Annotated in this window: 230 protein-coding genes, 1 other RNA gene and 7 pseudogenes (2 of these 238 cut by a window edge); 143 read left to right on the top strand and 95 right to left on the bottom strand. The window is 43.6% G+C overall.

What is annotated here, in order from left to right; all coding sequences use genetic code 11:
* The 11 genes from MKX80_RS09410 to MKX80_RS09460 all read left to right on the top strand — a co-directional run.
* Window positions 1–597, top strand: the end of a protein-coding gene (locus MKX80_RS09410) for a competence/damage-inducible protein A (RefSeq protein WP_234113025.1). Its footprint begins 654 nt before the window's first position; only the last 597 of its 1,251 coding nucleotides appear in the window; its start codon lies beyond the left edge, outside the window; its stop codon occupies window positions 595–597.
* 168 nt (window positions 598–765) lie between these two features.
* The gene (gene recA / locus MKX80_RS09415) at window positions 766–1,812 is read left to right on the top strand and encodes a recombinase RecA (protein WP_043926427.1); all 1,047 of its coding nucleotides are present in this window, start codon (window positions 766–768) and stop codon (window positions 1,810–1,812) included.
* Window positions 1,813–2,153: 341 nt separating this feature from the next.
* Window positions 2,154–3,713: a ribonuclease Y gene (gene rny / locus MKX80_RS09420; RefSeq protein ID WP_075752751.1), complete on the top strand. Its 1,560-nt coding sequence runs from the start codon at window positions 2,154–2,156 to the stop codon at window positions 3,711–3,713.
* 86 nt (window positions 3,714–3,799) lie between these two features.
* Window positions 3,800–4,597 carry a TIGR00282 family metallophosphoesterase gene (locus MKX80_RS09425; protein ID WP_003181930.1) on the top strand — a complete coding sequence of 266 codons (798 nt, stop codon included), beginning with the start codon at window positions 3,800–3,802 and terminating at the stop codon, window positions 4,595–4,597.
* A gap of 201 nt (window positions 4,598–4,798) precedes the next feature.
* Window positions 4,799–5,059 (top strand): stage V sporulation protein SpoVS, encoded by a 261-nt coding sequence (spoVS, locus tag MKX80_RS09430; protein ID WP_003181955.1) that lies wholly within the window; start codon window positions 4,799–4,801, stop codon window positions 5,057–5,059.
* 105 nt (window positions 5,060–5,164) lie between these two features.
* The gene (locus MKX80_RS09435; RefSeq protein ID WP_154997386.1) at window positions 5,165–6,085 is read left to right on the top strand and encodes a dipeptidase; all 921 of its coding nucleotides are present in this window, start codon (window positions 5,165–5,167) and stop codon (window positions 6,083–6,085) included.
* A gap of 124 nt (window positions 6,086–6,209) precedes the next feature.
* Window positions 6,210–7,253, top strand: coding sequence for an L-threonine 3-dehydrogenase (tdh, locus tag MKX80_RS09440; protein ID WP_268310882.1), 1,044 nt, complete (start codon window positions 6,210–6,212; stop codon window positions 7,251–7,253).
* A gap of 15 nt (window positions 7,254–7,268) precedes the next feature.
* Window positions 7,269–8,444: a glycine C-acetyltransferase gene (locus MKX80_RS09445; protein WP_154997383.1), complete on the top strand. Its 1,176-nt coding sequence runs from the start codon at window positions 7,269–7,271 to the stop codon at window positions 8,442–8,444.
* Window positions 8,445–8,587: 143 nt separating this feature from the next.
* On the top strand, window positions 8,588–10,117 hold the full coding sequence (gene miaB, locus MKX80_RS09450) for a tRNA (N6-isopentenyl adenosine(37)-C2)-methylthiotransferase MiaB (RefSeq protein WP_154997380.1): 1,530 nt from the start codon (window positions 8,588–8,590) through the stop codon (window positions 10,115–10,117).
* A 1-nt stretch (window position 10,118) separates the two neighbouring features.
* Window positions 10,119–10,550 (top strand): RicAFT regulatory complex protein RicA family protein, encoded by a 432-nt coding sequence (locus MKX80_RS09455; RefSeq protein WP_003181967.1) that lies wholly within the window; start codon window positions 10,119–10,121, stop codon window positions 10,548–10,550.
* 76 nt (window positions 10,551–10,626) lie between these two features.
* Window positions 10,627–10,836 carry a hypothetical protein gene (locus tag MKX80_RS09460; protein ID WP_154997377.1) on the top strand — a complete coding sequence of 70 codons (210 nt, stop codon included), beginning with the start codon at window positions 10,627–10,629 and terminating at the stop codon, window positions 10,834–10,836.
* On the opposite strand, the gene sigZ is transcribed toward MKX80_RS09460, so the two are convergent.
* Window positions 10,825–11,355: an RNA polymerase sigma factor SigZ gene (gene sigZ, locus MKX80_RS09465; RefSeq protein WP_154997374.1), complete on the bottom strand. Its 531-nt coding sequence runs from the start codon at window positions 11,353–11,355 to the stop codon at window positions 10,825–10,827. The genes MKX80_RS09460 and sigZ overlap by 12 nt on opposite strands.
* Before the next feature lie 152 nt (window positions 11,356–11,507).
* On the opposite strand from sigZ, the gene MKX80_RS09470 reads away from it, so the two are divergent.
* The 5 genes from MKX80_RS09470 (at window position 11,508) to MKX80_RS09490 (ending at window position 18,609) form a co-directional block, all read left to right on the top strand.
* Complete coding sequence (locus MKX80_RS09470; protein ID WP_154997371.1) at window positions 11,508–12,488, top strand: aldo/keto reductase; 981 nt, start codon at window positions 11,508–11,510, stop codon at window positions 12,486–12,488.
* Between the two features lie 309 nt (window positions 12,489–12,797).
* The gene (gene cotE, locus MKX80_RS09475) at window positions 12,798–13,346 is read left to right on the top strand and encodes an outer spore coat protein CotE (protein WP_020451464.1); all 549 of its coding nucleotides are present in this window, start codon (window positions 12,798–12,800) and stop codon (window positions 13,344–13,346) included.
* Between the two features lie 109 nt (window positions 13,347–13,455).
* Window positions 13,456–16,065: a DNA mismatch repair protein MutS gene (gene mutS / locus MKX80_RS09480; RefSeq protein WP_268342798.1), complete on the top strand. Its 2,610-nt coding sequence runs from the start codon at window positions 13,456–13,458 to the stop codon at window positions 16,063–16,065.
* A gap of 17 nt (window positions 16,066–16,082) precedes the next feature.
* Window positions 16,083–17,996, top strand: coding sequence for a DNA mismatch repair endonuclease MutL (gene mutL / locus MKX80_RS09485; protein WP_268294108.1), 1,914 nt, complete (start codon window positions 16,083–16,085; stop codon window positions 17,994–17,996).
* 331 nt (window positions 17,997–18,327) lie between these two features.
* Window positions 18,328–18,609, top strand: a complete 282-nt coding sequence (locus MKX80_RS09490) for a putative quinol monooxygenase (protein ID WP_154997902.1) — start codon at window positions 18,328–18,330, stop codon at window positions 18,607–18,609.
* Window positions 18,610–18,789: 180 nt separating this feature from the next.
* Here MKX80_RS09490 and MKX80_RS09495 read toward each other — a convergent pair whose 3' ends face one another.
* On the bottom strand, window positions 18,790–18,921 hold the full coding sequence (locus MKX80_RS09495; protein ID WP_261763602.1) for a hypothetical protein: 132 nt from the start codon (window positions 18,919–18,921) through the stop codon (window positions 18,790–18,792).
* A complete protein-coding gene (locus tag MKX80_RS09500) occupies window positions 18,918–20,018 on the bottom strand; it encodes a tetratricopeptide repeat protein (RefSeq protein WP_154997904.1) in 1,101 nt (366 codons plus the stop codon). The genes MKX80_RS09495 and MKX80_RS09500 overlap by 4 nt, the downstream gene beginning before the upstream one ends.
* A gap of 282 nt (window positions 20,019–20,300) precedes the next feature.
* Here MKX80_RS09500 and MKX80_RS09505 point away from each other — a divergent pair, with 282 nt between their 5' ends.
* Window positions 20,301–22,196 (top strand): T7SS effector LXG polymorphic toxin, encoded by a 1,896-nt coding sequence (locus MKX80_RS09505; RefSeq protein WP_154997906.1) that lies wholly within the window; start codon window positions 20,301–20,303, stop codon window positions 22,194–22,196.
* Window positions 22,193–22,672 (top strand): SMI1/KNR4 family protein, encoded by a 480-nt coding sequence (locus MKX80_RS09510; RefSeq protein WP_261763604.1) that lies wholly within the window; start codon window positions 22,193–22,195, stop codon window positions 22,670–22,672. The genes MKX80_RS09505 and MKX80_RS09510 overlap by 4 nt, the downstream gene beginning before the upstream one ends.
* A gap of 1,035 nt (window positions 22,673–23,707) precedes the next feature.
* On the opposite strand, the gene MKX80_RS09515 is transcribed toward MKX80_RS09510, so the two are convergent.
* Window positions 23,708–24,700, bottom strand: coding sequence for a GTP-binding protein (locus MKX80_RS09515; RefSeq protein ID WP_268325433.1), 993 nt, complete (start codon window positions 24,698–24,700; stop codon window positions 23,708–23,710).
* Window positions 24,701–24,710: 10 nt separating this feature from the next.
* Window positions 24,711–25,103, bottom strand: coding sequence for a (2Fe-2S) ferredoxin domain-containing protein (locus MKX80_RS09520; protein WP_154997911.1), 393 nt, complete (start codon window positions 25,101–25,103; stop codon window positions 24,711–24,713).
* A 539-nt stretch (window positions 25,104–25,642) separates the two neighbouring features.
* Here MKX80_RS09520 and MKX80_RS09525 point away from each other — a divergent pair.
* Window positions 25,643–26,145, top strand: a pseudogene (locus tag MKX80_RS09525) (YjdF family protein).
* Window positions 26,146–26,298: 153 nt separating this feature from the next.
* Here MKX80_RS09525 and MKX80_RS09530 read toward each other — a convergent pair.
* Window positions 26,299–26,409 carry a YjcZ family sporulation protein gene (locus tag MKX80_RS09530; RefSeq protein WP_011197990.1) on the bottom strand — a complete coding sequence of 37 codons (111 nt, stop codon included), beginning with the start codon at window positions 26,407–26,409 and terminating at the stop codon, window positions 26,299–26,301.
* A 261-nt stretch (window positions 26,410–26,670) separates the two neighbouring features.
* Here MKX80_RS09530 and MKX80_RS09535 point away from each other — a divergent pair, with 261 nt between their 5' ends.
* From MKX80_RS09535 to MKX80_RS09565, 7 genes and pseudogenes are all read left to right on the top strand, one after another.
* Window positions 26,671–28,089: a flavin monoamine oxidase family protein gene (locus tag MKX80_RS09535; protein ID WP_268315759.1), complete on the top strand. Its 1,419-nt coding sequence runs from the start codon at window positions 26,671–26,673 to the stop codon at window positions 28,087–28,089.
* 435 nt (window positions 28,090–28,524) lie between these two features.
* Window positions 28,525–29,202, top strand: coding sequence for a YoaK family protein (locus MKX80_RS09540; RefSeq protein ID WP_339228411.1), 678 nt, complete (start codon window positions 28,525–28,527; stop codon window positions 29,200–29,202).
* Between the two features lie 135 nt (window positions 29,203–29,337).
* Window positions 29,338–30,807: a potassium/proton antiporter gene (locus tag MKX80_RS09545; RefSeq protein ID WP_154997914.1), complete on the top strand. Its 1,470-nt coding sequence runs from the start codon at window positions 29,338–29,340 to the stop codon at window positions 30,805–30,807.
* Window positions 30,808–31,122: 315 nt separating this feature from the next.
* Window positions 31,123–32,493 (top strand): MFS transporter, encoded by a 1,371-nt coding sequence (locus MKX80_RS09550; RefSeq protein ID WP_261763603.1) that lies wholly within the window; start codon window positions 31,123–31,125, stop codon window positions 32,491–32,493.
* A gap of 142 nt (window positions 32,494–32,635) precedes the next feature.
* Window positions 32,636–33,467, top strand: a pseudogene (locus MKX80_RS09555) (alpha/beta hydrolase).
* A 337-nt stretch (window positions 33,468–33,804) separates the two neighbouring features.
* Window positions 33,805–33,951 (top strand): annotated as a pseudogene (locus MKX80_RS09560) (DUF418 domain-containing protein); the annotation flags it as partial.
* An 89-nt stretch (window positions 33,952–34,040) separates the two neighbouring features.
* Window positions 34,041–34,352, top strand: coding sequence for a YbjQ family protein (locus MKX80_RS09565; RefSeq protein ID WP_043928748.1), 312 nt, complete (start codon window positions 34,041–34,043; stop codon window positions 34,350–34,352).
* Between the two features lie 48 nt (window positions 34,353–34,400).
* On the opposite strand, the gene MKX80_RS09570 is transcribed toward MKX80_RS09565, so the two are convergent.
* Together MKX80_RS09570 and MKX80_RS09575 are read right to left on the bottom strand one after the other, a co-directional pair.
* On the bottom strand, window positions 34,401–35,051 hold the full coding sequence (locus tag MKX80_RS09570; protein ID WP_154997916.1) for a TVP38/TMEM64 family protein: 651 nt from the start codon (window positions 35,049–35,051) through the stop codon (window positions 34,401–34,403).
* Window positions 35,052–35,084: 33 nt separating this feature from the next.
* Window positions 35,085–36,101: a serine hydrolase domain-containing protein gene (locus MKX80_RS09575; RefSeq protein ID WP_154997917.1), complete on the bottom strand. Its 1,017-nt coding sequence runs from the start codon at window positions 36,099–36,101 to the stop codon at window positions 35,085–35,087.
* A 455-nt stretch (window positions 36,102–36,556) separates the two neighbouring features.
* On the opposite strand from MKX80_RS09575, the gene yjiC reads away from it, so the two are divergent.
* Both yjiC and MKX80_RS09585 read left to right on the top strand, forming a co-directional pair.
* Window positions 36,557–37,747, top strand: a complete 1,191-nt coding sequence (gene yjiC, locus MKX80_RS09580) for a UDP-glycosyltransferase YjiC (RefSeq protein WP_268294104.1) — start codon at window positions 36,557–36,559, stop codon at window positions 37,745–37,747.
* Between the two features lie 126 nt (window positions 37,748–37,873).
* On the top strand, window positions 37,874–39,451 hold the full coding sequence (locus tag MKX80_RS09585) for an APC family permease (RefSeq protein WP_339228415.1): 1,578 nt from the start codon (window positions 37,874–37,876) through the stop codon (window positions 39,449–39,451).
* 47 nt (window positions 39,452–39,498) lie between these two features.
* Here MKX80_RS09585 and MKX80_RS09590 read toward each other — a convergent pair whose 3' ends face one another.
* From MKX80_RS09590 to MKX80_RS09600, 3 genes are all read right to left on the bottom strand, one after another.
* Complete coding sequence (locus MKX80_RS09590) at window positions 39,499–39,798, bottom strand: spore coat protein (protein WP_154997922.1); 300 nt, start codon at window positions 39,796–39,798, stop codon at window positions 39,499–39,501.
* Window positions 39,795–39,995: a hypothetical protein gene (locus MKX80_RS09595; protein ID WP_154997924.1), complete on the bottom strand. Its 201-nt coding sequence runs from the start codon at window positions 39,993–39,995 to the stop codon at window positions 39,795–39,797. The genes MKX80_RS09590 and MKX80_RS09595 overlap by 4 nt, the downstream gene beginning before the upstream one ends.
* Before the next feature lie 106 nt (window positions 39,996–40,101).
* Complete coding sequence (locus MKX80_RS09600; RefSeq protein WP_268315713.1) at window positions 40,102–41,361, bottom strand: glycosyl hydrolase family 18 protein; 1,260 nt, start codon at window positions 41,359–41,361, stop codon at window positions 40,102–40,104.
* Between the two features lie 182 nt (window positions 41,362–41,543).
* Between MKX80_RS09600 and MKX80_RS09605 the strand changes: the two genes are divergently transcribed.
* The 3 genes from MKX80_RS09605 to MKX80_RS09615 all read left to right on the top strand — a co-directional run bounded on the left by MKX80_RS09605 (window position 41,544) and on the right by MKX80_RS09615 (window position 43,501).
* Window positions 41,544–42,128 carry a TetR/AcrR family transcriptional regulator gene (locus MKX80_RS09605; protein WP_182070655.1) on the top strand — a complete coding sequence of 195 codons (585 nt, stop codon included), beginning with the start codon at window positions 41,544–41,546 and terminating at the stop codon, window positions 42,126–42,128.
* Between the two features lie 87 nt (window positions 42,129–42,215).
* A complete protein-coding gene (locus MKX80_RS09610) occupies window positions 42,216–42,632 on the top strand; it encodes a nuclear transport factor 2 family protein (RefSeq protein WP_234113036.1) in 417 nt (138 codons plus the stop codon).
* A gap of 17 nt (window positions 42,633–42,649) precedes the next feature.
* Window positions 42,650–43,501, top strand: coding sequence for an NAD(P)H-binding protein (locus MKX80_RS09615; RefSeq protein ID WP_154998751.1), 852 nt, complete (start codon window positions 42,650–42,652; stop codon window positions 43,499–43,501).
* A gap of 54 nt (window positions 43,502–43,555) precedes the next feature.
* On the opposite strand, the gene MKX80_RS09620 is transcribed toward MKX80_RS09615, so the two are convergent.
* A complete protein-coding gene (locus tag MKX80_RS09620; protein ID WP_154998753.1) occupies window positions 43,556–43,864 on the bottom strand; it encodes a hypothetical protein in 309 nt (102 codons plus the stop codon).
* A 163-nt stretch (window positions 43,865–44,027) separates the two neighbouring features.
* On the opposite strand from MKX80_RS09620, the gene MKX80_RS09625 reads away from it, so the two are divergent.
* Entirely contained in the window at window positions 44,028–44,483 is a 456-nt protein-coding gene (locus MKX80_RS09625) for an OsmC family protein (protein ID WP_076791302.1), read from the top strand.
* On the opposite strand, the gene MKX80_RS09630 is transcribed toward MKX80_RS09625, so the two are convergent.
* The 3 genes from MKX80_RS09630 to MKX80_RS09640 form a co-directional block, all read right to left on the bottom strand.
* The gene (locus MKX80_RS09630; protein WP_154998755.1) at window positions 44,480–44,839 is read right to left on the bottom strand and encodes a multidrug efflux SMR transporter; all 360 of its coding nucleotides are present in this window, start codon (window positions 44,837–44,839) and stop codon (window positions 44,480–44,482) included. The genes MKX80_RS09625 and MKX80_RS09630 overlap by 4 nt on opposite strands.
* A 13-nt stretch (window positions 44,840–44,852) precedes the next feature.
* Window positions 44,853–45,239, bottom strand: a complete 387-nt coding sequence (locus MKX80_RS09635; protein ID WP_234113200.1) for a multidrug efflux SMR transporter — start codon at window positions 45,237–45,239, stop codon at window positions 44,853–44,855.
* A 359-nt stretch (window positions 45,240–45,598) separates the two neighbouring features.
* On the bottom strand, window positions 45,599–45,811 hold the full coding sequence (locus MKX80_RS09640; RefSeq protein WP_339228421.1) for a hypothetical protein: 213 nt from the start codon (window positions 45,809–45,811) through the stop codon (window positions 45,599–45,601).
* Window positions 45,812–45,935: 124 nt separating this feature from the next.
* On the opposite strand from MKX80_RS09640, the gene MKX80_RS09645 reads away from it, so the two are divergent.
* From MKX80_RS09645 to MKX80_RS09680, 8 genes are all read left to right on the top strand, one after another.
* The gene (locus tag MKX80_RS09645) at window positions 45,936–46,337 is read left to right on the top strand and encodes a YmaF family protein (protein WP_154998759.1); all 402 of its coding nucleotides are present in this window, start codon (window positions 45,936–45,938) and stop codon (window positions 46,335–46,337) included.
* 101 nt (window positions 46,338–46,438) lie between these two features.
* On the top strand, window positions 46,439–47,383 hold the full coding sequence (gene miaA, locus MKX80_RS09650; protein WP_268343305.1) for a tRNA (adenosine(37)-N6)-dimethylallyltransferase MiaA: 945 nt from the start codon (window positions 46,439–46,441) through the stop codon (window positions 47,381–47,383).
* Window positions 47,384–47,424: 41 nt separating this feature from the next.
* Window positions 47,425–47,646 (top strand): RNA chaperone Hfq, encoded by a 222-nt coding sequence (hfq, locus tag MKX80_RS09655; protein WP_003182047.1) that lies wholly within the window; start codon window positions 47,425–47,427, stop codon window positions 47,644–47,646.
* Between the two features lie 312 nt (window positions 47,647–47,958).
* On the top strand, window positions 47,959–48,171 hold the full coding sequence (locus MKX80_RS09660; protein ID WP_003182049.1) for a hypothetical protein: 213 nt from the start codon (window positions 47,959–47,961) through the stop codon (window positions 48,169–48,171).
* Window positions 48,172–48,420: 249 nt separating this feature from the next.
* Window positions 48,421–48,816, top strand: coding sequence for a class Ib ribonucleoside-diphosphate reductase assembly flavoprotein NrdI (gene nrdI, locus MKX80_RS09665; RefSeq protein ID WP_154998850.1), 396 nt, complete (start codon window positions 48,421–48,423; stop codon window positions 48,814–48,816).
* On the top strand, window positions 48,773–50,875 hold the full coding sequence (gene nrdE / locus MKX80_RS09670) for a class 1b ribonucleoside-diphosphate reductase subunit alpha (protein ID WP_154998763.1): 2,103 nt from the start codon (window positions 48,773–48,775) through the stop codon (window positions 50,873–50,875). The genes nrdI and nrdE overlap by 44 nt, the downstream gene beginning before the upstream one ends.
* 20 nt (window positions 50,876–50,895) lie before the next feature.
* Entirely contained in the window at window positions 50,896–51,873 is a 978-nt protein-coding gene (nrdF, locus tag MKX80_RS09675) for a class 1b ribonucleoside-diphosphate reductase subunit beta (protein WP_154998852.1), read from the top strand.
* 113 nt (window positions 51,874–51,986) lie between these two features.
* On the top strand, window positions 51,987–52,604 hold the full coding sequence (locus MKX80_RS09680) for a hypothetical protein (RefSeq protein ID WP_154998765.1): 618 nt from the start codon (window positions 51,987–51,989) through the stop codon (window positions 52,602–52,604).
* An 18-nt stretch (window positions 52,605–52,622) separates the two neighbouring features.
* Here MKX80_RS09680 and MKX80_RS09685 read toward each other — a convergent pair whose 3' ends face one another.
* On the bottom strand, window positions 52,623–53,423 hold the full coding sequence (locus MKX80_RS09685) for an MBL fold metallo-hydrolase (protein WP_268314467.1): 801 nt from the start codon (window positions 53,421–53,423) through the stop codon (window positions 52,623–52,625).
* Window positions 53,424–53,593: 170 nt separating this feature from the next.
* Between MKX80_RS09685 and sufU the strand changes: the two genes are divergently transcribed.
* From sufU to MKX80_RS09705, 4 genes are all read left to right on the top strand, one after another.
* Window positions 53,594–54,025, top strand: a complete 432-nt coding sequence (sufU, locus tag MKX80_RS09690; protein ID WP_268343440.1) for a Fe-S cluster assembly sulfur transfer protein SufU — start codon at window positions 53,594–53,596, stop codon at window positions 54,023–54,025.
* Window positions 54,026–54,105: 80 nt separating this feature from the next.
* Window positions 54,106–54,573 (top strand): Fur family transcriptional regulator, encoded by a 468-nt coding sequence (locus MKX80_RS09695; protein WP_182070650.1) that lies wholly within the window; start codon window positions 54,106–54,108, stop codon window positions 54,571–54,573.
* Window positions 54,574–54,685: 112 nt separating this feature from the next.
* Entirely contained in the window at window positions 54,686–55,351 is a 666-nt protein-coding gene (locus MKX80_RS09700; RefSeq protein WP_182070649.1) for a GntR family transcriptional regulator, read from the top strand.
* Window positions 55,352–55,358: 7 nt separating this feature from the next.
* Window positions 55,359–56,327: a multidrug resistance efflux transporter family protein gene (locus MKX80_RS09705; protein WP_154998771.1), complete on the top strand. Its 969-nt coding sequence runs from the start codon at window positions 55,359–55,361 to the stop codon at window positions 56,325–56,327.
* A 54-nt stretch (window positions 56,328–56,381) separates the two neighbouring features.
* Here the strand turns inward: MKX80_RS09705 and MKX80_RS09710 are convergent, their stop codons facing one another.
* Window positions 56,382–57,143, bottom strand: a complete 762-nt coding sequence (locus MKX80_RS09710; RefSeq protein ID WP_268310872.1) for an N-acetylmuramoyl-L-alanine amidase — start codon at window positions 57,141–57,143, stop codon at window positions 56,382–56,384.
* Between the two features lie 158 nt (window positions 57,144–57,301).
* On the opposite strand from MKX80_RS09710, the gene ssrS reads away from it, so the two are divergent.
* Window positions 57,302–57,485, top strand: a non-coding RNA gene (gene ssrS / locus MKX80_RS09715) — 6S RNA.
* 171 nt (window positions 57,486–57,656) lie between these two features.
* Here ssrS and MKX80_RS09720 read toward each other — a convergent pair.
* A complete protein-coding gene (locus MKX80_RS09720; protein WP_154998775.1) occupies window positions 57,657–58,142 on the bottom strand; it encodes a DMT family transporter in 486 nt (161 codons plus the stop codon).
* 21 nt (window positions 58,143–58,163) lie between these two features.
* Window positions 58,164–58,616 (bottom strand): DMT family transporter, encoded by a 453-nt coding sequence (locus tag MKX80_RS09725; RefSeq protein WP_154998777.1) that lies wholly within the window; start codon window positions 58,614–58,616, stop codon window positions 58,164–58,166.
* A gap of 460 nt (window positions 58,617–59,076) precedes the next feature.
* On the opposite strand from MKX80_RS09725, the gene MKX80_RS09730 reads away from it, so the two are divergent.
* The 13 genes and pseudogenes from MKX80_RS09730 (at window position 59,077) to MKX80_RS09790 (ending at window position 73,328) form a co-directional block, all read left to right on the top strand.
* A complete protein-coding gene (locus tag MKX80_RS09730; RefSeq protein ID WP_154998779.1) occupies window positions 59,077–59,280 on the top strand; it encodes a hypothetical protein in 204 nt (67 codons plus the stop codon).
* A 217-nt stretch (window positions 59,281–59,497) separates the two neighbouring features.
* On the top strand, window positions 59,498–60,121 hold the full coding sequence (locus MKX80_RS09735) for a TetR/AcrR family transcriptional regulator (RefSeq protein WP_154998781.1): 624 nt from the start codon (window positions 59,498–59,500) through the stop codon (window positions 60,119–60,121).
* 2 nt (window positions 60,122–60,123) lie between these two features.
* Window positions 60,124–60,510 (top strand): OsmC family protein, encoded by a 387-nt coding sequence (locus tag MKX80_RS09740; protein WP_154998783.1) that lies wholly within the window; start codon window positions 60,124–60,126, stop codon window positions 60,508–60,510.
* A gap of 32 nt (window positions 60,511–60,542) precedes the next feature.
* The gene (locus MKX80_RS09745; protein ID WP_182070645.1) at window positions 60,543–61,892 is read left to right on the top strand and encodes a cytosine permease; all 1,350 of its coding nucleotides are present in this window, start codon (window positions 60,543–60,545) and stop codon (window positions 61,890–61,892) included.
* Window positions 61,893–61,916: 24 nt separating this feature from the next.
* A complete protein-coding gene (locus MKX80_RS09750; protein ID WP_268335304.1) occupies window positions 61,917–64,022 on the top strand; it encodes a hydantoinase/oxoprolinase family protein in 2,106 nt (701 codons plus the stop codon).
* On the top strand, window positions 64,019–65,497 hold the full coding sequence (locus tag MKX80_RS09755) for a hydantoinase B/oxoprolinase family protein (protein WP_268343324.1): 1,479 nt from the start codon (window positions 64,019–64,021) through the stop codon (window positions 65,495–65,497). Before MKX80_RS09750 ends, MKX80_RS09755 begins: the two co-directional genes overlap by 4 nt.
* The gene (locus MKX80_RS09760; protein ID WP_268351623.1) at window positions 65,494–67,233 is read left to right on the top strand and encodes a hydantoinase B/oxoprolinase family protein; all 1,740 of its coding nucleotides are present in this window, start codon (window positions 65,494–65,496) and stop codon (window positions 67,231–67,233) included. Before MKX80_RS09755 ends, MKX80_RS09760 begins: the two co-directional genes overlap by 4 nt.
* A 176-nt stretch (window positions 67,234–67,409) precedes the next feature.
* Window positions 67,410–67,844: a DUF2243 domain-containing protein gene (locus MKX80_RS09765; RefSeq protein WP_154998792.1), complete on the top strand. Its 435-nt coding sequence runs from the start codon at window positions 67,410–67,412 to the stop codon at window positions 67,842–67,844.
* A 791-nt stretch (window positions 67,845–68,635) separates the two neighbouring features.
* The gene (locus MKX80_RS09770; RefSeq protein ID WP_268332851.1) at window positions 68,636–69,196 is read left to right on the top strand and encodes an SMI1/KNR4 family protein; all 561 of its coding nucleotides are present in this window, start codon (window positions 68,636–68,638) and stop codon (window positions 69,194–69,196) included.
* A gap of 158 nt (window positions 69,197–69,354) precedes the next feature.
* Window positions 69,355–69,694 (top strand): annotated as a pseudogene (locus MKX80_RS09775) (T7SS effector LXG polymorphic toxin); the annotation flags it as partial.
* A 275-nt stretch (window positions 69,695–69,969) separates the two neighbouring features.
* Complete coding sequence (locus MKX80_RS09780) at window positions 69,970–71,223, top strand: MFS transporter (protein WP_154998796.1); 1,254 nt, start codon at window positions 69,970–69,972, stop codon at window positions 71,221–71,223.
* 98 nt (window positions 71,224–71,321) lie between these two features.
* Window positions 71,322–72,455, top strand: a complete 1,134-nt coding sequence (locus tag MKX80_RS09785) for a RapH N-terminal domain-containing protein (RefSeq protein WP_182070641.1) — start codon at window positions 71,322–71,324, stop codon at window positions 72,453–72,455.
* A 621-nt stretch (window positions 72,456–73,076) separates the two neighbouring features.
* The gene (locus tag MKX80_RS09790) at window positions 73,077–73,328 is read left to right on the top strand and encodes a hypothetical protein (protein WP_020451531.1); all 252 of its coding nucleotides are present in this window, start codon (window positions 73,077–73,079) and stop codon (window positions 73,326–73,328) included.
* Window positions 73,329–74,023: 695 nt separating this feature from the next.
* Here MKX80_RS09790 and MKX80_RS09795 read toward each other — a convergent pair.
* A complete protein-coding gene (locus MKX80_RS09795; RefSeq protein WP_154998801.1) occupies window positions 74,024–74,968 on the bottom strand; it encodes an urea transporter in 945 nt (314 codons plus the stop codon).
* 393 nt (window positions 74,969–75,361) lie between these two features.
* Between MKX80_RS09795 and MKX80_RS09800 the strand changes: the two genes are divergently transcribed.
* From MKX80_RS09800 to MKX80_RS09890, 19 genes are all read left to right on the top strand, one after another.
* Entirely contained in the window at window positions 75,362–75,664 is a 303-nt protein-coding gene (locus tag MKX80_RS09800) for an urease subunit gamma (RefSeq protein WP_020451534.1), read from the top strand.
* Between the two features lie 21 nt (window positions 75,665–75,685).
* A complete protein-coding gene (locus MKX80_RS09805) occupies window positions 75,686–76,012 on the top strand; it encodes an urease subunit beta (protein WP_043929269.1) in 327 nt (108 codons plus the stop codon).
* Window positions 76,009–77,721 (top strand): urease subunit alpha, encoded by a 1,713-nt coding sequence (gene ureC / locus MKX80_RS09810; RefSeq protein ID WP_154998803.1) that lies wholly within the window; start codon window positions 76,009–76,011, stop codon window positions 77,719–77,721. Before MKX80_RS09805 ends, ureC begins: the two co-directional genes overlap by 4 nt.
* A 10-nt stretch (window positions 77,722–77,731) precedes the next feature.
* Window positions 77,732–78,187, top strand: a complete 456-nt coding sequence (gene ureE, locus MKX80_RS09815) for an urease accessory protein UreE (RefSeq protein WP_154998805.1) — start codon at window positions 77,732–77,734, stop codon at window positions 78,185–78,187.
* Entirely contained in the window at window positions 78,180–78,863 is a 684-nt protein-coding gene (locus MKX80_RS09820) for an urease accessory protein UreF (RefSeq protein ID WP_154998807.1), read from the top strand. Before ureE ends, MKX80_RS09820 begins: the two co-directional genes overlap by 8 nt.
* 21 nt (window positions 78,864–78,884) lie before the next feature.
* Entirely contained in the window at window positions 78,885–79,496 is a 612-nt protein-coding gene (ureG, locus tag MKX80_RS09825) for an urease accessory protein UreG (protein ID WP_154998809.1), read from the top strand.
* A gap of 1 nt (window position 79,497) precedes the next feature.
* Window positions 79,498–80,322, top strand: a complete 825-nt coding sequence (locus MKX80_RS09830) for an urease accessory protein UreD (RefSeq protein ID WP_268310484.1) — start codon at window positions 79,498–79,500, stop codon at window positions 80,320–80,322.
* Window positions 80,323–80,394: 72 nt separating this feature from the next.
* Entirely contained in the window at window positions 80,395–81,087 is a 693-nt protein-coding gene (locus MKX80_RS09835; protein WP_234113049.1) for a sulfite exporter TauE/SafE family protein, read from the top strand.
* 68 nt (window positions 81,088–81,155) lie between these two features.
* Window positions 81,156–81,728 (top strand): PadR family transcriptional regulator, encoded by a 573-nt coding sequence (locus tag MKX80_RS09840; protein WP_154998815.1) that lies wholly within the window; start codon window positions 81,156–81,158, stop codon window positions 81,726–81,728.
* Window positions 81,729–82,221: 493 nt separating this feature from the next.
* Complete coding sequence (locus MKX80_RS09845; protein ID WP_268343367.1) at window positions 82,222–82,542, top strand: hypothetical protein; 321 nt, start codon at window positions 82,222–82,224, stop codon at window positions 82,540–82,542.
* A 423-nt stretch (window positions 82,543–82,965) separates the two neighbouring features.
* Window positions 82,966–83,664: a hypothetical protein gene (locus MKX80_RS09850; RefSeq protein WP_268343369.1), complete on the top strand. Its 699-nt coding sequence runs from the start codon at window positions 82,966–82,968 to the stop codon at window positions 83,662–83,664.
* A gap of 588 nt (window positions 83,665–84,252) precedes the next feature.
* Entirely contained in the window at window positions 84,253–85,218 is a 966-nt protein-coding gene (gene spoVK / locus MKX80_RS09855; protein ID WP_003182136.1) for a stage V sporulation protein K, read from the top strand.
* 103 nt (window positions 85,219–85,321) lie between these two features.
* The gene (gene hflX / locus MKX80_RS09860; protein WP_154998823.1) at window positions 85,322–86,584 is read left to right on the top strand and encodes a GTPase HflX; all 1,263 of its coding nucleotides are present in this window, start codon (window positions 85,322–85,324) and stop codon (window positions 86,582–86,584) included.
* Window positions 86,585–86,602: 18 nt separating this feature from the next.
* Window positions 86,603–87,868: an aminotransferase class I/II-fold pyridoxal phosphate-dependent enzyme gene (locus MKX80_RS09865; protein ID WP_182070637.1), complete on the top strand. Its 1,266-nt coding sequence runs from the start codon at window positions 86,603–86,605 to the stop codon at window positions 87,866–87,868.
* A 102-nt stretch (window positions 87,869–87,970) separates the two neighbouring features.
* Complete coding sequence (locus MKX80_RS09870) at window positions 87,971–88,378, top strand: MerR family transcriptional regulator (RefSeq protein WP_003182143.1); 408 nt, start codon at window positions 87,971–87,973, stop codon at window positions 88,376–88,378.
* Between the two features lie 56 nt (window positions 88,379–88,434).
* A complete protein-coding gene (glnA, locus tag MKX80_RS09875) occupies window positions 88,435–89,769 on the top strand; it encodes a type I glutamate--ammonia ligase (RefSeq protein ID WP_003182145.1) in 1,335 nt (444 codons plus the stop codon).
* A gap of 387 nt (window positions 89,770–90,156) precedes the next feature.
* Entirely contained in the window at window positions 90,157–90,360 is a 204-nt protein-coding gene (locus MKX80_RS09880; protein WP_154998828.1) for a hypothetical protein, read from the top strand.
* A 1,109-nt stretch (window positions 90,361–91,469) separates the two neighbouring features.
* The gene (locus MKX80_RS09885; protein ID WP_154998830.1) at window positions 91,470–91,937 is read left to right on the top strand and encodes a DUF6323 family protein; all 468 of its coding nucleotides are present in this window, start codon (window positions 91,470–91,472) and stop codon (window positions 91,935–91,937) included.
* Between the two features lies 1 nt (window position 91,938).
* Window positions 91,939–93,375: a DUF6179 domain-containing protein gene (locus MKX80_RS09890; protein WP_268351629.1), complete on the top strand. Its 1,437-nt coding sequence runs from the start codon at window positions 91,939–91,941 to the stop codon at window positions 93,373–93,375.
* A gap of 113 nt (window positions 93,376–93,488) precedes the next feature.
* Here the strand turns inward: MKX80_RS09890 and MKX80_RS09895 are convergent, their stop codons facing one another.
* Complete coding sequence (locus MKX80_RS09895) at window positions 93,489–93,806, bottom strand: hypothetical protein (protein ID WP_154998834.1); 318 nt, start codon at window positions 93,804–93,806, stop codon at window positions 93,489–93,491.
* A gap of 1,003 nt (window positions 93,807–94,809) precedes the next feature.
* Between MKX80_RS09895 and MKX80_RS09900 the strand changes: the two are divergent.
* The 8 genes and pseudogenes from MKX80_RS09900 to MKX80_RS09935 all read left to right on the top strand — a co-directional run bounded on the left by MKX80_RS09900 (window position 94,810) and on the right by MKX80_RS09935 (window position 100,259).
* Window positions 94,810–95,015 (top strand): annotated as a pseudogene (locus MKX80_RS09900) (DUF3986 family protein).
* Window positions 95,016–95,286: 271 nt separating this feature from the next.
* The gene (locus MKX80_RS09905; RefSeq protein WP_154998836.1) at window positions 95,287–95,715 is read left to right on the top strand and encodes an HIT domain-containing protein; all 429 of its coding nucleotides are present in this window, start codon (window positions 95,287–95,289) and stop codon (window positions 95,713–95,715) included.
* 754 nt (window positions 95,716–96,469) lie between these two features.
* On the top strand, window positions 96,470–97,447 hold the full coding sequence (locus MKX80_RS09910; protein ID WP_154998857.1) for an alpha/beta hydrolase family protein: 978 nt from the start codon (window positions 96,470–96,472) through the stop codon (window positions 97,445–97,447).
* A 52-nt stretch (window positions 97,448–97,499) separates the two neighbouring features.
* Window positions 97,500–97,646, top strand: a complete 147-nt coding sequence (locus MKX80_RS09915) for a hypothetical protein (RefSeq protein WP_268314452.1) — start codon at window positions 97,500–97,502, stop codon at window positions 97,644–97,646.
* Between the two features lie 185 nt (window positions 97,647–97,831).
* Complete coding sequence (locus MKX80_RS09920) at window positions 97,832–98,428, top strand: class I SAM-dependent methyltransferase (protein WP_154998840.1); 597 nt, start codon at window positions 97,832–97,834, stop codon at window positions 98,426–98,428.
* A gap of 105 nt (window positions 98,429–98,533) precedes the next feature.
* Window positions 98,534–99,013 (top strand): DUF4944 domain-containing protein, encoded by a 480-nt coding sequence (locus MKX80_RS09925; protein ID WP_154998842.1) that lies wholly within the window; start codon window positions 98,534–98,536, stop codon window positions 99,011–99,013.
* Between the two features lie 33 nt (window positions 99,014–99,046).
* Complete coding sequence (locus MKX80_RS09930; RefSeq protein WP_268343200.1) at window positions 99,047–99,646, top strand: GNAT family N-acetyltransferase; 600 nt, start codon at window positions 99,047–99,049, stop codon at window positions 99,644–99,646.
* A 136-nt stretch (window positions 99,647–99,782) separates the two neighbouring features.
* On the top strand, window positions 99,783–100,259 hold the full coding sequence (locus MKX80_RS09935) for a hypothetical protein (RefSeq protein ID WP_268343201.1): 477 nt from the start codon (window positions 99,783–99,785) through the stop codon (window positions 100,257–100,259).
* Between the two features lie 687 nt (window positions 100,260–100,946).
* On the opposite strand, the gene MKX80_RS09940 is transcribed toward MKX80_RS09935, so the two are convergent.
* Window positions 100,947–101,567 carry a hypothetical protein gene (locus tag MKX80_RS09940; RefSeq protein ID WP_154995179.1) on the bottom strand — a complete coding sequence of 207 codons (621 nt, stop codon included), beginning with the start codon at window positions 101,565–101,567 and terminating at the stop codon, window positions 100,947–100,949.
* 709 nt (window positions 101,568–102,276) lie between these two features.
* Between MKX80_RS09940 and MKX80_RS09945 the strand changes: the two genes are divergently transcribed.
* From MKX80_RS09945 to speG, 4 genes are all read left to right on the top strand, one after another.
* Complete coding sequence (locus tag MKX80_RS09945) at window positions 102,277–102,861, top strand: TetR family transcriptional regulator (RefSeq protein WP_154995177.1); 585 nt, start codon at window positions 102,277–102,279, stop codon at window positions 102,859–102,861.
* Window positions 102,862–102,941: 80 nt separating this feature from the next.
* Window positions 102,942–103,274, top strand: coding sequence for a multidrug efflux SMR transporter (locus MKX80_RS09950; RefSeq protein WP_076791210.1), 333 nt, complete (start codon window positions 102,942–102,944; stop codon window positions 103,272–103,274).
* A 2-nt stretch (window positions 103,275–103,276) separates the two neighbouring features.
* Window positions 103,277–103,594: a multidrug efflux SMR transporter gene (locus tag MKX80_RS09955; protein ID WP_154995191.1), complete on the top strand. Its 318-nt coding sequence runs from the start codon at window positions 103,277–103,279 to the stop codon at window positions 103,592–103,594.
* A 28-nt stretch (window positions 103,595–103,622) separates the two neighbouring features.
* Window positions 103,623–104,165 carry a spermidine N1-acetyltransferase gene (speG, locus tag MKX80_RS09960; protein WP_154995175.1) on the top strand — a complete coding sequence of 181 codons (543 nt, stop codon included), beginning with the start codon at window positions 103,623–103,625 and terminating at the stop codon, window positions 104,163–104,165.
* Between the two features lie 38 nt (window positions 104,166–104,203).
* Here speG and MKX80_RS09965 read toward each other — a convergent pair whose 3' ends face one another.
* Window positions 104,204–104,560, bottom strand: a complete 357-nt coding sequence (locus tag MKX80_RS09965; protein WP_268310469.1) for a YxeA family protein — start codon at window positions 104,558–104,560, stop codon at window positions 104,204–104,206.
* Between the two features lie 183 nt (window positions 104,561–104,743).
* Here MKX80_RS09965 and MKX80_RS09970 point away from each other — a divergent pair, with 183 nt between their 5' ends.
* The 17 genes from MKX80_RS09970 (at window position 104,744) to MKX80_RS10050 (ending at window position 117,028) form a co-directional block, all read left to right on the top strand.
* Window positions 104,744–105,184 (top strand): hypothetical protein, encoded by a 441-nt coding sequence (locus MKX80_RS09970; RefSeq protein WP_154995171.1) that lies wholly within the window; start codon window positions 104,744–104,746, stop codon window positions 105,182–105,184.
* 78 nt (window positions 105,185–105,262) lie between these two features.
* Complete coding sequence (gene resA / locus MKX80_RS09975) at window positions 105,263–105,802, top strand: thiol-disulfide oxidoreductase ResA (protein WP_268343202.1); 540 nt, start codon at window positions 105,263–105,265, stop codon at window positions 105,800–105,802.
* A gap of 76 nt (window positions 105,803–105,878) precedes the next feature.
* Window positions 105,879–106,742, top strand: a complete 864-nt coding sequence (locus MKX80_RS09980; RefSeq protein WP_154995168.1) for a manganese catalase family protein — start codon at window positions 105,879–105,881, stop codon at window positions 106,740–106,742.
* 82 nt (window positions 106,743–106,824) lie between these two features.
* Window positions 106,825–107,625, top strand: a complete 801-nt coding sequence (locus MKX80_RS09985) for a DUF2935 domain-containing protein (protein ID WP_268310468.1) — start codon at window positions 106,825–106,827, stop codon at window positions 107,623–107,625.
* 132 nt (window positions 107,626–107,757) lie between these two features.
* A complete protein-coding gene (locus MKX80_RS09990) occupies window positions 107,758–108,276 on the top strand; it encodes a GNAT family protein (RefSeq protein WP_154995167.1) in 519 nt (172 codons plus the stop codon).
* On the top strand, window positions 108,269–108,571 hold the full coding sequence (locus tag MKX80_RS09995) for a hypothetical protein (protein WP_268343203.1): 303 nt from the start codon (window positions 108,269–108,271) through the stop codon (window positions 108,569–108,571). The genes MKX80_RS09990 and MKX80_RS09995 overlap by 8 nt, the downstream gene beginning before the upstream one ends.
* A 318-nt stretch (window positions 108,572–108,889) precedes the next feature.
* Window positions 108,890–109,495 carry a TetR/AcrR family transcriptional regulator gene (locus MKX80_RS10000; protein WP_154995165.1) on the top strand — a complete coding sequence of 202 codons (606 nt, stop codon included), beginning with the start codon at window positions 108,890–108,892 and terminating at the stop codon, window positions 109,493–109,495.
* Window positions 109,496–109,663: 168 nt separating this feature from the next.
* Window positions 109,664–110,119 carry a MarR family transcriptional regulator gene (locus MKX80_RS10005; RefSeq protein ID WP_154995163.1) on the top strand — a complete coding sequence of 152 codons (456 nt, stop codon included), beginning with the start codon at window positions 109,664–109,666 and terminating at the stop codon, window positions 110,117–110,119.
* A gap of 73 nt (window positions 110,120–110,192) precedes the next feature.
* Window positions 110,193–110,816: a nitroreductase family protein gene (locus MKX80_RS10010; RefSeq protein ID WP_268324010.1), complete on the top strand. Its 624-nt coding sequence runs from the start codon at window positions 110,193–110,195 to the stop codon at window positions 110,814–110,816.
* 35 nt (window positions 110,817–110,851) lie between these two features.
* Window positions 110,852–111,790 carry a ring-cleaving dioxygenase gene (locus MKX80_RS10015; RefSeq protein WP_182070619.1) on the top strand — a complete coding sequence of 313 codons (939 nt, stop codon included), beginning with the start codon at window positions 110,852–110,854 and terminating at the stop codon, window positions 111,788–111,790.
* Between the two features lie 20 nt (window positions 111,791–111,810).
* Complete coding sequence (locus MKX80_RS10020; RefSeq protein ID WP_182070618.1) at window positions 111,811–112,419, top strand: flavin reductase family protein; 609 nt, start codon at window positions 111,811–111,813, stop codon at window positions 112,417–112,419.
* Between the two features lie 201 nt (window positions 112,420–112,620).
* Window positions 112,621–113,235, top strand: coding sequence for an NAD(P)H:quinone oxidoreductase (gene wrbA / locus MKX80_RS10025; protein ID WP_043926462.1), 615 nt, complete (start codon window positions 112,621–112,623; stop codon window positions 113,233–113,235).
* A 323-nt stretch (window positions 113,236–113,558) separates the two neighbouring features.
* Window positions 113,559–113,699, top strand: a complete 141-nt coding sequence (locus MKX80_RS10030; protein ID WP_023857597.1) for a hypothetical protein — start codon at window positions 113,559–113,561, stop codon at window positions 113,697–113,699.
* The gene (locus MKX80_RS10035) at window positions 113,692–114,525 is read left to right on the top strand and encodes a prohibitin family protein (RefSeq protein WP_003182213.1); all 834 of its coding nucleotides are present in this window, start codon (window positions 113,692–113,694) and stop codon (window positions 114,523–114,525) included. Before MKX80_RS10030 ends, MKX80_RS10035 begins: the two co-directional genes overlap by 8 nt.
* 88 nt (window positions 114,526–114,613) lie before the next feature.
* A complete protein-coding gene (locus MKX80_RS10040) occupies window positions 114,614–115,375 on the top strand; it encodes a hypothetical protein (RefSeq protein ID WP_268343204.1) in 762 nt (253 codons plus the stop codon).
* Window positions 115,376–115,434: 59 nt separating this feature from the next.
* The gene (locus MKX80_RS10045) at window positions 115,435–116,274 is read left to right on the top strand and encodes a thymidylate synthase (protein ID WP_154995152.1); all 840 of its coding nucleotides are present in this window, start codon (window positions 115,435–115,437) and stop codon (window positions 116,272–116,274) included.
* Window positions 116,275–116,599: 325 nt separating this feature from the next.
* Window positions 116,600–117,028, top strand: a complete 429-nt coding sequence (locus MKX80_RS10050) for a NucA/NucB deoxyribonuclease domain-containing protein (RefSeq protein WP_254115400.1) — start codon at window positions 116,600–116,602, stop codon at window positions 117,026–117,028.
* A 196-nt stretch (window positions 117,029–117,224) separates the two neighbouring features.
* Here the strand turns inward: MKX80_RS10050 and lexA are convergent, their stop codons facing one another.
* Entirely contained in the window at window positions 117,225–117,848 is a 624-nt protein-coding gene (lexA, locus tag MKX80_RS10055) for a transcriptional repressor LexA (RefSeq protein ID WP_154995148.1), read from the bottom strand.
* Between the two features lie 151 nt (window positions 117,849–117,999).
* Here lexA and yneA point away from each other — a divergent pair, with 151 nt between their 5' ends.
* The 6 genes from yneA to MKX80_RS10085 all read left to right on the top strand — a co-directional run bounded on the left by yneA (window position 118,000) and on the right by MKX80_RS10085 (window position 122,341).
* Window positions 118,000–118,311, top strand: a complete 312-nt coding sequence (gene yneA / locus MKX80_RS10060; RefSeq protein ID WP_154995147.1) for a cell division suppressor protein YneA — start codon at window positions 118,000–118,002, stop codon at window positions 118,309–118,311.
* Between the two features lie 18 nt (window positions 118,312–118,329).
* Window positions 118,330–118,977: a recombinase family protein gene (locus tag MKX80_RS10065; protein WP_043926443.1), complete on the top strand. Its 648-nt coding sequence runs from the start codon at window positions 118,330–118,332 to the stop codon at window positions 118,975–118,977.
* 65 nt (window positions 118,978–119,042) lie between these two features.
* Window positions 119,043–119,276, top strand: coding sequence for a DUF896 domain-containing protein (locus tag MKX80_RS10070; protein ID WP_003182231.1), 234 nt, complete (start codon window positions 119,043–119,045; stop codon window positions 119,274–119,276).
* A gap of 166 nt (window positions 119,277–119,442) precedes the next feature.
* Complete coding sequence (gene tkt / locus MKX80_RS10075; protein ID WP_154995145.1) at window positions 119,443–121,446, top strand: transketolase; 2,004 nt, start codon at window positions 119,443–119,445, stop codon at window positions 121,444–121,446.
* A 151-nt stretch (window positions 121,447–121,597) separates the two neighbouring features.
* Entirely contained in the window at window positions 121,598–122,038 is a 441-nt protein-coding gene (sirA, locus tag MKX80_RS10080; protein ID WP_154995143.1) for a sporulation inhibitor of replication protein SirA, read from the top strand.
* Window positions 122,039–122,122: 84 nt separating this feature from the next.
* Window positions 122,123–122,341: a YneF family protein gene (locus MKX80_RS10085; protein WP_003182236.1), complete on the top strand. Its 219-nt coding sequence runs from the start codon at window positions 122,123–122,125 to the stop codon at window positions 122,339–122,341.
* An 80-nt stretch (window positions 122,342–122,421) separates the two neighbouring features.
* Here MKX80_RS10085 and MKX80_RS10090 read toward each other — a convergent pair whose 3' ends face one another.
* Window positions 122,422–122,583: an aspartyl-phosphate phosphatase Spo0E family protein gene (locus MKX80_RS10090; RefSeq protein ID WP_202604361.1), complete on the bottom strand. Its 162-nt coding sequence runs from the start codon at window positions 122,581–122,583 to the stop codon at window positions 122,422–122,424.
* A gap of 242 nt (window positions 122,584–122,825) precedes the next feature.
* On the opposite strand from MKX80_RS10090, the gene MKX80_RS10095 reads away from it, so the two are divergent.
* The 3 genes from MKX80_RS10095 to MKX80_RS10105 all read left to right on the top strand — a co-directional run bounded on the left by MKX80_RS10095 (window position 122,826) and on the right by MKX80_RS10105 (window position 124,556).
* Window positions 122,826–123,533, top strand: coding sequence for a cytochrome c biogenesis protein CcdA (locus MKX80_RS10095; protein ID WP_154995141.1), 708 nt, complete (start codon window positions 122,826–122,828; stop codon window positions 123,531–123,533).
* Between the two features lie 83 nt (window positions 123,534–123,616).
* Entirely contained in the window at window positions 123,617–123,988 is a 372-nt protein-coding gene (locus MKX80_RS10100; protein ID WP_154995139.1) for a response regulator, read from the top strand.
* A 73-nt stretch (window positions 123,989–124,061) separates the two neighbouring features.
* Window positions 124,062–124,556, top strand: a complete 495-nt coding sequence (locus MKX80_RS10105) for a cytochrome c biogenesis protein CcdC (protein WP_094777448.1) — start codon at window positions 124,062–124,064, stop codon at window positions 124,554–124,556.
* 35 nt (window positions 124,557–124,591) lie between these two features.
* Here MKX80_RS10105 and MKX80_RS10110 read toward each other — a convergent pair whose 3' ends face one another.
* The 4 genes from MKX80_RS10110 to sspO form a co-directional block, all read right to left on the bottom strand.
* Entirely contained in the window at window positions 124,592–125,020 is a 429-nt protein-coding gene (locus tag MKX80_RS10110) for a DUF2621 family protein (RefSeq protein WP_154995137.1), read from the bottom strand.
* Window positions 125,021–125,224: 204 nt separating this feature from the next.
* Window positions 125,225–125,632 carry an Hsp20/alpha crystallin family protein gene (locus tag MKX80_RS10115; protein WP_268343205.1) on the bottom strand — a complete coding sequence of 136 codons (408 nt, stop codon included), beginning with the start codon at window positions 125,630–125,632 and terminating at the stop codon, window positions 125,225–125,227.
* 145 nt (window positions 125,633–125,777) lie between these two features.
* Window positions 125,778–125,924, bottom strand: coding sequence for a small acid-soluble spore protein P (locus MKX80_RS10120; protein ID WP_003182250.1), 147 nt, complete (start codon window positions 125,922–125,924; stop codon window positions 125,778–125,780).
* Between the two features lie 41 nt (window positions 125,925–125,965).
* Entirely contained in the window at window positions 125,966–126,112 is a 147-nt protein-coding gene (sspO, locus tag MKX80_RS10125; RefSeq protein WP_043926452.1) for a small acid-soluble spore protein O, read from the bottom strand.
* A 234-nt stretch (window positions 126,113–126,346) separates the two neighbouring features.
* Between sspO and acnA the strand changes: the two genes are divergently transcribed.
* The 7 genes from acnA to MKX80_RS10160 all read left to right on the top strand — a co-directional run bounded on the left by acnA (window position 126,347) and on the right by MKX80_RS10160 (window position 131,153).
* Window positions 126,347–129,073, top strand: a complete 2,727-nt coding sequence (gene acnA / locus MKX80_RS10130; RefSeq protein WP_154995133.1) for an aconitate hydratase AcnA — start codon at window positions 126,347–126,349, stop codon at window positions 129,071–129,073.
* 71 nt (window positions 129,074–129,144) lie between these two features.
* Window positions 129,145–129,651 carry a redoxin domain-containing protein gene (locus MKX80_RS10135; RefSeq protein ID WP_154995131.1) on the top strand — a complete coding sequence of 169 codons (507 nt, stop codon included), beginning with the start codon at window positions 129,145–129,147 and terminating at the stop codon, window positions 129,649–129,651.
* Between the two features lie 71 nt (window positions 129,652–129,722).
* Entirely contained in the window at window positions 129,723–129,848 is a 126-nt protein-coding gene (locus MKX80_RS10140; RefSeq protein WP_003182259.1) for an FbpB family small basic protein, read from the top strand.
* 60 nt (window positions 129,849–129,908) lie between these two features.
* Window positions 129,909–130,052, top strand: a complete 144-nt coding sequence (locus MKX80_RS10145; RefSeq protein ID WP_003182261.1) for an acid-soluble spore protein N — start codon at window positions 129,909–129,911, stop codon at window positions 130,050–130,052.
* A gap of 25 nt (window positions 130,053–130,077) precedes the next feature.
* Window positions 130,078–130,314: a small acid-soluble spore protein Tlp gene (gene tlp / locus MKX80_RS10150; protein WP_003182262.1), complete on the top strand. Its 237-nt coding sequence runs from the start codon at window positions 130,078–130,080 to the stop codon at window positions 130,312–130,314.
* Window positions 130,315–130,419: 105 nt separating this feature from the next.
* Window positions 130,420–130,836, top strand: a complete 417-nt coding sequence (locus MKX80_RS10155) for a YbgC/FadM family acyl-CoA thioesterase (protein ID WP_003182265.1) — start codon at window positions 130,420–130,422, stop codon at window positions 130,834–130,836.
* Complete coding sequence (locus tag MKX80_RS10160; RefSeq protein ID WP_182070613.1) at window positions 130,836–131,153, top strand: hypothetical protein; 318 nt, start codon at window positions 130,836–130,838, stop codon at window positions 131,151–131,153. The genes MKX80_RS10155 and MKX80_RS10160 overlap by 1 nt, the downstream gene beginning before the upstream one ends.
* Before the next feature lie 255 nt (window positions 131,154–131,408).
* Here the strand turns inward: MKX80_RS10160 and MKX80_RS10165 are convergent, their stop codons facing one another.
* The 4 genes from MKX80_RS10165 to plsY form a co-directional block, all read right to left on the bottom strand.
* Window positions 131,409–131,771, bottom strand: coding sequence for a YxeA family protein (locus tag MKX80_RS10165; RefSeq protein ID WP_154995189.1), 363 nt, complete (start codon window positions 131,769–131,771; stop codon window positions 131,409–131,411).
* Between the two features lie 339 nt (window positions 131,772–132,110).
* Window positions 132,111–133,142 carry a YdcF family protein gene (locus MKX80_RS10170; protein WP_154995126.1) on the bottom strand — a complete coding sequence of 344 codons (1,032 nt, stop codon included), beginning with the start codon at window positions 133,140–133,142 and terminating at the stop codon, window positions 132,111–132,113.
* Window positions 133,143–133,466: 324 nt separating this feature from the next.
* Entirely contained in the window at window positions 133,467–133,754 is a 288-nt protein-coding gene (locus MKX80_RS10175; RefSeq protein ID WP_154995125.1) for a HesB/YadR/YfhF family protein, read from the bottom strand.
* Window positions 133,755–133,855: 101 nt separating this feature from the next.
* Window positions 133,856–134,449: a glycerol-3-phosphate 1-O-acyltransferase PlsY gene (gene plsY / locus MKX80_RS10180; protein ID WP_154995123.1), complete on the bottom strand. Its 594-nt coding sequence runs from the start codon at window positions 134,447–134,449 to the stop codon at window positions 133,856–133,858.
* A 177-nt stretch (window positions 134,450–134,626) separates the two neighbouring features.
* Between plsY and MKX80_RS10185 the strand changes: the two genes are divergently transcribed.
* From MKX80_RS10185 to parC, 3 genes are all read left to right on the top strand, one after another.
* A complete protein-coding gene (locus MKX80_RS10185; protein WP_154995121.1) occupies window positions 134,627–135,040 on the top strand; it encodes a CoA-binding protein in 414 nt (137 codons plus the stop codon).
* A 322-nt stretch (window positions 135,041–135,362) separates the two neighbouring features.
* Window positions 135,363–137,330 carry a DNA topoisomerase IV subunit B gene (gene parE / locus MKX80_RS10190; RefSeq protein WP_154995119.1) on the top strand — a complete coding sequence of 656 codons (1,968 nt, stop codon included), beginning with the start codon at window positions 135,363–135,365 and terminating at the stop codon, window positions 137,328–137,330.
* Between the two features lie 4 nt (window positions 137,331–137,334).
* Complete coding sequence (parC, locus tag MKX80_RS10195) at window positions 137,335–139,758, top strand: DNA topoisomerase IV subunit A (RefSeq protein WP_234113078.1); 2,424 nt, start codon at window positions 137,335–137,337, stop codon at window positions 139,756–139,758.
* A 341-nt stretch (window positions 139,759–140,099) separates the two neighbouring features.
* Here parC and MKX80_RS10200 read toward each other — a convergent pair whose 3' ends face one another.
* A complete protein-coding gene (locus tag MKX80_RS10200) occupies window positions 140,100–141,191 on the bottom strand; it encodes a GntR family transcriptional regulator (RefSeq protein ID WP_234113205.1) in 1,092 nt (363 codons plus the stop codon).
* A gap of 352 nt (window positions 141,192–141,543) precedes the next feature.
* Here MKX80_RS10200 and MKX80_RS10205 point away from each other — a divergent pair, with 352 nt between their 5' ends.
* From MKX80_RS10205 to MKX80_RS10220, 4 genes are all read left to right on the top strand, one after another.
* Window positions 141,544–143,151 (top strand): FGGY-family carbohydrate kinase, encoded by a 1,608-nt coding sequence (locus MKX80_RS10205; RefSeq protein ID WP_154995115.1) that lies wholly within the window; start codon window positions 141,544–141,546, stop codon window positions 143,149–143,151.
* A 13-nt stretch (window positions 143,152–143,164) separates the two neighbouring features.
* Window positions 143,165–143,860, top strand: a complete 696-nt coding sequence (locus MKX80_RS10210) for an L-ribulose-5-phosphate 4-epimerase (protein ID WP_154995113.1) — start codon at window positions 143,165–143,167, stop codon at window positions 143,858–143,860.
* 55 nt (window positions 143,861–143,915) lie between these two features.
* Window positions 143,916–145,340, top strand: a complete 1,425-nt coding sequence (gene araA, locus MKX80_RS10215; RefSeq protein WP_268310463.1) for an L-arabinose isomerase — start codon at window positions 143,916–143,918, stop codon at window positions 145,338–145,340.
* A 277-nt stretch (window positions 145,341–145,617) separates the two neighbouring features.
* Window positions 145,618–147,024, top strand: a complete 1,407-nt coding sequence (locus tag MKX80_RS10220; RefSeq protein ID WP_268342651.1) for a sugar porter family MFS transporter — start codon at window positions 145,618–145,620, stop codon at window positions 147,022–147,024.
* A 215-nt stretch (window positions 147,025–147,239) separates the two neighbouring features.
* On the opposite strand, the gene MKX80_RS10225 is transcribed toward MKX80_RS10220, so the two are convergent.
* From MKX80_RS10225 to MKX80_RS10235, 3 genes are all read right to left on the bottom strand, one after another.
* Window positions 147,240–148,022: a (S)-acetoin forming diacetyl reductase gene (locus MKX80_RS10225; protein ID WP_154995107.1), complete on the bottom strand. Its 783-nt coding sequence runs from the start codon at window positions 148,020–148,022 to the stop codon at window positions 147,240–147,242.
* 297 nt (window positions 148,023–148,319) lie between these two features.
* Entirely contained in the window at window positions 148,320–148,445 is a 126-nt protein-coding gene (locus MKX80_RS10230; protein WP_255204407.1) for a hypothetical protein, read from the bottom strand.
* Between the two features lie 27 nt (window positions 148,446–148,472).
* On the bottom strand, window positions 148,473–148,817 hold the full coding sequence (locus tag MKX80_RS10235) for a hypothetical protein (RefSeq protein ID WP_154995106.1): 345 nt from the start codon (window positions 148,815–148,817) through the stop codon (window positions 148,473–148,475).
* A gap of 327 nt (window positions 148,818–149,144) precedes the next feature.
* Between MKX80_RS10235 and MKX80_RS10240 the strand changes: the two genes are divergently transcribed.
* Window positions 149,145–150,557 carry an alanine/glycine:cation symporter family protein gene (locus tag MKX80_RS10240; RefSeq protein WP_154995104.1) on the top strand — a complete coding sequence of 471 codons (1,413 nt, stop codon included), beginning with the start codon at window positions 149,145–149,147 and terminating at the stop codon, window positions 150,555–150,557.
* Window positions 150,558–150,601: 44 nt separating this feature from the next.
* Here the strand turns inward: MKX80_RS10240 and MKX80_RS10245 are convergent, their stop codons facing one another.
* From MKX80_RS10245 to MKX80_RS10285, 9 genes are all read right to left on the bottom strand, one after another.
* Window positions 150,602–150,946 (bottom strand): transporter, encoded by a 345-nt coding sequence (locus tag MKX80_RS10245; protein WP_268342646.1) that lies wholly within the window; start codon window positions 150,944–150,946, stop codon window positions 150,602–150,604.
* 112 nt (window positions 150,947–151,058) lie between these two features.
* The gene (narI, locus tag MKX80_RS10250) at window positions 151,059–151,745 is read right to left on the bottom strand and encodes a respiratory nitrate reductase subunit gamma (protein WP_182070608.1); all 687 of its coding nucleotides are present in this window, start codon (window positions 151,743–151,745) and stop codon (window positions 151,059–151,061) included.
* Window positions 151,742–152,284: a nitrate reductase molybdenum cofactor assembly chaperone gene (narJ, locus tag MKX80_RS10255; RefSeq protein WP_154995097.1), complete on the bottom strand. Its 543-nt coding sequence runs from the start codon at window positions 152,282–152,284 to the stop codon at window positions 151,742–151,744. Before narJ ends, narI begins: the two co-directional genes overlap by 4 nt.
* 17 nt (window positions 152,285–152,301) lie before the next feature.
* Entirely contained in the window at window positions 152,302–153,771 is a 1,470-nt protein-coding gene (narH, locus tag MKX80_RS10260; protein WP_182070607.1) for a nitrate reductase subunit beta, read from the bottom strand.
* Window positions 153,761–157,447 carry a nitrate reductase subunit alpha gene (locus tag MKX80_RS10265; protein ID WP_268342647.1) on the bottom strand — a complete coding sequence of 1,229 codons (3,687 nt, stop codon included), beginning with the start codon at window positions 157,445–157,447 and terminating at the stop codon, window positions 153,761–153,763. The genes narH and MKX80_RS10265 overlap by 11 nt, the downstream gene beginning before the upstream one ends.
* A 173-nt stretch (window positions 157,448–157,620) precedes the next feature.
* Entirely contained in the window at window positions 157,621–159,180 is a 1,560-nt protein-coding gene (locus MKX80_RS10270) for a DUF438 domain-containing protein (protein WP_339228460.1), read from the bottom strand.
* Window positions 159,177–159,419: a DUF1858 domain-containing protein gene (locus MKX80_RS10275; RefSeq protein ID WP_154995185.1), complete on the bottom strand. Its 243-nt coding sequence runs from the start codon at window positions 159,417–159,419 to the stop codon at window positions 159,177–159,179. The genes MKX80_RS10270 and MKX80_RS10275 overlap by 4 nt, the downstream gene beginning before the upstream one ends.
* Before the next feature lie 88 nt (window positions 159,420–159,507).
* On the bottom strand, window positions 159,508–160,611 hold the full coding sequence (locus MKX80_RS10280; protein ID WP_268344171.1) for a TIGR04053 family radical SAM/SPASM domain-containing protein: 1,104 nt from the start codon (window positions 160,609–160,611) through the stop codon (window positions 159,508–159,510).
* Window positions 160,612–160,725: 114 nt separating this feature from the next.
* The gene (locus tag MKX80_RS10285; RefSeq protein ID WP_003182320.1) at window positions 160,726–161,193 is read right to left on the bottom strand and encodes a hypothetical protein; all 468 of its coding nucleotides are present in this window, start codon (window positions 161,191–161,193) and stop codon (window positions 160,726–160,728) included.
* Between the two features lie 149 nt (window positions 161,194–161,342).
* Between MKX80_RS10285 and MKX80_RS10290 the strand changes: the two genes are divergently transcribed.
* Window positions 161,343–162,065, top strand: coding sequence for a YwiC-like family protein (locus MKX80_RS10290; protein WP_154995086.1), 723 nt, complete (start codon window positions 161,343–161,345; stop codon window positions 162,063–162,065).
* A 45-nt stretch (window positions 162,066–162,110) separates the two neighbouring features.
* Here the strand turns inward: MKX80_RS10290 and MKX80_RS10295 are convergent, their stop codons facing one another.
* Both MKX80_RS10295 and MKX80_RS10300 read right to left on the bottom strand, forming a co-directional pair.
* On the bottom strand, window positions 162,111–162,824 hold the full coding sequence (locus tag MKX80_RS10295) for a Crp/Fnr family transcriptional regulator (protein ID WP_154995084.1): 714 nt from the start codon (window positions 162,822–162,824) through the stop codon (window positions 162,111–162,113).
* Between the two features lie 145 nt (window positions 162,825–162,969).
* Entirely contained in the window at window positions 162,970–164,166 is a 1,197-nt protein-coding gene (locus MKX80_RS10300) for a nitrate/nitrite transporter (protein WP_182070605.1), read from the bottom strand.
* A 221-nt stretch (window positions 164,167–164,387) separates the two neighbouring features.
* On the opposite strand from MKX80_RS10300, the gene MKX80_RS10305 reads away from it, so the two are divergent.
* The 3 genes from MKX80_RS10305 to MKX80_RS10315 all read left to right on the top strand — a co-directional run bounded on the left by MKX80_RS10305 (window position 164,388) and on the right by MKX80_RS10315 (window position 167,850).
* A complete protein-coding gene (locus MKX80_RS10305) occupies window positions 164,388–164,627 on the top strand; it encodes a DUF2164 domain-containing protein (protein WP_003182328.1) in 240 nt (79 codons plus the stop codon).
* Window positions 164,590–165,339, top strand: coding sequence for a Crp/Fnr family transcriptional regulator (locus tag MKX80_RS10310; protein ID WP_244958284.1), 750 nt, complete (start codon window positions 164,590–164,592; stop codon window positions 165,337–165,339). The genes MKX80_RS10305 and MKX80_RS10310 overlap by 38 nt, the downstream gene beginning before the upstream one ends.
* Window positions 165,340–165,495: 156 nt before the next feature.
* Window positions 165,496–167,850 carry a nitric-oxide reductase large subunit gene (locus tag MKX80_RS10315; protein ID WP_268342649.1) on the top strand — a complete coding sequence of 785 codons (2,355 nt, stop codon included), beginning with the start codon at window positions 165,496–165,498 and terminating at the stop codon, window positions 167,848–167,850.
* Window positions 167,851–167,894: 44 nt separating this feature from the next.
* Here the strand turns inward: MKX80_RS10315 and ric are convergent, their stop codons facing one another.
* Window positions 167,895–168,608, bottom strand: coding sequence for an iron-sulfur cluster repair di-iron protein (gene ric, locus MKX80_RS10320; RefSeq protein ID WP_268342650.1), 714 nt, complete (start codon window positions 168,606–168,608; stop codon window positions 167,895–167,897).
* A gap of 165 nt (window positions 168,609–168,773) precedes the next feature.
* Between ric and MKX80_RS10325 the strand changes: the two genes are divergently transcribed.
* From MKX80_RS10325 to MKX80_RS10340, 4 genes are all read left to right on the top strand, one after another.
* The gene (locus MKX80_RS10325) at window positions 168,774–169,145 is read left to right on the top strand and encodes a DUF1360 domain-containing protein (RefSeq protein WP_234113086.1); all 372 of its coding nucleotides are present in this window, start codon (window positions 168,774–168,776) and stop codon (window positions 169,143–169,145) included.
* Between the two features lie 428 nt (window positions 169,146–169,573).
* Window positions 169,574–171,118 carry a cellulase family glycosylhydrolase gene (locus tag MKX80_RS10330; protein ID WP_154995183.1) on the top strand — a complete coding sequence of 515 codons (1,545 nt, stop codon included), beginning with the start codon at window positions 169,574–169,576 and terminating at the stop codon, window positions 171,116–171,118.
* Between the two features lie 98 nt (window positions 171,119–171,216).
* Window positions 171,217–171,474, top strand: coding sequence for a YnfE family protein (locus MKX80_RS10335; RefSeq protein ID WP_154995070.1), 258 nt, complete (start codon window positions 171,217–171,219; stop codon window positions 171,472–171,474).
* Window positions 171,475–171,500: 26 nt separating this feature from the next.
* The gene (locus MKX80_RS10340) at window positions 171,501–172,007 is read left to right on the top strand and encodes a GNAT family N-acetyltransferase (RefSeq protein ID WP_268310458.1); all 507 of its coding nucleotides are present in this window, start codon (window positions 171,501–171,503) and stop codon (window positions 172,005–172,007) included.
* A gap of 207 nt (window positions 172,008–172,214) precedes the next feature.
* On the opposite strand, the gene MKX80_RS10345 is transcribed toward MKX80_RS10340, so the two are convergent.
* From MKX80_RS10345 to MKX80_RS10370, 6 genes and pseudogenes are all read right to left on the bottom strand, one after another.
* Window positions 172,215–173,360: a choline esterase gene (locus MKX80_RS10345; protein WP_268317536.1), complete on the bottom strand. Its 1,146-nt coding sequence runs from the start codon at window positions 173,358–173,360 to the stop codon at window positions 172,215–172,217.
* 597 nt (window positions 173,361–173,957) lie between these two features.
* Complete coding sequence (locus tag MKX80_RS10350; RefSeq protein ID WP_154995062.1) at window positions 173,958–174,515, bottom strand: TetR/AcrR family transcriptional regulator; 558 nt, start codon at window positions 174,513–174,515, stop codon at window positions 173,958–173,960.
* Window positions 174,516–174,534: 19 nt separating this feature from the next.
* Window positions 174,535–175,713 (bottom strand): MFS transporter, encoded by a 1,179-nt coding sequence (locus MKX80_RS10355; RefSeq protein ID WP_268326353.1) that lies wholly within the window; start codon window positions 175,711–175,713, stop codon window positions 174,535–174,537.
* 293 nt (window positions 175,714–176,006) lie between these two features.
* Window positions 176,007–177,413, bottom strand: coding sequence for a right-handed parallel beta-helix repeat-containing protein (locus tag MKX80_RS10360; protein WP_268546863.1), 1,407 nt, complete (start codon window positions 177,411–177,413; stop codon window positions 176,007–176,009).
* 177 nt (window positions 177,414–177,590) lie between these two features.
* Window positions 177,591–178,937 (bottom strand): branched-chain amino acid transport system II carrier protein, encoded by a 1,347-nt coding sequence (brnQ, locus tag MKX80_RS10365; RefSeq protein WP_216928801.1) that lies wholly within the window; start codon window positions 178,935–178,937, stop codon window positions 177,591–177,593.
* A 555-nt stretch (window positions 178,938–179,492) separates the two neighbouring features.
* A pseudogene (locus MKX80_RS10370) lies at window positions 179,493–179,843 on the bottom strand (zinc-binding dehydrogenase); the annotation flags it as partial.
* A gap of 571 nt (window positions 179,844–180,414) precedes the next feature.
* Between MKX80_RS10370 and MKX80_RS10375 the strand changes: the two are divergent.
* Together MKX80_RS10375 and MKX80_RS10380 are read left to right on the top strand one after the other, a co-directional pair.
* On the top strand, window positions 180,415–180,660 hold the full coding sequence (locus tag MKX80_RS10375) for a hypothetical protein (protein ID WP_154995056.1): 246 nt from the start codon (window positions 180,415–180,417) through the stop codon (window positions 180,658–180,660).
* 15 nt (window positions 180,661–180,675) lie between these two features.
* On the top strand, window positions 180,676–181,212 hold the full coding sequence (locus MKX80_RS10380) for a hypothetical protein (RefSeq protein ID WP_154995054.1): 537 nt from the start codon (window positions 180,676–180,678) through the stop codon (window positions 181,210–181,212).
* Window positions 181,213–181,570: 358 nt separating this feature from the next.
* Here the strand turns inward: MKX80_RS10380 and MKX80_RS10385 are convergent, their stop codons facing one another.
* The 19 genes from MKX80_RS10385 to MKX80_RS10475 form a co-directional block, all read right to left on the bottom strand.
* Window positions 181,571–182,671 (bottom strand): MBL fold metallo-hydrolase, encoded by a 1,101-nt coding sequence (locus MKX80_RS10385; protein ID WP_154995181.1) that lies wholly within the window; start codon window positions 182,669–182,671, stop codon window positions 181,571–181,573.
* Window positions 182,672–182,897: 226 nt separating this feature from the next.
* Entirely contained in the window at window positions 182,898–183,305 is a 408-nt protein-coding gene (locus MKX80_RS10390) for a hypothetical protein (protein WP_244958283.1), read from the bottom strand.
* A 115-nt stretch (window positions 183,306–183,420) separates the two neighbouring features.
* Window positions 183,421–184,482 (bottom strand): enoyl-CoA hydratase/isomerase family protein, encoded by a 1,062-nt coding sequence (locus MKX80_RS10395; protein ID WP_268343199.1) that lies wholly within the window; start codon window positions 184,480–184,482, stop codon window positions 183,421–183,423.
* 15 nt (window positions 184,483–184,497) lie between these two features.
* Window positions 184,498–185,283 carry an enoyl-CoA hydratase-related protein gene (locus MKX80_RS10400; RefSeq protein ID WP_154995050.1) on the bottom strand — a complete coding sequence of 262 codons (786 nt, stop codon included), beginning with the start codon at window positions 185,281–185,283 and terminating at the stop codon, window positions 184,498–184,500.
* A gap of 82 nt (window positions 185,284–185,365) precedes the next feature.
* Window positions 185,366–186,820 (bottom strand): CoA-acylating methylmalonate-semialdehyde dehydrogenase, encoded by a 1,455-nt coding sequence (locus MKX80_RS10405; RefSeq protein WP_182070596.1) that lies wholly within the window; start codon window positions 186,818–186,820, stop codon window positions 185,366–185,368.
* 18 nt (window positions 186,821–186,838) lie between these two features.
* Window positions 186,839–187,726 carry an NAD(P)-dependent oxidoreductase gene (locus MKX80_RS10410; protein WP_268324019.1) on the bottom strand — a complete coding sequence of 296 codons (888 nt, stop codon included), beginning with the start codon at window positions 187,724–187,726 and terminating at the stop codon, window positions 186,839–186,841.
* 15 nt (window positions 187,727–187,741) lie between these two features.
* A complete protein-coding gene (locus MKX80_RS10415; protein WP_268332861.1) occupies window positions 187,742–189,457 on the bottom strand; it encodes an acyl-CoA dehydrogenase family protein in 1,716 nt (571 codons plus the stop codon).
* A gap of 459 nt (window positions 189,458–189,916) precedes the next feature.
* The gene (manA, locus tag MKX80_RS10420) at window positions 189,917–190,870 is read right to left on the bottom strand and encodes a mannose-6-phosphate isomerase, class I (protein WP_268310451.1); all 954 of its coding nucleotides are present in this window, start codon (window positions 190,868–190,870) and stop codon (window positions 189,917–189,919) included.
* 18 nt (window positions 190,871–190,888) lie between these two features.
* The gene (locus tag MKX80_RS10425) at window positions 190,889–192,832 is read right to left on the bottom strand and encodes a PTS fructose transporter subunit IIABC (protein ID WP_182070593.1); all 1,944 of its coding nucleotides are present in this window, start codon (window positions 192,830–192,832) and stop codon (window positions 190,889–190,891) included.
* 151 nt (window positions 192,833–192,983) lie between these two features.
* A complete protein-coding gene (locus MKX80_RS10430) occupies window positions 192,984–194,927 on the bottom strand; it encodes a BglG family transcription antiterminator (protein ID WP_268310449.1) in 1,944 nt (647 codons plus the stop codon).
* A gap of 281 nt (window positions 194,928–195,208) precedes the next feature.
* Window positions 195,209–195,865 carry an ABC-2 transporter permease gene (locus MKX80_RS10435; RefSeq protein WP_154995420.1) on the bottom strand — a complete coding sequence of 219 codons (657 nt, stop codon included), beginning with the start codon at window positions 195,863–195,865 and terminating at the stop codon, window positions 195,209–195,211.
* The gene (locus tag MKX80_RS10440; protein ID WP_154995422.1) at window positions 195,849–196,727 is read right to left on the bottom strand and encodes an ABC transporter ATP-binding protein; all 879 of its coding nucleotides are present in this window, start codon (window positions 196,725–196,727) and stop codon (window positions 195,849–195,851) included. The genes MKX80_RS10435 and MKX80_RS10440 overlap by 17 nt, the downstream gene beginning before the upstream one ends.
* Before the next feature lie 2 nt (window positions 196,728–196,729).
* On the bottom strand, window positions 196,730–197,104 hold the full coding sequence (locus MKX80_RS10445) for a GntR family transcriptional regulator (RefSeq protein ID WP_154995424.1): 375 nt from the start codon (window positions 197,102–197,104) through the stop codon (window positions 196,730–196,732).
* 288 nt (window positions 197,105–197,392) lie between these two features.
* The gene (locus MKX80_RS10450) at window positions 197,393–198,244 is read right to left on the bottom strand and encodes an SDR family oxidoreductase (RefSeq protein WP_044790253.1); all 852 of its coding nucleotides are present in this window, start codon (window positions 198,242–198,244) and stop codon (window positions 197,393–197,395) included.
* Between the two features lie 37 nt (window positions 198,245–198,281).
* Window positions 198,282–199,352: a mannonate dehydratase gene (gene uxuA, locus MKX80_RS10455; RefSeq protein ID WP_268324022.1), complete on the bottom strand. Its 1,071-nt coding sequence runs from the start codon at window positions 199,350–199,352 to the stop codon at window positions 198,282–198,284.
* Between the two features lie 243 nt (window positions 199,353–199,595).
* Window positions 199,596–202,004, bottom strand: coding sequence for a glycoside hydrolase family 31 protein (locus MKX80_RS10460; protein ID WP_268324023.1), 2,409 nt, complete (start codon window positions 202,002–202,004; stop codon window positions 199,596–199,598).
* Window positions 202,005–202,023: 19 nt separating this feature from the next.
* Window positions 202,024–203,319 carry a TRAP transporter large permease gene (locus MKX80_RS10465; protein WP_268310447.1) on the bottom strand — a complete coding sequence of 432 codons (1,296 nt, stop codon included), beginning with the start codon at window positions 203,317–203,319 and terminating at the stop codon, window positions 202,024–202,026.
* Between the two features lie 38 nt (window positions 203,320–203,357).
* Complete coding sequence (locus MKX80_RS10470) at window positions 203,358–203,873, bottom strand: TRAP transporter small permease (RefSeq protein WP_182070588.1); 516 nt, start codon at window positions 203,871–203,873, stop codon at window positions 203,358–203,360.
* A 50-nt stretch (window positions 203,874–203,923) separates the two neighbouring features.
* A complete protein-coding gene (locus MKX80_RS10475) occupies window positions 203,924–204,934 on the bottom strand; it encodes a TRAP transporter substrate-binding protein (RefSeq protein ID WP_154998939.1) in 1,011 nt (336 codons plus the stop codon).
* Between the two features lie 458 nt (window positions 204,935–205,392).
* Here MKX80_RS10475 and MKX80_RS10480 point away from each other — a divergent pair, with 458 nt between their 5' ends.
* Complete coding sequence (locus MKX80_RS10480) at window positions 205,393–206,403, top strand: LacI family DNA-binding transcriptional regulator (RefSeq protein ID WP_268324024.1); 1,011 nt, start codon at window positions 205,393–205,395, stop codon at window positions 206,401–206,403.
* A 216-nt stretch (window positions 206,404–206,619) separates the two neighbouring features.
* Here MKX80_RS10480 and arsC read toward each other — a convergent pair whose 3' ends face one another.
* The 4 genes from arsC to MKX80_RS10500 form a co-directional block, all read right to left on the bottom strand.
* Entirely contained in the window at window positions 206,620–207,039 is a 420-nt protein-coding gene (arsC, locus tag MKX80_RS10485) for an arsenate reductase (thioredoxin) (protein WP_154998943.1), read from the bottom strand.
* A gap of 22 nt (window positions 207,040–207,061) precedes the next feature.
* Entirely contained in the window at window positions 207,062–208,354 is a 1,293-nt protein-coding gene (locus MKX80_RS10490; protein WP_154998993.1) for an arsenic transporter, read from the bottom strand.
* 126 nt (window positions 208,355–208,480) lie between these two features.
* On the bottom strand, window positions 208,481–208,828 hold the full coding sequence (locus MKX80_RS10495; protein ID WP_154998945.1) for a metalloregulator ArsR/SmtB family transcription factor: 348 nt from the start codon (window positions 208,826–208,828) through the stop codon (window positions 208,481–208,483).
* A 222-nt stretch (window positions 208,829–209,050) separates the two neighbouring features.
* Window positions 209,051–209,644 carry a YdeI family protein gene (locus MKX80_RS10500; RefSeq protein ID WP_268324025.1) on the bottom strand — a complete coding sequence of 198 codons (594 nt, stop codon included), beginning with the start codon at window positions 209,642–209,644 and terminating at the stop codon, window positions 209,051–209,053.
* Window positions 209,645–209,767: 123 nt separating this feature from the next.
* Here MKX80_RS10500 and MKX80_RS10505 point away from each other — a divergent pair, with 123 nt between their 5' ends.
* Window positions 209,768–210,493 (top strand): endonuclease/exonuclease/phosphatase family protein, encoded by a 726-nt coding sequence (locus MKX80_RS10505; RefSeq protein ID WP_216928783.1) that lies wholly within the window; start codon window positions 209,768–209,770, stop codon window positions 210,491–210,493.
* A gap of 22 nt (window positions 210,494–210,515) precedes the next feature.
* Here the strand turns inward: MKX80_RS10505 and MKX80_RS10510 are convergent, their stop codons facing one another.
* From MKX80_RS10510 to MKX80_RS10575, 14 genes and pseudogenes are all read right to left on the bottom strand, one after another.
* Window positions 210,516–211,373: a RhaT/GlcU family sugar-proton symporter gene (locus MKX80_RS10510; RefSeq protein WP_154998951.1), complete on the bottom strand. Its 858-nt coding sequence runs from the start codon at window positions 211,371–211,373 to the stop codon at window positions 210,516–210,518.
* A 144-nt stretch (window positions 211,374–211,517) separates the two neighbouring features.
* Window positions 211,518–212,687, bottom strand: a pseudogene (locus MKX80_RS10515) (family 10 glycosylhydrolase); the annotation flags it as partial.
* A gap of 112 nt (window positions 212,688–212,799) precedes the next feature.
* On the bottom strand, window positions 212,800–214,002 hold the full coding sequence (locus MKX80_RS10520) for an oligoribonuclease (protein WP_154998955.1): 1,203 nt from the start codon (window positions 214,000–214,002) through the stop codon (window positions 212,800–212,802).
* A gap of 155 nt (window positions 214,003–214,157) precedes the next feature.
* On the bottom strand, window positions 214,158–214,916 hold the full coding sequence (pflA, locus tag MKX80_RS10525; RefSeq protein ID WP_154998957.1) for a pyruvate formate-lyase-activating protein: 759 nt from the start codon (window positions 214,914–214,916) through the stop codon (window positions 214,158–214,160).
* 61 nt (window positions 214,917–214,977) lie between these two features.
* Entirely contained in the window at window positions 214,978–217,203 is a 2,226-nt protein-coding gene (pflB, locus tag MKX80_RS10530) for a formate C-acetyltransferase (RefSeq protein WP_268343265.1), read from the bottom strand.
* Between the two features lie 277 nt (window positions 217,204–217,480).
* Complete coding sequence (locus tag MKX80_RS10535; RefSeq protein WP_268343264.1) at window positions 217,481–218,980, bottom strand: glycosyltransferase family 4 protein; 1,500 nt, start codon at window positions 218,978–218,980, stop codon at window positions 217,481–217,483.
* A gap of 134 nt (window positions 218,981–219,114) precedes the next feature.
* Complete coding sequence (gene dacB, locus MKX80_RS10540) at window positions 219,115–220,584, bottom strand: D-alanyl-D-alanine carboxypeptidase/D-alanyl-D-alanine-endopeptidase (RefSeq protein WP_268343263.1); 1,470 nt, start codon at window positions 220,582–220,584, stop codon at window positions 219,115–219,117.
* A gap of 62 nt (window positions 220,585–220,646) precedes the next feature.
* Window positions 220,647–221,363, bottom strand: a complete 717-nt coding sequence (locus MKX80_RS10545) for an ABC transporter permease (RefSeq protein ID WP_268299539.1) — start codon at window positions 221,361–221,363, stop codon at window positions 220,647–220,649.
* Complete coding sequence (locus MKX80_RS10550) at window positions 221,360–222,070, bottom strand: ABC transporter permease (protein WP_186807236.1); 711 nt, start codon at window positions 222,068–222,070, stop codon at window positions 221,360–221,362. The genes MKX80_RS10545 and MKX80_RS10550 overlap by 4 nt, the downstream gene beginning before the upstream one ends.
* Complete coding sequence (locus MKX80_RS10555) at window positions 222,067–222,921, bottom strand: ABC transporter ATP-binding protein (protein WP_268343262.1); 855 nt, start codon at window positions 222,919–222,921, stop codon at window positions 222,067–222,069. The genes MKX80_RS10550 and MKX80_RS10555 overlap by 4 nt, the downstream gene beginning before the upstream one ends.
* Entirely contained in the window at window positions 222,914–223,519 is a 606-nt protein-coding gene (locus tag MKX80_RS10560) for a TetR/AcrR family transcriptional regulator (RefSeq protein ID WP_182070578.1), read from the bottom strand. The genes MKX80_RS10555 and MKX80_RS10560 overlap by 8 nt, the downstream gene beginning before the upstream one ends.
* 187 nt (window positions 223,520–223,706) lie before the next feature.
* Entirely contained in the window at window positions 223,707–224,885 is a 1,179-nt protein-coding gene (locus tag MKX80_RS10565) for an NAD(P)/FAD-dependent oxidoreductase (protein WP_065643150.1), read from the bottom strand.
* A 36-nt stretch (window positions 224,886–224,921) separates the two neighbouring features.
* Window positions 224,922–225,356, bottom strand: a complete 435-nt coding sequence (locus MKX80_RS10570) for a DUF1641 domain-containing protein (protein WP_043929066.1) — start codon at window positions 225,354–225,356, stop codon at window positions 224,922–224,924.
* A gap of 399 nt (window positions 225,357–225,755) precedes the next feature.
* The gene (locus MKX80_RS10575) at window positions 225,756–225,986 is read right to left on the bottom strand and encodes an excisionase family DNA-binding protein (protein WP_268343261.1); all 231 of its coding nucleotides are present in this window, start codon (window positions 225,984–225,986) and stop codon (window positions 225,756–225,758) included.
* A 92-nt stretch (window positions 225,987–226,078) separates the two neighbouring features.
* Here MKX80_RS10575 and MKX80_RS10580 point away from each other — a divergent pair, with 92 nt between their 5' ends.
* Window positions 226,079–226,303: a hypothetical protein gene (locus MKX80_RS10580; RefSeq protein WP_154998974.1), complete on the top strand. Its 225-nt coding sequence runs from the start codon at window positions 226,079–226,081 to the stop codon at window positions 226,301–226,303.
* 81 nt (window positions 226,304–226,384) lie between these two features.
* On the opposite strand, the gene MKX80_RS10585 is transcribed toward MKX80_RS10580, so the two are convergent.
* The 3 genes in view from MKX80_RS10585 to MKX80_RS10595 are tightly spaced (at most 30 nt apart) and all read right to left on the bottom strand, a layout consistent with a single transcriptional unit that may run on beyond the window.
* Window positions 226,385–228,337: an AMP-binding protein gene (locus MKX80_RS10585; RefSeq protein WP_154998976.1), complete on the bottom strand. Its 1,953-nt coding sequence runs from the start codon at window positions 228,335–228,337 to the stop codon at window positions 226,385–226,387.
* Between the two features lie 30 nt (window positions 228,338–228,367).
* The gene (locus tag MKX80_RS10590) at window positions 228,368–229,897 is read right to left on the bottom strand and encodes an acyl-CoA carboxylase subunit beta (RefSeq protein ID WP_154998978.1); all 1,530 of its coding nucleotides are present in this window, start codon (window positions 229,895–229,897) and stop codon (window positions 228,368–228,370) included.
* Between the two features lie 20 nt (window positions 229,898–229,917).
* Window positions 229,918–230,686 carry the 3' portion of an enoyl-CoA hydratase gene (locus tag MKX80_RS10595; RefSeq protein WP_268342955.1) on the bottom strand. 14 nt of this gene lie beyond the right edge of the window, so only the last 769 of its 783 coding nucleotides appear in the window; its start codon lies off the right edge, out of view — the gene reads right to left on this strand; the stop codon is at window positions 229,918–229,920.

Here is a 230,686-nt window from a genome sequence, read left to right on the forward strand (position 1 = left end):
GACGGGGAAGTCACGCTCAGGCTCACGGCAAAGCATGCGGATCCGGCGGAGACAAACCGCTTGTTAAAAGAAACGGAAGACCGCATCCTGGAGCGGGTCGGAGAGTTCTTTTACGGGTATGATGATACATCCCTCGCAGAAGAGCTTGCGAAAGCATGCAGGAGCAAGGGAATGACCCTGGCTGCTGCGGAAAGCTTTACAGGCGGGCTTTTTTCCAGCTGGCTGACGGAAATGAGCGGCGCTTCCGAATACTTCAAAGGCGGCGCCGTCTGCTACACTAACGAATTGAAAGTGTCAGCGGCCGGCGTTTCGGAAGACACGCTGCAGCGCTACGGTGCGGTCAGCGCGCAATGCGCAAAAGAACTCGCCGCAGGCATCAGAGTCAAAACAGGAAGCGATATCGGCATCAGCTTCACTGGAGTAGCCGGGCCGAATACGCAAGAAGGCCATCCGGCAGGAAAGGTGTTTATCGGCATCTCCGTGAAGGACCAGGCTGAAGAAGCGTTCGAATTTCAGTTCGCCGGATCCAGATCTGCGGTGCGGAAACGTTCTGCCAAATACGGCTGCCATCTGTTGCTGAAAATGATGGAAAAATAAGCGAAAAACGGGTTTTCGGAATATCTTTCTTATGAAAAAGGTCATTCCATTTTAGGAGATCGATTTTTTCCTCTTAAAAAAATCGAATATGCGTTCGCTTTTTTCTTGGCAAATCCGCGCAAACAAGGTATAGTAGATATAGCGGAAGTGATAAAGGAGGAAAATAGAATGAGTGATCGTCAGGCAGCCTTAGATATGGCGCTTAAACAAATAGAAAAGCAGTTTGGTAAAGGTTCGATTATGAAACTCGGCGAACAAACTGAAACGAGAATTTCAACAGTTCCGAGCGGTTCTTTAGCGCTCGATACGGCTCTTGGAGTGGGCGGATACCCGCGCGGCCGGATTATCGAAGTATACGGGCCTGAAAGCTCCGGTAAAACGACGGTGGCGCTTCATGCGATTGCCGAAGTTCAGCAGCAGGGCGGACAGGCGGCGTTCATCGACGCCGAACACGCGCTCGACCCCGTCTATGCGCAAAAGCTGGGTGTCGACATTGATGAGCTTTTGCTGTCACAGCCTGATACGGGCGAGCAGGCGCTCGAAATCGCCGAAGCCCTTGTCAGAAGCGGAGCGGTGGATATCGTTGTCATCGACTCAGTGGCAGCGCTTGTGCCGAAAGCTGAAATCGAAGGAGACATGGGGGATTCCCACGTCGGTTTGCAGGCCAGACTGATGTCTCAGGCGCTTCGTAAGCTTTCCGGAGCAATCAATAAATCGAAGACCATCGCGATCTTTATTAACCAGATTCGTGAAAAAGTCGGCGTCATGTTTGGAAATCCTGAGACGACACCAGGCGGAAGAGCGTTGAAATTCTACTCTTCTGTCCGCCTGGAAGTGCGCCGTGCAGAGCAGCTGAAACAAGGCAACGATGTCATGGGGAACAAGACGAAAATCAAAGTCGTGAAAAACAAAGTGGCACCTCCATTCCGGACAGCCGAAGTGGACATTATGTACGGGGAAGGGATTTCAAAAGAAGGGGAAATCATCGACCTCGGAACAGAGCTTGACATCGTTCAAAAGAGCGGTGCATGGTACTCTTATCAGGAGGAACGTCTTGGACAAGGCCGTGAAAACGCCAAACAGTTCCTGAAAGAAAACAAGGACATCCTTTTGATGATTCAAGAGCAGATCCGGGAGCACTACGGTTTGGATACTGGAGGCGTTGCTCCTGCTCAGGAAGACGATGCCCAAGCTCAGGAAGAACTCGAATTTTAATCATGAAACATGTGAAAGGCTGCCGGCCCGATCGGCAGCCTTTTCCTTTAATCTGCGCATTTAGGCGCAGCTCCTCTATCCACCCTCTTCATCCCGGCGGTTTGAAAAGGCGTTTAATCCAGAAACGTTAAGACCGTAAGCTTGACAAGTATTTCCCACACAATTACAATGAAATTGTATCACTTGTTTTTCTTAACATGATTGATAAACATTTAAACTTGACAAGGGCTGTGAAGCCGCTTCACTCCCTGTGAAGGTTCTGTATGTTGAGAAGAAGTACAATGTACATGCCGACACTTACTTTTAGCAAGACAAGTTCATAGCAAGAGGAGGTGAAAGTTATGAATCCTTTAGCAATTCTCATCTCCATTTTGCTGAGCCTATTCTGTTTAGTTGTTGGCTACTATGTTCGTAAAATCATTGCCGAAGCAAAAATTTCAGGTGCGCGAAATGCAGCCGAACAAATTCTTGGAGACGCAAAGCGGGATGCTGAAGCGTTGAAAAAAGAAGCCCTTCTTGAAGCAAAGGACGAGATTCATACGCTTCGGATAGAAGCTGAACAAGAAGTTCGTGAAAGACGAAATGAGCTTCAAAAACAAGAAAACCGTTTACTTCAAAAGGAAGAGAACCTTGACCGAAAAGATGAATCATTAGATAAACGGGAAGCGATGTTGGAGAAGAAAGATCATTCTCTGAATGAACGACAACAACATATTGAAGAGATGGAAAGCAAAGTGGATGAAATGATTCGTATGCAGCAGTCAGAGTTGGAGCGTATTTCAAGTCTGACGCGAGATGAAGCGAAGCAAATCATTCTGGAACGGGTTGAAAACGAGCTTTCCCATGACATCGCGATCATGATGAAAGAAAGTGAAAATCGAGCGAAAGAAGAGGCTGATAAAAAAGCGAAAAATATTCTTTCATTGGCTTTACAGCGCTGTGCGGCAGATCATGTGGCCGAGACAACAGTTTCAGTTGTCAACCTTCCAAATGATGAGATGAAAGGCCGCATTATCGGACGTGAAGGACGTAATATCCGTACATTGGAAACATTGACGGGGATCGATCTGATCATCGACGATACGCCGGAAGCCGTTATCCTTTCAGGATTTGATCCGATCAGGCGTGAAACAGCCAGGATCGCTCTTGATAAACTCGTTCAGGATGGCCGCATTCATCCTGCCAGAATCGAAGAAATGGTTGAGAAATCCCGCCGTGAAGTGGATGATTACATCCGCGAAATGGGTGAACAGACGACGTTTGAAGTTGGAGTTCACGGGCTTCATCCCGATTTAATCAAAATCCTCGGCCGCTTGAAGTTCAGAACGAGCTACGGACAGAATGTACTGAAACATTCAATGGAAGTGGCGTTTCTGACAGGCTTGATGGCTTCAGAGCTCGGAGAAGACGTGACGCTCGCAAAAAGAGCAGGACTTCTTCATGATATCGGGAAAGCGATTGACCATGAGGTGGAAGGAAGCCATGTTGAAATCGGAGTGGAACTGGCCACCAAGTATAAAGAGCATCCAGTTGTCATCAACAGTATCGCATCTCACCACGGAGATCAGGAGCCGACTTCCATCATCGCCGTGCTCGTGGCTGCAGCCGATGCGCTGTCTGCCGCAAGACCTGGCGCAAGAAGCGAAACGCTCGAAAACTATATTCGCAGGCTTGAAAAACTGGAAGAAATCTCTGAATCGTACGAAGGTGTTGAAAAATCATTCGCGATACAAGCGGGACGAGAGGTGCGGATCATGGTCAAACCTGACTCAATCAATGATCTTGAAGCCCATCGTTTGGCGCGTGATATTCGAAAACGAATTGAGGACGAGCTTGACTACCCTGGACACATCAAGGTAACTGTGATCAGGGAAACAAGAGCCGTTGAATACGCAAAATAAAGTGGTGCGAATGCGCCACTTTATTTTTTTGTTTCCTTGTGTAACACTATGATTAAAACCTATTTTAAAAAAGAAAGGGTCAAATTATGAGAATTTTATTTATTGGAGATGTCGTCGGTTCGCCCGGCAGAGACATGATCAAAACCTATTTGCCGAAGCTGAAGCTGAAATATAAACCGAATGCCGTCATCGTCAACGGAGAAAACGCAGCACACGGAAAAGGCATTACCGAAAAAATATACCACCAGCTCATCCAAGCGGGAGCCGACGTTCTCACAATGGGAAACCACACATGGGATAAAAGGGAAATATTTGATTTTATTGATGACGCGCCGCAGATCGTCAGACCTGCCAATTTTCCCGAAGGCACGCCTGGAAAAGGCATCACATACATAAAAACAAACGGTTCGAAGGAACTGGCTGTGATCAATTTGCAAGGCCGCACATTTCTGCCTGCGATCGATTGCCCATTTCGAAAAGCTGATGAATTAATAGAAGAAGCGTCAAAAAGAACGCCGTTCATTTTTATCGATTTTCATGCCGAAGCGACAAGCGAAAAGCAGGCGATCGGCTGGTATACGGACGGCCGCGTTTCAGCGGTTGTCGGAACGCACACGCATGTTCAGACAGCCGACAACCGCATTCTTCCGAAAGGCACGGCATATATAACAGACGTGGGGATGACTGGTCCTTACGACGGCATTCTCGGCGTCGACCGCGAGACGATTATCAAGCGTTTTAAAACGAGCCTGCCCGTCCGTTTTGAGATTGCCGAAGGCCGCACAACACTGAGCGGAGTTGTTATTGACATCGACGAACAGAGCAAGAAAGCAGTTAAAATTGACCGGATATTAATTAATGATGACCACATGTTTTTTGAATAACTGAACAGAAAATCATTTTAGAAAAATATTAAAAGGAAAGCAGGAATATCCCGGTCCTATAGTGAATATAGTAAAAATGGAAGGTACCCTGCTATTTTTGAAAAGCAATTAAAAGGGGATGGCTTTGAAAATAGCAACATCTAATAATGATTGTTCTAATGAACACTCACTTATCCATTGTAAACTTAAGGGGGAGCAGGAATGGAAATATTAAAGGTTTCAGCAAAATCAAATCCAAACTCGGTCGCAGGTGCGCTCGCAGGAGTCTTGAGGGAACGAGGAGCTGCAGAAATTCAAGCAATTGGAGCCGGGGCATTAAATCAGGCTGTTAAAGCGGTAGCGATTGCGCGGGGATTTGTAGCGCCGAGCGGTGTCGATCTGATTTGCATTCCGGCGTTTACGGACATTCAAATTGACGGTGAAGAACGAACAGCGATTAAGCTAATCGTAGAGCCTCGCTGATAGAAAAATCACTCTTTTTCAAATGCTTCAACCTGCTTACTTTCACGTAAGCGGGTTGTTTTTGGTTTGGCCGTTTTTGAAAAATGCAGCCGGGAGAGGATGAACGTGAAGATTTTTGATGCCCATTCTGATTTGCTGCTGAAGCTCTGGAAAAATCCGAAGCTCAATGAATACAGCGACCCGTCGCTTCAAACGCCTGTTCAGGCGCTTTTAAACGGAAAGGCGAAAGTGCAGTGTCTGGCGATTTTTCTGCCTGAAACCGTACCCGACACAATAAGGCTTGAAATGGCGCTTGTCCAAATCCAGCTGTTTCACGAAAAAATTGCAAAGTACAAACGGATCAAACTGATCAAAAATAAAGCCGATATCGACAAGCTCAAAAGCGATGAAACCGGCATCATTTTAACGATGGAAGGCTGTGAGCCGATCGCAAAAAACTTAAGGCTGTTTGACATCTTTTTTCAGCTCGGAGTCAGAAGTTTCGGCCTGACATGGAACTGGGCCAATACGTTCGCAGACGGCGCTTTAGAAGAAAGAAACGCCGGCTTGACTTCTTACGGGGAAAGGCTGATTCGTAAGGCGAACAAAAACCGGGCATGGACAGATCTCTCCCATTTATCCGAAAAAAGCTTTTGGGGTGCGATTGAAACGGCGGCGTATCCGATCGCCTCTCATTCGAATGCCCACAGCCTTTGCCCTCATCCGAGAAATTTAAAAGACGATCAAATCAAAGCGCTTATTAATAAGAACGGTGTCATCGGCTTGACATTTGTCCCTGAATTCGTGAGAAACGGAAAAACGCCTGTGATCAAAGATATCCTCTCACATATTGACCATGTCTGCTCTTTAGGAGGCGAGCGGCATATCGGATTCGGATCTGACTTTGACGGCATCGACCGGGTCATTCCGGGTCTGGAAGCCCACAAAGATTACGGGAATCTGGTCGAAGCGCTGCAGCGCTCATATACACCAAGTCAAGTCGACGGATTTCTCTTTCAAAATTTCATCAGCCGCATCCCATTTTAAAAAAATATTATACATTTTTTAGAGGGTGTTCATATGTTTTTCTCAGGAGGACACTGGTGTTTACCAAGACCGATTATCATGCTACAATCCTTTTGTAAAGCGATTTTACAAAGGGGGTCTGTTCATCTTGGACGGAAATATGAAAGCGCTTATCAAGAAGCCGGGGGAGCCGGGCGCCAGCTTCGAGCTCGTCCCGATTCCGAAGATCGACAAACACGAGGTGCTGATCAAAGTCAAAGCTGCATCGATTTGCGGAACCGATGTCCATATTTATAATTGGGATGAATGGGCGAAAAGCAGGGTTAAACCGCCTTATGTGTTTGGCCACGAATTTTCCGGCGAGGTTGTTCTAGTGGGGGAAAATGTGACTACGGTACAAGAAGGGGAGTATGTTTCGGCAGAAACGCACATCGTTTGCGGAAAGTGCCTGCCGTGTTTGACCGGAAAAGAGCATGTCTGCAGAAAAACGCTGATTCTCGGTGTCGATACAGACGGCTGTTTTGCCGAATATGTCAAAGTGCCCGCCGCAAACATTTGGAAAAACCCGGCCGGCATGCCTGAGGATCTCGCTTCTATTCAAGAACCGCTCGGAAATGCCGTGCATACGGTTCTGACGGGAATGACGGCTGGAGTGAAAGTCGCTGTCGTCGGCTGCGGACCGATCGGACTGATGGCCGTGGCAGTTGCAAAAGCGTCAGGGGCGGCACAGGTGATCGCCATCGATAAAAACGAATACAGGCTCGACCTTGCATTGCAAATGGGGGCAACCGATATCATCTCCGTTGAAAAAGAAGATCCGCTCAAAAATGTAAGCGCTTTAACAGGTGGTGAAGGGTCGGACTTGGTTTGCGAAATGTCAGGCCATCCGACGGCAATCCGCCAAAGTTTAAAAATGGCGGCAAACGGAGGGCGGGTTCATGTCTTAAGCCTGCCTGAGCATCCCGTATGCATCGACATGACAAATGATATCGTCTTTAAAGGATTGACAGTCCAGGGAATTACCGGCCGCAAAATGTTTGAAACGTGGAGACAGGTCAGCGGTCTCCTTCAGTCCGGTACGATTCAAATCAAGCCTGTCATCACCCACTGTTTCCCGATGGAAGAGTTTGAAAAAGGCTTTGAACTGATGAGAAAAGGGCAATGTGGAAAAGTCGTACTGATACCGTAGAAAGGAGAGATTAATATGAAAGAATTCAATTTTTTAGCTTCCGAGCTTGATAAAATGAAAGAAAACGGAACTTTTCAGGAACTGCCGATCATCGAATCACTGCAAGGATCAACCGTCAAAATGAAAGGAAAAGACATCATTCAGCTTTCATCCAATAACTATCTCGGTTTGACGTCTCATCCGCGCCTCCAAAAAGCGGCCGAAGAGGCAGTCAAACGGTACGGAGCTGGAACCGGATCGGTCCGTACAATAGCCGGAACATTCACCATGCATGATGAGCTCGAAAAGAAGCTCGCTTCATTTAAAAACACTGAAGCGGCACTCGTATTCCAGTCCGGTTTCACCGCAAATCAAGGCATTCTTTCAAGCATCCTCACCAAAGATGATATTGTCATCTCAGACGAATTAAACCATGCTTCCATCATTGACGGCATCAGGCTCACCAAAGCGGGCAAAAAAGTATATCAGCATGCGGACATGGAAGATTTAGAAAAGATTTTGAAAAAATCAATGAATTACAGAATGCGGCTTATCGTTACAGACGGCGTGTTTTCGATGGACGGGGACATCGCGCCGCTGCCCGAAATCGTCCGGCTCGCTGAACAGTATGACGCATTTGTCATGGTCGACGATGCGCATGCATCCGGCGTTCTCGGCGAGAACGGGCGCGGAACGGTTCACCATTTCGGGCTGGACGGGAAGGTTCACATTCAAGTCGGCACGCTCAGCAAGGCGATCGGTGTTTTAGGAGGCTATGCGGCCGGATCCAAGGTGCTGATCGACTATTTAAAGCATAAAGGAAGGCCATTTCTCTTCAGTACTTCCCATCCGCCGGCCGTCACTGCGGCATGCATTGAAGCGGTCAATGTGCTGATGGAGGAACCTTCATTGATTAAAAAGCTTTGGGACAATACCGCGTACTTCAAAAAAGAGCTTGAAAAAATGGGCCTTCCGCTGATCAAGAGCGAAACGCCGATCACGCCGATTTTGATCGGTGATGAAGCTGAGGCGTGCCGGTTCTCAAACACGCTTTTTGAGCTCGGTTTATTTGCGCAGGCCATAGTTTTTCCGACCGTCCCGAAAGGCAAAGCGCGGATCAGAACGATCATGACCGCCCAACATTCGAAAGAAGAGCTCGATAAAGCGCTTGAAATCATTGAAACCGGCGCCAAAAAAGCGGGTCTGCTTTAAACTCATCGATTTCTTTTTGAACAAAGCAAATAACCATTGATAATCATTTTCAGTTAGTGTACAATGATGGGTTCTGGGTTGTGCTGACAACCGAGAACCTTTATACTGAAGAGTGGAGCTTTGTTTGAAAGGAGATCAAAAACATGAATGAGAAACAGCGCATTGAAAGCGGACAGGTCAATCCATCGGACAAAAAATCCGAGAAGGATTACAGCAAGTACTTCGAAGCTGTTTATGTTCCGCCTTCATTAAAAGATGCGAAAAAACGCGGCAAAGAAGAGGTTAAATACCATAACGATTTTAAAATTTCCGAGCAGTACAAAGGGATGGGTGATGGACGGAAGTTCTACATCCGCACATACGGCTGCCAGATGAATGAACACGATACAGAAGTCATGGCCGGTATTTTCATGGCGCTCGGCTATGAGCCGACCGATTCGACTGAAGATGCCAATGTGATTCTGTTAAACACATGCGCCATTCGCGAAAATGCGGAAAACAAAGTATTTGGTGAAATCGGCCATTTAAAAGCTTTGAAAAAAGACAATCCGGATTTGATCCTCGGCGTCTGCGGATGTATGTCCCAGGAAGAATCAGTCGTCAACCGGATTTTAAAGAAACATCCGTTCGTCGATCTGATTTTCGGTACACACAATATCCACCGCTTGCCGGAACTTTTGTCAGAGGCTTATCTGTCAAAAGAAATGGTTATCGAAGTGTGGTCTAAAGAAGGCGATGTCATTGAAAACCTTCCGAAAGTCCGCACCGGCAAAATCAAAGGCTGGGTCAACATCATGTACGGCTGCGACAAGTTCTGTACGTACTGCATCGTGCCGTACACAAGAGGAAAAGAACGAAGTAGACGTCCCGAAGAAATCATCCAGGAAGTGAGAAGGCTTGCGGCTGAAGGCTACAAAGAAATCACGCTTCTCGGACAGAACGTCAATGCTTACGGCAAAGATTTCGAGGATATCGAATACGGACTCGGCCACTTAATGGATGAGCTCCGCAAAATCAATATTCCGCGTATCCGCTTCACGACAAGCCATCCGCGTGATTTTGACGATCATCTGATCGAGGTGCTCGCAAAAGGCGGAAACCTTCTGGACCACATCCACCTGCCTGTTCAGTCCGGAAGCTCGGATGTCTTGAAACTGATGGCGCGCAAATACGACCGGGAACGCTATCTTGATCTTGTCGCCAAAATTAAAAAAGCGATGCCGAACGCGTCTTTAACAACGGATATTATCGTCGGCTTCCCGAACGAAACAGATGAGCAATTTGAAGAAACGCTTTCTTTATACAAAGAGGTTGAATTTGACAGCGCCTATACGTTCATCTACTCGCCTCGCGAAGGAACGCCTGCTGCAAAAATGAAAGACAATGTTCCGATGCGCGTGAAAAAAGAACGGCTTCAGCGATTAAATGAAGTGGTCAACGAAATTTCCGCGAAGAAAATGAAGGAATATGAGGGGCAGGTTGTCGAAGTGTTAGTAGAGGGTGAAAGTAAAAACAACCCTGATATCCTTGCCGGCTATACACGGAAAAACAAGCTTGTCAATTTCAAAGGACCAAAAGAAGCGATCGGCCAGCTTGTCAACGTGAAAATCCACCAGGCGAAAACTTGGTCGCTTGACGGGGAAATGGTAGGAGAAGCAATCGAGGTGAAATAAAGTGACGCTTTATACGAAAAAAGAGATTGTTGCAAAAGCGCGGGAACTCGCAAAAATGATTGCCGAAACGGAAGAAGTCGACTTTTTCAAAAAAGCGGAGGCACAGATTAATGAGAATGCCAAAATAACGGGCATTATCAACCAAATCAAAGCCCTGCAAAAGCAAGCTGTCAACTTTAAACATTACGAAAAGCATGAAGCGCTTAAACAAACGGAAGCAAAGATTGACGCGCTTCAGGAAGAGCTTGACGAGATTCCGATCATTCAAGAGTTCAGAGACTCTCAAATGGAAGTCAACGACCTTCTTCAGCTTGTCGCGCATACAATATCAAACCAAGTGACAAACGAGATCATCACATCGACCGGGGGAGACCTGCTGAAAGGCGAGACCGGTTCAAAAGTGAAAAATTCATCACCGAGCTGTTCTCTATAATTTGGCGGCGCCTTTTAAAGGCGCCTAGCTTGTCGACAAAGCCGTAAAAAACGTTTTTGATTGACAAGCTTTTTTTATGGAAGCACAGGCGAGGCTCGAATTCGAGCCTGCTGTTCACTCGGCCTTGTCGGGGGACAGAGTGACGCGCACCGGCGTGCTGGTGCTGAGTGAGGCCGATCATGCCCTGAAGTTCTATATGGCGGTTTTTGCCAAGTCTGTTCGCTTTTTAAACCTGTCAACTAAATCGGGTTCCGGAGCCGATCATGCACTCAAGCTATTCTTTTAAAATACGAAAATCGACGATATTTCCATATCGATCTGATTCAATATGACAGCATCCCATCATCAGCTGTTTTAATTTTGCCCTTCCCCGTTGCACTCTTGATTTTGCCCCGGAATAAGTAATCCCCATTTTTTCACACAACTCTTTTTGTGATAATCCTTGGATTTCGGTCAGTTCAAGCGCCTGCCGATACTTTTGGGGCAGTCTATTTATGCTTGAGCGAATACACGCAGCCGCTTCCTTCGTATAATTTTCCCCGTCGAAATCGCCGGGGAATTCAAAATGCTCGGTGAGTTGTTCAATTGATTTTTCTGTGCGATAAAAATCAATAATGGTATTTCGGGTAATCCGATAGATCCAGCCGGGGATTTTTTGTTCATCATGTACATTCGGGAGGTGAATTTGGATTTTCATAAAAACGATTTGCAATAGATCATCAACCATCGAATGGTCATGTACTCTATACGTAATAAATTTTTTTAACGGTTCGTGATATTGATTCCACAGTTCCTCTACATTCAATTGAAAAATCCTCCTGCTTAACATTTTCTTTATTTTTGCGTCCTTTTAAAAGCTGCTTCGTCCTTTATATCGTAACAGGAAGCTGGAAGGTTGTTGAATCATTTGCTTTCCAGTAAGCCCTGCTGCAAAAAATGAATGGGGAGAGGTTTGTTTTGAAATATACCTTTTTAGGAAGAACAGGTATGCGCGTCAGCCGCTTATGCCTGGGAACGATGAATTTTGGGGTCGATACAGACGAGAAAACCGCGTTCCGAATCATGGATGAAGCGCTTGATGCGGGTATTAATTTTTTTGATACTGCGAATATCTACGGCTGGGGAGAGAATGCAGGATTGACAGAGAGCATCATCGGAAAATGGTTTGCAAAAGGGGGACAGCGCCGTGAGAAAGTCGTTCTGGCGACGAAAGTATATGAACCAATTTCTGATCCGAACGACGGTCCAAACGATGCGAGGGGCCTGTCTCTTTATAAAATCCGGCGCCATCTGGAAGGGTCGCTGAAGCGGCTGCAGACAGACCATGTAGAATTATATCAAATGCACCATATCGATCGGCGGACGCCGTGGGATGAAATATGGGAAGCTTTTGAAAGCCAGGTTCGATCAGGAAAGGTTGACTATATCGGCTCAAGCAACTTCGCGGGGTGGCATTTGGTCAAGGCGCAGGCTGCAGCTGAGAAACGTAATTTCATGGGGCTTGTGACAGAACAGCATAAGTATAGTTTATTAGAGCGAACGGCGGAAATGGAAGTGCTTCCGGCAGCACGAGATCTCGGGTTGGGTGTAGTAGCGTGGAGTCCTCTTGGAGGAGGGCTGCTCGGAGGCCATGCGCTGAAAGGTGCTGTCGGAATCCGGACAGCCAAAAGGGCAGACCTCATTGAAAAACACCGCTCACAGCTTGAAAGATTTTCGTCTTTATGCAAGGAGCTTGGGGAGAAAGAAGCCAACGTTGCTTTGGCATGGGTGCTGGCAAATCCGGCGTTGACCGCTCCCATTATAGGGCCGAGAAACGCAGAACAGCTTCGGAATGCAATCAGAGCTGTTGAGATCAGTCTGGATGAGGGCATACTCAGCGAGCTGAGCGACATCTTCCCCGGACCCGGAGGGGAAACGCCTGAAGTATACGCTTGGTAGCAGAGTGCTATTAGATTAAGAATAATGTAGACACAACATCATAAAGTAAACTAAACTTTTTCAAATGGATGTTGACAACAATGTGGGCGCCATTTTTTTATTCAATTTCCCGCCGTGACGGCTTATTGAAAAGATTCGGTTTTCGGTCTGTCTTTTTCTTTTCTGATTTTAAGTCAAGTTTATCCTTTTACCTGCATACACTTAAACAGATTCATTATATGGGAATGTTATTTTGATTTCTCATGGAACGCACATTAGACGAATGCCCAGCATAGGATAATACGAGGAAAAACAAGGAGGCATGACCGAATGTCTGAATACAGGGAAATTATAACTAAAGCGGTGGTCGCGAAAGGCCGGAAATTCACCCAGTCCACTCATACAATCTCCCCTTCGCAAAAGCCAACCAGTATTTTAGGCGGTTGGATTATCAATCATAAGTATGACGCCGAAAAAATCGGAAAAACCGTGGAAATTGAAGGGACATATGATATCAACGTCTGGTATTCATATGCGGACAACACCAAAACCGAAGTTGTGACAGAACGCGTTTCCTATGTTGATGTCATTAAGCTCCGGTATCGCGACAAAAATTACTTAGATGATGAACACGAAGTCATTGCGAAGGTGCTTCAGCAGCCGAACTGCCTTGAAGTGACCATTTCTCCGAACGGAAACAAAGTGGTTGTACAGGCGGAAAGGGAATTTTTATCAGAGGTCGTCGGCGAGACGAAGGTCGTCGTTGAGGTCAATTCTGATTGGACGGAAAGCGATGAAGAAGAAGCGTGGGAAGAAGAACTTGATGAAGAACTTGAGGATATCAACCCGGAGTTTTTGGTCGGAGATCCAGAAGAATAAAAGGAAGCTAGGGAAACACCGCCCTAGTTTCTTTTTTTTAGCATGAATCTTTATGGTATAATGAGAGTTGGAATTAATAGAAACGTTTATACATAGTGAGGGATTAAATATGGCAGGCTACACGCCTATGATACAGCAATATTTAAAGATTAAGGCAGAGTATCAGGATGCCTTTTTATTTTTTCGTCTTGGAGACTTTTATGAAATGTTTTTTGAGGATGCAAAAAAGGCGTCCCAGGAACTCGAAATCACGCTGACGAGCAGAGACGGTGGATCGAGCGAAAGAATCCCGATGTGCGGGGTTCCTTATCATTCATGCTCTTCGTATATCGAACAGCTGATTAAAAAAGGCTATAAAGTCGCGATCTGTGAGCAGGTGGAGGACCCTAAATCGGCCAAAGGAGTCGTCAAAAGGGAAGTCGTGCAGCTGATCACACCCGGCACCGTGATGGACGGCAAAGGGATTCATGAAAATGAAAACAACTTTATCGCCTCTGTCAGTGAATTTCAGCATACATACGGGCTCGCTTTTTCCGATTTGACGACGGGCGAGAATTTAGTGACGGTTATCGAAAGGCTTGATGATGTCATTTCCGAGATTTACTCTGTCGGAGCGAGGGAAATCGTCGTCAGCCGCAACCTTGACGAGAAAGAAGTCGCGCTGTTGAAAGAGCGCTGCGGCGCCACGATTTCTTTCGAGGATGAACAAACAGATGAAGTGCCTGACATTGTGAACGGACTGGCGTCCAAAGAGCTTGTCGATACGTTTATGAGGCTCTACGTCTACTTGAAGCGGACGCAGAAAAGAAGCCTTGACCACCTTCAAAATGTTCAGGCTTACGAGCTCGAAGAAGCAATGAAAATCGATTTGTACTCGAAACGCAATCTTGAACTGACGGAAACGATCCGTTCGAAAAACAAAAAAGGCTCGCTTCTTTGGCTTTTGGATGAAACGAAAACGGCAATGGGAGGGCGGCTGTTAAAGCAATGGATCGACAGGCCGCTGATCAGAAAGGGACAGATCGAAGAGCGCCAGGAAATCGTCGAAACGCTGATCGTCCATTTGTTTGAGCGGGAAGATTTGCGCGAACGGCTGAAGGAAGTATACGACCTTGAGCGGCTCGCCGGAAGGGTCGCATACGGCAACGTCAACGCCAGAGATTTGATCCAGCTGAAGGAATCGCTGAAACAAGTGCCGGCCATCAAACAGCTTGTCGGCTCCCTCGACCATCCGAAAGCAAAAGCGCGCGCCGAGAAAATCGATCCGTGCGGTGATCTTTTGAATCTTTTGGAAGATGCGCTATACGAGAATCCGCCGCTTTCATTAAAAGAGGGGAACTTAATTAAAGACGGCTATCACGCGAGGCTTGATGAATACAGGGACGCAAGCAAGAACGGAAAGGACTGGATCGCAAGGCTTGAGCAGCAGGAACGCGAGTACACGGGAATCCGCTCTTTAAAAGTCGGCTTTAACAAGGTGTTCGGCTATTATATTGAAGTGACGAAAGCGAACATCCATCTGCTTGAAGAAGGTCGCTATGAACGGAAGCAGACGCTGACCAATGCAGAACGCTACATCACACCGGAGCTGAAAGAAAAAGAAGCGCTGATTCTCGAAGCGGAAAACAATATTTGCGAGTTGGAGTATGAGCTGTTTTCCGAGCTTCGCAGCAAGGTGAAGGAATATATCCCGCGCCTGCAGCAGCTGGCAAAAATGATGAGCGAGCTTGATGTGCTCCAATGTTTTGCGACGATCAGCGAAAACCGACACTATGTTAAGCCGGAGTTTTCCGAGGACGTCGTTCAGGTGATCGACGGACGGCATCCGGTCGTAGAAAAGGTGATGGACAGCCAGTCTTACGTTCCGAACAGCTGTGAAATGGGGAAAGGCAGACAGATGCTTTTAATCACCGGGCCGAATATGTCCGGGAAAAGCACATATATGAGACAGATGGCGCTGATCTCCATTTTGGCGCAGATCGGCTGTTTTGTTCCTGCCAAAAAAGCGGTGCTGCCGATCTTTGATCAGATCTTTACGAGAATTGGTGCAGCGGATGATCTTATATCCGGACAGAGCACGTTTATGGTGGAGATGCTTGAAGCTAAAAATGCGATCGTTCATGCGACGAAAAACAGCTTGATTTTATTTGACGAAATCGGCCGGGGTACGTCCACTTACGACGGAATGGCGCTTGCACAGGCGATCATCGAGTACGTTCACGAGCATATCGGCGCGAAGACTTTATTTTCCACTCACTATCACGAGCTGACGTCCCTAGAAGAAAAACTGGCCGATTTGAAGAACGTCCACGTTCGTGCGGAAGAATACGAAGGGAAGGTCGTTTTCCTTCACCAGATAAAAGAAGGTGCAGCAGATAAAAGCTACGGTATCCAAGTCGCACAGCTGGCCGAATTGCCCGACGGTTTGATCAGCAGGGCGAAAACGATCCTGAAAGAGCTCGAATCCGGCGTCAAAGAAGCGGCTCCATCAACGGCTCCGAATACGGTAAAAGAGGCGGCGGGAGAAGTCGCGGCAACTGTTGCAGATCAACCGGCCCAGCTGTCATTTTTTGAGACGGACAAGCCAAAAGAAAAAGAGACGAAGCTCTCCAAAAAAGAGCAGGCTGTTTTAGCCGAATTTAAAACGATGGATCTGCTCGATATGACGCCTATACAAGTCATGAATGAACTGTACAGGCTGCAAAAAAAATTAAAGTAACAAAGAGGTGACCCAACTTGGCAAAGATTGTTCAGCTGCCTGACGATTTATCGAATAAAATCGCGGCGGGTGAAGTAGTGGAAAGGCCTGCGTCGGTCGTCAAAGAGCTTGTCGAAAATGCAATCGATGCGAACAGCTCCGTGATTGAAATCGATGTTGAAGAAGCGGGTCTCGCCTCGATTAAAGTGCTTGACGACGGCGAAGGGATGGATCCAGAAGACTGCAGAACGGCTTTTTTGCGTCATGCCACAAGCAAAATCAAAGACGAAAACGACCTGTTTCGCGTCAGAACGCTCGGATTTCGCGGAGAAGCTTTGCCGAGTATCGCGTCTGTCTCACACTTAAGCATTAAAACGAGCACCGGAGAAGGGGCAGGCACCCATTTGACGCTTCAAGGGGGAAGAATCATTTCCGAGCAAAAAGCGTCAAGTCGCAGAGGAACTGAAATTACGGTTACCAATCTGTTTTTCAATACGCCGGCAAGGCTGAAATATATGAAAACGATCCATACGGAGCTTGGTAACATCACAGATGTGGTCAACAGAATTGCCCTTGCACACCCGGAAGTTTCGATCAGGCTGCGTCATCAAGGGAAAACGCTTCTGCAGACAAACGGAAACGGCGATGTCCGCCACGTGCTTGCGGCAATTTACGGCACGGCGGTTGCCAAAAAAATGCTTCCGCTTGAAGCGAGATCTCTTGATTTTGAAGTGAAGGGCTATATCGCCCTTCCTGAAATCACGCGCGCATCGCGAAATTACATGTCATCTGTCGTCAACGGCAGATACATTAAAAACTTTCCGCTCGTGAAAGCGATCCACGAGGGCTACCATACGCTTCTTCCGATCGGCCGCCATCCGATCACGTTCATTGAAATCAATATGGATCCGCTGCTTGTGGATGTCAACGTGCATCCGTCAAAGCTGGAGGTCAGGCTGAGCAAAGAGACGGAGCTTCACGAACTGATTCGCGACGCCATCAAAGACGTCTTTAAACAGCAACAGCTCATTCCAAGCGTGAAAGTCCCGAAAAAAACCGCACCTCTGATCAATAAACCGGAGCAGCAAAAGCTTGATTTCGACCAGGTACGAGAGCCGGCACCTCTTTCTGATCCTGATGTTGAAAGAGAATATAAGTCGGAGCCTTCGTTTTCGGCGATGAAATTAAGCTCGCTTGTCAAAGACCCGCCGCCTTCTTCCGCTTCCGAAGAGCGCGAAGAAAGCATTCTGCAGGACACCGAGCCTGAATGGCCCGGAGCTGAAGAGTATACGCCTGATGCCGAGCCGGCCGCACAAGCAGAACCGGAACAGGCAGGAGAAAACGTCCAAGACGAAGAGACGCCAAAAGAAAGGGTGCCGATCATGTATCCGATCGGCCAAATGCACGGCACATACATTCTCGCCCAAAATGAAAACGGGCTGTACATCATCGATCAGCACGCCGCACAGGAGCGGATCAAATACGAATATTTCCGTGAAAAAGTCGGGGAAGTCGAACCGGAAGTCCAGGACATGCTTGTGCCGCTGACATTCCATTATTCAAAAAATGAAGCGCTGACGATCGACCAGCACTTGGACGACTTAGCCAAAGTCGGCGTCTTTCTCGAATCGTTCGGCGCCGGCAGCTATATCGTCCGATGCCACCCGACTTGGTTTCCAAAAGGGGAAGAAACGACGATCATTGAAGACATCATTCAGCAGGTCCTTGATGACCGGACGATCGACATCAAAAAGCTGCGCGAAGAAGCCGCAATCATGATGAGCTGCAAAGGCTCCATCAAAGCCAATCATCACCTGCGGGACGACGAAATCACCGCCCTGCTCGATGAGCTGCGCAGAACATCCGACCCATTCACATGCCCGCACGGCCGGCCGATCATCATCCACTACTCCACCTATGAGATGGAGAAGATGTTTAAGCGGGTAATGTAATTTCTAATCGCTCATAACCCTTGATAGAGCAACGGTTGTGAGCGATTTTGATTTTATTGACCACATTTTGACCTCATTAACACTGGATGGGTTGCTTTAATTCTTGCCGTCTGTGAGAAGAAAATTAGGAAGCGGCATGTATATCGTCTCAGTATTCGCTTTAAATCTAAGAATTGCGGATACGGAAGGGATTTAAATAAAAGAGGGCTTCTCTTTGAGATGAAGCCCTTTTTTAAGTGGAAACCCATAGGGCAACCATTAGACAAATTTCATAATTTGAGAAAATGTTATAATGAAAAGCCATGAAATGATTTGAAGAGGGGGAATTTTGATGCATTACATAACGGCATGCTTAAAAATCATCAGTGATAAAGACCTTAATGAAATAATGAAGGAATTCAAAAAACTTGAGGAAGAAACGAACAAAGAAGAAGGGTGTATTCAATTCCATGCTTATCCGCTTGAACCATCAGAACGCAAAATAATGCTTTGGGAGATTTGGGAAAACGAAGAAGCTGTTAAAGTCCATTTCACGAAAAAACACACAAAAGACGTTCAAAAACAAGAATTAACGGAAGTAGAATGGTTAATGAAAAGTAATGTGAATGATTAAAAGGCTCCTTGAGATTGCTATGGAGATGGGCTGAAAAAGGATAAATACTATCAAATCAAACGGCGGGTCATTTACAACCTCACGACAGCTCTCGGGTTTATCTGAGGGCTGTTAAGAACAAAAAAGCAGACTCTTTAGAAGTCCGCTTCAGTAATTAATCTGAAACACAGATTTTCTTTTTTATCCGGTGATTGCTTTTTCAGCAACATGAAACCCATGTTCTTCCCCAAAGTTACTCGCTTTTTCAAAAGTGCCAAAAGCAAAAGTGAGTGTAAGGATGCTTAATACGCCGATGATACTTAATTTTTTCATGCTAACGCCTCCGTTACTTTCAAAATTTGGTTTTTCGCTTTTAATGCTCTTTTTAAATATTCAACAGCCTTGGATAAATTTCCTTGTTTTAAATAATATTCTGCAATTTGTTCTTCAAGTTCTGAAATATCTGGCCATAAATTTTTTTGTTCGAGGTACTGTAATGATTCGTTCACTGCAGCATCATTATGATGGTCATATAAAGAATGAATCAATTTTAATTTTGCTTGGTATTCATCTTCGCCTGTTGAATCTGCATGTTCAAGGCCTTTCTCATACCAGCTTCTAGCTTCTTTTGTTCGGTCATTTCTATACAACAGGCTTGCCATCATATAAAGGGTCCGGACTCCATTTATTGACTCAATATGTTCTGTGATATGGATCGCTTTTTTTAAATATTCTTCAGCTAACCCGGAAATGTTTTTCTTGTCATAAATTAATCCAAGGTTATGATATAATATGCCAACCAATCTATAGTATTTTGCGCTTTTTGCTTCATTCAACGCTTTTTGGTAATGCTCTTCTGCTGCACTAAACCTGTACATGTCATATAAATTAGCGCCAAGGGTCATCTCACATTGAACAGATCTAAGTTTATAATCCGGGTGCTCTTGAAAAATACTTCTTGCTTTTTGTGCGTGGCTTATTGAAATAAGGTGTTGATCTATCTGGTAGTAAGCTTCAGCAATCTTATAATGAAATTCTGCATGCTCAATTTGGTCAGGGATATTGCGAAGTTTTGCTTCTGCCAGCTGATAAAAGTTAATGGCTTCAACATAATCTTTTTTATAGAATTCATAAACTCCTGAAAAAAACAAAGAATAATAGACAATCATATTATCCGTATTTTCCGCTCCAATCGCCTTTATACTTTGATAGAGTTTATCGGACTCCTCAATTTCTTCAGTCATCAGCTTATATCTAAAATCTAATAAATTAAAGTAGAGCAGCAGATCTTGGTCTTGATTCATGTGCTTGATGAGACTTTGTATTTCTTCTTTTAAAGCAGAGGCTTCTGTGATTTGGTGGCGTTTAATCATTCCATACCAGTGATTTAGCATCTTTGCAACTTTTTCAGATGCGAGTTTAACTTCCAATGAAATTTACATCCTTTCTTTTGTCTATTTAAAATTTTCTAAAAAATAAGTATGTAGCATTTCCTTTTTCTTCATATGGTTCATTTTACAGATTTAATTGATTTTTGACAATCTTTTTCCTATTTTACGTGATTTTTGGAAAGGGACATTTTTCGGTTTAGGTTAATCGGCATGAATAAAATGATTCATTTTCATGGATTGACAGGATTTATTCACCAATTCCTTTCCGTAAAGTGGTAAAATATTTCATGGTATGTCACTTTAGTATTATAGGAGAATGCTATGAAAACTCTTGATGTTCAGGCGTTGCACAAAGCCATTGATCAAACGCTGGAACAATTAAAACATCAATCAGACGAAATCGACAAAGTCAAAAAAAGCGTTGAGGAAATCGCATCACTTGATGAGGCTTTAAAAGGAAAAGGCGGCGACGCGATCCGTGCCTTTTACGAGGAGTGCCACACCCCTTTTTTGCGGTTCTATGATACTTTCATAGAGGAATACATTTCCACGCTAAAGAAATTGAAAAGCGCGCTGAATTCTCTTGAACCAAACCACAACGGATTTATTTCGCAAACCTTTCTCGAACACGAGCTGGAACAAGGGGTGAATGCTGCGGACCGCACAACGAAGCGTTTGGTATCTAAAACAAATGCCACGATTGCAAAAGTCAGTCACATTGTCGATTTGCCTGATTTGAATGACAGCGATTTTCATGAACAGAACAGGAAAGCATTAAAGGAAATCAATCAGACAATTGAAAAGCTGCATACCTTCGACAGGGAACAGGCAAGTGCCCTCAAAACCGCCGAAAACGACCTGGAAACGATGCAGAGATACATAAGCCGGCTTGAAAAAATGTACACAGGCCCTAAAATTGAAATTACCGGCTATCAAAAAGGCTCGATTTTAAAGCCGGATGAGATGGATGCTTTGAGCGGGGGCCAGGAGACAGCGATGGGCGTCATGTTGGATAAGCTGGATAAGAGATCGAAGCTTGAAAAAGAGGCTAGCAAAATAGAACCTATGAGTCATACTGATACGTTGAAGAAAAAACTTGAAAAGTTGTATGATGATCCGGATGAGTATCTTAAAGTTGCAAAAGAGATTGGATATGATAATCTTACATCTGAACAAATGGAATACGTTTCATTTCTTGAAAGACGCCAGACAGTCATGCAAAATCCTCTTGAAGTAACCTCAGAAGATGGGAAAGAGGCTTTGCAGAATATAGGTAATGGCATAAAAGGTTCGTTTGATGCTCTATATGAATTGGGAAAGGATATTAAAGATGGCACAATACAACTAGGGTGGAATATCGGATGGACAATTGACCATTTACATAAAGACCCGCAAGTCGTTTTAGACACGGTTCTTGGATACGATTATAAAGGCGCTTTTATGAGTATGGTTGACACGTTGGAGGAAAAGTGGGATGAGAAAGTAGTACATGGGGATGCGTATTCAAGAGCGCATTATTTTACTTATGCGATCGGCAGCCTTTGGGGATTAAAAGGTGGAAAATCTTCTGTTTCAACAGGCTCGAAAGATCTTGCAAAAGTGGGGAAAGCTGCGGTTAGCGAGGCGAAGAAAGCTGGTAAGACTGTAAAACAGTCAATTAAGCCACCTAATAATCGTTACACTCCTGCATTGCAAGGGATTCTTCAGGATGCACCGAATTCTATTAACGTGAAGAATACACCTCTGATACGTGAACTGCTTGAGGATAAGAAAAAGAGTGTGTTTGTGCAAGCTGCTCCATACACATTTAAAGATTCTTCAGGCGTAACAAAAACAATTAGTTTAAAAATGGGACATCTCAAAAACAAAAAACATCCTATCACTGGCGTTCCGTATGATAAAAATGGATTTCCAATCTTTAAACATGTTGGAGAAGTAAAAATTGATAAGAAATTTTACAAATCCTCTGATGCGGTTCAATTTAGACAGGCAACACTACTATTAAAAGAAAAGTTAGAGAAAAAACCCGAATTAAAAAAGGCCTTTACCGAAAGGCAATTGCAACAAATATCAAAAGGAAAAAAACCTGAAGGATATACTTGGCACCATCACCAAAAAGATGGAATTATGCAACTTGTTGATTCTGATATACATGGTAAAACGGGTCACACTGGCGGCCGAAATATTTGGGGCGGAGGTTCCCAAAATAGAAAATAGATAGTTATAAGGAGGAGTTTAAAATGGTAGAATGGGACTTTGCAGAATCTCCTGTAAATGAGGAGCAAATTCAACAGGTTGAATCTAAATTGGGAATTAAATTTCCAAAAGATTATAAAGAGTGTGTTATGAAAAATGGAGGAGGTACACCTACTCCTGAAGTTTTCGATGCTGGTGAAAGAAAAGACGCAGTCTTTGGTTATTTATATAGTTTTCATGAAGATAGCGACTCTTTTATTATTAATGCCTATAATCGATATAGAGATGGAAGAATGGCAGATAGGTTAATTCCTATTGCTGATGATGCATTTGGTAATGAGATTTGCTTTGATTATAGAGCTTCTGAAACAAACCCAACTGTGGTTTTTTGGGATCACGAAGAAGCATTTGAGAATCCAGAAGCAGCGGTAACCTATGTCTGTGATAATTTCACTGAATTAATTAACAGTCTAAGAGAGTATGAAGAAGAGGAATAAAGGGAAGATTTTTTATGATACACTTAAATTTTTAGACCATCTCTACGTTGGTATAGCCTTCTGTGTGGATAGTAGAAATAATTATTAAGCACTTAACTTTGGTTGAGTGCTTTTTTTATATTCACATCCGAGAAAAATCCGACAAAAAGGGGGATAAAATGGGGGACTTTTTTATCCCATTTTGTCATACCTTTCCCTTATCAAGTGTGAACTCGGATGTATCGTTTCTCGCGGACATTATCTTGGGACGATATGGGGGTTGACGGAGGCCGGTCCTACTGTCGTATCAGGCTCAAAAAGTCTTGGCAAAGCTGGCAAGGCTGCAGCCCAAACAGCAAAGAAAATTATTAATTCTGTTAAACAGAAGAAATTTTATCTGAAGAGCTCACTGGGGAATACTTCAATTCTCTAAGTAAGCAGTTTCCTATAACAAGTTGGGCAAGAATTGATTGGGAAAAGGTAAAAAACAAAAAGAGAATTGAATATTCTGATGAATTATTCAAATGGTTAGAAGATAACGGTATAACTGACACTTCTGTCATTATTCTTTGGAATCCTTCTGATGATCCGGCAGTTAAGACTACTTTAGAAAACGCCTTAACTGTTATTGATGACGTAACTGCGGTTGGTTCAGATACGTTTATGTATAGTGAACTTGGCTATGTCATTGAGTTTTACCATGATGGAGAAGTGACAGTAGGAATGGCAAACTGAAGTTAGACATTAATTATGGGCTTCTTGCGTCGGGTTTATTAACCTTTGTTGGTATTTCCCTCCCATGTCTTAACAAGCACTTAATCCGTTGATTGAGTGCTTGTTTTCTATTATCCGACAAAATGGAGGGCCTTTTTCAAAAAGAGCGGCTGTAAACTATGCAGCGCGATATCCAGGGGACGCAGGGAAGCCCTTATAAGAACAAAAAGAAAAGCAGGCAATAACCTGCTTAAAAACTCATTTTGCCCTTGAAAAAGACTCGCAAAATCAAATCTTGGGTCTTTCCATTAAGCAAAGAGAGAGCCAACAAAGCGAGAAATATCACTTTGCTATGCAATTTTTAAATTGCCGCTCCAGTTCCTCTTTGTCCAAGTCCTTTCCAATGAAAACAAGTTCGCTTTGTTTTTTCTCGTTTTCGTTCCACTTCCGGTCCGGACGTCCTGAAAACAGCATATGAAGCCCTTGGAATACGATTCGATATGCTTCCCCTTTAATATAAAGGATTCCTTTATAACGCAATAATTCTTCTCCTTTTTCCCGTACGAGATAACTCATCCAATGATCCACCTTTGCCAAATCAAGAGGCTTCTCTTCCCGAAAAGCAATAGAGGACACTTTATCATCATGATGGTGGTGATGATGATCCTCCAGAAAATGAGGATCGATTTCAATTTTTCGATTGACGTCAAACGTATTGATCCCCAGTACATCTCTTAAATTGATGTTGCAATCTCTGGCATGCAGCCTTTTAGCCGTAGGATTAATGTTGACAAGTCTTTGCTCCAAGGATTTCAGATCGTTATTCGATACTAAATCTGTTTTATTGAGGATGATGACGTCAGCAAATGCGATTTGCTCTTGAGCTTCATCCTGATCATCCAGATGTCTGGTGATATGCTTGCTGTCTACTACCGTGACGATACTGTCAACTTCAAATATTTCGGATAACAGTTCATCCATAAAAAAAGTCTGGGCAACAGGTGCTGGGTCAGCCAATCCCGTTGTTTCGATTAAAACTCGATCAAATGCAACTTTCCCTTGATCCATTGAGAATACAAGAGTTCTCAGAATACGAATCAAATCTCCGCGGACCGTGCAACAGATACAGCCGTTGTTCATTTCTAAAATTTCTTCTTCAGAATCAACGACGAGCTGATTGTCTATCCCGACTTCTCCGTACTCATTAACAATAACCGCAATCTTTTGATTGTGTTTTTCTGTAAGTATTCGATTTAAAAGTGTGGTTTTCCCGGCACCTAAATATCCAGTGAGAATCGTGACAGGAATTTTCTTTTTAGTTAAAGGCATGATCATTTGACTCCATTTAAAATTTTTTCGATACTTTGATTACTTTTTCTTTGTCTTTTGGAACTCCGGCGATGACGCCGGATGAACGCTCGAAACGTTGGTCATCATACAAATGGCTCGCTTTTTCTGTATAATCTTCATTGGTACAAAGCGAGTCAATCAGGAGGGGGACATCCTCAGGTTTTAAATCTTTATACCAAGTTCCTTTCGGGTAGTGGATGACCACGCACTTATCTTGGCATCTACCATTACACCGCGTGCGCGTTGTATGAATGACATCGTCAAGCTCCCGGTCTGAGATTTCTTGCCGAATCACTTGAGTCAGTTCCTCAGCTCCGGCCCGATTGCAGCTGCTGCCGTTGCAGATAAAGATATGATGTTTCATATTACTTAAATCCCATGTCGCCATATGTATCTTTCCTCCAAATAAAACAGAATTATTACGATTTGAGAGCGGTGAAATGATAAAAAACTAAGCAAGCCCCGGTCGATAACTGTCCCGAAAGGTGATACCGATAACCGGGGAGACGGTGGGATAAGCTCCGCAGTCTTTCTTCGTCACCTTGAGCTTTTCACTCCTTTCGCAAGCTCTCTATATTTCAGCCTTCTCTTGCCGCCTTTAGTTGTTTATTTATATGGTCTCTTTCAATATGGCGGAAAAAAACGTAATGATTACGATTTAAAAATCATTTTATCTCTTTTTCAAGTCAAACGCAAATAGAAGAGGCTAAACGATGCCAATGAGATCTGAGCAGCTTCTTTTCCAGCCGCATCTTTCCAGTGAGAAGTTCTGAGAGCCTATCTGGCTCAGGGGAGGGTTTGCTTTATATTATTGTACTGAATATAAAAGAACTTTACCCCCTTTTCCTAAACTGGAAAAATTGATAAAATTTTTAGCGGAGAATGAAAAAACACGATTCGGTTGGTAGTCCGGATGCATGTTTGATCATGCCAGTAACCTTCCCCTCCTCGGGATGTCCTTCTCTGGAGTACATGTTGATGGAGGAGGGAATCGTTATGAAATTAACGGTTTACTATGATGGTCAGTTTTGGATAGAGTTGTGATTGAAGGTAAACTGAGAGCCGTCCGGCATTTGTTTGGCAACGAGCCGAAGGATTCCGAGGTATTACATTTTGTTCATCATCAGCTTTTACAAGCACTGTCACAAGCAGAACAGGAAGGAGTTAGGCTGGACGCCCGCCGCCCGCGGAAAATCAATCCCAAAAGGCTGCAGCGGCAAGTCTCTAAAGAATTGAAAAATGCCGGTGTATCTCACAAGGCGCAAGAAGCGATAAAACAAGAGCTGGAAGCAAGAAAACGAAAGAAACAGCGGCTGACAAAAGAGCAGCGGGAAAAGCTAAAAGAACAAAAGTATTTACTCAGAAAGCAAAAAGCGAAACAAAAGCATAGGGGAAATAGAGTTTCTTTGGAGCAAAGTGAGGCTCAATAGAGGCGCGTTTTCCTGTATTGCATTTAAAAAAAGGCTCTTATTAAAAAGAGCCTTTCATCATGGAGTCAATAACGATAAGCAGGAGGAGAACATGTAAAATAAGGAGAAGGTCATAGGTTATTGCTGACTTTTAAAACGGAACGATTTTAGAACTTAATAGCCTCCATAACCACCGCCGAACCAGCTGGCACCAATGATGATTAAGAGAATGAACAGAACAACAATCAAAGCAAAACCGCTTCCGTGTCCGTAACCTCCGCTCATGTGTTTCACCTCCCTAAAGAAACATAGTTTATTCTATGTAACTTTAAAAATTTGGTATAGGATATTGATTTACATTTTTAAAAATAGTTGAACCATTTGCCACTTCGCCCTCATGCGAGTCTTCGAGGAAGAGCCGAATATATGAGGCTTCGTGCAGAGAGGATGAAAATGGTGATTGGCGTCCTTTAAACGGAATATAATGCAATAAATCCACCGAAAAGGGCGCTGAATAAATTGAATTTTCAATTAACTGAGGAAGACATGCTTCATATTATTAGGAATGGTCTTCAAACGACACAGTACCCTAAACATATGATGATCGTTGGTGCCGGGCTGTCCGGGCTTGTCGCAGCGTCTTTATTAAAGAATGCCGGGCACAGAGTGACGATTGTGGAAGCAAATGACAGAGCGGGAGGGCGAGTTTTTACATCTCGTGCGCCCTTTAGCGAAGGGTTGTATTTCAATGCCGGGCCGATGCGCATCCCCGATATCCATACTTTAACGATGGAATACATTAAGAAATTTAATCTGCCTGTCAATGTGTTTATCAACCGAACCCCCATGGATATTCTTTACGTCAACAGCGTGAAAACCCGTCTTCATGAGTTTGAAAAAAATCCGGGCGTTTTAAGGTTCCCGGTTGTTCTCCATGAGCAGGGAAAAACGGCGGAACAGCTGATGCTTTCTGCTTTGCAGCCTATTCTCAATTTTATCAGCCAAGATCCGGCTAGAAATTGGCGTATTGTTGAAAACCAATACAGAAACGAATCGTTAGGCTCTTTTCTCAACACTCACTTTTCAAACGGCGCCATTGATATGATTGGTGTGCTTTTGGACATGGAAGCGTACATGGGATTGTCCCTTGTCGAAGTATTGCGGGAGTCGATCTTTTTTACATCGCCGACTCGCTTCTATGAGATTACAGGCGGCATGGACTTGTTGCCGCAAGCTTTTCTTCCGCAATTAAAGGGCGATATTTTATTCCGTCAAAAATTGATGAAAATGTCTCAAACTGAAAACAGTGTAACAGCCCATTGCATTCACCAACAGTCGGCAGAACATTCAACGGTGACAGGTGACTTCGCGATCGTAACAATTCCTTTTTCAGCATTGCGATTTGTGGCATTTGAGCCGTTCGCTTCCTTTTCCTATCATAAGCGGAGAGCGATTCGGGAGCTTAACTATATTGCCGCGACAAAAATAGGAATCGAATTTAAGAGCAGGTTTTGGGAAAGAGCCGGGCAGCGTGGCGGCAGATCCATTACCGACTTGCCGATTCGTTTTTCATACTACCCAAGCAGCGGCATAGGAGCACACGGGCATGCAGTCATTTTGGCGAGCTATACGTGGGCTGATGAAGCGCTGATATGGGACAGTCAGCCTGAAGAAGAGCGGATCCGCTATACGCTGAAAAATTTAGCGAAAATATATGGAGATATCGTGTATTCTGAGTTTGTATCAGGCGCTTCTTTCAGCTGGACGCAAAATCCTTTTTCAGCCGGGGCATTTACAGCTTTCGAACCAGGTCAGGAATTGGAGCTGTATCCTTATATTCCTATGCCTGAGGGAAGGGTGCATTTTGCCGGGGAACACGCTTCCCTTACTCACGGGTGGATGCAGGGAGCGATTGAATCGGGAATACGGGCGGCATATGGAGTGAATCAGGCTTCCCGCGTGTAACATGAACTTTGCAAGTATATGAATTTAATAGAAAGAACCGATTGTAAGGGATGGGGAAGAGCAGCTTTTAAAAAGCGGCTCGTTCGTTTCAGACGGATCTTTGCGATGGCTTGTTACAGGAGGTGAATTTTTTTTTACCTTCTCAACAATAGAAAATGTGTTCACATTTATTAAAAACAAGTTTTTAAGAACTTCATTTATAAAAAATTTTAATGCTTATGATACAATTGAATTGCAGATGTAACACGATGAGCAAAAAAGTGTTTTGCTGAGGTGAATGATCGGATTGCCCGCATTTTTCCGTTAAGAACCCTCCTTTTTCTAACAACAAAAAAGCCCCCAAAACGAGTTTTCCCTAAGGAAAGGCTCAGACATACCGGATGGAATGGCTTAACATTCCGCCGGGCAGAATAGCTAAGAAAGGATTGAATCACATTGAATGCTGCTCATGATCGAAACATCATGCTTTTGCTTCTCTGTTTGACAGCAGGTATTGTAGATGTGATTGGGTACTTAAGTATCGGTCACGTATTTACCGCTAATATGACCGGGAACATCGTACTGTTAGGATTATCAATCGGCAATTCTCTTCACGCGACCGCCATGTACTCGCTGATCGCATTGTTCGGATTTATCATCGGCGTGATTATTTCAGCAGCCATTGTCGGAAAACAGGAAAAATCGTTCTGGCCGTCAGGCGTCACGATTGCACTTGCTGTTGAAGCAGCCGTATTGCTTCTATTTGCTTGTCTGACTTTCTTTGAAAGTTCGCCACACCTTTTAATCTTGCTGTTAAGCATGGCGATGGGGCTTCAGACCACAGCAGCCAGAAAGCTCGGCATTGCAGGGATTTCCACTACTGTCCTAACGGGGACGCTCGCAAACTTTTTCGAAGATGTGACAAAACGATTCCTCAGCAAAAACGACCAAAAGGTCATCCATAAGGACGCATGGCTTCGGGCTTTGACGATTGTGCTCTATTGCCTGGGGGCAGTCATTGCCGCACTTGCTGAACCTGAGCATCCGTTTATTGTGATTTGGATTCCGATCGTTATCATTATCGGTATTATTGCGGTTGCAGGTACAAGGTTTCACGGGAAGAGTGAGGGATGACCGGATGAAGGACGGTTCCAGTTGCAGGCATTCGTGAACCATCAATTGTTACATATGTTTTATGAAGGTGCCAGTCCGGGTAAAAGGACGGGGAACAGCACCAGTATCGGTTAAGATTGGGAGGAGGATAAATGGTTGGAACACATTAATATGGAGCAGTTTATTTTATTAGCAGCCTTATTGCTGATTATCGGTGTACTGACAACAAAATTTTCGACTAGGCTCGGAGTGCCCGCCCTCGTATTGTTCTTAGTTGTCGGGATGATCATGGGGAGCGACGGTCTCGGAATTATTTATTTTAATAATCCCGAGCTAGCCCAGCTGATCGGAGTTATCGCACTCGTCGTCATTCTTTTTGAAGGCGGTCTGCAAACAAAGTGGTCTTCAATCAAAGCGGTCGCCGTTCCCTCATTGTCGCTCGCAACGATTGGCGTTTTGCTGACCACCTGTGTGGTTGCGGTTGCGGCCAAACTGATTTTTAATGTTTCTTGGATGGAAGGCTTTTTATTCGGAGCGATTGTCGGTTCTACAGATGCGGCCGCGATTTTCGCCGTTTTGAAAGGTCAGAATATTAGAGACAGATTGAGCTCCACGCTAGAAGCAGAGTCGGGTACAAATGATCCGATGGCGATGTTTTTGACTTTGTCGCTCATCCAGCTGCTGACAGCTGACCATTCATCTTATGTCATGCTTGTTATTTCATTTTTCTGGCAGATGGGAATCGGGCTTTTGCTCGGATATTTACTCGGACGGTTCGCCAGCTTTGCTATCAATAAAATCAACTTGGATTCGAGCGGACTTTATCCGATCTTTGCTCTTGCTTTTGCGCTTCTTACCTACAGTCTTACAGATGTCATTGGAGCGAGCGGCTTGCTTGCCGTTTACATTGCCGCGCTTGTCATCGGAAATCAAGATTTGACATACCGCCATTCTATTTTCAGATTTAATGAGGGCTTTGCCTGGATGATGCAGATTTTGATGTTTATCATTCTCGGATTATTGGTTTTTCCTGCCCAATTTTTATCCTTCGACATCATTTTCAAAGGCTTCCTGCTTTCCCTGATTTTAATTTTTATCGCTCGGCCGGTTGCCGTTTTTCTGTCGACCATCAAAATGGGCTTTCATTTTAGTGAAAAAATCTTCTTGTCATGGGCCGGATTAAAAGGGGCAGTTCCGATCGTTCTCGCAACATTTCCTATGACGATGGGGCTTGAAAACAGCCAATTGGTCTTTAATGTCGTATTCTTCGTCGTTTTGACATCGGCTTTGATCCAAGGGTCAACCATATCGGTCGTCGCAGAAAAATTGAAATTGAACGGACCGCAGAAAGTCGAAGCGCCGCATTCGCTGGAGCTTGTTTCCATCGGCAAGGCGAACGCCGAAATTATCGAATTTGAAGTCGATGACCAAACAGCCATTACCGGGCAGGCGCTGAAAGACATCAGTTTTCCGAAAGATGCCCTGATCAATGCGATCATCCGAAACGGGGATTTGGTCACGCCGCACGGTGAAACGAAAATTAAATCAGGCGATATTTTGTATATCCTCGTATCGAAAAAACAAAAGAAGGAACTGAAAAAATATTTAAACAGGGAGTTTGACTAAGCTGTCGGAAAAGCACAGTACAAGGCAGGCTTGCTCAGTATGTCACGAATAAAGGTCAATGAAGGGTACTGCACCGGTATTCTTCATTGGCCTTTTTTTGCAATGTGGAAGTTCAGTCATACGAAAGGTGAGTTCCATACATTGGTAACTTTGTTGATCAATTGTTCATATCCATTTATAATTTAAAAATCAAATATGAGGAGGCGCATGAATGATGAAGTGCAAAAAAATAAATGGGTTAACATTTGAGGGGAAAGCGCATCATTAACCCTATAAACTGCGTGATTCCCCTATAATTTTGGGGGTATCATTCAATTGAAAAACAGTAAAACACAGTCCTTTCAGCATCAAAAGAAGGCATTTTGGTGGCTTAGCTTTGTCGCTTTCTTCAGTGTGATGAACGAAACCGTATTTAATGTTGCATTGCCGGATATAAAAAATCAATTTGGCTTGTCGCCTGCCGCGACAAATTGGGTAAATACGAGTTTCATCATTTCCTTTGCTGCCGGCTCAGTTGTTTACAGCAGGCTTTCTGATATGTACGGCGTCAGAAAGCTGTTTGTGACCGGACTAATCATCTATGGCGGAGGCTCATTAATCGGTCTGTTGGTTCAAGCTTATTTTCCAGCCGTAATTCTTGCGCGCTTTGTTCAAGGAGCCGGGGCATCCGCTGTACCCGCGCTTATCCTGGTCATCATCACGCGCTATGTCCGTCCGGAGGGTCGGGGCAAAGCGTTCGGCATTGTCGGATCACTAGTGGCAATGGGTGAGGGAATAGGTCCGGCCATTGGCGGAATGATTGTACATCATATTCATTGGTCGTTTCTTTTCCTTCTGCCGATGGCAGCGCTGATGTCGGTTCCTTTCTTCCTCAGAAATATGCCTGATGAAGCCGCTGCAAAAGCGAGCCTGGATATCATTGGGATCGGACTGCTGACATTCGGCATTGTGATGTTCGCAGCATATATATCGCTGTATCATGTCTTTTATTTAGCAGCGGGCATTTTTTGCTTGTTTGGAGCTGCAGTTCATACCCGATATGCAGAACATCCTTTTATTGACCGGTCTTTAATGAAGAATCGCAGATATATCGGCGTCGTTTTGGCAGGATGTATCGTATTGGGAAGCATTGCGGGAATCGTCTCTGTCGTTCCATATATGATGAGAGTCTTGTTTAGCTTAAATGCCGATATTATCGGGAGCGGCATTATACTTCCGGGCACTGTAGGCATTATCTTTTTCGGCGTTGCGGGGGGAGCCCTTACAGATCGCTTCGGCAGCCGGTTTGTTTTTACTCTTGGATGGTTATTGATCTTGGCAACCATGGCAGCCGCCTCACAGCTCGGTGACCGGACACCATGGTTGATGACGATTATGCTCGTGTTTATATTTGGCGGTCTTTCATTTGTAAAAACGGCGATTTCCAACAGTACCGCAGAAAGCTTGGAAGAAGAGGCAGCAGGCGCTGGAATGGGGATGCTGAACTTTGCCTGTTTTTTATCTGAAGGAATAGGCGTCGCATTTGCAGGAGGCTTGATGGCAGTGCACGGGTTTGGCTATTCTGCGCTTCCGGCAATGAACGATGCTTGGAGTGCTGTATTCAGCCGCTCGTTTGCCATATTCACAGTCTTTGTATTGGCTGGCGGATTGCTATATTTATTGACTTGCAAACGCAAAAAATCTTAACATATTCGAATGGTTGGGCGGGAAAGCCCAGCCGTTTTTTATGTTGACTGGATTTTCTGAAACATAATGAAAAGAAAACCGTATTTGATGTAAAGCTTCCTGAGGGGATGAAAATGATGAAAAGAAGCTTCGGCACTTTGAAATTGACGGACTGACAATTGAATATTCGCGAGTAGGTGAAAGGAAGGCGATTCTTGTGATGCACGGAGGTCATTCGAATGGCCGCGAGGAATTTGGGTATCAAGATCTTTATGAGAGCCGATTCTCTATCATCACGCCTTCCCGTGCAGGGTATGGCCGGACATCGAATCGGGGACAGTTTGGAAATTGCCTGCTATTACTATATGAAACTGCTTGATCATTTAAATATCGAGAAAGTTCATGTGGTTGCGGTGTCAGCCGGCGGGCCAAGCGGAATATGTTTTGCATCCAAATACTCGGAAAGAGTAGAATCCTTAATTTTGCAAAGCGCTGTCACAAAGCAGTGGCTGACAGCGAAGGATATTGAATATAAAGTTGGTCAGATCATCTTTCGGCCGCCTGTTGAAAAGGCCGTATGGAAGCTGATATCGGCGCTTAACAATCGATTTCCGGAATGGATCTTTAAGAAAATGCTATCCTCCTTTACTACACTTCCTGCTGATCAGGCGATGCTGAAAGTCACGGAGGGAGATATTGAAGAAATGAGAAAAATGAACAACAGACAGCGTTCAAGTCGAGGGTTCTTGCTTGATTTAAAAAATATAGACGATTTATCTTTCCATCATTTGAAGGAGATTTCTTGTCAGGTATTAATTATGCATTGCCGATATGATCGTCTTGTTCCAGCCGAGCATGCTTATCATGCAAAAAAACTGATCCCTTTTTCAGAAGTCTATCAGGCAGACAGCTGGGGTCATCTCATTTGGCTGGGAACAGAGGGTAAATCTGTCTCGCAGAAGGTCATCAGCTTTTTAAAAACCACATCATCTTGATCATAAGATGAATAAAATTTTTAGATCGCAGCCCACCTGCAAATGATGTAGTGCAATTTTTTAATCAAGAGCAGAACGATCTTCCCGAACAGAACTGATGAATGTCGTACAAGACTTGCAAATAAGATGAATGAGAAATCCTCCCTGGCCGGCTTTCGGAGCACAAGGGAAACTTATGTATAAGAATCTATGCAGATAGAGGGGGACAGGTACGGGATGAATTATCGATTACCGTTGACTCCGATTTCCCGGGGGGAGAGAGTTGGTAAACTTGATATCATCCGCGGGTCTGCTTTGCTTGGCTTGGCATACTTTTAGCCCATAGGGAAGTCGTCCTTGGCTGAGGATATTTCAATTTGGGCCTGCTGAATGGATATGGCGCAGTTTGACTTACAGCAAGCGGCAGCCTCTTCCTAAACTCGTGATCGAAACGGCGCGGCTGTGCAGCATGGTGAAACTTTACATAAAAAACTTAACATTTTAAAAATCCAGCCGATATGATGGATAAATAACTGCACGCTTCCGGCAGATGTGTTATGGTAGCTAGTAAGTTTAGGAAAAGGGAGGATATTAATGATCATCGTCACAACAGATACAATCGCAAATCAAAACATTGTCGAAGTCAAAGGGCTTGTCACCAGCAGTATCGTTCAGTCGCGGAATATCGGAAAAGATATTCTGTCAGGATTGAAGTCAGTCATTGGCGGAGAATTAAAAAATTACACCCAAATGCTTGAGGATTCGAAAAAAGCTGTGAGGGAACGGCTCGTGAATCAAGCTGAAGAGCTCGGAGCAAACGCGATCGTCGGTGTAAAGTTCGAACTATCTGCAGGCCAGGGAACATCTGAACTAATCGGGTATGGTACGGCTGTTGTAATCGGCTGACTTTCAATCGAAAACGAAGGCGGCGGTTATCGTTGCCGCCTCAGCGGGTCAAGAAGGTTTCCCTGTCTGTTTCGTCTCTTTATGTTTTTGAGTCAGATGGGGATACTTTCTGTATATGACAAGCGCTATGATCGCCATGTATAAGCCGTAGACACCGATGGAGATCAGCTTGTTTTCGCTGAAATTGGCACCTGCGATAGAGACGACGAGAACGTTAGGGACTTTTCCAAGCGTTGAAGCCGCAAAAAAGACAGCCCATTTCACTTTGCTTAAACCGCAGACAATATTCATGACAACGGCGGGGATAACAGGGATCAATCTGCCCAGGAGTACGGCTGTAAAAGCATTTTGGTTAAAATACGCTTCATATTCGCTCATTTTCGGGTATTTCGTTAAGTGTTTGCGAGCCAAGTCTCTGAATCCGTAACGCGAGAGGAAGAACAAGAGCATGGTGCCGAGCATTGACCCTGTCAGCGTGATCAGCACGCCGTTTGCGATTCCGAACAAGGCGCCGTTTAATCCGGCAATGAGCGCAAACGGGACAATCGGGAAAAATACACACGCCGCCACAAGCAGCATGCTGAATAACACCGAATAAACGCCTCCGTCTCTGATGACGTCTAGCCAGGAATCTTTGCAGATGAATCCGATTGCGATGATACTCGCCATGATGATGATTGTGAATAGTTTTCTGATCATGCCGCTCCCGCTGCCTTTCTTTGTTTTTAGCTTCTACATTTGCAATAAAGCTTGTTCTAAGTTTGCCAAAATCTCGTCTGTTTTTGACAGATTGCAATTGCTGAGCATAATAAGCACTTTTTTCTCGTCCATGTACCGGTTAATCGAGCTGATAAAACCGTGAATTTCTCCATCATGCCATATTTTATACTTATTTTGATGATTAATAAACCATCCGTATCCGATTGAATTGTTTTGAATGAGCGCCGGAGAAGGGCCTTCGGCTGCAAAAGCCGGCTTTTTGACACGGCTGTAAAGGGCTTCTTTCAAAGCGTCTTTTTTGACAAGCTTCTCAGTGTAAAGCGCCCTGTCCCATAAGTACAAGTCTTCAACGGTTGAATACAGCCCGCTTTCCCCGTAGCCGTATACAATAGGCGCTTTGATCATTTCACGATTCAGGCATAAATATCCGACTGTAGGCGAAATATCTTCCGGAGAGGAGAAGAAACCGGAGTTTTTCATGCCTAAAGGGTCAAAGATCAATTCTTGAATGACGTCTCCATAAGCTTCATTTGTGATTGTTTCAATGATTTTTGTAAGCAGTATGTATCCTGAATTGCTGTAATTAAACCTTTGTCCCGGGCGAAATTCGAGCGGCTTGTCGATAAAACGGCCGATAAATTGGTCTAACGGTGCGCGCTCCAGCTCAATATCGAGCAATTCTTCCTCTAGAAAATCAGGAATTCCGGACGTATGGCTTAATAAATGTTTGATGGTAATGCTGTCTCCGTTCGGATAGCCTTCTAAATAGTTTTGTACGGGATCATCTGTACGAAGCAGCCCCTTTTCTTGCAGCTGCATGACCGCTATGGCTGTGAATTGCTTTGTCAGCGAAGCAATTTGGTAGCGTGTAGACGGTTCATTCTTCACCTTGTCCTTACAATTAGCATAACCGTATCCTTTCGATAACAGAATACCGTTTGAGTCTGCCAGCAAAATGCTGCCGTGAAAATGATTGTTGGATGCTTGTTCCATTAAATAATCATCAAGATGTTCCGCTGTATATACCAATTACAACAGTCCTTTCATATCTAATTATGATAAGAAGAAAACAATAAACGATAGTTTTGAAAGGAAATGAAGCAGGAAGCGCGACCAAAATAACATTATAAAAATTTTTTTGTATTTACCATCATTTACAGAATAATTTAAACTAAATTTAAAATAAGGCAATTTCATGACATCCGTTAAAACGAGTGCTGTTTTGACGGATGTTTTTTGTTATAAAACGATTGAAATATAAGTCGGCAGTAACGAAAAGGGGAATAAAGTCGAGTGCGGCCTTAAAATAAGGGCTAAAGTTCTGTGTTTTTTTGCAAGAAAAAGGACTATATTAGTATTTTTTAATTTTAATTTAATTTTGAAGGGTTTTTCCTTTATTATCTATAATATGTTGTTTAACATAGTGAAAGAGATTTTAAATCATCGGTGCTGTCATGAAGCGAAACATAACGGGAGGTAAAAAAATGGGACAAAAACATATCGCGATTTTTAATATTCCGGCTCACGGGCATATTAATCCGACGCTTGCTTTAACGGCAAGCCTTGTCAAACGCGGTTATCGGGTAACATATCCGGTGACGGATGAGTTTGTGAAAGCTGTTGAGGAAACTGGGGCAGAGCCGCTCAACTACCGCTCAACTTTAAATATCGATCCGCAGCAAATTCGGGAGCTGATGAAAAACAAAAAAGATATGTCGCAGGCTCCGCTGATGTTTATCAAAGAAATGGAGGAGGTTCTTCCTCAGCTTGAAGCGCTTTATGAGAATGACAAGCCTGACCTCATCCTTTTTGACTTTATGGCTATGGCAGGAAAGATGCTGGCTGAGAAGTTTGGAATAGAGGCGGTTCGTCTTTGTTCTACATATGCACAGAACGAACATTTTACATTCAAATCAATGTCTGAAGAGTTTAAGATCGAGCTTACGCCTGAGCAAGAAGCCGCTTTGAAAAATGCGAATCTTCCGTCATTTGATTTTGAGGAGATGTTCGAACCAGCAAAATTGAACATTGTCTTTATGCCTCGCGCTTTTCAGCCTTACGGCGAAACGTTTGATGAACGGTTCTCTTTTGTCGGTCCTTCTTTAGCCAAACGCAAGTTTCAAGAAAAAGACACGCCGATGATTTCGGACAGCGGCCGTCCTGTCATGCTGATATCTTTAGGGACGGCGTTCAATGCCTGGCCGGAATTTTATCATATGTGCATAGAGGCATTCAGGGACACGAAGTGGCAGGTGATCATGTCTGTTGGCACGACAATCGATCCTGAAAGCTTTGACGACATACCTGATAACTTTTCAATTCATCAACGGGTTCCCCAACTGGAGATCCTGAAGAAAGCGAAGCTTTTCATCACCCATGGGGGTATGAACAGTACGATGGAAGGATTGAATGCCGGTGTACCGCTTGTTGCCGTCCCGCAAATGACTGAACAGGAAATCACTGCCCGCCGCGTCGAGGAGCTCGGGCTTGGAAAACATTTGCAGCCGGAGGATACAACAGTTGCTTCATTGCGGGAAGCCGTCTCTCAGACGGACGGTGACCCGGATGTCCTGAAGCGCGTACAGGACATGCAAAAGCACATTAAACAAGCAGGAGGGGCCGAGAAAGCCGCAGATGAAATTGAGGCATTTTTAGCACCGGCAGGAGTGAAATAATCATTTGAAGGAACCCGGGAGATCCCCGGGTTTTTTGTTGCAGCCGAAAGGAAGCGGGAAAAGTATACAGAGGCGCTTTTTGAACATACTACCTTCTATTAAATGTGTAAAAAAGGAGGAAGTGATTTGTCAAATCAGGGCAATTTCAAAAAAACGATCTCTCTGCTTGACCTGATTTTGATCGGCATGGGTGCGATATTCGGATCGGCTTGGCTGTTTGCCGTCAGCAATGTCGCTTCAAAAGCCGGGCCCGCAGGAAGCTTTTCGTGGATTATCGGCGGCGTCATTATCCTTTTAATCGGCCTCGTTTATGCTGAGCTGGGAGCTGCTTTGCCGCGGACGGGCGGGATTATCCGCTATCCGGTGTATACCCACGGACACCTTGTTGGATACTTGATTTCATTTATCACGATCGTTGCCTATACAAGTCTGATTTCAATCGAAGTGACGGCTGTCAGGCAATACGTAGCTTATTGGTTTCCCGGTTTGACGATAAAAGGTACTGAATCGCCGACGATTATCGGCTGGCTTTTGCAGTTTGCGCTGCTTTGTTTGTTCTTTTTACTGAATTATTGGAGTGTCAAAGCGTTTGCGAAATCAAATTTAATCATTTCGGTTTTTAAGTATGTTGTTCCTTTGACGATCATCGTCGTGTTGATATTCCATTTTAAATCGGCCAACTTCGCGGGAGAGTTTGCGCCGTTTGGCTTTGGCGGGGTTCAGGCATCCATTTCGACAGGCGGGGTGATGTTCGCATACCTCGGGCTTCATCCGATCGTTTCCGTCGCCGGCGAAGTGAAAAATCCGCAGCGGAACATCCCGGTCACTCTACTGATTTGCATCATTGTTTCGGCTTGCGTTTATACGATACTGCAAGTGGTGTTTATCGGAGCTATCCCGACTGATATGCTGAATGACGGCTGGAAAGCAATCGGCAAGGAATTTTCTCTTCCGTTTAAAGACATCGCGGTGCTTCTCGGGATGGGCTGGCTTGCCACTCTTGTCGTCCTGGATGCGATCTTATCACCCGGCGGAAACGGCAATATTTTTATGAATACGACGTCGCGCTTGGTTTATGCATGGGCGCGGAACGGCACGTTGTTCAAAGTGTTTGCCAAGGTGAATAAACCGACGGGAATTCCGCGTCCGTCTTTGTGGCTGTCGTTTGCGCTCGCCGTTTTTTGGACGCTTCCGTTTCCGTCTTGGGACGCGCTCGTCAATGTTTGCTCTGTTGCTCTGATTCTTTCCTATGCGATTGCTCCGGTTTCAGCCGCAGCGCTGAATGTAAATGCCAAGCAGCTCAACAAGCCTCTGCAGATCAAGGGGATGGCTGTCATTGCCCCTGTCTCCTTCGTATTTGCGTCGTATATCGTCTATTGGTCAGGCTGGAACACCGTGTCATGGCTGCTCGGATCACAGCTTGTGATGTTTGCCGTTTATTGCGCGTGTAAAAAATACGTTCCCCAAGACGATGTTCCGTTTGCACAGCAGCTTAAATCAAGCTGGTGGATCGTCGGGTATTATGTCATGCTCCTGATTTTGTCGTATCTGGGCTCATTCGGTAACGGCCTGGGCCTATTGAGAACGCCGGTCGATTTAATCTTGATCGCGGCAGGATCGATTGCGGTATTTTACTGGGCGAAATATACGGCACTGCCAAAGGCAGTCATTGACTATGATGAGAAAAAAGAAGAAACCGTTTAAATAAGAATACCCCGCTGTATGGACTGCGGGGTATTTATGCGTTTTCATTACAGTTGCGGAAGATCTTTAGCCGTTTCAGCAGCTTTGGTATCAACCTGAATTTGTTCAGATAAATTGGCAGGATGGTAATAACCTTTTGACATCATATAGTTTGCGATCTGTTCATGAGTGTCAATCGCGTCGTTTAAATACTGCTTAAGCGTTTCGCGCACTTCTGGAGAAGATGTTTCCGTGATAGCTGTGGCAATGTTTTTGACACCGGTTTTCGCCGAGATTAAAAAGTCGGTGGCAATCACTTGTTCAGTCATCGCGCCCATTCCTGTCATGTTTTGGATGAATTCATTCATATGTTTTCACCTCTCATTGACAGCAGACCTTGCAAATGTTCGATCTGATGCTTTGTTTGAGACGCATCCCGTTCCAAGATGTCGCGAAGCTCTTGATCCTGCACCATTCCCGTCATTGTTGATGACTTAGTCAGGCAAAGGTTTTTAAACATTAACAGCTCATGAAGCTCTAAAGTTTCGTGAATCGCATTGTTCAATTGTAAACATTCCCTTTCAAATTTGTTATTGTGCGAAGGACACATCATTAGTATCAAGGTTTGTTAGCGGGATTATTCTGCTTTCTATTTTACAATAAATTACATATTAGACTTTTCGGACGCGAAAGAATTTGGTCAAGAGCCATGTTCCTTGCGGAAAACTGAGTGTGAGCTGCCATACTCCGCCGCCGCCAAGTCCGTATTCGATGATCAGCTGCAGTTTTTTTCCGATGCTGCGTGCGTCTTCAAACCATACGACGTGCCTTCTGCCTTGTTCATCGGTGTATTTGAGAAAAGGGGACTCAGATCTTGTATCATATTGAATCGGTACCTGGTGCTTCATGGCGAGCTGAACGGCGTCTTGGTTGGCGATTCCCGGGTACACGGCACCGGGCTGATAGGGCAGCGTCCAGTTATAGCCGTAAAGCGGAAAGCCGAGAATGATTTTTTCTTTTGGGATATGGCGCAGGGCAAATTGAATCGTTTGCCGGACTTCATTGATCGGAGCAACAGGGCCCGGCTCGCTTGTTCCGTGGTGCCAGTCGTATGCCATGATAAAGATAAGGTCGCTCACTGCACCGATTCCGCCATAGTCATACCCTTTCAGCCAGGCGATATTTTCATTTGTTTTCGGCGGAACGGCAACCGTCAGCACATAACCGGACGGCTTCAGCCGCTCTTTCAACAGGCGGAGAAAACCTGAAAATAAATCTCTGTCTTCCTCCAAAATCTGTTCGAAATCAATATTGACACCTGCATATCCTTTTCTGGAAATCGTCTGGACAATATTATCGATGAGGCGATTTCTTACGGCAGACTGATTTAAAACGCGGTGTGCAAGAGACGGACTGAAGCCTGATTCTGTTAGATTGGTGACTGTCATGAGGGGAGGAACGCGCCGCCTCCAGGCCGTTTGTACGGCCGGCGAATCATTCAGCTCGCTTAACGATCCGTCGCTTGAAATGTGGTATTCAAAAAATGCCAGATACGTGGCGTATGGGGCAAAATTATGAATCAATTCCTGGTCTAACCGGGGATTTCTCAATGTGTAATATCCTAAAGCAGTGATCGGCTTTTTCGGCAATTCTGGAATTGTCATTTTCATCCCCGGCCTCATATTGGCAGGCGTTACAGACGGATTTGCTATTTGCAATGCTTCGGCGGAGACAAACGTCCGGCGGGCGATCAAGTCATAACTGTCTCCCGGCTGAACGGTATATGTATAAAGCGGTAATAAAAGAGCCTGTCCGGGGACAATGTTTGTTTCGATCAACCCATTTGTCAATCGGATCTGGTCAATTGAAATCCCGAACCTGGCGCCGATGACAAATAATGAATCTCCCGGCTGAACGGTATAAATAAACAACTGGCACACTTCCTTTTGTTCCTCTGTATGTGACAGGGGGTTTTATGCTATATCTATGACCGGTACAGAAGGATCATGCGCCGATTTTCTCAGTCGGAATGGTGAATCGATCCGTGAAGCGGATAATTCTTGACTGATCAGTCTAGAAAGTGTATTCTTTAAATAAAGGAGGTGAAAGGGGCTTGGGAAGAAGCAAAGAATTTGATACCGCCCTCGTCCTTCATAAAGCAATGGAGGTTTTTGGCCAATTCGGCTATGAGGGGGCATCGATGCAGGAGCTGCTCAGCCGCCTGGGAATTGCCAGGCAAAGTCTGTACAATACATTCGGCACGAAACGGGATCTGTTTATAGCCGCCCTTACAAGATATCTTGATGATAAAAACGCTCAAGTGATCGCCATGCTTGAAAGCCCCGGATCAGTGAAGCAATCGGTTCGGCAGATCTTTCAGGAAAGCTTAAACGCTCTGAAAGACCCCGAACGTTCAAAGGCATGCTATATCATCAACAGCGCAATTGAACAAATTCCCCGCGATCCAGAGGTTGCCGAATACTTTGATAAGCAGACAAAGCAGCTGGAAACCGCCTTTTATAAAGCGCTTGTCCGGGCCGAGTCACAGGGAGAACTAAAAAAGGGCAGCCAGGACCTTTCAGCAGTTGCCCGTTTTTTAAATCAAACCCGGCTGTCGCTCACGTTTCAGGCGAAGTTAACGGGGGACTTTGACGCCCTTCAGGATTTGATCGATGTCAGCCTGTCTGTTCTTGATTGATATATTGTTCGTCATGGGAAGATGGGCTACTGCCCGTTTTTATCACTATTTTAGACCAATTGGTCAAAAAAGGATGTGGAAAAGAAAATGACGCGTACGATAACCGATGTGATGGAACAATTTTTACAGTCGATGCTCGAAAAGGATATGGAGAAGTGGATACAGCTTTGGGATCAAGATGCGGTGTTTGAGCATCCATATGCACCGCCCGGTTTTCCTAAAAAAATAGAAGGAAAGTCCGCGATTTACGATTATATAAAGGATTTTCCCGAAAAGATCGATATTGTCCGCTTTACAGCGCCCACTATTCATCAAACGGCAAAATCGGGCTATTCGGCTGTCGAATTTGAATGTGAAGGCACGGTGTGTGAGACGGGGCTTCCTTATAATCAACAGTACATCAGCCTTGTAAACATGAAAGAGGGCAAAATTGTCCACTACAAAGATTATTGGAATCCTTTGATTGTCATCGAATCGTTCGGGGGACGGCTGCAAAATTTTTAATGATCTAACAAGGAGTGATGAAAGTGGAAAAAAAAATATTGATTACCGGCGGAACCGGTACGACAGGAAGCCGAATCGCTAAACGGCTCGTACGTTCGGGTGCCGGCGTCCGGATCGCAAGCCGGAGAATACCTGCAATTGCCGGAGCAGAACATGTATATTTTGACTGGAATGATCAAAAAACTTACAGAGACGCATTAAAAAACACGGACTCATTGTATTTGGTTGCGCCTGTCGGTGTATACGAACCGTCGCCGATCGTTGTGCCGTTTTTGGAAATGGCAGCGGCATTCGGCGTCCGCCGCATTGTCCTGCTCAGCGCTGCAATTATTGATGAAGACGGACCTGTATTCGGGAAGCTTCATCACGCGGTCAGACAATATGTTCCTGAATGGGCGGTGCTAAAGCCTTCATATTTCATGCAAAATTTTGACGGTCAGCATGGCGCTTCGATTCGGGAGAAAAATGAAATCGTCACAGCGTCAGGCGGCGGCAAAGTCGGGTTCATAGATGCAGACGATATTGCTGAAGTAGCTGTGCGCGCATTGCTTGATCAAAAGCCGCATAATACGAGCCATATCTTGACCGGGCCGGAAGCCTTGAGTTATGCCGAAGCAGCGGCAATCATCGGCAGAGCGGCAGGCCGCGACATCAGGCATGTCAATGTTGAAGTGTCCGCTTTGAGGGAAAGGTATATAAAAGCAGGATTATCTCCCGATTATGCCGGCTTCATGTCGGAGTTAGACGAGAAAATCAAGAATGGCAAAGAAAACCGCATCACGGATACAGTGGAACGCATCACAGGGAAAAAGCCGCGTTCACTGGCTGATTTTGCTAATGAACACGCCGGACGCTGGCGTCTGCTTTAACTCGTTCCTGAGGCTGAACGGTCTTTTATCTTTATTTTTGACCGTTCAGTCCAATTAATAAAATGTTTCGTTGATTTCCCATGACTCAACTGTACAGTAGGCCAAGTGAGGGTTCATACCCATGCCCATTAAATAAGCCATTGCCGCTACTTCTTCCATGGCATGGTGATAGGAAGTGGCTTGCGCTTCATTTAAACCGTAATGAACAAAGGGAGCAACTGTGCACAACGTCTTATGTTTCAAGTGTGGAAACAACGGACATTTGATGTGGTGCACGGCGGCTTCGGCGTGCTGATACTGGGGGATATGCATATGCTGTTCGGGCACTGCCGCCTGCTGTAAATGTTGTTCTACATTATCCATTTTTTTCGTCCTTTCTTGCGCGGATTTTCGTTGTATTCTATGTTCCGCTTATGCCCTGTGTGTTAGACAGCTGTCATGGTTTACCGGTTTTTTAGGCAAATCAAAAGACAGAAAGGTCAAATACCGGTAGACTATAAAGCAGATAAAAAAGGAGGTATTTTTTATGGCTAAACATCATTTTTACCTTCAGGCAGACTGGCCTGGAAAACGGAACGATATCGGAAGGATTGAAAGCGGGAATTTAAAAACCGAAATTTCGATACCAAAGGAAATGGACGGCCCGGGAGCGGGGACAAACCCTGACGAAATGCTGCTCGGTGCTGCTGCGACATGCTATATCATTACGCTTGCAGCCATGATGGAAAGAAGCGGATTGGAAAAAGAGAGCCTGACGATGGAATCCGAGGCCGTAGTCGATGTGACAGGAGGGGTGTTTACGTACGAAAAAATCATTCACAGACCTTTGATCCGCCTTCCGAAAGAAGCGGCGGAAAAAGAGGTCGAACTTGCCGAAAGACTGGCTGAAAAAGCGGAGACATCCTGCATGATATCAAGGGCGGTTCAGGGTAACGTCGCCATTGAATTAGAGGCGAAGATTGTCGTCTCCAAAGCGGATTAGATTTCGATCGTGAGCTGAGCCTTTTGATCTGCCGCTTCAGTATGCTTTGAATTGAGCAAAAAGACGCCGCCGATGATCAATACAAGCCCAATAAGGGTTTTGAGATTGAATGGCTCCTGAAATATAAAATACCCGATCGCAGCTGTCAAAGCCGTCCCGGTGCCGGCCCAAGTCGCATATGCCGCAGATAAAGGCAGTGTTTTTAATGAAAAGCTCAGAAACGTAAAAGAAGCCGCAAAACCGATCATGACGCCGGCTGCTGGCAGGGGGGCGCTAAAGCCTTCTGACAGCTTCAGCATCGTGCTTCCGAATACTTCGGACAAAATGGCAGCCGCCAAAAAGAACATGCCTTTCATGAGATTCTCCTCCTTATGACAAATTGATCAGTACAACGCCTGACACGAGACAGATAATGCCGGCGATATTTCGCCGGTTCAGCTTTTCTTGAAACCACAAGACGCCGATGATTGCAGTGAGAACGGTGCCCGCTCCGCTCCAAGTCGCATAGGAGAGGCTTAATGGGATGACCTGCAATGTGAGCGACATCATGTAAAATGCGAGACCATAGCCGATCACTACGAGAACCGACGGCTGCCAGCGCGCGAACCCGTCAGATATTTTCAGCATGGCGGCTGCCGCTGCTTCTGACAAGATGGCGATCAGAAGAAAAATGTAGCCTGCAATCATACGAAATCCTCCTCTATCGATTTTATTGCATGATTCAAAAGGATAAGCAAGCAGTTCCAATTGAAACATTCCCGAAAACAAGATGACCCCGCATACGAGTTTGACCATATACCAAGGCCGAGGTTCCACTTCGCCAGCACCCTCATCGCAGAATTCATGCTGCGGTTTAAGAAGTGCTGCCGCAGCATAAGTGCTTGTACAAAGTTAGTTTCATTCGAATATCATAAAACGCAGCCTATAAACGATTTTAAAGTGTTAAAGCCTTTAAATTCCGCAATCATCATGAGGCCGCTTCAAAGATTTCCTCTTTTTTAGACATAAAAAAACCCGCTTTACTAACCGGTTAGTAAAATCCATCTTAATTGATGCAAAAGTTCTAAGTCAAGAAAAAAGTTATGTAAAAAGGCCCCTGGAAGAGCCTTTATCTGTCAGTAATAACGATAGTAAGGATACGGATATCCCCAAGGGCCGAGAAGCGCTCCGGCAGTAAGGCCGCCCAAAAATCCTCCAAAGAAGGGACCCGGACCGAAAAACGGACGCGGGCCGAAAAACGGGCGCCCAAAAGGTCCGCCAAAGAAAGGCCTGCCGATGATTCGCTGGTTGTCGTCGTAATAGACAGGAGCATGGTCGAAATGATTCATAAAAAAATCCCTCCAATAATAAAATGAAACCTGACTAACATCACTGTATTCTGCCCAGCGGTTTTTGCTTGGGCGCCCGCCGGATTTTTTAGTGAAGCCGCCCTCAAAAAGGAGTGAACGAAACATGACGCTGTATCAGTCGGATTGGTCAAAGTCGCCGGCCCATGCCCACGCCTACAGGGCGAAAACATCGATTGCCGACGGCCATTACCACCTAATTGAAGGTTTTTCCCAGCCGGCAAACGGAAGCAATACAGATGGGCACGTACATTTTTATTCCGGAATTACTTCTTTTGATGATGGTCATTACCATAGGTATTACGCGATTACAGGGCCCGCGATTCCGCGAGCGGACGGCACGCACTACCATGAAATCGGGGGCACGACCTATCTGGCATATTCTACGGCTCCCCCGATCAGATATGGAGGAGTTGTGTATTTAACCGATGGAATGAAGGAGAGGCATCGGCATCATTTTAAGGGTTACACAAGAGAAATCGTGGGAAATGAGCCGATAGGCTGGTGAGGGAATGTTTGGAAAACAGTGAAAACGGGTAAAATGAAATGGGTGTTTTTGAACGTGAAATGGTATAATGGGAGGAGCTTGTTTAAAGAGAGTGATCAGCAGTGAATAAAACGAAACCGCCGGTCATCGTTTTGATCGGACCGACCGCTGTCGGTAAAACAAAATTAAGCGTCATGCTGGCCGAGCATTTGAACGCGGAAATTATCAGCGGAGATTCGATGCAGATTTACAAAAGAATGGATATCGGCACAGCAAAAATCAGAGAAGAGGAAATGAACGGGGTTCCGCATCACCTGATCGATATTAAAGAACCGACGGAATCTTTCTCGGTTGCTGAATATCAGGAGATCGTCAGACAAAAAATCGCAGCGATCGCCAGGCGGGGGAAGCTTCCGATGATTGTCGGGGGAACCGGGCTCTATATCCAGTCTGTCCTTTACGACTATTCATTCACAGAGGAAGCAGGCGACCCTGAGTTTCGGGCGGAGATGGAGGCGCTCTCTGCCAAGAGGGGGGCCGAATATGTTCACGGTCTTTTGAAAGAGCGCGATCCCGAAGCGGCAAAAGCCATTCATCCAAACAATAAACGAAGGGTCATCAGGGCGCTTGAAATCCTGCATACGACAGGAAAAACGATGTCCGAACATATGGAAGGACAGCGGAAAGAGCTTTTATACACCACGGCTCTCATCGGTTTGACGATGGAGCGGGAAGTGCTGTATGACAGGATCAACTGCCGCGTTGACCAGATGATGGATGAAGGGCTGCTGGATGAAGTGAAACAGCTTTATGATGAAAACGTAAGAAACTGCCAGTCTGTTCAAGCCATCGGTTACAAAGAGCTTTATGCGCATCTTGAAGGCAGAGCGTCTTTGGAAGAGGCGGTTGAGACGCTGAAGCGGAATTCGAGACGCTATGCCAAAAGGCAGCTGACATGGTTCAGAAATCAAATGGATGTCGCCTGGTTTGACATGACGCCCCCTGTCAATATCGAGCAGAAAAAACAGGAAATTTTCACTTACATAGCAGGAAAGCTCGAACTTTAATCGAAACAATATGATATAGAGAAACAAGGAGGACCAGAATCATGAAATCGATAAATATTCAAGATCAGTTTTTGAATCAGATTCGGAAAGAAAATACATTTGTCACGGTCTTTTTACTGAATGGATTTCAGCTGCGCGGACAGGTAAAAGGATTTGACAACTTTACAGTGTTGATTGAATCGGAAGGAAAGCAGCAGCTTATATACAAACACGCCATTTCCACGTTTGCACCGCAAAAAAACGTTCAGCTCGAACTCGAATAGCGATTCGCGGACTAAAAGACCATGCCTTGCATGGTTTTTTCTGATTGCCTGACAAAATCCTGAAACAGGTTACTGTTTTGGGATTTTGTCTTTTCATGGTGACATTACAATCATCTGCGGCCGTTGCCGGTCCTAGAGAGTTAAGGAATAAAAGGAACGGCGGCTCACTGCTCAGACATCCTGTCTAAAACGCCGCCGTCATCACGTCCTGTGCAAGCCCGAGGCATTCAAATTTACAAAGCGGCATCTAATCGCTAAACTAAGTAGTGTTTACATCAATTCAGTTTGAAAATGAAAAGGAATGAGCGAACAATGAAACCTAAGATCGTCATCAACCATTGGGAAGAGACGTGTGAAGATGATTCCTGCTATGAATACGGCACAAGTATTCTCGTAAACGGAAAAGAACTTGTCAGGGAAGCGTCGATCATGACGGCTGTCCAGTCGGTTCTCAAGGAACTCGGCATCGAAGCCGATATTAAAGAGGTATGCGAGAACAAGTGCTGTGACGCTTACAAAAAATAAGCGAAAAAGTCTAGTCTACTAACTCAATTTTTTTCGTGTTATGATAGATTTCGGTTTGTGAGTAGGATGAGCGAACGGCTCTCATTCTACTCATATTTCTTTGGCCTTAGGCCTCCTAAGCTGAAGCGAATTGTGAACTTTCATCAACTCGAGCACAATATATTGTGTTTTCTTGAATGATAGTATACTATATATTGTGTAAGGTTCGAGTGGAAGACTCGGAAACAATTTTACTAGGTCGTGATAATGATGATTCAGATCGTATTTGATTCAAAAACGGGAAACGTTCAGCGCTTTGTGGATAAGACGCCTTTTCGCAATAAACGGAAAGTCAACACAGAGGAGTATCTAGATGAACCGTTTGTTTTGATCACGTACACGACAGGGTTTGGGGAAGTTCCGAAAACGACTGAGATGTTTCTTGAGAAAAACGCCCATCTTCTTTTGGGAGTTGCGGCAAGCGGAAACAGAGTGTGGGGAGATAATTTTGCGAAAAGCGCAGAAAAAATCTCGAAGCAATATCAGGTTCCGATTCTCGGCAAATTTGAGCTCAGCGGGACGGCCAAAGACGTTGAACTGTTTACTCAGGAGGTAGAAAGAATTGTCACAAAATCAAGTGCCAAAATGGATCCAGTTAAACAATGAGATCATGATCCAAAAAGACGGGAAATTCCAGTTTGATAAAGATAAAGAAGCTGTACATAGTTATTTTGTAGACTATATCAACCAAAATACGGTATTTTTCCATGATCTGAAAGAGAAAATCGATTACTTAATCAAGAATGACTACTATGAAGAAGAGTTTTTAAGCCGCTACACGTTCGAAGAAATCAAGGAAGTGTTCAAAGAGGCTTACGCCAAAAAATTCAGATTCCCGTCCTTTATGAGCGCTTTTAAGTTTTACAATGACTATGCGCTGAAGACAAACGACAAGAAAAAAATTCTTGAACGCTATGAAGACAGAATCTCTATCGTAGCTTTATTTTTTGCAAACGGGGATAAGGAGAAGGCGAAAGAATTCGTCAGAATGATGATCAACCAGGAGTATCAGCCAAGCACGCCGACGTTCTTAAATGCCGGCCGCAAACGCCGCGGAGAGCTGGTCAGCTGTTTCCTCTTGGAAGTCAATGATTCCTTGAACGACATTTCGAGAGCGATTGATATTTCGATGCAGCTGTCAAAGCTCGGCGGAGGCGTATCTTTAAACCTTTCAAAACTGCGTGCGAAAGGCGAAGCAATCAAAGACGTCGAAAACGCGACAAAAGGTGTCGTCGGCGTAATGAAGCTTCTTGACAACGCATTCCGCTACGCTGATCAGATGGGACAAAGACAAGGCTCAGGCGCTGCGTACTTAAACATTTTCCACCGCGACATTAACGATTTCCTCGATACGAAGAAGATTTCGGCTGACGAGGATGTCCGGGTGAAAACATTGTCCATCGGGGTTGTGATTCCAGATAAATTTATCGAGCTTGCAAGAGAGGATAAAGCGGCATACGTATTTTATCCGCACACCGTTTATAAAGCGTACGGCGAACACCTCGATGAAATGGACATGAACGAGATGTACGACCGGCTTGTGGAAGATCCGCGCGTCAAAAAAGAAAAAGTCCACCCGCGCAAGATGCTCGAAAAGCTTGCGATGTTAAGATCGGAATCCGGGTATCCGTACATTATGTTCCAGGACAATGTCAACAACGCGCATGCGAACAATCATATTTCCAAGGTTAAATTTTCCAACCTTTGCTCGGAGGTTCTTCAGGCTTCACAAGTTTCTTCATACACAGACTACGGTCAAGAAGATGAGATCGGCCTTGATATCTCCTGCAACCTTGGTTCATTGAACATTTTGAACGTCATGAAAAACAAATCGCTTGAGCAGACGGTTAAGCTTGCAACCGATTCGCTGACGCACGTTTCTGAAACGACAAACATTACAAACGCACCGGCGGTCAAAAAAGCGAACAAAGCGATGAAATCCATCGGTCTCGGAGCGATGAACCTGCACGGATTCTTGGCACAGAACAATATCGCCTATGAAAGTGAGGAAGCGAGGGACTTCGCGAACACTTTCTTTATGATGATGAACTTCTACTCGATTGAACGGTCTGCCGAGATCGCCAAAGAAAAAGGTGAGACGTATCATAACTATGAAGGTTCGGCTTATGCAACAGGCGAATACTTCGAAAAGTATGTCACACAAGATTTCTCGCCTAAATTCGAAAAAGTGGCCAAGCTTTTTGAAGGCATGCACATTCCGACAAAAGAAGACTGGGAGCAGCTGAAACAGTTTGTCAAAGAACACGGATTGTACCACAGCTACAGACTGTGCATCGCACCGACCGGGTCCATTTCATATGTGCAGTCAAGCACAGCATCAGTCATGCCGATCATGGAGCGGATTGAAGAAAGAACATACGGCAACTCCAAGACGTACTATCCAATGCCTGGACTTGCGCCGAGCAACTGGTTCTACTATAAAGAAGCGTATGATATGGACATGTTCAGGGTTGTCGACATGATCTCGACGATTCAGCAGCACGTTGACCAAGGCATAAGCTTTACATTGTTCCTGAAAGATACAATGACGACACGCGATCTGAACCGGATCGATCTTTATGCCCACCATAAAGGAATCAAAACACTTTACTATGCAAGAACGAAGGATACAGGGCAAGAAGGCTGCCTTTCTTGTGTCGTTTGATTAAAGGAGAGTATGCGAAAGTGACGAAAATATATGATGCAGCAAACTGGTCAAAGCATGAAGATGATTTTACCCAAATGTTTTACAACCAAAATGTGAAGCAGTTTTGGCTTCCGGAAGAGATTGCGCTTAATGGAGATCTTCTGACATGGAAGTACTTGGGTAAAAATGAACAGGACACATACATGAAGGTGCTCGCAGGGCTGACGCTTCTTGACACAGAGCAGGGGAACACGGGAATGCCCCTTGTTGCTGAGCATGTGGAAGGGCATCAGCGCAAAGCGGTGCTGAATTTCATGGCGATGATGGAAAACGCGGTCCACGCCAAGTCCTATTCAAACATTTTCATGACGCTTGCCCCGACAGAGACGATCAACGAAGTCTTTGAATGGGTCAAACAAAACAAATACCTGCAGAAAAAAGCTCAGATCATTGTCGGGCTCTATGAAAAAATCCGCCAGGGCGATAAGATTTCGCTGTTTAAAGCGATGGTCGCATCCGTTTATTTAGAAAGCTTCCTGTTCTACAGCGGCTTCTACTACCCGCTTTATTTTTACGGACAAGGCAAGCTGATGCAAAGCGGCGAAATCATCAACCTGATCTTGCGGGATGAAGCGATTCACGGCGTCTATGTCGGCCTGCTCGCTCAGGAGATTTACAATCAGCAGACAGCGGAGAAAAAAGAAGAGCTGTATGCGTTTTCCATTGATCTGTTGAAAGAGCTTTATGAAAATGAGCTTGAATATACAGAAGACCTGTACGATCAGGTCGGCCTTTCACACGACGTGAAGAAGTTCATCCGCTACAATGCCAACAAAGCGCTGATGAACCTTGGCTTTGAAGCTTATTTTGAAGAAGAAGAGATCAATCCGATCGTGTTGAACGGGTTGAATACGAAAACGAAGTCACACGACTTCTTCTCAATGAAAGGGAACGGCTACAAAAAAGCAACAGTTGAACCGTTAAAAGACGACGACTTTTACTTTGACGATAAGTAAGCCGGGCTAAAAGGGCGCACCCGCGCCCTAGCCCCGCCTTTCATTTATAGATACACGGCAAAATGAGAGCAGAACGAATCTGCTCTTTTCACTTTGAGGAGGAAACGGATACGATGGGAAAAATGGACGAAATGATTCTCGTGGTCCCGCGGGAAAACGTATTTGCAAATGAAACGCTGACTTTCCAAGGCGTCAACAGCGACGGCGAGACGATCGGGGAGATCATGGCGCATATTGAACGCCACTTCAGTGAAATGAGAAGGGGAGACGCCGAGGAAGATCCTGCATTTAAACAGCCGATCCCTTATGTTGTCATCAAAAGAGAAGACGAAATATTTGTATATGAGCGGCTCGAAGGCGGAGGGGAAGCGCGGCTTCACAACAAGCTGTCACTCGGATTCGGCGGACACATGAACTTTGCCGAAGGGCTTGACTTTTCCGATATTCTGAAGTTGAATACAGACCGCGAACTTGATGAAGAGCTTCTAATCGAGGAGTCAGATAAAGAAAAAATGGTGACGCTCGGACTGATTAATGATGATGAAAACAGCGTCGGAAAAGTACATATCGGAATCCTTTCAGCGCTTGAATTAAAACCGGGCGCACACGTTGAAGTGAAAGAAAAGGAGCAGATTGCCGGCCGTTGGATGAAAGCCAGTGATCTGAAAGAAAAAAGCGTCTATGACAGGCTTGAATCTTGGTCACAGTTTGTCGTTGATATCTTAGTTTAAATTGGAAAACTCGCTGATTCAGCGAGTTTTCTTTTCGTATTGAACCGGTTTCCATTGAAAAAGTAAGCCCTCCTTTTCGATCAACCCGAAGCCGGGATATGGGAAATGACAGCCGTGGAGCAGGACCCGTCCATTATAAGCCTGCCGGGCCAGGAGTCTCCTTGTCTTTTCTCCCTCGATAGGATCATGCTCAAGCGAAACCCGCAGCTTCGGATTGGAAATGCTTTCCGGAATATGAAATACATCATTGATGATCTGACAGACGCCGTCTTTTGTCTGCAATTCAATCGTCAGGTGTCCAGGTGTATGTCCGGGCGTATGGATCAGCTTCAGTCCGGGAAGCAGTTCGGTGTCTTCGGTCAGTAGCTTCAGTAGCGGCCGGACAGCGGAGAGAATGTGAAACTGTGGAGAAGCCGGTGTTTGTTTTGCGTACAGCCATTCTGCTTCACTGATCAGATGAACAGCGTTTGGAAAAGCGTGCTCCCCGTTTTTCAGAAGACCTCCCGTATGATCTAAATGACTGTGTGACAAAATGACATAGTCTATCGAATCAGGCTTGATTCCCGCCTGCTTCAGGTAATGAATCAAGTGCCCGCTTTTTTGTCCGCCTGTTTCGCCAAATCCCGTATCAATCAGTATCCGTTTGCCGCTTGTCTCCAGACAGACAAAGTTCAGCGCTACTTCAAATTCTTCAGGATAACGTTCTGTTTCCTGAGGGGCTCCTCCCGCCAAAAAGAAATCCCTTGAAACTCGAAATGCTCCATCAGATAAAATTGTCATTTGAAAAGAATCGAGCTGCATGCGGTATGGCTCCTTCATGATAAATCCTTCCCCCTTGTGTTTGACCGAGCTGCCTTTTCATTTGCGATGAGATTCTTGATCGGTTATGATTAAATCGTAATAATTACGATTTAATAACGGAAGTATAACTGAATCCGTTTATTCTTTCAACCAAAATAAACGGTTCAAAAGGAAAGGAGCATGATTTCATGCCGAAACTGGAAGAGCTGTATCGGTCCGTCATTATGGATCATGCAAGATACAGACGAAATTTTCGAAAAATCGATAAACGCGATGCGTATTACGTCCATTATAAAAATCCAACATGCGGTGATGTGATGACTTTGTTTATCGACATTAAAGATGAAAAGATCGAAGACGCAGCTTTTATCGGAGATGGATGCAGCATCAGCATGGCTTCCTCATCAATCATGACTGAACTGATAAAAGGAAAGACGTTAAAAGAAGCCGGACTCATGCGGGAGGCGATGGAAGATATGATCAGAAAAGGAGAAGAACCGGCAGATGATCTGCTGGGAGATGCCGTTTCCCTGATGGGTGTCGATCCATTGCGAGCCCGTCATAACTGTGCCCTTATGCCGTGGCAGGCCTTCGATCGGATCAAAGAGAACGTTCATTAAATGAACAACGCATCATAAAGCAATCCGATTCTAAGGCTGCTGAGCAAAGATATCAAAAGATTCAAAGGAAAAAAGGGGGCATGGAAAAGGAAACGAAGGTAAAGCAGGAAGCGATGGCGCAGCTTAAACGGAAAGGCATTCGAATGACGCCGCAGCGGCTGGTCATCTACCATTGTTTTTTAGCAAACAGGAACCATCCCACAATAGCCGAAATCCAACAATCATTAAGGGAAGTCTATCCTGCTGTCAGTACAGCGACGATATACAACACCATCCGTTTTTTAAAACAAGAGGGCCTTATAAAAGAAATGGGGTTTACAGATCCGCTTCGCTTTGATCGGGCTGTCGAGGAACATGATCATGTCATATGTGAAGTATGCGGAAAGATCGTCGATTTTCATTGTCCGCAACTTGATAAAGTGAAAGACATTGCGGCGCGGATGACCGGATTTAAAGTGACACATCACCGATTGGAGCTGTACGGCATCTGCAAAGATTGCCAGGAGAAAAGAAAATACGCCGCTAAAGAGAAAGAGGTTAAAGGATGACAAAATCCTAAAACGATAAGCCGTTTTGGGATTTTGTCAACAATCTGAGAGGTTAGTAAAATCTAACCTCTTTTTAGTTGTGCATAAAACCAAAATCCGATATATTGGTTTTATGATGAAAAATAACATTAAACGAATCAAACGAATTTCGCTTCGGGAAGAAGTGTATCAAACACTGAAGCGCGCCATTGTACATTTAGAACTAAAGCCGGAGGAGCGCCTGCATGATCAGGAGCTTGCAGAGCAGTTTGGCATCAGCCGCACACCTGTCAGGGAGGCGCTCAAACGACTGGAAGATGAAGGCCTTGTTGAAGCTGTTCCGGGATCGGCAACACGTGTCGCACCGTTAAATCGCGAGGAGGCTGAACACGCTTTTACAGTCACTGCGGCACTGCATGCGCTGGCTGTCAAGCTGTCGTTTCCTTTTTTAACGGATTCCGACTTTGATCAACTGGAGGCGCATAACAAAACGTTGCAGCAAGCGATTCAAAAAGAAGACATTATCGAAGCAATCGAATCGGATGCTGCTTTTCATGACGTGTTTTTACAAGCATCAAAAAACCCGGAAATTCCCCGGGCATTGGAGAGAATTTCTTCAAAAATTTACCGTCTTGAAATGTCGCAGTTTTCCTCGATCGGCAGCTTGAAGTCTGTCGAACTGCATAAGTGTATCATCGATGCCTGCAGACAGGGGGATCGGGATGCGGCCATCAGGCTTGCCGAGGAAAACTGGCTCAGTCTCGGAGACCGGTTGGCCGGACATCAGGAAAAGGAGTGAGGGGATTGTGAGGCCGATTATACTGGGCGTTTTTGCAGCCTTCTTTTTTGCTTTTACATTCGTTTTAAACAGGGCGATGGAGCTTGAAGGGGGAAGCTGGATCTGGAGCGCTTCGCTAAGATTTATCTTCATGGCGCCTCTTTTATTTGTCATCGTTTGGCTGAGGGGGAATGTAAAAGAGCTTTTTCAGGAAATCAAAAAAGCGCCGGGCATATGGCTGAGATGGAGCATCATCGGCTTCGGCCTTTTTTATGCGCCGCTCTGTTTTGCTGCGGCTTACGGGCCGGGCTGGCTGATCGCAGGAACATGGCAAATCACGATCATTTCCGGTTCCCTTTTGGCGCCGCTTTTTTACGAAACCATTCAAACAAAAACAGGTCCGGTACAGATGAGAGGCAAAATTCCATATAAGGGGCTGACGATGTCGTTTATCATTTTAATCGGGGTGGCGTTGATGCAAGCTGAGCATGCTGCACAGCTTTCTTTGCACGAGATGCTGCTGTGCATCGTGCCGGTTATTTTGGCTTCATTTGCATATCCGCTTGGGAACAGAAAAATGATGGAAGCTTGCGCCGGGCGCCTTGATGCTTATCAGCGGGTATTGGGGATGACGTTGGCAAGCCTTCCGTTTTGGCTGATCCTCTCGCTGTACGGGCTGGCATCGGCAGGTGCGCCCAGCCGGGGACAAGTCATTCAGTCAGGATTGGTGGCTGTCTTTTCCGGAATATGTGCAACTGTGCTGTTCTTTGCCGCTACCGATCTTGTAAAAGGGGATATGCGCAAATTAGCGGCTGTCGAGGCCACACAATCGTTTGAAGTGCTGTTTGCGGCTGCTGGTGAAATTTTGTTTCTTTCAAGTCCGCTTCCAGGTGCCATCTCTTGGAGCGGCATGGCTTTTGTCATTATCGGAATGGTGTTGAACAGCCATGCATCGAATCAAAAGCCGGCGGTTCAAAGTAAAGCTGCAAAAGCATAAAAAAAGCCTGCGATCTATACGAGACAGATCGCGGGCTTTTCATGATGGTTGTCCCTATTTCTGGTAAATGAAAGCGTCAAATCCGGCGTTTTTGGCTTGCTGAACGAGCGCTTCGGCATTTTCTTTCGAAGAAAAGGCGCCAATTTGTACTTTATAAAGGCTGTCCCTGTAAATCACAATGGCATCAAACCCTTTCGCTTCCGCTTGAGCGGCAAGCGAATCGGCGTTGGCTTTGTTCCTGAAAGCACCGATCTGCACTTTATAGAGAGCTGCGGATTTTTTTGAAAGGTTAAATGCCCTTGCGAGTCCGTTGGCGTGGCCTCTGGCAATGGATTGAATAAACGTGGATGACTTCAGTTTCTCGGCGTCGCTTGTATTGTCTACAAAGCCATTTTCCGTAAGCAGTGCGGGCATGACCGTTTCTCTTAACACGTGAAAATTGGCCGTTTTCTTGCCGCGATCCCTGAAATCGACAACTTTTAAAATCTCTTCATGCATGAGATCCCGATAGGTGGTGGTAGGTGCGCCGACGCCGGGATAAATATAATCCTCGAAACCTGTCCCGCCCCCGGCATTGATGTGAATCGATAGAAAGTAGTCTGCTCCCCAGCTGTTCGCGGAGTTCGTGCGTTGCGTCAGACTGACGGTTTGGTCGCTTGTCCTGCTCAGCTGGACTGAAACATTTTGATATTCATTCAGCAGAATGTTTCTTAAAGCCAAGGCGATTTGCAATGTTAACTGTTTTTCTTGCAAACCATTGGCTGAAGCGCCTGGATCAGTCCCGCCATGGCCGGGATCGATAAAAATTTTTACCACAAGACATCACCTCAATAGACAGTCTATGAACAGATGTACGGGAAGGGTTGTACGATTGCCATCGGATTGCAGAATTTTGTAAATATTCAGCTTATTATAGAACGTATCATTCTCTTCAGGCAAGGGGTTGCATGATTAATGTTTTTATCATATAATAAATTACGCTGCATTGTACGTAATGATAATTAAGTTTTAACCTTTAAGCTGTAATAGGGAGTTTTATATCGGAACCGGAATGTCATGCCTTCCTCGAAAGGACGACAGGAACGTTTCTGCAGACACCCACTTTGAGGAGTGTGGTTTAAAACTTTCTTACTTGCATACGGCAATTGCAGCACTTAAGTCATTTTAACAAAATGGCTTTTTTTATTTGTGAAAAAATAGTTTACTATAAAAAATATTATGTAAACTAAATGGCTGAGAAATTTGAAATAAAGGGCGGACACCGCCCTTTTATTCATTTTAAAGCGAATACGTGAATTCCAGCCGGCAGAAGGTGCAAAAGGACTGGCATCAAAAATGCTGAATGATCATAATTCCCGTGATCATCAGGACAATTCCCAGAAGGCGCTGCACGTTCAAGCGGTGTTTGGGGATTCCGAACCATCCAAAATGATCGATGATGAGGGCGATGATCATTTGGCCGCTTAAAGCCAAAACAACAGTAAGAGATGCTCCGACAATCGGCAAAAGCAAAATATTGGACGTAATAAAGATGACGCCAAGTATTCCGCCTGTCCAAAGCCACCAAGGGCTGCCTGTGACAAAGGTTTTTGCTGTTTGTAAATTGTTTATATGAAATAACCGCCGATGTTCAATGATCGTTGTGAGAAAAAGAAGAACGATCATTCCCACCAAAAACGAAATCAGAGAAGCGATTAAAGGTGATTGGAGAGCATTTCTCAGCTCTGAATTGATGGATGTTTGAATCGGGGATGCCATTCCGGCAAAAAGCCCGAGCATCATGTAAAGAAAAACGTACATAGATCTGTTTTTCATCGGTGATGAACTCCCTTGCTATTAATATTTTTTGATGATGAAAACCCCGGAGATGATGAACAGAATGCCGATGACTCTAGGAAAGTTTAATTCATGAACAGGAACATGAAACCATCCGAAGTGATCGATTGCCAAAGCCATTATCATCTGCCCAAGCAGAGTGACGACAACCGTCAGTGCTGATCCAAGACGCGGAAGCAACAAAATATTTGATGTTAAATAAAAAACGCCTAAACATCCGCCCCCCACGAGGATCCACCATGGGATGGAAGGAAAAAGTCCGATGATAGACAAAAAATGGCGCTCTGTCACGAAGGCAACAATGAGCAGGATAAGCGTCCCGACAAAAAAAGAAATGGCCGCCGCCCCGTAAGGAGACCCGATTTTCATGCCTAGCCGTGAATTAATTGAGGTTTGAACGGGAATCGCCATTCCGGCCAAAATGCCGGCTATCAGTATTAAAATGATCATCATTTCTAAAAACTCCTTTTTGCGGTGATTGGAACGATTATTTCAAATCTGCGGAAAGTCTTGCTGTTTTGAAGGACTCCTTGTATTTTGGCGAAAAGGAGTTCATGATGCAAGTGCTGATTGATGAAAAGAATTCAAAATTTGCAGCTTTATATCTATATCATGTTTTTCTTTTGTGAAAATAATGTTCCAAGAAGATTTTGAGATTCAACAAGGTTATATAGCGATAAAAAAATCAAAGAGGACTCCGGCTGAATTCTCTTTGGTTTTTTCAAGGTTTCTCATGAATTCCAGTCCGGTTCCTCGTGTTCAAAGCCGTAAAATCTCTCCATAAAAAGTAGGTTGAAATCCCGCCAAGATTCCGGTCATCCAAATCGAATACACAAATTTTTAAGAAAGAAGAATTGTTAAACTGAAAAAAGTCCTATACACTACAAGTAATATTTTGTTAGGGGGTGGGAATGTGTTCAACGAAAGAGAGGCGCTCCGATTAAGACTGGAACAACTGAACAATGCCGAGATTCAAGCCATACGCGAACTCCAAAATGAGCGGAAAGACATTTATTCCAGACTGCGGGAATTAGATCGTCAAAAAGTTTCATCATCACATCATAAAAAAACTTTATTACAATTAGTCGATGAAACTGCAAATCTCTTGAAAAAATAAACCGAAAGCCGTTTGATCCAGTGGCCGTGAGGGGGATTAAAGAAGTAAATAGAGGTTTTGCTTTGCTCATATTTTGTAATTGCGCGAAAAATGGAAAGGTTAGCAACTTGACTAGAAAAAGAACATTGTATAAGATTATTCTTACAAATCCAATAGGAATTACAGCCCTAAAACTGACTGACTTGTCAATCAAGATTCAGGGTGAGGAGGGAAATGCTTGGGAAATACGGACACAAGAGAGGAATTGCTACATATCGCGCTTGAGATTTTTGCTACGAAAGGATATCACGCGACAAAAATTTCAGACATCGTAAAACAGGCTGGCGTTGCACAGGGAACCTTTTACTGGCACTTCAAAAGCAAAGAAGAAATCGCCAAGGAAATCATAGACAGAGGAAAAGAAAACCTTCTTGCAGCTATTCATCAAGGCTACAGGCAAACGTTTGCTCTTACTGATGATATGATCCAATCCACGACAGCACTTATGAAAAGAATTTTTACATTTGCACAGGAGAATAGAAACTTAATGACATTTTTATTAGTCAAGGGACAAGGCGCCGATCCGGAAATTAGGGAGGCAATTGAAGAGGCGCTGATCAGTGTTGAACAGGCATTTAAAAAGAACATCCAAAGGGCTACAGAGCTTGGAATGCTAAATTCCTCCCATAACACTGACCTGCAGGCCACCATGTTAACTAGTCTTGTGTTTGGCACACTATCAAAATGGCTGTTTGGGCCAAAGCATGATCTGAATTATGTTCCTAAGTTTTCGGTTGATGAAATGACTGAAGAATTGGTTCATTTTGAATTTTTCGGGCTGATTGGCCAAAGGAGGAATTAAATTTGACTATTATTCAAAAATCAAATGGAGAGTTTGGGATTTTTCATGAAGCCGGTATGCAGGCGAAGGGGTCTTTCACTCCGAATTCAGACGGACTGTCGCCGATAGAGCTGTTGGAAGCTTCATTAGGTATGTGTATCACCATATCTCTGCAAAAGATGTTTGAAAGGGATGGGATAGAAGTGCAGGAGGATGAGTTTTCAGTTTCTGTTTCCGCCGCTAAAGCACCTGAAGGCCCGTCCCGGGTTGAGAAATGTACGGTTAGCGTCAAATTGCCTGAGCATCTTCCGACCGATTATAAAAAGAAATTAATCACCTCTGCTGAAAGGGCATGTACAATCGGCAATACGTTAAAACGAGGGGTAACGATTGATATGAATATGGTGTAACAACCTACACGATGAAACGAAGGAGCATAAAAATGGAAAACAACAGTAAAAAACCTTCCTCTACAAATGCTGATGATTTTGCTGTTACGTCAGTGCCTGAAAATAAGAGAAAATCGATTTTTAACATTACAATTACAAGCTGTGCCTGGATTATCTCATTGTCGACGATTGTGACTGGAGGAGCGCTAATCCAGGGATTGAATTTTGCACATGCGGTTTTAGCTGCTGTCTTAGGCATGCTGATTCTTGCGGTCTATGGCTTTTTTCAAGGTGTAATGGGTGCAAAATACGGAATATCGACAACCGTTCTTGCCCGTCAGGCTTTTGGACGCTATGGATCGAGCCTTTTTGGAATTGTCTTGGCACTGACGCTTGGAATCGGCTGGTTTGGCTGGCAGGTTGCTTTCTTTGGGACGACAATTTCTGAAATGTTTCCGGGGGTTTGGCTTGCAAAGCCTGAGGTCGCCATCGTTTGGGGCGGCATTTTAATGATCCTTACCGCTTTTATAGGATATCGCGGGCTTGCCGCTTTAAGCTTTATCGCCGTACCTTTAGTCGTCATCTTTTCTATATGGGGCATTGTGAGTGCAGTCAATTATTCTGGAAGCTGGCATAACTTGCTGACGTTTCATCCGACAGGGGACCCTATGACGATATTTGCCGGAATTACAATTGTAGTTGGAAATGCTGCATTGGGTGCGGTTGTTTTTCCTGACGTGACGAGATATGCAAAAGGAGCGGTTTCAGGAGGAATAGGCGCGTCTGTAGGTTATTTCCTTGGAGGTGTTTTCTGTCTTGTTGCAGGAGCGGCAATGGCCATTGCCGCGAATGTTCCGGATATCGGGTCAACACCGAATATACCAGCCGCTATGAGCAAGCTTGGGCTTGGATTCTTGGCATTTTTCATCATCGTTTTTGCGCAGTGGACGACGAATGATAACAATTTGTATACCGGATCTCTGGGGCTTCGCAATGTTGTGAACATTCCTAAGAAAGCACTTGTGGCGATCATGGGCGTAATCGGAATTATCATTGCATTATTAGGTGTCCAAAATATGTTTGTGCCATTCTTAACATTTTTAGGTTTGTATGTTCCGCCGATCGCAGGAGTCATGATCGCCGATCATTGGATCACAGCACCTGTCATCAAGAAAAAACAATATCAATTCGGGGCTGGAACAACTTATTCGAAGCTGAATGTTGCGGCGATTCTCTCGGTGATCATCGGAGGTTTTAGCGCTTCAAAGATAACGTTCGGTATCGGGCCGATTAACTCTACTGTACTTGCATTTTTGATTTATATCATCTTTACGTTTATTTTCACAAAATTAAATCTCCGTTACGAAATCGGAGAAGCGACAGAGGAATCGTCTGGTTTTTAAGCGGATAAGGAGGAAAGGTTTTCAATGATGAATGAAAAAAACCAATGGGTATTTGGAATTGATGTCGGCGGGACGTTTACAGATTTAGTGGCTGTCAACAAGGGAGGACAAATGGTTTCGACGAAGACGCCTTCAACCCCTGACCAGTCTGATGGTGTGATGAACGGGATTAAAAAAATGGCTGAAATCATCGGCATAGACGTAAAGGGTCTGTTAGCCAATAGTCCATTGGTTGTCCATGGAACAACAGTTGCCACCAATGCCTTGCTGGAATATAACGGAGCAAAGGTGGGGCTCCTCACGACGGATGGCTTTCGGGACGAAATCGAGTTCCGCCGCGCGTACAAAGAAAGCGTGTTTTCTCCGCGCTTGGAAGCTCCTTATCAAATTGTCCCAAGAAGGTATCGTGTGGGGATTCCTGAACGATTGGATCATACAGGAAATGTCGTAACTGAGCTTGATGAAGAAGCCGTCCGCCGGGCAGTCCGCGGTTTTGTCCAAGAGGGGATCGAGGCGGTTGCTGTTTGCTTTCTGTTCAGCTTTATGAATCCTTCACATGAAATCCGTGTTAAAGAGATTGTTCATGAGGAAGCTCCAGGCATGTTTGTATCGTTATCATATGAAGTGCTGCCGCAGATTCGGGAATTTGAACGGGTAAGCACGACCATCGTCAATGCGTTCACAGGCCCTTCCATGCAAAGCTACTTGAACCATCTTGACGAACGGCTTCGCGAAGACGGATTTACTGGAGAACTGTTTGTCATGCAATCAAACGGCGGGGTGCAAAATGTCATTCAAAGCGGAAAATTTGCAGCAGGAGGCCTTCTGTCAGGTCCAGCCGGAGGAGTGACAGCTGCTTCCTTTATCGGAGAAAAATCAGGCTACGAGAACGTCATTACCGTAGACATGGGCGGAACAAGCTATGATGTCTCGGTTATCGAAAAATTAAATCCGGCGATCACGACGGAAAACTGGATCAGCAGATACCGGGTTGCCCTGCCGATGATGGATATCCACACGATCGGCTCCGGCGGCGGAAGCATCGCCTGGATTGACAGCGGCGGAGCTTTACAAGTCGGTCCGCGAAGCGCAGGCTCAAATCCGGGGCCGGCCTGCTACGGAAGAGGCGGAGAAGAACCGACTGTTACGGATGTGAATGTCTTCTTAGGCTATATTAACCCTGATAACTTCCTTGGTGGAGAAATGAAGCTTGACCGTTCACTGGCTGAAAAGGCCATCCGTACAAGAATTGCTGAACCGCTCGGGATTTCGACAGTGGAAGCCGCTCTTGCCATCTCACAAATCGTCAATAGCGATATGTCAAATGCAGTCCACTTTGTGACGACACAGCGAGGCCATGATCCAAGGAACTTCGCTCTAATGGCTGTCGGCGGTGCGGGAGCCATCCATGCAGGTAAGCAGGCGGAAGACCTCGGCATTAAAACCGTTATCGTTCCGTCCCTTGCCCCGGTCTTTTGTGCGCTCGGCGATGTAGCAGCAAACCTTAAAGTAACGGAGCTCAGGACGCGCTTTGAAAGTTTGAAAAACGTTGATCTGCAAGCGATGAACGCCGATTTTGAAAAGATGGAACAGACGGCCCGCGAAAAACTTGGAGGTCAATCGGTCACCAATCAATATGAAACCCGCCGCTTTATCGATATGCGCTACGCCGGGGAAGTCCATGAAGTAACCGTACCGGTGAAATCAAGGACGCGGAGGATTACAGAATTGAATCTTGAAGCAACGGTGGCAGATTTCCATGACCTTCATGAAAGAATGTTTGCCCATAAAGACCCTGAGCATGACATTGAAATCTTAAACCTCCGTCTTGATCTGGTTGGGGTCAGAGAGCCGTTAAAGCTTAAGGAGGAGCCGTTTGAGCAGGAGGATCCTTCAAAAGCGAAAACCGGTGAACGCGATATGTATTTTGAGATCGAACCGACGAAAACGCCTATTTTCAACGGATCAATGCTTGAGCCGGGCAACCTGATTGTCGGTCCGGCTATCATTGAGCAATGGGGTACGACCATTGTTGTTTATCCGGGACATGAGGCTCTAATCGATTCATACCGCAACTGTGTCATCGAAGTAAAGCATTCTCAACAGGCGACAAGAGGTGGAAATGCATGATCCAAGCTCAAATTCTTTATAGCAAGCTGCAATCGATCGGCAGAGAAGTCGGGGATAATTTGCAGCGAATCTCCCGTTCCCCTTTGCTTTCGCAAGACCGGGCATTTGCTACAGCGCTTTTTACGAATGAGCTGAAAATCGCGGTTCAACATCAATATGAGCCTGAACATTTGTTTGCCTTAAAAGAAAGCGTGGAAAAACTGTTCGACTATTTTTCATTTGATATCGCAGATGGAGATGTATTGCTGGTCGCAGATCCATACAGCGGCGGAACGAAAGGACAGTCGCTCACCATGGCGGCGCCGTTATTCCTTGAAGGGGAGCTCGTACTCTTCCCCGCTATCCGCGCTCAGATGATCGATTTGGCCGGCGAGTATCCGGGCGGCTTCCATCCCGATGCATTTGAAGTATGGCAGGAAAATATCAGAATTACGCCGGTAAAGCTTTATAAGCAAGGCGTTCTGCAGACTGATATTCTTCGTTTCTTATTATCAAACAGCCGGGTGCCCGCTTCCTTTAAAGCGGATTTGGAAGCCATGTATACATGTTTACAAGGCGCCAAACAGCAATTGAAAACGTTTCTTGGTAGCTATGGCCAAAAAACAGTGACCGAATCGATCGAAAGCATGTTTGAATACAGCCAAAAAAGAGTTGAACATCATGTATCTCTCCTGCCTGAAACGGAAATGAGCGCTGTCCAGGAGTTTGAAATTACAAAAGGAAACAAGAGTACAATTCATGTGCAGATCTCAAAGAAGGACGATTCGGTTGAAATCGATTTGAGCAGATCGTCGGCACAGTCCGTAAAGCCGGTTAATGCACCTGCTGCTTTAACGAAGGCGTTTGCCGTTTGGCCGTTCCTGGCAAGGATTGCCGATGAAATACCGATCAATGAAGGAACGCTTCAACCGTTTCAAACGAAGACGAGACTGGGAACGATTTTGGATCCGGAATTTCCTGCAGCTACAGCATTAGCTCCAAGCATTACCGGACATTTCATCGCTGAAGCGGTATATAAAGCTATTCAAAGCGGACAAGACACAAATGAAGAATTTCCGCCGATATATGGGACAGGTCCGCAGGCCGTTTTTTATCCGGAGCTTGGCACGGAAGCTGAAACGAAATCAATTGTTCTGGCGCCCGGGTATCCTTCAGCTTCAAAAGGCTTCGGACCGCCTGCTTTATTTGGTCAACGGATGCTTGTATCAGCAGAGGAATTGGAGCTTTACCACGGTTTTAAAATGGTTTCCCGGGAGTGGACGGACAATGGGGAAGAAATGAAAGTGTCTCTGCTTAACCAGGAGGACGATATTTATTTCAACCTTCTTCTGCCTTTTAGCGAAAGGGGAGAATACGGGTCTCTGTCAAGAACGGGAGACCATGATGAAACCTTTTATGAAAGCGCGGTAAACCAACATGTGAAAAAAGGCGACCTCCTCGTCTTTACGTACTCTCAAAAGGAGGAGCAGCTATGATCAATCAGGACTTTATCCTATCACAGGTGGTCGGCGGTTCTCTTGATGCGGTTGCCAGGGAAATGAGCGCCACTGTCACGAGAACGGCCCGTTCACCATTGTTTAACGAAGCACATGATTTTACGACGGGCGTCTTTGACCTTTCCGGCAAAAAATCGCGCCTTGTCGCGCAAGCCCCCGGCTGTACGCTTCACCTTTATGCGGTAGTAGGCGCAGTTGACCATTTATTGGACGCCTTTCGGTATGATCTTCACCCCGGAGATATTCTCCTTGTCAATGATCCGTATCATGGAGGCTCGCACAGCCTTGACTGGACGATCGTCATGCCTGTTTTTTATAATCGCAAGCCGATCCTGCTTCCTGCTGTCCGAAGCCATATGGCCGATAATGGCGGTCCGGTTGCCGGAGGGTATAATCCGCGCTCAAAAGACATTTGGCATGACGGGTTGCGGATTCCGCCGTTAAAAATCTATGAGCGGGGAGAAAAGCGTAGGGATGTATTCGATTTAATCGTTGCAAACAACCGGCTTTCCCATTGGCTTGAAGGCGACTTAAATGCGATGATCGGGGCATGCAAGGTCGCTGCCTCTCGAATTCAGACCATGCTGGATAAGTATGGTGCCGAGAAGGTGATTACAGCTATTGACAACCGGATTCAATATACAGAAAACAGGGTTCGCGATGAAATCAGCAGCTGGCCGGACGGCACCTATGTCGGTGAAACATTTGCTGACCACGACTTTCAAGGCAACCGTGATATTAAGGTTCGCGCAACGGTGACCGTGAAAGGCAGCGATCTTCACATTGACTTTACCGGCTCATCCCAGCAAGTAAAGGGCTTCATCAACAGCCCGCTCTCAAATACGACTTCGTTTGCTTTTGTCGGTATTTCGACTTGCTGTGATGAGGATATTCCGATCAATGAAGGATATATGAATCCGGTAACAGTAACCGCGCCTTTAGGAACAGTTGTGAATCCGCAGCTGCCGGCACCGTGCGGACACGCGACTGCATGCGTAGGAGCAGAAATAGCCGAGGCTGTTTTACAGGCCATTTCCCAATGTGCGCCAAAACGCGTCGGAGTCAACTCCCATAAGCTTCCTCTCGCCTATTCTCACGGAAAATACGATGACGGCAAGCCGTGGGTGAATTTGAATTTTTACGGTTATACCGGCGGCGCGGGGGCTGCATACGAAACGGACGGATGGGGGCTTTATCCTCCTGTTATGACAGGAGTTATTCTTCCATCTATTGAAATGACTGAAGTTCAATACCCGAGCCGTGTATTAAAACATGAATATACGAGCGATTTTACGGGTGCAGGCCGCTGGAGAGGCACACCCGGGTTGGATGTTCAGATCCAGCACTTAAAGGAAAGCCGCACAAGCGTCATGATGGCAGGGGTCCGAAATACAACAAAAGGCTTCTGCGGAGCTGGCGATGCACCAAGCAATAAGGTGATCGTCGGGTATGGAACAGACGAAGCCAGAGAAATCGATGAAACGGCTTTTGAAGTCAAAATGCCTGCGGGCGGCATCATCCAATTTTATCGTGCAGGCGGCGGAGGCTGGGGGAATCCGCTGGAGCGTGAACCGGAAAAGGTGCTGGACGACGTCTTAAACGAGTTTGTCAGCATTGAATCAGCATTGCAAGATTATGGGGTCGTGATTGACCCTGAGACACTTGCCATTAATGAAATGGAAACAAAACGTGTGCGGGCTTCCCGCCTTTCATAAATAAAAAAGCTGATCTGAAAGGAATTAAGTAACCTTTTCGGATCAGCTTTTTCTTTTCAATATATCCATGGTAAAAAGAGGATAATCGCTTTCAGGAGAGAATGTAAACATAACCGGTTTTATCATTTTAACCGGCGGGTACATAACAGATTAGCATGTGAAGGAGGCCAAATCATATGAAAAACAAAAAAGCGTTTTGGGGACCTTTTCTGTTCGGCGTCGGCATCATCGCCATGATCGACGGCATCGTTTTTCATCAATTGCTTCAATGGCACAGCGTGTACATGGATACAGATCGCTCTCACCAAATTATGAGTGACGGACTGTTCCATCTGTTTTCGCTCGTCATCCTTTTCATCGGCGGAATCCTGCTGTGGAACAGAGGTGAACTGGGCAGCAGCCGGCCGCAGCACATCTTTTGGGGAGCCTCTTTGCTTGGGGCGGGCTGGTTTAATTTCCTTGAGGGCATCATCAATCATCATCTTCTTCAGATTCACCACGTCAACCCGCTAAGCCCGAACCGCCTCTTATTCGACCTTGCTTATGACGCATCGGGCCTTTTGATCATTCTGGCCGGATGGCTGATCTACCGAAAAGGCAAACAGGGATAAAACATTGGTTTGTCAGCACAATTATTTCTCGGGAAAGCGCAGGTTTCAACAAGACCTGCCTTGTTTTTGTCAAAATTTGAAGAAATAAAAAACCCCCATTTTAAAAATTGATGTGATCAGTAACAGCCGCTTGAAGAAGTCGTTTTATGTAAACAAGTTTTTAAAATGCGGCAAAGTGCAACTGTTCACTTCAAGCAAAAAGGGTGTTAAAAACTTACTGGAGATATTGAATGGAAAAAAGATGTTCATAGAGCTTGATGGGCATCTTTTTTAAATAGGAGGTTTACATATAAAATGTTAAGTGTGTTGTTGCCTAATTTGCTTATATTTTCTGCTATCATTTTATTTTTATATTACATGATCGTATTGGTAAAGGAAAACCAGATGAATCGTAAACAAAACGAGGAAACCCAACAGTTGCTTAGGGAGATATTAAAGGAAGTGAAAAGCAAAGACTTACAGCAAAAATAAAAGTTATTAATTTCTGGGAGCGATTTAGTTATACCCCAAAGGAAACATTTAGGGGGAAGACTGCACCTTCTTTTCAAGTGAAAGTCGGTGCGAGATTTGCAAGGAGGCTATTTCATGCACTATTGGATTTGCTGCAGTTTACCCCTAAACCTTTAAATAAAAATCACCTTAATTATTCCAAACTGAGATAACCCGGGAATAGGATATCCTTAAAAGACAAATGATTACGAAATCCTGAGCAATTTGTTTCCTCTTCAAATAGATGTACATAAGAAAGTCTCACGTTGGTGGAGAAATAAATAATCTGTAAATGTGAGGGGATGCACTTGACAAGTTTTGTTCAGAATACCGTGAATGGCTTAAATAGCCTATTAGATCAAAATGGAGTCATTAAGATTCTTGGCTCTGAAGGTGAAATTACAGATACTCTTGTCACATTCTCTGACAGGGGAGCCTCTCAAAGCGATATACGAGCTTTCGAATCACATCATCAATTATCTCTTCCTGCTGATTATAAAAAATTTTTAACTCTACATAATGGAGCTAGAATTTTTGATATTCTTTTAGATGGAGTGAATATTGGCGGAGGTCTGCATTTATTTAACCTCAAGGAAATTGATACAGAACTGAAAGATGAAGAATTGTATGAGGATGTTAGCGGTATTCCAGTTGGCCATTTGTTGGAAGAGTGCGACCTTATTATTGACAGAGAAAGGCTCAAGGAAGGAGATCCCAACTACCTTTATTTACTTGAGGATGGTCTGGAGTATAAGCCTCTTGATTTAAATTTTGAGATATTTTTAGACCGATATGTTATGTGTCACGGGCAGCCATTTTGGGAGTGGAGATATTACACAGCGGAGAATTATTATAGAACTTGACGACCGGATTTCTGGTCGTCTTTTTTGAGTTCGAATAGGGTATTTATTCCAATTCAAAGGATTCATTTTGTTGGATAAGCAGGATTTATTCACCAATCCTCTTCTATTTATTGATAAGCTCTAAAATGTTTGCAACTTTAGTATTAGAGGAGAGTGCCATGAAGACTCTGGGTGTTCAGGCGTTGCACAAAGCCATTGATCAAACGATGGAACAATTAAAACAGCAGTCAGACGAATTTGCTCAAGTCAAAAAAATGTTGAGGGCATTGCATCACTTGGTGATGCTTTAAAAGGGAAAGTCGGTGACACAATTCGTGAATTTAAAAGGAATGTCATATTCCTTTTCTACAGTTCTTTGAATCTTTCAGTCGAACAACGAAACATTTGGTATCTAAAGCCAACGCCACCATTGCTAAAGTCAGGCATATCGTTGATTTTCCAGATTTGAATGATAGTGATTTTCACAAACAGGGTCAGAAAGCCTTAAAGGAAATCAATCAACAAGCTGTCACATGTGATGACATGTTTGTTGAGTATCCTTAATATAAAAACCAAAGAAGGGGGAATAAAAGAAAGAACCTCTTGGTACTGGAAAGCAGCTTTAAAGCTCCATATGAACAGAATGCTAGAAGGGTGATGAAATCTTTCCCTTTTTCACCTTAATGTTTCTTAAATTATTCCTTTCCTACATTGACCAAGAAACCAAATATAGGATATGCTTTGGTGAGAGTCTGTAAAAATGAGGGATTTTTGCAAGGGGGATTTTTTGAGGAATGAATAGTGGCTCCACTGTGTGGCAAAGAAATTTTTCCTTTCTGTTTGTCTCTAAAATGGTGAAAATAACCGCAGACAGCTTTGCTTTTACTTCTATTTTGTGGTTTCTCATTTTAGATGGAAAAGGAGCTGTCGGAACGGGTATGCTAATAGCTGTCACCCTTCTTCCACAAGCTTTAATAGCACCGTTGATTTCACCTTTTATGAAGCCAAAAACTCTTAAGTTCTGGATGTTCTCCGCAGATATAACAAGGGCTTCATTGATGCTGATCATCCCAATTTTTTATTTTAGTGGATTTTCACCATTATGGTTCATTATTTCACTAATGCTGATACATTCGGCAACTGGGGCTTCTTATGATCCTGCATCCATTTCCATGATTCCGCAAATTGTTAAGAATGAACTTATTCAAAAAGCTAATGCCACCATAGAATCTTCAGCCCAAATTGTAAAATTGGTCTCGTTAATGATTTGCGGTATATTGATTGCCGTAATAGGTGCCGCTTATACAATGCTTATTATATTTCCATTTTACATCGCTTCAGCCTGTTTAGTTTTGTGTATTAAATATAGCTTGAAAGAAGAAGGGTCTCAGGAACAGAAACCAAAAGGCGCATATTTCAAAAAGCTAAAAAGAGGTTTTGTACTTGTTCGAAATCATCATATTTTGCTTCCGCTAGCCGTATACTGCGTTTTGTTAAATATCGGTTCAGCTCCTTGGGAGGCGCTTTCAGCGATCTATCTTTCAGAAGATTTAGGCGGCGGTTCGGTCATTCATTCTTTCATAAGAGTAGCAACAGCTACCGGAGCCTTTTTAATGGGGTTTATCTTAACTAAAGTGAGAGTGAACCGATACGGACTATTGTTTGTCTCCGCTGGAATTATAGAAGGAATTGCACTTTTCATTACAGGAATGAATTCAGTTTTATTACTACTTCTTCTCGCAGCATTTGTTTTGGGGGCTACCATCAGTGCCATAAACGTACCTGAACACACCATTATTCAAACCTCAGTTGCAGATGAAGATCAGCCACAAGTATTTGCTGTTATTAGAATGATCTCTCATGTGATGGTACCATTAGGGGCTTTAATTAGCGGCTATGCAGCTGCTGCCTTTGGTGCAGGAAAAGTTATCGCTTTCGGCGGACTGATTGAAATTCTAGCTGGAATTGCGATATTAACTCTTACGAAACTAAGTAAAACCAATCGTTCAGACATGATAAGGGGTAAAGAAGAAAGCTTAAAAATGTAAGAAAATTCACACGTTTAAATACTGAATATTTCAACACAATTAAATAAGCTTCCAAGAGCCAAGTATCAGAAAAAATAGAGAAGAAAGGGGTTTTAATTTTGGTGGATAAAAGCGTAATACCCTATGATCTAGTTGCAACGAAAATGAATTATTGGTATGTAGCCCTTAAAAATGACTGGGTTGATGAAGCTGAAAAAATGAAATCTGAGGTTAAACAAGAGATCGCTATAATGGAAGAAAATCAGGATGTTCTTATATATTTTTCATTGCTTGAATTCCGTCATAAGCTGATGTTGGATTACCTTTGTCCAGAAGCAGCAAAAGATATACAGGTTCATTATGAAGAGTTAAGGGAAAAGACTAAAGGCGGGAAAAATTTGAATGGTATGCTCGAATATTATTACTATTTCTTCACAGCAATGTATCATTTTAGACAAAAAGAACTTCTTCATGCTTTGGCTTACTACCAGAATGCTGAAAATCAGTTGAATTCATTTGAAAGCGATGATGTTGAAAAGGCAGAATTTTATTTCAAATTGTCAGAAATTTATTACTATATGAAACAAACATATTTTTCTATGTATTATGCTAATCATGCATATAAGATTTATTTAAAACAGCCAACATACGGCCAGCGTAGAGTACAATGCCAATTTTTAATGACTGGTAACTGGCTGGATAAAATGAATCCTGAAAAAGCCCTGGAGCATACCAGCAAAGCACTGTCAGATGCAAAGGAATTGCAAGTTGATTATTTAATTGGTTCTTCACACTTGAATATTGGAATATGTTATAATCAACTTGAAGAACTTTACAAAGCAGAGAATCATTTTCAAATGGCTGCTGAACTTTATAAAAATGAAAAGCACAGCTTTTTGCCAAAAGCCCTCTTTAATATTTCGCACGTTAAAGCGAAGCAAGAGAAATGGATTGAAGCAGAAGATCGGTACTTCGAGGGGAAGGAGTGGGCTCAAAAGTTTGAGGACCAAGAATTCCTTACAAAGCTGAAAATGATTTACGGGTTGTATTTATCATTTGACCTTGACGCAGTTCGAGAATCCTTTGAGTTCTTCAGTGAAAAAGGTATGTATGCAGACATAGAAGAGTATGGAGTCATCGTGGCCGAACTTCTACAAGGAAAAGAAATGCTACATGATTCACTTGAGTTTTACCGCAGAGTAGTTGAGGCAAGAAGACAAATACAAAGGAGTGGGACAGTACATGAAAGCTAAGGTGCTAATTTGCTCTATTCTGTTATTGGGTGCAGTTGGTTTAGTGGGCACTTCCTACGATCAATCAACAAATACAACATATCATGTTGCTGACAGGGTAGCAATTTAAATCTGAGACTGCTAAATTAACATATATAATAACTTTTATTAGAGACCAGGTCGTGAAACTCTCCGTGAGTTTATGGCTGGTCTTTTTCATTTCTGAAATATCGATAAGGTTTCCGGATTTCACCAAGATATTTAAGCCAGTAAAGAAGCGACTTTCAAATATATTCCCACAAGCATTTCAGCACCAGATTTGCCTCTCGAAAAAATGGAAAAATTGATGCTAAATGGTCAATATGGTAAGCGTATAAATGGGAAGGTTTAAGAAGCTAACGATGTTTTTAAGGAGCTTAAAATAAAACAGATCTGAAATACTAGGAATGGAATTAAAGTGAATCTTGAGTGAAAAGTGATTAAAGTTATGTTTAATCAATTGTAAAAATGTGTATTATTTTTGAATTATTTCTCAATTCTACACCGTTTGACAATTTTTTCATCCTTTAGGTGTTAAAGTCAAGGTGTCTATTAAATGGACAAGCATTTAATAGGTAAACAAAACGAAAAGGGGATGTGTTTATGTTTAAAAACAAACTCAAAAAAGTAGCGGGAGCGGTTGCAGTTGCGGGTGCTCTGTTGGTATCTGGATTACCTGCAAGCGCTGCACCGGATTTAACTCCGATTAGAGACAAGTATCCAGATGCCTACCAATTCCAATGGAATGGCAACAATACTGTAACTGTTTTCTTTAGAGACAGCCAAGGTAAATCTTATCATGAAACATATACATGTGTTACGGTTATACAAGGAACTTGCTACGTGTATAAGTAAACCGTAATATAAAATTCTGTCTCAATCGGTTTGTATTCTTATTCTTCCTGAGACAGAATTTTTTTCATGTCTTCAAAAGGTCATTAACCAAATCAGTTACTTTCAACTTCACTTTTGATGCCTTCCCTGTGTCCAATCCCTCTTTATTTTTTCATTTATGCTCCTCTTGATGATCAATGAAGGCAAAACTGGAACAGTATGCTATGGGTTTATCCCTGTTTGCGTATTATTACAATTGGTTCAGTAACAGAACATGAAGATAAAAGTGGAACAGGGGAGAGCTGAGCAGCGGCCGCAGCACATCTTCAGACTGACTGGCATCATTATTGTTTTTCATGTGGTAATGCACTTCTGCTCTTTCGATTGAGCCCGGATATTTCTCTGCTTGTTTATTGTGAGGAAGGGAGAGTGTCAACTCTTTTTGTATGAAATGGAACATTCCTATAAAAATCCCGGCATTCCTGTTAAATTTTTTGGCCTATGTACTCTTCTAGCTCACCATCGTTTTTCTCAAGTTATCATTCATGTATGTCTAAACGCGAGTAGATTAGTATAGTAAGACATCATGGTTTTCTTCCATGACTTTTATTTCTTGAATAACCTCTTTTCGCATTTCTTCTGCTCTACCAGCTCAAATCTTATTACATACCAATGTTGTCACTAAGTCGGCTGATTTACATCTTCAATAGGCAATGCTATAAGTTTGACAGAACCTTTCTTGCACCTAAAAATAGCCATGAACAAAGAACAAACGGCATTGTTAGGACAGGGAGTCCATATGGCAAGAGATACGTGCTGAGTCCTGCTGTTATAGGCACTGTCAGACAAGCTGAAATGATCCCTGATAAAAATGCAAACCGGTTATGTTCACTTTTAAAAACGGCCGATACAGCCAGAATCGTTAAAATTGCGTTATACCCGTAAAGACCCAATGTTATGAGAGAACGCTCCCCTCCTAAAAGGAATGCAATGATGATGGCAACTGCATTTCCGATAACTGCATAAAGTCCTAGTTTTCTTCCTGCCCAAAATACGGCGAGAAAAATTAAAATCCCGGATACTGTGTTATTAAGAAAAAATACTTGTCCAATTCCATGGAAAATCCCGTCCATTAAATTGACTTCTCCTGCTATCTTTAGTTTCCAGTGTGTTAAATCCTGAGGTATCAGGGCAGAGCTTAATCTAATTCCTGTTAATTTGTATGAAGCTAGCAATATAAACCACGTTAGGATAACAAAGGGGAATGTAAGAATTGGAACTTCGGTTCTTTTCGTAACATGCATCATGGCGGCTGTAAAAATGGCTGCTACGGCTGATCCAATTAAAGCGACAAGCCACATGTAAGGGCCAGTTAGGAATGATGCCAATGCCATTCCTGTTAACACTGAATTATATCCTAACAGACCCTGATTTATAATCTTTTCATCTGCTGCTCCAAGTTTCCCTACTAAGGTACCGATAATAGCGGACAACAAAGCAATTATACCTAAATAATAGGAAAAAATAGTAATGGCTATAAGGATTAGAAAGCCGGTCATCACATTCTCGATCAGGATGACTTGAGAGATGCCTTTGAGAGAAGCTGTTATTAAAGGGAAAAACACCCCCTCACTTAATATATGGTGTTTGTTTTTTCGCATAATGAATATTCTCCTTTCTTTTCAAGTATTGACTTATAATATCTTCAGTGTATCATATATAAATTTTTAAATATATAAATTGACATATATGTAAGAAATGATATACTCATTTCAAATGGAAGCGGGGAATCAAGTATATTTTCAGTTTTATAGTTGAATAAAAGGTGGCCAAACTTACATTTTATTTGTGAAGGTAAATCTAATGATTTTCAGCATGTTTTTTTGGCAGTTGTCTCTTTGTACAACAGGCAGGAACACTTTATTTTTCGTGCGCTGTAATGTTCGTAATGAACTGACTCTCACCTATAAGAAAGGGATAGAATGCTCCCCGTTTGATCATTTTGATTTAGCAGACTTTTTTATTCATACAAAAAAATACAGGGAGGTTTCATGATGCAACTATTACCGCGTGAGGTAGACAAGCTTATGATTGTTGTTGCTGCAGATCTTGCGAAGCGACGTAAAGAACGGGGATTGAAATTGAACCACCCAGAAGCAGTAGCACTTATAACGTATGAAGTGTTGGAGGGAGCACGGGATGGAAAAACAGTCGCGGAGCTGATGGAATATGGAACAACCATTTTGTCGCGGGAAGATGTAATGGAAGGCATTCCAGAAATGATTGATGATATCCAGGTAGAAGCTACATTTCCAGACGGCACAAAGCTTGTAACTGTACATAGTCCAATTAAATAAAATTGGTAGGAGGCTATTTAAATGGAACCTGGACAACTATTTTTAAAAGAAACAGATATCATTTGTAATGTCGGAAGAACGGCGTCTAAATTGACTGTAACGAATACAGGTGACCGCCCAGTTCAAGTAGGTTCACATTTTCATTTTTATGAAGCGAATGAAGCGCTTCAATTCAAACGAGAAGAAGCATTTGGAAAGCGACTAAACATTCCGGCAGGAGCAGCTGTGCGTTTTGAGCCCGGTGATGAAAAAGAAGTGGAATTAGTGCCTTACGCCGGCGAACGTCGGGTATATGGATTTAATAATAAAGTGGACGGATCATTAGAAAAAGAGGGGAACCAATCATGAGTTTCAAGATGCCAAGAAAGCAATACGCTGAAATGTACGGCCCGACTACAGGGGATTCTATTCGTCTGGCAGATACAGATTTGCTCATCCAAATTGAGAAAGACTACACAACATATGGAGATGAAGTTGTATTCGGCGGCGGTAAAGTTATTCGTGATGGAATGGGACAACACCCTTTAGTTACACGCGGAGAAGGAATAGCAGATGTTGTCATTACGAATGCTGTTATCTTAGATTACACTGGGATTTATAAAGCAGACATTGGAATTCGTGATGGCAAAATTGCTGGAATCGGAAAAGCGGGTAATCCGCTAATCATGGACAATGTGGACATTGTGATTGGCGCTGGTACGGAAGTTATTGCTGCTGAAGGTATGATCGTCACTCCAGGTGGAATTGACACTCACGTTCATTTTATTAATCCGGAGCAAATCAGAACAGCATTAGCTTCAGGTCTTACCACCCTAATTGGAGGAGGAACAGGACCTGCTGCAGGATCAAAGGCTACTACAGTTACACCGGGTGAGTGGCATATGCACCGAATGCTTGAAGCGGCAGAAGGCATGCCGATTAATGTCGGGTTTACAGGAAAAGGACAAGCTGCTTCAGAAGATCCGCTTGTAGAGCAAATTCGCGCTGGTGCCATTGGACTGAAAGTTCATGAGGACTGGGGCGCTACAGCTTCAGCTATCGACCATGCCCTAAGTGTGGCTGACAAATATGATGTTCAGGTTGCCCTTCACGCGGATACATTAAACGAAGGCGGATTTATGGAAAATACAATGGCAGCTATTAAAAATCGTGTCATTCACATGTACCATACAGAGGGTGCGGGGGGAGGACATGCTCCTGATTTAATTAAATCGGCCAGCTTTAACAATGTTCTTCCGTCATCTACGAACCCGACATTACCTTATACAGTCAATACGGTAGACGAGCATTTAGATATGTTAATGGTCTGCCACCACTTGAATCCATCTATTCCAGAAGATTTGGCGTTTGCTGACTCACGTATCAGACGTGAAACGATTGCAGCTGAGGATATTCTCCAGGATATGGGTGTATTCAGTATGACTAGTTCGGATGCCCAAGCGATGGGACGGATTGGAGAAGTTATTTTACGTACATGGCAAGTAGCCGATAAGATGAAAAAACAAAGAGGAACAATGGCGGGTGACAGCGAGCTTTCGGACAACAACCGCGTAAAACGTTATATTGCCAAATATACAATTAATCCTGCCATTACTCATGGTATTTCCGAATATGTCGGTTCTATCGAGACAGGGAAAATGGCCGACCTCGTTGTTTGGAATCCAGCATTTTTCGGTGTGAAGCCTGAAATGGTGATTAAAAGCGGTTTTGTTGCAGAGAGCTTAATGGGAGATGCTAACGCCTCTATCCCGACACCGCAGCCGGTTATTTATCGTCCGATGTATGGACAGTTTGGCAAGGCGCTGTCCAGCACTTCCATTACGTTTATTTCTCAGGCAGCTTTCGATGACAAAGTGCATGAAAAGCTTGGATTGCAAAAAATCATTCTTCCGGTTCATGGCATTCGCAAATTAACGAAAAAAGATATGAAGCTGAATTGCGAAACTCCTGAAATAACGGTCGATCCACAAACATATGAAGTGAAAGTAAATGGCCAATTAATTACATGTGACCCTGTTGATAAGGTGCCAATGGGTCAACGATATTTCCTATTCTGAGGTGAGAGTCATGATAATTGAACAAATCGTAACAAATATTGAAAACATGGAAAAAGAGGAAATTGAAAAACGCCATATTGAAAAAGTTTACCTCGAAAGTGCTCATTTAGTAAAACGAATCCAACGGGTGAAAACAGATCATGGCAACGAAATTGGAATACGTTTAAAAGAACCGCGTGACCTTGTCGCTGGTGATGTTTTGTATATGAATGATAAAAATATGATCGTTATCGATGTACTATCCGATGATTTATTAGTCATCAAACCGCGCACCTTGAATGAAATGGGAACAATCGCTCATCAATTAGGAAACCGCCACCTGCCGGCGCAGTTTGAAGAGGATGAAATGCTTGTTCAATATGATTATCTTGTAGAAGAATTACTTCAAGACCTGCAAATTCCTTATAAACGTGAAGACCGAAAAGTAAAACAGGCATTCCGCCATATCGGCCATAGCCATGAATAATATTCTATCTTTACTCCAACTATGCGATTCAAACTTCCCTATAGGGGCTTTTAGTCATTCGTATGGCCTTGAGACCTACATCCAAGAAGATAAAGTCCATGATCAAGTAACGTTCGTACAATGGCTTCATACGTATGTAAACGAGCAGCTCATCTATTCAGATGGGATCGCTTCTCGCCTTGTATATGAAGCGTTAGAGAAGGAAGATTTACAAACAGTATGGAAATTAGATCGTATGTTGACTGTTCAAAGTTTGCCGCGTGAAACAAGAGAAGGAACCCAAAGGATGGGTGAGCGGATGTTAAATCTTATTGAATCCCTATATGAAATACCCATTCTTTCAAAGTATCGGGAGCGTATAGATCAAAAGCAATCGTTTGGACATCCCTCCATTGTATTTACGATAGTAGGTCATCATCTTGGCGTCCCTTCATCAACGACTACTTTGTACTATTTGTATTCTGCAGTCTCAAATCTTGTTCAAAATGCAGTACGGGCTGTCCCTCTAGGTCAAGTGGCAGGTCAAAAGACAATTCAAGAATTTCAGACTGTTCTAATCGAAGCTACAGAAAAAATTCAAAGTTTAAATGAAGAGGAATTTGGGATTGTTTCCCCCGGTTTAGAATTATCTCAGATGATGCACGAACGTGTAAATATTCGTATTTTCATGTCTTAATAAAAAAAGGAAGTGTTCGTTATGAATCCAGTTAAGATCGGTGTAGGAGGACCTGTAGGAGCAGGGAAAACAATGTTAGTCGAAAAATTAACCCGACATTTACAAGATGAAATGAGTATGGCAGTTGTGACAAACGACATTTATACAAAAGAAGATGCCAAGTTTTTAATGAACAACGGGGTGCTTCCCGCAGATCGCATTATAGGTGTGGAAACAGGCGGCTGCCCTCATACGGCAATACGCGAAGACGCTTCAATGAACTTTGCAGCCATTGATGAGCTAGTGAAAAAGAATCCAGACGTTGAACTTATTTTCGTTGAAAGCGGCGGGGATAATCTGGCAGCTACATTCAGCCCTGAACTTGTTGACTTTTCAATCTATATTATTGATGTTGCCCAAGGGGAGAAAATACCGCGTAAAGGCGGACAAGGAATGATTAAATCTGATTTATTTATCATCAATAAAACAGATTTAGCGCCTTTCGTTGGAGCAAACCTGGATGTTATGGCATCTGATACGAAGGTTTTCCGCGGAGACAAGCCATTTGCTTTTACAAATTTAAAAACGAATGAAGGTCTTGATCAAGTCATTGACTGGATTAAGAAAAATGCACTATTAAAAGGACTGGAGTAAGATGGGGGACTGGACAGGCGTTTTGCGTTTGGGCGCTGAAGAAAAAAATGGAAAGACTATAGCGGAAAATGTGTATTTTCAGGGGGCGTATAAAGTCATGCGTCCTATTTATCATGATGAATCAGGACAAGCCTGTTATTACATTTTAAACCCTGGCGGCGGTTATTTAGACGGTGATCGCTATCAAATGAAGATTTCACTGAAGAAACAAGCAAGATTAACATTAACAACCCAATCGGCAACTAAAATATATAAGACACCGCGTACACATGCATATCAGGAAACGGAATTTAACCTTAGGGAAGGCAGTTATCTTGAGTACATTCCTGATCCGCTTATCGGCTATCAAGATGCACGGTATAAACAAAAAAATGTGGTATATATTGAAAAAGGATGTACGTTCCTTTATTCAGATATTGTAACTCCTGGATGGTCTCCTAGTGGAGAAAAATTCACCTATGATATGCTTCAATTCATTAATGAAATCTATATGGAAAATGAGCTGGCAGTCTATGACCATATCAAACTATGCCCGGCTAAACAAAATATAGATACTCTAGGTTTAATGGAAGGCTATTCTCATTTAGGTTCCATGATTGTGATCAATGAAAACGTAGATCATGACCTTCTTGACCGTTTATATCAGGCCATTGATACTCAGACAAAAGAATATAAAATAGGCTTATCTTTATTGCCTATCCCTGGGTTTTCCGTACGGGTATTAGCAAATCAAACACAGATCATCGAAAGACTATTTTCCGAATTTCATCATATCCTCAACCAAGAATGGTTTAACAAAGCCCCAAGTTTTTTAAGAAAATATTAACGGTTAAAAAAACCAGCAACTGATCAATTGTTGGTTTTTTTAGCAGGCAAGATAAAAAGGAGATGCATTTTTGTGGAAGGCACATTATTCTCAGTTTTAATGTTGGCTTTAATTTTAGGAATCAAGCATGCAATTGAACCTGACCATGTTATTGCGGTATCGACAATTGCAAGTCAAAGTAAAAAGTTATGGCAAGCTTCTTTAGCGGGCATATTTTGGGGGATAGGTCATACGGTAACATTATTTATAGTTGGACTCATTGTTATTGTAATGAAGGGGCAAATATCAGAAAAGTGGTCGATGTCCTTAGAATTTTTAGTAGGAATTATGCTTGTTTATTTAGGAGTTAAAACGATTCTATCTTTCAAGAATAGCCATGTACATACGCATCAACATAAACATCTCCACACACATCAAAGCAGCGGCGACCATAAGCACCGCTATAAAAACGTAACATACTTAAGATCAACATTCATTGGTTTAGTTCATGGTCTTGCAGGAAGTGGAGCCATGGTTTTGTTAACGATAAGTACCGTAAAGAGTATAGAGGAAGCGGCAATATATATTCTTATATTCGGTGCAGGAACAGTTATTGGCATGCTTTTCTTTACAACAATCATTGGAATTCCTTTTGTCCTGAGTAAGAAACGGGGAGCAATCAGTGGAACACTAGGGATGGCGACAGGTGTAATAAGTGCTGTTTTTGGTGTATACTACATGTATAACTTGGGTATTAATGAGGGTTTATTTAACCTTTGGATTTAAAAATAGTATAAAGTAACCGCCATTTAAAGATTGAGGTGAATGATATAAATACTTTAGGATATGCCATTTTGAGTGTTCTCGGCAGAAAACCTTGTTCGGGATATGAGTTAGTTCAGTACCTAGAGGTAGTGTGGCCGGCAAAACATAGCCAAATATATCCTTTATTGAACAAAATGGAAAAAGAGGAACTACTTGAATATGAGCATGTAGAGCAAACAGGGAAACCTGATAAAAAAATATATTCAATTACAGAAAAGGGGACGGAAGCATTAGAAAAATGGATCGCCGTATCCCCTTCAGATCCAATAAATAGGGACGAATTTCTTATTAAAGTATATTCGATTTGGTTGTTGGAAGAGGAAGATTCTACAAAATTGATTCAGGATCGAATCGAAAATTTAGAAAAAACAATTGATACCCAATTAATAAAAATGGCGGAGCTCGAAAAAGACAACGAATCAGATAGCATGTCAAAAAACTTTGGCCGTTATATCTTGATTGATCGCAAATTCAGACTGGCTAAAGAAGAAAAAACATGGTGTCAAAAGGTTTTAAATCTAATAAAAGATAAAAAATTAAATTTTCCCTTTCTGTGTTATATCAGTGTAGAAGGAATAAAGGGAGCGTCTATACTCATCTAGGCAGAAAAACGAATGTCACGTACATAAGATAAGGGGCCCGAATATAATACAGGGAGAACGCGCGGATATTCACGCTCGCGTTCAAAAAACGAAACGTGCCCTTATTGTTAAATAAACAACGAGGGACCGCTTCATAAGATGAGACAAATAAAAAACACCTTCAAGTTTAAAAGCGGATAGTTGTTATCCGAAATAAGCCTTGGAGGTGTTTTTTAAAGGGAATCGGGTTACATGGTTTGGTGATGAAAATGAGACTAAAGCGGAACTGAAGATGATTGTTGAAAAGACATTTGGGATGACGGAAGCTATATTGAGTACCCTAATGATCACCAGGACACGATAAAGAAAATTTAAAATAAGAAAGAGATGCACAAGAAGGCAATCACGAGTAAAAAGAAGACAACACCAATATATAGATAATCCAATAATCAAATTCGTGGATAAATTAATAGAACTCATAAAAAAAGCGTTTTATAGAATAGCTGGCGTCCTTTTGGTTTTTGGAGTAATGGCAGCTCTATACGTGATTGGGAGTGGTGGAGACTATAAAACAGGAGATGAACTACGGCTTTGGGAGTCTATTACAGGTGCTAATTCTATTGAGAATTTAGAGAAAAACTCCGGTAATATATTCAACGTTGGAGGGGATACAATTACTATATCAAAGCATCAGAGAATAAAAATTGTAAAAACTTTAGAAGAAGATAACTTGGCATTAATAGAAGTGTTAAGCGGGTCTGATAAGGGCACTCAATGGCGGGTGAAAAAATCATCTATTAGAAGAGAGTATAAATCACGATCTTCGAGAAAATAGGGAAATAAATATGAAAAAGGATCTTCTGATGCTGAATTTAATAACACTAACCGTTAACTTGAAACACTAGTCGGTATCAGGGGAGAGACTAACGAATACTTTGGGGAAGATAGCATTCTAGTGATGGGAATTGTTGGTTATAAGATTAACTAATTTTTTGGAGGTTATTATGTACTTTATATCGGGATTTATTTCGTGTTTGCTGGGGCTATCAATGTTATTTTCTGTACAGTTGTTATCTGTTGCTTTTCCTAATTATGTGATTGATGGGATTAGTGATGAAGAGACTTCAGTTTATTTTCAATCATCTGTGTTATTTTATCCTGTATTGTTAATTATCTTAGGTGTAATATTAATTATTGTTCATTTTCGAACAAAAAAGTGAGATTTTTGAATATATTCTGAGCAAAGAGAGATGTAAAAATGGTAAGTGTCTTAACTAATATCTTGAAAAATGACAGATTGGATGTATATCCGTTATTTAAAAAGTTTTGTTCCCTCAAAGAAAAAGGGTTACGTAAGGAATCTTTTAAAGCATTATCTTCCTTTATTAAAGAAGCAAAGATGTGGGATGATAATGCACAACAGAATTTTGCTTGTTGGCTGTTTGCTTTATTTGAAACATCAGATGATATTCACTATGTACTCGTTCATCCATTGGAAAAGGAACTTTTAAAGCCTTTACTTGAGAGATGGATGAAGAATAATCCCGAAGATCCAAGACCACATAGGTGGTATGGTTTGTTTTTAAATACTGAAAACTGTGTCGATTACTTAAACAATGCACTTAGACTTGGTGGCAGCAATGAACAACTATCCTTATTAACGCTAATCGATATTAACTTGAACGCCCTTTGGTATTCATTTCATCATATATCCGAAGATTTGTATCTTGGTGATATTAAAGAAGATACAGCACTTCTTGCTAAGTCCCGGCTGTTAAACAACAAAGTAGGATGTGAACAAACAAGGAAAAACAATAACGAAGTACTTAACTATTATCAAGAGCTTTTGAATGACTGGGTGACGTTTAAAAAAGAACGATCAAAGGGATTTGTTGAATGGTGTGAAAATAAGGGTAGAAACTATTATTGGGTCAAAGCTTATTATTACGAAAGATAACAATATTAAAATTGAAAAGACTATAGCGGAAGGCGAAAGAGCACAGCGGAGGAAGTAAAATGCTGTAAAAATGGAGTGGGAACAATAATGTAACTGTTTTCTTTAGAGACAGCCAAGGCAAATCTTATCACAGGACATGTACGTGTGCTTGCTATGTGTATAAGTAAATAAATCGTCATATTAAAATTCTGTCTCAATCAGTTCTGATTCTTCTTGAGACAGAATTCTTTCCATTTATTCAATCTTCCTAAAGGTATTTAACCAAATCAGTAAACACTTCAACTTCATTTTTTATTCCGGCGGATTGGCTCATTTCCCAAAGGACCTCGTCACTCATCATTTTCTTCCGATTTACCATGTCAACCCCGTTAAGCAATTACCGAAAAGGCAAACAGAAATAAAAAATTGGTTTGTCCGCACAGCTTACCTGAATACAATAAGAAATAAAGTATTTCTCGGGAAAGCGCAGGTATCAACAAGACCTGCCCCGGTTTTGTCAAAAAGCATCGGATTGTGCAGTCATGTGGGCGTCTGTCACGGCTTAAGCGCGCCATGAATAGGATATAAAGAGAGAATGGTGAGGTGAGTGTGTTGGAAAGGGCTGTTACTTATAAAAACAACGGACAAATCAATATCATATTGAACGGTCAAAAGCAGGTTTTGGCCAATTCAGAGGCTGAAGCCGAATATCAGGCTGCACTGCAAAAAAATGAAGCCAAACACAGCATTCTGAAGGAAATTGAAAGGGAAATGAACACGCTGGTCGGAATGGAGGAAATGAAGCGCAATATCAAGGAAATCTACGCCTGGATTTTCGTCAATAAAAAGCGCGAAGAACAAGGCCTTAAGGCTGGAAAACAGGCGCTTCACATGATGTTCAAAGGAAATCCGGGAACCGGAAAAACGACCGTCGCCAGGCTGATCGGCAGGCTTTTTTACGAAATGAATGTTCTTTCAAAAGGCCATTTGATCGAGGCGGAGCGCGCCGATCTCGTCGGTGAGTACATCGGCCATACGGCGCAAAAAACGAGGGATTTAATCAAAAAAGCGATGGGCGGAATCCTGTTCATCGATGAAGCTTATTCCCTTGCCAGAGGCGGAGAAAAAGACTTCGGCAAGGAGGCAATCGATACATTAGTCAAACATATGGAGGATAAGCGCAACGAATTTATTTTAATCCTCGCCGGATATTCGCGGGAAATGGATCATTTTCTTTCATTAAACCCGGGCCTTCAGTCAAGGTTTCCGATCAGCATCGATTTTCCCGATTACTCAGTCAGCCAGCTGATGGACATTGCAAAACGGATGATGGCGGAAAGGGAATATCAGTTCAGCCCTGAGGCCGAATGGAAGCTGAAAGACCATCTGATGGCCGTCAAAAGCACGGTCAGCCCCGCGAAGTTCAGCAATGGCCGCTTCGTCCGCAACCTGATCGAAAAATCCATCCGGTCGCAGGCGATGAGACTGCTGATGGGAGACTGCTATTTAAAGAATGACCTGATAACCATCAAAAGCCAGGATCTCGACTTGAAGGAAGACGCGCCGCACGTATAATGGCGCGTTCTTTTTTTATTTTCGAGGATTTCTGGCAACCGCTCCCTTCGTTTGTTATGATAGTACTGCTTATTGACTAACGTTAAGAAAGGAACATGATCACTTGAACGAACAGGAAGTCATGAAAGAGAAAGCCATATTAGTCGGATGCCAGCTTCCGCACGTGTCTGATGAGCGTTTTTCATACTCGATGGAAGAGCTCGCCGCGCTGACGAAAACGGCCGATGGAACGGTTGTTTCCACGGTCACGCAGAAGCGGAACCGTGTGGATGCTGCTACATATATCGGAAAAGGAAAAGTAGATGAATTGGCGGTGCTCTGTGAAGAGCTGTCGCCCGATGTTTTAATTTTTAATGATGAATTGTCGCCGAGTCAGCTGAAAGCGCTTGTCACAACGCTTGACGTGAAAATCATCGACCGGACGCAGTTGATCCTCGATATTTTCGCCAAACGCGCGCGGACAAGGGAAGGAAAGCTGCAAATTGAGCTTGCGCAGCTGCAATACGCCCTCCCGCGGTTAAGCGGTCAGGGAATCAACCTGTCAAGGCAAGGCGGCGGGATCGGAACAAGAGGCCCAGGGGAGACAAAGCTTGAAACCGACCGACGCCATATCAGAAACCGGATTCATGAAATCAATGTGCAGCTGTCTACCGTCATTCGCCACAGAAGCAGATACAGAGAAAGAAGAAAGAAAAACGGTGTACTGCAAATTGCGCTTGTCGGCTACACCAATGCAGGGAAATCGACATGGTTTAACAGGCTTACAGACGCCGACAGCTATGAAGAAAACCTGCTGTTTGCAACACTTGATCCGATGACCCGCAAAATGACGCTCCCGAGCGGATACAGCGTATTGCTCTCGGATACGGTCGGGTTTATTCAGGATCTGCCAACGACTTTGATCGCGGCTTTCAGGTCGACGCTCGAAGAGGTGAAAGAAGCCGATCTGATTCTTCATATGATCGATTCTTCTCACGAAGACTACGAAGGCCACGAGGCGACAGTCAAGCGCCTTCTCGAGGAACTTGAAGCAGATGATATTCCCGTTTTAACCGTCTATAACAAAAGAGACCGGAAGCGGCCGGATTTCATCCCTTCTTCAGGGAGAGGTCATATCATGACGAGCGCCAAAATAGACGGAGACTTGCCGCTGTTTAAGCAGGCGGTTGAAGACTATCTGAAAAAGGAACTGCTCGTTCCGTATGACGTAAGGATTCCCGCTTCAGAAGGAAGGCTGTTGTCGAGAATCAAGTCTGAGACAATGACGAACAGCACCATTTTTGACGAAGATCGCGAAGCATATGAAGTGAATGGATATATTCTCCCTGACCAAAACATTTTGGGAGAGCTGAAGAAGTATATGTAGGAAAGGACACGGCAGAACATGTTTGAGACATTAAAACACGGAGATCTACTAAAGAAAACGGCGGTTGAGGCTGAAACCGACATCGCACAGATTCACAAAACAATTGATGAAATCAGTGAACGAAATGAGTGGAGGGTGCTTGAAAGCTACAGAAAACACAAAGTATCGGACACTCATTTCACACCATCGACAGGCTACGGCTACGATGATATCGGCCGCGATACGCTGGAAAAAGTCTATGCCGACGTCTTCGGCGGTGAAGCGGCCCTTGTTAGACCGCAGATCATCTCGGGAACCCATGCGATATCAATTGCTTTATTCGGCGTTCTCCGCCCGGGGGATGAACTTCTTTACATCACCGGCAAACCGTACGATACCCTCGAAGAGATCGTCGGCGTCAGAGGTGAGGAAAACTCGGGGTCTTTGAAGGATTTTCAGATCGGATACAGCCATGTCGAGCTGACAGAAGAGGGAGCCGTTGATTTTGACCGGGTGGCAGCTTCCATCACACCGCAGACAAAGGTCGTCGGAATCCAGCGCTCAAAAGGATACGCCGATCGTCCGTCTTTTACAATTGATGAGATTGAGAAGATGATTCGCTTTGTTAAAGAAATAAACGAAAACATCATCGTTTTCGTCGACAACTGCTACGGCGAGTTTGTAGAAGAGCGTGAACCGTGCCATGTTGGAGCGGATCTGATGGCAGGTTCGCTGATTAAAAACCCTGGAGGCGGCCTGGCCAAAACAGGCGGCTATATCACCGGCAAGGAAAAATGGGTGAAAGCCTGCTCCTACAGAATGACTTCACCGGGAATTGGCAGTGAAGCCGGTGCATCGTTGTACACGCTCCAGGAGATGTATCAGGGCTTTTTCCTTGCGCCGCATGTCGTCTCCCAGGCATTAAAAGGAGCCGTGTTCACAGCCCGCTTCCTCGAAAAGCTCGGCTTTAGGACGAATCCTTCATGGGACAGCAAGCGGACTGATTTGATCCAGTCTGTCGAATTTTCGAACCCGGAGCAGATGATCGCGTTTTGTCAGGCGATTCAGTACGCTTCTCCTGTCAATGCTCATGTGACGCCGTATCCGAGCTATATGCCGGGCTATGAAGATGATGTCATTATGGCGGCCGGCACTTTTGTACAGGGAGCAAGCATTGAACTATCAGCGGATGGCCCTATAAGACCGCCTTATGTGGCATATGTCCAAGGCGGATTAACCTATTCCCATGTGAAAAATGCGATATGCAGTGCTGTGGATGCGCTCATGAAGCAGGGATTAATGTAAAGAAAATAAAGAATATTTTCATGTAAAGATTCCTTACATCATGTTGACACATTATATAACATCACATATAATAAATTTATATAAGAAAAGGAGGAAATTGAGATGAGTGATAAAATTCGCCGCTCAATGCCCTTATTTCCGATAGGTATCGTCATGCAGCTGACTGAACTGTCCGCAAGACAAATTCGGTATTATGAGGAAAATGGACTGGTATTTCCTGCAAGAAGCGAAGGGAACAGACGTTTATTTTCATTCCATGATGTAGATAAGCTGCTCGAAATTAAAGATTTGATCGAACAAGGTGTAAACATGGCGGGGATTAAACAAATTTTCGCCAAAACAGAAAACGAACAAAAAGAAGACAAACAAGACAAGCCGAAAAAAGCAGAGAAGCACAACTTGTCGGATGAAGAACTGAGAAAACTGCTGAAAAACGAGCTTATCCAAGCAGGCCGTTTCCAAAGAGGGACGACATTCCGCCAGGGAGACATGTCCAGGTTTTTTCATTAATTTGTTAGCAACTGCATTGCTATATACATTTACCTTTTAGAGGAGGAGTTTTACGAATGGCAAAGTATACAAGAGACGACATTGTTAAACTAGTAAATGAGGAGAATGTAAAATATATTCGCCTTCAGTTTACAGACATTCTTGGAACGATTAAAAACGTTGAAATTCCTGTGAGCCAGCTGGAGAAAGCACTTGATAATAAAGTCATGTTCGACGGCTCTTCAATCGAAGGATTCGTCCGCATTGAAGAATCCGATATGTACTTGTACCCGGACTTAGATACATTTGTGATTTTCCCATGGACCGCCGAAAAAGGTAAAGTAGCCCGCTTCATCTGCGATATTTATAATCCGGACGGCACGCCGTTTGAAGGTGATCCGCGCAACAACTTAAAACGCATTTTAAAAGAAATGGAAGACATGGGCTTCTCAGATTTCAATCTTGGACCAGAGCCTGAATTCTTCCTGTTCAAGCTTGACGAAAAAGGCGAGCCAACGCTTGAACTGAACGACAAAGGCGGATACTTTGACCTTGCGCCGACTGACCTTGGCGAAAACTGCCGCCGAGACATCGTACTTGAGCTCGAAGAAATGGGCTTTGAAATCGAAGCGTCTCACCACGAAGTTGCACCTGGACAGCACGAAATCGACTTCAAATACGCCGGAGCTATCCGCGCTTGCGATGATATCCAAACGTTCAAGCTCGTTGTTAAAACAATCGCGCGCAAACACGGCCTGCACGCAACATTCATGCCAAAACCATTGTTCGGCGTAAACGGATCAGGCATGCACTGCAATCTATCACTCTTCCGAAACGGCGCCAACGCCTTCTTTGACAAAGACGCTGACCTTCAGCTGAGTGAAACGGCAAAGCAATTCATCGCCGGCATCGTCAAACACGCAACAAGCTTTACAGCCGTGACAAACCCGACTGTCAACTCTTACAAGCGCCTTGTTCCAGGCTATGAAGCACCTTGCTATGTGGCATGGAGCGCGCAAAACAGAAGCCCGTTAATCCGTATCCCGGCTTCCCGCGGCATCAGCACGCGCGTAGAAGTCAGAAGCGTAGACCCTTCTGCGAACCCGTACCTTGCCTTGAGCGTACTCCTTGCAGCAGGACTTGACGGCATCAAAAACAAGCTGGAAGCACCGGCTCCGATCGACCGCAACATCTATGTCATGACAAAAGAAGAGCGCCTCGAAAACGGAATCGTCGACCTTCCTGCGACACTGGCAGACGCTCTCGAAGAATTCAAATCAAACGAAGTCATGGTCAAAGCCCTCGGCGACCACCTATTCGAACACTTCGTCGAAGCAAAAGAAATCGAATGGGATATGTTCCGCACACAAGTCCATCCTTGGGAGCGCGAGCAGTATATGTCTCAGTATTAATCTAGGAATCCCTTGGCACCAGCGGTGTCAGGGGGTTTTTTATTTTTGGTCAAAAGAATGTAAGTGGTCTTCTTTTTGGTCTTTGACCAAAATATGACCAAAAAAATTTGAAGTTATTAATCTAACTCCATAATCGCTGAGACATAATCCTCGTAATCTTCGATTCTATCTTGGTTGTGTTTCTTACTGATATGGGAGTAAACATCAGCTGCTTTTCTTGATAAATTTCATGTCTTCGCCTGGATTCCAAGAGCAAAACCACGTGTTTAAGACGCAAAGTGTGGTCAGCTTGGAATGCCGCGGCAAAAGTGACCTAAAGGACTAAATACTAAGTGGAGTGGACTGTTATATTAGGGTGAACAATAAGCAGAAGGAGGAAACTATTAAATGCTTGAGTTGGATAAGATGATAAACAAAGTAAACGGCCTTAAAGAAGAGCACGCAAAGGGAATCCTTAAGATTATTTGCGGAAAACTGGATAATCTAAAACACGCGGGTGGTCAATATACAGAGAAAGAATTTGTTGAAGATATTCGATCAATGATTGAGGATTTTCCAGAATTAGATAATGATGAAAAGGATAATAAATAAAAAACCCTTCTTGTAAGAAGGATTTTTTTATAACAATTCCACACCGACGACATATACGATGGATTTAGTTATAAACAAATTTTAAAACGGGAGGTTTTGAAAAAGCGAAATAGTAATAACTAAAGTTGATAAAGAGCCCAAAGATATCAAAGATACAATTTTTCGGTTGTTTTGCTTTTTTGAAGATTTACTTAGTTCATATATTAATGCACCCCATAAAAGCATGGATGCCAAAATAATAATACTCATATACGCATAATTCTCCTTTTTATGGTTAACATTGTCATCAATTTTACCACATTTAGGATTGAGATGTCGATGAAATAAGCATCTTTATTTCATTTTAACTCTTATAGATTTGATTTCTTCAGGTCTATTTCATTCTTTTACTGAAGAACAAAACCGTTTATTTTCAACGCGGACATTATATTTCCTTCAAAGTTCTCACTATGAACACTGGCATTCACTTACTCTCTAGTATAGAGTTCCTTATTGAAATGTCTTTATTGCTTTTGTTGTCGAAAATGAAATGGAAACCTTTTATAGCCATAACAAAGAGACTATACAACAAAAAAGGTTAACAAAATGAGGTTGCAAGCTGCAGCCTTTTTAGTTTGAAAAAAGTCAGTACAAATGGAAAGAAATCATCCAACACGCTGCTGTACGGCATCTTTAAGGTGACAAGCGAATTAAGTGAAAGAAGCGGCTGTACGTCAGGTTCGGGAAACGTTGGCTGTTCTTTGGGCGCCAAGAGAGCAAGGCATAGACGGCTATACGGCCAGAAAGCGGCGGGACCGTCTACTGATGGTATGTACGGGTCTAAGACAAAAAATAGAAAAGTTAAGTAATACAACAATTTTAACAGAATGAAGTATACGTAGATAAAAATTTTGAAAGAAATCTGTTGAGTTGAATTGGTCTTGAGGAATAAAGAGCTGATTTAAGAGGGGAAGAAACAATACCGTTGAAAAACAACTATTGACATATGCAAGTAAATAGAATAAATTATTGATTGTTAATAAAAAAACACCTTATTTTATCATAACACAGAAGTTATAAAAAGTCAATGTTTTTTTAAAAAAAGATGCTTTTGAAAGGAAGAGAGGTTTATGAACTTATCTCGTTTTTTGAATTCCATTCAATTATCCCCACAATCAAAACCTATGATGGAGCTACTTGAATTAAATGAAAAAACAAAAGAGCATGGTCTGATCTTAACACCCAGTGATATAAAAACGTTAATCGTTTATAGAAATAAAGTGCTTCATGATCATGGACGTATAGAGCTGGGGATTGAAGTACTAAAGGAATTAATTGAGGTGTTTGCTGCTTCACCCTATATGGATGAGGATAATGATGTCGAAACGTTAATCGAGCTTCAGGAGATTTTTTATTATCTCAGAAATGAAACAGAAGATAAGATAGGGGACATGAAACTGATTCATCAGATGATGGAGTGTTTTAACGGGCCTTCTGCCGGGTCTTTAGAGATATTAAGAAGTAAAATGGAGGAACTCGCGGAGAGTTTCAGAAGAGATACGATGAGAAGTGAGTCTTTATATAAAGGTGATGAATAACATGGACAAAGAAAACACTTTAAATCGCTATGATTTGGTTTCAAATTTTACGATTGATAAATCAAAGTTAAAGCAAAGCCAATATATGTTGTCACTTCTAAAAGAAGGCCAAAATGTTGGAGTTATTACCAGCGAGAAAGCTTACAAGATACAGGTAGAGATTATGCAAATTCTGCAACGATTGATAGGCCAGTACACCAAAGGGGAAAGTACGTCGGTTACAACGGAAACGGCGGAAGGGATTATGGTTTCCCTCATGTATGCAATAGATGCTTATGCTCTCCATTTTGAGAAACCTGAAGAGGTTATAGTACATTTACATTCTGATAGTATAAAAAAAATATATACAAAAGGTGTCGAATTACTTCACTGTTATTTTGAAGAAGCTAAACAATTATATCAAGACGTAAAAAAAATAAAATTAGATGTGCCTGTTGATGCTTATACTTTAACCATTGACGAATCGTTACCTGTATTTATGAATCATTATAATATTATTTTTGAAGCTCAAAATACCATGGCGAGCATTGACTATCCTTTAGCCATTGACAACATGGAACTGCAAGGTGTTTTTTATATTAAACAGTATTTAGAGCGACTGCTGATAGAAACGAGATTCTGTCAATTTTTTAACCATCACGATTTAATGTATGTCTTGACAAACTTCGGAAGAATATCTCGCTTTAATTATCGCATAGAACTTTTTAATATTTTTGAGTTAATGATAAACAATGCTGTTTTTTCACTGCTATCCGGGGGCGAGGCCAATCAAGTCAGAATTTCTGAAGTTCAATATGACAGGTTAAATCGCTTGTTAAGTGATTGCCATACTGATAAAAGGGCAAACTTAATTAACGAAGCATTTGATCGGTTACAGCGGGATTTAAAGACGGATCAAACGATTACTGATTATATCAATTTGTATCGCAATGAATTTATTCAAAGGGTAAATAACGCTGCGGAAATTGATGGCTTCAAAATGTTGATCATCAGAGAAATTGAAGAGAGAGAAAAACCAATAGCGTTAATATTAAATGAAAATGATCGCATGAGTGATATTGAATTGCGGAAATTGGTGGATTGCATCATGGAAATAAAAAACACAGCAGAAAAGATATCACTGATCCGCGATCATTTTGTTTCACTACATGATTATTTGGATTTGCTAAATTCGGGATGTCTGTTTGACGACGAATATATCGCACTTTTTGCTACGTTTGGGAATTTTGAATTGGCCATTTTTGCGAAAATTGTATTTTATGAAGAATTAAGAGGGGGAATTCTCAATTTCATTGACATTGTTGCTGACTGCGCTGAAGCAAAGAGCGAGTGGGAAACATATTATATTAAATTTATTAAACAATTAGAAGATGAGCGCATTGCAACTATTGGACACCTGATCAACGATATTGACTATGAGGAGATTTCGTTTTATTAAGTTAAAGACGTTATTAAAAAGAAGAGTCTAAAGAAAGACGAAGAAAAATAACAGCACTCGATAAATGCAATCTCATCCCGCTAAGGAAATTTTTTTCAATACAACTTAAAAGCTTAAAGTAACTCTACTCCAATTTGCTTAGTGAATTTTACTTTTATTCTCTCTTCTTCTTCAATACTTACAACCATGAAATCTTCAATTTTCTTAATGCTAGTTACGTTATGAAAAACACCTGTAAATACTGAGAAATCTTTATAGGTTATATCCAGGCTACAAGTTAGTTGATAAACATCCAGCGTTAAAATTAACTTGAAGTTTTGATTATCTTTAAAAGTATAAACCAATTCGCCGGCCTCTGGATCATCAGCTATACTGACCGGCTCGCTCTCAAAAAGTTCCAGTAAATCATATTCATTATATTTTATAAACATCCAACTGACTCCTTAAAATTATAGTGATATTAATGAAGTTAAAAAAAACACAGATCTTTAAAGATTTCGATCATTACTGTGCAATAAGAATTTCTGTTTTTCAATTTTGCAACTTCAAAAGCTATTCCTCTCGGTATTGTTTGTATCACTTGAGGAAAGAATCTCATGCATGAAAGGTAAGAGGAGGCTGAATCTTTGTTCAATTCTATAAGCAAATAGCAGAATAATCAACACTTCTTGAAAGGTGCAAAATATCAATCGAGCTGTATATATATATAGATTGATATGTTATTATTTGTATAATATTACATGTGAAAAGAAATTGATATTGGATAACACCAATATCTTGCAGCGCCGGTTTAGAACGGCGTTAACAAAAGAGAATCAAGGAGGCTGCTAAGCTACCGAAAAAATAATTGGATTTAATGAACGAATTTGAAGGATGATCTGTGGAGCTGTTATATATACAAAAAAGGTTCCTTTGGTTATGATATCCCCTATTGGAGGATAAAAAATTAAAAGTGAATATGCATTAGAAAGGGAGATTGTTATTAAATTTTTGCCGCCAGTTTTCGCAGGTATTGCCGTATTTTTAATGACTTTTTATATTGAGTATTCTTCTAAAAATTTATCCCTAGGAAATAAGCTTATACTCAATGTTGCTGCGGCTATTGTGGGGTGTATTTTGGGAATGTTAATAAGAAAAAGAAACCAACAGTAAAGAGACCGATTGATAAAGTTCGGTCTCTTTCTCATTTTTATAAAATGCGGGAAAATATCTTTGGGTTAATAAAGGAAGGTAAGTCATAACGTTAAACAAGGAAATCAAAAAATATTGATTGTGCTGCCTAGTTTTATCTGTCTCATTGTTATTGTGTTTAGGCTAGTTCTTGTGAAGAGGCGATTTTCAGATTAGAAGACCTTTATTAATTTAAATATCACGCTCCGTCAAACATTGAAAATTAAGCAATTTCTAAAAAGGAAGGTTTCCTAATGAATTATGATGAAAACAAAACATCTACATATCAGTTACAATAAAAAGGGATTAGATCTTGAGGCAATAGGATTGAAGCGACTAGATGTTGATATGTGGGACGTTTATTTTCAAAAGTCAACCCTTTTGGTTGCAAAATATTCTCCATAGCAAGTAAGGATTTAAGTATAGATGATGCATCTCAATTTTTGAATTTTGGATTAAACGTGAGTTAGATCATTTTCTCAAAGGTCTCTAGTTTATAGAGGATCTCAACGAATTGCAGTAAGACAGCAAAGAGAAAGCGACTCAAAGGAATATGCTTGAACGTTGCTTCTTAACGGATTGTGAGTGTTCACGTGAAGACAGAGATGCAATTCGGGACGAGAAATTTCAATATGATATTGATGAAGACATCTACTGCGAAGGTCGTCCTGATGGAAAACAGCTAGAGCCGTCCGGTGCATCCGAAAAAAACTCCGGAAAGAGAGGGACACTTAACAAAGTATGAATAGTGAAATGGACAAATGTATATTTTGTGAAATCGTTAGTCGGAAAATTTCAAGTTTTGAGGTTTATAAAAATGACTATGTAACAGCATTTCTTGATATAAATCCTGTTACAAATGGCCATACATTAATCATACCAAATAAGCATATTGAAAGACTGGATCATATAAACGATCCCCATCTATCTAATGAAATAATGGATTCTTTAATTAAAGTACCTCAAATATTAATTCATTCAGGCATTTGTGATGATTACACTATACTCTCAGACAACGGTCACTTTGCTCAGCAAGAAATTAAACACCTGCATTTTCATGTCATACCGAGACACATGAATGAAAAGTTTGAATTCAAATTAAACACCGACTTTACTGCAGCTAAGAAGAGTAACTTATTTTCGATATGGAAAAAGATTGTAGGGAGATGATGAGAAAAGATCGTACCAGAACTTTAAAAGTGGAAAGAGAGTTAATTTTTGTTTTAGTGCGGGTTTTGCTGGATTCATCATTTCGGCCTCAGTAATTCTTCCCTTTGTTGTATAATGGTGATGATTAACAATGGGTGCAAGGGAGTAAATTATGTTATTAATAGCTTTTGTATTCGCGTATTTTATCAAGCAGCCGATATTAAGTTTCGGGACACTTTTTCTTTTCATCTACGGATTTAGATTTTCTTCTAAAGGCATTAATGCTGAAAAATGCGATTATTATATTAATCAATATAGACTTATATTTTGCTTTGTCATACCTTTCCTTAATTTTTATATGTATTGGTCAACGATAGGAGGTAATGCGGGATTCGGGTTTACGTTTAGTCCGCTTACCCTCATGCAAAAGCTGTCTTTCTTATTACAAGTTATTTTGATATTCTTACCCGAAATTCGCAAATTTTTATCTCGTAAAAACTTCATTCATATTGATGAAAAGAAGCAAAAATTAGCATCGGCTTTGTATCCAATTGCTTTAATCCTAACAATTTGTCTGGCATATCGTTAAGGATCTTAAGTAACGTCGTTACTCTACATAAAAAATTGCAGTATTGAAAGTTGTGAAAAGGCAAGCGGTAAAAATTTAAAAGTAGCTTGTGCCCCTTTTTAAAAGTTGATGAAACTGACAGAAGCTCCTCTTTTGGCTGAACGTCCAAAAAAGCACCATTACTTATACCAATCAGGAGGGCAAAAAGTGTTTTTTGCAAAGATCATCGATCGTTTAGCTTTATATGATTTGCACAGAAAAAGAAGTAAAGATAAACATTTTTCCGCTTTTTCATTGAATCCGATTGACAGAGACGAATTCTATAAAGTAAAAGCGGCTGATGTCGCCATCATGCTACATGAATCAAGAAAAAACTATTTGGCTGGACATTTCAGCTATGAATCTCTAATTCCATCAGGGGACCCTGTCAATGATACTTTAAAAGGCGAGGTTTTTTTAAATAAAAATGATATGGATCAACCTAATGTTATTTTTGTGCACGGCTGGCGAATGGATTCATACGACAGAATAAAAAAGATATTTCATGATCGTATCATGAACGATTTAGGCTGGAACATGTACTACTATTCTCTTCCGTATCATTTTGAAAGAGAGCCGGAACATTCGCGTTACAGCGGAGAATTGATGATAAGTGCGAATTTGAATCGTACGGTTGATTCGACGAGACAAGCTATCGTCGATTTACGGGCACTCATTCACTGGATCAAAGCAAATAAAACCGGCCCTGTTATTATAGTGGGCGTCAGTTTAGGCGGGTGGATGACAAATTTACTGGCTACCCTTGAGACTCAAATCGACATAGTGGTCTCGATTTTTTATGCCAATCGTCTTTCTTATTCGATATGGAATACCATCCCGGGTAAATTCATTAGAGAAGAATTGGAACAGCACGATGTGACATATGAAAATTTACAAACATATTGGGAAATTACAGATCCCAGCCAGGCTGTGCCGAAAGTTAATAAAGATAATATTTTACTGATTTCCGCCGCACATGATCAATATGTTCACATCGAGGATGCTGATGATTTGTGGGAAAGGTGGGGGAAACCGGAAAGACATCTTTACAATTGCGGCCATGCCGGAATTGTTCTTTGTCGCAAAAAGCTGGCATTAGATACGCTTTCTTTCATCCGAAAAAAATTAAAGCAGCTTCATAATTAATTTCTTTAATCAAAATTTGCTGCTAGAAAGTTCATTTCACAGGAGGTTTTTTATGTACTTTGTTTCCGGATTTGTTTTAATTTTGCTGGGTCTATTAACGCTATTTTTCTTACAGGTGTTATTTGTCGCTTTTCCTCATGATATAACCGATGCAGCTGGCAATAGTGAAGCTTCAGTTTATTTTCAATCATCTGTCTAGTTTTATCCTGTATAGCTTCTCATTTTAGGCGTCATCATGATTATTGTTCATTTTCGAACAAATGATAAGGATTAATTCGAAGGAGAGTATCGAGTTTGACTGCGAAGCGAAAATGAAATGCATCATCTAAAAGAAGCGGGTATATCATTGATATGAAAGCATCTAAAAAAAGGAGAACAAAAACGATGAACTTTTGGCACAAGCGCTTTCAAGATGAGAACTATGTGTATGGAACAGAACCGAATGCGTTTTTGGCAGATTCGCAGAAAAAACTTCAATTGTCGGGTGATGCTTTAGCCATCGCAGAAGGCGAGGGGCGCAATGCGGTTTTTTTAGCAGAACAAGGGATGAACGTCACTTCATGGGATTATGCTGAGTCTGGGTTGAAGAAAACGAAAAAGCTTGCTGAAACCCGTCATGTATCGGTGAAGACTGAGCTTGTTGATTTAAATGAAGCGTCTTGGAATCAAGATCAGTGGGACGAGATTGTATGTGTTTTTGGACATTTTCCAGAAGAGCTGCGCCGAAAAACGCTTCTGGGAGTAAAAGAAGCCGTGAAGCCCGGGGGATTTTTCGTGACGGAAGTGTATTCGACGCACCAAATCCCTTACAAAAGCGGCGGGCCGCAGGATCTGGAACTTTTATATACACCGGAAGAATTTTTACAAACCTTTTCAGATTGGCGTATTGTCCACTTTTTTATGGGGGAAGTCGTTCGTCATGAAGGGGATTCGCACAACGGTCTGTCCCACGTCATTCAATTTATTGGGCAAAAACAATGAATACTGCCAGGGAAATCTGATTTTAAAAAGGCGCCGTTCATGGCGCTTTTTTTGCGTAACCTTTTCACCGTTATCACTACTAATGTAGTGAAAGCGGGGGAAACGATGAAAAACAATAATGGACTCAAGCGGCTGCTGATAATCAGTTTAATTCTGCTTTTAGTTGGCGGGGGATATGTCAGTGCCATGATCTTCGGAAAGAAAGTGGTGTATGAAGGAAAGGGGGAAAGCGGTCTGTGGCATGCTTCGATTGAGAAATCAGGTAAAACATCAATCGGGCCTAATTATTTTTTGAATTTATATTGGGATGGCAGCCAAGAAGATGCGAAAAGAACGATTGTGAAAACAATCACCTTATACATAGACGGCAAAAAGTATGATGACAGAGGAGAATACGATCTTTCTGAGTATACCGGAGAGGAAATGGATGGCGGAGGCCATATGGAAGATCATATCGCGACTTTTGATTTTATGCCTGAAGAGGATGTCATCGGGCATGCGTTATCAGTTAAAGTGGAGTGGAGAACCGGAGATGAAGAGGACACGGAAATCATGAAATTACACAAGATTCCGTGGTATAAATGAAACGACAATCACTGAATAAGGAAGTGATTTAAAATGAATGAAATTGAGATCAGAAGGCCGCAAATTGACGACGTTGAAGAGCTGAATCAGTTTTTCAGAATCGTGGTCGAGGATACTTTTGCTAAAGAGGGGCTATCCGATCTGCTTGATGATCAAGAAAGTGAAATTGAAAGTAAGAGGCAATACTTGAAAGCAGATTTAGACAGCAAGGGGAAGAGCCGGCACTTTTTTATCGCTTCAGATCAACGTCTGAATAAAATCATCGGTACAATCGAATATGGTTCTGCCAGCGAATTGATCGATATTTGTACGGATGGGGCTTTAAAGGATTTATATGAGGTAGGAACGGTATTTGTCCACCCGGATTATCAAAAACGAGGAATCGGGACTTTGCTGTTCAACGTCATGTTTTTGACCTTTCTGAAACGGGGAGTGAAGGAATTTTGTTTGGATAGCGGCTATCCCGGTGCACAGAGAATATGGAAGAAGAAATTCGGCGAGCCTGACTATGTGCTGGAGGATTATTGGGGGAAGGGATATGATCATATGATTTGGAGGAGACGGACGAAGGATATGCCGATTGATACAAGAACATCAATCATGCCGTCGGTGCTGCCAATAGAGGAATCATGAACATAATCATCCTTTATATTCCATATATGTTTTAATGATAAAAAGAACTTTTCTTGAATTTATTTTTAAATAAATTGTTAAAGTTAAAAAAGTCCTATAAACTATAATGGAATCTTAATTTTAGGATGTGGGAGATATGTTCAACGAAAGAGAAGCGTTGCGTTTGAGACTTGAACAGCTAGGTGATGCGGAGATTCAGGTGATGCGGGAATTGCGAAAAGAACGACAGGACATTTATTCGAAGCTGCGTGAATTGGATCGGGAGAGTGATCCTGCAATTAACAAAAAATCTTCATTAATCGACTTGGCAAGTGCTGCCGCACAGGAATTAAAACAATCCCAACATGCCGCTGACAAACATCCGCCCATCAAGACTCCATCTCATACTATTTTCCAATCAAAAACAACGATACAGCGTGAGGCTGCCTTAAACATTTTAAGCCGCCATGAAGAAGGCTTGAGGGGTATTAAGCTTAAAAGTGAAATCGAGAAAGAAACCGGCTTTCCGATTAAAAATATGACGACATTTATGAAGAGCTTGATGAAACATCGTCCAGAAATTAAAAAACCTGCCCGCGGCCATTATATTTTGCAAAAACCCAAAAGCCTTTAGCCGACTTGTGGGTTTTTGCAGATATCGGGGAATTACAGCAAACTCAAGTTTTCAAATGTGATGTTGTTGAGTCCTTATGATATATAAACAGTGAAAGAACCTGAAACCAAACAGCGTTCATATCGTATATATGTTTAAAATAAATGACAAGGGTGTTAGTGACGTTGAATAAAAAGAAATACTTTATCATTATGGTACCGGCTTTAATATTAGCAATTATATCTAGTTATTTAGTCCCCAGAGAACAAGGGTATTGGGTCGGGATGTTATTTATATTGGCAGGCTGGGTGATTTATTATTTTTGGATATATAAAGAAAAGGACAAAACGAAAAATTAATGTTTATAAGGTTTGAACATCATAAAAAAAAACGTCTATATAGACGTTTTTTTGTTATTGATATCCATTGTTAGCCAACCTGCTGGGCGGCAACCGACTGAGCCGGTAAACAAATGCTCAAACAGCCGTTTCTCCCAGGTTTTATCGATCTTTTAACTTTAAGGCGTAAGCTTTGAACTGTTAAGAGCTTTGATACTTAAGCTTTAAACGCTGAGCGCTGAGCTTTGAGCTTTTATCTCATTGTTGGCACAGCGTCTCTTTGGCTGTGCTGATGAAATAAAAGGAGGGAGTTACCTTTCCCTCGGAAGGTGTTTAGTTTTATCGGTTTTCGGTTGACTAACAATCGGCTTTAATCGATTTTGATTTTGGTGAGTGTATTGCTCTCGGACAATGCAAAGTCAACTTCCATTTCAAAGTCCTCGATCTTTTTTGCTAAGGAATCGATCTTCTCTTTTAGATTCAGCGGATCGATGATTTTTGCTTCATTTTCAGCGAGGAAAGATTTGACGATTTCCTGGTTTTCAGCCGCTTTTACTTTGCCGTCTTTTCCGAAAAGAGTCTCCAGATGCTTGTCCAGTCTTTCCGTTACTTTTTGATTGACGCTGTCGGCTTCGTCGACTAAATCAGCGTACACTTCTTTCAGCTTATCTAAAAGCTGAATGTCGTAGCTAATGGAGGTTTTTCTTTCGATGGCTTCAGCCACGGTCATCTTGACTCCGGCCACTTCGATTTTGGTCGTCGCGTTGGATACAACAATGGCGGACTTAATGGCATTTCGCCTTTTGATTAAGGCTTCGATTGATTGATGATCGGCTTTTGCCCTAGTTTCCAAGTCTTCGGTTGTCCGAAATCCGTTCGGAAGTTTCTTTCCGATCATCAAGCCTCCGAATGTGGCCTCATTTACGGCCCGCTTGATTCTTTTATCCAACATTTTGAGTTCGCTTAGTGCTCTGGTGATCGTAAGTTCCATTCTATAGCCCCTTCGTGGTTTTTATATTAAAAAGGTAAAAAAGCTCTTTATTTACTCATTAGCCTAATGATTATATCATATTTATTTTCCAAGTGTTATATTTTGTGTATATATTTTCATGTGTTACAAAAGTCCAAAAAGATTAATAGAAATCTATAGGAGGTCTAACCGCTTGTCATTGCATTTCCCTTTAAACGGAACAGGGAGATCAACAAAAAATTTAAAATGCTCGACAAAGAGGCGTGGTATCAAATATCACCAACCGATTGGGAACCTTTATCCAAATGAACCTTTCAGTAAGGCGCTTTATCGCGCAATCGGATGTTGAAAGATCTTAAACGCTCAAGAAAAAACCAGTAAGTTCAAGAATTGAATGACAAGAACTTTTAGCAAAAGAAAAGCTTTGCTGAGGACTTTCCTCAATTCCTATTGTTTGTCTTTGTTCCGTTTCACTGCAAAACATACAGCGAGGACGGCTGCGATAAGAGAGGCAGCTCCGCATGCCAGCTTAATCAGCGGTTTCAACAATATCAACTCCATCTGTTGCGGTATATGTGTAAAGTATAAAAGTAATTCATATCCAAAGACAGTGTATTCTTAAGATTTTAAAGAAATTTTAAGGAAATAAGTCCTGTGCCGCCTGGTTGACAATGAAAAGCCGATCACCTAAAATGAATGATAGTCATTCATTTTTAGGGAGGTCTGCAATATGCCAAAGCAAACGTCCGGGAAATATGAAAAGATTTTGCAGGCGGCCATTGAAGTCATTTCTGAAAAGGGGCTGGATAAAGCGTCGATTTCAGATATCGTGAAAAAGGCAGGTACTGCGCAAGGCACTTTTTATCTTTATTTCTCATCCAAAAATGCGCTGATTCCTGCGATCGCGGAAAATCTTCTGACACATACTTTGGACCATATTAAGAGCAAGGTCGACGGAACCATGTCTTTCTGGACCGCCTTGAACATCATGATCGATGAAACGTTCAACATGACGGAACTTCATCAGGATATTATCGTTCTTTGCTACTCAGGTCTTGCCTTTGACCATTCAATGGAAAAATGGGAGGCTATCTATCAGCCTTATTATTCCTGGCTTGAAGGACTTATCGAAAAAGCAGTTGAGAAAAACGAGGTCATTCCTGACATCAATGTGCGCTGGACGGCCAGAACGATTATCAACTTTGTCGAAAACATAGCGGAACGTTATTACATCGGGGCGGAAAAAGACGAAGAGATCAGTGTGTTCAAAAAAGAAATATTTACTTTTCTGAAGAGAAGCATAGGAACCAAGTAAAAAATGACCGGCTGCAGCTGTTCATTTTTTATCGGTATAAAAATGACTGACGTTCATTCACAACAGGAAGGGTGTTATCATTGAGTTGGCTCCTCGTAATTGTTGCGGGTTTTTTGGAAGTGGTGTGGGCCTCAGGTCTTAAACATGCGGATTCATTCGCCGATTGGCTGATGATCTTTGTACTGATCGCGGTAAGCTTTATCATGCTGATACGATCTTACAGGAACATTCCGATGGCGTCGGCTTATACCGTATTTGTCGGGATCGGAACGGCCGGCACATATGTGACAGGTATTTTTATGGGCGAACCCTTTTCGGGAGGGCAAATATTTTTTTTAATCGTGCTATTGGGAGGCATTATTGGCATGAAGATGTTTACAAAAGAGAACAATACCCAATCAGGAGGTGATTGATGATGCCATGGATGTTTTTGGTGATTTCCGGAATCGAAGAGGTTATTGCAGCCATCGCTATGAAATATGTAGACGGCACAAGAAAAAAATGGCCGATCGTCGTCATGGTGTTGGGGTTTGGTTTGTCTTTTTTCTGCCTTTCAAAAGCAATGCAGGTGCTATCAGCCGGTGTTGCGTATGCGGTTTGGACCGGGATCGGCAGCATCGGCATTACGGCAGTCAGTTTATTTTGGTTTAAGGAGCGTATTCGTGCTCCGCAGCTGATCTCGCTTGGCTTTATTATTGTCGGGGTGATCGGCCTGCGCCTTACTTCATCTTAAATTTTAATTTACATTGGAGGTTGCTGATATGTTAAATCAGCTTAAATTGCGTCCGCTCGAAAGAGAAGACCTTCCGTTTGTCCACCGTCTTAACAACGATGCGAAGATTATGTCGTATTGGTTTGAAGAACCGTATGAGACTTTTGTTGAGCTGCAGGATTTATTTGACAAACACATCCACGACCAAAGCGAACGGCGCTTTATCATAGAGAAAGAGACTGAGATGATCGGATTGGTTGAACTGGTCGAAATTGATTATATTCACAGGCGGGCGGAGTTTCAAATCATCATTGATCCCGAGCATCAAGGGAACGGTTATTCGTCAAGCGCAACGTATTTGGCGATGAACTACGCATTTTCCGTCTTGAATTTGCACAAATTGTATTTGATCGTCGACGAAGATAATGCAAAAGCCATTCACTTGTATAAAAAGGCAGGATTCACAATCGAGAGCGAGCTGCAGGATGAATTTTTCGTCGACGGTTATTACCGTAACGCTATTAGAATGTGCATTTTTCAGGATGAGTTTTTATCACTTAAAAAAAGCAAAGAGGAAGGTATGCAGGGATAAACAAAAGAGATGGCGGCGCCATCTCCCTGCATGCTTTTTTAATTTTTCACACCTAATTGCGCTTTGGCTTTGTCGGGAATATCGTCTTTTTCAACCTCTTCCCATGACTTCACACCTTTATTTTCAGAATAGAAAAGCCGCAAAAACGCGCCTATGCGAAGGTTTTTATCAGCTGTGAATTCCATTGTTTTTTCTTGACCGTCTTCATCAAAACCAGTCAGTTCATATTTGAAGACGGAGTATTCCTCGCCGTCGTCAAACTTCGACGTGTCTTCCTTCCCGTTTCCGGTAATGTGAACATAATATTCGTCTGTCCCCACACGGTTTAAGTTGCATCCGCTTAATAATGCGGCAAATATGATCATCAGGCTGATCCATGCGATATGCTTTTTCACTTTTTCACCTCATTTATGATTCTGTCTAAGATGATAAGATTCATAGTCTGATAAAAAAATCGAATAACGTGACATCAACATTACACTTTTGTAAGGGATCGTTTTAGCACACTCACGCAAATTAAATTTCGATATCCTTTTTATTCAATAAAGTTTATAATATGGAAAAAGGGAGGTGCGCCAATGAAAAAAATCTTATGTTTGATGGTGTTTTCAATTATGACGGCCTTCGGTTTTCATATTCAGCCTGCTGAAGCTGCGGTTATAAAAGATGAAAAAAAGATGACCATGACAATGACTGAAGAACATGTGGGATTTTTTATGGCGGACAGCACCAATGTAAATTACTACCCGACATGGCTATATTATAAGTTTACGATTTTTAATGCAGAAGGCTGTACACTCAACATCAAGCTGCAGAGAATCACTTTAACAGGACATGCGATCACTTTAAGCGAGAAAGAGTTTACGGGAAATCATCTTCATTTAAGTGCTGCGGATAAAGTGAGCGGGACGCCGAACCGAAATCATTTCTTGGATGTCACAAAAGTGACGGGCTGCGGAGATGTTGGAATTACAGGTTTTTACGGCTTTGAGCATCAAATGCCGGGCTACTCATCATAAAGAAAGCTCAGGAGAGGACTTTTCCAGAGTCCTTTTTTCATATCAGGGCTAAAAAACGTTACATATCGGGAGAAAAAAATGAAAAAACAAACGCTGCTTTTATTGAGAGGCGTCATCCTCTTGCTCCTATGTTCTGCGGCTGGTTATGCTCTTTATCAGCATGTTGCCGGAGACCGGAATGAACAGGCAGGCGCCGCCCTTCATCAGCAGGCATTACATTTTAAATTATCGACTTTAGAGGGCGGTGACATCGAACTGAAAAAATTACGGGGAAAGGCGGTACTTGTCAACTTTTGGGGGACTTTTTGTACACCGTGCAAAGAGGAGATGCCGGTCATGCAAAAAGCTTATGACTGTTTTAAAGGAGACGGTTTTGAAATCATCGCTGTCAATGTGCGTGAATCGAAAGGTGCGGTAAAGAGCTTTGTCGACCGCCACGGCTTAACTTTTCCGGTCGCTTTGGATCAAGCGGCTGAAGTTTACCGTTCTTGGGAAATTTATTATTTGCCTACAAGTATATTCATTAATCGGGAAGGAAGACCAGAGCGGATGTATGTCGGAGGAATGTCTGAGCGGCAAGTTGATATGTGGATTGAAGACCTTCTTAGCGGTTCATAGAAACTCATTTAAAAGGGATAGACAAACACCTATTGTTCTAATCGTTCATAAGGTAGCTCAGGAGAGGAGCGATCTTATGTTTTTTCATATTAAAGAACTGCAGTATCATGCAAAGCCTGAAAAACCCGATCCATTATTTGCGAAAAAGCTACAGGAAATACTGGGAGGACAGTTCGGGGAAATATCAGTAGCTCTGCAATATCTTTTTCAAGGCTGGAGTGTCAGAGGAAACGGCAAGTACAAAGATCTGCTGATGGATACTGGAGCTGAAGAGCTCGCCCATATCGAGATGCTGGCGACGATGATTGCAAGGCTTTTGGACGGTGCGCCGGTCGGCGATCTAGAAAAAGCGGCAAAAGATCCTGTGATCGGTGCCATTCTCGGAGGGATGAATCCGCAGCATGCCATCGTATCAGGATTAGGAGCGATGCCGGCCGACAGTGTGGGAAACCGCTGGACCGCCGATTATATTATTGCAAGCGGAAATTTACTTGCTGACTTTCGGGCAAATTTAAACGCGGAATCGCAGGGACGCCTGCAGGCCGTCCGCCTTTATGAAGAGACGACGGACCGCGGTGTTAAAGATATGCTGTCCTGGCTGATTGCAAGGGATACGATGCATCAAAACCAGTGGCTTGCAGCCATTAAAGAACTGGAAGCGAAAGAAAATGTCGTCGTCCCAAGCACGTTTCCGCGCAATCTGGAAAAAAGGGAAGTCTCCCATGTATTATTTAATTTTTCAAGAGGCAACGAGAGCGCTGCAGGCAGATGGGCGAAGGGACCGAGCATGGATGGGGAAGGCGTTTTTCAGTATGTTGAACATCCTCAGCCCCTTGCGAAAAAACCGGTGTTAAGACCTGCGCCTCCATATATTCATGATACGCCGCCATCAGTCATCCAACATCCCCGGGATGACGTACTGCCTCCGAATCTTTATTGATCAGGTTCAATTCGTATGATCATATTTCGGGCTTGCAGCGAATAGCCATATTGAAGAATGGTATTTAAAGGGAGGCGCAAGCTTGAAAACTTATAAGGAGACAGCCGTTTTTGAACATAAATTTTGGCTTCAGGTTTTAGGTGATCATGCGCGTTTTATTTTGGACTCTTTGGCCGAAAGGGAAAAAGAAGATATTCAAAAGGCGAAGCAGTTCAAGCAGGCGTTTGATGTTTTGCTGAAAAAAGTGAATGCTTCGCCTGATTTGTATTCATTAACGCTTGAAGCTGAAGAATATGCCCTTCAGTTCAGGAAATTTAAACTCTCCATCATTAAAAGGCACCTGACAGGCGATATTAAAATTCACCTTTCTCCGACTTTTATCAACCATATGGTAAATGAACTTGAGGAATATTTGCTTGTGCTCAAATACTTGAAAAAGCGGGAAGTGCCGCCTGTTTTCCACGAGCTGCACCACCATATGCTGTGGCTGATGGATGCCGCCGGACATGCTGGTGCAATTGCCGATGACTTGGATGCGGTTGAAAAACGTTTGAAAGAAAAGAGCAGGGAGTTTGTCAAACACTTTGAACAGTTCTACATTAAATCCGTTGAATTGACGGGGTATCTCAGAGCGAATGTTGAATCTTTTCCCGCTCTCAGAAGGATGAACAAAGACGTGAAGCTTGAGATCGAACTGTTCCGTACCTTTTTGAAAGAAGTGGAGGAGTTGGAGCTTACAGATCAGATGCTCGGTACGTTCTCTGCACTGATGGCAGACCATATGATGAGGGAAGAATGCTATTATTTAATGAAAATCGCCGAATCGACAAATACGCAAAAACCTGCGTGCGACCCTGCAAAACCGAGGCTGCTTGAAAAGTAATGCCGGCGGTTTTGCTATTTTTTTGATGAAGCTGCGAATCGATTTGGTACCTGCTAGGTTTGCACAGCCTTTTTCATGCGGTTATAATTCAGAATATATAGATAACCTAAAGACTGTTTGGAGGGCCTTTTCGTGCAAGTCAGAAAAATAAAAGCTTCAGATGCAGAAAGCTATCTGAAACTTTGTGAAACGATCGATGAAGAATCTGAATTCATGCTGTTTGAACCAGGTGAACGAAAGCTTCAAGCACAACGGCAAATCAAACAGATCGAATCCGGAATGTGCGAAGTTTTTGTTTGTGCGGCTGACGACGGAAGCTTAATCGGGTATGTTGCAGCAGCTAGGGGGCAGGTTCAGAGAGCTCGCCACCGCGCCCATGTGGTGATCGGCATACGCCAAGCGTATATCGGACAAGGTATTGGAGTAAAGCTTTTTCAGGCATTGGAAAAATGGGCCTGTGAAGAAAAGCTTCACAGACTTGAACTGACTGTTATGACTCATCATACAGCTGCCGTTCGTTTATACAAAAAAACGGGCTTTATCATTGAAGGCACTAAAAAGCATGCTTTGAAAGTAAAAGGGCAATATGTTGATGAATATGTCATGTCCAAATTAATCGACGAACAGCAAAGGGAGGTTTCAAATGAATGACGGGTGCCGTCAGGCCATTGCTGCTGTCAGCTATTACAAAACAGAACGGACGATTGATTTTAACCGGCAAACTTATACAAAAAAGCAGAATCAAATGTACTTGTACAACGATAAAATTTTAACAGCAAGCTGCCAGTATCGTTTGGAGCACGTCTATGACGTTTCATACAGACCTTTTTCCGAGGCCGGTTTGCTTTACCTCCATACGAACCAGGGGGTATTTGCTTATGAAGTGAACGTTGACCCCGGGTATTTCATTGAGGCTTTTAAAAAACAGAAAAATCCAATTAAATAAATTGCAATATATATGAAGTTTTTAGCAGTAAATGCTAGAATGAATGTTGGGAATTTTGCAAGGGAAGAAACATACCGGCCTGTTAGGGCGATTGGCCTTGTTGACTTACCGGGCTTATGTCACTTGGCGGTGTTTATATGTCACTGCTATGCTTGATGAAAGAACGTCCGCTTAGGCTGCAAGTGTATGTTTGAGCAAAAGATTTTAAGCGTCTTTTTCCAATTTTCTTTAACATAACGAGTCCTTGACGTTCCCAGTGTATCTAAATACATAGGCGGTTTAACTTAATTAGAGAAGTAGAGAGGACAGGACAGCTTAATGAAAAAGAAGAAACAGAATACGGTTCAAAAGATCGTAGAAGCCGGATATCATCTGTTCGCCCAAAATGGATATTCGGCAACCTCTGTAGATGAAATTATGAAAGAAGCCGGTTTTTCTAAAGCTACGTTTTATTTGTATTTTAAGTCAAAGGAGATGCTGTTTCTCCATATTATGAATGAGCAGATGGAAGATCGCTTTCAAACCAGCATGAATTGTTTTCGAAAAAAGACGCTGAGGGGATTGCTCGCAGGGATTGAACACTTGATTCAAACATCAAATAAAGAGCATTCGACAGCTTTATTTTTGGAATTTATGGCAAATAGTCATAGATATCCTGAGATTCAAAGAAAAGTAGCCCTTCTGTATGAGCAGTGGAGGGAGTTTTTTGTCGAAATGATCGAGCAGCTGCAGGAAGAAGGCATCGTTCAGAAACAGCTCAATCCGAAGGTGATGGCGTCTACGCTGATTGCGATATTTAACGGCTACAACCATCAACACCACGCGGATCCGTCGATTAATAAACAGGAACAGCTTCAGTCCATTATTTTCTTGCTGAATCCGAAGCTGCATCTCCAGATAAAAGATAAGCTATTAAATACATGATAAACTTTTGAAACAGCCGGCGCTGCCGACCTTGAGTCGGCGGTTTTTTGCACTTCGGTACGCCGCAAAACAAAGCAAATCAAATGCATCTGTTTAACATAGTTGACACAAGCAAATCGTTATTATACAATTATCTCGAATTCGAGATAATCAAAAAGGATGAATACCATGGGCAGTCAGGATATGGAGAGATACGAAGAGGAGTTGTCTTTAAAGGCATTTATTGTCTTGTCTCGAGCATTACAATCGATTAAAAAGCGCGTGGAAGAAGACATTAAATGTTTAGGATTAAACCCAACTGAGTTTGCTGTTTTAGAATTAATCTATAGTAAAGGTGATCAGCCGATACAAAAGATAGGCGAAAAGGTATTAATCGCAAGCAGCAGTATTACCTATGTTGTAGATAAGCTGGAGAAGAAAAATTTAATAGTGAGAAGGCCTTGTCCTAAAGATCGCCGTATAACATACGCTGTCTTAACGAATGAAGGAACTGCGCTGATGAACAATCTATTTCCAAAACATAAAACAGCTATGAAAGGCATTTTCGGCGGGTTAGACATAAAAGAAAAAGAGGTTCTAATTGAAAAATTAAAAAAACTGGGCTTCCATGCCCAAAGCATGTAAATTTTTTTATGATAATATCTCGAATTCGAAATATATGAATTCATAATAATTATCGATTGTGAGGTTAGTGGTGATGACCGAATTTTTAGAATTAGTAAAAGAAAGACGATCAGCAGGTAATTTTCTTCCCGGGTATTCTATTTCCGAACAGGAGCTAAATGAGATATTTGAGATCGTTAAATTGGCCCCCTCTGCTTTTAATTTGCAGCATACAAACTATATTACCGTATTAGATAAAGAAAAGAAGAACATGTTACATAAAGCAGCTAATGGCCAATACAAGATCCTAAGCTCGTCGGCAGTCATCATCGTTTTGGGTGACAAAAGGGCCTTTCATCAAGCAAAAGACATCTACGAAGGTTTAAAACTGCTCAGAGTCCTCAATAAACAAGAATTCGATGATATGGTTCATGATACTGTTTCTTTCTATCAATCCAGAGGAGAAGAATTTCAAAGGGATGAAGCCATCAGGAACGGTTCATTATCTTCTATGCTCTTGATGATGGCTGCTAAAGAAAAAGGTTGGGATACTTGTCCCATGATTGGCTTTGATCCTCTAAAGGTGAAAGAGGTATTGAATATAAGTGAACAATATGAGGTTGTCATGATGATCACCCTCGGGAAAGAAAAAATAGAAAGCAGAAAACCACGGGGATTTAGAAAACCTGTAAATGAATTTGTAACCTATATCTCATAATAAAGCTAAGTTTCTTGAAAGAGGAGTGAAATAAAATGAAAAAGAAAACAAGCGGAATCCATCACATTACAGCGATTGTCGGCCATCCTCAAGAGAATGTGGATTTTTACGCTGGCGTTCTAGGTTTACGTTTAGTGAAAAAAACCGTTAATTTTGATGATCCGGGAACATACCACCTGTATTTCGGCAATGAAGGCGGAAAACCGGGAACGATTATTACATTCTTTCCATGGGTAGGTGCCCGTCGAGGAGTAATCGGAGATGGTCAGGTGGGAGTTACTTCTTACATCGTTCCTAAAGGTGCAATGGCATTTTGGGAAAACAGATTAGCAAAATTCAATGTGCCTTATACAAAAATGAACCGTTTTGGAGAGGAATACTTGGAATTCGATGATCCGCATGGACTTCATCTGGAAATTGTCGAAAGAGAAGAAGGGGAAAAGAACAACTGGAAGATAGGAGAAATAACACCGGATAATGCAATCAAAGGATTTGGCGGAGCCACACTTTTATCTAAACAACCGGAAAAAACGGCTGAATTATTAGAGAAGGTCATGGGGCTTGAAAAAGTTGGGGAAGAAGGAGATTTTGTACGTTTTCGTTCTTCTGGTGACATAGGAAATATGATTGATTTGAAATTAACAACTATAGGCAGCGGACAAATGGGGACTGGTACAGTTCATCATATTGCCTGGAGAGCTATTGATGACAATGATCAATTAGAATGGCAAAAATATGTTGCGGAAAATGGTTATCGTGTTACACCTGTGCAAGACAGAAATTATTTTAACGCGATTTATTTTAGAGAGCACGGGGAGATCTTATTTGAAATAGCCACAGATCCTCCAGGATTCGCCCATGATGAATCACATCAAACAATGGGAGAACAGTTAATGCTGCCAGCTCAGTATGAACACTACAGAGAGCAGTTAGAAAGAAGGTTAATTCCTATAACAGTGAAGGCGCTGGATTAATTTTGTAAGGAAGTGATTCAATGCTGTCCATTGATCCGCATACAAAAACAGAAAGAGAGAACTACAAGTTTTTAATCGGGAGTATTATACCGAGACCTGTTGCGTTTGTTACAAGTGTATCAGAGGAGGGCGTCTTAAACGGAGCTCCTTTCAGTTATTTTAATATTGTATCTTCCAATCCTCCGATGATCTCCCTGTCTATTCAACGTTCTGAAGGGAGCCAAAAGGATACAGCAAGAAATATTTTGAACAGCAAAGAATTTGTGGTTCATATCGTTGATGAACAAAATGTTGAAAAAATAAATACAACGGCCGCAAGCTTACCTCCAAATCAAAGTGAAGTTCAGTTAGCGGAGTTAACCCCTGTTGAAAGTGTGAAAGTCTCGGTACCGGGCGTTAAAGAGGCAAAAGTGCGTATGGAATGTGTTCTCGAATATTCATTAGAGTTGGGAGATAAATATTCCCCCGGCTGCGATTTGATAATAGGCAGAGTCGTTCAATATCATATCAAAAGCGGTATTTATGAAAATGGAAAAATCGATCCAAGAGGCCTCGGTGCCATCAGTCGCTTGGCCGGACATGATTACGCAAAGATTGGTGAAATCTTCACCAGGAAAAGACCGAAGTAATAAATCACCTATAATATCTCGAAATTGAGATTTATTAAATTGAAATGTTTTAAGTTTATTCTAGTAAGGAATAATAATGGCAGCGAAACACTTTCAAGGGGGTGGTCCTTAAAAGGTTTACCAAAAAGAAAACAAAAAAGCGGGTGTGAAAATATGGGGTTTTTAGACAAATTATTTAGAAAATCAAAGGAGATGGATCATATGTCAAATGTAAAATTAGCTGTAGTTTTTTATAGTATGGGCGGAACAAACTATCAATTAGCCAAATGGGCTGCAGAAGGAGCAAAAGAAGCAGGTGCTGAGGTCAAAGTATTAAAAGTACAAGAATTGGCTCCGCAATCAGTCATTGAGGGAAATGAAGTGTGGAAATCAACTGTTGATGCAACAAAAGACATTCCAGTTGTAACCTCAGAAGATATAGAGTGGGCAGATGCTATTATATTCAGTACACCAACACGTTTTGGTAATATGGCATCCCAAATGAAACAGTTTCTTGATACACAAGGTGGACTTTGGGCAAATGGCAAGACAGTTAATAAGGTTGTAAGTGCAATGTCCTCCGCTCAAAATCCACATGGTGGTCAAGAAGCAACGATCTTGTCCTTATATACTTCTATGATGCACTGGGGAGCTATTATTGCTTCTCCTGGATACACTGATCCTGTCCTATTTGGGGCTGGCGGAAATCCATATGGAACGAGTGTTACAGTCGATCAAAACGGGAAGATGATTGAAGACGTAGAAGCTGCAGTGAAACATCAAGCAAAACGCACAGTGACAGTAGCTGAATGGGTTAAAAAGGGCAATCAAGAATAATTGAAATTTAAAAGAGCCAAATGATTGGCTCTTTTTTTAGTATGTGCTCAGCTTATAGTTGGTTCCGCTGAATAAAGGCAGCATGCCGCTTCTCTTATTTGTGCGAACGCGCCATGATATACGCGGCATAAAGAGTAAGATATCCGACATATCCTATAACGATGCCATGTAGGAGGAATAACTGCTGATTTCGCGATGTTAAAATTTTTTTCTATTAAATTTTAAAAAAATGAAACTTTAAGTTCATATGAACGTAAACATAAGTGAAATCATTTTATTTAGTCATACGATCAATCAACAAATGCAAAAGGGGTGAAACAAAAGTGAAGGTCATGATTGGTTCGATCATATTGCTATCCATTATAGGGTTTGGCGTATGGCTTATGTTAAGCCCGCTTTTTAAAAAAGTCGGAAGCGGGGCGAGCAAAATAAAGAAAACGCTGGAGGATGACAAAGATGAATGAAAAACAACCAAAGAAAAATAAAAACAAAACGCTGCTCGGCGGAATCATTGTCGCTGCCGCTTTAATTATTGGAGGATTCACGGCTTCCCTGTTCATCGAGAAAATTCCGAACGGATATGTCGGCGTCGTTTATTCCCCGAATGGCGGGGTGAAATCAGAAACGCTGGATCAAGGCTGGCATTTAGTGGGGCTGTTTGACAAAGTCACAAGATATCCGGTGCGGATGCAAACGGTAAACAATCAGGATATTCAAGTGGCTACTTCTGACGGCAAAAACATCTCAATGGACATCGCCTACAACTATGTCGTTCAGCCTGATAAAGTTGTAGAATTGTTTAATAAATTCGGAGCGGTGGATATTGAATCAATCGAAAACAGCTACTTGAAAACAAGGCTGTGGGACGCTGCAAGAAAGTCGATTTCCAAATACTCCGTCATTGATACATACGGTCAAAAATCATCTGATGCTGCTGCAGAAATCCAAAAAACATTTGCAGATGATATGAAGGGACTCGGCTTTGTCATTGACGATTTAACACTCGGTGTGCCAAAGCCTGATAAAGCGACCCAGGAAGCGATTGACGCGCGGGTGAAGTCTTCGCAGGAACTGGAAAGAACGCAGACAGAGCTGAAGATCGCCGAAGCGGAAGCGAAAAAGAAAAAGATCGAAGCCCAAGGTATTGCCGAGTACAACGAAATTATTAAAAAGTCGATGTCAGATGAAATGATCAAGTATCAATGGATTCAAAAATGGGACGGAAAAATGCCTAAAGCGACCGGATCGAATTCCCTGATCCAGATTCCGACCGATGAGAAAGGAAAATAAAACGAAAAAATCCCTTGCCAAGGGATTTTTTTCATCTCGGGCACCCGTATATAATGGTGTTAACAATCGCTTCTGGACAGGGGGGAAGATGATGTTTGCTCCGGACGCCATTCTCCGTACGTGGAGAAAATTCGATGCTTTTCCGATGGAAACGCTGACAAAGGCATGGTTTTATCATCAGGCTGGGAATAAGAAACAGCGGAATGTATCGAAGATGAAGGAACACTATCAAGAGTACGGCATTGCCGGCAATTGCTTTGACCTTTCGATTTGGCTGCTGGATGAGTTTACAAAAGAAGGAGTGGAAGCTTTTCCGATCGGCCGTTTGTTCAAAACAGAACGCGCCCATGCCGCAGTCATCGCTCTTGATGAGAGAGGGCGGCGCTTTTTGTGTGATCTGGGAGACCAATGGCTGCAGCCGATTCTGATCGACTGCGAATGTGAAGATTATACCAATGAAAAGCTGGACGGCTTTTTCCCGGCTGCACAAGTTCAAGTCATGCCGACAGCCGGCGGAGTTGAGGTCCTTTACCATCGGCCGAACGGAAAGGTGTCAACTCAAGTCTACTCAACAGACCCTGTTGACATGTCCGTTTTCTTGGAGGCGGCTGAATACTCGCAAGCGGCATTGAAGCCTGCGCCTTTACTGGAATGCAGAATTCCGTTTCAATATGAAATCGCGCATTGGGAATTCAGCGGCTGGGACATATATCTTAGCACGAGCAAAGGATTATACAGAGAAGCGAAGCCGGACACAATTGAAGGCTGGACTGAGAAAATCCATGATGTCTCAGGATACGATAAAAATGTGCTTAAGAAAGCATTGGAGATTTATCAAACCCGCACATGATCTTAAACCTTGAAAAAAACTCATTTTATACATATCATGTGGAAAGAGGAGAGGATTAGATGAGCCATTATGACCAGCAATACAATGCAATCATTCAAAAAATTATTGAATCAGGGATCTCCGATGAAGAATATCAGGTTCGGACGAAGTGGGATTCAGACGGAACGCCGGCTCATACGCTGAGCATCATGAGCGAAAAAATGCGGTTTGACAATTCAGAAGTGCCGATTTTGACGACGAAGAAGGTGGCGTGGAAAACGGCCATTAAAGAGCTGCTTTGGATTTGGCAGCTGAAATCCAATGATGTTCAAGTTCTGAACGATATGGGGGTTCATATTTGGGATCAATGGCGGCTTGAAGACGGCACAATCGGAGCAGCGTACGGCTATCAATTAGGGAAGAAAAATAGAGCGGTTAACGGTCAGAAAGTCGATCAAGTGGACTATTTACTCCATCAGTTGCAGCATAACCCGTCTTCACGCAGGCATTTGACCATGCTGTGGAATCCCGATGACTTGGACGGCATGGCCTTGACGCCCTGCGTCTATGAAACGCAATGGTATGTGAAGGAAGGAAAGCTTTCTTTGGAAGTAAGAGCGAGAAGCAATGACATGGCGCTCGGCAACCCGTTCAACGTGTTCCAATATAATGTCTTGCAGCGCATGATCGCTCAGGTCCTCGGTTATGAGCTGGGCGAATACATCTTCAATATCGGTGACTGCCACATCTATACCCGTCACATCGACAATTTAAACATTCAGATGAAACGCGAGCAGTATGAAGCGCCTAAGCTGTGGATCAACCCGGACATCAAAAACTTTTATGACTTTACAATCGATGATTTTAAATTAATTGACTATAAGCACGGCGACAAGCTGACATTTGAAGTTGCCGTATGAACAGGCGGATTTGCCGCCTGTTTTTTTGTTGGGGGAATGAATCATTTTCTGAAAATACGTTGCGTATCCGGCTGCCGCATGTATACTGACGGCAGCCGTGTTGACGTTTAGAGCGGATGCAAAAGTACGTGCAGTTTAAAAAAGCTCGAAATCGAGCTTTTTCAAGGTTATGGCGGAGCAGAAATGCAAACACCGGAGAGATTTTCGTCTAAACGTTCATTTACACAATCTAAACGTCTTTTTCACAAAGAGCCCGAAAAGCAAAAACAATTCTCTCTTAATCTGTTAATGAAACCAGCATATACAAGGGGAGGTTGTTTTTGTCATGATCAAAAAATGGGCGGTTCATCTGCTGTTTTCCGCATTGGTACTGCTTGGGCTTTCGGGAGGCGCCGCATATTCTCCTCAGCAAGCCGAAGGTGCTGCAAGGTATGATGACATATTGTATTTTCCGGCATCGCGCTATCCAGAAACCGGCGCTCATATAAACGATGCAATCAAAGCGGGGCATTCAGATGTCTGCACGATTGAAAGATCGGGAGCGGATAAGCGCCGCCAGGAATCATTGAAGGGGATTCCGACTAAGCCGGGCTTTGACCGTGATGAATGGCCGATGGCCATGTGTGAAGAAGGTGGCAAAGGAGCGTCGGTCAGATATGTAAGCTCATCGGATAACCGCGGAGCCGGCTCCTGGGTCGGGAACAGGCTGAGCGGTTACGCCGACGGGACCAGAATTTTGTTTATCGTTCAATAACAGGCAAACAACAAAAATATTTCCTTAGGGAAACATTTTTTGTTGACGTAAAAACCTTTATGGGGGATAATGGTAATGTAAGCATATTATCAATCCCTCTGTTTCAGGTTCGCATCCTTCATTGCCAAATGGATGTGAGCCTGTTTTTTCGTGAAAAAAAACCGCCGGCCGGCGGTTTTGCTGATGAGTCCGATTTTTAATGAACGGTGCGGAAAACGCCGATGACTTTTCCGAGAATCGTCACATTCTGAAGGATGATCGGCTCCATCGTCGGGTTTTCCGGCTGAAGGCGGATATGGGTTTCTTCTTTGTAAAACCGCTTAACAGTCGCTTCGTCGTCTTCGGTCATCGCAACGACGATATCTCCGTTGTTTGCGGTGTTCTGCTGCTTGACGATCACATAATCTTGATCAAGAATTCCGGCATCGATCATGCTTTCTCCCATGATCTCCAGCATGAAGACGTGCTCATCCGGCGGCACCAGGCGGTCGGGAAGCGGAAAGTATTCCTCAATGTTTTCGACTGCGGTAATCGGTGTACCGGCCGTCACCTTTCCGATGACCGGAACATTGACAACCTGGTTTTTCGGAATGTGAATTTCTTCCTCTGTATCGAGAATTTCGATCGCTCTCGGCTTCGTCGGATCCCTTCTGATCAATCCCTTCGTTTCAAGCCTTGCCAAGTGGCCGTGTACCGTCGAACTTGACGCCAGACCGACCGCTTCTCCGATCTCCCTGACGGAAGGCGGATAGCCTTTGCGCTTCACTTCTTCTTTAATGAAACGCAAAATATCAAGTTGTCTTTTTGATAGCTTCGTCATTTTTTGCACCTCAAAACGTCGATTTTAGCTAGATTATAGCATGTTTTTCCTTTGAGTACAAACATAGGTTCGAAAAAAACAATTGACAGAAACATTTGTTCGTATGTATACTGAAATCATAAAACCGAACAAACATTCTGGGGTGATGGATATGAAAAGTGAATCATTGATTTTTGTCAGTCTGTTTACTGCTGTGATCAGCTGCTGTATTCTGTTTGTGTCTTTTGCCGGTAAAATCGAAGAAAGAAAGCAATATGTTAAAATAGAAGTGCAAGATGGCGATACATTGTGGGAGCTGGCCGACCGGATCAAAGGCGGAAAACCCGCAGACAAACAAAAATTCATTGAGTGGGTCGCCGATAAAAACAATCTGCCGACCTCTGTCATTAAGCCAGGCGATGTCTTGATCCTGCCGTTAGCCAAACAGCACTCCGATCAATATCAGCTTGCAGTTGTAGAATAAAAGATTGAGGGGATTTCCATGAATGCGATTATTTACACCAGGGTAAGCACTGCGAAGGAGCAGCAGGAAACCTCATTAAAGCGGCAGGAAGAAGAGCTTCAGTCGCTTGCCGCCGAACACGGGATGAACGTCGTGAACGTCATTTCCGAGCAGGCGAGCGGATATGAAATGGACCGCGACGGCGTCTTCGATCTGCTCGAGGAAATCAAAACATCAGATATTGACGCGGTTTTAATACAGGATGATACGCGGCTTGGCAGAGGGAATGCCAAAATTGCCCTTCTTCACTGTTTATATAAAGAAGGCGTTCAAATCTACACGCTGGCTCACCGCGGAAAGCTTGAGCTTTCCGAAGCGGACTCGATGGTTTTGGAGATTGTCGGCATTGTTGAGGAATACCAGCGGAAAATACATAACTTGAAGATTAAACGGGGAATGAAGAAGGCGGTCGAAAACGGCTACCGCCCGGAGAGGAACCTGAAACACCGCAATGAAGGCGGCGGGAGAGAGCGAATCGAAGCACCTCTTTCAGAAATCGTCAGACTCAGGGAGAACAAGCTGACGTTTGCGGAGATTGCAGCCGTGTTGAGAGGGTTCGGATACAGCATTTCAAAAGCAACCGTTCACCGCCGCTACCAGGAGTATAAGGACGGCCTTGCAGACTAATCTGTTGTCAAACGAAAGCGGATTTAGTAGTATGATGGATATATACCGAATCAAAGGAGTATTTTATGATTTCTAAAGAAAAAATAGCCAGAATTAACGAGCTTGCCAAAAAAGCAAAGAGCGGATCTTTAACAGACGAAGAAAAAGCTGAACAGCAGAAGCTTCGCCAGGAATACCTTCAAGGCGTCCGCGCGTCTATGAAAAACACGTTGAAAACTGTGACGATTGTTGACCCTGAAGGTAATGATGTGACTCCTGAAAAGCTCAAACAGGAAAAAAGAAACCGCCGATTGCATTAATTTTAGGGAATACGTCGATATCGTATTCCCTTTTTGTATATACTACAATTTAAAATGAAGGCAAAGATTCGTCATTTTTCACTCAGCTTTTGAGCTGAAATAGTTGTGAAAACCGATGGGTAGATTTATGATAAGAAAGTAGAGTCCATACAGGAAGGGGATCATAATGAAAACGATTGAATTAAAATCTGTCGCAACAATACGAACACTCTCCATAGACGCGATTGAAAAAGCTAAATCCGGTCACCCGGGCATGCCGATGGGGACTGCTCCGATGGCTTATGCGCTTTGGACAAAAATGATGAATGTCAGCCCTGAAAATCCGAATTGGTTTAACAGGGACCGTTTTGTGCTGTCTGCCGGTCACGGATCAATGCTTCTGTACAGCATGCTTCACTTAAGCGGATATGACGTTTCAATTGAAGACCTCAAGAATTTCCGCCAATGGGGAAGCAAAACTCCCGGGCATCCGGAATTCGGACATACTCCGGGTGTAGATGCGACTACAGGTCCGCTTGGCCAAGGAATCGGAATGGCTGTCGGAATGGCGCTTGCTGAACGTCACCTTGCGGAAACTTACAACCGTGACGACTATCGCGTTGTTGATCATTATACATACAGCATTTGCGGTGACGGAGACTTGATGGAGGGAATTTCATCGGAAGCGGCTTCGCTTGCGGGACATTTGAACCTCGGCCGTCTCATCGTCCTTTATGATTCAAATGACATTTCGCTTGACGGTGAATTAAACCGCTCATTCTCTGAAAATGTGAAGCAGCGCTTTGAAGCGATGAATTGGGAAGTGCTTTATGTTGAAGACGGCAACAACATTGCCGAAATTACGGCCGCCGTCGAGAAAGCGAAACAAAATGACAAGCAGCCGACATTAATTGAAGTGAAAACAACGATCGGTTTCGGTTCTCCAAACCGTGCGGGGACATCCGGCGTTCACGGCGCTCCGCTCGGCTTAGAAGAGGCGAAATTAACGAAGGAAGCGTATGAGTGGACATACGAAGAAGATTTTTATGTTCCTTCCGAAGTGTACGAACACTTTAACGAAACAGTGAAGGAAGCGGGCAAGAAAAAAGAGGCGGAATGGAACGAACTGTTCGCCGCATACAAGAAAGCCCATCCGGAACTTGCCGAAGAGCTTGAACTGGCGATGAAAGGTGAGCTTCCAGAAGGATGGGATCAGAAAGTACCTGCATATGAGAAAGGAAGCAGCCTTGCTTCACGTGCATCTTCAGGTGAAGTGTTAAACGGAATCGCTCAACAAGTGCCGTTTTTCTTTGGCGGATCCGCGGACTTGGCCGGTTCTAACAAGACGACAATCAAAAATGGCGGAGATGTTTCAGCGAAGGATTACGCCGGCAGAAATATCTGGTTCGGTGTACGGGAATTTGCGATGGGAGCAGCTTTGAACGGAATGGCTCTCCATGGAGGCCTCCGCGTATTCGGCGGAACGTTCTTCGTTTTCTCTGATTACCTGAGACCTGCGATCCGTCTTGCTGCATTAATGGGGCTTCCTGTCACATATGTGTTTACACATGACAGCATTGCCGTCGGAGAAGACGGACCGACTCATGAGCCGATTGAACAGCTGGCATCACTTCGTGCGCTGCCGAACTTGTCCGTCATTAGACCTGCCGACGGAAATGAAACAGCAGCAGCCTGGAAGCTGGCGCTTCAATCAAAAGATCAGCCGACTGCGCTTGTATTGACTCGCCAAAACTTGCCGACAATCGATCAGTCTGCTGAAACGGCTTATGAAGGCGTTAAAAAGGGTGCATATGTCGTGTCGAAAAGCCAAAACGAAAAACCGGAAGCGATCTTGCTTGCGAGCGGATCTGAAGTCGGCCTTGCGCTTGATGCACAAAGCGAGCTGCAAAAAGAAGGCATTGACGTATCCGTTGTCAGCGTTCCGTCTTGGGATCGTTTTGACAAGCAGCCGGCTGAATATAAAAACGCTGTTCTTCCAACTGATGTGACAAAGCGTCTCGCAATTGAAATGGGATCGCCGCTCGGATGGGAGAGATATACCGGCACTGACGGGGACATTCTCGGAATCGACCAGTTCGGTGCATCAGCTCCTGGCGAAACGATCATGAAAGAATACGGTTTTACGCCTGCGAATGTAGTTGACCGGGTGAAAAAACTGTTAAATCGCTAATCGGGCATATGAAAGAGAATGATCTGCGGATCATTCTCTTTTTTTCGTTTCGACAAAATTAGTCGCTTCTTTTATCATCATCAGACAATTATCTCTAACCCCCTTTTGTATAATAGAAAGCATATATTCTTCGAAACAGGGGGATGAGACAGTGACGGAACGTCATTATTATACGTATTTGATAGAAGAGGAATTTGCCGGCCATTATTTTGGAAGAGAGTCTGTCATGTTCAAGCTTTTTTACGATTATCATTGGACGAGCCCCGATCAAAAGTCTCAATTAGCCGCGAAACAGATCGAGTTTATTACAAAGCCGATTCCCGCTGCCCATATACACAAAAGAATGAAAATGAACCTCTGCCGGGAAGACTATACACAGGTTGACTATGTATACAGATTGATTGTTCCAAAAGGAAGCGCTTCTTTTATTATCAAAGACCGTCATATTGAGATTTTGGCGAAGGGTCCATTCGATGCCGAAACGGTTTTCTTTGAAGTTTTGCGGAAAGTAAGCCCGTGTTTCCTTGCCATGGATTTTAATATGAAACGTTACGGCTGGCTGAACCCTGTGAAAGAAAGAAATTTTGTATAAAAGAAAGAATTTGGACTGTAAATGTTGTATAATAGCGTTTGGTTTAGTACACTTTATACGAGACAACATGAAGGAGGAAATTAAATGGATTTGTGGGTTGTCATCCTAGTGGGCGTTTTAGCATTGCTCGCAGGTGTTGCACTCGGATTTTTTATTGCTCGTAAATATATGATGAACTATTTGAAAAAAAATCCGCCAATTAATGAACAAATGCTGCGCATGATGATGATGCAGATGGGTATGAAACCATCCCAGAAGAAAATTAATCAAATGATGAAAGCCATGGAAAATCAAACGAAATAATACGAATGCGATTATGACATAGAAGGAACATGGTTATAAAATAAAAAACCCGCTTCCGGGTTTTTTATTTTGATCTATGATTATTGTGTATTTCCGAGAGATAGTTTTTGGTATTCCAAGAGAAGGATATCCAGCTGCTGGCTGTGCTGAATGGTGATATGTGAAGTCATGCCGTTTGTCATGACGATTTTTAGCAGCTCTTTTCTTTTTTCCTCAATTTCATGAAGCAGATTTTCTTTCATCACAGGAATTTATCCTTTCTTCTGTAAAAATCATCTTTTTGTTGCCTACTAAATGCTATTATATCCATATATAGGTTCCTTTTCAATTCTGAAGGTGATAAGGGTAAATTGTCAAAATTGATTATATAAAGAATTTCGTGAAATCAACATCCTTTTTTGTGATATGTTAGGAAATTGAAATGTAATTGTCATATCAAATGATTTTCTTTCATGGTATTCCATAAAATAGAAGGGAGAAAGAGATGGCTGATATCAATTATATTCTCGCTTTCGGTGCAGGGTTTCTATCGTTTATTTCGCCATGCTGCCTGCCGCTTTATCCCGCTTTTTTATCATATATTACCGGTGTCAGCATGAGTGACATCCATTCTGACAAACTTAAGTTTCAAAAGAGGAGCCTGATACATACCGTCTTTTTCCTCATCGGCTTTTCGATGATCTTTGTGGCTCTCGGCTACAGCACATCGCTTGTCGGGTCCTTTTTTAAGGATTATCATCAGCTCATCAGGCAGCTTGGCGCGGTTTTTATCATCTTTTTCGGTTTTGTCACACTGGGGATTTTTAAGCCCGAATTTTTAATGAAAGAAAGGCGCCTTCATTTTAAAAACAGGCCCGGCGGTCTGCTCGGTTCTGTCGGAATCGGAATGGCATTTGCCGCCGGCTGGACGCCCTGTACCGGTCCGATTCTTGCAGCGGTCATCGCACTCGCCGGAACGAACCCGATGTCGGCTGTGCCGTATATGGTGCTTTATGCACTCGGATTCAGCCTGCCGTTTCTGCTCCTGTCTTTTTTCATTACAAAGATGAAATGGCTTCGGAAGCATCAGCTCATTATCATGAAGATCGGCGGAGTTGCGATGATTGTAGTCGGAATCCTGCTGTTCTTTGACTGGATGACGAAAATCATTATCGTATTGTCAGGCCTGTTCGGCGATTTTAGAGGCTTTTAGAAACTTGGCTAAGAACCGCCTAGTTTTTTTGTTACAATAGGACTTATTCACAGCAAAATTGAATAATGATGTTGGAGGGGAGTATGACAAGGGTTTTAATTGTTGATGATGCAAAATTTATGAGAGATAAAATTAGAGAAATACTTGAAACAGAAGACTTGCAAGTCGCGGGTGAAGCCGAGAATGGGGAAGAAGCTGTTTTGCTTTATCAAAAGCTTCAGCCGGACTTGGTTATCATGGATATTACAATGCCTGTGAAAAACGGGATTGAAGCTTTAAAGGACATGATCCAGCTGAACCCGAAAGTGAAAGTGATCATGTGTACGGCCATGCGGCAAAAGCGAATCGTCGTTGAGGCGATCGAGGCCGGGGCCAAGGACTTTATCGTCAAGCCTTTCGAGGAAACGAAAGTCGTCGAAGCGATTCGGCACGTGCTCGGAAATCCTTGCAGCTGATAAACCTGAACATGGTATTTTTCTTCGTTTTGGAGTATAGTAACAAGTAGAGAAATTAGCTTTAGAAAAAGGGATGATATGTATGATGATCGTCGTTTCATCTATACTTGCCGTCGTGATGGCCGTCATTGTCATGGCTGTCAGAATCAAGTCATCTGAAAAACCGGCTACGGCCAAAAAAATTATACTGCCTCCGATTTTTATGAGCACCGGTGCTCTCATGTTTTTATTTCCGATGTTCCACGTTACCGGTGCTGAATTTTTGGAAGCTCTCACCGTGGGCATGATCTTTTCTATTTTCTTAATTAAAACCTCAAAATTTGAAATCCGCGATGATAAAATCTATATTAAACGCTCCAAATCGTTTGTGTTTATTTTAATTGCGCTGCTCGTCATCCGGATCGTGATGAAGAGCATATTAAGCACAACGATCGATTACGGCGCACTGAGCGGAATGTTTTGGATTCTGGCTTTCGGGATGATCGTTCCTTGGCGAATCGCCATGTATTTATCGTTCAGAAAGCTTTCAAGCCAGATTGAAGCGTCAAATCACATACAGGTCAATTAAAACAAAACCTTTCCTGAAAGAAGGAAAGGTTTTGTTTATTTAAAAAGCTCTTGATATGAAGAGTGATCAATATTCTTTTCTTTTAAACGCTTCACGAGGAACTTATGGTCTCTTTTCGGTGTGGCCATAATATAGCCTCTCACAATTAAATCCCGGTCGATTGCGCCCGCTTTTTCTTGCAATGCAAGCTCTCCGATCTTTCCGGCGATTTTCGCTTTTGCTACATCGCGAAACAGCTCGGGTACGGGTGAAACCAATTCTTCAAGCAGTTCTTTTTCTTCGTCATTCCACAAATGCCTTGTCTGTTCAATATAATAATCCTGCCAGTCCAGCTCAGATTTCCCATCTTCTTTAGGCAGCCTTTTTAAAAATTTGCGAAACATGAAAAAACCGCCGATCGACAAGAGGACGATCATGATGACGATCCAAGCGAGCATCAGCCATAAAAACCATCCTTCCAGCATCTCTCATCACTCCTTTGTCTATAACCTATTTTACATGAAGGCGTTTTAGAAGAACATAGAAAAAATAATATAAAATGGGACAACGGCCTGGTCAAAAGAGATGCTAGAACATAATCTATTGTATAGCAATTCCCTAATCGGCCATAGAGAATTGCTAGAGGATATTTGACGAACGAACGGAAAAAACCCGGATGGCAAAGTGTTTTACGCGCTGTCCGGGTTCTGCTTGTTGTGCAGGTATGATGTAAAAGGAATATTGATTGAAAGCGAAACGTCCTCTTTGCTTGCTTCCTTATTAATTTTAACTGCAAGAATGTTGTTTTCGCATTCCGCTTCGATGTGTTTGTCATTCAAAAAGAAAGGAAGCATCAGCGATTTTTCGTAAAGCTGTTCATCGGTTTTAACCGCAAGCTTGAAATCGTAGCCTGAAAACGTCAAATCAAGATGCCGGGTATTCAAGTGGTTTAAATCTGCTTCAATTATATATTCAGTGCTCGTTTCGTAAAGGTCAATCGGTAAAGTTTCATCATAGAGGAGAAAAGGGTCATCAACAAACTGTTTCATCCATTCTTTGTCAAAATCTGCGGAATCGAAACGTTTTGTATTTGTCATTGGAGCATTCCTCCATACCTAGCCTTACCATTAGATTATGCACAGCTGTGAATTCATGTGAAGGAGGTGATTCGAAGGGGGTTACAACGCCTGAGGGTGATCCGCGGTAAAGCAAAAATCCGCGCCGTGAAAGACGCGGAAAGTGTTACATATCGTGACTGGAATTGTGTTTTTGTCTCGTATGGTTCCGGTTTTTAACTTTTTTGCTTCCGCTCAAGGGCTCTGGCTGCCCCGGCTGAGCTCCTTTCGGTGCATTTTTGCGCATATCTTTGCCGTCGTTTTTATTTGTCAATGTCTTAACCTCCTAAGGCATTCATGAAGGATCTTTAATATTTATTGATTGGTTTTCCGTTTTTTATTGTTTTGGCGTTCCGCCTCAGTGAGAATGTGCTGATCATCTTCAATATATCCCGCGCCGTTTCCTTGGCGTTTAGCATTGTTCATTCCATTGATTACATGATTTGCTTTTCGTTTGGACAATTTCGATCACCTCAGACTGTAGTATAGCCTCAGCGAGTGTATTGTATAAAAAAATGTATTTCCAGTAAAATAAACTTTTTTCCGTATATAAGGCATTCTTATTGAATTTAATAAAAACATTGATATTTACTTATGTTTAAAATTGTTTTAAGATTAAATTGTGAGAAAATTGTGGTGAAATATGCCGATTTTTCTGGCGTATGATCTTGATCTTTAAAGGGGGATTTTGGAGAAATGGCGAATCAGCAACAAGTCGCAAAAAAAGACGCTTTTCAATCAAGAAAAACGTTTACAGTACAAGGCAAAACGTACAGCTATTATTCTTTAAAAGCATTAGAGGATCAAGGAATCGGAAACGTATCAAAACTGCCTTATTCTATTAAAGTTTTGCTCGAATCCGTTCTTCGTCAAGTAGACGGGAGAGTCATTACAGAGGAACATGTTGAAAACTTGGCAAAATGGGGCACTGCCGAATTAAAAGATATTGACGTTCCTTTCAAACCATCCCGCGTTATTTTGCAGGACTTTACCGGCGTTCCAGCCGTTGTAGACCTTGCTTCATTAAGAAAAGCGATGGCATCAGTCGGCGGAGATCCGGATAAAATCAATCCTGAAATACCGGTAGACCTTGTCATCGACCACTCCGTACAAGTTGACAAAGCGGGTACTGAAGATGCATTGACAATTAATATGGACCTTGAATTCCAACGAAATGCAGAGCGTTACAAATTTTTAAGCTGGGCTAAGAAAGCGTTTAATAACTATCAAGCTGTTCCACCTGCTACAGGTATTGTTCACCAGGTGAACCTTGAGTATTTGGCAAACGTTGTCCATGCTGTGGAAGAAGACGGCGAGATTGTCGCTTATCCTGACACGCTTGTCGGTACTGACTCCCATACAACGATGATCAACGGAATCGGCGTTCTCGGCTGGGGCGTCGGCGGAATTGAAGCTGAAGCAGGCATGCTCGGCCAGCCTTCGTATTTCCCTGTACCTGAAGTAATCGGAGCGAAGCTTGTCGGAAAGCTGCCGAACGGCACGACGGCGACGGACCTGGCGCTTAAAGTGACACAGGTGCTGCGTCAAAAAGGCGTTGTCGGAAAGTTCGTCGAATTCTTCGGACCGGGTGTTGCAGAACTTCCACTTGCAGACCGTGCGACAATCGCAAATATGGCTCCTGAATACGGCGCGACTTGCGGTTTCTTCCCTGTCGATGAGGAAGCGCTGGCATACATGCGTTTAACAGGCCGTGATGAAGAACATATCGCTGTTGTGAAAGAATATTGCCGTCAAAACGGACTGTTCTACACGCCTGATCAGGAAGATCCTGCATTTACCGATGTCGTTGAAATTGACTTGTCAAAAGTTGAAGCGAACCTTTCAGGTCCGAAGCGTCCTCAGGATCTCATTCCGCTGACTGACATGAAAGAGACGTTCCACAAGCATTTGGCAAGCCCTGCGGGCAACCAGGGATTCGGTTTAAACGCGAGTGAGGCTGACAAAGAAATCAAATTTAAGCTTGAAAACGGCGAAGAAGCCGTCATGAAAACGGGTGCGATCGCAATTGCGGCGATTACCAGCTGTACAAATACATCAAACCCTTATGTCTTAATTGGTGCAGGACTTGTCGCTAAAAAAGCGGTTGAACTGGGATTGAAAGTACCGAACTATGTGAAAACATCCCTGGCTCCGGGTTCAAAAGTCGTAACAGGTTACTTGGTCAATTCAGGCCTGCTTCCGTATATGCGCGAGCTTGGATTTAACATCGTCGGCTACGGCTGTACGACATGTATCGGGAACTCCGGACCGCTTGCGCCTGAGATCGAAAAAGCGGTTGCCGAAAACGACCTGCTGATTACGTCTGTCCTTTCCGGAAACCGTAACTTTGAAGGCCGGATTCATCCGCTTGTCAAAGGAAACTACCTGGCGTCTCCGCCGCTTGTCGTCGCCTATGCATTGGCAGGTACGGTAGATATTGACTTAAAAAACGAACCGATCGGCGTCGGCAAAGACGGTCAAAACGTGTACTTCAACGATATTTGGCCGACGATGGACGAAATCAACTCCGTCGTGAAGCAAACCGTTACTCCTGAGCTGTTCAGAAAAGAATACGAGCGCGTATTTGATGACAACGAACGCTGGAATGCGATTAAAACAACGGATGAAGCCCTGTATAAATGGGATGAAGAGTCCACATACATTCAAAACCCGCCGTTCTTTGAAGACATGTCAGTTGAGCCTGGTACGGTTGAACCGCTTAAAGGCTTGCGCATTGTCGGCAAATTCGGAGACTCTGTCACGACAGACCATATTTCTCCGGCGGGAGCGATCGGCAAAGACACGCCGGCCGGAAAATACCTGCAGGAAAAAGGCGTTTCTCCTAGAGACTTCAACTCATATGGTTCAAGACGAGGAAACCATGAAGTCATGATGAGGGGAACATTCGCCAACATCAGAATCAAAAACCAGATCGCTCCGGGCACAGAAGGCGGTTATACAACGTATTGGCCGACCGGAGAAGTGATGTCCATTTATGATGCCTGCATGAAGTATAAAGAAGACGGCACAGGTCTGGTCGTCATTGCCGGAAAAGACTACGGAATGGGTTCTTCCCGCGACTGGGCGGCAAAAGGAACAAATCTGCTCGGCATCAAAACCGTCATTGCAGAAAGCTTCGAAAGAATTCACAGAAGCAACCTTGTGCTGATGGGCGTTCTTCCGCTGCAATTTAAAGAGGGAGAAAACGCTGAAACGCTCGGTTTGACAGGGAAAGAAACGATTGAAGTGGACGTGAGTGAGACGGTGCGCCCGCGCGATCTCGTTCAAGTCAAAGCGATTGCCGAAGACGGCACAGTCAAGTCGTTTGAAGCTGTTGTCCGCTTTGACAGCGAAGTGGAAATCGATTATTACCGTCACGGCGGGATCCTGCAAATGGTGCTCCGCAATAAAATGAAGCAGTAATTGAATGAGGAAGAGAGAGCCTTTAGCTTTCTCTTCTTTTTTCAGCGTGATCATGTATGTGGAGGATGCCGATGATGAAAAAAGTGCTGGCTGCCGCGTTTCTTTTAGTTTTGGCCGGTCTTGCGGTATGGAACTTTACAGGGAAAAAAGAAGCCGAAATCGGCATTGCGAAAGGAGACAAGGCGCCTGATTTTACGCTTCCGTCATTAAAAGATGGAAACGATGTATCGTTGTCAGACTTTAAAGGAAAAAAAGTGCTGTTAAATTTTTGGGCCACCTGGTGTAAACCGTGTGAAATAGAAATGCCTGCAATGGAAGAACTCCAAAACGAAAATCAGGACATTGCCGTTTTGGCCGTCAACTTTACATCTTCCGAGAAAAACGAGAAATCGGTCAAAACGTTTGCCGAAAGGCACGGCTTACATTTCCCCATCGTCTTAGACCGAACGGGCATCAATGCGAAATACGAGATTTTTTCGTACCCGACGACATTTATCATTGATGAAAACGGAATCATAAAAGATATCGTCCTTGGGACGATGACAAAAAAAGATATGGAAGAAAAGCTGGGATTATAAAAAATCCCGGCTTTTTTGCTTATATTGACCAAAAAATGGTGAAAATGAAAACAAGCTGGAGGTGATTCAACATGAAAAAAGCGAAAAGGCGAACATTTGAAGAACTTGTCTCGGAAAACAAAAAGGAGCTCATGACCAACCAGGAGTTTCTTGATCGGCTGGAAGATAAGCTTGAAGAGAAATTTAAGCTGAAGTAAAAATCGATTCATGTTTACGCTCCTTTTTGAGAATCCTAATGCTGAAAAGGAGGGATAGACATGCCGAGAGAACATGACAAACAGTCTAAATTTGCCCCGAGCCACCTTGGGACAAAACCGGTAGAATATAAACGCAACAAAGGAAAAAAAATGCACGATAAATCAGGAGAAACGCCGATCATTATGCAGACAAAAGGCGAGTAAACATCAAAAGGAGGCAGAGACCCGAATGACACACCAAAAACATCATCCGGATGACAGATCAGACAACGTGGAGAAGCTTCAAGACATGGTGCAGAACACAATCGAAAACATCGAGGAGTCTGAAGAGCAGCTGTCTTTTGCCAGCGAGGCGGAACAGGAGCAGATCCGCGAAAAAAATGAACGCCGAAATGAAAGCATTGAGGCGATGCGCAATGAAATCCATGACGAGGCGGAAGCCCGCAAAAACGGATATCATCAATAAACCAGGGCGACCTGGTTTTTTTGCATGAAGCCGTCCGTCGTGTTTTTGCCCATTGTATATGCTAGAATTGGATTATATACATTGTGAAAAGGGAGTAGAGGGAATTTGTACGTCTCAAAAAAAGAAATAGAAGTCCGCTATGCCGAAACAGACCAAATGGGTGTCGTCTATCACGCCAATTATTTGATTTGGATGGAGGTAGGACGGACGGCTTTAATTAAAGAACTCGGCTTCTCTTACGCCGAAATGGAGAAAGACGGCATCCTGTCGCCTGTCGTGGATATCAATGTCCGCTATGTCAAACCTCTTCGCTACGGTGAAACAGCAACGGTACATACGTGGATTGAAGATTACAACGGCTTTAAAACGGTATATGGGTATGAAATCTTTAATTCCGCTGGTGAAACCGCTGTGAAAGGAACATCGTCCCATATTTGCGTTGACGGGGACAGCTTCAAACCGGTTCAGTTCCGTAAGCTTTATCCAAAGTGGCATGAAGCTTATGAAGAGGCCAAAAAGTAATGGCGTTCGGTATTAAAAGAAACGAGCTGAACGAATGGAAGCGCGCCGTTTTAAACAGCGAAATCGCGTTTCTTACGCATTACTGGCTCGATGACAGGTATCCGGATATTAAAACGGTGACAAAAGCAGGATGCGGGAACATTGATAAGCTTGCAGAGTGGGGGAAACAGTACGGACTGAAAAAAGAGTGGATCGATAAAAGAAGCAAATTTCCCCACTTTGATTTATTGGGAGAGAAGCAGGTCGAGATTTTAAAACGAGAAAAGCTCTCTAGCCATATTGAACGATTCCGGCTTGAATCATCCGGTGCACAATAAAAAAGAACGCTTTTAGAGAAACCCGGACATCCTTGAAATAAGCAAGCATTGTTCTTGCTTATTTCATTTTGATGATCAAATTGCTCGTTCTTTTCACTGTCCTTATTGCTAAGGTTTGCAAAAATTGAAGGAAAAAAATCTGTTTCAGTTCTTTACCTCAGTGTTACGGTATCGCTTTTCATGGCCGCAGTCATTTTATTTTTCATAAAAAAAATCCCTAAAACAAGGAAGTTTTAGGGGGGACGGAGTGAGCGGCTAATTAAATTTGACGTTTAATTTATCCAGGATGTCTTTATCTATTTGCTTCTCGCTTGCTTTTTCCTTGCTGGATATTATTTCTCTTCTATCTTCCCAATGAATAATATAATACTGTCCTTTCTGCATTTTGTCTTGAGAAGAGAGCTTTAGGTTTTTGGGTTTTCCATCTTTATCATAACCCGTAACATCATAGTTATAATTTATATATGTGTATCCATCACTTGCTTTTTCTTTAACGACTTTTGGATCTGTTGTAATTTTGACGTAATAATCTTCCGTTGAATAATATCCGGAATATAAAAAGTAGCCCGCGCCCAATATCATCAGTCCTACCGTTAAAATTCCTAAAAACCATTTCATCATTTATCACCTCGAACCCATCATATATAAAACCTCCCAACGAAACCATTGATTTATCTTACATATTCCTTTCACTTTTGTAAGCAATAAAAGTCCAAGCGCATCAAAAAACAGCTACTTGGAGCAGGGAAGTTGTCCATTCCTCAGGAAGCATTAGAATCATCAACATGACGGTGTAATGAAATTATATTTTCCAAGCAAAAGGACATCTTTCCGGTGAAGATGTCCTTTGAAAATACCCATCATAATCTAATAAATCTCTGCACCTTGTTGGGGATGACTGTAATAGAAAGTGTGCCATCCGGACAAACCAAAATTTCAAGACGCATTTTTGAAGTTTTAATCAATGAAAAAATTAAGTGCAGTCAAAATTATAGAAAAACCCAAAATAGTTCCTACGACAATGCTATGCCGTTTACGATTCATTACAACAACAGCGATATATTCCCGGATCATGGCGTTCGGCCAATAATAAAAAGCGGTTTTTGAACCGATCCCATCGCTCTTTAACCCTGCTCGTTTTGCATATAGGCTGGCGCGGAACAGATGGAAATTGTTTGTTGTGAAGATGCTGTTGTATTTGCCGTCTGTTAATGAGTCCATCAGTTGTTTGGAGAAAAGCATATTTTGATATGTATTTACAGAACGGTCTTCTTTCAAAGTGTGCTCTTCAGGTATCCCTTTTTTTAAAGCATATCTTTGCATGGCTTCTGCTTCAGAAAGGTTTTCATCAGGTCCTTGCCCGCCGGAGAAAATAATGTTCGGCGGAGAAGCAACAGCTGCTTGTTTCCGATAAAAATCGACAGCCTTATTGATCCTGCTTGCTAAAAGCGGCGGTACTGTATCATTAATTAATCCACTCCCGAGAACGATGATGTAATCCTGATTAAGTTTCGGTCTGTTAAATTGATATAGAAAATAAGCTGTTAAGAAATTTGTTAAATGAAAAAAGAAGTAGACCGCAATAAGCGATGATCCTGCAAACAATGGCTGAACATTTGGCGATAAAAAACGAGCGGGGTCAATCACTGACAATAGAAAATATATGATAATGCCTAGCCCGGAAATTAAAGTCAAACAATTAGACAATCGTCGTCCTTCTCTTTTGATAAGAATTCTCGCATTCAGAAATAACCCGATCATTAAAGCAAATAGACCAAACGTTAGGATAAAGAAAAAGATCAGCAGCGGTACAATAACGAACAGTCTAAAAAAGCCAATTCCGACAACGTATGCCAGATAGTAGGAAAGAACAAGAAATGAACAAAAAAATAGATTAAATAAAAAACCGTTGATGATCCTTCTTCGGTCCGTTAAATAAAAGATCAGAAAAACAGCTAGTAAAATAAAGGTTGTCACACCGTAAACCATGTTCAAACACCTCGATGTAAATACTCTGTATAATATAAGAGTGTTTAAAAATCTTTATTGAAGGGGGAAATCCTTGCCGCTTTATTTTAGACGAACTGTATTTTAGATATACAGGATCTATACTCACTCAGTTATTCGTGCTTGCTGCCCCGGATATACTTGTCCCTGACTATTGATAATGGAGGTGTACGAGCTCACGGAGAAATATTGCGTGTGCATTTGCCGCACACTCAGCCAAGCCTTCGGCTCCTTAATTAAGGTAAAAAATAAAAAAACTTGCAGAAAAACAAAGGTTTCTCTACAAGCTGAAAAAAATGCTCTTTTTTACTGATATTCAAAAGTCGGCTCTTCAGATGATTCATTATAGGAAACAAGCAGATCATGGCCGTCGAAATACCATACATCGCTTTCTTCCACGAAAAACGTAATTCCGTCTTTTTCCGCGCTCACACCGATTTGCTGCGGCTCATCTTTTGAAACTCCAAGGGAGAAGCCTTTTTGAACATTGCTGCATCCTCCGTAGCGGACAAAGAAGCGAACCTGATCTCCTTCTTTTAAATCAAGCTCGTCCTTATACCATTTAAGCGCCTTTTCATTAATTTTCAAATTCACGGGCAAGCACTCCTTCATCATTTGTTCAAAGCATGCTGAATCTATTTATAGTATATAACGTTTATGTCCGATCATGAAAATATAATGTTTTTCGGATAGGCTCATTTTTTGCCGGACATCCACTTGATTTTAGGCTCGGTTTTATCGATGATGCGTTTAATATTCGTTCTGTGTCTGTATACGACAAACGCCGTAAGAAAGGCGACGACTGCCACCAATAAAAGGTCTTTCGTAAACAGGCTGTAAACCGTTGTATACAAGCCGGTTAAAATGGAAGAAAGCGATACATATTTTGTGATATACAAAAACAGAAAGAACACCGCAATCATTGTGAGAAACAGAAGAGGCTGATAGCAAAGCAATACGCCTCCGGAAGTAGCGACAGCTTTTCCGCCTTTAAATTTTGCGAACACAGGGAACATATGCCCGAAGACTGCGGCTACACCGGCCAACAAAGGGTGTACGCCGATGTGCAGGATGGCAGGCAGAAAGGCGGCGAGCGTCCCTTTCAAAATATCCGCAGCCACAACGATGGAGCCGGCTTTCACGCCGAGTGTCCGGAATGCGTTGGTGGCGCCAAGATTGCCGCTGCCGTGTTCTCTGATGTCGATTCCTTTGGCGGCCTTTCCGACAATCAAGCCGGACGGAATGCTGCCGAGTAGATAGGCTAAAACAAATAATAAAGCAATTAACATTTCATTTCTCCTTTTTAGATGATCCCTTCTCTTTATTTTAACATGAGAGGCGCCTTTCATGACGGCTTTTCTTAAAAGTACCGTATATATCATACAAAATAATGCGCTCTAATCATATGAAAATTTTGATTATCGCCTCTGTTTTCGTGTAAACTGAACGTAAAAGGAGTGATCGGCATGGAAAACCCTTCTAAACAGGAAATCAAAAACATTCTTGAAAACAGCAAACGAATCGCGGTAGTCGGCTTGTCCGACAACCCTGAAAGAACATCGTACATGGTGTCAAAAGCGATGCAGGACGCGGGATATGACATCATCCCTGTCAATCCGACCATAGATGAGGCGCTGGGCGTCAAGGCTGTCGCATCCTTAAAAGACATTGAAGGACACGTTGATATCGTCAACGTGTTCAGAAGATCCGAGCATCTGCCTGATGTCGCAAATGAATTTCTGGAGATAGACGCAGATGTGTTTTGGGCGCAGCAGGGACTTGTCAACGAAGAAGCTTATCGGCTTCTGAGCGAAAAAGGCTATACGGTGATTATGGATTTGTGCATAAAAGTGGCGCACGCGTTAACAAAATCGGCATAAAAAAGACAAAAATCCTTGTTTTTTCAAGGGTTTTTGTCTTTTTTATGCGAGAATATGTTTGCGAATTGCTGTGAAAAACGGCTACAATAAGTCTTGGACAGTTTTTTTAAGAATGATTTTCCAATTGCGATTGGGATAGCCTTGTCCTGCGGGGGACGAATCGTGTAAAATGACGGCTGTGCAAAATAGCGGCTTTCATTTTAACATTTACTGCCGATGATTGAAGCGATTGGAAAAGAATCGGATAATACTTTGCTTTACATGACAGAGTGTGTATTATTCTTTATAAGCAATGTTTGATTTTTGAAAGGGGTTTATGCATTTGGTTAAGAAACAGCAAGTTGACTATAATGATGATTCCATACAGGTGCTCGAAGGCCTGGAAGCGGTCAGAAAACGCCCCGGTATGTACATCGGTTCGACAGACAGCCGGGGCCTGCACCATCTCGTATATGAAATCGTCGATAATTCCGTCGATGAAGTCCTTGCGGGCCATGGGGATCACATTATAGTAAAGATACATAAAGATAACAGCATATCGGTGCAAGACAGAGGCCGGGGAATGCCAACAGGAATGCATAAGCTCGGCAAACCGACTCCCGAAATCATTTTGACAGTGCTGCATGCCGGAGGAAAGTTCGGCCAAGGCGGCTATAAAACGAGCGGAGGGCTGCACGGCGTCGGTGCATCCGTTGTAAACGCCCTGTCCGAGTGGCTGACAGTCACGATTGAGCGGGACGGAAATGTTTACAGGCAGCGTTTTGAAAACGGCGGCAAACCGGTGACATCCCTTGATAAAATCGGAACGACCAAAAAGACCGGCACCCTGATTCATTTCAAGCCTGATCCTACGATGTTCAGCACGACGACGTTTAACTTTGAAACGCTTTCAGAGCGTCTGAGAGAATCAGCCTTTTTATTAAAAGGACTAAAAATCGAATTGATCGATGAGCGCGATCATACAAAAGAAACGTTTTTATATGAAAACGGAATCGAAGCTTTTGTCGCTTATTTAAATGAGGAGAAAGACGCGTTTTCTGAAGTAGTCTCATTTGAAGGAGAGCACAACGGCATCGAGGTTGACTTCGCGTTTCAGTTTAATGACGGCTATTCCGAAAACATCCTGTCGTTCGTCAATAATGTCAGAACGAAAGACGGAGGAACCCATGAGTCCGGTGCCAAAACGGCGATGACGAGAGCATTCAACGAGTATGCGAGAAAGGTGGCCCTTTTAAAAGAAAAGGACAAAAACCTTGAAGGAACGGATATCAGGGAAGGCCTGTCAGCAATCGTTTCCGTCCGGATTCCGGAAGAGCTTCTCCAATTTGAAGGACAGACAAAAGGAAAGCTCGGCACAAGTGAAGCAAGGTCAGCCGTTGATGCGATCGTCTCTGAGCAGCTCGCTTATTTCCTTGAAGAAAACAGGGAAACGGCAACATTGCTCGTCAAAAAAGCGATTAAAGCTTCCCAGGCAAGAGAAGCTGCGAGAAAAGCAAGAGAAGAGGCAAGAAGCGGAAAGAAAAGAAAGAAATCCGAAGCGACGCTCTCCGGCAAGCTGACGCCTGCACAATCAAGGAATCCGTCCAAAAACGAATTGTATCTCGTGGAGGGTGACTCTGCCGGAGGATCAGCAAAGCAGGGAAGAGACCGGAAATTCCAGGCTGTCCTGCCGCTCCGCGGAAAGGTTATCAATACGGAAAAAGCGAAGCTGGCCGATATTTTTAAAAATGAAGAGATCAATACGATCATTCATGCGATCGGCGGAGGGGTCGGCGCCGATTTTGACATTGAGGACATCAATTATGACAAAGTCATCATCATGACAGATGCGGATACAGACGGCGCTCATATTCAAGTGTTGCTCCTGACCTTTTTCTACCGCTATATGAAGCCGCTGATCGAGCATGGTAAAGTGTTTATCGCACTGCCGCCGCTCTATAAAGTGAGCAAAGGATCGGGCAAAAAAGAAATCATTGAATATGCCTGGTCTGATGAAGAAATGGACGACGTCCTCAAAAAAGTCGGAAAAGGATATACGATCCAGCGCTATAAAGGTCTCGGCGAAATGAATGCTGATCAGCTTTGGGAAACGACAATGAACCCCGAATCAAGAACACTTGTCAGGGTTAAAATCGATGACGCGGCCCGTGTGGAACGGCGCGTGACGACATTGATGGGCGACAAAGTTGAGCCGAGAAGAAAATGGATTGAGAAAAACGTCGCCTTCGGACTTGATGAAGAAAGCAATATTTTAGAAAATGAGAATTTATCGGTCGCTGAGGAGGTTTAAATAAATGGCACAGCCAGAGATTTATCATGATTTACCATTGGAAGACGTGATCGGCGACCGTTTCGGCCGATACAGCAAATACATTATTCAGGATCGTGCGCTCCCTGATGCAAGGGACGGCCTGAAGCCTGTTCAAAGAAGAATCTTATACGCCATGCATGCGGAAGGGAACACACACGATAAGAACTTCCGCAAGGCCGCAAAAACGGTCGGTAATGTGATCGGGAACTATCATCCTCACGGAGACAGTTCGGTCTACGAAGCGATGGTGCGGATGAGCCAGGACTGGAAGGTTCGCAACGTGCTGATTGAAATGCACGGAAACAACGGAAGCATCGACGGTGACCCGCCGGCTGCGATGCGTTATACAGAAGCAAGGCTCGCGGCGATCGCTTCAGAGCTTTTGCGGGATATTGACAAAGAAACGGTCGAGTTTGTACCAAACTTTGATGATACGAGCAAGGAGCCTGTCGTCCTTCCGGCGATGTTCCCGAACCTGCTTGTCAACGGATCGACAGGGATTTCCGCCGGGTATGCGACTGACATTCCGCCGCATCATCTCGGGGAAGTGATCGATGCCGTGATAAAGCGGATCGACTCTCCGAACTGCAGTGTGGATGACCTGATGGAGCTCGTAAAGGGTCCGGACTTTCCGACCGGAGGAATCATCCAGGGGAAAGAAGGCATAAAAAAAGCCTATGAAACCGGAAAAGGAAAAATCATCATCAGGGGCAAAGCCGAGATCGAAACGATCAGAGGCGGCCGCCAGCAAATTGTCATTACTGAAATTCCGTTTGAAGTCAACAAAGCGAATTTAGTGAAAAAAATGGACGAATTCAGGATTGAACGGAAAGTCGAAGGAATTTCCGAAGTCCGTGACGAGACCGACCGGACAGGTCTCAGAATCGTGATTGAGCTGAAAAAAGAAGCGGATGCACAAGGCATTTTAAATTTCTTGTACAAAAACACGGACCTACAGATTCCGTACAACTTTAACATGGTCGCCATTCATAACAGAAGACCGATGCTGATGAATCTCACATCGATTTTGGACGCTTATATCGGCCACCAAAAAGAAGTCATCACCAACCGTTCTCAGTATGAGCTGAAAAAAGCGAAGGAAAGGCATCATATCGTAGAAGGATTGATGAAAGCACTGTCCATTTTGGATGAAGTCATTGCGACGATCCGCTCCTCCAATGACAAGCGAGATGCCAAAAACAATCTGATCGAAAAGTTCGCATTTACAGAGCCGCAGGCTGAAGCGATCGTTTCATTGCAGCTGTACAGGCTGACAAACACAGATATTACGGCCCTTCAACAAGAAGCAAAAGAACTCGATCAGAAGATCAAAGAGCTGGAAGAGATCCTTTCCAATGACAAAAAACTCTTGAAAGTGATCAAAGACAGCTTGAAAAAAGTGAAAAAAACCTATGCCGGTCAAAGGCGCTCTGTCATCGAAGAAAAAATCGAAGAAATCAAAATCAACCTTGAAGTGATGGTGGCGTCTGAAGACGTTTATGTGACCGTGACGAAAGACGGTTATATTAAACGAACGAGTCAGCGGTCTTTTGCTGCATCAAACGGCCAGGACTTCGGCATGAAAGATACCGACCGTCTGCTCTGCCAGCTGGAAATGAATACGACAGACGTTCTGCTCCTGTTTACAAATAAGGGGAGCTATGTGTATTGTCCGGTTCACCAGCTTCCTGATATCAGATGGAAAGATTTGGGTCAGCATATAACGAATATCATATCGATTGATAGCGATGAATCCATCGTCAAGGCGATCCCTGTCAGAGAGTTTACCGAATCTGAATATCTGCTGTTCTTTACGAAAAACGGAATGGCGAAAAGAACTCAGCTGATGCAGTATAAAGCACAGCGCTATTCAAAAGCATTGGTTGCCCTTAATTTAAAAGGCGACGATGAAGTGGTTGATGTTCATGTAACGGACGGAACGAAAGATTTGTTTATCGCGACACATTCCGGCTACGGTCTGTGGTTCTCAGAAGATGAGGTCAGCGTTGTCGGCGCAAGGGCGGCCGGTGTCAAAGGTGTCAATTTAAAAGACGGCGACTTTGTCGCCAGCGGCCAGGTGTTAGATGAATCGGACGTGTTCGTGCTCGTGACCCAGCGCGGATCTATTAAGCGGATGAACCGCACCGAATTTGAAAAAACGTCAAGGGCGAAACGAGGGGTCCTCATGCTGAGGGAACTGAAGAAAAAACCTCACCGCATCGCCGGGCTGCTCGCATGTTCATATCATGATCAAATCACGCTTCAAACCGAAAAAGGCATCACAGAGGAGATGCTTGTCAAAGAAATCAAGCTTCATGATCGGTACAGCAACGGTTCTTTCATCATCGACGAAGATGAGGCAGGGGAAGTAACGGATGTATGGATCAGCAAACATGAACGGGAGTGAAATCGACCTGCACCCCGATTATCATTCATCTAGGGGTATCACCACATGCCTATCAAGCCGTTTCTGCAAGATAACGGTGAATGCTAAAGAAAAATAGCATGCCGGATAAACCTTAAACAGCACGATGCTACTTTCTGTGACACAAGTAGACAGCACCTAATATATCAAAGACTGCCTTTTTCTCTTCGGTGAGATTTTCGCCCGTTTTTCTGATTCAAAATTAAATCGTGATAACCATTGCGGGGCTTCTTTGCTGCATAATTGATAACAGAGTAAAACAACCCAGTCCGTGTTCGCGCCTTTAGTGAACATGGACTGGGTTTTTCTTAATCACACCAAGATTATTGTATGTCTAACTCCTTTACGGTTTCGCCTTCAATTAACACAGGTTGATAGTAGGTTTCATTTGGTAAATCTTTCTTTCCTTGTAATTTCTTAATGACCCAATCAGCTGCATCGTGTCCCATTTGTTCTTGAGGGTGTGTCAATGTTGTTAGTTTGATATTCGCATTTTTGGCAATATACGAATTGTCCTGACCAATAATTGACAATTTGTCCGGGATAGAAATATTAAGTTGTCTGCATACATTTGCTACTTCCAGCCCGACTTCGTCGTTGTAGCAGACGATTGCAGTCAACATGTCTCTTTTTTCATTAAGAAACTTCTTCAGGTTTGTGTATAGGTCCAGCTTTGTCTCTGTATTGTACGAAAGCACATGCTCTGGGTGAAATCGTAATTTGGCTTCACCAAGCGCTTTTATATACCCCTTCATTCGATACTTTCCTTGTAAATCATCCATTTTTGAAATGAGACCAATTTGTGTATGTCCTTTTGATATTAATTCTTTTGTTGCAAGATAGCTTGACTGCACGTCATCGAGACAAAGAAAAGGAACATCTAATTCTTCATAATAAGCATTGATCATGATGAAAGGAATATCCTGTTCCTTAAACGAAAGATAGTAGGCGATATTGGGATTGTATAGATTGCTTTTCGTAGGTTCAACAATTAAACCATCTACGCCAAATGACAACATCATTTCCAAAGCTTTTTTTTCTTGTTCGACATCGTTATTTGTACTAGCTAATAGTAACGAATAATTAGCCTCATTCAATCTCCCTTCAATTCCACGGATAATGGAGGGGAAAATGTAATCTGAAATGTAGGTCGTGATTACACCGATTATTTTATTATTGGAATTCCCTCCAGGTTTTGATTGATACTGGTTACTTACATAAGTGCCAGACCCTTTTTCACTTCTTAAAAACCCCTCGTTCGATAGTTCTAAAATGGCTTTTCGAACAGTGTGGCGGCTGACTTTGTACTCTTCCTGTATGGCGGATTCAGTAGGAATTTGTTCTCCTACCCTGTAAACTCCTGAAAGGATTTTACTTTTTATGTCATTAATGATGACCTTATACTTTGGTTTCATTTCACTCACTTCTTTCGCAGTTGTTCGCATTCTAATTTTTTTAATTGAATGATTTGTGTGGACATATTTTATCATGGCTTTCAATGAATGAAAAGATTCCGCCTTATTTTCGTGAAAATGAACAAGTAATTATAATTTTTTTCTTTAGATTTTATGTTATACAAATACCTTTTATTATAAGCATTAAGAGAAAAAGGAACAGAAATATCGTTGTGATATTTATATGAACATATTATATTACAGATTGACAAATGTACGTACAAAAAATATACTAAGTCTGTAATTAAGTTACGCGAAAAGGGAAATGCCTTCTTTCGAATAATATTGAAATCGCTATCAGAGGGGGGATAACGTGAAAGCGAATCAAGTAAACATCAAGCAGGCGATAACTGAGGGAGAAACATCACTTGGAATTGAATTCGGATCCACACGTATTAAAGCAGTGTTGATTGATAGCAGTTTTGAAACAATCGCATCTGGAAGTTATGAGTGGGAAAACCGTTTGGAAGACGGATTTTGGACGTACAACTTAGTGGATATTATCACTGGGTTGCAAACAGCTTATAGTGAAATGAAGAATGAAGTTGAACGAAATTATGGCATCACCATTCGCAAAATCGGTTCTATTGGATTTTCTGCAATGATGCATGGATATATGGCTTTTGACAACACAGGGGAGCTGCTTGTTCCGTTTCGAACTTGGCGTAACTCAACAACCGGTGCTGCAGCAAAAGAATTAACTGATCAATTTCAATTCAATATCCCTGAACGGTGGAGTATTGCTCATTTATATCAAGCGATATTAAATGAAGAGAAGCATTTGCCTCGCATTGATTATATCACCACTTTAGCTGGGTACATTCACTGGTTGCTGACTGGCAATAAAGCAATTGGCATTGGAGATGCTTCGGGCATGTTCCCAATCGATGAATCAACGCAAAATTACAATGAATCGATGGTCAAGCAGTTTGATGAACTGATTTCAAACAAAGGCTATCCTTGGAGGATAAAGGATATTCTTCCTAAAGTTTATATTTCAGGCGAGCAAGCTGGCGAATTAACCGAAATTGGCGCGAAAATTCTGGATCGATCAAAAAATTTACAACCGGGCATTCCAATTTGTCCACCGGAAGGCGATGCCGGAACAGGAATGGTTGCTACGAATAGTGTGAGGAAACGCACTGGAAACATCTCAGTAGGAACTTCAGTTTTTGCCATGATTGTATTAGAGAAAGAACTTTCAAAAGTATATCCAGAAATTGATTTGGTAACAACGCCAAACGGTAGTCCGGTTGGAATGGTTCATGCGAATAACTGCTCAAGTGATATTAATGCTTGGCTAGGCTTGTTTCGTGAATTTTTCGAGGCAATGGGACAAAAGGTTGAAGCGGATAAATTATTCGAAGTGATGTTAAATAAAGCTTTGGAAGCTGACTCAGATGGCGGTGGTTTACTAAGCTACGGTTATTTCTCCGGTGAAAATATTACAGGATTAGAAAAAGGCCGGCCATTATTTGTCCGCTCACCAGAGAGTCGTTTCAATTTAGCAAACTTCATGCGGACACACCTTTTTACAGCTTTTGCTGCCTTGAAAATCGGAATGGATATTTTGACCAAAGAGGAAAAAATTGAAATCGATAGCATTTTAGCTCACGGCGGTTTATTCAAAACCCCTCTTGTCGGACAAAAAATTGTTGCAGCTGCAATGAATACGCCAGTATCAGTTATGGCAACAGCCGGAGAAGGCGGTGCGTGGGGTATGGCTATTCTTGCTTCTTACATGATGAACAAAGATCAAGAAGAAAGCTTAGAAGACTTCCTCGACAAAAAAGTCTTTGAAGAGGATGCCGGGCAGGAAATTTACCCTGATCAATTAGATGTAGAAGGATTTGAAGCATTTATCGAACGGTACAAAAAAGGATTAATGATTGAGCAGGCCGCTGTGGATCATTTGATTTAATGGAGGGATTGACGTGCTGGAACAACTGAAAGAAGAAGTATTACAAGCAAATTTGGACCTGCCTAAATATGGACTCGTGAAATACACATGGGGAAATGCAAGTGCCATTGACCGTGAAACTGGTTTATTCGTTATCAAACCGAGCGGTGTTGACTATGAAACAATGAAAGCCAGTGATATGGTGGTTGTTGATTTAGATGGCAATGTTGTTGAAGGAGAGCTGAGGCCTTCATCAGATACAGCGACTCACGCGGTTCTTTATAAGCATTACTCTGAAATTGGAGGAATCGTACACACTCATTCAACTTGGGCGACAATCTGGGCTCAAGCAGGCCTTGATGTTCCGGCGATGGGGACCACTCATGCAGACACATTCTATGGTTCCGTGCCATGTGCCCGTTACTTGACACAAGAGGAGGTTGATCGTGGTTACGAAGCAGAAACAGGTCATGTGATTATCGAAACATTTGAAGAGCGGGGGTTAGATATTTTAGCTGTTCCTGGTGTCTTACTTCATGGTCATGGTCCATTTACTTGGGGCAAAGATGTAAAATCAGCAGTATTGAATAGTGTGGTGTTGGAGGAAGTTGCGAAAATGAATTTATTTACACGAGAATTAAATCTATTTGCAAAAGAATTACCACAACGCATTTTAGATAAACATTATTTACGAAAACACGGTAAAAATGCTTATTATGGTCAAAAGTAATATCAATTCTATCAAACTATCAGCTATCCCATTAATTTAAGAAAAGAGGGTTATGATGTTAACAACAGGAAAAAAAGAATTTTGGTTTGTCGTAGGTTCACAACATCTTTATGGGGAAGAAACGTTGGCAGAAGTCAGAGCGCACGCGCAAGCCATGACCGATGCATTAAATGAAAGCGCTGTTTTGCCATACCCGCTTGTATTGCAAGATTTAGCTGTTAATGCAGATAAAATCACAAGCATCATGAAAGAAGTAAATTATCGTGACGAAGTAGCCGGTGTTATCACTTGGATGCATACTTTCTCACCTGCGAAAATGTGGATTCGCGGAACAAAATTATTGCAAAAACCATTACTTCATTTGGCGACACAATTTAATGAAAGTATTCCATGGACAACGATTGACATGGACTTTATGAACCTCAACCAATCTGCTCATGGTGACCGTGAATACGGTTTTATCAATGCCCGTTTGAAAAAACAAAATAAAGTTGTCGTAGGTTATTGGGAGCGCCCTGAAGTGCAACAGCAAATTGCAGAATGGATGGATGTAGCGGTTGCTTATAACGAAAGCTTCAACATCAAGGTCGCTCGATTTGGTGACAACATGCGTAACGTTGCTGTAACTGAAGGGGATAAGATTGAAGCACAAATTCAATTTGGCTGGACAGTTGATTACTTTGGCATTGGTGATCTTGTTCAATACGTGAATGCGGTTACAGATGAAGAAATTAATCATTTGTTTGCAGAATACGCAGACCTTTATGAATTTGATTATGGCACTTACAGTCGGGAAGATTGGGAGAAGAGCGTAAAAGTACAAGCAAGCTATGAAATCGCTATTAAACGTTTCCTGGATGATGGTGGTTACAATGCCTTCACAACTAACTTTGAAGATTTATATGGAATGAAACAGCTTCCGGGTCTTGCTGTCCAACGTTTGATGGCGCAAGGATATGGCTTTGCTGGTGAAGGAGATTGGAAAACCGCAGCGCTCGATCGCTTGCTCAAAGTGATGAGCCGTAACCAATCAACTGGTTTTATGGAAGATTACACATATGAATTAGCTGCCGGTCAAGAATCAATCCTTCAATCGCATATGCTTGAAGTTGACCCATCTTTAGCAAGCAACAAACCAAAAATTATCGTATCTCCATTAGGTATTGGTGATCGTGAAGACCCAGCACGCCTAGTGTTCGACGGAAAAGCAGGAGATGGTGTGGTTGTTTCAATGGCAGACTTTGGTACGCACTACAAACTGTTGATTAACGAAGTTTCTGCATTTGAACCAACTGTTCCAGCACCAAACCTTCCAGTGGCACGGGTACTTTGGGAAGTGAAGCCTAACTTCCAAGATGGAGTGAAAGCATGGCTTGAGAATGGCGGCGGTCACCATACAGTCGTTTCATTGAATTTAACAACAGACCAAATGATCACTTATGCAAAGCTCGTTGACTTGGAATATGTAGTGATTAAGTAATGCCTCTAACCTCCGAGGAGGTCCTGCTTCCTTGGAGGTGAAAAATAGGTATATCAGATTTCAAAATATTTATGATTTTGTAAGCGTTATCGTGATGTTCAGGAAAATTGAAAGCGTTTAATAATAGGCGAATAAAAATCATGAGATTTAGGGAGAAATCCCAACAAATAATATCCTAGCATGTATTTGCGATTTGAAAACGCTTTTATTATTTCTTAAAAAGCCATCAATATTTTTAGTGGTGGGATTTTTATTCAACCTTGAGGAGGGAACTTTAATGGTTAATGAAAAGAAAATCTCAAGTGGCTTCATTTACTTTTTTGGGGCTTTTGCAGGCATTCTTTTCGGTTATGATATCGGCGTTATGACGGGTGCTTTGCCTTTTCTGCAAAATGATTGGAACCTTCAAGACAACGCCGGGGTTATTGGATGGATTACCTCTTCGGTAATGTTAGGCGCTATTTTTGGAGGCGCCCTTGCCGGACAACTTTCTGATCGTTTGGGACGGCGCAAAATGATTTTAATTTCCGCTATCATTTTTGTTGTTGGGTCCATTTTGTCAGGAATAGCACCTCATAATGGGATACTATTTTTGATTGTTTCTCGGGTTTTATTGGGATTGGCCGTTGGTGCTGCTTCTGCATTGGTCCCAGCCTATATGTCGGAAATGGCGCCTGCACGTTTACGGGGACGGCTGTCAGGAATTAATCAAACAATGATTTGTTCTGGAATGTTGCTTTCTTACATTGTTGATTTTCTATTGAAAGATTTGCCGGAAACAATGGCATGGCGGTTGATGCTTGGTTTGGCTGCCGTACCTGCTTTGATCTTATATGTTGGAATGTTAAAGTTACCCGAATCACCACGTTTTTTAATAAAGAACAATAAACTTGATGAAGCTCGCAAGGTGTTGAGCTATATTCGCTCTAACAAAGGAGAGATTGATTCTGAAATAACGCAAATTCAAGAAACTTCCAGAGAGGAAGCGAAGGCAAATCAAAAAGCATCATGGGCTACACTCTTAAGCAATAAATATCGTTTTTTATTAATTGCCGGTGTGGGCGTTGCTGCTTTCCAACAATTCCAGGGTGCAAACGCAATTTTTTATTACATTCCTTTGATTGTAGAAAAAGCAACAGGGAATGCAGCAAGTTCAGCTTTGATGTGGCCGATTATTCAAGGAATTATTCTCGTTTTAGGTTCATTAATATTCTTAGTGATTGCTGATAAATTTAATCGCCGTACTTTATTAACAATAGGCGGAACAATTATGGGGCTGTCCTTTATTTTGCCGGCAATATTGAATATATTAATTCCTAATGCAAATCCGATGATGATGGTTGTCTTTTTAAGTATCTATGTAGCACTTTATTCATTCACATGGGCTCCTTTAACTTGGGTCATAGTTGGAGAAATTTTCCCGCTGGTCATTCGCGGGCGTGCGTCTGGTTTAGCTTCATCATTTAACTGGATTGGTTCTTTCTTGGTTGGATTGCTATTTCCTATTATGACCGCTTCGATGTCTCAAGAAGCTGTATTTGCAATCTTCGGTGTGATTTGTTTACTTGGAGTTGTATTTATCCGGACACGCGTCCCTGAAACTCGAGGTCGCAGTTTAGAGGAAATTGAAAAAAATGGAGAAAATAAACAAATTGGCGGAAAAAGCGCGCAAATAAACCTATGAGGTTTGGAGCGGAATAGAAAGGAGCTATCTTGGTTGCCGCTTATCGCAGGGGAAATCTTTGCACTAGTGCAACAGGGGTTTCAAAGGGAAGACGCTCTTTGGTCAAAATTTTCAAACGGGGCGTGGTTGGACGAACCGTGACTATATCAGCTCTAGCTTGTTATTCAATATGGAGGTGGAAAATTCCGCCCTCCATATTGAATATGATTTTAAAATTAATTAAATACCATTCCGCCATCAATGATAAGAGACTGGCCGGTCATATAATCTGAATCTGGCCCTGCAAGGTAAGAAACGCATGCTGCTACATCTTCCGGCTCGGATAAGCGTTTTAATGCAATATTTTTAGCGAATTGTTCCATTCCCCATTCAAATGGCTTGCCTGCTTCATCAGCGGTTTGCTGTGCAATCCCCATCATCATAGGAGTTTTAACGATACCCGGACAAAAGGCGTTAACAGTAATGCCTAATTCAGCTAGATCTTTTGCCGCCGTTTGGGTAATCCCGCGAACAGCGAACTTTGTTCCGCCGTAAACTGCCAAGCCCGGGTTTCCGACTTGACCGGCTTGAGAAGAAGCATTAATGATTTTCCCGCCGTGTCCAAGTTCTTTAAAGGCTTTTACAGCTGCTTGTATTCCCCAATAAGTACCGCCGACGTTAACATCATAGACTTTCCGATAATCTTCATATGTAATGCTTTCAATAGGGGTGGTTGGTCCAAGACCTGCATTGTTGATCACCACATCAAGACCGCCAAGACGTTTTACTGTTTCATCGACAGCTTTAAAAACATCATCACGATCAGCAACATCCACTTTAACCGCAATTGCTTTCCCGTTAAGTTTGTTAATGTCCTCAGCAACTTGTGTTGCAGTTTCTACATTATAATCGGCAACTGCAACAGCGAATCCGTCTTCTGCCAAGCGTTTGCAGATTGCTTCGCCAATTCCTTGGCCTCCGCCAGTAACAAAAGCAATTTTTCCAGATACTTTACTCATATGAACATCTTCTTTCTATAAGTAATTGGTATTTAATTGGTACAGGGATATTATATCTTATATTTGTAGATTTGGAGTAAACCCCCGGCATTTGTTGAAAAAATGTTTAAAATTTTTCGAAAAAATTTAATAGTTTTTGTAGAAGATGGGAAAACTGTATTTAAGACTATAAAAGGAATTAAAGACGAAGGAGGACCAAATGAAAAGGCATGAGTCCGTACAATGTGCAATGCCGGACTCATGCCAATCAAACTGTTTCATAAAATTTTATTGTCTAGTTTTAAGATCGCTTCAAATTCAGCTGTCCTGGCGATTGAAAAGATCGGTAATCGCGTGCATGAATTCAATTCCTTGAAAAACAAACAAATTGATTGCTGTCAATGAAAATAGTCCGATAATCACCATTCTTATGATATATAACATGTTAAAACCTCCCGTTTTTTTGTATGGTTATGGTTTTAAAACATGCGCTTTATCGAAATAAGAAGAGTGATAGAACACCGCGAGCATAAATGCCTTCAGATGCTCTTTCCGCCTGTTCATCATGAACGCTTGGCCGGAAGCGGCAGCTAAGATTAAGAGAAGGATGGATTCAGCTCCAAAACCGGGTGAATTCCATAATGATTTCGCCTTTTCTTCACCATATTTGCCTGCTGTCAGTTCATGGAGTTCGTCTCCTGAAACAGCGGCTTTTTGCGCATGGTGATTTGCCGGCATCTGGGGCATTGAGAACGAATGAAGGCTCGCAATGACTAAAAAGAATATGGACAGTTGCAGAAACAATGTCTTTTTCATTTGATCTCATCCCCTTAGTATCTCATCATCTTAGCATATTTTATTATATAATAAAAGATGATTATTTTGTGACAATTTGCAAATATTTATTGACAACGTTAGATTTTTCGCGGCGCATTCGGAATGAAAGCGCATTTTTATATATGAATAAAGATGATACTCTGCTATAATGAGCATTGGGACTAAAGTAATAATGATGCCACCAGCCTTTATAATTAAAAAACAGAAAATTCTATCTAGTTTTTCTTGCGTCATTATTATGATATAATCCTATCATGTTAGAAAACTTAACATCAAAACAAAATTCGTTTGTTTCAGGAGGGTGCTATGGAAGAAATTTTAAGCGAAATCATCAATGTCCCGAGCGGTTTTATTTGGACTTATTTAGTCTATATATTAATAGGAATAGGCCTGTTCTTTACGTTTAAATTGAAATTCGTTCAATTCCGCTATTTCTTCGAGATGTTTCGTATCGTCGGACAAAGGGAGGAGAAAGGAAAAGGCGTCTCGTCTTTGCAGGCTTTCTTTATTTCCGCCGCTTCGCGTGTCGGTACGGGGAACCTGACCGGTGTGGCGCTTGCTGTTGCAACAGGCGGACCGGGAGCGGTCTTTTGGATGTGGGTCGTCGCGCTTGTCGGAATGGCTTCCAGCTTTGTAGAGAGTACGCTGGCTCAAGTCTACAAGGTCAAAGACGGCGATCATTTTAGAGGGGGCCCTGCTTATTACATGGAAAAAGCGCTGGGCGCCAGATGGATGGGCATTATCTTTGCCGTTTTAATTACGATTACATTCGGATTGATCTTTAATGCGGTGCAAGCCAATACGATCGTCGGTTCGATGCAAGGGGCTTTCAACCTTGATAAAACAACGGTCGGCATTGTTTTGGCGGTATTGACCGGATTTATCATTTTCGGCGGTTTGAAACGCGTCGTGACAGTTACGCAATTGATCGTTCCGGTTATGGCGGTCATTTATCTTGCACTTGCTTTATTTGTCGTGCTGACAAATATCTCTCAAATACCGGCCGTTTTCGCGATGATTGTGAAAGATGCTTTCGGGATCGAGCAGATTGCAGGGGGTACGCTCGGCAGCATCATTATTATCGGTGCGAAGCGCGGCTTGTTTTCAAACGAAGCCGGAATGGGAAGCGCGCCGAACGCAGCTGCGACTGCCAATGTCTCTCATCCGGCGAAGCAAGGCTTTATCCAAACGCTTGGCGTATTCTTTGATACGATGGTCATCTGCAGTGCGACAGCCTTTATGATCCTGCTGTTCAATCTGACGCCGGGCAAAGAGCTTGACGGCATTCAGATTACACAAGCAGCCATGCAGCATCACATTGGAAGCTGGGCGCCTGCATTTGTCGCAGTGGCGATTTTCCTGTTCGCTTTCAGCTCGATCGTCGGAAACTACTATTATGGTGAGACGAACATTGAGTTTATTAAAAAGAGCAAGACGGCGCTTGCTGTTTACCGTACAGCCGTTGTTGCAATGGTTATCTTCGGATCGGTCTCCGGTTTCCAGCTTGTGTGGGACATGGCGGATTTATTTATGGGATTAATGGCAATCATTAACCTGATTGCGATTCTGCTTCTTTCCGGAATTGCTGCGAAAGTGCTGAAAGACTATACTGATCAGCGTAAAACAGGGAAGAACCCTGTCTTTAAGGCAAGCTCGATTCCAGGTCTGAAAAACACAGAGGCTTGGGAAGACGAGAAGGAAACATTGCAATCGAAATAAACAATATGAAAAAAGGCGTCCTTGGGGGCGCCTTTTTCTTATTTTTACTGACAGCTGAAAGAAGTGATTTCGTTCAGGTCAACACCGAAGTAAACCCAGCGGAATTGACGCGGTCTCCAGCGGTAGCCCGCAATCGAATAACGTCCGACGAAAACCGGGAAGAACCAAAAGCGGCTGCCGTTTCTCAAGCGGATGAACGTGTATTTGAACAGACATCTTCTGATTCCGCCAGGATCAACGGCAAATACCGAAGGGTCGGTGTCTTGCGGAAATTGGCTCGGCGGCGGGGGGAGAAACTGCTGTTGCTGCTGTCCTCCTGCTCCCGGAGGCGGACCCGGCGGAAATTGCTGGCGATACGGATCATATAGTGAAGGATCGTATGGATACAATAAAAACGCTCCTTTCTGATGGTTTGCTTTATCGTATGATGGATGGGGAATAAGGGTAGCTTGCCTATAGAGAAAAAAATCCCTAAAGCCGTTTTGGCTTTAGGGAAGATGTTTACATGCTTTTGCGGGGCGCCCGTTTACGGTAAACAACATAGCTTCTTGTCAAATATTTTAGCGGCATGCTGAATACGTGGACGAGCCGAGTGAACGGCCAGACGATGAAAATGACGTAGCCCATGATAATGTGAAGCTTAAACCAGAGGGGCACGCTCGCCATAAGCCCGGCATCCGGCTTGAATAAGAAAATGTTGCGAAACCACGGGCCGATTGTTGTCCTGTAGTCGAATCCTTTTGAATCGATGTTCAAGAAGGTTGCCGCAAGCCCCGTCGTCATGACGAATAACAAAGCGACCAGCGTGATGAAATCTCCGGCAGAGCTCGTTTTTCGAATCCGTTTGTCCGTGAATCGGCGGTAGGTCAATATGAGAAGCCCTGACAGCGCGGCGATGCCTGCGGGCAGTCCGAAGCCGATCGCGATTTTATGGTACATATGCTCTGATACGCCGAGCGCCTGATAAAGGCTTTCCGGAATTAAAATTCCCATCACATGCCCGCCGATGACAAAAAAGATTCCCCAGTGAAAAAGGCTGCTGCCAAGCGCCAATTTTTTCTTTTCGAGCATTTCGCTTGATTTGGCCGTCCAGCCAAACTGATCATGTTGATAGCGGTATATATGCCCTCCGATAAAAATGGTGATGACGATATAGGGGAGGATGACCCACAGTATTTGTTCGATCATGGCTGTACATTCCTTTCAACACCAATTTCCTCTAAAATCAACATTAATCCGTCCAATAACGGCGTATAGATGCTTTCATTTTCTGAAAGCTGCAATCTCAATTCTTCCAGGTTTGCTGCGTATTTTTGGAAGACAGCCGCAGCTTTTTCATGATCGGCGACTGCAGCAAATTCAAGCATGAGCGGCAGATAATCAGGCAGCTCTTTGTCTGTCGGCTGAAAACCGGACTGCTGATACAGATCTTTCAGCTGCAGCAATTCAATTCCGCGCTCCCTTTGTTCACCGGAGTTGAAATAGGTGACATAAAGGTTTGTTTTTTTGCCGAAATCAAACGTATATACGTAGGTTTCGATCAATTCCTCAGACGAATAGGAAGCCGCGCTTTCCAAGAAGGCAAGCAGATGCCCTCTCAGCGCTTCATGCTCGATTTCGCCGATGATCTGCTGCCATTCGGAACGTTCTTTTCTCCACTCTTCATCAGGGTAGGAGAGGAGGTAAGAAAGAGCGGCAAAAACGGTTTGTTTGTCTGTTCCATCCATGAAGCTTCCCTCCAGTGTTATATGTTTTGGCAAGAGCCGGGTCCTCCGGCAAACGATAATCCGCAGCTTCCTTGTTCCATGTACAGATCCGCGACTTCTTCACGATGGGTTTGCGGAATGACAAATCGGTCATCGTATTTGGCGATCGCAAGCAGACGGTACATATCTTCAATCTGCTCTTCAGTCAATCCGGTATCTTGAATCAGAGCTGAATCGATCTGTTTGTTCGTTTGGGTCGCTCGCATGTACATACGCATCACAGACATTTTCTTCAATGTCGTTCTAATATGGTGTGTATCACCGGCAGTCAGCAAATTGGCCAAATATTCGATCGGAATCCGCATTTCATCAATGGCCGGGAAGATATCTTCCGCTGATTGGGCTGTTCCTTTTCCTTCGAACATATTCATAATTGGACTGAGCGGAGGAATGTACCATACCATCGGCAATGTCCGGTATTCAGGATGCAGCGGCAGAGCGATTTTCCAATCGATGATCATTTTGTAGATCGGAGATTTTTGCGCTGCTTCGATCCACTCCAGCGGAATGCCTTGAGCTTTTGCTTCTTCTGCGACAGCGGGATCATTCGGGTCAAGGAAAATCTCCAGCTGTGAGTGATATAAATCTTTTTCATTTTCGGCTGAAGCCGCTTCTTCGACTTTATCTGCGTCATAAAGCATGACCCCGAGATAGCGGATTCTGCCCACGCATGTCTCAGAGCAGATTGTCGGCAGTCCTGCTTCAAGGCGAGGGAAGCACAATGTGCATTTTTCCGCCTTGTTTGTCTGCCAGTTGAAATACACTTTTTTATAAGGGCATGATGATACACAGTGTCTCCATGAGCGGCACGCATTTTGATCGACGAGAACGATCCCGTCTTCTTCGCGTTTGTACATCGCTCCTGACGGACAGGAGGAGACGCAGGAAGGATTGATGCAGTGTTCGCATATCCTTGGCAGATACATCATAAAGACGTCTTCAAATTCAGTCTTGATCGATTCTTCCATTTTTTTGACGTTTGGATCTTGAAGGCCTGTAATGTGGCCGCCGGCAAGATCGTCTTCCCAGTTCGGACCCCATTCAAGGTTCATGAAGTCTCCCGTAATGGAAGACTTCGGCCTTGCAACAGGCTGGTGTTTTTTCTCCGGACTGTTTGTCAGCGTTTCATAATCATAGTTCCAAGGTTCATAGTAGTCATCGATTGTCGGCTGATACGGGTTGTAGAATAAATTCATGAGCCGCGTAGTTTTCGCTCCTGATTTGAGCTGGAGCTTGCCTTTTTTCAGCTCCCAGCCGCCTTTGTATTTATCCTGGTCCTCCCATTGTTTAGGGTAGCCGATGCCCGGTTTTGTTTCGACGTTGTTGAAGTACATATATTCTGCACCGGAACGGTTTGTCCAAGTGTTTTTGCATGTGACGCTGCATGTATGGCAGCCGATGCATTTATCAAGGTTCATTACCATTCCGATTTGCGCTTTAATCTTCAAGCCAATCGACCTCCTTCAATTTTCTGATCACGACATTGAGGTCGCGCTGATTTCCTGTCGGCCCGTAGTAGTTGAATCCGTAGCTGAGCTGTCCGTAGCCTCCGATCATCTGCGTCGGCTTGACATGGATGCGGGTCGGGCTGTTATGGGTTCCTCCGCGGTTATTCGTCAGCTTTGTTCCCGGCACATTGATATGCCGGTCTTGGGCATGGTGCATAAACGCCATTCCTTTTGGAATCCGGTGTGATGTCACGGCCCGTGCGACGACAACTCCGTTTCGGTTGAAGCACTCGATCCAGTCGTTGTCCTGAATATCGGTTTCTTCCGCATCGTCTTTATTCATCCAGACTGTCGGCCCGCCTCTGAAAAGGGTAAGCATCGGCAGGGAATCAAAATACATGCTGTGAACTGACCATTTATTATGCGGTGTTAAGTAGTTTAAAACGATTTCTTTTCCTTCCTGATCCGGACGCTTGTTCAAGAAAGGGCGGTGGATCAGGATCGGCTTGAATGTCGCCATGTTTTCGCCGAATTCTGTCATCATTTCATGATCAAGGTAAAAAGACTGTCTGCCGGTCAGCGTTCTCCACGGAATCAGTTTTTCAACGTTCGTCGTAAACGGAGAATAGCGCCGTCCGCCTTTTTCAGAACCGCTGAAAGCAGGGGAGGTGATTACCGTTTTCGGCTGAGCCGAAATTTGCTCAAATGTGAAGCATTCCTCTTCCCGTTCTTCAGCTAAATCTTTCAACTCAAGATTCGTTATTTTTTCAAGCGATTCCCACGCTTTAACGGCTACTTTCCCGTTTGAAGTGGAAGAGAGAGTCAATACCGCTTCAGCAGCTTGTCTTGCATCACTGATGTCAGGACAGCCTTTGGCGATTGTGTCGTCTTTTACGACACCGAGCGTTTTTTTGAGAGAATCATATTCCGCTTCAACAGACCAGTTCATACCTTTCGTACCAAACGGCTGTTTGACAACATTCGGCCCGAGCGATGTCATCTTATTGAAAATCTGCTTGTAATCCCGTTCCACGACGTGAATTTGCGGCATTGTTTTACCTGGAACGGCAGGGCAGTCGCCTTTGCTCCAATCTTTGATTTTCCCGAGCGGCTGCGCCATTTCTTGTGGAGTGTCATGGAGAAGAGGAGTCGCAACAGCCTCTTTTACAGGTTCCATGTCAACTTCTTCAGCCAGATCGGAAACCGCTTTTGCCAATGCTTTAAAAATATCCCAGTCAGACTTTGATTCCCACGGCGCGCTGATTGCCGGGTTAAACGGGTGGATGAACGGATGCATATCCGTGCTGCTGAGATCGTGTTTTTCGTACCAGGTGGCCGCAGGGAGCACGATGTCTGAATAAAGGGCTGTTCCCGCCATCCGGAAATCGAGATTGACCAGTAAATCGAGTTTGCCTTCAGGCGCTTTGTCACGCCATGTGATTTCTTCAGGACGAACGCTGTCCTGATCATCGTTCATCAATCCGTTTGTCGTACCGAGCAAGTGCTTCAGAAAATATTCATGACCTTTGCCGGAGCTCGAGATTAAGTTGGCTCTCCAGACAAATAGGTTTCTTGGGAAGTTCTTTTCATTGTCAGGATCTTCAATCGAAAACTTGAGCTTTTTCTCTTCAAGCTGTCTGGCAATATAGCTTCCGACTTGCTGAGCGTTCTCAGCGCCTGCTTTTTCTGCTTCTTTATATAAGTCGATGCCGTTTTTCTCAAACGTCGGATACGATGGAAGCCATCCGAGTCTCGCTGCCAGCACATTGTAATCGGCGTGGTGCTTGTAGCGCGATGTTTTTGCGATTGGTGAAGCGAGCCCGCTGATTTCCTGATCTTCATAGCGCCACTGGTCGGTAGCGAAGTAGAAAAATGATGTGCCGTTTTGCAGTTTGGCAGGGCCTCCCCAGTCTTTGGCCATCGCGATCGTCTGCCATCCTTCGGCCGGCCGGAGTTTTTCCTGGCCGACATAGTGGGCCCAGCCGCCTCCGTTAACCCCTTGGGCTCCGACGAGAAGCACAAGATTCAGCACAGCTCTGTAAATGGTGTCTGAATTGAACCAATGGTTAATCCCGGCGCCGACAATGATCATTGAGCGGCCCTCTGTGTCAATCGCATTTTGCGCGAATTCCCTTGCGATCTTGATCACCATTTCACTTTTAATTCCAGTAATCGGCTCTTGCCAAGCCGGTGTAAACGGTTCAGGATCATCAAATGATGCCGGCGTCTGTCCGCCGATTCCGCGGTTGACGCCATAGTTGGCGAGAGTCAGGTCGAAAACGGTGGAAACAAAGACTTCCTCACCGTCCAGGATGACTTTTTTGATCGGAAGCGGTCTTTCAAGCACTTTATTGCCTTCATGTGAGAAGTAAGGAATGTTGACCGTGCCGATCATATCTTCATGTCCAAGCATGGAAAGCCGAGGTGTGATCGGATTTTCTGAATCCTCATCAACCATGCGCAAGTTCCATTTACCTTGGCCGTCCCAGCGGGAGCCCATCGTGCCCTGCGGAATTGCAAATCCATCTGTGTCTTCGTCCCAAACGGCAGGCTTCCATTCATCATGCTCTGTCGCACGCCCGATATCTTTAGCGTGGAGGAAGCGGCCTGCTGTGAACGTTCCGTTTTCCTCTTTCAAAGTCACCAAAAATGGGAAATCGGTATATTGTTTTGCATAATCAATAAAACGTTCTGTCTTCTGGTTGACATAAAAGTCTTGCAGAATGACATGGCCCATCGCCATGGCCAGTGCGCCGTCGGTGCCTTGTCTGATGCTCAGCCAATCATCGGAAAACTTTGAGGACTCGGCAAAGTCCGGGCTGATCGAAATCACTTTTGCTCCTTTATAGCGGGCTTCGGCTAAAAAGTGAGCGTCAGGCGTTCTGGTAAGCGGCACATTAGAACCCCATGTCATGATGTAGCCTGAATTGTACCAGTCGCTGCTTTCCGGAACGTCGGTTTGATCTCCCCAAATTTGCGGTGAAGCAGGGGGGAGGTCGGCATACCAGTCATAGAAGCTCAGCATCGGCCCGCCGATCAGGGACATGAAGCGTGATCCTGCTGCATGGCTGAGCATCGACATGGCCGGAATCGGCGAGAAACCGACATTGCGGTCAGGACCGTATTTGGCAATGGTGTACAGAAGGGAAGCTGAAATCAGCTTCAGCACTTCGCTCCATTCGGCGCGGACAAATCCGCCTTTTCCGCGCGCCTGTTTATAGGCTTTCGCTTTTTCAGGGTTTTCGACAATCGATTTCCATGCTTCCAGCGGATTTTTGCTGCTGTTTAGCGCCTCGCGCCACATCTGGATCAGCACACCACGGACATACGGGTATTTCACGCGGAGCGGGCTGTATATATACCAGGAAAAGCTGGCTCCCCGCGGACAGCCGCGCGGTTCAAAGTCCGGCATATCAGGGCCTGTCGAAGGGTAATCGAGTCGCTGCCCTTCCCATGTGACGATCCCGTTTTTGACGTAGATATTCCAGCTGCAGGATCCTGTACAGTTCACCCCATGGGTAGAGCGAACCACTTTATCATGCTGCCATCTATTTCTGTATACATCTTCCCAATCCCGGTCTTCATATGTGGTTTGGCTGTGTTGATTGGAATGGTGTTCAATAGGGGAGAAATAATTTAATCTCCTGGAAATGGGACTCTTTTTCTTTTTTTTCATTGCTGGTTCACTCCTTCTGAGTCATTGATGCTACCCTCACTATATATGGAGGAGGCGATGTACCTTGTTAAATTTGTCACATGGTTTCGGCTTTTCACAAATTTGTCACATTTTTAGGAGGGGGAGAGGGAGGACAAAAAAACAGCCTGCATGGAAGCGGGCTGTCGAATGGTTCAATCGCTCGTGTTCAAAATTCTCTTTTCCCCGGTAATCTCCTGAATCGGGGCGATGTTCTGGGTGAATTCCAAAGTGCCGATATAGCGGCCGTTTTCATCGCGTACGGCAAAATAGCGGATGAACACGTATTTGTCTTTAAATTTGATCCAAAAGTCTTCAACGTCTTTTTTGCCTGATTTAAAGTCGTCAAGAAGTTTATTGACGATGTGGACGCTTGCCGGCGGATGGCAGTTTTGGACGGTCCGGCCGATAACGGCTTTTGTCCGGGCGAAAATCCGTTCCTTTCCGTGTGAAAAATAGCGGACGACATCGTTTTCATCGATGAAGGTGATATCGACTGGAAGATGGTTCATCATGTGCTCGAGCTGAACCACGGACAGAATACCTGTAGGGAGCCTGACATATCCGTCAGCCGCCTCTTCGCTTGTTTTGAGCTGATGGCGTTCAGGCTGCCACACCGTTTCCGGAGCAGTCAGGCAATATCCGATCTCGTCGCTTTCTGCCGCGATTTTCAGCCATTCATCTTCTGTCAGCGTTCTGAGCGCCATCGGCAAGAGGATATTTTCTTCTTTATAAATCATTTCTGTGCCTTCTTGAATGATAAACGTTAGTTCACGGATGACCTCATCTTTTTTGTCCGGCGTATATTCCTCCAACAAACGCTTCACTTCTTTAATGCTCTTGCGAATAAAATCGTCGACAGCCCACATCACCTGGCTGGGCCCTGTAATTCCGTACTTTTCTAAATAGGGGAACAGAAGATTTTCTTTTCTGCTGTAATGTTTGTCGACGTCAGCGAGCAAGTTTAAGTCTGCGAGCAGTTTGAGAATGTTGTCGCGATGATCATCTTTTTCGAAGCGTTCCAAATGAAGCTGCATTTTAAAGTTCAAAAGGAGGTCGATTTCTTTATTTTCTTTCATAAATGTATGAACGGGATGGCCCGGCTGCTTGTCGGCGTCAGCGCGGTGAATGTCTTCAATCGATCCTTTAAACACAGCGGCGTGAACGGAACAGAGCTCTTGGATTTCTTCAGGTGTAATGCCTTCTTCCTTCATTAACGCCTGTTCCAGCTGAGCGATTTCTTCGGCATTGACTGAACTGAATGCCTTGTCAGCGAGCAAGTTTAAGTCTGCGAGCAGTTTGAGAATGTTGTCGCGATGATCATCTTTTTCGAAGCGTTCCAAATGAAGCTGCATTTTAAAGTTCAAAAGGAGGTCGATTTCTTTATTTTCTTTCATAAATGTATGAACGGGATGGCCCGGCTGCTTGTCGGCGTCAGCGCGGTGAATGTCTTCAATCGATCCTTTAAACACAGCGGCGTGAACGGAACAGAGCTCTTGGATTTCTTCAGGTGTAATGCCTTCTTCCTTCATTAACGCCTGTTCCAGCTGAGCGATTTCTTCGGCATTGACTGAACTGAATGCCTTTTCAAACCGTTTTTTGACGTCGGCAAGCGGTTTTCCTTTATGAAGGTCGATGATGATCTCTTTCAGAAGCTGCTTCTTTTCCTCTGGCAGACCTTGCTGTGTTTCCCGGTTGTTAATGATTTCACTCATTGTTTTTCTCCTTTCCAAACGGGGTCAAATCCGTGTGCTTCCAATATATCTAAGATATAGGACCATTCGATTTGCATCATTCGCGCGCCTTTTGGAATTGTCATGATGCGCCCGGCCGTTTCCAGCATGCCGGGCTTTGTAATGTTTTTAAACCCGGCTTCCTTCATCACGGCTTTTAGTTCAGGATGCAATGTGCAAAGTTCGTATACGGAATCGTTCAAATCAATTTTTTTATGCAGAGGGATCACATCCTTTGATAGTGATGATCATTCTCATCTATACCGTAATACAAGTCTGCTGAAAAAAATGTGACGTACATCACATTTTTCAGCGCAAAGCCTTCGGAATATAAATGCAGCTCGGGTCGCTTTCCAGGTAATCGCCCGTCAGAGCATAGGCACGCGAGCGCGAACCGCCGCACACATGGCGGAATTCACAGACGCCGCATTTCCCTTTAAATCCGTCCGGATTTCGCAAATCCTTAAAGATCGGTGATTCGCGATAAATCTCAGCCAGCGGCTGATCGCGGATGTTTCCGACTTTAACCGGCAGAAGTCCGCTTGGATATACATCACCGATATGGGAGATAAACATGAACCCGTTGCCATCATTCACACCTTTCGGGGCCCGCCCCAATCCGCCGATCACATCCATTTTCCCTTTCTGCAATGCGTGTTCATAGCGGATTTTCATGTTGGGGTCTTTCGCTTCCCGCATTTTTTGCTGAATGACGACCCGCCGGTAGTGCTGGGCTGCTGTCGTTTTGATGTCAAAAGGCGCTTCTTTTGCCAAACGGCTGAGCCAGAGGAAGACTTTTTCATGGTCCACAGGAGAAATCATATCTTCCCGCTTCGCACGGCCTGTCGGGACGAGAAAAAACACACTCCATAATACGCAGTTCAATTCTTCGATCAGCTTTGCCATTTCATCCAGGTAATCGATGTTATAAGCGGATATGACGGTATTAATCTGCAGAGGCAGATGACATTCATGGATGTAGCGAATCGCTTTCATGGTCAGATCAAAGGAACCGTCCGTTCCCCGAAAATGATCATGAATCTCCCGGGTCGGGCCGTCCAAGCTGAATGCCCATCGGGATAAGCCGATTTCTTTTGCTGATTGAATCGCTTCTCTTGTAACATTCGGTGTAGCACTCGGGGTCATGGAGACGCGAACCCCTTTTTCGACGGCATACTCAATAATGGCGAATACGTCGTCTCTCATTAAGGGATCACCACCTGTAAGCACGAGGAGCGGATTGTCCATCGCATGAATTTGATCGATTAAATCTTTTCCCTCTTTCAGGGAAAGCTCCCGCGGATCGCGTTTATTTTGAGCAGATGCCCGGCAATGAAGGCACTTGAGCTCGCAAGCCCTTGTCAGCTCCCAAATGACGATAAACGGAGACTTGTCGAAATCGCAATGTATCATCTTTCATCTGTCCTTTCGTTTGCATTCATGTGTATCGTAGCGGATATGTAAGAGAAAAAAAGTTAAGTAGATCACATTTGGAGAAAAGAAGAGAAAGAAGGGGAGAGGCCCTTCTCACACGTCGTCTTCTGCGGAGGAGTTGAGGTAACGCAAAAAAAGCTGGTAGGAAAAAAATAAATTCTGCTGGAGCAGCATGAGAAAGTTCGTCTGTAATTGGCGGTTATAAGTCATCATTTTTTTGAAATTATGAAATGGTATTTCAAGCACGGCGGTTTCAGAGGCAGTGTTGACTGAAATAAACGGAGATAAGAAAGGTTCGCCTTTTTGATCGATAGGAAAAACATCGCCTTTTTCCCACTCGGCGATCGTCCGAGATTCTTCCGGAAGCCTTCTGTCAGAAAAATGCACTTCTCCTTTTAAAACAAAATAGACGGATTGCGAATGAAGGAACGATCGCGAATGCTGAGATGGTTGGATATCGATCACCTTACCGTTCTTCAGCAGCTTTTTGATGATCGGAAGGGGCACCCCGAAAAACATAGGAAGATTTTTCAGAAACAATAAGTAGTCAAACCGGTCCATGGTATATCCTCCTTCTCTATATTAGCTTTTAGTATAAAGCGCCGGGCTGCAGGGCGCAGTGATTTAGTTCACACGACTGTATGCAAAATGTCACTGTGTAAGAAAGACGAAACTTTTATAATGTAATAGAAAAGAAGGGAGGATGTGTGATGAAAGTGTTCATACCGAAGCAGCACGGCGCCTGGGCGATGCTTGTGATCCCGTTTATTCTCGGCATGTTCGCCGGGGGCGCGGATGTAAAGCATATTCCGCTGTTCTGCGGATGGCTGTTTCTATATCTTGCGGCATTTCCGGCTACGATGATGGTGAAGAAGAAAAATATCGTTTACTATCAAAAATGGGTTCTTGTCTACGGCATTCCGGCCGTCGTTTTCCTGCTCATTTCGGTCTGGCTGGAGCCGCGGCTCGTTTTTCTCGGTCTGCCGCTGTTTCCGCTCTTTCTCATCAATCTTTATTATGCGAAAAGAAACAACGACAGGGCGCTTTTAAATGATATTGCGGCAATCCTTGTTTTCAGCGCGGGCGGGCTGGCGAGCTTCTGGATGGGAGCGGGGAAACTGGATGGTGAGGCATTGTTTGTTTTTATCCAGTCCGCTTTGTTTTTCACAGGGAGCGCCTTTTATGTCAAGTCAATGATCCGCGAAAAGAAAAACAATCGGTTTAAACTTTATTCATGGGGCTACCACGTTTTCCTGCCGTTCGTCTCGCTGGCCGCAGGGGCAGAATGGGCGGTGCTTGGCGTAGTGCCGAGCAGTCTCAGAGCGTGGTTTTTCCACGGGAGGAAATTGTCGATTAAGACAATCGGAATCTCTGAGCTGGTGAATGCCTGTTTCTTTATGGCCGTGTTGATCGTTTTTCTGCTGCAAACGTAAAAAACAAGGACACTGTGCTTCATGTCCTTGTTTGTTTTCGCTTTTTCAGTCGATATTGCAGATTTCGAGCGGGCAGTTTTCACAGTCGATTTCGCGTTTTAAATAGTTGAGCTGGTGGATGACGATTTTTCCCGAGTCCTCAATTGAAATGACACCGTTCTTCCGGAGGTCGCTCAGCATGCGGTTGATGCTCTCTCTTGCAGCGGCACAAAATTTCGCCAGATCCTGGTTCGTCAGCACAATATTGATGAGAATCCCGTCGCTTCTTGTGATGCCGTAGCTGTTTGCGAGACGGATCAAGGTGGAGTAGAGCGCGCCTTTTTTACCATTCAGCAAAAGGTCGCGGATTTTCGATTGAATCTTTCGCAAATGCGTGCTCATCCATTTCATAAACTCAAACGTCAGCGCACCGTTTTGAATGAGTTCTTTTTCAAGCTTATCTTTATTGATGACCAACACTTCGCCATCAGAGAGGATCTTTGCGCTCAGCATATATTTCGCATCTTCTGTAAAAAGCGTAAGCTCCCCGACAATATCATTTCTTTTGCACATTCTAAGTGTCAGTTCTTTGCCATCGGACGTCAATTTGCCGATCTGGACAAGTCCTGACTGAATAAGATACAGTTCCTCCGCATCCATCCCTTCTTGAAAAAGGAATGTGTCCTGCCTGATTTTTCGTCGCGTACTGATCGATTCCAGCAAGTGATGCAGATCGTCTGAGAGCAAATCTGTGTCTGATTTTCTAACAGAAATGTTCATTGAGCGTCACCCCTTTTGCAGTTCTTATTTTAACGTTAAATAAGGCTGAGTGACCTTTTAAATATAAACAATATTGTGAACATATGAATATAGTCCCAAAAAAGAGCCTGAGCACATCGACTCAAGCTCTTTTTGCAGGATGGATTTATAAATGGTTCGCCTTCGTTTTGGATGATGTTTTGGACGATGTTTTGTTCACTTCCTGAAAATACATCCAGACCACGATCACAAAGCTTGCAAGGGCAGCTTCTGACAGCGCCATGAATCCGATCGCGTAATGGCCGGTAACCTGAAAAACGCTTGACAGGATGAGAGGCGGGAAGAATCCTCCCAAGCCGCCCATCGCTGATACGATCCCATTGACGATGCCGGCCTGATTTGAAAAATAAAGCGGCACGAGCTTAAAGATGATCCCGTTTCCGAGGCCGGCGCAAACGGCAACAGTCAATACCCCAAACCCGTAAAGTCCGAGGCTGGGCGAAAAGGCCAATAAAATCCCTGACAAGGTACAGCCGGCAAATACATACATCAACAGCTTCAGCGGGTTGAATTTGTCTGCCAGCCAGCCGCCGACAGGCCTCAGAAAAGTGGCGACAGCGATAAATCCGGCGGTTCTAAGCCCTGAATCGACGGGATCAAGCCCGAAGTGATTAACAAGAAAGTTCGGAAGATAAATCGTAAACGCGACGAAAGATCCGAATGTAATGAAGTAAAACAAGCTTAAAAACCATAATGTCTGATTTCGGTAGACTGCCTTCATTTGCTCTTTTACAGATACCGTAACTTTTCTTTCTTTTCGATCTCCAAGGATAAAGTTCAATAAAGCGAATACGGCGACTAACACGATGTACATCCGCACCGTATTTTCCCACCCGGCGGTCTTTGCCACAACAGGAGCGGCAAAAGTGGTAATCGCTGTACCGACGTTCCCAGCGCCGTAGATCCCATTGACAAACCCGTGCTTTTCTTTAGGGTAGTATTTCGGCAGTGATGTGACCCCGATGGAAAAGACCGCTCCGCCGATGCCGAGGAAGAATCCGCCAAGGATCAAGTCGAACAGCGAATCGGCTGTGCTAATCCAAAAAACCGGAAACAGAAGCAGCAAAAAGCTGATCATGAATGTAATTCTTGCTCCGAATCTGTTCGTGTAGTAGCCCAGCGGAATCCTGAGAAGCGACCCGAGTATGACCGGAATGGCCGTGACAAGGGATATCTCGCTATCTGTCAGAGCGATGTCCTGCTTAATGTGGGGCATTAATGAGGAAATCAATACCCAAACCATAAATCCTGCGACTAAACTAAATGACTGCAGCGGTAATTGTATTTTTTGACGATTTACCATTGCGGTTTTGCTCCTTTCAAAGGGAAAAATGAATAAATCAATCAGCATGTTTATCTTACAAAAAGTCTTTTTAAAACATTGTGAATTACGTCACACGGTCAGTCGCTTGATTCGGGTTTAATATCGGTAAGTGACGGAGAATAAACGGCCATTAAAAATTAAATTGTTCATTTGCGGACATTATCGTTTATCATGGAAATAAAAAAAGGAGTGCCGCTTTTATGTTTATAAAGCTTACCCAAGAAGAAAAACAAGCGATCATCGATGAAATCAAACGCTTTTATGTTGAAGAAAGAGGAGAAGAGGTTGGAGACATTGCGGCGATTCAAATGTTCGAATTCGTAAAGGAAAAGCTCGGACCTTACTTTTACAATCAGGCGCTGAAGGACAGCCGCAGAGTGGTGGAAGAGAAGGCAGCGGCGATTGAAGAAGAGCTCTTTGCGCTGGAGCGCCGCCTGTGACAAACCGCTCTCCTTTAGCACAACCGAAGGGATTGAAAGATCAATGGAGTTTCTGAAGCAATTTATGATTTTCAGCGGGCTGAATGATGAAGAGTTCAAGCAAATCGAGCGGATCGCGGTCAAGCGCACCTATCAGCCGAGAATGTTTGTTTTTATGGAAGGGGAAGAGAGGGAAGCGGTATTTTTCATCAAATCCGGTCTTGTTAAAGCCTTTAAAATCGATGAAGACGGCAATGAACAAGTGATTTCGATTTTGCAAAACGGGGATATGTTTCCCCATGTCGGCTTTTTTGACCGCTCCCCATACCCGGCAACAGCCGAAGCTGTTCAAGAAACGGAATTGATTGTAATCCGCATCGCCGATTTTAATGAACTTTTGATGAAATATCCGGAAATGACGATAAAAGTGATGCAAATCATGGGGAAAAAGATTCTCGATTTGCAAGAGCGGATCCAAGGTTTCATCTCAAAAGACGTCCAGCACCGCTTGACACATGTATTAATGAAACTTGCTGCCGAACACGGCATTCCGCAAGAAAAAGGGGTCTACATCAGCCTGCCCATTACCAATCAGGATTTTGCGAACATGGTCGGAACGTCAAGGGAAACGATTAACCGCACATTAAATGAAATGAAAAAGAAAAATCTGCTGACGGCTGACAGGAGCGGGATTTTCATTCATGATACAGACTGGCTGAACGGCTGCAATTAAGGCATGCGTTTAAGGCTTTCCATTGAACGACAAATGGAAGGCCTGTTTTTTATTTTGTTCACAAATCCGCCATTATTTAAGTGATCTGGTTCACAACCGGTATGCTGCATATCCAGTATCTTAGGACATGCAAAATCAAAAAAGGAGTGAACCGCAATGGAAGTTCAAAGAAAGACGGTGCCCGTTAAAAAAGCATCAAAAAACGGTTTTTTGAAATCTGTTCTCGTCTTTACTTTACTCGTAAGTTTTTCGGTGCTACTTTTGGGAGGCTATTGGATCTTCAAAGGACTTGCACCAAGACCTGTTGAAGTGTCCGGGCCAAACGGAGAGGTGCTCATGACAAAATCGTCCATTTCAGGCGGTCAGGCCGTATTTCAAAAATACGCGCTGATGGACTATGGAACGATTTTGGGGCACGGATCTTACATGGGTCCTGATTACACGGCCGAAGCCCTGAAAATCTATACGGAAGGGATGCAGGATTTTAAGGCGGAAGGAAAATACGGCAAACGCTTTAAACATCTTTCAGATGAACAGCAGTCCATCATCCGGAATCAAGTCATCCGCGAAATGAGAAAAAACCGTTATGATCGCGCATCAGATACATTGAAGCTGACAGACGCGCAGGTCTACGGTTTGCATCAAGTGCGCGATCATTACCGTAAAGTCTTTACAAAAGGAGACGGCTGGGGGCTTGAGCCCGGTTTAATTAAAGAAAGCCATATGCCCGAACGTGACAGGGCATGGGTTGACAGCGAAGACCAAATCACGCAGATCTCCGATTTTATCTTTTGGACGGCATGGCTCTCCAGTACATTAAGGCCGGGCGACGACATTACGTACACGAACAACTGGCCGTACGATGAAGATGCCGGCAACACGATGTCATTCGCCGCCGTTTGGTGGAGCGGCGCAAGCGTCACCATCCTTATTTTATTTGTCGGTATTATTTTATTCGTGTTTTACCGTTACAAGCTTGGAATGAAAGAGGCTTACCAGGAAGGGGCGTTTCCGGTATTTGATCTGGATAAACAGCCGCTAACGGCTTCACAGGTTAAAACCGGAAAATATTTCGCCGTTGTGTCGCTGCTGTTTTTTGTTCAGGCGATGTTTGGAGCTTTGCTTGCCCACTATTATATTGAGCCGGACAGCTTTTTTGGGATCGATTGGATCAGGGAGCTGTTGCCATTCAGCATATCTAAGGGATTTCACCTCCAGCTGGCGATCTTCTGGATTGCGACTTCATGGCTCGGCATGGGAATTTATGCGGCGCCGCTTGTCGGAGGACGCGAGCCAAAAAGGCAGGGGCTGCTTGTCGACATTCTGTTTTGGGCGCTGATCTTCCTTGTCGGCGGAAGCATGGTCGGCGAATGGCTCGGAGCGAAAGGATTTTTAGGAAACAACTGGTTCTTATTCGGTCATCAAGGAATGGAATATATTGAACTTGGCCGCTTCTGGCAGGTCATTCTTGCGCTCGGCATGCTGATTTGGCTGTTTATCGTCTTCAGAGGCATTAAGAGCGGCCTCAAGCGGGAGTCTGATAAAGGCGGTTTGATTCATCTGCTGTTTTATTCTTCGATCGCCATTCCGCTGTTTTACGGTGCAGCCTTTTTCTTTAATCCCGGCACTAATATTACAATGTCGGATTTTTGGCGGTGGTGGATCATCCATCTTTGGGTGGAAGGGATTTTTGAAGTTTTTGCCGTCGTGGTCATCGGCTTTTTGCTCGTGCAAATGAACCTTGTGACGAAAAAGTCGACTGTCAGAACGCTCTATTTTCAATTGACGATCCTGCTGGGGAGCGGTGTCATCGGAATTGGGCACCATTACTATTACAACGGGTCTTCCGAAGTCTGGATCGGCCTCGGTTCCGTCTTCTCATGTCTGGAAGTTATCCCGCTTACCCTGCTTGTATTAGAAGCTTACGAACAATACAAGATGATGAAAGACGGCGGACATCACTTCCCGTATAAAGCAACGTTCTGGTTCTTGATTTCAACGGCGATCTGGAATCTGGTCGGTGCAGGGGTATTGGGCTTCTTGATTAACCTGCCTGCCGTCAGCTATTTTGAGCACGGGCAGTTCTTGACACCTGCCCACGGGCACGGGGCGATGATGGGCGTGTACGGCATGTTTGCCATTGCCGTCTGGCTGTATACGCTGCGCAATATCACCAAAAAAGAAGCATGGAATGATAAATGGCTGAAAATAGCCTGCTGGTCGCTGAACATCGGCCTGTTCGGAATGGTGTTTATCAATTTGCTGCCTGTCGGTTTTCTTCAATTGAAAAAAGCGTTTGAAGACGGGTACTGGAGCTCAAGGGCGCCTGAGTTTTTACAGCAGGATGCGGTGCAAACGCTGCTGACTTGGAGGGCCGTGCCAGATACGATCTTTTTAGCCGGAATCGTGATTTTGGTGATATTCAGCATCAGAGCATTATTCCATCTTCGCAAACCGACGCATCAGGAAGGAGAAGCGCTGCCTGTTAAAGACATTGCTTCAGATGAATAGATAAACAAAAAGACAGAGGAAGTAAAATCCTCTGTCTTTTTGTTTTATTGATTAGCTTCCGCTTCAAGCCGCGGGAACAAAATATTGTTTTCCAGGTGAATGTGCTGAAAAAGATCAGTTTCCAATTCATCAAGCTTTAAGTAAGTCAGTGTATATGTTGTGCATGCCCCTTCAGGAAGGGTATAGTCATTGGTCACTTTTCTCAGTTCCTTGAGGATCTTGCCTGCGGCTTCATGCTCTTGTTCAAGGATGTCGATCGCCTGAACTGCTTCCGCTATGCGGTCCATTGATCGCGTCTCTTCATAGGCCATCACTTTCGGGAAAATATGTTCCTCTTCCTGGAAGAGGTGATGTTCGAGTTCTGTTTTCAGCTGATGGAACAATTGATGGACCTGGGCGAGCTCCGGATGATGGATGCCGTGAACCCGGTATACTTTTGTAACAAAGCCTGACAGTTCAGGAAGCACCTCATACAGGTAAGCATGGTGCGTATGAATCACATGGTCGATCAGCTGTGAATACGGGGCTTCACTCCAGTTCGTTTCTTTTTCGTTTAATGCCTTTGTCTCTTGATATAATGTATTGATTCTAACTAAGATCTCTTCTTCATTTAAATTCTGCTCTTTTATCGCTTCACCGATCGGACGGTTACCCCCGCAGCAAAAGTCGATGCGATATTCTTTCAGCAGCCGGCTGGCTCTAGGAAAACGTGTAACAATATCACCCGTTTTTGTGTTTTGATTAAAAACTGCTTCCATTTGTAAAACCTCCTGAAGTGTTTTTTATGCTATGGGTTAAATGTAACGGGTTCACCGAAGGAAAATCGTGATCTACATCACATTCTGAAAAAATGACAGAAAAAGCAATAAGTCAGAAGAAATCGGGAAATAGCTATAGATAACTTTTCATGTTGGAGGCCCGCAATGGAGCATATATCCTGGCTTACATTTACGATGATGATTCTCGCCAGTTACCGGTTAACTCATTTGATTGTTTTTGATAAGATCACGGAGTTTATCCGGAAACCGTTCATGAAGAAAAAGCAGACGATTGATGAACAAGGGCATGTAGAAACGAAAAAAGTGCCGAAATCAAACTTCGGCTATTTGCTGAATTGCTATTGGTGCGCAGGGATATGGTGCGCTTTGATCATTGCTGTCGGATATCTGATTGTCCCAAAAACGATATTCCCGTTGATTTTGATTTTGGCGGTCGCCGGGGGGCAGGCAATTCTTGAAACGTTTGTCGGTGTCGCAACAAAACTTGTCGGCTTTTTCTCCGATTTAAAGAAGTAAACCATTCCAAGCGGATGGTTTTATTTTTTTGTCAATAAAGTGACACAAACAGCAGAGAAGAACGTGTCGGTTTTATGAACTTTTTACAGCGATTTTTTCCCGGCTGCCGCATGTTAGGCAGAGAAGAGGCGTCATATTGAAGTGATTTCAGTTTTTAAAATTTCGAATTGAGAGAAAAAGAATGTGCAAAGTCCCCGGTCATACTTTTTAAGCTTTTAATCATTAGCGCTCAGACCTTCCATTTCATTCGAAAAGAGGAAATAGATAGATTTTTAAAGCGGTAAAAAACAAGAAATATGGTTGATAGACAATCGATGAATAGTTTTTTTACAATCAGTTGTGCTACAGGCCAAGAAAGGAGTGAAAAATGTCTGTCAGAAAAAGTGTTTTTGGAAAATAACATCATTGGAGGAAAAAGAATGTCATATATGAAACGTTCCATTTCTGTCTTCATCGCTTGTTTCATGGTAGCGGCACTCGGCATCAGCGGTATCATAGCACCTAAAGCGTCTGCCGCTTCTAAAACACCCGTTGCTGTAAACGGGCAGCTCACCTTGAAAGGTACGAAACTCGTCAATCAAAACGGAAAAGCGGTTCAACTGAAAGGAATCAGCTCTCACGGTCTGCAGTGGTATGGCGATTATGTCAACAAAGACTCCTTAAAATGGCTGAGAGACGACTGGGGCATCAATGTTTTCCGCGCGGCCATGTATACAGCTGAAGGCGGCTATATTGACAATCCGTCGGTTAAAAACAAAGTGAAGGAAGCCGTCGAAGCGGCAAAAGAACTCGGAATCTATGTGATCATTGACTGGCACATACTGAGCGATGGCAATCCAAACCAAAACAAAGCGAAAGCTAAAGAGTTTTTCAACGAAATGTCGAGCCTTTACGGCAAGACGCCAAACGTCATTTTTGAAATTGCCAACGAGCCGAACGGCGATGTCAACTGGAACCGTGACATTAAACCTTACGCCGAAGAAATCTTGTCTGTGATCCGCAAAAATTCCCCGAAAAATATTGTGATTGTCGGGACAGGCACTTGGAGCCAGGATGTCAACGATGCGGCGGACAATCAGCTGAAAGACGGCAATGTCATGTACGCGCTCCATTTTTATGCGGGTACGCACGGTCAGTCTTTGCGGGATAAAGCCGATTATGCACTCAGCAAAGGAGCGCCGATTTTCGTCACAGAATGGGGAACGAGCGACGCTTCCGGAAACGGCGGGGTCTACCTTGACCAATCCAGGGAGTGGCTGAAATATTTGGACAGCAAAAAAATCAGCTGGGTAAACTGGAACTTGTCTGACAAACAAGAATCATCAGCAGCTTTAAACCCCGGCGCCTCTAAAAAGGGAGGATGGTCGCAATCCGACTTGTCCCCATCAGGTAAATTCGTCAGGGAAAACATCCGCAGCGGATCAAACGGTTCGTCAGGAGACTCTGGGTCGAATTCGAAAGGGTCAGATCAAAAAGACCAAAAAAAGGATCAGGATAAACCAGGTCAAGACAGCGGTGCTGCAGCCAACACGATAGCAGTACAATACAGAGCGGGGGACAACAATGTAAACGGCAACCAAATCCGCCCTCAGCTCAACATTAAAAACAACAGCAAAAAAACCGTGTCTCTAAATCGAATCACTGTCCGCTACTGGTATAAAACGAATCACAAAGGACAAAATTTTGACTGCGACTATGCTCAAATCGGCTGCAGCAAAATCACACACAAATTCGTCCAATTAAAAAAAGCGGTAAACGGAGCAGACACGTATCTTGAAGCAGGGTTTAAAAATGGTACATTGGCGCCGGGTGCAAGTACAGGTGAAATCCAGATCCGTCTTCACAATGACGACTGGAGCAATTATGCCCAAAGCAGCGACTATTCATTTTTAAATTCAAACACGTTTAAAAATACGAAAAAAATCACGTTGTATGAGAACGGAAAGCTGATTTGGGGTACTGAACCTAAATAACGGCACTTTGACGGACACCAGATTTGGTGTCCGTTTTCGTATATATTATAATGGAAGGAATGAGGAATATTTTTGTAAACATGAAAGGAGATGGATGTATGAATGAAACATTGCAGCAATACATGATGCTTGTCAAAGAAAACTATGACACGATCAATGGACCGGATTACACAGGCAAAGAGGAAGACATTGAAAAGCGGAAGGAACAAATCGAGCTTTACGCCAAAACACTCCAGCAAGGCTTTTCAACAGATGACGACTATGATGAATTCGCAGATGCCGTGATTAAATGCGCATACGGAGATCTGACGATGGAAGAATTAGAAACGGTTTATCGGGAATTAACGTCTCCATAATCAATAAAATAAGGGGGAGGAGGAGCATGAAAGACATGATCATGAAGACAGACCGGCTTATTTTGCGAAAAATGAGGCGCAATGACGCCGAAAACCTGCTCGAAATCTTTTCTGACCCGACAGCCATGGAATACTATCCATCGACAAAGAATGAAAAACAGACATTGCAATGGATCGACTGGACGATTGAAAACTATGAAAAACACGGAACCGGTCTGTGGGTTGCAGAACATAAACAAACGGGCGAATTTTTAGGCCAATGCGGCATCGTGCCACAGGAAGTCGAAGGATCGAATGAAATGGAAATCGGCTATTTGTTTAAACGAAGCGTCTGGAAAAACGGCTATGCAACCGAAGCAGCATCAGCATGCAAACAATATGGATTTGAGTCATTTCATCTGAAAAAAATCGTATCTTTACCCGATGCGAAAAATCTGCCGTCCAGAAAAGTAGCCGAACGAATCGGGATGACTTTAGAAAAAACGATACATAAATGGGGAAAAGAAATTGCCGTATATTCAGTTTATTGCTAAATTTTTCATTCTGTCTCACTAACTTGAGTATACTTTGATATTGAGACAGATTTTCTTTTCAATCTTTAACTTCCGAGAATATATATTATGTAAACTAGAATAAAATCTGAAAAAGAGAGGCAATAAGTTAAGCGCCTCCCCTTGCGTGTCTAATTTTAGCTTCTTTGTCTGTTCTAGAATCCAGCCAATTTCTAACATCTTCATATGTCACTTGTTGCCGGTCTTCTTGATCAAGTCCACGCCATCGTATGCCAGACTTTCCACACTTGCAGCCTTCTGCAGTATGTAATGATCAAAAAAGTTCTTCGTATAGTCTGTAACAAGATTTCGCATCTCCATAGCATCCCGTTCGCCTCTGAGTTCCTCATTAACACTGGTAAACACGATGTCGCAGTAATCTAAATGCGCAACACGATCAACAGAGAAATAATAGGTTTCCTTGCTATTGTTAGCGCCAATTATCGCATTCATGTTATAGTTAGGTTCACAAAACAGTAGCAAAAAGGGTTTCTTAAGGTCGCTATCGAGAAGGCCGAACGCACCGCTATCCAAGCCAATCCCGCAGGCGAACCGGTCGTCGTCCCGGCAAACAATCGCCGTCGTAGGCCCTCCATAAGAATGTCCGACTATGCCCATACCGATGTCAAGCAACAATCTGCCCTTAAAGATGGAATTCAGTTCTCCAGAGTCCAGTTTGTAAAGATAATCGGCTACATACCTTACATCTTCTGCCTGTAATTCACTATACTCTGTTAACTTGGCAAGTATCGGCAGTGTAAGCACGTTATGGCACATCTCAATGGCAGTTTCATCGTCAGGCCGCATCTCCATCTTACCAGCCAACGCCAGCATCTCCGGATCTTCAGAAAACGCCATAATGACATCCGAAAAATCCTTTGATACATTAAACAGGCGCCCATCTTTACGCTTATACATCGTGCTATTCTGATGGCCGATGCTTACCACAACATATCCCATGCTTGCCAAGTCTGTACAGATCACTGTACCCCATTCTGGAGAACCGCCCCCGCCGCAAACATAGAATAACACCGGATAGCGCTTTTCCTTCCCGGAGAGAGCAAGGTCGTCGTAACACTGGGTCTTGATATCTATAGAGAAAACATCCATCCCTTTAAGATACGCAGTGACAAGTGGCTGCTCATTAAACATCTCGTAGACTTCAGGAAACATGTACGTTGATGTAGTCTTACCTTCGCTACTGTCGGACGGATAGTACACAAACGCCGTCAGTTCTCTTTTTGAGTGATCTGATGCCGTGTACTCAAAATCCATCTGGGTTCGACCGACAGTATAGCCGCCAATTGGTTCTGGAAATGCGTCATAAGTTTTCATTTTCTTGTTCCCCCTTAATTAATAAAAGTGGCGAATGTGAAATACATAAAAGCCACAATTAGACATAGAGACTTCTTAATGGAGGCAACTTAAAATTAATGGAGGCAACTTAAAATTAATTGGTTATTATAAAAATGGGGGACGGTAATAGACTAAAGTTAGTGAAATGAGAGATTCTACAAATGAAATCGAAATGATAATCTTATGATTTACAGGTGATTTTCTAGATATTAACTTTTGACCGATATAGTTTAGCAAATAAAACACAAGAAAGAAGCATACGATTCCAAAATAACTCCAGACAAGCGGCCTCCCCCTCTTATTTTATAATATATAGTAGAAAAACCATTATATATAATGGCATCATGCACTTTTATCAAGTTTAAATCGGGTTCAATCTGTTTTCATCCATACTTAACTTTTTAATTCCAAAGTTTAAAGCTTGTCGGCCTTTGTGAATTTCCTTGCAGCTGCGGAAGCATCTGCAATCTTATTATAAAATAAAAGCTATATATTTCTCTACGGCTGTTGTGAAATCGCAATACACATCTGCCTTTCAACTATGGATTCCGACTTTCTAAATTAAATCAGATGCACCTACAACAGTCCGCGCCAAAAAATATCAAATGATATCTCTAAAGACCGTTCAAATGATTGTTTGTTTTCGTACACCAGTTGAATGTTAAGCCCGTCATAAAGCGTAATAAATCCTATCGCGCATTTCTCCGGCGGACAGTTCACATCCGATTCCTTAAAAACATTCGCTACCCGTTCTTTTAAAGTATGCAGATATAAAAGGTATTGGGCTGAAATAAAATCGCTTACTTCAGCAGGCGCCTTAAAGGACATTGCCTGCAAAAAAGCTACATTTGGCAATGCATGAAAACGGACTTGGGTTTCTTTTAAAAAGTCATATATTTGACTCTTTGCAGGCGTATGTTTTCTTGAATCGAAGAATTCGTTGATAAATGAAATTTCTTCTTCTACAATCTCGGGGTATATTTCCATCAGCATCTCTTTTTTTGACGAAAAATGATAAGCGAGAGATTGTTTTCTGATTCCCAATTCTTTTGCAATATGCGACATTTTGACTCCCTCAAAGCCAAATTCATTAAATTGGCGAACCGCAGTACGCTTTATATTCTCTCTGGTCAATATACTGTCCTCCCCATTTTCAGGCTGTTTTTCTCTTCAAACAGATATATAAAATATATAATAAAACAAACAGCAGGTACATGAAAATGGCGGCAATATAGATCTCCCGATAGGAATAAACCGTCGCAACCAAACCTAATAATAAGGAGCCTCCGCCAATTCCCATATCGAAAAAGTTAAAGAACGTTCCCATTGCATCCTCATGTTCATGCTCTTCCACAAGATTTATACACCATGTTTGGATGGCAGGAAATATTGAGCCGAAACCAAAACCGTAGCATATAGCCGCTATAAAAAACATTGCACTTGTTTGTGCGAAATATAATATTGACAGCCCTGCTATTGAAAACAGCGAGGCGGGAATAAGGATGGCGGCAGCTCCGTATCGGTCAAATACCCTGCCGGAAATAAGCCGTATAAAAAAACTGGCTCCTGCAATCAAAAAGAAAAACATCCCGACACTATGAAACCCCTTTTCAATTGCATAGAGGGAAAAGAAAGACATAATTCCAGATGCAGCAATACCAACGAATAAAATAAGAATTGACGGAAACAGCACACGTTTTTCCAATACTTTTAACTTTACAGTTCCCTTTCCGCCAGTGCCTGTTGTTTCCGGCTGTCTGCGCACGAAAACAGCCATAAGTGCCGCCAGTAAAAGAACGGACATCCCGCCTAAAAAAAGCCTTTGAAAATCATAAAGCTCCAGAGTTGCGATACCGATCATCGGTCCGACGGAAACAGCAATTGTCTCACCTACTCCAAAATATCCAATTCCTTCACCCCTGCGGTCTTTAGGAATAATTTCGGCTGCTATTGTCGCAAAATAGGTCGTCGCTAATCCAAAGCCGGCGCCATGTATTAAGCGAATTAGTAATAAAGCGGTGACATCAGACGCCAGGTAATATGCGCCTGTTGAGAAAGCGCTGATCACAAGTCCAAAAATGAGCAAATATTTTTTATTGAACCGTAAAGCCAATGCCCCTGCAAAAGGACGAACAGCAATTGCAGAGATCATAAAAATACCTGTAACATACCCGACTTGTTTTGCCCCTCCTCCAATAGCCGTCACAAACAAAGGCAAAGTCGGCAATAACATTTCAAATATCATAAACAAGAAAGCATTTGCAAACGTCACAAAAACAAATGACAATGACCACATTTTTGCAGTATGTATTTTTTCTACATTTAATTCCATTTGGCTACCTCTCACTCACTGTTTTTATTTTTCTTCTCACGCATTCACTTTAACTGACCGTGGTCAGTTTGTAAACATAATTTTATAGAATTAAAGCTATTAATAAGCGGAATTGAAAAAATAACACTTGATTAAACTGACTATTGACAGATAGAAGTTGAATCATTCAAAGGGGATCTTCCAATAAAAAAGCTACTCTGTGAGAGTAGCTTTGAGGTGCGGGCAGGCATTTAGTGCTTAAGCGACCGGAAACTTCCCTACGCTTTGTAAATTAAGCCTGTTTTCAAATGGATTTATTTAATGACCGGCCAAGCCGGTGAATCCGGATCTAATGTAAAGTCATAAGACGTCTCGTCGCGATACATCGGATCGGCATAAATCGACTCATGATCTTGATTTGTTGCGTTTTGATACGACGAAAACGAGTCGTATTCATTCTTTTTCCAAATCCATAAGCCGTCTTTTCCGGCTTCCTTGTGGTAAACGTTATGATTCACTTTGTTTCCTTCATTTTTCGTAAAATCGTTTGCAATAAATATTCGCGAATCGCTTGCCGTTATGATGTTCTTTTCGATTTTATTGGTTTTTGTGTCATACTGGAGCAAAAGCTGTCCGCCGTCCAGCCCCTTTGTATCATTGCGGTAAACAATATTGTGCGCAATAACAGAATGGCTGGTGCCTCCCCGCTTTTGGTCGTATCCGCCGATAGAAATGCCCGTGTACGCATTCTCATACACTTTGTTGTCGGTTATTTGAATATCGTCGGCATATTTCCCTTTGTGTTCAGACGTTGCTTCTATCCCGATATCGTTGCCGTAGACCGTGTTTTTCTTAATGTCAATGCTTTGTCCTCCGTCAACATAAATTCCGCCCGCAGAGTAATCATCCCCATAGGCGGGATTTCCGTAAGTGGAGTTATTGTAAACCGTGTTGTTTTCTACGGTCCCGTTGCGGACAAAATCGTTTTGAGCGGCCGTTCCTTCATAACCGATCAGATCAATTCCAATGTTGTTATTGTCGCGAACCACATTGCCTCTCACCGTGAAACCGTCAATGTTTCCGTTCAGCACAACCGCTTCACTCGCCCCGAGTGTCAGCTTTTCTACCGTATTGTCCTCGATCTTGATGTCTTTCATGCTGCCGGAGCCATAGACGGCGATCCCGTGGGCATTGCCATCATCCGCTGTTGTTTTTATATCCCGGACGTGATTGTTCTTAATGGTAATATGGCTGCTGGAGCCTGAAACATAAATTCCCATGGCGGTTGCTTCTTCCGATGAAACGGAAAGGTCTTGAATCGTAAGGCCGCTGATTGTGATGTACTGTTGATTGTGAATCTGAATGAGCGGTGTTTCATATTCAGCGTCCTGAATAGATTCTCCGCTGATGACGACTTTTTCATTCTCATAGTTTTGAAATGTGATAGGCTTTTCAGCCGACCCGCTCTCCTTCACATCAAGCGTTTCATGATACGTGCCTTCCCGAATCATAACAGTTGTGCCAGGGACAGCTTTTTTTGCTGCATGTCCCAGAGTTCGAAACGGCTTTTCTTTCGTTCCTTCATTTTGATCATTTCCATCGGGGGAAACATACAAGCTGTTAGCCGGTTCTGCTTCTTTTGCTCCGGTCTTATCGTAAGCAAAAGCGATGATAACAGAAACTAAAATACACGCTGATAAAATAAAATACCATTTTCTCATACTCAGCTCTCTTTTCTTTTCAAAATGGATAAACTAATACAATTATAGAATATCCATTTATGGAAAACCATCGCAAATATTCGAAAGCATTTAGCCGACCTGGAATTTTTAAATGAAAATCGTCCGTGAAAAGAAAAAGGCAACCCTATCATCCAGGGTTGCCTCCATGTTTATAAGTTAATTCAGCTTTTCCGCGTAGCTTGTATGATTTTTCGTCCGCAGTCTATGAATGAGATAGCCGCCTATTCCTCCTAAAATCGCCGGAAGCACCCATCCTAATCCGATGTCATACATCGGGAGAAACTGATTGAAAAAATGATTAATAGCTGCAATTTTTAGTCCGGCAGCATTCAGGCCGTCAAACAGGCTGATGATAAAGGTCAATATCAGACTGCCTTGATACACTTCCCTCTTCCCCTTAAATACGGGATGTAAAAATGTTAAGAATATTAAAGAAATCGCAATGGGATACAAAGTTGTTAAAACCGGCATTGAAACGTTAATCAGCTGTGTTAATCCTATATTTGCTACAAGGGTGCTGAACATTGATAAGATGACAGCAATTTTTTTATAGGCGATGTTTGGAAACAAGCCGTGGAAAAATGAAGAGCATGCTGTGATGAGTCCCACACTTGTTGTCAGACATGCTACCGTAATCATTAAGCCCAAAAAAACGGAACCATATGGTCCGAAATAATAGGATGAAACCTTTGCCAAAACCTCGGCTCCATTTTCTAAAAGACCGAGTTTTTCAACGCTGGAAGCCCCCATATATGAAAGCGCTGAATAGATCAGAGCCAAGAGTGCCGCTGCAATCGCCGTTGATTTTGCACAAACGATCATGAGCTGTTTTTTGGAGACCGCTCCCTTCTCTTTCATTGCGTTCACAATGATGATTCCAAATACAAAAGCGACAAGGGCATCAAGTGTAAAGTAACCTTCTTTAAACCCTTTAAAAAATACGTGTGATGCATATCCTTCAGACGGAGCTTGAAAGCTTCCGATTGGGTGAAGAATAGCCGTAACAACGAGCAATCCGATAAATGTTAATTTAATAGGAGTTAGAAATTTTCCGATTACATCGATAATTTTAGTTGGATTCAGGGACAGCAAGCATGCCACTGTGAAAAATAATACGGTAAATATGATTAAGGCAACAGGGCCCGCATCATTTGATAAAAAAGGTTTAACCCCTATTTCAAACGACACATTACCGGATCTGGGAATCGCGAAAAAAGGGCCGATTGCTAAATAGAGAACCGTCGTAAATACAATCCCGAACAACGGATGCACACGACTGGCCAGAGACTGCAAATCATTTTTTCCTGAAAAAACGAATGCCGTAATGGCGAGTAATGGCAATCCGACTCCGGTCACTAAGAATCCTGCATTGGCTGTCCATACATTCTCTCCGGCCATCTGACCAAGCATAGGCGGGAAAATTAGATTTCCTGCACCGAAAAATAATGCAAATAGCATTAATCCTATGATTAGGATAAATGAAAAAGGAATTTTTTTTGCCATCATGAGTCCTCCGATTCGGGTTAAGCTATTGGTGCGTTTTTAGTAGTCAGCAGTGTAGCACGATAAAAATTTTAAAAATAAATGTCCTGAATTATCAGTAAATATTAAATAAAAGTACTATCCTACTATAGTAGCTGTTGCTCGTATTGTCAAAGGTTTAGTCGTATAAAAATTGCGTCATGCTCTTTCTTTGAAATTGATTTACAAGTTTGTTACAACATGTAAAAATAATAACGGAAAGGAAATTCACATTTGGGAGGTTGTAAAATGCCATTAGGGCCTGCAATCATTTCGGTATTAATAGTATTCGGCATCGTATATGTTATTATGAGAGCGGTAAGGAAATCTAATTGATGGCAGGACGCCTCGGCCTCGCTCCTTTGTCGCATATGCTGCTTCCCCGTTCGGTGCTCTGCTCTTTATTGAACAAGGAGGCATATAGAATGAAGCTGTTTGTCCATCCGCTCGGCTGAAATTGCCGGGTCATGCGGGGCAAAAGCTAAGAAAAAAGGCCAGTCAAATAAAATGACTGGCCTTTTTTGGGTTAAATATGATTTACAAAGTAGAGATATCAATCACGAATCGATAACGCACATCACTTGTGAGGACGCGCTCATACGCTTCATCTACTTGGTCAGCTCCGATGACCTCAATTTGCGGAGCTATGCTGTGTTCAGCAGCGAAATCAAGCATCTCTTGTGTCTCCCGTATGCCGCCGACAAGTGAACCTGCAATGCTGCGGCGACCCATAATTAAGGAAAACACACTGTACTGATCCCGTTCTGCCGGTGCGCCGACGTTAACAAGTGTTCCATCTACACGAAGAAGCGATAAATATGCATCAACGTCCAGATTGGCGGACACCGTGTTTAAAATGAGGTCAAAACGGCCGGCCAGTTCAGTGAATACGGAAAGTTTTTCCTTTTTATTCCAAGTTTAGGTTATCCGGAATGCGGACAACGAAATCTTCTTTGACCACTAGGAAGTCACCTTCTTCAAATTCTCGTTTTCTAATAATGGTTTCTTGGAGACACCAATCCTCACGAAAATAGAAAGATGAATGTAAATACATTGAAAATAAAGCTACCCGACCGACAAGGTTTTGGCAGGTGTAGGCATGCCGCCAAGCCGGACAGACCCAAAACGAGGTATTAGACTATCCGGCTTGTTCTTACTATTTTACCTGCCAAACCGCCGTCCCTGCCGTCCTAAGACGTTTTTTTGAATTCTAATGTAAGAGAGTAAGAGACGCTATGTGGGGTTTCGCCCCTGCCTGTTGTCTTTGACAGGCATTAATCCGAACAGACCAAAAACGTGATGCAAGACCCTTTGAAATCATTTTTTTAGCATGAATTTGTTGAAGCTCAAAACAGGTTATAGATGTCGGTCTCGAATGTAATATTTTGTAAATTAACCCTTGATTTTGAATTTGCAAGTGTTATCATGGTAATGATTCATAAAACAAAGGAGTGGTTTTGTGTTTAAAAAGTGTGTTGCTATGTTCTTAGGTGTCGTGCTGATTTTTTCAATGATTCCTTACGCATCAGCAGTAGAGGGGAAAGACAAATATGTTGTGGCAAAGGAAGTAATATTGAAAACTCAAGAAGAATTCATACAATCTATGAAAAAACTATCTCCTAAAAACGATGATGAAGCAGATGAATTTTCCACTCAATACTTCAAAGATAATCCGGTTAACGAAGAACACTTGATAAATTTTTAAAAAAAAGAAAAAACTGTGCTCCCTAATGCAACCTCCGGTGATACAATAGATATTGACAACTACATACAGAGTAATATTGATGAGGGAAACTTCAGTGAGCAAGATTTAGGAAATGGCATAAAACTTGTCCTTACTGATTCTCCAACCTATTTTATTACTTCAGTGAGCGAAACCCCAATTGATGAAAACAAGTTTCAGGTCAAGGCGAGGACAAAAGAACATAAGCTAGTTTACAGAGCAAAAAACATGTTTGGAATAGAATTGTTTAAGGTTCATAATGCCGCATATTTCACGTATGGCGGCAAATCTCCAAGAGCACATCAGACTTCTGCATATTATAAACGAGGGACAACATCGTTGTGGAGAGTTGAGAACTGGAAAAAAGGAACCAGAAGTGTTCCAGGCAATAAAGCGCAAGCCTATGCCGAAGGAAATTTTTTTACAGGATTCGCATTCAAGGGCTTTGATATTATTATACAGGAATGGCATATCACAAACACAATCACTTGTAATAACAAAGGAAAAGTTGAAAGAAGCGGGAGGGTGAAATAGTTTTGTTCAAGTCTAAGATTTTTGTTTGGGTGAGTAGTATAATCACAGGATTGCTTGCTCTAGTTCACTTGTGGAATATAGCTGTAATACCAGAACAAACAGCTATGGGGTATGTAAGTGTTATAACAGCAATCCTTGTAGTGAGTGTATTATATGGCATCGTAACAGGGGCAATTGCCTATTGGATATTTAACATAATCAAGTTTCTTTCAAAAAAATTCAGTCATTGATTAAAGGGATGCAGACTAAAAAATTTGCAGTCAAATAAAACAGAGAAAAAGCCGTCACCAGTTTACGCTGGAAACGGTTTTTTTTAGATTTGCAAAGAGAATGCCTTATAGACGGATAAACGACCTGCTTACATATCCCACCAAAAGGACTCGGGAAGCGAGTATTGTCCATTTAACAGAACCGTTTCGCCAATCGCTGGAGCGATCATGTTGGCGTCTTTTTTCTCGGCCTCTTTCAATGCGCGTTCAATCGGCTCTTTCCAGCCGTGGTATGCGAGGGTAAAGGCCCCCCAATGAATCAACATCATATTCTTTCCTTTTACATCTTTGTGGGCCTGTACAGATTGTTCAGGTGTCATATGAATCTCGGACCAGCGTCTGTCATACTGACCTCCCTCCATTAATGTCATATCGAAAGGGCCGTATTTTTTGCCGATTTCCTTAAAGTGTTCATCATATCCCCCGTCACCGCTCGTATAAAAACGCGTATGTTTTCCGAGGATGACCCAGCCGCCCCACAGGGTCGTATTTCGATTCAACATGCCTCTTCCGGAAAAGTGTTTCGACGGTGTCAAGGCTATTGTCAAACCTTGAAACCCCGTTTCATCCCACCAATTGAGTTCCGTGATTTTTTCTTTCTCAACTCCCCACCGAATCAAGTGTGTGCTGACTCCGTAAGGAACGAAGAAATGACCGGCCTTTTCCTTCAGCTTTAAGATGGATGGATAATCTAAGTGATCGTAATGATCATGTGTAATCAAGACGGCGTCAATCGGCGGCATATCGTTTACCATATGCAGGATGTTTTCGCTGTAGCGTCTGCTTCCGATAAATGATACGGGTGAAGCAATTGGGCCCAGCATAGGGTCTACGAGTATTTTTTTGCGATCGATGCTCAATAAAAAAGCGGAATGTCCAAACCATGTTAAGCTGTCTTCGTTACTTTTAACGATGTTCCAATCAATCTCAGAAACAGGGATTTGACCGGAAGGATTGCGCTCCTTGCCGCCGGAAACAGCGTCTCTCATCATCGAGAGAACCCCGGAGATTCCGCCCATATCCATCTTTGCCGGAGCTTGGTTGACAAATTTGCCATCGGCATAATTGTCAAAGCTTTGATACAGCTTTTTTTGTTCTTTGCTTGGATTGCCCCCAAACACGGGGTGTAAATTGATGAATAACAAAACAGCCGCGCATAATACGATGATAAAAATGAATAAAAACATCATGATTTTTTTCATTGTTCCTTCCTTTTTAGGATGATCTCTTGCTTCCTCTTATTCTACCGATTATACCTGCATCATCGCCAGTGTAACGCTGCTGGATATGATTATTGCCATCGTAGTTGGACACCACGCGCAACCAAACAATGAATAAAAATGTAAAGAACCCTCCGAATTTGGAGAGTTCTTTTTCATGGGCGATCATGTACCCACTACATGCGGAATGCAGCAATTATTTGATTTGCACCAATAAAAATGTGTATTTGGTGCCCTCCGGCTTGTTTTTCCAATAAATCGTTACCTCCGCATCTCCCTTTTGGCGTCCTTTATAGTCTACCGAGTTCAAGATCGGATTAGCAAATGCATGAAGAATAAAGGGATCATCGACCGCAACCTCTAAATCGTCGTTCGAAAATTCAATTTGAGGACCTCCATTTATACTGCCGCAATAGAAATGTGCACGGCCGGAACCGTCAATGCCGACAGTTTCGTCGTATACGGTGAGGATGTGAGTTGAGCATTCGCTTGGTTTAATGGTACCAACTGATGCAGCATTTACAGAGATGGCATGAAAGGACAGAATCGTCGCGAGGGCAATGGCAAGTGACAAGAAATACTTGCTTAATTTCCCGATCTTCATATTGTCAGCCTCCAACCAAATATTGTTAGTATACATATTCTCCAGATAGAAATATATACCTCTTCCATAAGACGCTTACAAAAAAAGAGCTGACATTAATGGTCAGCTCCCGCTTTTAAAACCGGACAGATTCAGAGGGTTGGAAAAACCGGTCCACCGCTTCATCGGTTACATCTGAAACGTGCCGGTACTTATAGTTCGGTGATTGATCACGGTCGATCAGGACGGACCTGACGCCTTCGAAGAAATCATTGTGCTTCAAAAAGTTCTTTGCCAGCACCAGATCCGTGGCAAAGCATTCTTCCAGTGTTTTTTGACGTCCGTCCGCCAGCTGTTTCAATGTGATTTTTAATGAAAATGGCGATTTGGAAAGCATCGTTTTTTTCACATTCGAGCTAAAGGTGCTTCCCTCGCTTTCGAGCGATTGAAGGATCTCTTCCAGCTTATCATACTTAAAATGACGGTCAATCGCTTGCTGATCACGGGCGAGCGTGCTCTCCTGGGAGGGCTCCGTTTTCGATTCGCGGATCAGCTGATCGAGCTTTTCTTCAACGCTTGCAAGGCGCCAATCGGTTTGTTCCACTGTTTGGAGCAATCGTTCTAAAGCGCCGCTCTCCATGTAGGCGTCTGCCCCATTGATATACAGCACGTCGGCTGCATGGATGACAGACGCTGTTAATCCAAGATACCGCCCTAAGCGGCCCGGGGCTTTGTTTAAAAAATAGGCTGCGCCGACATCCGGAAAGAAACCGATATTCATTTCAGGCATCGCCCATTTTGTCCTCTCCGTGACGATTCGGTGGCTGGCCCCGTATGTCAGGCCGACGCCTCCCCCCATGACGATCCCGTCCAAGCAGGCGATGATCGGTTTCGAAAATCGATGGACTGCCATATCGACTTCGTACTCTGTTTCAAAAAAGCGCTCGGCATCTTGCAGGGCCTGTTTTGACGAACGAGCTTCATAGAGTGCCTTAATATCCCCTCCGGCACATAGTCCTTTTGGTCCTGCACCTTTGATGACCACGATAGAAACGTTTTGATCTGTCTCCCACTCTTTTAACTTTTCACCAATCAGACGGACCATGTCGTATGTGAGTGAGTTGAGCGCTTTCGGGCGATTCAGAACAATCGCTGCGGCGCCGTTTTGATTGACGGAAAACAGCACTTCATCGGACATCTTGATCCACTCCTTTTATGAATGATGAAAGTCTGGTTTGCGCTTTTCGACAAATGCGTGAATTCCTTCTTTGGCATCTGAAGTGACAAACAGCTCGGCGAATCTGTTTCGCTCCCTCTCCAGTGCTTGTTCCATGCTTTCGCTGGCACCCTGTACGACACATTCGACGGCGCGCCTCACGCTGGTCATGCTTTTTCCTTCGATAAAGGACAAAGCGACACGTGCTGCCGTCTTCATCAGTTCCTCTCCCTTTACGGCCATCTGTGCAATTTTCAGCTCTACCGCCTCTTGAGCTGAAAGCGATCGGCCCGTCAGGATAAGGTCGAGTGCTGTAGCTGTGTCCGTTATGTTGCGAAGCCGCTGTGTACCACCAAACGCTGGAATCAAGCCGAGCTTTAATTCGGGAAGACCGACTGTTGCATCGTCTGATACGATTCTGAAGTGGCAGCTCATCGCGAGTTCCAGGCCTCCGCCAAGAGCCGGTCCGTTTATCGCCGCAATGACGGGTTTTTTGGAAGCTTCGATTTCATCGCAGAGCGCCTGGCCACCTTGTGCGAGCGCCAATCCTTGTTTTTGGTCCCCAAGTTTTGAAACGAATTCTTTAATATCCGCTCCCGCCACAAAAAAGCGGCCTTCTCCTGTGATAATGATCGCTTTTGTCTCCTCGTCACGGGCCAATTCCCGAAAAAGAGAACGCAATTCGGTGATACAGGAAGAAGAGAGTGTATTTGCCGGCGGATTGTTCAACGTGACGGTTGTGATGCCATGTTCTGTTTTAAGTGTGGCATATTTCAAGTTCAATATTGATCCCTCCCTGTTTAAATAAAAAAGGCCCCTCTGAAAAAAAATCAGTTGTGCATGAGAGGGAGCCTTATGTTCAAGATTAGAACCAGCGTTCGGTGACGACCTTTTTACGCGTGTAAAACTGGACGCCGTCCTTTCCGTTTGTCCCAAGATCTCCATAGAAAGAGGCTTTGTTCCCTGCGAAGGAGAAGAACGCCATCGGAGCCGGTACGTTGACATTGACGCCGATCATTCCGGCATCAATTTTATCGCGGAACTGCTGGGCGCTTTTCCCGCTCGATGTGTAGATGACAGCGCCGTTGGCAAACTTCGATTGATTGGCGAGCTCGATCCCCTCATCAAGGTCTTGTACACGGACAACGCTCAAGACCGGTGCGAAGATTTCGTCCTGCCAGATTTTCATCTCCGATGTCACATGATCGAAAATCGTGGCTCCCACAAAGTATCCTTCCTGAACATCCGGATTGCGGCCGTCCACGGCGAGTGCTGCCCCTTCTTTAATTCCTGTGTCGATATAGTCAAGGACGCGTTGTTTATGGACTTCGCGGATCAGCGGACCGACAAAGTGATCCTCGGATCTCCCGTCTCCTGTCTTCAGCTTCCGTGTTTCAGAGACGAGCATTTCCATGAAGTCATCGGCGATGTCATCAACCACCGCCGCAACGGAGCAGGCCATACAGCGTTCCCCGCTGCTTCCGAATGCCGCCCCGATGATGCCTTGAACCGACTTTTCAAGATGGCAATCCGGCATAACAATCGCATGGTTTTTAGCGCCGGCAAGCGCCTGAACGCGTTTCCCGTTAGCTGTGCCTGTTTGATACACATATTTTGCGACCGGTTCTGAACCAACGAAGGAGACGGCTTTAATATCATCGTTCTCCAATATTCCGTTTACAACATCCTTTCCTCCATGGACGAGGTTTAACACACCTTTTGGAAACCCGGCTTCATAGAACAGCTCAACAAGCTTCCCGGCAAGAATGGGAGTCCGTTCCGAAGGTTTCAGGACGAACGTGTTTCCGCAGGCGATGGCGAGCGGAAACATCCACAGAGGAACCATCATTGGAAAGTTAAACGGCGTAATACCGGCGACGACCCCTAAAGGATAGCGCCAAATCGATCCATCGATGCCCCCTGCTATTGTGGGCAGGGATTCTCCCATCATTAAAGTAGGTGTGGCTGTCGCAAGCTCAACAACTTCGATTCCTCGTTGCACTTCGCCTCGGGCGTCTTTTAACGTTTTGCCGTTTTCCGCCGTAATGATGTCTGCCAATTGTTCTTTTTGCTCTTGAAGAAGCTGCAAATATTTGTATAAAAGTCTTGCCCGATTGGGGACAGGCACAAGCGACCAGGTCTGATAAGCGTGCTTGGCAGCCTGCACGGCACGATCTACATCCGCTCTCACAGATAGAGGCGCATAAGCGATGACGTTTCCGTTTGCAGGATTGACGACTTCTTCAGATTCCGTACCTAGAGAATTCACCCATTTCCCGTCGATATGGTTCATCATTTTTTTTGCATTGGTTGTGATCATTTGCTTTCTCACCTCTCCTTACTGATAAGTTGTCTTTTGTTCGCTTATTTTTTTGTATAAAACAGACATATCTTTGTCGCCGTATCCGTTCTGATCGGCGTCTTCATAAATGCCGAAGAGAATCTTGCTCACCGGCAGTTCAACCTCGTTTTTCTCAGCCAAATCCAGTGCAAAGCCAAGGTCTTTCAGCAGCAGCTTCAAAGAAAAGCCAGGTTCATAGTTTTCATTCGCTATGAAACTTTTATAGTTGCGCTCATAGATCCGGCTCTGCCCATAGCTGACGTTCAGCATCTCAAACAATTGGTCGAGATCCAGATTGCTGTTTTTGGCAAGGTGCAGGGCTTCACTGACGCCTGCTGTATAAAAACCGATTAAGAGGTTGTTGATCAGCTTCGTATTCGTTCCGCTGTCGATGTTTTCGTTCACATGAAAAATATTCTCACCCAATGCGTTGAAAACAGGCAACGCTTTATTAAAAACGGACTTCGGACCCCCGACCATAAAGGTAAGCGTCCGGTTGACCGCCCCGATCACACCGCCGCTGACCGGCGCCGCAAGAAAATCGATCCCTTTTCTTTTCGCTCCCTCCGCAATCCGGATATTCAGTTCAGGAGCGACCGTGCTTGTATCGATCAGGAGGACGCCTGGTCCAGCCAGGTGTACGAGCCCCTTTTTCCCCAGAAAAACCTCCTCTGCAGCGTTTGATGAAGGAAGGCTTGTCAGGATGGCGTCACACTCATCAACCATCTTTTCAACTGAAATCCCGATTGTTCCCCCTGCATGATGCAAGGCCAATTCAGCTTCTTTGTTCAGGTCCGTTCCATACACCGTAAAGTTCTCCTGAAGCAAATTTTTAGACATGGGCAGACCCATATTGCCCAAACCGATAAATCCGATTTTTTTCACACAGTTTCCCTCCGATCACACCGTATATTTTTCATGAGCCGCTATTTTCTCTGCGATTTCGCGTTTTTGAGCAAACAGATTGCTGAAAAGGGGCAAAGGAAGGCTGCGAGCCTCTTCAAATGCGAGCTTTCTTTCGGCTTCATCAGATGCTATGCCTGATAAGGCGGTCACCGCCATCTCTTCGATTCTGCGGAAGCCTTCTTCACAAATGACGTTCGTCATCATTTCTTTCAACCGTGCTTTTTCGCTTCCGCTTCTTTGGAGTGCTTTTTCAGTCCGGCGGGCGACGGATTCCATCACATAGATTTCTTTTTTCATGTCGGCGAGAAGCCGGGCGTATTCCTGCTCCTCCTGAATGTTCACGCGAGAGCGTATAAGCGCTTTTAATGTTTTGCCGAAAAGCCTGTTGGACAGCTGAATAAACCGCCGGTTTCGGTTCCCCTTGCTGCTTAATTGAGCTTCCTGCTCTGAGATGCCGTTTTGCTGCGCTTCTTTCATCATCAGTTTGGCGATCGTCAAGCGGTTTATCTCGTTTGTCCCCTCAAAAATCCGGCTGATCCGTGCATCCCGGTACAATCGTTCGACTTCGTACTCCTGCATGTATCCGTAGCCGCCATGAATCTGCACCGCCTCGTCTGCAATCCGGTCGAGTATTTCGGAACAGTGAACTTTATTGATCGCACATTCGGATGCATAGTTTGCCAGTTCTCTCAGTCTATCGTCTAATGGCTCAGCCGAATCTAAAACATTGTCCAAGCCATCTGCCGTTCTGTAAGCAGCGCTTTCCGCGCCGAAAATCGAAATCGCCATGTCGGCAATCTTTTCTTGAATCATTGAAAAACCGATGATCGGCTTGTGAAATTGTTTGCGTTGTTTAGCGTAGCTAACGGCAAGGTTCAATGCTTGTTTTGCCATTCCAATGTTCGAAAACGCGAGCTTTAAGCGGGCCATGTTTAAAATGTTCAATGCGACATGATGTCCTTTCCCGACATGACCTAGAACATTGTTGCTCGGCACCTCGACTTCCTCCAGGATTAAGGTTGCTGTCGAAGACCCTTTGATTCCCATCTTCTTCTCTTCAGGTCCGATGGAAACGCCTTTAAACGAACGTTCGACGATAAATGCTGTCATGCCTTCCGCCGTTTTTGCAAAGACAACATATACATCAGCTACTTGCGCGTTCGTAATCCATTGTTTTTCCCCATTTAAAATCCAGGCTGTTCCATCCCCATTCAAGACGGCCGTTGTCTTTGCGTTTAAAGCATCCGAACCTGCGCCCGGCTCTGTCAGAGCATATGCTCCGATCCATTCGCCTGATGCCAGTTTCGAAAGGTATTTTCGTTTTTGTTCTTCTGTTCCATAATAAATATACGGCAATGTCCCGACTCCCGCATGAATATTAAAGGAGACGCTGAACGATCCGCCGGCTCCCATTTTCTCTGCGACTAACCCGGAAAGCTTCTTGCTGAGTGAAAGGCCGCCGTATTCCTCCGGAACTTCGATACTGAGTAAGCCGAGCTCTCCCGCTTTTTGAAACAATTTTTTCACGCTTTCGTGATCCTGCTGATCGATCGATTCAAGAAGGGGCATGACTTCGTTTTTGACAAATGATTCTGTCGTTTTTGAAATCAGTTGCTCTTCCTCTGTGAAATCTTCCGGCGTAAATCCTTCAGCAGCCGATTCGTGTTGAGAAATCAAGGGTTCATTCCATCGAAGTTTTGCTTTCCCCATTGCTTTCCTCCTCGCTTCCGCTAAATAGAGTGATAAACCGAGATAAAAAGACGATGAATCCGCTTACATTTTTCCTGATACGAATCATCGTCAATTTTCTCATCCAGATAAGGACCAACCAATTATGAAGGGCACGGTTGTTTCGGTCATTTAGCAGGCTTTTCTTTTGCCTGTCGCCGGAACATAGAACCGCTTTTTGTTTCATGAAGCAGCTGTTCCGCGAAAAGCCCTGGGCAGTGCAGCTGATGTTTAAGATATGAAGCTTTTAATATCAGCTTATCAAATAATTGGAAGATTTCCAAATGTTTTTTTGGTTTACTCTATTTTACTTGTGAAGCTTGGGAATATGCATTGTCAGCCTTGTGGTGAACGCGTTTTGGCAAGCCGGCATTCTTTTTTCGCAAAAATAAAACAGACCATCGTTTTGATGGTCTGTTCAGAAAGGGTACCATTGATCGCTTATTCGATTGACAAGCTTGAAACGATACATTCTGCATGGCCGGCGAGCGTAAATTCTCCAAAGCCCGCAGGCAGTAGCATGTGATCTCCTTTTTTAAAAGAAAAGTCATGGCCGCCAGCCGCGATGCGCCCTTCCCCTTCTATAGCGCTGACAAGAAGAAACGGTTTATCCTGTTTGAAACAGGCCGATCCTTTTACATTCCATTTTTCTACTGAGAAATATGGACACTCAATCAGTGCGGCAGTCTTGACAGCACCCGATGTTTCATATTGAACAGTTTCGCGATCAGGCGAAGACGGGACATCGATCACTTCTATGCTTTTTTGCAAATGGAGCTCGCGCAGGTTTCCTTCAGCATCTTTTCTGTCATAATCATATAGTCTGTAGGTTGTGTCTGAATTCTGCTGCGTCTCCAAAATCAAAATGCCTTTTCCGATCGCATGGACGGTTCCGCTCGGCACATAGAAGAAATCTCCCGGCTTCACTTTGACGCGGCGCAAAAGCTCATTCCATTTTCCGTGTTCGATCATTGAGACCATTTCTTCGCGCGTCTTGGCATGGTGGCCGTAAATGATCTCCGCATCTTCTTTGCAATCAATGATATACCAGCATTCCGTTTTTCCAAGCTCCCCGTTTTCGTGCAGCTTTGCATATTCATCGTTTGGATGCACTTGTACGGATAGGTCTTGGTCGGCGTCCAAAATTTTTGTCAGAAGAGGAAAGCGGTCTCCCTTTATATGTCCGAATAAATGACGGTGTTCATTCCATAATTCGCTGAGTGTGAGCCCTTTATACAAGCCGTTTTTTACGACGCTTTGTCCATTTTGATGTGCGGCGAAAGCCCAGCACTCCCCCGTTTGTTCTGATGGAATCTCATAGCCGAAAGAGGCTAAAGCTGTGCCGCCCCATATTCTTTCTTTAAAAACAGGCTCGAAAAATAATGGTTCAGTCATGACAGGCGTCCCCCTTTTTTAGATGATTTCATCCAGAAGTTTGTATGCTTCTTCTTTTGTTTGGGCAGAGAGAAGCTTGTCCCGGTAGGTGTCATCCATCAGTTTTCTGGAGAGCATTTGCAGAAGCTTCAGATGCTCGTTTCCTCCGCTTTCTTTCGGGACGGCGATCATAAAAATCAGTTTGGCGTCAGTTCCGTCAAGACTCTTCCAGTCGACGCCCGAACGTTTAATGCCGAATGCTACACTCGGCTTCTTGACGGCGTCAGACTTCCCGTGCGGGATCGCGATATTCATGCCGATCGCCGTTGTCCCCTCTTGTTCGCGATTCATGATCGCTTGTTTAAATTCGCTTTCCGAATGCAGTGCGCCTTTCCGGGCCAATTTTTGAATCATTTCATCGATAATGTCGTCTCTCGTATCCCCTGATAAATGCGGTTCGATCAGTTCCGTATCGATGATGTCTGTGAGCTTTTTGATTTCCGGCATGTCGGATTTTTTGCTTTTTGCTTCGATTTCGATGTTCGGCTGCGGAATGTCATTCGCTGCAGCAGCTTCACTTACTCCTGCGGGTGCAGCTGTGACCTCTTTTTTGAGCACATTGACCAAAAGAGCGGTGACCAGAGATCCGGCAATAACGGCGATAAAGAACATCAACACATGATCGACAGCGCCAAGCACCGCTACGATCGGTCCGCCGTGGGCGACTCTGTCCCCTACATGACCGATCATGGCGATCACGGAACCTGTCATTGAACCCGCCATAATACTTGGTATGACGCGAAGCGGGTCCTGTGCAGCAAACGGTATAGCGCCTTCAGTAATGCCGAATAATCCCATTGTAAATGCTGCTTTTCCCATTTCTCTTTCTTGCGCCTGAAATTTTCTTTTTCCTAAAAACGTTGCAATGCCAAGCCCGATCGGAGGAATACAAATGGCAACGGCGATCGGACCCATAATTTCATAGTTTCCTTCACCGATCATGGCAGAACCAAACAAGAATGCCACTTTATTGACGGGGCCGCCCATATCAAACGAAATCATCGCCCCTAAAATTAATGCCAGAAGAATCGAGCTTGAGCCCTGCATACCAGCCAGCCAAACCGTCAATGATTCAAAGATTTGCGCGACAGGCGCGCCGATCAGCAATACGAACGCCAAGCCGACAATGAGCGAGGAAACCACCGGGATCACGATGATTGGCATGATCGGCTGAATGGCTTTTGGCACTTTTAATTTTTTGATGGCCAGTGCTGCATATCCGGCTAAAAAGCCCGCGATAATGCCACCGAGGAACCCTGCACCGCTCCCGCTTCCGTAAAAGCTTCCCGTCGCTGCAATATATCCGCCGATCATTCCCGGCACAAGCCCCGGTTTATCCGCGATGCTGTAGGCAATATAACCGGCTAAAATCGGGATCATGAATGAGAATGAGGCAGCTCCGATTTGCTCAATCGTTTTCCAAAAAGAATCATCAGGGATCACTAACCCTTTCGGCGTCTTTTCACCCCCAAGCGTCAATGCGACCGCAATCAATAATCCGCCGACGACAATGAAAGGAACCATAAACGATACACCGTTCATTAAATGCCGGTAAATCGGATTTTGCTTTTTCTCAGTTTGAGCGGAAGCTTCCGTTTTCGCAGCCGGACGATAGACAGGTATATCGCCATTGATCGCTTTTTGTATCAATTCTTCCGGTTTTCGGATGCCTTCCTGAACACCGACAGCCAGAAGTTTTTTTCCTATAAAACGGTCTTTGTTGACCGAGCGGTCTGCGGCAATAATAATCGCGTCTGCCTCGCGGATTTCCTGCTCGGTCAGCTCATTTTCCACCCCGATGCCGCCTTGTGTTTCGACTTTCATTTGAACGCCCATTCGCTCGGCCGCTTTTTGCAAATTTTCCGCAGCCATATACGTATGGGCAATTCCGTTTGGACATGATGTAATCGCTAACAGTTTCATGCGAATCCTCCTTCTGAAACTAAAGTAATGAGCAGCTCTTGTCATTACTTTATAATAAAAACCCGTGTGTAAAAGCGTTGTTTTTTACCGCAGTCTCCGGAAAAATCGGCTTTATTTCCTATAAATAAAAAAGCAGGGCGCCGCCCCGCTTTTAATAATCCAAATAAGATAAGAATTTCATCACATTTGTTTCTTTCGTCAGCTTTTGGATGAAAGCCGGTTGCTCGCTTAAGCTGGACAGCTCTTGAAACAATTGTTTTGTCATGTTTTGATCCTCGTGTTTGACAGCGAGCATAAAGACGAGCGATACTTTTTCAGAGCCCCAGTCAAGCGGCTCTTTTAATGTGGCGATCGCAATGGCTGATTGTTTAATCAATTTGGCGTTCGCGTGAGGAATGGCGATGCCCGCTCCGATGTTTGTCGCCGACATTTTTTCTCTCATGACTGCGTGTACAGCATATTCTTTTTCTACATAGCCTTTCTCGTACAAAGCCATTGCCAGCTGTTCAATCAGCTTGTAGCGGTGTTCTGACTCCTGCTGCAGGAAGACGAGGAAAGGAGTCGTGTCATTCAGCACTTTAAACGTTTTTTGTGTTTGCCGGGACGATTCACCGAGCTGATTCATAAAAGCGGCGAGCTTTTTCTCATCGGCCGACTCGAGCAGCGGTGATACAACGATATGGGGAATTGATAAATCCTCCAGACTGACTGTTGATATCACAAGCTCGATATCTTCATGTTGTGAAGTATAGTCCGCCAAATCAGCTTTCGCGATGCAGTCCATCACGGCAATTTGGTGGAATTTCCGTTCAATTTTTGTCCGCAGCAGCTGTGACATCCCGATGCCCATGTGACAGACGATGATCGCTTTTTTATGCTTGTCTTTTCCATAGCTGAAGCGTTCGATCGCCGCTTGGAAATGCAATGTCAGATAGGCGGCTTCTTCCTCGGGAATCGAAAGTGAAAACGTTTGGTTGATGTCTTCAAGGACATCAATGACAATATGAAACAGATAAGGGTACATTTTTTTGATATCGTTGAGCATTGGATTTGATACGGAAAGGTCATAGTTCAGCCGGTTTAAAACGGTATTAAGGTGAATTTTCAATCCGTTGATCAAAACCCGGTCCTCGCGGAAATCCATCATTTTCAACTCTGATACGCGTTTGATTAAATATTCGACAACCTTTGGAAGCAAAGGGTTTTCCAGTCCGCTCTCCCCTTCTTTCCGCAATGGGTAACGGACTTTCCCGCCTAATATATGCAATGTTAAATAGACGGCCTCTTCTTCAGGAAAGCGGATCGCAAAAACCGCTTCAAGCCGTTTTAAACATGCAAACGTCCACTGAAATTCTTTTTTCTTTTTGACTGCATCTATTTCCCCCGGCGAAATGGTAATCGGCTGTTTCATTTTGATGCGGCGGATCATCAGCAGTGTATGCAACAGTAAATTTTCGAACGTTTCATCAGTGAAATATAAAGAATGGCGCTTTTGCAATGATCTGATTTCGTTTTTAACAAATTCCACTTCATGGCTTAAAAATTGGCTTTTAATAAATCGGCTTGTAAACTCCGGGTTGTCAATCAACTCCGAGATGCGCGCCAGCGCTTTTCTCTTATTTTTTTCACTTCCTTCGATCTTTAAACCGAGGCGCTGCTTGGACACCAGTGTGAGGCCAAACCGCTGGAGCCAACCTTCGATTTGATTCAAATCCCTTTTGATGGAAGATTTATTTAAGAAGTGCTCGGCAGCCATTTCTTTTGCAGAAACCGGCTTTGGATTCATTAATAACTGATAAGCGATTTGCAGCATTCTTTCTTCATTAGATTGCTGCTTTGCGGCGTGATGTTCGGTATATAATTGCCGGCTTAAACGGGCCCTTTCATGATCTTCGATATTCAAATAAACGCCCAGTCCCGGTTTGCGAATCAATTGAGCATGAGAATGCTGATTGAGATAATCTTCAATCGTTTTCAGATCATTTCTGATCGTTTTTTCAGAACACTTTACCCTGTCTGCGAAATCTTGTACGACTAAATAGTCATCAGGTTCAGATAACAACAGATTCAGAATGTCTTTTTGCCTCGTATTCATATCTTTCTCACCTGTTTTTCTATCCTTCCCGTCAGTTTCACTTAAAAGAAATGATAGTATAAGTATACTACATACGTAACCGTTTACATTATACAATGAAATAAAAGGGCCAAAAGTTTCGTTTTTTACCGAAACTTCCGGAAAAAATGCTTTTATCAACTCGGAATTTTTTCTTTTATAGGAATTTTTTATAATAGATGATAGTGAGGGGAAGTAAAACAGCTGTACGGTTCTGAAACGGAAAAAGGATCAGCAGAGCTGCTCCCGCCGATCCTTAAACATTAAAATTCTCTTTTATTATAAAAGCTGAGCGATATCGCATATGAAACGGAGATCATCACGAGCAGTACACCAACCAAAAGGATGAATGTACCCGCATTTGACATTTCGCTTAGAAAAGCCGTTAGTTTTTGGCTCAATGCAAGGTTCTCCCCCGCATCTATAAATTTAAAAAAGGCAGTCCCTCCAAATATAATGGCGAAAAATATAATGATATTCGCCATTTTGGACTTCAAATAGCCGTACTTAAAAATCAGCGGAAATGAGATCGAGCTAAATAAAGTGACTGCCACTACAGCACCCATGGCCCCTGAAAATGTCAATGGGAAATCAAGCGGCAAGTGCAGCAAATGTCCGATCGCATTGATCAAAGTATAGAAGAGAATGGCATAAGCCGTATAGACATAAACCGATACATATTTCGATAAAACGATGATGTTTCTTTTAATAGGCAAGCTGATCAGGATTTTATCACTGTTGTTTTTGTCTTCTAAGGAGCTTGCGCCTAATGCCAGCTGATACGTGACAGCCAAAACTGCGACTGTATATCCGACAAGCTCAAGCTGCGACAATGTAAAAGTGAAAAAAATCATCAATAACAGCGATAGCTTCATTGCCCTTTTCTGCATTAAAATATCTTTTTTAATTAGATGATACATGTTGATCACTCCTGCCGGTTGAAAATACCAGAATATCTTCCAAAGTCGGTTTTTCTATCATGACGGAATCCCCGAAATGCTGAACGACTTTTCGCTTATCTCTGGAGAGCGCTTCAAAACCATAGCGGTTTTTCTTGATGCCGATTAAGGCGTCTTCGTTCCCTTTGCGCAGCGTATCGAGGTCTCCTTTTACAATGCAGTACTCTTCCAACAGCTCATCCTTTGTCTTGCTCAACACGAGCCGGCCGTTATGAATGAAAGTGATATAGTCCGCTACTTTTTCTAAATCAGAGGTAATATGCGTCGAAAAGAAAATCGACTTGTTTTCGTCCTGCAGCAATGTTTGCAGCACGTCAAGGAGCTCGGACCTGACAAGAGGATCGAGTCCTGATGTCGGTTCATCCATGATCAATAATTCGGCATGATGGGATAGTGCGACCGCCAGTGAGAATTTCATCTTCATCCCTTTTGACAAGTTTTTGATCTGTTTGTTTAAAGGGAGCTGGAAGTCTTTTGCGTACCGCTGAAAAACAGCCTCGTCCCACTTTTTGTAAAACGGTCTGATGATTCCTTTCATTTCGTTCGGCGTCAGTTCTTCGTAAAAATGATTTTCATCGTATACAAAGCCGATTCTCTGCTTGATCTCTATATTGTGCTTTTCATTGTTGAGACCGAAAATGCTGATGTCCCCCTCGTCTTTTTTAATCAGGTTCATGATCAGCTTGATGGTCGTGCTTTTTCCGGCTCCGTTCGGGCCGATAAAACCCATAATATACCCTTTTTCAAGCGAGAAGTTGATGTTTTCTAAAGAGAAATCTTGATAATGTTTTGTTACATTTTTTAATTCCAGTATGCTGGTCACTTTTACCACTCCTCATAAACCAGTTTGAGCATCTCTTGGAGTTCCTCGTATGTTAAGCCGATTTGTTTCGCTTCAGCGACGGCATCTGCTATGTGTTCTTCAATCAATTTGACTTTTGTTTCTCGAAGCATGTCTTTGTTGATGGCTGCAACATACGAGCCCTTTCCCGCGACTGTGACGATAAACCCTTCTCTTTCCAGCTCGTCATAGGCTCTTTTTGTTGTAATCACGCTGATTTTAAGCTCTTTGGCTAGGTTTCTGATCGAAGGGAGCGCCTCAGACTCCGAGAGTTCTCCCTTGACGATTTGATCTTTTAATTGGTTGACGATCTGCAAATAAATCGGTTCATCAGATGAATTTGAAATGATGATATTCAAAGCATAACATCCCTCTATTCGTTATAACTGTATATATACAATATAAACAGTTATAACACTGTTGTCAAACAATCACAAAACAATGCATATTATTTGCGATGGTTTTGTATTACGTAGCAGCAGAAAACCTCCTGTTTCCTGCATGGCAGATCATACAAAATGTTGTTTATCTTCTTCTTTGTAAGAAGGAAAAGTTGAAATAATAAATCCCAATTTCTCAATGTGACACAGAGAAATTGGGATTTTTATCAGTGTTGAAAATCAGCTTTTTGGAGCTAACCCCCTTAGTTATACTCCAGAATAGGCGGAGAATCCTCCATCGACCGGTATGATGGTTCCAGTGACAAATCGCGAGGCTTTATCGCTTACCAACCATAATAACGTTCCGATTAGATCTTCCGGAACCCCAAATCTATCCAACGGCGTCTGATTGATAATTTTTTGTGCTCGCTCCGTATACGTTCCATCTTCATTTAGTAATAGGCTTCTATTTTGGGCAGTAAGAAAAAAGCCTGGGGCAATGGCGTTAACACGAATTCCGACTTTTGACATATGCACGGCAAGCCATTGGGTAAAGTTACTTACGGCCGCTTTTGCACCGCTGTAGGCGGGAATTTTCGTCAGCGGCGTATAGGCGTTCATGGATGAGATGTTAACGATGACACTTCCGTCGTGATCAGCCATGTCTTTTGCAAATACTTGAGTGGTTAACAGTGTGCCAAGAAAGTTTAAATCAAATACGGACCTTACACCCTCTATTTCTAAATCAAAAAACGTAGTCAATTCTTTAGTATTCAAGTCTTTTTTATATAAATATTCTTTATCTGTTGTTCCCTTTGGATGGTTGCCGCCTGCACCGTTAATTAGAATATTGCATCTGCCGAAGGTTCTGTTAATTAGTTGTTTCGCTTGTTCAAGGCTTTGTTTATCAAGGACGTTTGCTGTAAGGGCAAGTGCTTCGCCTCCGTTTTCTTGGATCTCTTTCGCTACTCTGTCTGCCGATTCAGCTCTTCGGCTGACTACAGCTACTTTTGCCCCGCATTGAGCCAATGCTTTAGCGAAACAGCTGCATAAAATACCGCCTCCCCCTGTCACTACAGCCACCTTATCTTTCAAGTTTACATGAAAAGGAATCTGCACATTCATCCCTCGTCTCTGCATTTTAGTTAGTGCTTGTTCATTTATTGCATTCAAAGGCTATCCGCTTTTTTTCTTTCGTCAATGTTTCCCACACTCCATTTAAATACACTGCACCCAGCGCCCGGTCATATAAACCATAACCCGGTTTACCGGTCTCTCCCCAAATCATTCTCCCATGATCCGGTCTGGCTGGTCCGGCGAAGTCAATATCTCTTAATGCTCTTACGATTTCATACATATCTAAAGACCCGTCTTCTGAACGGTGGGATGATTCTTGAAATGACTTTTCCCCAATGATCTTAATGTTTCTCAGGTGAACAAAGTTGACTTTTCCTTTTTTTCCGAAATAACGAATCAATTCTGGAATATCATTTGTTGAATTCACACCCAGCGACCCGCTGCATAAACACAAGCCGTTAAAGGAGCTGTTATAGAGATTAATCAATCGCTCCAAATTCTCTTTGTTCGTTATGATTCGAGGCAGTTCAAAGATAGGCCATGGCGGATCATCTGGGTGAATCGCCATTTTGACTTGTTCATTTTCTGCCACGGGTATAACCGCTTTAATAAAATACGAAAGATTTTCCCATAAATCCTCTTCCGTAATGTGCTGATATTGTTGAAAAAGATTCTTTAACTGTCCATCTTCATAGCTTGTGTCCCAGCCGGGAAGTTTTAATTCACCATGTAATGGATTCATTTGTCTAACTTTTTCCTCTTCATAAATTAACGCTGTAGAACCGTCTTCAAGTGCATAGTCTAAAGAAGAACGAGTCCAGTCAAAGACAGGCATGAAATTATAACAAACGATTTTAACACCCGCTTTTGCCAAGTTCCGTATCGTCGTTTTGTAGTTTTCAATATATTGATCTCTTGTCGGAAGACCTAATTTAATATCTTCATGGACAGGTACACTTTCAATGACACTTAACGATAAACCATGATTTTCAATTTTTTCTTTTAATTCTACAATTTTCTCATAAGGCCATGCTTCCCCTACAGGAATATCATAAATGGCCGAAACAATTCCAGTAACGCCGGGAATTTGGCGAATATACTCTAATGTGACCGGATCGCTGTCTCCATACCATCGAAACGTCATTTGCATGGTTCTTCCATCCTCTTCCCTCTTATTATTTAACATTCGATATTAGAATTTCGCATGACTATAACAATATATTGGACCGATTTTTTCAGAAGAATTTGCCGATTAGTATCCGCTTACATAAATTTTCGTGATAATGATTCATGTATCGTTCTAGTTGACAAAATTCAGCTTGCCAGGATGTAATTGCGGACAATGATTCTTGCTCAAGTAATGGAAACATCATCATCATGTGGCCTTAATATTTTAATCACACGGCAAACTGTAAGAAAACTTTCTGTTCTTGCTTTCCAGCTCTGTGCCATTTACGATCAGTTTTCTCTTTTCTCCATTTGGTACGTGAAAAGTGAGTTGATCATACGATAACTCGTATGTTCCTTCTTTTTGTATTGAAAGTTTAATCCCGTCTTCTGTTGTCTCCATATCGACATGAATAAAGGCAAATGTATGAGTATACTCATTTGTTAACCCATCATCTTCGTACAAACGATAAGTCGATTTTCCTTTACCTTTGAATGGGAATAACAAAAATCCTCTTTCATCTTGATTCTTTGTTTGGAATGTCAAGTTTGCATCATTTACTGGAACGATCGCTCCCGCTTTCGCTAATAGCGGAGTATAATGTAATGGTGCCGGCAGAACGACCGTCTTTCCTCCTTCATACCATGTTCCCGTATGGAAATCGTACCAGCCTTTTTCATGGTTCGGTAAATACACTTCCCACTCCCTCATTCCTTTTTCGACGACAGATGCAACCAGCAAAGATTCACCAAGTATAAATTCATCGTTTTCTTCAAATGTTTTCTCATCATGTTCAAAATCATAAAATGTCGGTCGAATGATCGGCTGATAATGTTTGTGCGCCTCATATAGCGCGGTGTAAATGTAAGGGATGATCTTATGTCTAAACTTAATGAGTTCACGAATTTCATCGATTGTTTCAGGAAACATCCATGGTTCATTTACTGTCCCGTCATCGTTCCACGAGTGAATTGTAAATCTTGGGTACATGATGCCGTTTTGAATCCATCTTACGAATAGCTCCGGTTCAGGGGCCGGTCCTGAAAATCCGCCGACATCATGGCCGAAATTGTAAATGCCTGATAAACTTAGACCGATGCCTGTTTTAATGTTAAATTTTAATGTTTTCCAGCTTGTTCGGTTGTCACCGGTCCAAGTTTGTGCATAACGGTGCATCCCGGGACAGCCGGATCTTGAGATCAGGTACGGGCGTAATTCCGGGTTGTATTCTAGCTGAGCTTCGAAAGACGCTTTCATCATCAAAAGCGGGTGAAGCGCGCGGATCAGTACAAATTCCACTTCTTTGCCGAAGCCGTGACACTTGGCATTTTGACTCCATATTTCAAATTCGTTATTGTCGTTCCAAGTTGAATCAATTCCGTATTCCAACAGCTTTTCTGTTACTTGAGCCTTCCACCAGTCGAACGTTTGGCGCTTCGTGAAGTCTAAATAGGCTCCGATATCATCCCAAAATTGGGCCATTTCCGGTTTTTGTGTTTCTCTGTTTACAATGAACATTTCTTTTTCTTTTAGTTCATCAAATTTCGGATGATCCTTTAACAAGCACGGTTTAATGTTGGCGCATAAACGGACGTCCTTTTCATGGAAGTGTTGCACCATCTCTTTTGGAGAAGGGATTTTGTTCTTATCCCAGTTAAAGACATAACGTTTATCACCGATAGATGTGTATCCTGACGATAACTGGAACGAATCGCATAACATATCATGTTTTTCACAGAGATGAACGAAATTTTTTAATTGTTCCTGTGCATTTGGCGCATCGGTATAGCTCATCGTAGAGCCTGAATAGCCAAGACTCCATTTTGGCGGCAAGATCGTTTTGCCTGTCAGCCAAGAGAATGTTTCGACTACATCTTTTATTTTCGGACCGGCTATGAAGTAGTAGTCTAAATCCCCCTTTTCAGCCTGATAGTAGCGGTACAGTCCATGATAGTTATCAAGCTCTGAACCCATATCAAAAATGGAAGCTGATAGATTATCATAGAACATTCCATAGGAGATGCCTGTTTTCTTATGACGTGTAATATAAAATGGGATATGTTTGTATAGGGGATCTGACCACTCTGCGTCGTACCCCATCGCATCGATATTTAACATCCGGTAGCGTTTCCCGTGTTTATCGACGTTTCCCGTTTTCTCGCCAAATCCAAAATATTGTTCCTGTAAATCACGTTGTAAATAGTGGTATACCCCCTTTCCAAAAGCCCCTTCAAAATTATACCCTTGTGTTTGTCGATCGCTTGCAACATTGATCCATTCAGAATCATTGTGATAAAACCAGCTGATTCTAAAGCCGTTCAATTGAACATGAAGCTTGACCTTGCCGGTTTTCACAATAAAAACATCTTTGACTTGCTGGAATTCGTATTGAGGCAATGTAAATCCACTCATGTCTAAACGATGGCGTCCCTCCCATGGCACATCGATCTGTCCAGGCGCTACACTCCACGTTTTTTCAAGCGTTAACGCTTCTCCCTCCGTCAGCAAAATCCGAATTATATCTTCTTCAAGAATGAATATTTTCGCATGTGCATAGCCGTCATTTAAATGAAAATGCAGCACATTTTTCTCGTCTTTTATAAATGTAAACATGTAGGTTTCTTTAATTGACATTAAACAGACGCCTCCTATCTTAAAGACCAAATAATTGAGGCAGCATTAAGCTGATTTGTGGAATGTAGGTAACAATTAAAAGGACGATCATGATCGCAGCATAAAATGGCAGAATCGGTATAACCACTCGTTCAATATCAACTTTACCTATGCTGCATCCCACAAACAGAGCACTTCCTACAGGAGGAGTGATATTACCGATACAAAGGTTAAATACAATCATAATTCCAAAATGCACGGGATCCATGCCGAAGCTTTGAACAATTGGCAGAAAGATTGGAGTGAAAATTAATACAGCCGGTGTTATGTCCATAAATGTACCGATTATTAATAAGATGATATTCATCATCAGCAGGATCAAAACTGGGTTATCTGTAATCCCTAAAATTCCATTGCTGATTGCCGTCGGTATGCCTGTAAACGCCATGACCAATGACAGCATCGTTGATGTCCCAACCAAAAACATAATAACGGCTGTGATTTCTACCGTTTCCAGCAGCATTTTGGGGAGCTGTTTCCATTTCAATGTCCTATAAAAGAGCGATAACATTAAGGAATAAGCCACCGCTATTGCTGCTCCTTCAGTTGCTGTAAATACACCGGCGATAATACCCCCGATTACGATTACAATGAGCAACAGGCTTGGAATCGCATCGAAAAGCACTTTAAAACCTTGACTAATCGTAATCTTTGGCGCAACAGGGTATTTTTTCTTTTTTGCAATAATACAGGCGACAACCATCGTAGCCAGCCCCCACAAGATTCCGGGCAAATAACCCGCCATAAATAAAGCGGCTACAGATGTTCCGCCGCTGACTAATGAGAAAATGATCAAAAGACCACTAGGCGGAATAAGCAAACCAGTTGGTGCAGAAGCAATATTTACTGCGGCAGAGTAAGTCCGGTCATATCCTTCCTTTTCTTGCAGCGGCGACATGACCCCGCCGATCGCAGCAGCAGCAGCTACAGACGAACCGGAAATGGAACCGAATAACATGTTTCCGACAACATTTGTATGGGCCAGAGAACCGGGCAGCCTGCCGCTGATCAATTTTGCGAAGTTAATGAGCCGCATTGCAATACCGCCATTATTCATAATAATGCCTGATAAAATGAAGAACGGCACCGCTAATAAAGAAAAGCTGTCGATTCCAGTGACCATTTTTTGCGCCGAAGTGAAAATGGCAACATCAAAAGGAAAAATGGTAAGCATTGTCACAATGGATGCCGCCGCAATACTTACAGAAATCGGAACGCCGAGAAACAATAATATGAAGAATACTGCCGATAAAATGAGACCTGCTGCTATGGCCATATCATTTCACCTCTTTTTTAGTTTTCAAAAAGCCTCCGTCACATCTTTTCTGCTTTTTTTACATCATCACCTGACTTTTGTTTTGAATTGAATTCATGTAAAGATTCATATAAACCGGCCAAGCTGTATCCAATGATGAGTATGCCTGCAACAGGAAGTGATAGATAAACAAATCCCACCGGTATCCCTAATGCTGCTGAAGATTGCTCCATTGTGGTGATCACTGCTTTCGAACCTCCTAACACCAACACAATCAGAGCAAAAGCAATCAAAAGAATCTGAATGAAAGTATGAACGAAAACAGCTGCTTTTATTGGAAGTTTTCGAACGATAAATTCAATCGCCAAGTGCTTTTTTTTCCAAAATGCATAGGCACCGCCCAACATAGAAATCCATATCAGTGAATAGCGTAAAAATTCTTCTGAAAACGTACTAGGAGAATTTAGTATATATCGAGTAAATACTTGCCATATCGCAACCAAAACCATGATGGCCATTAGTGTGCAAGTCAAACATTCAATCGTTTTATTCACTGCTTTTTTTAAAGCTAGCATATACATCCCTCCCTTATCGAAAAATATTTGAGTCGCTCATTCATCCAGAGTCATTTTACTTTTTTAGCTTTCGCACGAATTTCCCTATAGTATTTTCCGATCAATTCTTTTTTGGCAAACTCATCATGAAGCGGGCTTACCGCATCCCGGAATGGAGTCTTGTCTGGCTTGTGGAACTTCACTCCCATTTCCTTTGCTTTCTTAACCGCATTTTCAGTTTCTTCAGCCCAAACGATTTTGTGATACTCAGTAGACTCTTTCGCCGCTTCGATCACCGCATTCTGCTGCTCTTCGCTTAATTGATCCTTTTTGTCCAAATTCATGATCAAAATATCCGGAACGATCGCATGTTCTGAGTATGAATATTCTTTTGCCACTTCCCCGTGATTGCTGCTTGTTAAAGCCATTTCGTTGTTTTCGGTGCCATCGATTACACTTGACTGCAATGCTGTATATACTTCTCCATAAGCCATTGGAGTAGGTGCTCCACCCATGAGTTCCACCATTCGAATCGCTGTAGCACTCGGCTGCACACGAATTTTTAAACCTTTAAGGTCATTTGGGTGCATAATCGGTTTGTTCTTTGTGTAAAAGTTCCGCGAACCGGCATCATAGTAGGTTAATCCAATAAACCCTATGTTTTTCGTTGTATCATACATTTCTTTTGCAATATCACTGTCCATGGCTTCATAGAAATGATGTTTGCTGTCAAATAAATAAGGCAAGCTGAAGATGGAGTAGACCTCTGAAAAACTTTCTAAAGCGCTTGCACTTACTTTAGCCAGATCGACAGCCCCGGTCTGCGTCAATTCAATCACTTCACGTTCTGAACCGAGCTGAGCATTTGGATACACTTGCACTTTAACGGTGCCATTGGTTTTCTTTTCTACGTCTTTTGAAAATTTGAGTAAAGACTTGTGGACCGGGTGTTCCTCATTATGGTTGTGAGCAAGCCGTAACGTTACGGTTTTATCGACGCCTATTACATCGCTGCTTTTACACCCCGTAAGCATTCCAAAGATTAAAGCGCATACAAAAAACACGGATAGCATTTTTCTCATGAACTACCCTCCTTGAATCTCATAACCGTTGCTTTCTAACCAATGATTGATTGCGATTCATGTTTTCTTTCATCGCCATATTTTTTTGGTAGCGTTTACAATTCCGCTCGAATAGGGAACGAATATGTGAAATTTTTGCATTGTATGTTTCGGTTTATCCCCTGAATCCCGTTTCCAATTATGTTCTGTAACAATTTGTGTAATATTTTAGTGCATTAGATGATCGTTTTTCTCAGACTTCTCCCCCTTTACGATAAGTTTAACAACGTTGTTAAAAATAAACGTTGTTTCATCATCCAAAAAGTTCTTTAACAACGTTGTTATTTTCTTCGGAAGATGTATATGATTGTTATTTTATGATGTATCATTTATAATAACAACGTTGTTATTTATTATCATAAAATTATTTTTGAAAATTTGCAATATTATATTTTTAAAGATGTTTTGGAGGGTCCAAAATGACTGTAACCATTAAAGACATCGCCAATGCTTCAGGAGTAAGCTATTCAACAGTCTCAAAGGCTTTAAGAAACAGCCCTCTTGTAAAACCGGATACAAAGAAAAAGGTCTTGCAAGTTGCCGAACAATTAGGGTATAGTCCGAATTTTGCAGCGAGAAGCTTGGCATCTAAAAAAAGTCAAACGATCGGTCTTGTCTGGCCTACCATTGAAAGAATCGCTTTATCAGCACTTGTTACTAAAATAAATGAAGTGGTCGAAAAGAACAACTATTCAATGATTTTATCTGTTAACAGAGCTAAAGAGGCAGTGGAATTGTTTAAGAGTTTTCGCGTGGATGGAATTATGATTTTTGAAGAAGGCGGCGAAACTCAGCTTAGTGATGATACTGGATTAACTATTCCTATCTTATCTTACGGAGTGTCTGGTGAACATACACATCCTATTATTGATGTCAATCATAAAAAAGCAATTTACAAAGCCGTTGCGTATCTGTATCAACTTGGCCACAAAAACATTAGCTACGTCGGCGACCTCTCCCCTGCCGACAAGCGTCAGGTTGAAAAAAGCAAAGGGTTTGAAGAGGTTATGATGGAAGCCGGTTTGAAATTAAGTCGAAACAGTATTTTAAATACTAATGGGTTAAGCTGGTATAACGGTTACACCGCTGCGAAAAAACTATTACAACTAACCCCAAAACCTACAGCAATCATTAGCGGAAGCTACGATATCAGTGTAGGGATTTTACGAGCCGTAAAGGAACAACAGCTCAGTATACCCGAAGACCTATCTTTAATTTCTTATGATAATATTCCTCAAATGGCAAGCCTTGAAACCCCGCTGACGAGCGTAGGGGTTCCAATCGATCAATTGGCTCACAAAATGGTCGATTCTCTGCTGTCTCTTATTCGTGAGCCGGGCTCAATACCATTAACTCAAAAAATGGACCCTGAATTAAACGTAAGAATGTCATGCGCTTCTCCAGCAGTTTTAGGTGAAGAAAACAAGTAACATTTAAGACGAGTTTTTCAGGTCATCTTTTCTTTTAAAAGCTGATGGCAATGGATTTTACAGAATTCCTCGGTACATTGATTTCTGAATTTTTACATGAACGGCCGCATGCCTTAGGGTACGTTCTTTCTTTATAGAAAATATATGTTGCAGACGTGTTTTTATATGTTTCTAATAAATACAAAGCTCAGGTAACACAATACCTGAGCTTTGTATTTATTCTCCTGTCTCCGCAAAACGCTTGATCCGCTCTCCAATTTCATCGCGTACGCGCTGAAAGAATGCCCATTTCTCTTCTTCTGTCCCTTCTGCTTTAGCGGGATCGTCAAAACCCCAATGCTCGCGCTTGACATGCGGAGGTGTCATCGGGCATTTATCAGCCGCATCCCCGCACAGCGTAATGACGAGGTCTGCGTTGTGTAAGATATCGGGATCAATAATATCGGACGTCTGCTCAGAAATATCGATGCCTGCTTCTCTCATGGCTTTGACCGCGTTCGGGTTTAAACCGTGCGCTTCAATCCCTGCACTGTGGACGTTCCACTCGTCTCCGAGGTGTTTCTTCGCCCAGCCTTCAGCCATTTGGCTGCGGCAGGAGTTGCCTGTGCATAAAAAATAGATGGTCTTTTTTGACATTGGTCATCGTCTCCTATCATGTTTAATGAATGATCAACAGCCACACATAAAGTCCGGCAAGCGTGATGAAGAGGGTTGGAATGGTCAAAATGACGCCTGTTTTAAAATAGGTTCCCCAAGAAATCTTTACGCCTTTCAGTGAAAGGACGTGAAGCCACAAAAGCGTCGCCAGGGAGCCGATCGGCGTGATTTTCGGACCGAGATCAGAGCCGATGACATTGGCGTAAATCAGCGCTTCTCTGAGAATCCCGTGTGTGTCGGTATTCTGAATCGCAAGCGCATCAATCATCACCGTCGGCATATTGTTCATGAATGAAGACAGGATGGCCGCGATAAAGCCCATTCCGATTGTTCCGGCAAACAGCCCTTGATCGCTAACAGTCTGTATGACCTGTGAGAGAACATCTGTTAAGCCGGCGTTTCTTAAACCGTATACGACGACATACATCCCGAGTGAGAAGAAAACAATCGCCCAAGGCGCTCCCTTCAGCACTTTCTTTGTCTGCACCGCGGGGCTGTTTGTCGCCGTGATTAAGAAAATGACGGCGATCACGCCTGCGATGATCGAGACGGGGATTGAGAACAGCTCGCTGATAAAGTAACCTGCCAGCAAAACGGCTAATATCAGCCAGGACAAGCGAAACATTTTCCTGTCTTTAATCGCTTCTGCCGGTTGTTTTACATTTGTCATGTCATAATGCCGCGGAATGCTTTTTCTAAAAAACAAAAAAAGCACGATGATGCTTGCAATAAGCGAAAACAGGTTTGGAACAATCATTCTTGTTGCATATTCGATAAATCCGATGTTGAAAAAGTCCGCTGAGACAATATTGACAAGGTTGCTGACGACAAGCGGCAGCGATGTCGTATCCGCGATAAATCCGCTTGCGATAATAAAAGGAAAAACGAGCTTTTCTTGAAAGTTTAACGCGCGTACCATCGCAAGCACGATCGGCGTCAAAATTAAAGCAGCTCCGTCATTGGCAAACAGCGCGGCTACTACAGCTCCCAGCAGGGAGACATAGACAAACATCCGAATGCCGTTCCCTTTGGCCGCCTTGGCCATGTGCAGGGCGGCCCATTCGAAAAATCCGATTTCATCAAGAATCAGGGAGATGATGATGATCGCGACAAATGCCAAAGTCGCATTCCATACGATTCCCGTCACATCTAATACATCCTGAAAATTGACGACCCCGGCGATTAAAGCCAGCACCGCACCTCCGCAGGCCGACCAGCCGATGGAAAGATTTTTCGGCTGCCAAATGACAAGTGTAAGGGTCAGCAGAAAAATCAAAATGGCTAAGACCGTCATCATCGTCTATACGCCCCCTTCATAGGTTTCCTCTCCGGACATATCTTATAATAAAATCTTTATATAAGTCAATGCTTATATAAGAAATGCAAATGAAAAAGAGGGAACCGTCCTCCCTCTTCTTTTTTAACTGCACGAAACAGGCCTTTCTTTTCTTTTAATGGTTTGAAGAACCTCATCGTGTTCATCGATCTGATTGAGAATGGCAAGGACCAATTCGCGCTCCGGAAAGTCGTCATGAAGCGAATAAAAACGCCATTGCTCCCTTCTTTCTTCCTTGATCATATTTGCACTTTTCAGCTTTCGTAAATGCTGGCTTATTGCGGGCTGGCTTGTTTCAAACATATCGACAAACTGGCAGACGCAATATGGTTTCTCCTGGAGCAGCTTCAGAATCAAGAGCCGGGTAGAATCGCTCAATATTTTCATGCAGCTCACAGTGCTTTTCGAATCAAGCTTCGTTTGTACGGTCATGACACTCCCTCCAATCTCAGGCGCTTTGCAGCCGGTATATTGCATCCATTATATAAATGTCTTTTTATATAATCAAGCGGTGATCACCAAGGCATGGAGCTTGTGACAGCATCATACTGTGAACAGGAAAAGCCTTTGAGGACTCGGAGGCTTTTTCTCAAATCATTTCGCCGCTTCTTCGGCCATATGGTTAAGATTCGCCTCTCCCATGAAAACGGTAGACTAGTCATTCAATCCCTTTCCATCGAGAATTTGCTGTGTATATTTTTCAATCCTCGACTCTCGGGTTTTGGATTGTTTTGGTTTAGAAAAATAAAGAATATATGCTCTTTGCCGTCCCGGCGTCAATTCTTCAAAAGCCGTTTTTAAAGCCGGGATTTCAGCGAATTTTTTTTGAAGCTCTTCCGGAATTGTATATTCTGCACCCTTTTTAAAATTCACTTGCAAACCGGCTTTTTCAACTTCAATGGCTTCATTTATATAAGCTTTCAAGATGGTTTCCATTTCAGCTATTTCTTGTACATTGGTGAATCGAATCTGCCGCGCGGCTTGTACATTCTCCGTTTGCTGGATGAGAATCCCGTTGGGGTCCTTTAACAATGCGCCTTTGTGAAACAGAAGTGCACAATATTCTTTAAATCCATGGATTAATACGATGTTTTTTTTCTCAAACGTGTAACAAGGATGCTTCCACTTGAAGTCTTCGTTCAGCTCACAGTCAAGAACGATTTGACGCAGCTTCTCAAACTCTTCCTGCCACTTTTCGGTTTTGTTTAAAAATTCATCAACCTTTGGATTCGTTCTGCTATTTGTCATCAAGGAACACTCCTCTTTATGTCATAATGTCATTTTAACCTAATCTCGCTCCGCCGACAGCTGAAATATTTTAATCGTTCCGGAGAGACAATATGCTTAGCTTAAAGAAGAGGCGGGATGATTATGAAATTTGGCATCATGACGTTTAATATCCATCATGGAAAGGGAAGGGACCGTCGCGTTGATTTAGAAAGAACGGCTGGTGTGATCGCTCAAAGCGGCTGCGACATCATCGGCCTTAATGAAGTGGATCGGCATTACTCCAAGAGAAGCGATTACGAAGACCAAATCGGCCGGCTTGCAGAACAATTGAACATGCACTATGCGTACTGCCCCTCCCTTTCATTGAGTTCTGATGATTCTTCTGTGAAAAGGCAATACGGGAATGCCCTATTAACGCGTTTTCCGATTGTGAAAGAACAGCATCATTCATTTAACTTTGTCAAAGGGTTGGTCGAAGGAAGGTCTCTTCTTGAGGCTGATGTCCGGATCGGCGATCGGCTCTTTCGCGTCTTTGTTACGCATCTGAGTCTGAATCCGTGGCTTCACGGCAAGCAGACGGATTTTTTAATCGAGAGGGTCCAAGAGAGCGATCTGCCTGTGATCGTCATGGGAGACTTTAATATGAAACCTTATTCACGGGGATGGACAAAGGTCGCGGAAAAACTGGCCGACCTGTGGGAGGAAAGTCAATACGGACAGGGGTTCACCTACCCTTCCCACCGCCCGAGACGGCGCTTGGACTACATCTTTCTCAGTCCGTCTTTTCATGTGACAGCGGCTGAAGTTGTCGCCGTTGATCCGAGCACTTCCGACCATCTGCCGCTTAAGGGCAGCGTCACATATTAAAGGACGGCTTCAGAAGCCGTCCTTATGCTTTTGCAATGCCCAGTAAAACGCCGGCTGCGACAATCAGGATGATGCCGATGGCGATACCGATCAGCTGCCGCTTCGTTTTCTTTTCGCCGAGTAAAATAATGCCGCCGAGCGTTGAGATGACGATCCCCATCTGCGATAGCGAAAAGCTGGTCGCTACGCCGACCCGCGGCTGGGAAATGAATAAAAACATGTTTCCCGCTGCCCAGATTAAACCCGGAATGATATTTTTGATGACGTAAAAATTAAACGGCTTATGCCTGAATGTCAAGATCAAGCCGCCGGCAACCATGCCGATAGCCTGAGGAAAAAGAGCCGCCCAGCCGCTGACATCAAAAAGCCGGACGACGACAACATATACGAGATAGCCGAATGTTGAAATCAGCAAAATCACGATTCCCTTTTTCATGTCGCCGGTTTTTTCCTCCGTTTTTTGGCTGCGGTCTTCCAGCGATGTCAGCACGATTCCCACGATGATAAAAATCAGCGCCAAAACGCCGAGAATGATCGAGATTGTCGTTGCCCACTCGCGAAAAACAAGCACGCCGAACAAAGAAGTGGATACGAGCTGAAGCCCTGTCGAGATCGGCATCGTTTTAGATACGCCGATCAGCTTGATGCTTTTCAGCTGATTGGTCTGGCCGAGTGCCCAAAATAGTCCGGAGACGACGCCGACGGCAAATATACGGGGGGATAATTCAGGCTGGACGACGAAATAGATTCCGATTGAAAAAATTAAAGCGCCGAATGTCGTACCGAGCACCTGGCTGTACGGTCCGCCCCCAAGCTTTACATTAAAGAGCACGATGCTTCCCCAGAAAATCGCTGGTAAAATCGCTAAGAAAATGTCCATTTGATTTAAACCTTTCTTTCCTTGTTTTTATCTATTAAGGTGCACTATACATGCGATTTTTAACACAAAAAATCCATTTTGAACGTTGTCAAAATGGATTGGTACTGTTATCGGCGGCCCGTATCACTAAAATATCAGTTTTCACTGTTTGCTGTTTACACTGCCAAGCCAAGGCATACCTGGTATAACTGCCGGTTTTTTGTACAAGTCCTGAATCAGCCTGTCTTTTATGCCAAGCGGGTTCCGGTTTAAATCTTTCAGGCTGAAATGGATGCTTCCCAACACACTTGAGGCGCGGTTTAAGGCGATCTGTCGCGGATATTCTTCAGGATCTGACCAGGCGGGATCTGAGTTTTGATTGATTTTATAGGCTGCTTGTCCGATGTATAAATGAACGGGGCGTTGGCTGACTTCATTTTTCCACCAGTCCACTAAAATGTCGTAGGAAGCCGGGGCAAAGCCGATGCTCCAGTAGATTTGCGGGGCGATGTAATCGATGTATCCCTGTCTGATCCATTCCCTCGTGTCAGCGTAAAGGTCGTCATAGTTTGTCATTCCGGCGGCTGTATTCGATCCCGTCGGATCATCTGCTATATTTCGCCATACACCGAAGGGGCTGATTCCAAATTTGACCGATGCTCTCTCTTTTTTGACGGCAGCGTTGATCTGTTTGACAAGCTGGTTGACGTTGTCCCTCCGCCAATCTTCAATATTTGAAAACCGGTCCTTTCCATATTGTTCATACGTGCTCAAGTCGGGAAATTCGACGCCCGCAATTTTATATGGATAAAAATAGTCATCCATATGAACGGCGTCGACTGGGTAATTCTTGACGACTTCCGCTATGCCTTGGACAATGAATTCCTGAGCCTCAGGGATGCCGGGATTGTAATACAGCTGTCTGCCGTAGGCAACGACCCAGTCGGGGTGCGTTCTGGCCGGGTGATCGTGTGACAGCCTGTTCAAATCGGTATGATTCATCGTGATCCGATAAGGGTTGAACCATGCATGAAATTCAAGTTTTCTCCGGTGGGTTTCTTCGAGCAAAAATGACAGCGGATCATATCCAGGGTCTTTTCCTTGAACACCTGTTAAGTATTCCGACCACGGCCCGTATGCGGAAGGATAAAACGCATCCGCCGCCGGCTTAATTTGAACGACAACCGCGTTCATCCCCATTGCTGTCACATCATCCAAAAGCTTCACATACTCTGTTTTTTGCTCTTCGATTGTCAGTCCTTTTTTCGAAGGCCAGTCAATGTTTGTGACGGTGGCGATCCACACTGCCCGAAATTCTTTTGTTTCGCAATTTGCGCTCTTTTCTTTCATGAACATCTCCCCTTTGGAAAAATCAGAACTTTCTGTTATTATATGCCGGTTATTCTTTTTTGTATATGAAAAAACAGGCCAAGACATGTTGCTGTCTTTAGCCTGTCGTCTGTATCGCCTGTTTCACCTGCTGCATCAAATATTGGACAAATGCTTCATCCCTTGCGAGCCATGCAGCGTAATTCCTTTTAATAAACCGCTCTGCCTCTTCGAATGAAGTAAATGTCTCATGCTGAGTTACGCCGTTTAATTGAATGTTCCAGCCGTGTTCGCCAGGAAAGAGAAAAAACTGGTCTTCATCCCTGTTGATATAAAGGCTGCCGTAGTCGGACTCTTTTATATTATAGACATTTTTAAAGGCATCCGCTCTCAAGGGCTCCAGCGGAAACGGTTCAGTTACATACAGCTTGAACGCTTCATCTGTCAGCGGGCACCCCGCTGCTTTGGCATGGCCGCCTCCGCCGAACGTGCCGGCGATTTCTGATACATCTGTTTCATCATGGATGGTGCGCAGGCTCACTTTTTTGCCGCCCATATTTAAGATGGCGATATAGTCAAGGTGCGGATATGTTTTCCCAAGTTCGTTCCCCACCTCCGAATGATAGGATTCCGCATGCACGATGCCGACGCAGTGTGCATTGATGAAGGTCTGAACGATTTCCCGCCGTTTCCTGCGAATATACCGTTCAATTTTTTCTTCTTCCATATCCAAGATTTTTTCTTCGAATTCGTCAAATGAAAACGCGTCGCTTTCTTTAAGGCGCCGGACCATTTTTTCCTCAAATTCGTCGATTGATACCATAAAAAACAGGTCATTCAGGCGTTTCGCTTCGAGCGCGCCCGTCTGTTCCCATTCCCATGTATCATAGAGGCGTATGAGTTCGACGAACTGATCCATCGCGTTTGTCTCTCGAATGTGGCCGTTGTCTATTAAGTATTCATAAAAAAGAGAAGTCGCTGAAGCGAGCCTGCCGTCCTCATATTGAACTTTTACCATGCCCCAAGGGCGTTCATTCAAATGAAGCGCAGTTTTATGGTGGTCGATGAGTTTGACCTTTCCGCCCGCTTCCGCATATTGGTTCAGCCTTTCTTCATTTTCTTGATGAACGGACAAGTCTGTGATAAACAGGCCTTCATGCTGTTTTTCTTTGCCTTTTGTCCGCTCCAAAAAACGTCCGACTTGCATGTCAAGTCCGGTGACCGAATTGTAGCGGACCTCGACCCGTTCGCCAAAAGCCACCTTTGCGAGGATTCCGCAGCCGACTCCGTCCAAGTCGTTGTGAGAATACAAATGATACATGCTTCCCGCCCACCTTGCTGTTTTATTGTCCGCCTGCCGCAGCAGGCGCATCTTTCTCATTTTACTATTGTAAAAAAGCGGATTTTTTATACAGTTGTGTGGTAAGACAAAAAGGACAGCTTCTTGTTAGAAAAAGTCTGTCCGGTTAAAAGCGGTTATGTCTCTTGCAGCAAGGCTCCGCATTGCAAGTGTGCGGTGAGCAGTCTGTATGCATTTTCGACCCTGTCGGCACTTGGCGGTTCAACCCCATTTAACGGATAATCCAGGCCGAGCGCTTCCCATTTGTAGACGCCGAGCTTGTGATAAGGAAGAACCTCCACCTTCTGAACGTTTGCCAGCGTGCCGATAAACGTGCCGAGGGCTGTTAAATCGTCATCGATATCGGAGATACCCGGAACCAGTACGTGACGGATCCAGACGGGAACTTGATGATCAGCGAGAAACCGGGCAAAATCCAATATGTGGTCATTCGGCATTCCTGTCAGGTTGATATGTTTTTTTCTGTTGATATGCTTGAGATCAAGCAAAACAAGGTCTGTATACTGGATCAGCTCTTTGATCTGCTCTTGAAATGCCGGCGCAGCCGAATAGCAACCGCCGGACGAATCGAGTGCCGTGTGAATGCCTAGGCTTTTGCATGCTTTGAACAGCTCGATTAAAAATGGCAGTTGTAAAAGCGGCTCCCCTCCGCTCACGGTAATGCCTCCGCCTGATGATTGAATAAACGGGAGATAGTGCTGAACATCCTGAACGATTTCGGAAACCGTCATTTGTTTTCCGGTTCCGATTTCCCAAGTATCAGCGTTATGGCAAAATTGACAGCGCATCAGGCAGCCTTGTGTGAAGACGACATATCTGATGCCTGGGCCGTCGACAGTACCGAATGTTTCGATCGAATGAATATTTCCATCCATGATGAAGATCACCTCTTTTTATGGAGGCGGAGCGCCTCGGTCGCGCTCCGCTTTTTACTCGTTACATCGATTCATGGAAGGTTCGGCTGATGACGTCTAACTGCTGTTCTTTCGTCAGCTTAATAAAGTTGACCGCATAGCCTGAGACGCGAATCGTTAACTGCGGATATTCCTCTGGATGTTCCATGGCGTCGAGCAATGTCTCCCTGTTAAATACGTTAACATTTAAGTGATGCCCTGTTTTTGCGGCATATCCGTCAAGGATGCTTGATAAATTGGCGGCGCGGCTCTCTTCATCTTTGCCAAGCGCTTTCGGGACGATGGAAAAGGTGTTGGATATGCCGTCGAGCGCGTAGCTGTAAGGCAGCTTTGCCACTGAAGACAGCGATGCAAGCGTCCCTTTAGTATCGCGGCCGTGCATCGGATTCGCGCCTGGAGCAAACGGTTCTCCCGCGCGGCGTCCATCCGGCGTATTTCCGGTTTTCTTGCCGTAAACGACGTTTGACGTGATCGTTAAAATTGACATTGTATGAACGGACTGACGATATGTCTGGTGCTTGCGCAGTTTTTTCATAAAGCGCTTGACAATGTCAACGGCGATCGCGTCGACGCGGTCATCATTATTTCCGTACTTAGGAAAATCGCCTTCTGTTTCAAAATCGACCGCAATGCCGTTTTCATCGCGGATCACGTTGACTTTGGCATATTTGACAGCGCTTAACGAATCGGCCACAACGCTCAAGCCGGCGATCCCGGTGGCCATCGTCCGCAAAATTTCCGTGTCGTGCAGAGCCATTTCAATTCTTTCATAGCAATATTTATCATGCATGTAGTGAATGACATTGAGCGTATTGATGTACAAGCCTGCGAGCCATTCCATCGTCTGATCGAATTTATGCATGACCTCGTCATAGTCCAGTACTTCGGAAGCCACCGGCGGCGTTTCCGGACCGACTTGAATTTTATGCTTTTCGTCTTTTCCGCCGTTAATCGCATAAAGAAGCGCTTTCGCCAAGTTGGCGCGTGCTCCGAAGAACTGCATTTGTTTGCCGATTGTCATTGCTGATACACAGCAGGCGATTCCGTAGTCATCTCCGTATTCAGGACGCATGATATCGTCATTTTCGTACTGGATCGAGCTTGATTTAATCGACATTTTGGCACAGTAGTTTTTAAACTTTTGCGGCAGTCTGACAGACCAAAGAACGGTTAAATTTGGTTCAGGCGCCGGACCTAAATTGTCAAGCGTATGCAGGAAGCGGAACGAATTTTTCGTGACTAGGGCGCGTCCGTCGTGCGCCATTCCGCCGATTGATTCTGTCACCCATGTCGGATCGCCGCTGAACAGTTCATTGTAGTCAGGTGTGCGCGCAAATTTGACCAAGCGCAGCTTCATGACGAAATGGTCGACAAGCTCTTGGGCTTCCCGTTCTGTTAATACGCCCGTTTTTAAATCTCTTTCGATGTAAATATCAAGGAACGTGGATACGCGGCCAAGGCTCATTGCTGCTCCGTTTTGCTCTTTAATGGCAGCCAAATAGGCGAAATACAGCCATTGAAATGCTTCTCTTGCATTTGCCGCAGGCTCGGAAATGTCAAATCCATAGCTTGCTGCAAGCGCTTTAAGTTCGTCCAATGCTCGGATTTGTTCTGACAGTTCTTCACGAAGGCGGATGTTTTCTTCAGACATCACCCGAGAGGCGCCGGCCGCATCTTTTTTCTTTTCATCGATCAAAAAATCCACGCCGTAAAGTGCCACTCTCCGGTAATCACCGATGATGCGTCCGCGCCCGTAAGCATCAGGCAGACCGGTAATGATTCCGACTTTTCGGGCGAGCTTCATTTCGTCCGTATACGCGTCAAACACGCCTTGATTATGGGTTTTGCGGTAATCGGTAAAGATCCTTTCCACTTCGTCATTCAGTTCAAAACCATAGGATTCACATGCCTGTTTTGCCATGCGAATGCCGCCGAAAGGCTGAAGCGACCGTTTAAACGGCTCATCAGTTTGAACGCCGACGACTTTTTCCAAGCCTTTATCCAAATATCCGGGACCGTGCGAGGTGATCGTTGAGACGATCTCTGTATCCATATCAAGGACGCCTCCGTTTTCACGCTCTTTTTTTGTCAAATCCATTACATGATCCCATAATGCCGATGTAGCTTCCGTCGGAGGTTCGAGAAACGATTCGTCACCTTGATATGGCTCAAAGTTCGAGAGAATAAAATCGCGGACATTGACTTCTTTTTGCCAAACGTTTGTGGTGAAACCTTTCCATTGTTCCATTTAAATCCCCCTCTTTTTCAAGTTGAAATGATATAACAGTTGTTGCATTTATATCTTATGTTGAATATAACAGGTTTGAATGTGATAAATATCACATATTTTGTGAAATAGTTAACAAATTTAAGGAAGTTCTTTGAACATTGCGTTTTTCCTAATATAGGATGTTGTTTGAAGCAATTTTTCTTATTTAAATCTGTATTATAATAAAATCAAATAAAATGAAAACTGTTATATAAAAAAGCCGGCAAAATAGCCGGCTTTCACAAAGTATTTATCATCAGCCGATGGATACGGTCTGATTGCCGAATGCTTCGATGGTGCTTTTCAAGACGTAGCGGCCTCGGGGGAGCTGGTGAAATTCATAGCACCCTTTCGAATCGACCGCTTTTGTCTGCAGCAAAACGCCTGACATATCATAAACATGAATGTAATGTACCTCTTTTTCAAGTTGGCTTTTGAGGTGTTCAGGGATTTCCCCGGCTATCGTGTACTCCGCTTCTGACGTTTTCCTTTCACCGATTTGATCGAGGATTTCCAGGTCCAGTCCCTGTTCTTTTCGATGATTTTTGCGGGTTCGCTCTCCGCGTTTTTGTGTTTCAAATGTTTGATACAGGTTTTCGATCGACCTCATGTGAACGCTGATATCCCAAAGTTTCATAGCTTTTTGAAACGCTTGGCGGCCCAATTTTTGCCGGGTTCTGTCATCGTCGAGCAGCAGGCTCAGCTTTTCAGCAAGCGCTTCGCTGTCTGCCGGAGGAACAAGCAATCCGTCCGCACCGTCGTCAATGATTTCTTTTATCCCGCCTACGCTTGCCGCCAGAACAGGTTTTGCGGAGAACTGCCCTTCCAGGATGACGAGCGGAAATGTATCGTGAAGCGACGGCAAAACAATGACATCACTAATTTTCATTAAGCGGGGCATATCTTTTCGCTTTCCGAGAAAAGAGACCGCCGACGCGATACCAAGCTTTTCGGACAGGCTTTGCAAAGTTTCGAGCTCCGGACCCTCGCCTGCGAGAAGGCAGTGAAAATCATCCCTTTCGAACCGCAGTTTATAAAGCGCTTCGATCAAGTAGCGGTGTCCTTTCACCGGCACGAGCCGCGCCGGACAGAGAATGATCTTTTTTCCTTGATGCCGACGGCTTTTTGGGAGATGACTTTTCTTTTCGATAAAGGGTGCTTTTACAATTCCATACGGGATGACTCGGATGTTCGAAGGCGTCACACCAATTTGAGTCAGCTCGTGTTTCAGCCATTCGCACGGAACGGCCACAACGTCTCCAGACATTGCGCCCAAACATTCTTCGATTTTCATATATTGTTGTTCCTGGCCGCTTTTCTCGCCATATTCCCCGGTAATCTTTGCTTCGTGATATTTAAAGTTATGGAGGGAAACGATTAAAGGCGTGTGCTGAGGTTTGGAACGGGCCAGTGCTCTTGCCGTCATAAAATCGTGGCAGTGGATCAAGTCATACTTTTCTAGATCAAACTGTTTAACAGCTTGTTCCAAACTGTAGCGCTCTATTTCACGCCAATATATCCACAGGGGATATTTTGCGGTGTAAGCCGTTTGAAGACGGTATATCAGCTCATTTTTTAACCGGTGTTTATCGGCTGGCTGCTGATCAGCGACCTGAATGTTGAGCCACCGGGTATCGTGCGACATTAAATCGACAGAATGCCCTTTTCCTTCCAAGCTTTTTCGAAGTATATCAATATAGGTAGACGGGCCGTTTGTATGTGGAGAGTATCGATAATAAGCCAGCAAAATGTTCATATATTTCCCCCTGCCTGCTGTTAAACTTATAGAAAATGAATCTCTTAGCATTATATGGCCAAAGCTGAAAAAAGTACGCAGTGAATGGAAGCCTTATCAATAAGAAAACCCATTGCCTGTCGCAATGGGAGATGTCATGAAGAAGCTAATATTTGAACGATTTTGTCTTCAATATCCTTTCCTTTCTCATCATCCACGAGCTGATTGAGGAGAATGGAGAAAATCAATGTCTTTCCGCTTGCAGTATCAACATAGCCCGACAATGAACTGACGGTTGAAAGTGAACCTGTTTTCGCCCTGACTTTGCCTTTTAAAGCCGGGTCTTTCAGCCGGTTTCTTAATGTGCCGCCGACCATTCTGTCGCTTTCCCCTGCAACCGGGAGTGAACGGGCAAACGACGGAAACCATTTCTCGTCTTGAACGGAATACAATAGCTTTGTGATCTGGTCGGCAGAAATCAAATTGATATGCGAGATTCCTGAGCCGTCTCTAAGAACGATTTTTTCTGTGTCCATTCCAAATCCCTGCAGTTCTGTATTTAACACTTCCAGACCTTGATCCCAGCTTCCTTCACGTCTCACGGCCTTTCCCATTTCCTTGAGCAGTGTTTCGCCATGGCCGTTGTTGCTGAGCTTCATAAAGGGAATCATCAGCTCTGACAGCGGCATGGATTGATGTGCGGTGATGCGGCGCGCTTTTTTTGGCGCTTTGCCGGTTTTAGTCTTTCCTATGATTCGAATGCCTTGTTGATGTAGAGCCTGTTTAAATAAATCCATTGCATATTCTGACGGTTCCCAAACCGCAACCCATTGTCTGACCCTTGAAGCGCCTTGTGGAATCGTCCCTTTGATTTGGATCGTATTTCCGCCGTGTTCCCTTTTAATCGTAATATCTTTTTTTCCGTCTGCAGCAACGGTCTTGGCATCGTTTTCGATTTTGACATGGTTTGTTTGCGGGGTGAGTGATACAGCTGGTTTTTTTCCGGCTATGCCGTCAGGATTCACGTCGATTATGACCGTTCCGGCATCATAGTCTTCATTTGGCGAAGCCGTTAAAGCTGAGATCTGCGCTCCGTAGTATGCGTCTTCATCGGTCCAGGAAAGGTCTGGAGAGTAGCGGATCTCATCGTACCAGGAATCGTCACCGACCAAGTCTCCCTTGATAACTGTGATCCCTTGTTTTCGGAGTGCTTCGGCCATTTGCTGAAAGTCCGCTGTCAAAAGCGTCGGATCGCCTTTTCCTTTTATATAAAGGCTGCCTTTGAGTGTGCTGCCGGCTCGCGCGCCGTTTGCCAACACCTCTGTAGGAAAGGTATAGTCTTCGCCCAGGACGGAAAAGGCAGCTGCTGCCGTTAAAAGCTTCAGATTGGACGCCGGCCTCATCCGTGTATCGCCCATATGGCCGTATATCATTTTTCCGCTTTTCGCAGACCTGACGCTGATGCCTGCGAGTGCTCCTTTTAAATCAGGTTCGGTCTTTAACAGCTGATCGATTTGCTCTTTGAGCCCGCCTTTTTCCTCGACGGCTAAGCCGTCCATGCTGCCGGCCAAAGTCAATACAAAGATCATCATCATACACAGGCAAAGCTTCATATTTTTCTTCATCGGATATCCCGCCTCCCGCTTATGTTTTAATACTTTATTGCAAAGCGCGGCGGGTTATACTCCTATTGGTCGGTTTTCACCAAAAACCTGCGGTATAAAAATAGCAGTATCATCATGTGTAGCACAACTCCGATGATCCCGAAAACGAGAACAAACCCTTCATGAGAAGTTCCCGCCAAGTACGTTTTCGCTGTCCAATAAGTTGGCGTGAAAACGCCGAAAAGCTGCCACGGCAAAGGAATAAAATAAACCGCGGCCGGCATGAGAGTAAGCAGGCTGAATCCTTTCATTAAAGCAAGCCCTTCCACTTTGTTCGAAGCATAGGCGGCCAAAAGCAGCGTATAAATCGGGGCTTCAAGCATGACCATGATCAGGACGAACAAAAGGTGCGCAGCACCAGGCGCCATTAAACCGCCGGACGCAAACAACAAAGTGCTGTAGCATAAAGTGAGCGCCATCGGCAGGATGAGACGGACCATGACATATCCGCGCTTCGACATGGGCGTCACGGCAAAATACTGAATCATATTTTCGTCGCGCTCGTCAAGCAGGATGAACCCCGACATGACACCGAGAATCAGGGGGATGAAAAGCATGGCAAGGCTCATGATCAAATGACGGTATGGGATGATATTGAATTCCGTCAATTCCGCTGACAAAGGAACGACTGCTGTAGTTACGATGATGAGCAGAAAAGGCGCCAGCCCGTAAAAAGCGAGCATTGAATCACGCCTGATCTGTTTCATATCCCCGCGTATCAGCTGAATGATTTTCATCATCGTGAATCACCTCCGCCAAGCTTTAAAGTGATGAATGTTTGGAGTGAATGCCTCGCCCACAAATACGCGGCTCCGTTCCATAACAAGAGGATGGAAATCGCGTAGATGAGATCCCGCTGCTGAAGACCGGTAAACGCCGAACCTAACAGCATTAATGAGGCCTTTGACGGGAGAGCGTAAAACAGCGGGTTGCTCCAAATGCCCGCTGCTTCAAACAGAGGCAGAACGAACACAAAGGTGCTCAAAGAAGACAAAAAGAAAAATCCGTTTAAGGTTTCGCACCGCACCGCCAAACCTAAGCCGATCATCGTGAAGAAAAATGAAGTGAAAAGCACGCCGCAAGCGAACAAACCGGAATGTGTTCCAAAGCCAAATACGCTGCTGTGGATGAAAATGCTCGATCCGAGAGACAAAACGGACAAGGACGCTGTTTTGGAAAGAATATACTCACTTGCACTTAGCGGCGTGACAAACAGGCTGTCATGGATATTTTGCCCTTTCTCCAGTAAAACAAGGCCCCCGATGAAGAAAAACCCCAGAACGCTCGGATCTGTAAATGTCAAGGCAATGTTGGCCGCCTCCCTGTATTCAACCGGAAGAAACTGCAATACCGCGATATACACCGTGCTGATCAGCAAATAGGCATAATAAAAACCGTGTTTGAACTGAAGTTTGATATCGTGGGAAATCGCTGATAAGATCCTCAACTTAAACGCCTCCCCGTCACCTCGATAAATATGTCTTCAAGCGACGCTTCTTGGGAATGGATTGTTTCCACAGGGTGCTCCTTAATCAAGTTCAAAAATTCCGGGCTGCTGCCGATTTGATCAAGGTCGAATTGAGCGGTTTCCAACTGTCCATGACTGCGGTACTCCACTTTTACATGCTTTTTTCCTTTTTGCACTTTCAAAGCGCGTGGAGAATCAATCAAAGCCACCTTGCCGTCAACGATGAAAGCAACGCGGTCGCAGATTTCTTCAGCTGTTTGCATGTGGTGCGTCGTGATCAGGATCGTCTTCCCCTCCGCCTTTTTGTTCAGGATGAGCTGTTTTAATTTTTTGGCATGAACGGGATCGAGCCCTGAGGTCGGTTCGTCTAGAAATAAAAGATCAGGCTGATTGATCAGGGCTCTCGAAAAATTCAGCCTCATTTTCATGCCTTTTGAGTAAGCGGATACTTTTGTCCGGCCGTAATCTTCAAGACCCGTTAAAGCGAGCAGCGCTTCCGGCTCCTCGGTTTCAGATGCATACAAGGAACGGAATAAACTTAAATTTTCCAGTGCAGTCAATCGTTGATAAAAATTCGGAAATTCAAAGGCGACGCCGATTTTCTCATAAAAGGAGCTGCCGGCTTGGTTCAGTTCTTTTCCCATCACAGAGACCCGGCCTTCATATTGCTTTAAAATACCGATTAATATTTTTTGAATCGTGCTTTTTCCGGCGCCGGACGGCCCGAGAAACCCAAAAATTTCCCCCTTTTGAATCGAAAAATTGATCCCTTTCAATACAGGCGTTTTTTGTCCGGGATATGTGAAGCGAAGCCCGCTGACTTCAATCATGAGCTGCATCCTCCTTGGCCGAAAGCCCCTGTCCGATCAATTCGATAAGCAAATCCATCGTTTCTTCGTAGCGGTCTTCCCCAATGTTTGTTTTTTGAAAGGATAAAAGAACAACGGCGCGAATCACGCTGATGATCGTCTCCGGTTTTTTTCTGACAAGCCAGCCTTTTTCCTGACCCATTTCAATTAAAGGCTTGAAAAAATCTTCGTCGCTGGCGAAATGCGCCTGCAGCTTTTCTTCGGGGAGTTTGCGGAAGAGCGTCTCCATTAAGTTTTCATCATAAACTTGGCGAATGTACGGGTTATGTTCCATCACCGCCAGTGCTTCACGCAAAAACTGTCCAAATGTTTTCCCGCTTTCAGAAAATGAGGCTTCAAGCTGAGAGCGGATCTTTTGTTCTTCCTGCTGCAAAATCTCAAAATAAAGCTCCTCTTTCGAATCGAAAAATGTATAAAATGAGCCTTGGGCAATCCCTGCCGACGCTGTTAATTCACCGACGCTCGTTTTCTTCAATCCAAGTTGCGCAAAAAGCTTTCTTCCGCTTTGCACTAATGCTGAACGGATTGCTTCCTTTTCTTTTTCGGTAAATTTCGGCATAGACATCTCTCCTCCATTCATAAATATATGAATAATTTTATTTTATATTCATATAATGAGCTACGACTTCCCTGTTGTCAATGTATTTTGGTTCAAATTTACCACAATATTTTCATTTGCCCGTCAAATTTAAAGCAAAAAAAAGCACCACTTATAGTTTAAACTATAAGTAGCGCTTCATTTTCCATTAATAAGCCAGGCTGAACAGACCTTTAATATGGCTCAGGTAGCGGACGTTGCTCGCTTCTTTCATCAATGAAGCAGGCAGGCCTTTAAGAGATGTGCTGTTCGCGCCGATTACGGCAACTGCGTCTTTGCGGCCAAGGCTTGCAAGCGTACCTGAGTTGACAGGGCTGAACGTTTCCATTGATTTGTTTTCTAAGTATGCATACAGGTTGTAGCCGATCAGCTCGCCCATTTGCCATGCGATTTGAGCTGTCGGAGGGTACGGACGGCCATCCGGACCGAAGACAACGGCGCTGTCTCCTGCAACAAATACGTCTTCATGTGATGTAGATTGAAGGAAGTCATTTACAGTTGCGCGTCCGCGGTTGACTTCAAGACCTGATTCGCCGATAAGCGGATTGCCTTGAACACCGCCGGTCCAGACAAATGTATTTGTGACGATTTTTTGCCCGTCTTTTAAATCAACAACGTTTCCTTCTACATTTGTGACAGGCAGTCCTGTCAAGAATTCAACGCCGCGTTTTTCAAGGCTCTTTGTCGCACGTTCGATCAGCTCATCTGGAAGAACCGGCAGGATTTTCGGACCGGCTTCAACAAGCTTCAGCTTGATTTCTTTCGGATCGACACCGTAGCTTCTCGCAAGGTTCGGCATGATATCGGCAAGTTCACCGACAAGCTCGACGCCTGTGAGTCCGCCGCCGCCGATTAAGATTGTAGCATCAGCTTCGTTTTTCGTTTTAGCATATTCGCGCACGCGCTCTTCAACATGCTTGAAGATTTTGTTTGCATCGTTTGCTGATTTAAGCACCATGCTGTTTTCTGCAAGTCCCGGAATGCCGAAGTAAGCAGTAACAGAACCAAGACCGACGACAAGCGCGTCATACGTTAGGGTAGAGCCGTCAGAAAGAGCGACTTCTTTTTTATCAACTGAGAAAGAGTTGACTTTGGCGATTTTAAGATCGATGTCTTTTCCTTTGAAAAGCTTTGCAAGCGGCATCGCAACTGCCTGTTCTGACACGTTGCCCGCAGCAAGGCGATGCAATTCTGTGATGATTTGGTGTGTCGGGTATTGGTTAACCACTGTGACTTTTGCTTCTTCTTTTGTGTAGTGTTTGCGAACTGTTAAAGCAGACAGTAATCCGCCGTAACCAGCGCCTAAAATGACGATATGTTTTGACATCGTGAATCCTCCGTCCTTATTCTGAATGTATAGTGATTATTTTTGTTTTTCGCGTTCTGACATGATTTGCAGGTAGCTTTGAACAAAGCGGAACAGCTTTTGGGCCTGCGGATCTTTAAGCATTTTCAGCAAACCGAAAAGTCCGATGACTTCATTGCTTTCGTCAGCGCGGTCTTTTGCTTCAATGGCGGTAGCCGCGATTTCTTTTGCCGTATCTTTGACAGGCTCAAGAATTTCTGTAATGGCACCGACCGTATCATTTTTTAATACTTCATCAGTTGCAACAGATTGTGCGAAATCGTAAGACTTTGTCAAAATGTTGACCAGTTCTGTCAGCTTTGGAAGCTGGTCGACTAAAGTAGTCAAAGACTCCTGTACTTCAGGTTTTAGCAGTTGATCGATAAGATCGCGTTGGCTTTGGCTTACAGATTCGTTTGTTTGATCAGCTGTTTGATCGATTGTTTCCGGCATAACCAATTCTCCTTTTCAATAAGCGATGTGCTGTTTTTTGAAGGAAGCCCTTTTTCTATAGTTTGTGAATTTATGCACAAACTAGTCCGCAAAAAGGTTCTCCCCTTTGTGTTTGTTTTGCTGTTTTCAGTCTGGAATTCCCGAAAACCCGCAATCTCAAAACACGCTGTATTTTTTACTACTAAATGATAACACTTTTTGAACAAAAAATGAACGTGATTGTTTCGGAAATGAAATAAAATCATAGAAAACTTTATATATAGGGCTTCTTTCATCCCTTTCATTTCCTATATTGTGTCTTTTTTTACGAAACGCCCCGTTCACACGTCATGATAGAGTCGTGCGAACATTTCATAGAATCGCATTTAGTTTACATAATAAAGTTATCGCTACCTCTGGTTAATCTTCATCTTTGACATCCGGATCTTCGGGGATGGGTTCGTTCAGAACGGATTCCGCCCACGCTTTATACTTTTCCATCTGTTCCATATGCGTATTGAATTGCTCTTTGTTAATTAAATGCTGCTGTCCGTCAAAGACGGTGCGGATTTTCTTTTCTCTGACAAGCTGTTCAACATATGCTTCTGAAATCGTTAAATATTCTGCGGTTTCCTTTATCGTCAAGTACATGTTTTGCTTCCTCTCGTTTTGATTTAGGCGAACGTTGCGTTTTTAGGATCATACGATAAGATATATCAGTTTAGATGATGGAGGCCTATTCTATGTATTCAAAATGGAACTCTGAAACGTTTTATCCGCCTTCAGCCCCGCAAATGCATACCGGTCAATCTTCGCAGCAGATGAATCAAAGGCTGAAAAATCTCGAAGATCAAATGGAATTGCTAATCAAGCTCATGGAAAGCAACAATCAGCTGCTGCGTTCGATTGAAGAGCAGCAGAATCGCGTCTGCACGGCCGGCGGCGGTTCGGTCATCGTCAGAATGTGAGTTTTGATCAATCGAACTTCATCAAAATAAAAAGAGGAAGGACGCGTCCTTCTTCTTTGTTTGAAAGTCTTATCCAGTATACTACAGATTTTTTCGCGCTGAAAGGCCGGCAATTTCATCGTATGTTTCACGGTTTTCTAATGTTGACAAATCGCCTGCCGGTTCGTTCAAATAGGCAGCTCTGATCAACCGTCTCATCACTTTTGCATTTCTCGTCTTCGGCAAACCGCTGACAAAGTAAACCGCTTTTGGCTTGATTGCTTTACCGATCGCATCAGATGCAAGGTTCAGCAAATCATCTTTTAGTTCTTCTGACGGCTTTTCCGACTGTCTGAGGACGACGAAGCAGACGGCTGCCTGACCTTTGAGCTTATCCGGAACGCCGATGACGCCTGCTTCTGCCACCGCTGGATGGCCGACCAGTACGGACTCTATTTCGGCGGGGCCGATTCTTTTCCCGGCAGCATTGATCACATCATCAGAACGTCCGCTGATCGTCCAGTAGCCGTTTTCATCCCGTTTTGCCCAATCGCCGTGCACCCAGACGTCAGTCCAGCGGCTCCAATATGCTTTTTCGTATCTGGACGGCTCCTTCCAAAAACCGTTCGTCATGCCGACCCACGGCTTTGTCAGGACAAGCTCCCCGACTTCATTGACGACTTCCTCCCCTTTTTCGTTGAAGACATTGGCCGCCATGCCGGGAAGAGGCGAATTAAATGTCATCGGCGTGATCGGCCGCAGGAGCACATTGCCCAAAATACCGCCTGAGATCTCCGTTCCTCCTGAATAATTAAATATAGGAATCCGTTCTTTTCCAGCATGTCGGAACAGCCACATCCACGGTTCATAATTCCATGGTTCGCCCGTTGAGCCGATTGCCTTCAGACTGCTCAGGTCGTATTGATAGAGAAAATCTTCGCCGTGCTGCATCAGTGAGCGAATGAGCGTCGGAGAGACGCCGAGATGTGTCACCCGATGTCTGTTGACAAGCTCCCACAGCCGATCCGGGGCCGGGAAGTCCGGTGCTCCGTCATACAGCAAAACAGCCGCTCCGTTTATGAGGCCCCCGAATATTAAAAACGGCCCCATCATCCAGCCCATGTCTGTAAACCAGAAAAACGTGTCCCCCTGTTTGACATCCATCCCGAAGCCCGCATCAAATGCAGCTTTCAGCGGAAAACCGGCATGGGTATGAACCGCTCCCTTCGGCTGTCCTGTCGTACCCGATGTGTAAAGCAGCATGAGCGGATCTGAACTGTCCATTTCTTCTGTGTTCTGCAGGGGATCGCTTTTCATTAATTCATTCCAGTCTATATCTCTCTTATGATTCCAAGTTTGATCGCCATCGTGAAGCCTGCAGACGACGACTTTTTGGACGGAGGGGGAACGGTCCGCGGCTTTGTCAGCTTCTTTCTTCATGCAGACCTTCTTTCCCCTTCGCAAAAAGCCATCTGCTGTGACAAGGATTTTTGCTTCGGCGGCGCTAAGTCTCGCGGCTGCCGCATGGGCGCCGTAGCCTGAAAAAACCGGTAAAAATACCGCGCCGATTTTAGCGGCGGCCAGCATGGCGATGACCGTTTCCGGGATCATCGGCATGTAAATCGCAATGACATCCCCTTTTGCTATGCCTTGCTTTTTAAAGCCCGCCGCCGCACGGGCGACTTTTTGATGTAAAGAAGAATAGGTGATCCGTTCTGTTTTTCCGTCTTCACTTTCCCAGATGAGGGCTGTCCTGTCGGCCGTATCAGGCCGGCGGGACCATTTTTCCACGGCGTTGTAAACGGCATTTAAGCGTCCGTCGGAAAACCATTTCGGCCATTTTATGCCTTTACCGAGATTCAATGTTTGGCTGTACCGCTTGTACCAGCTGATGCCGAGCGCTTTTTCGGCCTCTTCCCAGAACCATGCGATATCGTCTGTACTTGCTTTCAAAAAATCATCATAGTCGGAAAAACCGAGGGCTGTCATCCATTGAAACAGCCGGGTCGTTTTTACAAATTCCGGATCAGGCTGCCAAACCGCTTTTTCGGCCATACCGTTTCCCCCTTTTCGTTTCATTGGCCTTTAGACGGGATAAACAGGATGCTTCCGTTCCGTAAATGTCATGTATTTGGTCATATATGCATTCAGACGTTTGATGAGTTCTGTACGCAGCGAATCGGCCGGAATGATCCCGTCGACAATCATTTCTGAAGCAAGCCGGTAAATGTCGATATCTTTTTGGTACGCTTCCCGTTTTTCGGCGATGAAGGCGGACCGCTCTTCTTCAGGCAATTCTGCGATTTTTTTGGCATAAACGGCATTTACCGCTGCTTCCGGACCCATGACGGCAATTTGCGCCGTCGGCAGCGCCAGACAGCAGTCAGGCTCAAAGGCCGGCCCCGCCATCGCATACAAGCCTGCGCCATAAGCTTTCCTGACAATGACGGATATTTTCGGTACGGTTGCTTCGGCCATCGCTGAAATCATTTTCGCACCGTGTCTGATAATACCCGCCCTCTCGACTTTCGTTCCAATCATAAAGCCGGGGATATCAGCCAGAAACAGCAGCGGGATATGATAGGCATCGCACAAATTGATAAACTTTGCTGCTTTGTCTGCCGAATCGTGAAACAGAACACCGCCTTTGACCCGCGGCTGATTGGCGATGATGCCGACAGGCTGTCCGTGAATCCTTGCCAAACCGGTAATCAGCTCTGGAGCAAACAATTTCTTAATCTCATAAAAAGACGCTTCATCAATGATCCGATCGATTAAATCCATCATTTGAAACGGTGCGTTTTGGTTTTTCGGAATGATCTCCTCCAATGACCGGTCAAACGGACGGGCGGATTTTGCTTCAATGACAGGCGCTTTTTCGGTGTAGTTCGGCGGAAAGTAGGAAAGATACCGGCGCGCCGACTTGATTGCCTCCTCTTCCGTTTCGGCAAGAATGTCTCCGCAGCCTGAAACAGAACAGTGCATTCGCGCGCCGCCCATTTCTTCAAGCGACACTTTTTCGCCGATCACCATTTCCGCCATGCGCGGTGAGCCTAAATACATCGAGGCGTTACCTTCGACCATGATGACGATGTCGCAAAAAGCCGGTATGTAGGCGCCTCCAGCCGCTGAAGGGCCGAACAAGAGACAGATTTGCGGAATGCGCCCGGATAATTTGACTTGCTGATAAAAAATCCGCCCTGCTCCTCTTCGCCCCGGAAACATGTCAACTTGATCCGTAATCCTTGCGCCTGCCGAATCGACCAAATATAGAAGCGGGCAATTCAGTTTTTCGGCTGTTTCTTGGATGCGGATGATTTTTTCGACGGTTCTCGCTCCCCATGATCCTGCTTTGACAGTTGAATCATTAGCCATGACGCAAACGGTTCGGCCGTCGATTTTTCCGATTCCCGTGACGACTCCATCTGCCGGAAGCCCGTCAGCCATGCAATTGGCAAAAAACGCGTCCTCAAGGTCGAGGCCTTCGTCAAGCAGCAGCTTTAATCGGTCTCTGACAAATAATTTCCCTTTTTTCTCATTGGCTTCATGGTATTTTTGCGCTCCGCCTTCCTGAATCCGGCGGATGCGTTCATACAATTCCTTTTCGGCCGGCATCGGCTGTCCCCCCGTTCATTTTATTCTCCCGTATAATACGGCTTCCGCTTTTCTGTAAAAGCTTTCAGCCCTTCTGTCCTGTCTTTCGTCGGGATCGTCAGTTCATAGGCTTTTTGTTCAATCGCAAGTCCAGTTTCGATATCTGTCTCAAGCCCTTGATTGATGGCGAACTTCGCCTGTCTGACGGCAACCGGTCCGTTCGCTGCGATGTTCGCTGCGATACTTTCGGTTGTTTCCTTTAACTTCGAAAGCGGAACGACATGTTCAACTAGGCTGATCTTTTGCGCTTCTTCGGCGCTGATGCGGCCGCCGGTATAGATCATTTCTTTCGCCTTTCCCCTGCCGATTAAGCGGGGCAGCCGCTGTGTTCCCCCTGCCCCGGGAATGATCGCGAGCGTTGTTTCGGGGAGGCCGAGTTCAATATGTTCGGCTGCAATCCTGATATCGCACGCCAATGCAAGCTCCAGCCCCCCTCCCAAAGCGCTTCCGTTTAATGCAGCGATGACGGGCTGCGGCAGTTTTTCCGTTTCGCTGACCACTTGTTGAATCAGGGAAACGGCCTGCTTCGCTTCTGTACGGCTCATGCGGGCTCTTTCCTTTAAATCGGCACCTGCACAAAACGTCCTGTCCCCTACTCCTGTTATAATGACACAGCGGATGGCCGGGTTTGAACGGATAGCGCAAAGGATGCGCTGAAAGTCGTCGAGAAGCCCGAGCGAGAGGGCATTGGCAGCCTGCGGTCTGTTCAACGTCAACACGGCAACAGCCTGCTCGTTGATGGAATAAAGA

It is taken from the genome of Bacillus sp. FSL K6-0972 (assembly GCF_037976035.1).
Classification (GTDB): Bacteria; Bacillota; Bacilli; order Bacillales; family Bacillaceae; genus Bacillus; species Bacillus haynesii.

Coding starts and splice junctions, on each gene's coding strand:
- MKX80_RS10235 (WP_154995106.1), bottom strand. CDS start 148,817: ATGAAAAAGACATTGTTTCTGCAACTGTCCATATTCTTTTTAGTCATT.
- MKX80_RS10145 (WP_003182261.1), top strand. CDS start 129,909: ATGCCGAGAGAACATGACAAACAGTCTAAATTTGCCCCGAGCCACCTT.
- MKX80_RS10535 (WP_268343264.1), bottom strand. CDS start 218,980: ATGAACATTTTGCTGGCTTATTATCGATACTCTCCACATACAAACGGC.
- MKX80_RS09780 (WP_154998796.1), top strand. CDS start 69,970: ATGAATAGTGGCTCCACTGTGTGGCAAAGAAATTTTTCCTTTCTGTTT.
- MKX80_RS10200 (WP_234113205.1), bottom strand. CDS start 141,191: ATGAAACCAAAGTATAAGGTCATCATTAATGACATAAAAAGTAAAATC.
- MKX80_RS10570 (WP_043929066.1), bottom strand. CDS start 225,356: ATGCCGGAAACAATCGATCAAACAGCTGATCAAACAAACGAATCTGTA.
- lexA (WP_154995148.1), bottom strand. CDS start 117,848: ATGACGAAGCTATCAAAAAGACAACTTGATATTTTGCGTTTCATTAAA.
- MKX80_RS09870 (WP_003182143.1), top strand. CDS start 87,971: ATGAGTGATAAAATTCGCCGCTCAATGCCCTTATTTCCGATAGGTATC.
- MKX80_RS10220 (WP_268342651.1), top strand. CDS start 145,618: ATGGTTAATGAAAAGAAAATCTCAAGTGGCTTCATTTACTTTTTTGGG.
- MKX80_RS10290 (WP_154995086.1), top strand. CDS start 161,343: ATGAAAGTGTTCATACCGAAGCAGCACGGCGCCTGGGCGATGCTTGTG.
- MKX80_RS10160 (WP_182070613.1), top strand. CDS start 130,836: ATGGCGTTCGGTATTAAAAGAAACGAGCTGAACGAATGGAAGCGCGCC.
- MKX80_RS09515 (WP_268325433.1), bottom strand. CDS start 24,700: ATGATCATGCCTTTAACTAAAAAGAAAATTCCTGTCACGATTCTCACT.
- MKX80_RS10460 (WP_268324023.1), bottom strand. CDS start 202,004: ATGTCAATTAAAGAAACCTACATGTTTACATTTATAAAAGACGAGAAA.
- MKX80_RS09800 (WP_020451534.1), top strand. CDS start 75,362: ATGCAACTATTACCGCGTGAGGTAGACAAGCTTATGATTGTTGTTGCT.
- MKX80_RS10050 (WP_254115400.1), top strand. CDS start 116,600: ATGATCAAAAAATGGGCGGTTCATCTGCTGTTTTCCGCATTGGTACTG.
- MKX80_RS09970 (WP_154995171.1), top strand. CDS start 104,744: ATGAAAAAAATCTTATGTTTGATGGTGTTTTCAATTATGACGGCCTTC.
- MKX80_RS10020 (WP_182070618.1), top strand. CDS start 111,811: ATGCTGTCCATTGATCCGCATACAAAAACAGAAAGAGAGAACTACAAG.
- MKX80_RS09820 (WP_154998807.1), top strand. CDS start 78,180: ATGAATAATATTCTATCTTTACTCCAACTATGCGATTCAAACTTCCCT.
- MKX80_RS10495 (WP_154998945.1), bottom strand. CDS start 208,828: ATGACCGTACAAACGAAGCTTGATTCGAAAAGCACTGTGAGCTGCATG.
- MKX80_RS10345 (WP_268317536.1), bottom strand. CDS start 173,360: ATGAAAACTTATGACGCATTTCCAGAACCAATTGGCGGCTATACTGTC.
- MKX80_RS09760 (WP_268351623.1), top strand. CDS start 65,494: ATGATCAATCAGGACTTTATCCTATCACAGGTGGTCGGCGGTTCTCTT.
- spoVS (WP_003181955.1), top strand. CDS start 4,799: ATGGAAATATTAAAGGTTTCAGCAAAATCAAATCCAAACTCGGTCGCA.
- glnA (WP_003182145.1), top strand. CDS start 88,435: ATGGCAAAGTATACAAGAGACGACATTGTTAAACTAGTAAATGAGGAG.
- MKX80_RS09905 (WP_154998836.1), top strand. CDS start 95,287: ATGAATAGTGAAATGGACAAATGTATATTTTGTGAAATCGTTAGTCGG.
- MKX80_RS09615 (WP_154998751.1), top strand. CDS start 42,650: ATGAAAGTGGAAAAAAAAATATTGATTACCGGCGGAACCGGTACGACA.
- MKX80_RS09725 (WP_154998777.1), bottom strand. CDS start 58,616: ATGATGATCATTTTAATACTGATAGCCGGCATTTTGGCCGGAATGGCG.
- MKX80_RS09445 (WP_154997383.1), top strand. CDS start 7,269: ATGAAAGAATTCAATTTTTTAGCTTCCGAGCTTGATAAAATGAAAGAA.
- MKX80_RS10005 (WP_154995163.1), top strand. CDS start 109,664: ATGGGCAGTCAGGATATGGAGAGATACGAAGAGGAGTTGTCTTTAAAG.
- MKX80_RS10285 (WP_003182320.1), bottom strand. CDS start 161,193: ATGGACCGGTTTGACTACTTATTGTTTCTGAAAAATCTTCCTATGTTT.
- plsY (WP_154995123.1), bottom strand. CDS start 134,449: ATGTTAATTGCTTTATTATTTGTTTTAGCCTATCTACTCGGCAGCATT.
- ureE (WP_154998805.1), top strand. CDS start 77,732: ATGATAATTGAACAAATCGTAACAAATATTGAAAACATGGAAAAAGAG.
- MKX80_RS09890 (WP_268351629.1), top strand. CDS start 91,939: ATGGACAAAGAAAACACTTTAAATCGCTATGATTTGGTTTCAAATTTT.
- MKX80_RS10270 (WP_339228460.1), bottom strand. CDS start 159,180: ATGAGTGAAATCATTAACAACCGGGAAACACAGCAAGGTCTGCCAGAG.
- MKX80_RS10480 (WP_268324024.1), top strand. CDS start 205,393: ATGACTGTAACCATTAAAGACATCGCCAATGCTTCAGGAGTAAGCTAT.
- MKX80_RS09830 (WP_268310484.1), top strand. CDS start 79,498: ATGGGGGACTGGACAGGCGTTTTGCGTTTGGGCGCTGAAGAAAAAAAT.
- MKX80_RS10385 (WP_154995181.1), bottom strand. CDS start 182,671: ATGATGTTTTTATTCATTTTTATCATCGTATTATGCGCGGCTGTTTTG.
- MKX80_RS10090 (WP_202604361.1), bottom strand. CDS start 122,583: ATGAAAGAAAATCTGCTTCATGAAATTGAGGAAAAAAGAAAAGAGCTG.
- MKX80_RS09940 (WP_154995179.1), bottom strand. CDS start 101,567: ATGGAACTTACGATCACCAGAGCACTAAGCGAACTCAAAATGTTGGAT.
- MKX80_RS09520 (WP_154997911.1), bottom strand. CDS start 25,103: ATGGCGACATGGGATTTAAGTAATATGAAACATCATATCTTTATCTGC.
- tkt (WP_154995145.1), top strand. CDS start 119,443: ATGAAAACGATTGAATTAAAATCTGTCGCAACAATACGAACACTCTCC.
- MKX80_RS09565 (WP_043928748.1), top strand. CDS start 34,041: ATGATCATCGTCACAACAGATACAATCGCAAATCAAAACATTGTCGAA.
- MKX80_RS10170 (WP_154995126.1), bottom strand. CDS start 133,142: ATGGTTTACGGTGTGACAACCTTTATTTTACTAGCTGTTTTTCTGATC.
- MKX80_RS09640 (WP_339228421.1), bottom strand. CDS start 45,811: ATGAATCATTTCGACCATGCTCCTGTCTATTACGACGACAACCAGCGA.
- MKX80_RS09680 (WP_154998765.1), top strand. CDS start 51,987: ATGGGAAAAATGGACGAAATGATTCTCGTGGTCCCGCGGGAAAACGTA.
- ureG (WP_154998809.1), top strand. CDS start 78,885: ATGAATCCAGTTAAGATCGGTGTAGGAGGACCTGTAGGAGCAGGGAAA.
- MKX80_RS10225 (WP_154995107.1), bottom strand. CDS start 148,022: ATGAGTAAAGTATCTGGAAAAATTGCTTTTGTTACTGGCGGAGGCCAA.
- MKX80_RS10405 (WP_182070596.1), bottom strand. CDS start 186,820: ATGATCACAACCAATGCAAAAAAAATGATGAACCATATCGACGGGAAA.
- MKX80_RS10575 (WP_268343261.1), bottom strand. CDS start 225,986: ATGTACTTGACGATAAAGGAAACCGCAGAATATTTAACGATTTCAGAA.
- MKX80_RS09630 (WP_154998755.1), bottom strand. CDS start 44,839: ATGAAAGGCATGTTCTTTTTGGCGGCTGCCATTTTGTCCGAAGTATTC.
- MKX80_RS09935 (WP_268343201.1), top strand. CDS start 99,783: ATGTTCAACGAAAGAGAAGCGTTGCGTTTGAGACTTGAACAGCTAGGT.
- MKX80_RS10165 (WP_154995189.1), bottom strand. CDS start 131,771: ATGAAATGGTTTTTAGGAATTTTAACGGTAGGACTGATGATATTGGGC.
- MKX80_RS09660 (WP_003182049.1), top strand. CDS start 47,959: ATGAAACCTAAGATCGTCATCAACCATTGGGAAGAGACGTGTGAAGAT.
- MKX80_RS09635 (WP_234113200.1), bottom strand. CDS start 45,239: ATGTTTCAATTGGAACTGCTTGCTTATCCTTTTGAATCATGCAATAAA.
- MKX80_RS10305 (WP_003182328.1), top strand. CDS start 164,388: ATGTTTATAAAGCTTACCCAAGAAGAAAAACAAGCGATCATCGATGAA.
- MKX80_RS10135 (WP_154995131.1), top strand. CDS start 129,145: ATGATGAAAAAAGTGCTGGCTGCCGCGTTTCTTTTAGTTTTGGCCGGT.
- rny (WP_075752751.1), top strand. CDS start 2,154: ATGAATCCTTTAGCAATTCTCATCTCCATTTTGCTGAGCCTATTCTGT.
- MKX80_RS10315 (WP_268342649.1), top strand. CDS start 165,496: ATGGAAGTTCAAAGAAAGACGGTGCCCGTTAAAAAAGCATCAAAAAAC.
- manA (WP_268310451.1), bottom strand. CDS start 190,870: ATGACTGAACCATTATTTTTCGAGCCTGTTTTTAAAGAAAGAATATGG.
- MKX80_RS09610 (WP_234113036.1), top strand. CDS start 42,216: ATGACGCGTACGATAACCGATGTGATGGAACAATTTTTACAGTCGATG.
- MKX80_RS09925 (WP_154998842.1), top strand. CDS start 98,534: ATGAAAAACAATAATGGACTCAAGCGGCTGCTGATAATCAGTTTAATT.
- MKX80_RS10110 (WP_154995137.1), bottom strand. CDS start 125,020: ATGCTGGAAGGATGGTTTTTATGGCTGATGCTCGCTTGGATCGTCATC.
- MKX80_RS10095 (WP_154995141.1), top strand. CDS start 122,826: ATGGCTGATATCAATTATATTCTCGCTTTCGGTGCAGGGTTTCTATCG.
- MKX80_RS10325 (WP_234113086.1), top strand. CDS start 168,774: ATGGAGCATATATCCTGGCTTACATTTACGATGATGATTCTCGCCAGT.
- MKX80_RS09685 (WP_268314467.1), bottom strand. CDS start 53,423: ATGAAGGAGCCATACCGCATGCAGCTCGATTCTTTTCAAATGACAATT.
- MKX80_RS09625 (WP_076791302.1), top strand. CDS start 44,028: ATGGCTAAACATCATTTTTACCTTCAGGCAGACTGGCCTGGAAAACGG.
- MKX80_RS10295 (WP_154995084.1), bottom strand. CDS start 162,824: ATGAACATTTCTGTTAGAAAATCAGACACAGATTTGCTCTCAGACGAT.
- MKX80_RS10015 (WP_182070619.1), top strand. CDS start 110,852: ATGAAAAAGAAAACAAGCGGAATCCATCACATTACAGCGATTGTCGGC.
- ureC (WP_154998803.1), top strand. CDS start 76,009: ATGAGTTTCAAGATGCCAAGAAAGCAATACGCTGAAATGTACGGCCCG.
- MKX80_RS09750 (WP_268335304.1), top strand. CDS start 61,917: ATGATGAATGAAAAAAACCAATGGGTATTTGGAATTGATGTCGGCGGG.
- dacB (WP_268343263.1), bottom strand. CDS start 220,584: ATGAAGAAAAATATGAAGCTTTGCCTGTGTATGATGATGATCTTTGTA.
- MKX80_RS10500 (WP_268324025.1), bottom strand. CDS start 209,644: ATGACAAATAGCAGAACGAATCCAAAGGTTGATGAATTTTTAAACAAA.
- MKX80_RS10585 (WP_154998976.1), bottom strand. CDS start 228,337: ATGGCCGAAAAAGCGGTTTGGCAGCCTGATCCGGAATTTGTAAAAACG.
- MKX80_RS09865 (WP_182070637.1), top strand. CDS start 86,603: ATGTTTGAGACATTAAAACACGGAGATCTACTAAAGAAAACGGCGGTT.
- tlp (WP_003182262.1), top strand. CDS start 130,078: ATGACACACCAAAAACATCATCCGGATGACAGATCAGACAACGTGGAG.
- ric (WP_268342650.1), bottom strand. CDS start 168,608: ATGGAAGCAGTTTTTAATCAAAACACAAAAACGGGTGATATTGTTACA.
- MKX80_RS09490 (WP_154997902.1), top strand. CDS start 18,328: ATGCATTACATAACGGCATGCTTAAAAATCATCAGTGATAAAGACCTT.
- MKX80_RS10300 (WP_182070605.1), bottom strand. CDS start 164,166: ATGGTAAATCGTCAAAAAATACAATTACCGCTGCAGTCATTTAGTTTA.
- MKX80_RS10545 (WP_268299539.1), bottom strand. CDS start 221,363: ATGATGAAAATCATTCAGCTGATACGCGGGGATATGAAACAGATCAGG.
- MKX80_RS09620 (WP_154998753.1), bottom strand. CDS start 43,864: ATGGATAATGTAGAACAACATTTACAGCAGGCGGCAGTGCCCGAACAG.
- MKX80_RS09765 (WP_154998792.1), top strand. CDS start 67,410: ATGAAAAACAAAAAAGCGTTTTGGGGACCTTTTCTGTTCGGCGTCGGC.
- MKX80_RS10085 (WP_003182236.1), top strand. CDS start 122,123: ATGGATTTGTGGGTTGTCATCCTAGTGGGCGTTTTAGCATTGCTCGCA.
- MKX80_RS10415 (WP_268332861.1), bottom strand. CDS start 189,457: ATGGGGAAAGCAAAACTTCGATGGAATGAACCCTTGATTTCTCAACAC.
- MKX80_RS09915 (WP_268314452.1), top strand. CDS start 97,500: ATGTACTTTGTTTCCGGATTTGTTTTAATTTTGCTGGGTCTATTAACG.
- MKX80_RS09700 (WP_182070649.1), top strand. CDS start 54,686: ATGATGAAAAATAACATTAAACGAATCAAACGAATTTCGCTTCGGGAA.
- MKX80_RS10070 (WP_003182231.1), top strand. CDS start 119,043: ATGATTTCTAAAGAAAAAATAGCCAGAATTAACGAGCTTGCCAAAAAA.
- pflB (WP_268343265.1), bottom strand. CDS start 217,203: ATGGAACAATGGAAAGGTTTCACCACAAACGTTTGGCAAAAAGAAGTC.
- MKX80_RS10330 (WP_154995183.1), top strand. CDS start 169,574: ATGAAACGTTCCATTTCTGTCTTCATCGCTTGTTTCATGGTAGCGGCA.
- MKX80_RS09745 (WP_182070645.1), top strand. CDS start 60,543: ATGGAAAACAACAGTAAAAAACCTTCCTCTACAAATGCTGATGATTTT.
- MKX80_RS10280 (WP_268344171.1), bottom strand. CDS start 160,611: ATGATACATTGCGATTTCGACAAGTCTCCGTTTATCGTCATTTGGGAG.
- MKX80_RS09895 (WP_154998834.1), bottom strand. CDS start 93,806: ATGTTTATAAAATATAATGAATATGATTTACTGGAACTTTTTGAGAGC.
- MKX80_RS10100 (WP_154995139.1), top strand. CDS start 123,617: ATGACAAGGGTTTTAATTGTTGATGATGCAAAATTTATGAGAGATAAA.
- MKX80_RS10580 (WP_154998974.1), top strand. CDS start 226,079: ATGTATTCAAAATGGAACTCTGAAACGTTTTATCCGCCTTCAGCCCCG.
- MKX80_RS10140 (WP_003182259.1), top strand. CDS start 129,723: ATGAAAAAAGCGAAAAGGCGAACATTTGAAGAACTTGTCTCGGAAAAC.
- MKX80_RS09980 (WP_154995168.1), top strand. CDS start 105,879: ATGTTTTTTCATATTAAAGAACTGCAGTATCATGCAAAGCCTGAAAAA.
- MKX80_RS09570 (WP_154997916.1), bottom strand. CDS start 35,051: ATGATCAGAAAACTATTCACAATCATCATCATGGCGAGTATCATCGCA.
- MKX80_RS09795 (WP_154998801.1), bottom strand. CDS start 74,968: ATGCGAAAAAACAAACACCATATATTAAGTGAGGGGGTGTTTTTCCCT.
- pflA (WP_154998957.1), bottom strand. CDS start 214,916: ATGGATGGAAATATTCATTCGATCGAAACATTCGGTACTGTCGACGGC.
- MKX80_RS10265 (WP_268342647.1), bottom strand. CDS start 157,447: ATGAAAAAAAAGAAAAAGAGTCCCATTTCCAGGAGATTAAATTATTTC.
- MKX80_RS10395 (WP_268343199.1), bottom strand. CDS start 184,482: ATGTCCGATGAAGTGCTGTTTTCCGTCAATCAAAACGGCGCCGCAGCG.
- MKX80_RS10040 (WP_268343204.1), top strand. CDS start 114,614: ATGATGTTTGCTCCGGACGCCATTCTCCGTACGTGGAGAAAATTCGAT.
- MKX80_RS10465 (WP_268310447.1), bottom strand. CDS start 203,319: ATGGCCATAGCAGCAGGTCTCATTTTATCGGCAGTATTCTTCATATTA.
- MKX80_RS09645 (WP_154998759.1), top strand. CDS start 45,936: ATGACGCTGTATCAGTCGGATTGGTCAAAGTCGCCGGCCCATGCCCAC.
- yjiC (WP_268294104.1), top strand. CDS start 36,557: ATGGGACAAAAACATATCGCGATTTTTAATATTCCGGCTCACGGGCAT.
- MKX80_RS10505 (WP_216928783.1), top strand. CDS start 209,768: ATGAAATTTGGCATCATGACGTTTAATATCCATCATGGAAAGGGAAGG.
- MKX80_RS10185 (WP_154995121.1), top strand. CDS start 134,627: ATGGAAAACCCTTCTAAACAGGAAATCAAAAACATTCTTGAAAACAGC.
- MKX80_RS09790 (WP_020451531.1), top strand. CDS start 73,077: ATGTTTAAAAACAAACTCAAAAAAGTAGCGGGAGCGGTTGCAGTTGCG.
- MKX80_RS09755 (WP_268343324.1), top strand. CDS start 64,019: ATGATCCAAGCTCAAATTCTTTATAGCAAGCTGCAATCGATCGGCAGA.
- MKX80_RS10555 (WP_268343262.1), bottom strand. CDS start 222,921: ATGATTGAAGTCAGCGGGCTTCGCTTCACATATCCCGGACAAAAAACG.
- MKX80_RS09805 (WP_043929269.1), top strand. CDS start 75,686: ATGGAACCTGGACAACTATTTTTAAAAGAAACAGATATCATTTGTAAT.
- acnA (WP_154995133.1), top strand. CDS start 126,347: ATGGCGAATCAGCAACAAGTCGCAAAAAAAGACGCTTTTCAATCAAGA.
- MKX80_RS09590 (WP_154997922.1), bottom strand. CDS start 39,798: ATGAATGAATTCATCCAAAACATGACAGGAATGGGCGCGATGACTGAA.
- MKX80_RS09930 (WP_268343200.1), top strand. CDS start 99,047: ATGAATGAAATTGAGATCAGAAGGCCGCAAATTGACGACGTTGAAGAG.
- araA (WP_268310463.1), top strand. CDS start 143,916: ATGTTAACAACAGGAAAAAAAGAATTTTGGTTTGTCGTAGGTTCACAA.
- resA (WP_268343202.1), top strand. CDS start 105,263: ATGAAAAAACAAACGCTGCTTTTATTGAGAGGCGTCATCCTCTTGCTC.
- MKX80_RS10335 (WP_154995070.1), top strand. CDS start 171,217: ATGAATGAAACATTGCAGCAATACATGATGCTTGTCAAAGAAAACTAT.
- MKX80_RS10035 (WP_003182213.1), top strand. CDS start 113,692: ATGAATGAAAAACAACCAAAGAAAAATAAAAACAAAACGCTGCTCGGC.
- MKX80_RS09530 (WP_011197990.1), bottom strand. CDS start 26,409: ATGAGCGGAGGTTACGGACACGGAAGCGGTTTTGCTTTGATTGTTGTT.
- MKX80_RS10590 (WP_154998978.1), bottom strand. CDS start 229,897: ATGCCGGCCGAAAAGGAATTGTATGAACGCATCCGCCGGATTCAGGAA.
- MKX80_RS10565 (WP_065643150.1), bottom strand. CDS start 224,885: ATGTCAAAACATATCGTCATTTTAGGCGCTGGTTACGGCGGATTACTG.
- MKX80_RS09425 (WP_003181930.1), top strand. CDS start 3,800: ATGAGAATTTTATTTATTGGAGATGTCGTCGGTTCGCCCGGCAGAGAC.
- narJ (WP_154995097.1), bottom strand. CDS start 152,284: ATGGATGGAACAGACAAACAAACCGTTTTTGCCGCTCTTTCTTACCTC.
- MKX80_RS09880 (WP_154998828.1), top strand. CDS start 90,157: ATGCTTGAGTTGGATAAGATGATAAACAAAGTAAACGGCCTTAAAGAA.
- MKX80_RS10430 (WP_268310449.1), bottom strand. CDS start 194,927: ATGAATACGAGGCAAAAAGACATTCTGAATCTGTTGTTATCTGAACCT.
- arsC (WP_154998943.1), bottom strand. CDS start 207,039: ATGTCAAAAAAGACCATCTATTTTTTATGCACAGGCAACTCCTGCCGC.
- brnQ (WP_216928801.1), bottom strand. CDS start 178,937: ATGGCAAAAAAAATTCCTTTTTCATTTATCCTAATCATAGGATTAATG.
- MKX80_RS10340 (WP_268310458.1), top strand. CDS start 171,501: ATGAAAGACATGATCATGAAGACAGACCGGCTTATTTTGCGAAAAATG.
- MKX80_RS10390 (WP_244958283.1), bottom strand. CDS start 183,305: ATGAAGATCGGGAAATTAAGCAAGTATTTCTTGTCACTTGCCATTGCC.
- MKX80_RS10115 (WP_268343205.1), bottom strand. CDS start 125,632: ATGACAAATACAAAACGTTTCGATTCCGCAGATTTTGACAAAGAATGG.
- hfq (WP_003182047.1), top strand. CDS start 47,425: ATGAAATCGATAAATATTCAAGATCAGTTTTTGAATCAGATTCGGAAA.
- MKX80_RS10475 (WP_154998939.1), bottom strand. CDS start 204,934: ATGAGAAAAATGCTATCCGTGTTTTTTGTATGCGCTTTAATCTTTGGA.
- MKX80_RS09695 (WP_182070650.1), top strand. CDS start 54,106: ATGGAAAAGGAAACGAAGGTAAAGCAGGAAGCGATGGCGCAGCTTAAA.
- MKX80_RS10240 (WP_154995104.1), top strand. CDS start 149,145: ATGGAAGAAATTTTAAGCGAAATCATCAATGTCCCGAGCGGTTTTATT.
- MKX80_RS10560 (WP_182070578.1), bottom strand. CDS start 223,519: ATGCCGAAATTTACCGAAAAAGAAAAGGAAGCAATCCGTTCAGCATTA.
- MKX80_RS10355 (WP_268326353.1), bottom strand. CDS start 175,713: ATGGAATTAAATGTAGAAAAAATACATACTGCAAAAATGTGGTCATTG.
- nrdI (WP_154998850.1), top strand. CDS start 48,421: ATGATTCAGATCGTATTTGATTCAAAAACGGGAAACGTTCAGCGCTTT.
- MKX80_RS10510 (WP_154998951.1), bottom strand. CDS start 211,373: ATGGACATTTTCTTAGCGATTTTACCAGCGATTTTCTGGGGAAGCATC.
- MKX80_RS09955 (WP_154995191.1), top strand. CDS start 103,277: ATGCCATGGATGTTTTTGGTGATTTCCGGAATCGAAGAGGTTATTGCA.
- miaB (WP_154997380.1), top strand. CDS start 8,588: ATGAATGAGAAACAGCGCATTGAAAGCGGACAGGTCAATCCATCGGAC.
- MKX80_RS09885 (WP_154998830.1), top strand. CDS start 91,470: ATGAACTTATCTCGTTTTTTGAATTCCATTCAATTATCCCCACAATCA.
- MKX80_RS10425 (WP_182070593.1), bottom strand. CDS start 192,832: ATGAAACTGTTAGCGATTACATCATGTCCAAACGGAATTGCCCATACG.
- recA (WP_043926427.1), top strand. CDS start 766: ATGAGTGATCGTCAGGCAGCCTTAGATATGGCGCTTAAACAAATAGAA.
- cotE (WP_020451464.1), top strand. CDS start 12,798: ATGTCTGAATACAGGGAAATTATAACTAAAGCGGTGGTCGCGAAAGGC.
- mutS (WP_268342798.1), top strand. CDS start 13,456: ATGGCAGGCTACACGCCTATGATACAGCAATATTTAAAGATTAAGGCA.
- MKX80_RS10000 (WP_154995165.1), top strand. CDS start 108,890: ATGAAAAAGAAGAAACAGAATACGGTTCAAAAGATCGTAGAAGCCGGA.
- MKX80_RS09920 (WP_154998840.1), top strand. CDS start 97,832: ATGAACTTTTGGCACAAGCGCTTTCAAGATGAGAACTATGTGTATGGA.
- MKX80_RS10230 (WP_255204407.1), bottom strand. CDS start 148,445: ATGTTATATATCATAAGAATGGTGATTATCGGACTATTTTCATTGACA.
- MKX80_RS10360 (WP_268546863.1), bottom strand. CDS start 177,413: ATGAGAAAATGGTATTTTATTTTATCAGCGTGTATTTTAGTTTCTGTT.
- MKX80_RS09505 (WP_154997906.1), top strand. CDS start 20,301: ATGAAAACTCTTGATGTTCAGGCGTTGCACAAAGCCATTGATCAAACG.
- MKX80_RS10520 (WP_154998955.1), bottom strand. CDS start 214,002: ATGTATCATTTGTATTCTCACAACGACTTGGACGGAGTCGGCTGCGGA.
- speG (WP_154995175.1), top strand. CDS start 103,623: ATGTTAAATCAGCTTAAATTGCGTCCGCTCGAAAGAGAAGACCTTCCG.
- parC (WP_234113078.1), top strand. CDS start 137,335: ATGGCACAGCCAGAGATTTATCATGATTTACCATTGGAAGACGTGATC.
- MKX80_RS09945 (WP_154995177.1), top strand. CDS start 102,277: ATGCCAAAGCAAACGTCCGGGAAATATGAAAAGATTTTGCAGGCGGCC.
- sufU (WP_268343440.1), top strand. CDS start 53,594: ATGCCGAAACTGGAAGAGCTGTATCGGTCCGTCATTATGGATCATGCA.
- MKX80_RS10435 (WP_154995420.1), bottom strand. CDS start 195,865: ATGTATCATCTAATTAAAAAAGATATTTTAATGCAGAAAAGGGCAATG.
- MKX80_RS09495 (WP_261763602.1), bottom strand. CDS start 18,921: ATGAAAAAATTAAGTATCATCGGCGTATTAAGCATCCTTACACTCACT.
- MKX80_RS09720 (WP_154998775.1), bottom strand. CDS start 58,142: ATGAAAAACAGATCTATGTACGTTTTTCTTTACATGATGCTCGGGCTT.
- yneA (WP_154995147.1), top strand. CDS start 118,000: ATGAAAAGTGAATCATTGATTTTTGTCAGTCTGTTTACTGCTGTGATC.
- MKX80_RS09535 (WP_268315759.1), top strand. CDS start 26,671: ATGCTTCATATTATTAGGAATGGTCTTCAAACGACACAGTACCCTAAA.
- MKX80_RS10065 (WP_043926443.1), top strand. CDS start 118,330: ATGAATGCGATTATTTACACCAGGGTAAGCACTGCGAAGGAGCAGCAG.
- MKX80_RS10045 (WP_154995152.1), top strand. CDS start 115,435: ATGAGCCATTATGACCAGCAATACAATGCAATCATTCAAAAAATTATT.
- MKX80_RS10010 (WP_268324010.1), top strand. CDS start 110,193: ATGACCGAATTTTTAGAATTAGTAAAAGAAAGACGATCAGCAGGTAAT.
- MKX80_RS09995 (WP_268343203.1), top strand. CDS start 108,269: ATGAATGACGGGTGCCGTCAGGCCATTGCTGCTGTCAGCTATTACAAA.
- wrbA (WP_043926462.1), top strand. CDS start 112,621: ATGTCAAATGTAAAATTAGCTGTAGTTTTTTATAGTATGGGCGGAACA.
- uxuA (WP_268324022.1), bottom strand. CDS start 199,352: ATGCAAATGACGTTTCGATGGTATGGAGACAGCGATCCGGTCACATTA.
- MKX80_RS10105 (WP_094777448.1), top strand. CDS start 124,062: ATGATATGTATGATGATCGTCGTTTCATCTATACTTGCCGTCGTGATG.
- MKX80_RS10490 (WP_154998993.1), bottom strand. CDS start 208,354: ATGACGGTCTTAGCCATTTTGATTTTTCTGCTGACCCTTACACTTGTC.
- MKX80_RS09770 (WP_268332851.1), top strand. CDS start 68,636: ATGCACTTGACAAGTTTTGTTCAGAATACCGTGAATGGCTTAAATAGC.
- MKX80_RS09460 (WP_154997377.1), top strand. CDS start 10,627: ATGGAAGCACAGGCGAGGCTCGAATTCGAGCCTGCTGTTCACTCGGCC.
- MKX80_RS10470 (WP_182070588.1), bottom strand. CDS start 203,873: ATGCTAGCTTTAAAAAAAGCAGTGAATAAAACGATTGAATGTTTGACT.
- MKX80_RS09850 (WP_268343369.1), top strand. CDS start 82,966: ATGGTAAGTGTCTTAACTAATATCTTGAAAAATGACAGATTGGATGTA.
- narI (WP_182070608.1), bottom strand. CDS start 151,745: ATGATCGAACAAATACTGTGGGTCATCCTCCCCTATATCGTCATCACC.